Here is a 230,686-nt window from a genome sequence, read left to right as displayed (position 1 = left end):
TCATTGCCCATAACGTAAAAGATCTTGGAAATTCAGGATTGTTAGCGATAAAATGGCTGATGCTTTTATATTTCATCCAGACTTGTGGTGAGCTTTGTCTTTCTCCAATCGGGTTATCTTTGGTAGGTAAACTGGCCCCAAAAAGATTTGCTTCGTTGCTATACGGTGTTTTCTTTATTTCCAATGCTGCGGGGTATGCTTTGGCGGGTTCGTTAGGAGCACTAATTCCTGCTACAGGAGACAAATTCACTAAAGCTCAGGAAATTGGAGTAAATCTTCAGGATGTTTTGGATAAAAAAGTAACCTTAACAGCTGAGCAGGCTGCAGCGTTTGAAAAAGCTCAGTTGCCTTTACAGAATCCTACTTTTGCAGGATTTGAAATTCACAATTTATTCGAATTCTTTATGGTATTCGTGGTATTGTGTGGTATTGCAGCAGTAATCTTAGCTTTAATTTCACCAATCTTAAAGAAAATGATGCATGGTGTAAACTAATCTGCATCAAATAAAATAAATGAAACCTCTGCTAAGTCGGAGGTTTTTTTTATTTTCGTGTGTTCTTGCAATTGTTGACGCAATGCATCAACAATTAAGTTGAAACAAAATCCTTATTTAAAACTTAATCATATCATTATGAGTTTAACTTTAGACGAAATACAAAATTTCAAAGGAAAATATCCCAGACAAATCTGGAGCCTCTTCTTCTCCGAAATGTGGGAACGATTCTGCTTCTACGGAATGCGCGGAATGCTTGTTTTCTTTATGATTTCCCAACTTAATCTCCATGAAAAAGAAGCCAATCTTCAATATGCTGCAACGCAGGCATTTGTGTACGCTTTTACCTTTATCGGAGGATTATTTGCAGATAAAATTTTAGGCTTCCGAAAATCACTCTTCTGGGGCGGAATTTTAATGATCATAGGAAGTATCATCCTGGCAACGGATCCCCATAAATTTTTCTTTTTAGGTATTGCCTTTACCGTTGTAGGAACAGGTTTTTTCAAACCGAATATCTCATCAATGGTCGGGCAGCTTTACAAACCGAATGATTCAAGAGCCGATGCCGGATTTTCACTTTTTTATGCAGGAATTAATCTCGGAGCTTTGCTGGGAGGTTATTTTTGTATTACTATCGGAAAAGGGGAAATTCTGGCGAAAGTAATTCCGGAAGAAATGAGATGGAATGTTGCATTCGGGTTGGCGGCCATCGTAATGGTCGTCAGTTTAATTAATTTTGTTTTTACACAAAGAAGCTTAGGAACAATAGGCCTTCAGCCGGGACATCCGTTGAATGAAGTAAAATCCGCACCCATCCCGAAATGGCAGGAATATGGTGTCTATGTTTTATCACTGATTTTTGTTCCGATTATCATGATCATGGTCGCTAAAACCGAGTATACGGATTATTTCATGTGGACTGTCGGACCGCTGACTTTGATCTACCTGTTTTACGAAATGACCAAAGTAACACCTGCTGAGCGAAATAAACTCTTAGCTGCCCTAGTCTTTATTTTATTTTCCATTTTATTCTGGGGAATTTATGAGCAAAGCGGAGGTTCTCTAAGTATTTTTGCCGCTAAAAATTTGAATAACGACTTATTGGGACTTGATCCAAATGGCGTCAATAATTCCGGAGGCGCCTTTTTCATCATTTTCCTTGCCCCACTAATCGGACTGCTTTGGATCTGGATGAGCAAAAGAAAAATTGAGCCGAACACCATTATTAAGTTCGGGTTAGGCTTTATTTTCTTAGGCTTAGGTTATTACGTTTTATTTGCAACACGGTTTTTCGCCAACCTTCAGGGAATCACTTCACTGAATTTCTTTACCATAGCATTACTGGTTATTACTTTGGGTGAATTATGCCTCTCTCCTATCGGATTATCGATTATGACGAAACTTTCAACTAAAAATCTTCAGGGAATGATGATGGGAATGTGGTTTCTGGCTTCAGCATACGGACAATATGTCGCAGGAATTATTGGTGCCGGACTGGCAACGGCAAAAGAAGGTTCTACCAATTATGATGCTTTGATCACTTACACCGATGGATATAAACAATTGGGATTATATGCTGTAATTGCCGGAGTTATATTAATTTTGATTTCACCTTTCGTTAAGAAATTAATGCAGGAGGTACGATAAGGCATAATATTATGCTTATTTTTACATAAATATCAAATCATGAAGAGAATAATAAGCATCATTTGTTTTTTCGTTATTACTTTAAATTTCGCTCAGGTAAAATGGATGACCATTGAGGAAGCACTGAAAGCGCAAAAAGAAAATCCGAAAAAAATCCTGATTGACTTTTATGCAGACTGGTGCGGCCCCTGTAAAATCATGGATAAAAAAACGTATGGAAATCCCATTATTGCTGACATTATAAATGAAAACTATTACGCCGTAAAATTTAATGCCGAGGAAAAAAGCACGATCCAGATTTTCGGAAGAAAGTTTTCAAACCCAAATACGGAACATAAAAAAGGAAAAAACTCCCTCCACGAATTCACCCAGTACATGAACGTAGGAGCTGTTCCCAGTACAGTATTCCTGGATGAGAAAGGAGGTCCTATTACCATTCTTCAGGGAGAATTATCTGCAAAGGAACTGGAACCTTATCTGGAATTTATTTCCAAGGATTTATTTAAAAAAATACGTTCCAGGCAACAGTGGGAAGATTATCAGACAAAATTTAAATCCAAAATAAAAGAATAATAAAAAGGACTTTCAGATTTGAAAGTCTTTTTTAATTTCTAATTTTTCCCGAAATTCGTGCATTCTTAATGACATTAGAAACTTCTATAGAATACATAAAAGGCGTCGGTCCGGAAAAAGCCAAGCTCATCAGGAATGTGCTGGGAATTTCCATCGTGGAAGATTTCCTGAACTTTTTTCCGCTGCGTTATCTGGATAAAAGCAAAATCCATAAAATTGCACAGCTTCATGAGGTATCAACAGATGTTCAGCTGAAAGGAAAAATTACAAGTGTTCAGGAAATACAAACCGGAAAAACCAAAAGGCTTTCCGCAAAATTCAATGATGATACGGGGACAATGGATCTGGTGTGGTTCCAGTACTCCAAGTGGATGAAGGAACAGCTTCCCATTAATAAGGAAATCTATATTTTCGGGAAAATCAATGTATTCAACAACCAGTTTTCAATGCCACATCCGGAAATAGAGCCTGATGAAAAAAAAGAAGGCGACAATCGCCTGAAGCCTATTTATCCAAGCTCTGAAAAATTAACCAAAAGAGGACTGAATCAAAAATTTTTTCAAAATGTATTAAGGAATATCTGTATGGAAATTCCGAATCTTATCCAGGAAAATTTCCCGGATTACCTGATGAAAGCTTTCAAATTCATGTCCAGACAGCATACGTACCTCAACATCCATTTCCCTAAAGATGCTGAACATTTTAAGAAGGCAGATTACCGCCTGAGATTTGAAGAATCTTTCTTTTTTCAGCTGGGTTACGGCTTAAAAAAAATTCATCATAAAAGTCATACTGCAGGAAATCCTTTCCCGATCGTAGGTGATTATTTTAATAATTTTTACCAGCATCATCTTCCGTTTGATTTAACAGGTGCTCAAAAAAGAGTATTAAAAGAAATCCGGCAGGATATGAAACGTCCGATCCAGATGAACAGACTCCTTCAGGGTGATGTAGGCTCAGGAAAAACAATGGTTGCTTTGTTAACGATGTTGATTGCGAAAGATAATGGTTTCCAAAGCTGTATGATGGCTCCTACCGAGATTCTTGCCCAGCAGCATTATAACGGTATTAAAGAACTTCTTGAAAACACGGAAGTGAATGTTAAACTTTTAACGGGATCTACAAAAAAATCTGACCGTAAAATTATCCATGAAGAACTTGAAAACGGTGAACTTTCCATTCTTGTAGGAACGCACGCTGTACTGGAAGATAAAGTAAAGTTTAAAAATCTTGGACTAGCTATTATTGATGAACAGCATAGATTCGGGGTTGCTCAGAGAGCAAAATTATGGGCAAAAAATAAAATTCCGCCTCATATTCTTGTAATGACCGCTACTCCCATCCCGAGAACACTGGCCATGAGTTTTTATTCTGATCTGGATGTTTCTGTAATTGATGAAATGCCTGTAGGAAGAAAACCAATCATAACCGCTCACAGACGTGAAAAAGACCGGGCATATGTCTACAATTTCTGCCGCGAAGAAATTCAGAAAGGACGACAGGTATATTTTGTATATCCTCTGATTGAAGAATCGGAGACACTGGATTACAAAAACCTGATGACCGGACTGAAAAATGTAATGGATAATTTCCCGAAATATAACGTAACCATGCTTCACGGACAGATGCGACCAGAAGAAAAAGATGCTGCAATGAGCTATTTTGCTTCCGGAAAAGCTGAAATTATGGTGGCAACAACGGTTATTGAAGTAGGCGTAAATGTTCCCAATGCCTCGGTAATGGTTATTGAAAGCGCTGAGCGATTCGGCCTTTCGCAGCTCCATCAGCTTCGTGGACGCGTAGGACGCGGTGCTGAGCAAAGCTATTGTATCCTGATGACCTCAGACAAATTATCCAGTGACAGCAGAACACGTATTAAAACCATGGTAGAAACAAATGACGGATTTAAGATTTCCGAAGTGGATATGCAACTTCGGGGTCCGGGTGATATTCTTGGTACACAACAAAGCGGCGTGGTAGATTTTAAAAGACTTGACCTGATTAATGATTCGGCCATCATTAAAGTTACTAAAAATACGGTTGAAAAAATCCTGAAAACAGATCCTTTATTAACCAATCCTGATAATCAGATCCTGAAAAACTATTATCTAAGGCAGTATAAAGGTAAAAACAAATGGAGTAAAATATCATAAAAAAACCGCGAAAAGAAATAAATCCTTACGCGGCTCCCCTTATAAAACTGTTATTTGAAGAAATTACTTTATCATCATAATATTTTGTGATGTGGTGTGATATATGTGGTGTGATGTGATGTTCTATTGATAATAAAGTAAAAACAAAATGAATTATCTTCCCAACCTGCTTATTTATAAAAACTAACTTGGCTTGATAAAGAAAGTATTAACAACTATTCTTTACCTTTCGAGTTTTCATGATTGTACCGTTTTGTTTAAAGATCTCCTGCGCTTTATAGTCGGAAATTACTATAATTCATTTTGTTTAACTACATTGTGATTATATAATTTAGTTCATTATTAAAATGATCTTTCACTAAATGGCTGTTATTGCTTCCATAAATAAAACCAGAATTTCCCATCTGATATTATCACCTTTGTGTGAATCTTGAGATACAAATATAGAACTTTAATTTTAATTCCAAAATAATTCTTAAGTTTTTTTCACACCTTCATGATAAAATTATTTTTATTCAATCCTGAAGTATGATATTGCCATGTTATGGATATAATATCGGTTATATTTTTTTTCATATCTCTGTAATTATCAGGCTTTTTCATTACAACATTGGCACCGGTTACAAAAGCCTCTTCTTCTTGTTCAGAAGATAAGTTGTCATTAAATACGATGATGGTCATAGGATCAAATTTCTGATTGGATTTAATTTCACCAAGACATTCAAGAGAATTTTTCAGGGGTAAAGAATAATTCATAAAAACAACTTCGGGCACTACAGAGTTTTCATTAAGATAAATCATCAGGTCTTTCCCGTTGCAGAACGTTTTTACTTTAACCTGAATTTTAAATTCCTGCAATATATTTTTGAAAAGAATGAGATTTCCTTCATCATCATCTGCCAGTAGCACATTGAGATATTCTTTTTTCATATTGCTCTGGAATAATAGGTATCGTGGCGCTGAACTTTTCTTCTCATCGCAATAATTTTCTGGAAATGCGACGGGGTAATTCCCGTAAGATTCTTAAACTGAGTACTCAGATGAGCAACACTGGAATAATTCAGGAGTTGAGCGATTTCCGTCAGGTTATATCTTTTGCCGATGATGAGTTCTTTGGCATATTCAATTTTCTGAATGATAATAAAGTTCTCTATTGAAGTATTTGTTGCATCAGAAAATACATTTGACAGATATCCATAGCTATGATTCAGTTTTTCCGCAATAAAAATGGAAGCTTTTACCGGCACGGCCTCATCCGAGCCTACAAATTCCGCTATGGTGTCTTTTATTTTCTGAACCAGTGCCGTTTTTTGACTTTCAATAATTTCAATACCGTAATCTTCCAGATTTTCTCTGAAAACTCTGCTTTGTTCCTGTGTAAGGGTTTCGTACAATTCTACTTCTCCAAAGTTAAGAAGCCTGTATTTCAGTCCCTGATCTTTTAGTTTTTCTTCCAATACCTTCATACAGAGCGTATTGAAATCAAATTTTACATACATTTTCATCCTTATTATATGTATTTAATGGTATTTGTAAATATAATAATTTTATATCAATTATAAGTGATATAATTAACATACTGTTAAAAATGTCTTATAAAAAAAATTCCTGTATTGATAAACACAGGAATTTAAACACTAAGGATGAAAAAAAATATACTGATCAAGCAATAATGCTTGAGACCAGGCAAATGAATGTATTTGTTATAAGTGACTTGGTTCTTTTACAAAGATGACACAAAAAGATACATCACATTTTATAGAATTATATTCAATTTTTATATAATTTTAAGTCAATCATGGGTGACATAAAACTCCATTTCATAATCATCCATTACAAAGTCGTTCCCGATATCTATCACCACTTCATTAAACACGGTAAATCCCTGAGATTCGTAGAATTTCTTTGCTGGATTATTTTTATTAACATTCAGGATTATTTTCCTGTCGTTCACAGAGGCTGCTTTTTCCTTTAAAAAATCAATGGCAGTTTTGCCAATTCCTTTGCCTTTACTTTCAGGAACAAGATAAATCCTATGAAGTTTTGTGGTGTATTCCTGATAGCCATGCTCATATCCCATAAAGCCTTCAAATGAATTATTATTTTCATCAAAAATTATATAATAATGGTAATCAGCATTTTGCATTTGCCGGATGATTTCATTTCGGGAATACATTGTTCCGAGCATATAATCTATCTGTTCTTGCGAAAGTAGGTCTTTATACGCTGCTTCCCAGGATTTTTCTGCAAGGTTCTGAATCAGCGGAATATCTTTTTCGTTAGCTTCTATAAATTTCATTTTGTAATTTTTATAAAATTTGATGTAAAAGTTATTGAAATTAAAATTATTACTGTTTTAAATTCATTAAAAAGGGTGAAAAGCCATAACCTTTTCACCCATATTATTATTAGAAATTTTTGAAGAGACAGTATATCAAAAGTATGATTCACTTTTTCTTCTTACATTTCACTTGTTACAAACTTTTATACCTCTAAATATTTGCCATTTCAGCCTTAATTTTTGTGTAAAGTCCTTCTGAAGCGGCCACAAGGGGAAGTCTGAGATAATTTTTAATAATTCCTTTTTCGGCAAGAACAACTTTAATTCCGCAAGGATTTCCTTCAGCAAAGATCAGCCTGGTAATTTCTACGAGCTTATTGTGGATTTCATAAGCTTCATCCACTTTTCTGTCAAATGCCAGCTGCACCATTGTAGAAAATTCTTTAGGATAAGCCTGGCCGATTACAGAAATCACACCATTACCTCCTGCAAGTGTAACAGGCAGTGTAAATTCATCATCTCCGGAAACAAGATTAAAACCTTCAGGCTTTTTTCTTAAAATATCAAAATACTGGAGAATATTCGGGGCCGCTTCTTTTATCATCAATAAATTCGGGAATTCCTTTGCAAGACGTAAAGTAGTTTCCGCTTCAATATTTTGTCCTGTACGTGACGGAACATTATAAATAATAATATTTTTTCCGGTGGAAGCCAGCATTTTATAATGCTGATAAAGTCCTTCCTGATTTGGTTTATTATAGTAAGGAGATACGGAAAGTACGGCTTCAAATGCGGAAAGATCCGTTTCTTCAATCTGTTTCTTAACTTCAAGAGTATTGTTTCCACCAATTCCAAGAACAAGCGGAACACGTTGATTAGTAACCTTAATGATATGCTCAATCACCTGTTTCTTCTCTTCTGCAGAAAGTGTTGCAGCCTCTGCTGTAGTTCCCAAAACAACTAAATAATTGGTTCCGTTTTCGATGTTGAAATCTACCAATCTGGTAAGACTTTCGAAATCTACGGATAAATCTTCATTAAAGGGCGTTACCAGCGCAACACCTACTCCTTTTAAAATGCTCATCTGTTAGAATAATTTTTTTCAAATTTAATAATTTACCCCAAGAATTTGTCATAAATAATAATGTTTTATTATACATATAATTATATTTGCATATACTAAAAGATATTATGAAATCGCTGGCTTAAAATTGTTTAGAAAAAACACTATAATTGCTATGATGACATAAAGACCTTTTTAAATAAAATTAAATTGCTGCATATGAAAAATAAATTCTTGTTACTAGGAATTGCTCTGGCCGCACTCTCCTCCTGCAAAACGGCTTCTCCGTTACAGGTAACAGAAGTGCAGACCCGGAAAAATATTTCTATTAATAATGAGCTAAAAAATGATGAGGAGTTTGTAAAAGTTATTGAGCCCTATAAACAAAAGCTGGATAAGGAGATGAACCAAAAAATCTCTTATACCGCAGTAGATCTTAACAAACAGGGAGACAACAGCAATCTGGGAAATCTTTTAGCGGATTATACTTTTGACGGGGCAGAAGAATGGGCCAAAAAAAATCTTAGTAAAGATGTAGATGCCGCCCTGATCAATATTGGAGGTATCCGTACAAGCATCGGGAAAGGTGATATTCTGCTCAAAAGTGTATTTGAAGTGATGCCTTTTGAAAATGAAGTGATCATCGTAAAAATGAAAGGATCAGACTTGCAGGGTCTTTTCGATTACTATGCAAAAACTCAGGTCAACAATCCTGTTTCTCATCTGTACATTGAAACCAATGACGGGCAGCTTACAAAATCCCTCATCAATGGCAAAACAATAAATCCGGATCAGGAGTATTATATTGCCACTTCAGATTATCTGGCACTGGGAGGTGATAACATGAAGTTTTTTTCAAAGGGGGAAATGATTCCAACCGGAATCAAACTCAGAGATCTTTTTATTGATTATTTTAAGAAAACCCCTGAGGTAAATCCCAATTCAGATATTCGTTTAAATTTTATCGGTAAGAAGCAATGAACAGAAAAAGTTTTTTAAAAGCAATAGGCGGCGGGACTCTGGCAATGGCTTTAGCTCCCAATATGATGATGGCCGAAGAACTGAATTTTGTTGATATGAAATCAACAAATAAACTTACTATTCTTCATACCAACGATCAGCACAGCAGAATTGAACCTTTTGATTCAAGTTATATTAAAAACCCTAATCAGGGAGGTTTTGCAAGGAGAGCAAGCCTTATACAGCAAATCAGAAACCAGGAATCCAATGTATTATTACTGGATTCAGGAGATATATTCCAGGGAACTCCCTACTTCAATTTTTTCGGAGGCGAGCTGGAATTCAGATTAATGTCTATGATGAAATATGATGCTTCCACCATGGGAAATCATGATTTTGATAACGGTCTGGACGGATTTTTAAAGGTTTTGCCAAATGCAAAATTTCCTTTTATCTGCTCTAATTACGACTTCAAGAATACAGTTCTGGACGGAAAAACTTCATCTTATAAAATCTTTAATAAAAACGGGATCAAAGTGGGGATTTTCGGTGTCGGAATTAAGCTGGACGGGCTTGTTGGCAAAAAGCAATACGGTGAAACCATTTACTCCGACCCTGTAGATGTAGCACAACACTATTCTAACTTCCTTAAGAATGAAGAGAAGTGTGATCTGGTGATCTGCCTTTCGCACATCGGTTACGATTATAAAGAAGATCCGGATAAAATAAGTGATAAAATCCTGGCTGCTAAAACTGAAAATATCGACCTTATTTTGGGTGGCCATACACATACTTTCCTTCCGGAACCCGAAACTTTTGTCAACAGACACGGTAAAAACGTCCTTGTCAACCAGGTAGGCTGGGCAGGACTTCTGTTAGGAAGAATAGATTTCTTTTTTGATATAAATAAAAACATAAAACATATTGCCTGGAACAATCAGGTAATCGACAGCAGTATAATAGCATAAGCATGAAAAAACTCTCTTTAATTTCTCTTGGTATTTTAGCATCCCTGCACGTTGCAAATGCACAGACTATTTCTTCAAAAAAATGGGCAGACCTGTTTTCTTATAACAATGTTATTGCCATGAAAGAAGATAACGGAAAAATAGTTGCAGCAGCAGAAAACGGGATTTTTTATTATACCATTTCATCAGGTGAAATTACCAAGCTGTCTAAAGCAAACGGCTTGCATGAGGTTAAAATTTCAGCATTCGATTACAATCCGCAGAATAAAATTGCGCTTATAGGATATCAGAACGGTTCGCTGGATGTTATTTCTCCCGACGGAATTACCTATGTTGTGGATATTCCTATTGCTACAGGGTATAACGGCAGCAAGAGAATTAATCATATCTCAATAACAGGAGACCTTGCAGTTATTTCGGTAGGTTACGGAGTTTCTATTTTTGATCTCAGGAAGAAAGAGTTTAAAGATTCTGCTTTTTTCTTATCAGGAGGTGTATATGAAGCGAGTAATGAAGCGACTATTTTCGGTAATAAAGTATTTTCGGTAACCAATACAGGCCTGAAAAGCCACGAAATGAATACAACATTTCCTGTATTCACCACATGGACAACTGAAATGGCGGGATCGTTCAGACATATTGATTCTGAAGGCATTTTAAGTTTTTCATCAGCAACCACAGGATATCTTTATAACAACGGCGCTTCTGTTCCTCTTTCTCAAACATTTACCAATGTGAAGGATGTTGTGGTGAACAGCAATAATATTGTTGTAACAGATCTAAACAGAGTTTACACATTCAATAACAACGGAAATTTTAACAATACCGTAAGTTTCGGTGAAGAATGTAATACGGCAACTACCGTAGGAAGCAGTGTGTATGGCGGAACGGTTTTATCAGGAATAAAAAATGAAAGCAACAATTCTTTCAAGCCCGACGGTCCTTATTTTAATTATGCCTACAAAATGAGTCTGTATGGTGAAAATCAACTCCTTGTATCTACGGGAGGAAGAGAAAACAGATTTAATACTGCCCTTAACAACCCAAAAAATCCCGGCTTTTATTACTTCAATGGTATGGAATGGATCTATCCTTCCTACTTCGTAGGAAATACTACAGGATTTAATGTCCTGGACGTTGTTTCAGACCCTGCAAGTCCGGATGATGTTTTCTTCACGAATTATACTACGGCGGAAGGACGCGGTGTATACAAGATGAAATATAATGCTGCCAGCAAGGATTTCACTTTTACCAAAAATTATAATCTAGGAACAACCAATCTGTATGCAAGACGGGCTGTAGGATTGGCTTTCGATGATGCAAACAATCTTTTTGTAAGCATCGCTTTTTCCAGTGACGGACCAGATGTTGGGCAGCTTACTGCAATCGGGGCTTACGACAGAGCAACTGATGATTTTCTTATAAAAAATACCACCACATTGGGTGCCGCACAAAAACCATTATTCTATGAAGGACTACTATGGATCCCGATCCCGAGGTTGAGTGCACTTGTTGCTTATGATGCTAAAAAAACAGTAAACACTTCTGATGATACCGCTTATATTCTGAACCAGGCCAATGGTTTCGATCCAAATTCCGGAGGTAATATTTCTGTAGCTTTGGATAAATCCGGAGATGCATGGATCGGTGGAGACTTGGGATTAAGGGTTTTACAGAATGCTGTTTCAGAAGTAAAAACTCCTGCAAGCGCTACTGTAGAGCCAATTATTATTGAACAGAACGGCCTTGGCGAAGAGCTTTTCAGAGATTCTCAGATTTTGCAGATTGAAGTGGATGCCGGTGATCACAAATGGGTTTCCGTGGATGGCGGTGGTGTCTATTATTTATCTTCAGACGGACAGCAAACCATAAAGCATTTTACTAAAGAAAATTCACCTCTTCCTACCAACAGTATTACCGATATTAAGGTTGACAAAAAAACAGGAAAAGTATATTTTGTTTCTTATGACGGAATTGTAACGTATCAGGGAGATGTTGCCGATGTAACTTCCGGCTTCGGAAACGTACTTGTATATCCGAATCCTGTAGTTTATTCCAATTTTAAAGGAAAAGTTACCATAAAAGGTCTTGCTGAAGTTACCAATATCAGGATTGCAGATGCAGCAGGAAATGTGGTGCACTCTGCTGTGGCAAGAGGCGGATATTATGAATGGGATCTTAATAACCAAAGAGGTAAAAGAGTAGCTTCAGGAATATATTTTGTACTGATGACAAATGAAGACGGATCTGATAAAGCAACGGCAAAGATTGCGGTAGTTAATTAATGAATTCACAAAACGGCTTTTTATTATCTTATATAAAATATGGTGAAAATGATGCGGTACTGCATTGTTTCACGGAAGAGGAAGGGTTTCAGTCTTATTTTCTGAAAGGTATTTATACTAAAAAAAATAAGAAAAAAGCCCTGCTCCTGCCATTGAGTAAACTTAATTTTTCACTGCTCCCACTCAGAGGAAATGGAATACAGACTATTTCCCGGTTTGAAATGATAAAAAGCAACGATATTTATACAGATATCCGTTGCAATTCAGTTGTATTTTTTATTTCAGACTTTCTGAATCAGAATTTAAAACATGAAAATAAAAATCATCATCTATTTTTCTGTCTGGAAGAATTTATTGATGAACTTGAAAACCAGAACTATCAATCTCATTTGATCTTTCTGATCAAAATTCTGAAAATTCAGGGCGTTGCCCCGCTACTGAACAATGGAAAATTTCTTGATCCTGAAACCGGTACATTTTCTTCTGAATTGATGCATCAGATATTTAATGAGGAGATTTCTGCGATATGGCTGGCAATTCTTTCTTCGGGAGATCCATACCGGATTAAAATCCTTTCGTCTCATAGAAAAGATTTCCTTGACAGCATTTTGGTGTATTATCATTATCATATTACAGATTTCAGGATTCCGCCATCATTGGAAGTCATTCAGCAAATTTTTGAATAAACATCATTCTTCAGGTGCTCAACTTTTTTTGGTCGGCATCTCAGTTTCGGATTCCGCAATTTTTTTCTTTGAAAACCTAGCCATAAGGATTTTTGCAACCAGCCCCGTCCAGCCTGTCTGGTGTGAAGCGCCTACTCCACGCCCATTATCTCCGTGAAAATATTCATAAAACAAAATATAATCCTTAAAATCCGGGTCAGACTGAAATCTTGGATACTGCCCGTTGAAAGGACGGTTTCCATCTTTATCTTTCAAAAATATATTGGACAGCCTTTTGCTGAGTTCATCTGCAATCTGATCAAGATTTAAATAATTTCCGCTTCCTGTAGGGCATTCTACCAGAAAATCCGGACTATAATAAAAGAAAAAACGTTGCAGGCTTTCAATAATTAAGAAATTTATAGGAAACCATACCGGGCCACGCCAGTTGCTGTTTCCCCCGAAAAGCCGGCTGTCACTTTCTGCAGGTGTATATTTTACGGTGTAGTCTTTACCGTTCAGATGCAGGCTAAACGGATTCTTTTCATATTCTTTAGAAAGGGCACGGACTCCGAAATCGCTTAGAAATTCTTCAGAATTAAGCATTCTGTGGAGCAATCTTTTTAAACGATGCCCGCGGAGAAGGGAAAGCAGGTGTTTTGAATCCTCCCCTTTTACCTCCCAATGAGAAACTAAAGCAGCCAGTTCCGGTTTATTCTCCAGTACCCACTGCATTCTTTTTTTAAAATTCGGAAGATTTTCGATCATTTCATCATCAATAATTTCAACTGCAAACATCGGAATAAGGCCAACAATTGTTCTGATTCTTAAATACATATGATCTTTTTCCCCGAATGAAAGCGCGTCGTAGAAGAACTCATCTTCATCATCCCAAAGACTGAAGCATTCATCCCCCATATTGGCAAGAGAATTGGCAATCGCCAGAAAATGTTCAAAAAACTTTATGGCCATTTCTTCGTAAACCTTATTGTACAAGGCGAGTTCTAAAGCGATTCTCATCATATTAAGGGCAAACATGGCCATCCAACTCGTACCATCCGACTGCTCCAGGTGTTCACCATCGGGAAGCGGCGTATTACGATCAAAAACCCCGATATTATCTAATCCTAAAAAGCCGCCTTCGAAAATATTGTTTCCGTTATTATCCTTTTTATTGACCCACCAGGTAAAATTCATCAGCAGTTTTTGAAATGCACTTTCCAGGAACGGAAGGTCCGGTTTTCCTTTTAAATATTCATCAATTTTAAAAACTCTGAAAACGGCCCATGCGTGAACCGGCGGATTCACATCATTAAAATCCCATTCGTAAGCCGGAAGCTGCCCATTGGGATGCATATACCATTCAAAAAGGAATAATTTCAGCTGATGTTTGGCAAAATCAGGGTCAATCAATGAAAAGCTGATCGTATGAAAAGCCAGATCCCACGTTGCATACCATGGATATTCCCATTTATCCGGCATTGAAATAATATGTTCATTATTGAGATGTTTCCACTGGAAATTCCGGATCTTATCCCGGGATTTTGGAGGTTGCGGTTGGTCAGGATCGCCTTTCAGCCACTTTTCGACATTATAATGGTAAAACATTTTACTCCAAAGCATTCCCGCAAAAGCCTGCCGCTGTACCAGTTTTTCATCTTCCGTTTTAATTCCGTCCTGAATTTCTTCGTAAAATTCATCGGCTTCCTGTTTTCGCTGACTGAAAATTTCATCAAATCCGGAAAAAGGCTTCTTAAGATCCTTATCGGATAACCTGAATTTAAAAATTTTTTCTTCTTTTGGATTAAAACTCTCATTGATTAAAAAAGCCGCCTTCGTACCAATATTCTTAGGGTTTACGGATTGTGGATTTCCATTAATAATAAAATCATTGATTCCGTCTTTGGTGTAATCGCTTTGGTTGGGACACTGATACAGTTTTTCATTATTGGTTTCATTATCACAGAATAAAATTAGTTCTGCATTCTCTGCATAAAAGTTTTTGATTTCTAAATCCTTATGTTGAATTTTTACATTATTTCCCTCGCCCGAATTTAGCTGGGGCATATAATCATCATAACCCCACCGCCATGTATTTCTGAACCATAAAGCCGGCAGAATCACCAGAGGAGCTTTGTTTTCTGATTTATTGACAAGGGTAAGCCGAATCAGAATATCCTGATCATCGGCTTTTGCATATTCGATGAAAATATCAAAGTACTCATTTTTATCAAAAATTCCTGTATCAATCAACTCATATTCAGGGTCCTGTTTGCCCCTTTCTGCGTTTGTTTTAATGAGGTCTTCATAAGGAAATGTATTTTGAGGATATTTGTAAAGCATCTTCATGTAAGAATGCGTCGGTGTGGAATCCAGATAATAGTAATACTCCTTTACATCTTCTCCGTGATTTCCCTGTCCGTTGGTAAGCCCGAAGAACCGCTCTTTTACCATTTTATCTTTCTTATTCCAGAAGCCGAAAGAAAATACGAGCTTCTGAAGGTCATCGCAAATGCCACAGATGCCTTCTTCTCCCCAACGATATGCTTTTGCCTCTGCCGTATCGTGTGTAGTATAGTTCCAGGCGTCTCCGTTGGGACTATAGTCTTCACGAACCAATCCCCATTCCCGGTTGCTGACGTAAGGCCCCCATTTTTTCCAGGTGATGTCAGAGACTCTTTCTTTTTCTTTCATGCTTCTGCTTATGATTGATTTATGATGATTTATGATATCTGTTCTTTTTGAACATAAAGACAGATGCTTCCTTCGTCAGAATAACAGCTGTTTCGGTTATTTTTAAAACAACTTTGCTAACTATTATTTTTTTGACAAACGCAAAGGGTTCGTGCTTCACCTTAAAGTCTGCCTCTTCTACTTTGACGAAGATGCGCCCCGGATTGAACGGCCTGTCTGAGCTCTTTTTCTGTTTTTCGGCGGCAAAGCGCCGCCGAAAAACAGAAAAAAGCGAGTAGTGAAAGCCGGAAATGTGCGCCCCAATTTATCCTCCTGTAGAAAAGCTTTCAAAAGTGGTCATTCCCCCGTCTACAAATATACTCGCCCCTGAAATATAGTCTGCGTGATCACTGGCCAGAAATACGGCAAGATTTCCGATATCTTCCGGTTGACCGATTCTGTTGTAAGGGACAAGTTTCATGAGGGCATTCATGGATTCCGGAGTACTCCATGCGTTTTTATTAATCGGTGTCTGAATGGCACCCGGGCAAATGGAATTGACGCGAATTTTGTCTGCCCCGTATTCCTGAGCAAGCGTCTGCATCAACATGCGGATTGCTCCTTTGCTGGCTGCATAATTGGCGTGTCCGGCCCAGGGAATAACTTCATGAACCGAGCTGATATGAATAATTTTTCCGCACGCAATGGATCGTGAGGGATCGATACCGCGGCGAAGAAATTCTTTTATCGCTTCACGGGCACATAAGAACTGGCCTGTAAGGTTGATATTGATTACAGTATTCCATTGGTCGAGGGTCATTTCCGTGAATTTAGCATCTTTCTGGACCCCTGCATTGTTGATAAGAATATCAACAGTTCCGAATTGTGAAATGACCTGCTGAAACATTTTGACGACCTGCTCTTCACTGGAAACATCACATTGGTAAATCATTCCGTTTCCGCCGGCGTCCGTTATTTCCTTTAAAATTTTACCGGCTTCATCTGCTGAATGTTCTGATGAATGATTTACGATGACAGTAGCTCCGGCGGCAGCAAGTGATTTTGCAATCCCCGAACCTATTCCGCTGGAAGCCCCGGTGACAATGGCAACCTGGTTTTTGAGAGAAATTTCCATGTTTTATTATTTGATGTTACTCAAATTTAGCTGAAAGGATCACGCCAAACATAAAAATTTCACTTAAAAAATTCTTAAAGTTTTTTGTACATAATATATTGCGGTCCGCTTCTTCCGATTCTGGTTTTTCCCTCGTAGTGATATCCTGTATTGCGATATAGCTGATAAGCGGTAATGTTGTTCTGGTTTACGGCAAGTACGATTTCATCGCAGTTTTTAAAATTCTCACGGACAAATTCATCAACCTTAATCATCGCTGCCTTTCCGATGCCTTTCCCCTGCAGTTCAGGATTCACTGAAAACGAACGCAACAGCATGGCTTGTTTGTTATCGGTAAGTTCTAATTTGTCACTCCCAAAATCCAGCACCAGAAATCCGCAGGGATTTTCATCCTCGAAAATAGTTATCGGAAAGGCAAGAGTATCCTTTCGTTCTTCGATTTTTTTTAATGCCTGCTCTGCAGTAGCCGTATATTGCATCTGATCTTCGTCCAGAGCATAATTTACTCCCGGAAAATCTTTTTGTTCAAAAAAACTTAACTGTATCATAATATTAGTGATGATAAATGTCTTCGTACATTACTCCCGCTTTGATTTCAACGGGCAGCCTGTTTTCTTCAGGAACAATCGGGCAATTGTAATCATAGGCATTGTACGCACAATAAGGTTGGTATGATGTATTGAAATCTAAAGTAATAGTGTCACCTTCAGGAGTTTTTAGATCCATATATTTTCCGCCGCCATAGGTTTCTTTTCCGTTGGTCGCATCACGAAATGGCAGAAAAAGATAATCTTTGTATTTCTTTTGTTTGAGTAAATCTAAGCTTTGATAAAGCTTTAATGTGTAGGATTTTCCGTCAAGTTGAAAAGTTGCTTTCCCATATTCTCTATACGACTTTGATTTCCCGGAAGAAGTAGGAAGATCAAAAGGTTCTGCATTTTCCGTTCTGGTAAATTTTGCGGTCACTCTGTATTTTTCATCAATTGGGAAGAAAGGATGCTGTTTGAAATTTTTGAAATTTTCTCCGCGCAAAGGTGTTTCTTTAGGGTTGAGGTATTCGGCATTCAGCTCTTTTTGAAATTTTTTCACCACAGCTATTTCTTGTGAATCTTTTTGGGAAAAGATCAGCACAGGCAAAAATAAGAATAGAAGTATGTAGTTTTTCATAATAAATATTTTAACCACTAAGAACCAATTAAAAAGTTAATTATAATAGAAGCAATAAGTTTCTTGTATTAAAGAGATTTCCAGCACGACTTAAATTTTACATATGTTTAATTTCCTCTTAACGGTTTAACTATAGGTAAGATTCCGAAATTTTTACCCGGTAAATATCAGAGGAATTTCTTTTGATCGATTCTACAAAAAATCCTCCTTCCTCGGGAATAACTTCTTTCAGATCAAAACTTTTACAGCCTTTAGGAAGTCCTGAAAAAACCAGGGTAAACCAAAAGTCTTTCATAAACGGTACCGGTGTCCAGTTCGGATAAATGGTGATATTTTCCGCATGAATCAGTCTGCTTCTGTGATCCGACTGGTTATCAAAAAGATAGGTTGAATGCCAGATTCTGATCAAATTTCCCAAAAATGGGGAAGCCGGGAAACAACAATGTACAATCACCTGCTGTTCTTCCTGAACTTCAGTTTGCAGGGATTCCAGTAATTCTTTAACAATAACAGGTTTTGCTATAGTTTCTGACATATTTTTAATATAGTAAGCCGTGAAAAGTAAAATGTGAGAAGCTGATTGTATAAAAGTAAAAATTGAATTGCATCAACTAATAACATCTTACCTCTCACTTCTTCCTTCTTACATCCTACTTTTAATATTTAAGTTGTAATTTTTCTTTTGTATAATTTCTCACTTTTTCGGTGAGCTCCGGATTCGCAGCAAGTTTCTGTCCATAAGATGGGATCATTTCCATCAGCTTGTCTTTCCATTCTCCGTTAAGCTTTTCAGGGAAGCATCTTTCAAGGACATTCAGCATGGCGTATACTGCCGTTGACGCACCGGGTGAAGCCCCCAGTAATGATGCGATAGTCCCTCTTTTATTAACAACCACTTCAGTTCCGAACTCCAGTTTTCCACCGTCTTTTTCATCTTTTTTAATGATCTGTACTCTTTGTCCGGCTACTTTAAGTTCCCAGTCTTCTTCTTTGGCATCTTTGATAAATTCTCTCAAATGCTGAATTCTCTGCGCCTTCGTCATGGCAACCTGCTGAATAAGATATTTTGTTAAGGGAATGTTATGCCACCAGGCTCCGAAAAGCGACCTTATATTTTTTGTATTCACACTTTCCGGAAGATCCAAATAACTCCCCTCTTTCAGAAACTTTGTTGAAAATCCTGCGAAAGGACCGAATAATAAAGCTTTCTCACCATCTATAATTCTCAGATCCAGGTGTGGAACGGACATTGGCGGGGCATCAACGGTTGCCTGTGTATATACTTTTGCATTATGTTTCTCCACCAATTCCTGATTATGACTTACCAGCCATTCTCCTGAAACCGGAAAACCTCCATACCCTTCACTTTCTTTAATATCTGAACTGTCCAATAGCGGTAAAGCATATCCTCCAGCGCCGATGAATACAAAACTTGCTTCCACTTCCTGTTTATGATTGTGAATTCTATCTTTTACCTTCATGTCCCAGCTTCCGTCTTCTTTAGGATCAATATCCTTTACTTCATGGTATAAGAATACTTCAACATTGGAGTCTTCCAGCAAATGTCTTCCCATTTTTCTTGTTAAAGTACCAAAATTAACATCAGTTCCCATATTCATTTTGGTAGCAGCCATTATCTCAGAACCGTTTCTTTTACTCATAACAAGGGGAATCCACTCTTTCAGTTTTCCATGATCGGTGGTAAATTCCATTCCTTTAAACAAAATTGATTCCGACATTTTTTCATGACGTTTTTTGAGGTATTCGGCGTCTTTTTCTCCAAAAACCAAACTCATGTGCGGACAGGAATTGATAAAATCCTTCGGCTGCTGTATATATCCTTTGGTAATCAGATAAGACCAGAATTGCTTGGAAATTTCAAACTGTTCTGCTATACTTTCTGCTTTTGAGATATCGATGGTTCCATCTGGTTTTTCGGGGGTATAGTTGAGCTCACAAAACGCGGAATGTCCTGTTCCTGCATTATTCCAGGCAGCGGTGCTTTCTTTGGCGAATCTTCCCAGCCTCTCGAAAATAGCGATTTCAAGGTCAGGATCAAATTCATGTAATAATGTAGCTAAAGTGGCACTCATAATTCCGCCACCTATGAGAACAACGTCGTATTTAGGTTTCGGCGTTCTACCTGTAAGCGTTTGTGACATAATTTTAATTTTATTATCTCAAAGTTCGGGAAAAGTTATTAAAATCTTGACTCGTTTATGGAATTTAACATGATTTTAGGTTAGATGATCAGGTTAAATTTAAGCTGAGAAATTATATCACATTTTATAATAAAAAATTAGCATGATATCGTTGCTAATAATGTAATATTATCGGCAAAAATGTCATGCTTAACTTTTTATGTATTAGAATTAATTCAGTTTTGTAGTCAGTTTTTTAAACTGTTTTTCGGCATTTTTACCTTCGTATAAAATACCATAAATGGTATCGACAATAGGTAGCTTTAATCCTTTGTCTTTCGATGTTTTATAAATTGAGTCTGCCGCATAATATCCTTCTGCGATCATATTCATCGACTGGATTGCAGATTTTACCGTGTACCCCTTCCCGATAAGGTTTCCTAAGTTTCTGTTTCTTGAAAATAAAGAGTACGCTGTTACCAATAAATCTCCTAAATATGCACTTTCATTAACATCTCTTGGTGCTTCATAAATGGATTCCAGGAAAGTTTCCATTTCACGGATGGCATTTGATACGAAAACAGCGGTGAAGTTGTCTCCATACCCCAAGCCGCTTGCAATACCTGCTCCGATGGCGAAAATATTTTTAAGGATTGCGCTGTATTCATTTCCCAAAATATCTTTACTGGAATGTACCTTGATAAAATCTGAATTGAAAATATTTACAAGCTTTTCGGAAGTTTCATCTTCCACCGTGGCTATGGTGAGATAAGAAAGTCTTTCCATCGCGACTTCTTCTGCATGGCAAGGCCCTGCAATAACTGCCTGGTTTCGGAATCCTATTTTGAATTCATCTCTCAGATAATGGGCTACCACATCATTTACTTTAGGAATAATCCCTTTAATTGCAGAAACAAAAATTTTATTTTTATAGTCACAGGTCATTTTATCCAGTGTATCAGACAGATAGATAGAGGGTGTTGCCAATACAATCGTCTCACAGGAAGTGACAAGTTCGTTGATATCGGTAGTAAGCTTTAAGTTTTTCAGATTGAAATTAACTGCAGTAAGATAGGTGGGATTGTGCCCTCTTTGCTCAATGGCGCCTTTTACATATTCGTTTCTCACGCACCAATGTACTGTTTTACAGTTTTCAACCAGCATTTTTACGATAGCCGTTGCAAAACTTCCGCTTCCTACCACGCCTACGGCAACATCATTTTTGCTTTTTTTCGGATTCGATTCTGTATTCGTTTTCTTTTTAGCCATAATAGAAATGTGAACTGCAAATATATTAAAACAAAGAATGATGAGCCCTTTTCAGGGTATGATAAAACCCATTTTATTTCAAAATTAATATATCAGGACAATGAAATGTTTAATTCTCCGTTATTTATAGAAATATTTATTTTTTTATTAAACATAAGTTCAAAAATTTATTTTTAATTAAATTTGCAGGCTTAAAATCGTTTTGTAATTATACTAAGAGAAGAAAAATGAAAAAATTTCTGAGCAGCAAAAAGAAAGTAAATGTACTTTTAGGAGTTCTTTTACTTATCGTTTTTGCACAGGGGATCTTCATTGCAAAGTTGTACTCCGAAAAGGACGACAAAAACTATGAGGTGAATCTTGTAAAAATAAACACTGAAAAAGACAGTGTAGATTACTTAAAAATGAAGACGGATCTTACCTTGGTAGATCAGACTGTAGCACAGCTCAATTCTTTCCTGAAATCAAAGGATGTGCCGAATGTAAAGCTGGAGGTTCTTAAAAAAGACAGTATTTCCAATTCCGTTTATCTCGCGAAACAAGCCAACCGGTACAGCCAGTATCTGATGGACATTCAAAAAAAACTTCTTCAGGTTCCTTTAGGAATGCCTACGGAAGGGTATATTTCGTCTAATTTCGGAATCAGAAAAAATCCTATTCCTTTTAAAACCGTTTTTGCTTCCGTAAAAAACAATACCGCAAAATCAGCCGTTGCCGTTGCAGCTCCTGAAGTGAAAGCGGAACCTGTGGAAAAGATTATTGAAGTAACCGACAGTTACGGCGAAAAACGACAGGTAAAGGTAATGGTAACGCCAAAAGCCAGTTCTACAGCTGCTGCCACAAATACATCTTCAGCTATTGCAGCAAATACCAAACCGGCAGAAAAAAATAATCCTCCCGCTGAAGCAGATCAGATGCAGTTTCATAAAGGACTGGATATTGCAGTCGCTTTTGGTTCTGATGTTGTAGCAACTGCTGCAGGAACGGTTATTTTCTCAGGTCAGAAAGGTGGTTATGGCAACTGTGTTATTGTTTCTCATGGCAATGGTTTGGCAACACTTTACGGCCATTTATCACAACTGGTTGCGAAAGTAAATGATAAGGTAAAAGTAGGTCAGGTGATTGCCAAGTCCGGAAATTCCGGCCGTTCCACAGGGCCTCACCTTCATTATGAAGTACATAAAAACAACAGCCCGGTGAATCCGAAGCTGTTTATGAATTTATAATTTTATAATTATTTATATTGACAGGATTTCGGCGGCACCAAAGGTGCCGCCGAAATTTTTTTTCATGGAAAATCATTTAATAAGCCGCCGTAAAACGTTCTCTGATATGATTGTTCTGTTCAAGTTCATCAACAAGCACTACCGCTACATCTTCTACCGAAAGAACACTTCTTCCGTTTTCATCAAATACAGGATTTTCCAGGGCGGTTCTGTACTTTCCGGTTCTCACACCTGCTGTTCCCTGGTGCATTTCAATGGCAGGACTGAAGAAAGTCCAGTCCAATGTACTATTTTCTTTAATTTTATTTAAATAATCTCTTGCGGCAGTAGCGCCCGGTTTAATTTCGGCAGGGAAATCCGGTCCATCCACCAATTGTTTACCATCAATATATAAACTTCCTGCTCCACCTACGGTAATAAATCTTTTAACACCTGATTGTTCAACAGCTTTTTCGATGTTGATAGATCCGTTAAGAAAATCATTATACAGATTAGGATTTGTCCAGCCTGCATTAAAAGTATTGATTACTGCATCATTACCCTTCAATACTTCTGCCAGTTCGTCGATATTATTTACATCAACACTTTTTGCTTTTACCTTTTCATTTTGCTGAACTTTTGAAGCATCTCTTGCGATAGCCTCCACTTCATAACCTCTGTTTGACAATTCATTCACAACCTGTGTGCCTACAAATCCTGTAGCGCCAATTACTGCTACTTTTTTCATAATATTTATTTTTAAATTAATTGTAATATATTTTGTTACATTTATGCTCAAAATTTTTTATTTGAAATGGTCAAGAAACTCCTGAAGCGTTTTATTACCCAAAAACGTAAGAACCAGCTGATCTGTCTCAGAAAACAATGTCTGCAAATGTTCATTAATTTCTTTCCCTACGGAACATGCAGGATTAGGATTATTGTTTTTCTTTCCCAGAACTTCCGTATTTTTCACGGCCAGATAAATATCTGATATTTTTATGATATCGGCATTTTTTGCGATCCGGGTTCCCCCTTCCTTTCCCTGTCTGCTGATAATCAGTCCTGCTTCTTTCAGAACACTCAATTCTTTTCGAACAATAACAGGATTAATATTAATACTTCCCGCCATCCATTCGGAAGTGAGCCATTCCTGAGGACTTTCCGCCAATAAAGTCATAATATGTATTGCCGTGGCAAATCTTGTGTTGTTCATCGTAATTATATTACAAATATACAGAATTTTTTAAATGTAACAAATTTTATTACAGTTTAGTTTTTCTTAAAGAATAAGTTTATCCAAATCTAAAAGGAGATAGTTGATACTTTGATTAATCGTTCTTGTTGCAGACTGCATTTGATTGAGCATTGCCGCACGGTTATGAAGATCATTGGATCTGTAATAACCGCCGTCACTAAAAATGACCGACTGGTCTGCTTTAAGCTTATTATCGTCAAACTGATAATGCAGCCATCGTTCTTTCATACTGCTGATAATAGAATGTTTTTCTTTATTAGAAAATTTCTTTTCCGTATACATATACCAGACAAAAGGCGGAAAGTTCGGTGATTCTAATTTTTCATTCCATACATCCCGCAAAAGATTTCGCTGGTGGATAAATTCTACTTTTCTCCCTTTTGGATTTAAAGTCGCCAAACCAAAACCAGCTCCGAGTGCACCACCACCAATGTCTATTGCATTGCTCCAACCATTATCTTTAACGATACCTCCGGCAATGGAAGCTGCTGCTCCGGCAACTATAGAATAAAGAATCAGTTTATTATTCCGCGAGTCATTAAGGTTATCTACGTATGCGCCGATTTGTGCTACTCTTTCCCCTTCACAATCAAATTCTGCAGCCACCGCGTCAAGCTCTGTTAATGCAATGGTTATTTTACTGTTGATCTTTGTTTTGAGTTGTAAAACTTTTACCTGAGAAGCTAGTGAATTATCCTTTTTAAGTTTCATGATCTCATGAACTTCATCAAGATTGTCCAAAGCATTCAAAATTAAAATGCTCTGATCTGAAAAATTTTCTTTAAGATCTTTATTGGCTGCAAGAATAGAATCTGAATTATAGGAAGAAATTGTCTTGGAATAATTGTATTTAAAAGGTGCTTTACAATAACTATCCTTAAGGGTAAGGATATTTTGCCTGATTACCTGATTCTTCTTTGAAACACATGATGTCAAAACGCATGAAAAAAATAAAAAATAAAATAAATTCCTCATTCCATTACAATTACTGAGATAAGTAAAAAAATACAAATCAATACCAATACTAATATACGGAAATAAAAAAATTTACCCGGGATACAGGTAAATTTTAAGTTTATTTTAAATAATATTTATTTAATCTCAAGAAGTTCCACTTCAAAAATAAGAGTACTGTTTGGTCCGATTTCTTTGCTGATCTGCTGATCCCCATACGCTAAATGTGGTGGGATAATCAGTCTCCATTTACTTCCTACAGGCATCAGCTGAAGCGCTTCTGTCCATCCGGCAATTACCTTATTTAACGGAAAGGATGCAGGTGTTCCTCTTTTTACAGAACTGTCAAAGATTTTTCCTGTAATAGTTGTTCCGTGATAATGACATTTTACAGTAGACCTCGGACCCGGTTTTTCGCCCTCGCCATCTTTTATAATTTCATACTGCAAGCCGCTTGGTAGCTGAACAACTGTTTCTCTCTTACCATATTCTTCCATATATTCCTTACCATCTTTCAGGTTTTTCTCTGCCTGTTCTTTCTTTCTTTTAAATAACATATCTGCTACGCCCATAATTGATATTTTTTACAAAGATAAGACTTTAGAACCGGAAGCAGGAGATCAGATATGTGAAGTTTTTAAATCTGAAAAACAGAAGTCAATAATATTGAGGTAATGATGAATTGTTACTCTTCAGAAAATTCAAGTATGTTTAATACTATGTTAACAACTTTTCCGAAAGTTGGCGCTATAATTGGATTTAAAAACTGATGCCAGATCCATTGAAATATAATAGAGACTATGATAAGCTGACTGACGAAGAAAAAATACTTTTTGAAATCAATAAGAAAAGTATTTCTGATTTTGTGGAACAGTCCGCTTCATTAAGCGATGTAAATTACGCTACCAGAAATGCCCATGCCAAAACTTATGCCGTTGCAAATGGAAAATTCATAATTAGTGAAAATATTTCTCCAAAACTTCAGCATATTTTTGATAAGAAAGTGTACGATCTTACCATCCGACTTTCCAATGCACACCTGAAAATCATCAAAGGTAAAAAAGAGATTCCGGCTTACGGTTTTGCAGTAAAAATAAAAGATGAGCAAGGTAATCTTATTGCCAATTATCCATTGGTAAATTTCCCATTATTTCCCATCAATTCAGTTTGTACTTTTCTGAAATTATTTACTTCAATAAATCAGTTTTATATTAAAAAATGGAGCAGCTTTTCTTTACTTGCACAAATTGCTAAAGTGATCCCTTCTACATGTACACCTTCATTTATAAAGAATCTCTTTAAGCTTTTTCATAAAAGAAATGACTTTATTCTTTCATTCGACTTTCATTCGGTTGGTGCTTATCGTCTCGGAGACTATATGGTTAAGATTAAATTGGCTCCGCAATTTGTTGATAAAAAATTTAATAAAAACAAAAAGATGAAACAAGCAGTTGAAGAATATCTAAAATCAAGAGCGTTCACAGCTAATGTATATGTTCAATTTTGCTATGATATAAAAGATCAACCAATTAACCAGCTGAATGTTGAATGGAAAAATTCACCATTTATTAAAATCGGAGAATTAAAGATCGGGAAAGACAACCTTCTTAATCCTGCTTCTTGTGAAAACGAGCTTTTGTCATTTAACCCTTATGAAAGTAAAGCTTTATTTCAGCCTGTAGGAAAAATACAAAGACTAAGAGAAGAAGCGTATAAAGTTTCTCTAAAAACACGGGTTAAAATCAATAAATTGCTAAAATATGATACATAATAACAGTATGATTATTATATATATAAAACTTGATTAAAAACTCTCGCTATCCGCTCTTACTCCTCGCGCCTGAGCTTTCCGGGCGTAAGGCCCTTCTTTCCATCCCGCTGTGGGGTAGCCGCTGCTATCGAGGCTAGGGCAGTTGCCTGTCTTTATATGAGTAATGAGTAATGAGCAATTGGTAATGAGTAATGAGTAATGAGTAATGAGTAATGAGTAATAAGAGCATGGATAAAATTCATGATTGGTATTTTAAGTACGGCTTAAGCTTGATACCTGAATCTTAACTTAAACCTTAACAAATCCTAAACTTTAAACTTTAAATTCTAAACGCTGAACATTAAACCCTGAACACATCTTACATCTCACTTCTTACATCTTACTTCTTACTGTCCACTTCTCACTCATTCCTTATGATATAAAAACAAAAAAACCTCACACATTGCTGTATGAGGTTTGTAAAAAAACTGGCGACGACCTACTCTCCCGCTTTCGCAGTACCATCGGCGCTGGTGGGCTTAACTTCTGTGTTCGGAATGGGAACAGGTGAGCCCCACCGCTAAAACCACCCTAAAGGTTGTATATAGGTGTAAGGTTTTTTTTTGCTTAATGTTCAAAGTTTTTAACCTTGAATCTTAAACATTGAACCTTGAACCGTTTTTATCGGTAAATTTCATCACAAAGGCAAAACCAGTATTGCACTTATAAATACTTAAGCTAAGTTATGATAAGCATGATTGCTCATTACCTATTACTCATTACTTATGAATAGGCTATAAATCTACGGGTAATTAGTACTACTCGGCTATGCTGTTACCAACTTTACACCTGTAGCCTATCAACGTGGTCATCTCCCACGACCCTTAAAAGATGTCTCATCTTGAGGCGAGTTTCACACTTATATGCTTTCAGTGTTTATCTCTTCCAAACATAGCTACTCAGCGGTGCACCTGGCGGTACAACTGATACACCAGAGGTTTGTTCAATTCGGTCCTCTCGTACTAGAATCAAGCCCTCTCAAACATCTAACGCCCGCAATAGATAGAGACCGAACTGTCTCACGACGTTCTGAACCCAGCTCGCGTGCCACTTTAATGGGCGAACAGCCCAACCCTTGGGACCTTCTCCAGCCCCAGGATGTGACGAGCCGACATCGAGGTGCCGAACCTCCCCGTCGATGTGAGCTCTTGGGGGAGACTAGCCTGTTATCCCCGGAGTACCTTTTATCCTATGAGCGATGGCCCTTCCATACGGAACCACCGGATCACTATGTCCTGCTTTCGCACCTGATCGACTTGTTGGTCTCACAGTCAAGCACCCTTATGCCATTACACTCTACGCACGGTTACCAAGCGTGCTGAGGGTACCTTTGAAAGCCTCCGTTACTCTTTTGGAGGCGACCACCCCAGTCAAACTACCCACCACGCAATGTCCTTCTTTAAAGAAGTTAGGCTCCAAGTAAGTAAAGGGTGGTATTTCAACGTTGGCTCCACAAACACTAGCGTGCCTGCTTCAAAGCCTCCCACCTATCCTACACATTACTTACTCAAAGTCAATACGAAGTTATAGTAAAGGTTCACAGGGTCTTTTCGTCCCATTGCGGGTAATCGGCATCTTCACCGATACTACAATTTCACCGAGCTCGTGGCTGAGACAGTGCCCAGATCGTTACACCATTCGTGCAGGTCGGAACTTACCCGACAAGGAATTTCGCTACCTTAGGACCGTTATAGTTACGGTCGCCGTTTACTGGGGCTTCAGTCAAACGCTTCGCTTACGCTAACGCCCTTCCTTAACCTTCCAGCACCGGGCAGGTGTCAGACCCTATACAGCATCTTTCGATTTAGCAGAGTCCTGTGTTTTTGATAAACAGTCGCCTGGGCCTCTTCACTGCGGCCACCATTGCTGATGGCGTCTCTTCTTCCGAAGTTACGAGACTATTTTGCCTAGTTCCTTAGCCACGACTCACTCGAGCACCTTAGGATTCTCTCCTCGACCACCTGTGTCGGTTTTGGTACGGGTTGCTTCACTTCGGCTTTTCTTGGATCCGATTACACTACAGCAGCTTCGCCCGAAGGCTAGGCCTTGACACTTCCGTCCGTCTTTAGTAGCTACATCGAACCGTCCCCTTTTTAGTGTGAGCAAGTATGGGAATATTAACCCATTGTCCATCCACTACCCCTTTCGGGTTCGCGTTAGGTCCCGACTAACCCTCAGCTGATTAGCATGGCTGAGGAAACCTTAGTCTTTCGGTGAGGGGGTTTCTCGCCCCCTTTATCGTTACTTATGCCTACATTTTCTTTTCTGTCCGCTCCACAATACCTCACGATACTGCTTCGGCGCAAACAGAATGCTCTCCTACCAGATATAATAAATTATAAATCCATAGCTTCGGTAATATGTTTATGCCCGATTATTATCCATGCCGGACCGCTCGACTAGTGAGCTGTTACGCACTCTTTAAATGAATGGCTGCTTCCAAGCCAACATCCTAGCTGTCAATGCAGTCCAACCGCGTTGCTTCAACTTAACATATATTTGGGGACCTTAGCTGTTGGTCTGGGTTCTTTCCCTCTCGGACATGGACCTTAGCACCCATGCCCTCACTGCCGTAGAACATTTATTAGCATTCGGAGTTTGTCAGGAATTGGTAGGCGATGAAACCCCCGCATCCAATCAGTAGCTCTACCTCTAATAAACTTATATACGACGCTGCACCTAAATGCATTTCGGAGAGTACGAGCTATCTCCCAGTTTGATTGGCCTTTCACCCCTACCCACAGGTCATCCGAAGACTTTTCAACGTCAACCGGTTCGGTCCTCCACTTTGTGTTACCAAAGCTTCAACCTGCCCATGGGTAGATCACAAGGTTTCGCGTCTAATCCTACTAACTATGCGCCCTATTCAGACTCGCTTTCGCTCCGGCTCCGGACCTTAAGTCCTTAACCTCGCTAGTAAAATTAACTCGTAGGCTCATTATGCAAAAGGCACGCCGTCACAGAATTAATCTGCTCCGACCGCTTGTAGGCGTACGGTTTCAGGTTCTATTTCACCCTTCTATTCGAAGTGCTTTTCACCTTTCCTTCACAGTACTTGTTCACTATCGGTCTTTCAGGAGTATTTAGCCTTGGAGGATGGTCCCCCCATATTCAGACAGGATTTCACGTGTCCCGCCCTACTCATTTATCATCTTAATATACCTTTCGAATACCGGGCTATCACCGTCTATGGCCGCACTTTCCAGTACGTTCTTCTAAATATATAAAGACTTTTGGGCTAATCCGCTTTCGCTCGCCACTACTTACGGAATCTCTTCGATTTCTTTTCCTCCGGGTACTTAGATGTTTCAGTTCTCCGGGTTTGCTCTCTAAATAAATTTAGAGTAATACATCTTCAATGTATTGGGTTGCCCCATTCGGACATCTCGGGATCTATTCGTGTGTGCCAATCCCCCGAGCTTTTCGCATGACTTACCACGTCCTTCTTCGCCTCTGAAAGCCTAGGCATCCGCCATACGCCCTTAACGATTTCTTTCCTATTTTTAGGTTACTCAAGCACTTATAAGTGCTCGGTTTTCTCTTTGTGATGTCTTTACCGTTAATGTCAATGATCTTAATGTCTTCTTTTCCGACTGATGAACAGATGTTGTTTTTGGCTCCATCCGTAACTTTTAAATCAATCTTCCAAAACTGTGGAGAATAAGGGAGTCGAACCCTTGACCTCCTGCGTGCAAGGCAGGCGCTCTAGCCAGCTGAGCTAATTCCCCTCTAGGTGTTCCGGGTTTTATGTTTTTTGTTCCGGGTTTTAAACCCTGAACTTTAAACTCTAAACCTTAAACTTTAATTAGTAGTCTCGGGCAGGCTCGAACTGCCGACCTCTACATTATCAGTGTAGCGCTCTAACCAGCTGAGCTACGAGACTCTGTTATGAGTAATAAGTGATCAGTAATAAGTAATATTTTCATACTGCATTACCTTCATTCATTTCTCAATCTCTTTCCCGTTACTAATTTCTAGTGGGTTTGTATTTTTAATATATTTATAAGTAATAAGTAATCGGTAATGAGTAATTTTTATATTCCCTGATTTTACACTTGGATCTTTTTACTTTTAACTTTTTACCTTCCTTATAAATCAACCAATAAAAAAACTAAAGCTTTACTTTGAAGTAAGTACATGTACCTTACGGTACTAATTTTGTTTATCGTCTTTAAGACGCTCTAAAATGAGATGTTCCAGCCGCACCTTCCGGTACGGCTACCTTGTTACGACTTAGCCCTAGTTACCTGTTTTACCCTAGGCAGCTCCTTTTACGGTCACCGACTTCAGGTACCCCAGACTTCCATGGCTTGACGGGCGGTGTGTACAAGGCCCGGGAACGTATTCACCGCGCCATGGCTGATGCGCGATTACTAGCGATTCCAGCTTCATAGAGTCGAGTTGCAGACTCCAATCCGAACTGAGACCGGCTTTCGAGATTTGCATCACATCGCTGTGTAGCTGCCCTCTGTACCGGCCATTGTATTACGTGTGTGGCCCAAGGCGTAAGGGCCGTGATGATTTGACGTCATCCCCACCTTCCTCTCTACTTGCGTAGGCAGTCTTACTAGAGTCCTCAACTTAATGGTAGCAACTAGTAACAGGGGTTGCGCTCGTTGCAGGACTTAACCTAACACCTCACGGCACGAGCTGACGACAACCATGCAGCACCTTGAAAATTGCCCGAAGGAAGGTCTATTTCTAAACCGATCAATTCCCATTTAAGCCTTGGTAAGGTTCCTCGCGTATCATCGAATTAAACCACATAATCCACCGCTTGTGCGGGCCCCCGTCAATTCCTTTGAGTTTCAAACTTGCGTTCGTACTCCCCAGGTGGCTAACTTATCACTTTCGCTTAGTCTCTGAATCCGAAAACCCAAAAACGAGTTAGCATCGTTTACAGCGTGGACTACCAGGGTATCTAATCCTGTTCGCTCCCCACGCTTTCGTCCATCAGCGTCAGTTAAGACATAGTGACCTGCCTTCGCAATTGGTGTTCTAAGTAATATCTATGCATTTCACCGCTACACTACTTATTCCAGCCACTTCTACCTTACTCAAGACCTGCAGTATCAATGGCAGTTTCACAGTTAAGCTGTGAGATTTCACCACTGACTTACAGATCCGCCTACGGACCCTTTAAACCCAATAAATCCGGATAACGCTTGCACCCTCCGTATTACCGCGGTACTGCTGGCACGGAGTTAGCCGGTGCTTATTCGTACAGTACCTTCAGCTATTTACACGTAAATAGGTTTATCCCTGTACAAAAGAAGTTTACAACCCATAGGGCCGTCGTCCTTCACGCGGGATGGCTGGATCAGGCGCTAACCCATTGTCCAATATTCCTCACTGCTGCCTCCCGTAGGAGTCTGGTCCGTGTCTCAGTACCAGTGTGGGGGATCACCCTCTCAGGCCCCCTAAAGATCATCGACTTGGTGAGCCGTTACCTCACCAACTATCTAATCTTGCGCGTGCCCATCTTTATCCACCTCAGTTTTCAATATAAAGTGATGCCACTCTATATATTATGGGGTATTAATCTTCCTTTCGAAAGGCTATCCCCCTGATAAAGGCAGGTTGCACACGTGTTCCGCACCCGTACGCCGCTCTCAAGTCTCCGAAGAAACTCTACCGCTCAGCTTGCATGTGTTAGGCCTCCCGCTAGCGTTCATCCTGAGCCAGGATCAAACTCTCCATTGTATGTTTGTCTTGACTCACTCAAAGTTTTTTAACGCTTTAGTTTTTCCTTACTTGGTTGTTATATTGTATGTCAATGATCTTCATTTCTTTCGCTTCCTACAAACTACTTCTTCTGTCAGTTTTCGTTTCGTATTTGCGAGTGCAAAAGTAAAAAATATTTCTGAATTGACCAAATGTTTTTGAAGAAAATTTTAAAGTTTTTTTAGTAACCTTAAGCCTCCTTAAACAATCCCTCAACTCAACTCCTGCTCCCCGTTTTACCGGATTGCAAAGATACAAATCTTTTTTATTCCTACAAGATTTTTTTAATTAAATTTTGTAAAAGTTTTTTTTGTATCCCCTTTTCAGAGCTTCTATTTTTTAAACCCCCGAAAGGCATCTCCTGCGCTACCTACTTCCTTCCGTTTTCAGTGGGGCAAAGATAACAACACTTTATCCTATATTCCAAATCTATTTAACATAAAATTTAAGTTTACGCAATTTTTGCCCTTAACTCTTTGGTTGTATGCATGAATAATTTTAAGCCTATAAGGGGAGAAAGTAAGAAGTAAGAAGTAAGAAGTAAGAAGGGAGAAGTGAGACGGGGAGGCTGCGAAGGACAGAGAGTGGGTGGGTCTATATATATGTATATGGGTGTTGGGTACCCGTAAAAGGAGCAGGGGTTGGTCAAAGAGAAGATAAGCTAACTTATAAGCTGGAAAAAGTAAAAAGTGAAAAGTGAGAGGTTAGAAGTGAGAAGTAAGAGGTGGGGAGTGATGGATGAAGTATAGGCAGGCTATAAGGGGATGTTCTCTAAGTTACCTACCGCAGTTTTGAATTATGAAGGTTGGAAATTTGAAAGGATGAACGTAAATCATAAATCCTAAACCAAAACTTAAAGTTGAATATTCCATTTCTAAACTTTCACCTCTAACTTCTCACTTCTCACTTCTTACTTCTTACTTCTTTCTTCTCACTTCTCACTTCTCACTTCTTACATCTTACTTCCATCCCACCCTAGCCCGGATCGAGCGGCCTGTCTGAGCTCTTTCCTGTTGTATTGGTAGCGGCGGCAAAGCCGCCGCTACCAATACAACAGGAAAAGCGAGTAGCGAGAGCCGGATTAAGCTCCTGAAATAAAGGGAGGTTGGAGCGTGTGAAAGTGTGAAATTGTTTGTGGAAATTTTTATTGAGGCATCGTTCAAATAAAAAGGCTCTACATAATAATAATGTAAAGCCTTTCTATATTATTAGAATAACAGATTATTCTTCTATCTTTTCCTTCTCTTCTTTTTTATCCGGGAAAATGAGAGATAAAATAACGGAGATTATCAATACGCCTCCTACAATCCCTAAAGAAACCGGAGACGGAATATGAATCCATGGTGCAATCAGCATCTTGACTCCAATGAAAGACAGAATAACTGCCAGTCCATAAGGTAATTTGCTGAACATGTGAATAAAATTTGCCAACAGGAAATACAACGATCTTAATCCTAAAATCGCAAAAATATTTGATGTATAAAGGATAAACGGATCATTGGAGATAGCAAATATTGCAGGAATGGAATCCACAGCGAAAAGCACATCCGTAAATTCGATTACCGCCACCACTACCAAAAGCGGAGTCGCCATTTTCATTCCGTTCTGAACGGTAAAAAATTTATCACCCACATAATTGTCAGAAACTTTCCAGAATCTTTTGATTAGCCTTGCTCCAGCCGTATTGCTGTAATCTTCCTCATCGTCGTCATCTCCATCACCCCAAGACTTAATTCCCGCATATACGAGGAACAGCCCGAATAAAGTCATTACAACATTAATTTTCACAGGGTGCCCGAAAATATTCATTTCAGGAAGATAGGTAAGATTGATCAATCCTACTCCGGCAAAAATGAAAATCGCTCTGAAGACAAGCGCACCAATAATTCCCCAGAAAAGCACTTTGTGATGAAGATATTTCGGAACTTTGAAGAATCCGAAAACGAGGATGAATACAAATAAATTATCCACCGACAGGGCTTTCTCAATCCAGTAAGCAGCCTGATACTGTGTGAATTTTTCTACAGCAAGCGCATGGCTTCCGGGACCCAGATCTGAATTGTACACCCAGTACACCACTCCCGAAAACACCATTGACAGCGAGATCCAGACAATTGACCAGATGGTGGCTTCTTTGGAAGAAACTTCATGACTTTTTTTGTTGAAAACTCCTAAATCCAGGAGCAACATGATAACTACGGTTACCGCAAATCCCCAAACCAGACCGGGATGAAGATCTAAAATGCTAGTATTTTGTCCCACTTTTAATGTGTTGTTGTTAAAATGATAAAAGCAATAGCTGTACGAATACAAATATTGCTGTTAGTTTATTATATTTTCAGATTAAATTCAATAGGCCTTGGTTAAAGGCGGATCGAAATCCTGTTTTATTAAGCAGGCTAAAGTCCGCTCCTATTGAAACTTAATCTTTATAAATAATTTTGTTTTACGGTTTCAATGGTTTCCTGCAATTTTCTGTCTTTTGTAGGATCTCCTATGGCGTTGAATTTCCATTCGTTGTTTCTTCGGTAGAAAACGCCCATTACCATCGAAACGTGACCTTTGAAAGAAGCATCATTGGCAATATCGTATTTTGCAAAAACTTCTCTTACATTCGTAGGCGTTCCTTCATAAATTCTGATTGAAGCAAAAGGAATTGTTCCGAAGTCCTGCCCTTTGTAACTGTTCAGAACCAGGGCAACATGCTCTACATTTGCATCAAGACTGCTGAAATCTATGGTAATTACTTCATTATCCAGCCCGTCGTCACCGTTCACATCACCTGTAAGATCGTCCCCGCTGTGTTTAACCGCACCATTTTTAGATTTAAGATTCCCGAAATAAATAACTTCCGTTGCATTTTTATTAGAATCGTACAAAATACAGCTTCCGTCCAGGTCCACTGCCTCGCGAGTTATCCCTCCGAAGAAACCTTTTTTCTCAATTGCACCCCAGTTTATTCCTACACACGCCTGTGTCAGAGTAGTTCCGTTTTCCTTGGTAAGGTTTATCCGTTGACCTTTTTGTAAGTTAATAGCCATCTTTTTATGTTTAGTTTGTTTATATTTTACGAGTTGTAAAAGTCGTTAATTATTATTTAAATTTAAATTCAGCATTGCGCGCAGAATATTTGTTTCTTCATTAATATCGAACATTTTGCTCATCACATCCGTATTTTCGAGGTTTTTAATATAATCTTTCAGGACTGCTGTCACCTGATCGGGTAATGTTCTTTTTCTTTCAGTCATTGCTTCTTCAAGATCCTCATTCTTTTTTTTGAGCTGATTGATGATGATCCCGCGATTTGATTCGTTGGGAGCCGTATTCAGCTTTTCCATTTTTTTAGGATCCGCCAGATACATCTTATGCCCTTCAATATCAAAGATGAAAAAATCTTCTGACTGGAAAATCTTAAACAGTTCATATTCATTTCCCGAAACCGCAAAACCACACACAAAACGAACCTTAAAGCTCTGAATATTAAGTCTCCCCAAAAGCTTTCTTTCAATTTGATAGTCCTGATACCGGTAAGCCGGAAAATTACCAGGTTTCAGCAGTTCTTCATCAACTTCTGATCTGTAAAACTCAGCAGCATATTTTTTATAGAAATATAAAACCTCTTCCCAGTTGACCGTGAATTTGTTTTCCGTGAGGTCATGATATAAATCCTTCATGTGACGCGAGAAATTTCCGCTGTAAATTTTCCGGTCGGTCTCAAAACCGTCTGCCTGCTTTTCCTCGAATCCGGAAATATATTTCCTGTTGATTTCTATTTCATTGATCACGGCCAGCATATCATTTTCCTTCTGTTTTTTTATTTTCGTAAGAAGTTCAATAAGACTGTCGGTGTACTGCAGGTGAAACAATTCCAGTTTACTGTAATCAAGTCCCTTATTTTCCCGAAAAAGATTATGGATGATATCCGTCTTAATGTAGATGGAAATGATATCCACATTTTCAAAAAAATTGGCAAGAAGTTTAAGTTTTGTTAATCTTCTTTTACTTTGAGACAGTATGTTTACGGCTTCATCATTCACCTTTGTATAATGCTATTATCCTCTAACGTTTGCTTTAAGTTCGTGTTCCAGAGTCATCAGATCCTGATCCAGCTTTCTTCTTCCTTCCGCACCCTGCTTCTGGATCTGTTTTACCTCGTTCAATGTATTGATAAGTTTTGACGTTGTTTCTCTCAGCGTTTCAATTGATACAACGGTTTGCTCGTTGGCTCTTGCAACATTGATTGAATTCTGACCGAGACGTTCTGCATTTTTTCTTAAAATCTCTTCGGTTGTCGAAGAAACTTTCTGCTGAATTTCAATATTCTGCTGCTGTCTGTACATGGCCACTGCCAAAGAAAGCTGATTTTTCCAAAGCGGAAGCGTTGTCGTAAGAATAGTCTGCGCTTTTTCAGCAATAGATACGTTATTGTTCTGAACAAGTCTGATCTGCGGAAGCGACTGCATCATGATCAGACGAACGACTTTAAGATCGGCTAATCTTCTGTCTAATCTCGCAATAAAATCTCTTTTGTCAGCAATCTGGTAATCCTGATAGTTTTGTGGCACAGCTTCCATTGCAGCAAGTTCAGTTCCCGCCTTTTCCATTCTTAGGTTTCCGGCGATCACCAGCTCTTCGATTTGCTTGATTGCAGTGATATTACTTTCAAATATGGTCTGTAAAACAGCATTATCTTTTGTAGAAGTAATAATTCCTGCATTTACTTTATATGAGATCTGATCGATATTGTTGATGATCTTATCATATTTTGCAAATAGATTTTCAATCTGGGTCATTACGCTCTTCATGAAAGGCAATTTGCTTAAGAAGCTCTTGAATTTATTCTGATTAAGCTCTTCTACATCAACGTAATTCAGCTCGACCAATAAATTATTGATCAGTTCTCCGACTTCTCCCGAGTTGGACCGTCTTACATTCCCAAGGAAACTGTCACTCTGATTAGATAAAGTTCTCTGAAGATCTGCCCCGAAATTCACAATGGATCCCGGATTGGTTTCATCAATAGAGTCTGCAAGAACTTCGTATTTCTGGCGTTCTTCAGATGGTAACTGGGTAAGGTTTACATTTCCTTCCCTGTCTACCACTGGGGCCGGAGGTGTATTTGGCACCTGTCCCGGTGGAGGATCTATCGGAGTCGGTTCAAATGTTTTTAAGGGTTCAATTGATCCAAACGGATCTATGGGTTGATTGGGTTGGTTATCCATGATAAGATTATTGATAGATTTCTACAAATTTTTCGAGACCTTCTCTCTGACCGCTTCCTACGGCTTCAAATTTCCATTCGCCGTTTCTGTTATAGATTCTTCCGAATTCTACTGCTGTTTCAATGGAGAAATCTTCGTCAAGTTCGTATTTTAAAATTTCTTCGTTGGTATCTGTATTAAAAATTCTGATGAAAGAATTTCTTACCTGTCCGAAGTTTTGTCTTCTGGAATCTGCTTCGTGAATCGTTACCACAACGGTGATTTCTTTCACAGCCGGATCAATTTTTGTAAGGTCGATTTTAATCTGTTCATCATCGCCTGCGCCTTCTCCTGTTAAATTATCTCCCGTATGAATCACTGCTTTATCAGGAGATTCCAGGTTATTGTAAAAAATAAAGTGATTATCGGAAACCAATTTTTTATTTTCTCCCAATAAAAATAAAGAGGCATCGAGGTCAAAAGCTGTTCCCGTAGAAGTATTATTGATATCCCATCCTAAACCTACGGTAAATTTTGGGGCGTTTATGTTTTCTCTTTGTCCTTTCTGTAAGTTAATAGCCATAATATAGTTCAGTTTGTGTTAATGTATTAATATTGTTTTCGTATTCTTTTATTAAATGATAATTGTTGCTGATCGCCAGTTCCAACAGCTGATCCATCTGTTCTTTCTTTACTTTAGACGAAAGATAATCAAAATTACCTGAATCGAGGCCTAAAATATATTTTACAATCCTGGTATTGAACTGAAAACCTGATTTCAGCATTACTTCTGCAACATGCTCTACATTTTTTACCGCATAATAATTAAAATAATTTTCAATTTTCGGATCAAGGTCAAAATTCATCAGTTCCGCGTAATACATAAACAAAAAATCTGCCTCTACCTCATATTCATCAAGAATTTTATTCACGGTAAACTCATGACTTCCTGTTATTTTGATATCGTCTATAAAAATACAAAGTTTTCCTCTAAGAAAATCTTTATCAAGATAATAAGTGTCGTTGGCAATCAGATTTTTGCGATCTTCGAAGCTCAAATTTCCATAATCCGTCGTGTACGTATGATTTCTGTTGATTTTTGAGAGGATGCTTGATTTCTTTCCTTTCTGAAACAGATAAAAATCCAGATGCTTTTTAAAGTAAAAGCATAAAAAATTGGAGGCAGTAGGAATTGCCATGTACGGACTTGGCAAAACAACAATATCTTTATCTGTATCGAGGATGTTCTCATGTGCCGAAATAAATCCTTCGAATAATTCTTTGGCAAATTTTGCAGCATACGATTTGTCTCCATACTTGAAATAGCTGTATTCTGCGGGTGAGAAAGTAAATTCATCTGCAGAATGGATGTGATGTAAGCTGTATCGTTTGTTCATAATTTATATTTTGGGTCTAAGTAAGTGTGCATTGAAACCAAAATCTTTTGCCCCTTTGTAGTCTGCAATAGGATTGTCTCCGATGTGTAATATCTGTGCGGAATCTAGATCCTGATTTTTAAGCTGATTTTTTACTTCCTTAAATATTTTCGGATCCGGTTTGGAGCAGTTGGCTTCGTCAGAATAAATGTGAAAATCGATGTACTGATCAAGATCTTCATTAATCAGAAATTTCCTCATTGTTTTTCCTTTAATAAAACCTGTATTGCTTAGTATATTAATTGTTTTTCCCTGATTTTTAATTTCATCAAAAAAATCATGCAGGTTTTCGAAAATCACCACGGGTTTATATTCCAGAAATAATTCTTCACTTTTTTGATAGAATTCGTTTAATTCACCTTTATTAATCTGTTTTATATCAACTTGTAAAGCACTCAGAATAAGAAGATAAATTTCAAAAGTATCTACATTTCCTCCGATAACCTCATTAATGGAATTGCAAAGATCATCGTAATATTTTACAATTTTTGCCACTTCATTTATCGGCTTTTTCACTTCAAAAAATGAAGAAAAGAGCTCAACTCTTTTTGTTTTAAATTCGGGGTGAGATTTTATTAAGGTAAGCCATAAATCAAAGGAAAAATGTGAATGATTATGGATGTCAATATCTGTTTTCAAAACGGTTTAGTTAAAAGTTTATTTAGCTTAATTCCTGAAAAAAGATGTCAATAAGTTACATTTATTCTTATCATCGATTTTTCTTCTGATGTCAATTTAATCCAAAGATAAAATTTTTAAATTAATGGGTAAATGTTGTGCGGTGTTTTAAGAAATTTTTATGATTTTCCGCAATTGAATTTAATATTTAGTGAAAGAGAATTTTATTTAATGCGATGATCGCAAAGATTTTTGAAATGATTGTAAATATTTTCTTCGTTCGCAAGGGCGTTTCACTCAGCTATAACATTTTGCCATTATTAGTTTTCATGTATCCCGCATTTTTTAAATTGCTTCATCGCTTCTGAATTACATTCGCAGACCTTCACTCTGTTCACAATAACACACAAACATTCTCAAACTCTAAACCCCTCAAACACAACTACTCTACTTCTCCGGCATTACCTTGTACGTAGGATCATCCTGAATATTGACTTCAATTACCGCTTCAGCGTTTTTCAGCATTTTGCGACAATCCTCGCTGAGATGTTTTAAATGTAAAGTTTTTTGTTGTTCCGCGTATTTTTTAGATAATTTGTCTAAAGCATCAATGGCACTCATGTCCACAATTCTGCTTTCTCTAAAATCAATTACCACCTGATCGGGATCGTTTACAGGATCAAATTTGTCAATAAAAGTAGTAACAGATCCGAAAAACAGGGGTCCGAAAATCTGATAATATTTAATTCCGTTTTCATCCGTATATTTTCTTGCACGGATTCTTCTGGCATTGTCCCATGCAAAAACCAATGCTGAAATAACAACACCTACCAATACGGCAAGTGCAAGATTATGTAATATGATTGTAATTAAAGCGACTGTAATCCCAACAAAAATATCAGATTTCGGCATTTTATTGACAATTCGGATAGAAACCCACTGAAAAGTACTGATGGCCACCATCATCATAACACCAACGAGTGCTGCCATCGGAATCTTTTCTATGAAAGGAGCCCCAACTAAGATGATAATTAAGATTGTGACGGATGCAATAATCCCGGAAAGCCTTGCCCGGGAACCAGCATTAAGATTTACCAGGGTTTGTGCAACCATGGCACAGCCTCCCATTCCACCGAAAAATCCGTTGGTCATATTGGCCAGTCCCTGTGCGACCGATTCTTTATTCGCATTTCCTTTTGTATTGGTAATTTCATCCACCATTGATAAGGTAAGAAGTGATTCTATCAGTCCGACTCCTGCCATAACGAGTGCATAAGGGAAAATAATTTGCAATGTTTCGAGTGAAAAAGGAAGATCCGGAATATGAAAATGTGGCAAAGTCCCACTAATGCTTGCAATATCGGCAACAGTCTTCGTGTGAATTCCAAAACCAATAACAATTCCAAACACAATGAGAATAGCCACAAGAGAAGCCGGCACCACCTTCGTGATTTTCGGAAAAAAATAAACGATGGCAACAGTAAGCAAAGTGAGGCCCAGCATTACGTACAGTGCTGTTCCCTGAAGCCAGCCGGTGATTCCGTTTTCATTTACAGTTTTAAACTGCTCAACCTGTGCCATAAAAATAATAACAGCCAAACCGTTCAGAAAACCATACATTACAGGCTGCGGAATCAGCCGTACAAATTTACCCCATTTAAAAATACCTACCATCAACTGAAATATCCCGGCCAGAACTACGGTGGCAAAGAGATACTCTACACCGTGCGATTTTATTAAGGCAATAAGAACAACAATGGTAGCGCCCGCTCCGCCGGAAACCATTCCGGGACGGCCGCCGAAAACTGCGGTCACCAATCCCATCATAAATGCTGCATAGAGACCTGTAAGTGGTGAAAGCCCGGCCAGAATCGCAAAAGAAAGTGACTCAGGAATCATGGTCATAGCAACCGTGAAGCCGGCTAGCAGCTCATTTTTAAAATTTATTTTCTGTGAGAAATCGAATAAAGCGGTGGTATTTTTCATTTTGCAGCAAAGGTAGTGACTATACAACCCTCATCCAATAGTATGCTATTATTGGCTTTAGTAAAAATTAAATTTATCTATCAGCTGTTTTAGATTAAGAAATGAAATATTGTAAAGTTCCGGGACTCTGTTTCATAGCTTTGCTTCATCAAAATTAAAATCATGATCAAAGGATTATATGAAACCCAAATCCAGGTGAGTAACCTTGAAAATGCCATCAATTTTTATACAGAGGTTTTAGGATTGAAATTAGCTCATCAGGATGAAAACCGCCGGATTGCTTTTTTATGGGTGGGAAAAGATCGAGATTTCATGCTGGGTCTCTGGGAACAGAAAGAAAACCTGCAAACGCGGCATTTTGCTTTCAGAGTTGATAAGGAAGATCTTTTGAATACATCTGTTGAGTTTCTCAAAAATAAAGATTTAATCCCCTACAACTTCCTGAAAAACGGATCTGAAAAACCTATGGTTTTTGCCTGGATGCCGGCATTGGCGATTTACTTTAATGATTCCGACGGAAATCAGCTGGAATTCATCTCTATCCTTGAAGGTAAGGAAAAACCGGAACTGGGAATTCTTTCTTACGAAGAATGGCTGGAGAAGACTTCGTGACAAAACGATTCCGGCTTTGCATTCGCAAAGCCGGAATCTATAAAGACAGGTATTAGTTTATCTTGCAAAAATCTCTTTCAGCTGAGAAACAATATTATTATTTCCGGATACGGTAATATCTCCGATTTTATCGGCAATCTTCTCCATATATTCCATTTCTTTCAGCTTCCAGAGCACTTCATTTTCTTCCATAAGTTTGGCGGTGTTCAGCAGGCTTCTTGTAGAAGCTGTTTCCTCACGTCTCATAATGGTGTTGGCCTGGGCTTTCTTTTCAGCAATTAAAACCTGGTTCATGATCTCTTTCATTTCTCCCGTTAAAATCACATCCCGAATTCCGGCATCAGCAGCTTTCAGACCGAGATCTTCGGCTTTATTTCCAAGGTTCTGAAGAATTTCTTTTCCCACGGAATCTTTCTTCAGAAGCAGCTCATCAAGAGTTAAAGCTCCGACAAATTCCCGTAAAGCCAACTGCATAAGGATATACAATTGCTTATCATATTTTTTATTTTCCATTAAGGCTTTTACAATATTTTCCACCTGGAAACGGACATAAAAGTTAATTCTGAGCATCGCTTTGTCTTTCGTCAGAAGCTCCTGGCCTGCAATTTCCATTTGCTGCATTCTGGTATCGATGGCTTTTGCCTCTACAGAAATTTCATTGTTCCAGAAATAGTATGTTCCGGCTTCTAAAACACGGTCCAGCTTTCCGTCGATCAGCAAAAGACCTTTATACTGGTTGGTGATGACAAATTTTCTAACAAAACCCTTGAGCTTTGTATTTTCCAGAATTGTTTTAGAAATATTTTCGGTAATTTCCACTTTCGTTAAATCGATTCTTTGAAATGTTCTGTTGAAAATACCTTTCCAGAAAGCGTACTGTCCTACGTTCAGCACTTCTTTGAAAATTCCGCTTTCGTAAACAAGCACAATTTCACCGTCTTTTACCTCAACAATATCAAGCATGTCTTTCAGCCCTTCGTTTTTCAGCAAAAGAGTTAGATCAGTATTGCTTTTAAAAGAATATTTCATATCGTAGATCTCTACCGTTTTATTCCCAAAAATCCAGAAGCTCCCTTCTTTCAGGATGTCGATCAGGTTTCCGTTTCTGAAAACAAGACCTCTCTCGTATGCTTTAATGTGTACATTTTTTATCATGATTTTTATTTTTAACAGTTATTATTTAATAAAAGGAAATCCGTGATCTCTTCTTCCAAAAAATGCGGAAGCAAAGCGTTTAACAAAAATCCACTGACTTCAAACTCAATTTTCAGATTTATACTGAAATCAGATCTTGGGCGTGTCCCTCGCCACAGCATTTCCTGCAGCCCGGGTCGCTACGTTCACTTCTATCTTTTTTGCTTACAAAAAAGGATATCCGTTACCATCGCTCACGCTAAAGACCGTACTTTCAGCATTTGTCTGAAATGATAAGCTCTTCCATACCGTTTCAATTTTAGAAAACCTCTTTTTTTACAGGCTTTTTCAGAACGCTGATTTAACAACCAAAAACATCCCGGATTTTCCAGTGCGGATATTTTTGATGAGAATACCCGAAACTCGCGAAAAAATAGATTTTGAGTCTATTTAAAAATTGATCTACAAACTAAATGTAGGCGTATACCATTTCCGCCATACCAATCATCATTGGCAGTGGGACTCGAACCCACAAATCATAATGCTATTACTCTAACCGGACTGAGTTATATTCCCTTTTAGGAAATAGGAGGATTCGAACCTCCGACCCATAGCGTATGGTAGAAGTTTTTGGCGACTTCCAAACCTTCAGGTCAAGCTGAACAGAACGAAATCATGTTCCTCAACAAATCATTCTGCAATGGTGATATACCGAAACACTCAACAAGACCTGCCTGATATTTTTGACTAAAATCTGTCTTTCAAAATTTTAGTATTGTTCTTTTTGATGATGCAAAATAAAATCCCTATTGCGCAGTGTTTTTGCGTAGTAAAATTATTTTTTAACCTTAAGGGAGAGAAGTTTTAACATACGCATTTACTTCCTGCTTCCATCATCCTTTCCCCATCGCTTTAATTTCTCGGTGCAAAAGGCGGAGTCCATTTTTTCTTATTCATGATTTCCTTTACTTCTTCGTAGGAAACAGGATAAAAATTATGACAGTCTACCCCTACGTCGAAACTTAATGCCATTTCATCATCCGGTAATGTTCCGTGCGAATGGCCGTATAGTTGCCAGACACCACGGTGTGAGCCGTTCCATGTTCTGAGGGAGTAATGAAAAAGAATAATTTTTTGTTTGCCGTTGCTATTGTCGGCTTCATCAATTCTTAATTCGTGGTAATCCCTGATGGACGCAAATCGTTTTGGATACGTTAATGCTGCTCCTTCATGATTTCCTTTTATCAAATGAATATTTCCATTCAAACGATCCAGAATTTCTTTGGTAAAATCCGGTTTGCCTAAGCTAAAATCTCCTAAATGGTAGACGGTATCATCTTTACCTATTTTCTCATTCCATCGTTTAATAAGTTCTTCATTCATATGCTCCAACGACTCAAAAGGTCTTTCGGAGAATTTTATAATATTGGCATGACCGAAATGATGGTCTGCTGTAAAAAATATATTTTGTTTCATTGTTTTAAATTTTAATTATTTTTATTTAAACCTCACAGGTTTTGAAAACCTGTGAGGTTCATTACTAAACGCAAGTTTAAATTTGTAATTATTTGCGCTGCTTTTAGCTATTATACCATCATATCCGCACAGTTAGAACTCGCGAATGCGTAAGGTTTTGCTTTAAATACGTAACCCATTCCGAGAATGTATCCCATGGCATCTTTTAACGCTACATTGGACTTGAAATCCGGATCGGTGTTAATGTCTGCGTGCACCTCCATTTCTACTCCGTAAGCATCCAGTACTGCGCAGATTGCATAAGCAATTTCTACGGATTTGTTCACCTCATTCAACATACGTTCTTTGATACTGATGCGCTGGAATTCTTTTTCTTTTCTGATAAAGGTAAACGCTCCTTTTCCCTCGCGAATAAAAACTACTGCCGTAGCATAATTAATAACGTCTCCGTAAACATGGGAATCTGATCCCACACATACTTTCAATCGGCATCCACTGCCTTGTTCGCGGATGATGGCTTCTTCTACCAGCTGTGTGATAGAGTTTTGGAAAATTTTTCCGTTCATATTTTGCCATACTTGTTGTTGCGTTTCCATTTTTTTACATGTTTTTGTTTTGTTTAAATTTTAATAATTATGTCAATCGTAAATCCATTGTACTCTCAATTTAAAATTTATTTGCGGAGCAAATTCACCATTGACCATTAACATTTTTGCACTCCGAACCGGACTTGAACCAATACCATCAGTTTTGGAGACTGAGATGCTGCCATTACATCATCGGAGTAGTTTTTTGCTGATTCATGAGGATTGTTCATTTCCTTTCTTATTCATTTTATGTATTCACGAATGCTTTGCATTTCGAACCTGAACAACAAGAGTCAAAGTCTTGTGTGCTGCCAATTACACCATGAATCAATTTTATAAGCAATGAGCAATAGGTAATAAGTAATTAAATCATATTTACTAAGTACTTTAATATATTGCTTGTTCTTATTCTGCGGAACAGACAGGAATTGAACCTATACCTTTAGTTTTTCAGACTAACGTACAGACCATCTACACAACTGTTCCAATTATTTTTGAAGAAACAAAGCCTGTCTTAATTTTTGTTTGATATAAGAACTTCTGCGCTTTGACAGACTTTTCTTTTCTTCGGAACTAATCTCATTTTAGTTATTTGAGATGGTTGTGGGGTTGTTCATAACCTTATTTATTTTTTATTTAAATTCACGAATGTTTCACATTTCAAACCCACTCAGCTTACGCAACGGTTTTGCAGACCGCCCCGACTCTTCCACTTCGGCGAACCATCGTTTTGATGAGTACTTTTTAAACCTTACTGATCATTTTCTTAATTTCATTAAAATAAAGCCTGTCCTATTGTGTTTGATATAAGAACTTCTGCGCTCTGACAGACTTTATTTATCTAAAATTTATATTATGTTAAACCATTCATTTTTATTAAAGCATCAATCTGAGTTAAGAAAAGCCTGTCTACATTCCTGTGTTTTTTTGGCTAAAGATCGTCTGCGCTGACAGACTTTTCCTCTTCTCTTTTTGAAACAATTACATCCATCATTCTTGCGGTCTATGCGAGAATCGAACTCGCAGTGCCCGAGAGACAGTCGGGAAGGTTACCATTACCTCAATAGACCTTTGATTTGTGAATAGTCAATGTAAATCCGCTTTGCTTGTCAATTTTTAAATTCACTTATGAAATAAATTCACCATTGACCATTCACTTTTTGTAATCCCAGAAGGATTCGAACCTTCAACCCCCGGTTTAAAAGACCGGTGCTCTTACCTATTGAGCTATGAGATTGTTAATGTTGTGAATAGTAAATTATCAATTCACTTGCTTGTCAATTTTTTAAATTCACTTGTGAAACAAATTCATTATTCACATTTTTGGGTATCTCCGGGGATCGAACCCTATTCTCCGGTGCCACAAACCGACGCTTTACCAATAAGCTAGAGAAACCATAAAGCATAAAAAAACGCCTCTTTAGGGGAGGCGCTTTATATTTTCAGACGTGTCAGTGTACTAACTGACCCATTTATATAAGCACCTTTTATTTAATAATCCATTATCAAGAACACATGCACACACCAAATCCATTGGTTTTTGTCCGTGTAATTCTGAATGTTGATGAAATATGTTTCTAAATTGTTTCATTTTATTATTTTAAAAAGTTTTTGAAATGCTGAAAACCTGTTGCTTTCAATTTTCGGTTGCAAAGTAAATATGATTTTTTTTAATTCACAAATTTATTTTTCATTCAATCACCTGAAAATCAACACATTAAACGTTATTTTTAATATAGAAAATACCTGTCCGCAACGGATTGCAGATACTCTTACTACCTAAATGACTGTCTCTCATCGGTTTATTGATCACTTCTTATTTTCTTATTAATTGTTCATTGTTGATTAAAAAATATTCAATTTTATGGTTATTTTTTTTCATTCTAAATAATTTCTCTCCTAAAACACAAAAAAAACGCCTCGAAAATCGAGGCGTTCCTGTACTATTTGATAAAATTTTTACGGGTTTACAGTAAACAATTTTCAAAGAAAGCACATTTTGCCTCATTCAACAACATCCATTCATATCCAAACGATCCCTTTACTACAGGACGATCGCATAGATTTAAACTGATATGTGCTCTTTGTATTGTCATAATTTTGTTGCCGCAAAGATAAACGTTTTTTTGAAAAGTTTAATTTCTGAACATTTTATTCCTGCCTGTTTTATACCTTGAAATGTCTTTTAAAATGACCTCATCATCGGGATTGAAATGTTTTAATTCATTCACGATTTCCGAACGCGTCGTTACTTTTTCAGCGATGATTTCGTACGCAATGTTTCTTGTAGGAACCCGAAGCTCCGGAGCTTTTTTAAATTCCTGCTTCATGGCTTCCAGGTAAATGATCTTTTTATCAGAAGGCGTCTGTCCGAAGATTTGCAGAATTTCGTGCTCAAGCTTTTTAACATCACCAATATTATCGAAATACTGTTGCAGGCAATTGAGCGGATCGTGATTTTCTTCCCAACCTCTGAGAAGTACTTTCTGTGCTTCCTGATGCATATCCATTTTATTCCGATATATCAGGGAAGCTTTTACCATCTGATAACTCATTAGATAATCGTCTACAACCATCTGATAAAAGAGAAAAGCATTTTCCAAATCATCAATCATTTTATACAGGTCGCCCACTTTTTCTTTCTGCTGAAGTTCTTTATAGAGAATAATTGCTTTGTCGTACTGTTTAGCGTTCACATAGCAGTTTGCAGCATCCGCTTTATTATTAAGCTTTTTGAGATAGACAGCTGCTGCTTCGTTATAAAATTCGCCGTTCTCCAGTGTTTTAGCAGCTCGGTAATAATCTTTAAGCAAATTCATATAAACGACCGCTGCTTTTTTGTATTCATTATTCTGAATATGCTTTTCGGCAATATCTTCATACATGCTTTTTAATCGATCGAATATCGATGAATCTAAAGGAACTCCGTTACCACCATATTTTTTCTGCACGGGTGGCAGAGGATCTTTCTCTTTACTTTGAAGCAAAACAATCAATACCACAACGATGCAGACAAAAAATATAAACTTAAATACACCTGCTAATGCATCCTGTATCGCTTGCTGTGACCACTGTGCAATAATTGCAATTATTTTAAAAAGCACCAGTACAAAAAAAGCAACCAGGAATTTATCTAAAAATTTTCTATTTCTCATTCTTTCCTGATTTTAAAATGTCCATATCCTTACTGAATAATCTGTACAGAAGCACAATAACGCCGATAATCAGCAGCCATACCAGCCAATTATAGCCGAATGTTTTGATGAGCGGATAGAAAATATACAATAAGGAGGCAGCAAGTATAATAATGAGAATCATTTTGATTCCTTCAGAAACATATTCACCGCCCAAATATAATGGCTTTTTCCTTACAAAATAGGAATACCCGGCCACCAAACCCATCATTGCCAGGATCATCCAGGTAATTTCTGAAACGGAAGTTTTCCCTTTTTCGACATCTCCAGATGTATTAAAAATCTTCTTTCCTGTTTCTTTATGGAAGACCACCGTTGGATCTGTAGTATGCAAAGTCCCATAGATTCTTGACAACGAATCAGATACTACTCTTTTTCTCATTTCCAACAGATCATCAGCAAGAAGTTTCTGAGAAATTTTTGTCATCGTATTGGAAGTATCTTTTCTGATGGAATCAAGGATTTTTGTGTGATAGCCTTCTGTTTTAAGTTTTACCAGATCTTCTGTCTTTTTAAGATAAACATTCTTTAGAGAATCTCTGGATTTTTTCTCTTTTAATCTGTACTCTTCGATTTTCCACAAAATCACGTCTCCGGTTCCATTCACCTGTTCATATTCCTGTATCAGCTGCCTTCTTTCTTTTCCGTACAGAGAATCGATAACCATATCAATTTTGGTAACTCCGGATTCAAAAGCAAGCTTGTTTTCTGGTACCGTCTCAACAGTGTGATCATTGTAAAGATCTGTTGAAACATTAGAAACCTGGATTTCTTCCGGATTGTTCTTCTTTGAGTCTAAGACAAAAATGATAATAACAACAAGCACTATAAATCCGATTAATACTTTCCACGAATCTTTCGATTTTTCAGATGAATTTTGAGACTGCTTATCCGCACCAATAGGGTCGCCGCCCATCCCGAACATTCCGAAATCAAAATTAAAATCTCCCCAACCCCCTCTTGAATTCCCGTGAATATCCAACGGAACGCCAAAATAAACTGCCCGTTCCGGATACTTAGTAATGTAAGCGATATATTTTTCTATTTCTTCCAGATTTCCTTCCATTACCTTTTTCAGATCAAAAGGAAGATTTTTCATCCATTCTTCGTCCGTTTGAGGATTCATAAGCTGTTCCAACAAGTCGTCGTCATTCATATGTACCTGAAAGCTCCGGATCTTTTGTGGAATATTTATTCCATTCAGCGGTTTTCTAATGACTAATTCTGTTTTTGAGGAGTCCTGCAAAACGGTTATCCAGTCAATCTCTTCTTTCAGTCGGACAAGCCCAAAGTCCGGGTGCATAATGATATATCGGGCATCCTGATATTTCCAGTCTTCAGCAATAAGCTTAGGATAGAAATCGGTATTTTCAGGAATAAATAATCGATTGTCGAAACATTGAAAATAACTGTGCTGCCCGATATCAGCGGGAGCATTATGAGTAAAGACAAAAAAACATCCGTACAAAACATTCGGTTCCTGCGAAGGGATCGCAAATGACTGAACTGCATTAAGATCAATACCCAGCAATTCCATTTCCTGTAGCCATACCTGTGGTGAGGAGCTTCTGATCAGCACTCCAGTTTTTGGGTAATTATTTTTCGGAAAAGGCTTAATCTTCAGTTCCATATTCCAGTATTTGGTCGATAAATCTTTTCAGGTAAGCTTCATACATTTCCTGCATTTCTTTTACTTTAAGCAACGTATGCTGTGGCAGGTAATATTCTGCACCGGTAAATTCGGTATCCGAAGCCAACGCAGCAGCACGATATTCCAAAGCAGGCATATAAAATACCGGAATATTGGCATTAATACTTCTGAATGTAATGATCCCTCGTGAATCTGTAATAATCTCACTTCCTTCAGAAAAAGTAAATTTATTTTTAATCTGATTTGCCTTAATGATAATCGGCAATTTATTTTTCATGAGATAAAGCGTACTTCCATAGTTTTTCAGCTCACTTTTAGAGAAAACGAGATTATGCTCACTGTTGATTCCGACTAGAGTAAAATTGCTTAATATTTTAAATTTATTAAACTTCAGCTTGTCCAGTTCAATATATACTTTCCCAATGTTTTTAGCAATTTCAGCATCATTCCGAACCATTTGCATGGAAACTTCTCCTTCTACAGTAATACTAAAAATCTCATCCAGCTTTTCTTCATGCAGATAAAAATGTTTATCGAAGTAGACCAGCTGCACATTGGCAGGAATATCAAATCCGGAGACATTCAACTCAGAATACTCTTTCGTTTCGATGTTGAGTTTTGAGATCAAATTCTTAGCCGGCTGATACTGGCACAGAATAAATTGTTGCTGCTTATTTTTTGCCAGGGCAAATTGTCCCTGATCTTTAACGGAAATATTTTCATACAGGACCTCGCAACCCCGATGTGTCCAGTAGCTTCCATAATATCCTTTATTATAATAATTATCGGTGAGATGCGTCCTCAGCAATTGCTTTTTACTGCTCAAAATAAAGAATTCGCCCTCATAAAGAAAGGTTGCAATCTGTTGCTTGGGAGCAGGAAAGAGTAACGGATAATTCTTAGGTACATCCGTTTTAGCTCCCTGTTCTGTAACATTATTGGATCTTCTTCTCTTTTTTGAAGGGGGATTTGCCCATAATTCCTTCAAGGGAAGCACGATTTTCTGAATATGTTTCCTGATTCCTTTCTGATGCTTAAAAAAATTCAGTTCACCATTAGCCGAAGTTGTCACGAGAAACTTGAGCCGGTCGCGATTCTCATTAATAACTTTCTGAAGGTTTTGATTTTTTATATTATCTTCATGTGTAATGAAAAAGACTTCCAGATCCTTACCCATATGTTCTTCATTAAAAAACTTTTCCAGTGCTTTTGAAACTTCCAGAACAGGGCTCACGAAATTCAGATTGTTAATGACATCTTCCACTTTTTTGAGTGATAAGGGAACAGTGTGCTCTCCAAGTGCATAAACTTTACATTCAGAATGCGCTTTCGGGTGTTTGATGACGGCGATGGCAGAAGCAAAGGCCATTACTTTCGGAGTTCCCCAGTTTTTCAGGGAAGTATCGATCAGAATGATCCTTTCAAAGATATTTTCTTCCGGCGGAATTTCCCTCTGGATATACAATGCTTCATTGTTGGCGACACGATTCATAAAGATTTCATCATCATGGGCAAATTCCGACAACAGCATTCTGTGAAGTTCGCCTTTATTGGTCATATCAGAAATCCCACCGATGGGCTGATCTCCCGGCGAAAGGTGACGCAACGGGATTTTCAGTCCGCTCCAGATTCTTTTGATAAGGCTTCCGACCTGGAAGGTTTTCGGTTCTTCAATCAGTTCTTCAATGAATTCTGCTCCACTTTCGATGGTCGTTTCCTCTTCAAGGACTTCTTCTTTTAAATCAGGAAGACCAATCTCATCATTCATGGCATTGATGATCGATTCTGTCGTTGGAAACTCGTTATAAAGATAAGCGAGTGTTTCGATATCGTTCCTGAAGACCGTTACATTCAGCTCTTCTTTTCTGGCAAATTCAGCAATAGCATGAGGTTTCCTTTCAAATTTCCGGATAACTCCTTCGGAATATTCCGGGGACATGCGGATGAGGGCATAACTGAAAATAGTCCTTAACAGAATAATTTTGTTGGAAGATCTTTTTAACGAATTCCCGAGATGCATCAGATTTTTTAAAAAGCTTTGCGCATCATAGACGTCATTCTCCATATCTGTTCCCGGAAATGCGTTTTTGTATTTTCTGATATAGAAAAATATCCCATCCATGTTTAGATGCCCGTCCTGAATCGCGTAGAGCACGAGCAATAATGAACCGAACGGCGGCAGTCCCTGTCCTTTTAATTCTTTGAGAATACCCATGACATAGGCTCTGTAGGCAAGAGGTCCTACATTCGGAATAGAAATAAGGTTGTTTTCATGGTAGCCTGTATCATCGGGAACATCTTCATCGGTCGTCCACTCCCAGAAATAATTCTCGTAAGACCGGAAATATTCTCTTACATCCATTCTTTTGCTTTTTCGGTGAGACGGAACGAACTTACAGATAACTTCCGGAAATCACTTTTAAGGATAGGAAGAAAACTGCCATTTTCACTCCATAAAATCCAATGGTCGCGGTTCGCATTATATTTTCTTTGCAGTAAAGAACTCAGATTTTTAAATTCAAAATCAAAGCCTGCAGGAATAAGATGATCATCCTTTGTCCAGTATGTTTTTCCCGGAAAGCTTAGTAATGGCATTCCCAGAAAAAGCGCTTTATCATCAATGATAATCCAATCCAGTTTTTCGAGTTTAAATTTGGGTAAAGCAACCATACTGTCTTTTATTTCATTAATTGAACTTAATAAAGCAACAGCAGGTTTCTCATCCTCGCTAGGTTTTAGTTTTACCTCAACTTTTTCATCAATTCCGAAAAAATTATTATTGGAAACCGGGAATGTAAGCCGTAAGGCTTTATCGATAGGCGTCCAAAGCAATGCTGACCTTATTTTCTTACTGGGAACCAAAGCATTTTTGCGAAACAGCAATCCGTCCCGCAATTCGTACAATATAAAGCTGGGCAACTGCTGGATATCTGGTGAAACGGCCTGCTCAGCCGTAAAGCCTTTCAGCCAGATCATTTCACCGTCCAATGCGACCTGGATATTTCTCCAATCGCGGATCGAACCTAAATATTCTTCATGCGGGCGGGGAATTTCAGCCCAGAATTCTTTTATATGCTCTGAAGGATCTTTTGCCATAGACTTTCAATTTCCTGTTGAATATATTGTTTCTGTTCAGGGTTTCTGATCCAGTCACAACGGGTCTGAAGATACCTCAGTTTATCTTTGATCACATTCTGTTCTTCAAAGCTCAGTGCTGCGCTATTCCACTTCTCTACAAGAATTTGTACATCTTTCATGACCTCTTCGGGATCGGGGGTTTTATTCTGGAGTGCCTGTGGATGAGCTTTCGGATGTTCATCTTTCTCGATGGTCCTGTTGATGATGCCTTCCAGGATTTCGATCTGTTCTTCCGTATCCCAGATGTGTTTCAGCACCCAAAGGTCTGAAACAACAGCCTCATTTCTTCCACAGATCAGGGCGCTTGCGGCAATAAGATTCTGCATTTTTACGGCTCTTCGGTCAGATATGGCAATTCCTGTATTGCGGAGGCTGATGATCGTGTTGAGGTACACTTCATAAATCGGCTTCAGATCTACCGTTTTACAAAGATTTTGCAGTTCTCTGATCTCTTGCGAAAGGATTTCCGGCAGTTCCGTTTCGGTATTGTTTTCGAGTTTTCTTCCGGCCAGAAGCACCTGATGAAGAAGCTCCGGGTTTACATAATCGACATTGATTCTGATGAGAAAACGGTCGAACAAGGCGTTCAATGCTTCGTCTTCGGGAAGGACATTGCTGGCACCAACGAACATAAGCGCCGGAAGATGCCTTGTTTCTTTTCCTCTTTTAAAGATCTTTTCATTTAAAGCCATTAATAAAGAATTCAGAATGGCAGAATTTGTGTTGAAAATTTCGTCAAGAAAAACCAGGGAAGCTTCGGGCATCATACCTTCGGTATTGGTCAGCAACTCTCCTTCTTTTAGTTTTCTGATATCGAAAGGCCCGAAAATCTCATTTGGTTCGGTAAAGCGGGTCAAAAGATATTCGAAGTTTTTTCCATCTTTTACGGTTTTTGCTAATGTCCTTACCATCGCCGATTTAGCAGTTCCGGGAGGGCCATACAAAAATGCGTTTTCCCTTGCCAGCAGGCAGATTCCCAATAAATCGATGACGTTATCTTTTCCGACAAAAGTATCTTTGACGTATGTGAGAACCCGGTTTAATTTTTCTATATTTTGAGTCATTTGTTTTTGTGTTATAATTTTTGGCTTCTTTTTTAAACGCAAAGATTAGAAAGTTTCTTTGAACTACTACTGTTTTTAAGTTCGCAAAGGCGTTCTACTTAGCAAAGAAAACAAAGCTTTTTTTCTTATGATAACAAAACATTTGTATTGATATTCTATATTTTTAATGTTTTTTAATAGAAAGTTACTTCGGCAGGCTCAGCATAAACCTTTTCCTTTAACAGAGAAATACAGAAGTTAATTTTCTGTTATTTTTAATTCTTTCCAATAAATATCTTTATATAAGCCAAATTCAGCAATCAGCAAGTTGTTGATATAAGGAATTTCAGCAAGCTGATAGGATCTTTTTTCTACAATTCTTTCAAGATATAATTTTCGGTAGGTGCTGTCTTTCAATTCTTCTTCCCAATTGATATTTCCCGACTCTATATCATAACCAATTCCTGAATAATGAAATTGCTGAAGGATATTTTCCAGCATCTTAATCACTGGATCTTCGGGATCTGCATTTTGTAATACCGAAATGACCTGTGGTAAAAACCGCAAGGATAAATCTGCGGATAATATGGAAGAAATATCTCTTTTTCCTTTATATGCAGGAATGAGCTTATCGATATCTTTGGCAGTATCTTGCCTGATAAGATATAATTGTGCACTGTGATACAGCACTTTTGCGGCCCATACCGCGGCTTCTTTATCAAAGTTTATTTCCAGGGATAAAAATTCGAGTCTTTCTTTTTCAAATTCTGCTTCTAAATAATCTGCCGTATCCTGAATTTCTTTTCCTGATATTTCATAAAAATCTGTGAAAATCGTGATGCATTCTTCTTTCCGAAGAAGAAACAAAGTATCTAAAAAAGAAAATCCGGATGGCATCATATCAATAACAATTTGAAGAAATAAACAGCAGGAGAATTATTTTCTTTTAGAAGATTTTCTGATGTACAACTGAGGAGCCAGGACAACCTTCTTTTCCGTGGAAATACCGGATCCGCTTTCTTTTACGCTTTCCAGAAAAACCTGACCCGCCATTTTACCCATGATCAGCGGTGTCTGGTCCACAGAACTTATCGGCAGCTCCATAAACTGGGTAAAAGGTTCATTGGAAAACCCGATAACCGCCACTTCATGCGGGATTTTTATTTTCTTCTTTTTAAGTTCCTGACAGGCACCTAATGCTGCAAAATCACTGGCGGAAAAAATCGCATCCGGAACAGACTTCCTGTCCCAAAGTGTTTTAATTGCTTCAATGCCAGCTTCTATAGAGCTGCCTGTTGTGATGATATTTTCTTCTTTTACCTGAAAATGATGATCCGTTAAAGCCTGCTTATATCCGTTTAAACGGTTCTGGTAAATTTCAAGATTCAGATCTCCTGAAAAATGGCAGATATTTTTATACCCTTCTTTGATGAGGTGTTCGGTGGCCATATACCCTCCGCGGTAATCATCGATGGTTACGGTGCTGATTCCCGAAATATCTTTTTTACGGTCGAAAAAAATGATCGGTGTATTGCTGGTGTCCAGTATATTCTGAATATGGGAAGTATCAATTGTTGTTCTTGAAACCGACATAAAAATCCCGTCTACCTGTGCATTCAGCAAGGTATTGAGATGTCTTTTTTCAATATTCACATCCTCATGGCTCTGACAGATGATGACGTGGTACCCGAAAGGAGAAAGTTCTTCTTCAATTCCACGGATCACGGATGAAAAGAAATTGGTATTGACAAACGGAACGATGATCCCTACATTTTTGGTTTCCCCGCTCTTTAAAGCTTTGGCAAGATTGTTCTGTTTGTAGTTCATCTCCTTCGCCGTTTTGGTCACCAGATCTTTTGTGGCCTGGCTTATTCTGGGATGATTGTTCAGCGCTCTCGAAACAGTTGCCACACTTACGTTAAGCTTCTTCGAAATATCATAGATGGTGGCACTTTTTTTATTCATACAGGTTTTTAGTTATGTCTCTAAACGAATGTATATTATTGAGGTAAATTTAATCAAATTCTCACTACCGGAAAGGAAATGTAAGCATTTATCTCAGATTTTAAGCATTGATAATATAAACTGTTGTAAAAATTTAGATCTAGTACTCCTCCGAACTTACTCTCAGTGATTTAAGTAGGATCCTTTAACCAATAAAAAAAGAGCTTTACCGACTTGAATAAAGCTCTTTTTGATGAAATATTTTTCAGGATAATTATCTTTTGTTAGCATCAAAGGCTTTTCAACGCAGATTCCAGGGCAAGCTCCATCATCGGTTTCAAAGCGCGCTCTCTTTCATCCGCAGAGATCTTTTCGTGGGTCGGGATAATATCTGTTACCGTAAGGATGGTTGCAGCGTTTTTCCCTAGATGCTTTGCATTGGCAAATAATCCGAAAGCTTCCATTTCCACGGCCGGACAATTATATTTTGTGGCAATCGCAGGTACCGCAGGATCTTTCCTGTAGAAAATATCACTGCTGTGAACGTTGATGGATTTTGTTTTCAGGGAAAGTGCTTCTGCAGTCTGGTTAATGGTATTGTAAATGCTACCCTGATGCGGAAGGATCTCGTCCTCTATTTCCCAGGCATATTTCGCATAGGTACTTTCACTGGCCGCATTATCTACATTTAAAATATCGAAAAGCTGAAGATCGGTGCTGTACGCCCCGCAGGTTCCGATCCGGATGATGGTATCCACTTCATATTCCGTGAATAGCTCGAAGGAATAGATCCCGATGCTCGGAAAGCCCATTCCGCTGGCTCCTACTGTGATTTCCTTTCCTTTATATAAACCCGTATAATAAAATATGCCCCGTGTTTTGCTTACCAATTCTGCATTTTCAAGATATTTTTCGGCGATAAACTGCGCACGAAGCGGATCTCCCGGCTGTAACACGACTTTGGCTATTTGTCCTTTTTCTGCACTGATGTGAATACTCATACTTTTATTTTCAATGAGGCAAAGATAGCAAGAAAATATTTTGGGGATGATTTATACAATAAGTGATTTTGAATGATTGATGACAGCGAATGTAGATTTAGGCTAAAGCCTGTAACTATTGATATAGCAGATGTCGCGGATTTTCAATCCGTGACTTTACTTGTAGCGCGGATTGCAAATACGCGCTATTGATTTATTTTAACTACTTTTAATGACAATCTAATCTAGATTGATAAATACTGTATTTTATGCTAAATACTACGATAACTTCCTTCAATGAACTTAACAAGTGGTTGTCTGACAACTTTTATTTTGAAGATGGTCACATATTATCAATAAAGGAAAATCCTTTAGAAATTGTAGTTGGTTATAACACAAAAGCAAATTATAAGGCAAATTCTGAAAGACATATTTTATCTTTTAAAATAACTTCTTCTAATATTATAGAATGGGATTTTGATAAAAAATCTGCATTATTAGGAGAAGACAACTACATTGAATCCATAGAATCTATTGAAGTTGAACATGGAATCTGTCTGGAGTTTTTTACACCTGCAATTATCCGACTTACCGCAGAAAATCTTGTTATTGAAGAGCAGGAATTAATAAAAACAACTTTTAAACCCTGGGTTAGTGACAAAGAAATATTTTTGACAAGTGATCTTTATGAAATCCCTAAACCTGAATTTTGGAAGCAGAAATTAAATAAATATGGGCACCACATATCGTTTCGCTATTATGCAGGTGATGAAAGACTACCGAACCAAGTCCCTTACCCTGATTATCAAGGATACTTTATACAACTTACAGACAAAATTAAGCACACACAAGAAGGTATTTTTCTAAAGCATCTACAAATAGTTAATGGAAAATTAAATTTGAGTTTTGAAAATAAGGATGACGAATTGAAAAAAGTTTGGAATAATTTAACATTGATTCTAGCGAATTTTCCAAATGCCAAAATACATTGCGGAAATTGTGAATTTACGGGAACACAGTGGAAGCAATATTTGTCTGACAAAGTTTTACCAACAATTGAATAACAAGAAACATCCAGATGTCGCGGATTTTCAATCCGTGACTTCTTATATATACCCATTTACTTTCAGCACGGATTACAAATCCGCGTCATCGACTTTTTCTTTACAGTGGCCCCGCTTTTAATAGGCACATGCTAGTTTTCTCTTTTTAAATTTTTTTGTTACCTTCGTTTCTATAAAAAAACACACGATTTTAATACTCTTAATATATTAACCTTTAAAATCAAAATGATGGGATTAACAAATTTAAACTCCACCCATTTGAGCAGTGCCAAGATCACTGCGGCCCAGGATGCCATCGCGGCATTGGAATCAGCGCTTGCTGAAATCACAATCAACCTTTCACCCGATGACCGTAAACGCTACGGAAGCATCAACGAGCAGAACAAGCTTTTTGTAAACAAAGTCCACGATTACAACCAGAGCCAGCCAGGTCTGAGTTCTCCGGAAGTCGACTGGAACGAGTTCAACAAAGACCACAGTTCCCGCAACAGTATGGAAACCATGATCAGCAGGCTCGAAAGCATTATCACGAGACTCAACAATGCGAAAACGCTGCATGATTTCGACAATTACCAGTCGGCATTAATGGATTATTCATACACCACGTATAAAGCGGGAACTTCAACGGCGGGATTTGAGAACAAGTATAAAGACCTGAAACAGTTCTTTGTAAAAAGTACAGGTCCTGCGGATCCACCTGAAAAAAAATAAAACAGCAACCAAAAATCACCCCTTCTAGTCACGGAGGGGTATTTTTATGATTTCACCTAAATTCTTACTTCACTAGAGAGGCTGTGCCATCATCCGGAGACGTTGTTTACTGTTCCCGATACGTTGATCACAGGTTCGGTGGTGTCTTTTACCCATCCGGAGACGTTGTTTAATGGTCGGGCGAGGTGGTGGAAGCAGTCGCAATAGGTTCCGGACGGGTTCGGAGTGGTCTTTCAACCTGTCCGGATAGGTCTTTTACGTCTCCGGACAGGTTGTATAACCTATCCGGAGGCATTCACGACGTCATCAGAGGCATGAACAACCGCGCCGGACTTCTAATGGACGTGTCGGGATAGGTGGTGGGACGTGTTGGATGGATTGTGGGATGTGTCGGGAAAGGTTTTTGATGTGGAATTTATGAATGGTAGCGTGCAGATCTTCTTTTTGTTGGCGCGAGCGTCTCGCTCGTGTCCAATATTAGCACGAGCGAGACGCTGGCAAAAGCTTGATTTTTCAGCTAATATTTCTGTAAGTTATCATTTGATTTATTGCGGCTTTTAGCACTTGTAAACTAATTTTAGCAGTATGTATATCTGGGTTAAATCCACTATAAAGTTGCTGATAGGGATGGATATAATTTCTGAAATCTCTTAGAGAATGACTAAATTTTTTAACATCTTCATGTAAAATTTTATTTTCATAAGCGACATTAATAAAGCTACTAAGATTCCAATCTTGAAATTGTTTTGGTTTACCGTCATCATGTTTGGGTGTCGATTTAGCAGTATTAAATTCTTTTGGATATTTGATTGCCAATCCCAGCAATATACCCTCCAATGTACTACCACATAAAAAAATAAGTGATAGTGGTGCTGAAGACTTTAAACATTTTTCAATTTCTTTTATTCTTGATTTTAAAACTTCTGTAATATGATATTCTAATTCTAGCTTTTCTAAATCTATTTTTACAAATTCCTTATTTAAAAATTCCTCTTCGTTGATATCTACGTTATCAGTTTTATTTGAAATTTTATTGAAATACTCATCTGTTATTTTTCTAAAAGATATTTCCTTACCATTACGGATAATAATCCAATTATCGAAAGACAAATAATCATTAAATTCAGATATGTATTTATCTAAGACATCTATTTTACCAATAAAGTTAAGTGGTGAAAATACTTTTTTAATACACTTATCTAAAGAAGGTGTACCATTGATTTTCTTCAAATTATTTTCAGTATAAATCCATCTTGAAGGAAAGCCTTGTCCATATACATCATTAAATCCTAAGTCATTAAAAAAAGCTACCAGTTTAGGTCCTGTTCTATATTCTGTCTCTTCATTTATAAGTTCTCTTAGTTTTTCTATAGTTTTTGCCTGGATTATCATTTTTTGTTTTTATTGAAAGTTACAAGATATAGAATAAATATTTTCTTAATTTAGCTATTAGTGAATAAAATTTCTCTTGCTATAAAAACACACGAAATCTTAAATATTCTTACTGGTCTTACTATACAAACTAAATTCACAAATCATTAATAAATTTCTTGAGATTATCCAAACCTAACAAAATACTTTTTTTCCGTTCCTCTAAATTACCATCTTCTGATTCTTCAAATTTCTTCGCCAAGTAAATCTGTCTCTCAATTACACCAGATAGCGCAGACACCACATTCATAAATTGTGTTCTAGAAGTAGCATCTTCAGATATGTTGTAATTAAAATTATTGCAAGCATTCTTTACTGATTCTTGGTCAAAAGAAATCATTTCTACTGAATGAGCAAACTCATTTCTTATTTTTCTAATAGTTTGAACATCTTGTTGAGCTAATGGAGGAAGTAATCCTAGTGAATATGACATTATAATTTTTGAAGAAAATGTTCCTAATGGACCATTAAAATCAAAAATCTGTTTCTTCTGTTTTTTAGATCCAATTAATTTACTATATAACAATTTTTCTAACATAAAGTCTAAGTGAGAACTTGCTAATAAAACACAACCTCTATCTGACTCTTTGGTTAGTTCGTTTCTTATTGTAAGAAACTCCATTTGAGATTTACGAAATTCTTCTGGAAATTTATTTGATGGATATAAGACTTCCATAATTTCATTTTGTAAATCTATTTTTCTCTGATCTTTCATGTTTAAAAGTATTATTATCTCAAATATACAAATCCGTGACTTTCTACAAACAATTCTAAGCACAAATTATAAATCTGCGATATTTAATCAAAACTAATTTTATAATCATTTAACTTTAAAAAGTAAGTGAAACCTAATGTTGCAGATTTATAACCGTGAATTTCCAAAAACACAATATCATTATGGTTCTATTAACCACCCCGTCTTAATTTTCCGTAAAATTAAGACGGGGTGGTTTCTTTTCATAGCTTTATGAAATTTATAACCTAACTGCTATATTTGCCGCACGAGCAGGATGCCGCGCCAACGTATATTTATGTAAACTGACAATGGATACCAATTATTTACCAAATACCATCCGTGAACTTGAATATTGGATGAAAGAACACTGTTTTAATTTCAACAGTTATTCGATCAACGGAAACCCTATTTATGAAGGTATGGGAATCGAACAATCCGGTAATCATTTTACCTGGTATTATACGGAACGTGGACAAAAGCAGGTTCTGGAAACCTTCAACACAGAAGCAGAAATCACAGCATATGCTTTTAACCAAATTAAATCCGACAAATGGGCGAAGACGCATTGTATCGGTTTTTCAGCGGACATTGGTAAAATTACCGACCTGAAAAATAAATTAGCCTCCATGAACATCGAATACTTTGAAGATAAAATTCCGTATTACGGACTCGAAAGGCCGGTGTACAGAGTATTTGTTTTAGGCTGTGACATCCTGAAAACGGAACATTTAAAAAAGAAATATTGGACAGAGAAATAAAGTGCTCTTTTAAACTTTAGCATCTTTTTGTTATTCCACAGGAATCTCAACCCAATATTTCGGCATGTCGAGATTCTTACAGAATGACAAAGTTCACATGCTATTATCAAAAAACAAAAGAAAATGCTCCCCACCGAAGCAGGAAGCATTTTCAACCCTAATATTTAATATAACTAACCCATTACAAAGAGACCCCTCGTCTCCATGGAATGAAATCATTCTGATTTAAAAGATCGGCTTTGGTTTTGACCTCGCCGCTTGCTACTGTGATGATGTATTCTAACAGCTCGTCCGCCGCCTCCGGGATTGTTTTGTCCCCGCTGATGATAGTTCCGGCATTAAAATCGATAATATCCGGCATTTTTTCTGCCAACGCCGTATTGGAAGAAATCTTTATCACCGGGGCAATAGGATTTCCCATGGGTGTTCCGAGACCTGTTGTGAAAAGAACCACTGTTGCTCCCGATCCTACTAACGCAGTTGTACATTCGGCATCATTTCCGGGAGTACAAAGGAGATTAAGACCTGGCTTTGTGGCGTATTCTGTAAAATCCAACACTTCTACGATGGGTGCGGCACCGCCTTTTTTGGCTGCACCTGCCGATTTCATGGCATCGGTAATCAATCCGTCTTTGATATTTCCGGGGGACGGGTTCATATCAAAACCTGATCCTGCAGCGACAACGGATTTTTCAAAATCTTTCATCAGCTGAAGGAACTTCACACCGTCTTCATCGTTGATACAACGGTTCACTAGCTCCTGCTCTACTCCACACAGTTCAGGGAATTCTGCAAGCATGGTGGTTCCGCCAACAGCTGCCATAATATCGGAAACTTCTCCCAAAACAGGGTTTGCGGAAATTCCTGAGAAACCATCTGATCCGCCACATTCCAAACCGATGTTCAGTTTAGTGATAGGAGCAGGCCTTCTTTCAATATTATTGGCTTTCTTTATTCCTTCATAAGAATCTTTAATCACACCGGTCAGCATTTCGTCAATGGTTCCCGATTTCTGCTGTTCGTAAACCACGATCGGCTTTTTGTTATCCGGAGCCAACGCATGAAGGGCATCCATAAAGATCTGCACCTGAAGATTCTGGCATCCTAAACTGAGAACGGTAGCGCCCGCAACATTAGGATTGTTGACGTATCCTGCAAACAGTCTCCCCAATGCTTCGGCATCCTGACGGATCCCGCCACAGCCGCCCTGGTGCGTGATGAACCGTACGTCTATATTTTTAAATACTCTCGTATCTTCTTCGTCCTCTACCGCAATATCAGAAGTTTCGCCGCCATTTAACAAAGACCTTAATAACAGCTGATGTTTGCTTGCTTTTTCATGCAGCAGTTCTTTTTCAAAAATATCTTTTAGTGTTTCGATATTCTTATTCTCGCAAAAAACCAAAGGAAAGAACAGCCATACATTTTCCGTTCCCACCTGTCCGTCTTCGCGGTGATAGCCCATGAAGGTGCGGTTTTTCCATTTATCTACATTCGGCGGAATCCAGCCTAAAGTTTCGGTTTTACCTTCTACTTTTGCACTTTGGTGTTTTACGTTTTCCGTCGTAATAACTTCTCCTTTTTTGATGGATTGATTTGCCTTTCCAACGATAACTCCGTACATGATGATGTGATCTCCGTCTTCAAAATCGGTGGCCGCAAATTTATGTTTAGCCTTAATATCTTTTACTACGGTATAATCTGCTCCGTCAAGATGTACCGATTCTCCGGCAGGCAAATCCAGCAGCGCCACAATAACGTTGTCTTTGGGATTTACTTTCAGTACTTTCTTTTGCATGATTTTAAGAATTAAATTCTACAAAATTGTTATACGCCGTTTCCATATCATGGTGATCGATTTCGTATAATGCTTTGGCAACCGCTGTGTTCAATCCTTCAACCTGAGTAAGGTCTGTGTCCCAGAACAACGTTTCGGAAAGTGCCCGTTCAGCTACTTTTTCGTAATCTTCATTCGTCCAGATTTCTTTGAATTTAGCGATAATTCCGGCTTCATCATTCAGGGGAAGGGCTTTTTCACCAAAACTTCCCTGGTAGAACCGTATTAAGCTAGCTAAAGAAAAGGTAAGATTGACCGGTAATTTTCCTTCGGTTTCAACGTAAGTTAATAAGCTGGGCAATACTCTTACTTTAAATTTGGAAACAAAATACAGCGCAATACTCGCCAGATAATGTTTGATAAACGGATTTCTGAAACGGTCAAAAACTTCTTCCGCGAAATTTTTCAATTCTGCTTCATCCAAACCTAAAGTCGGGTTAACTTCATTAAAAATGGCATTGCTTAAAAACTTCCCGATAAACGGGTTGTCGATGGATTCTTTTACCGTTTCCTGGCCCGATAAAATCGCAGGAGCCAGCATCAAAGTATGTCCACCATTCAGGATTCTTACTTTTCTTAAACGGTACGGCTGAATATCATCAACCACCAAAATCTGCTCGTTGATTTTGTTGAATGGAATTCTTTCATTTAAATTTCCGGCTTCCTGAATTACAAAAAGCAGGAAACATTCAGAAACCACCATCATCTGGTCTTCATAATCCAGCTGATCTTCATAAGATCCTGCATCATCCTTAGGATAGCCAGGAACAATCCTGTCAACCAACGTATTATGAAAATAATTATATTGGTTAATCCATTGCACAAAACGATCTTCCAAATTCCAAAGCTGTGCATATTTCAGGATGATCTCTCTTAAAGCAAATGCATTGTCTTCAATTAATTCGCAAGGGATAATTCTCAATCCTTTATCTGCCGCTCCGTTGAAATGCTTAAATCTTTCGTGCAGTAAAACCGTCACTTTTGCAGGAAAATTTCTGTGCGGACCTTCGTAAGAGGTTTCCGTTTCGTCGTAAGCGATTCCTGTTTCTGTTGTGTTTGAAAATACAAATTCCAGCTCCTCTTCTTTTGCCAGCGCTAAGAATTCATCATAGTCTGAATAAGGATTAACCGATTTTTGAATGGCAGAAATCACTTGCTTTTCATCATGAATTTCTCCTTTTTTAATTCCTCTTGTGAAAAGCGTATATACATTATCCTGCTCTTCCATTTTCTGAATGGAGCCGTTGGGCGTTGCCTGCAAATTGACAATTCCACCTTTCCATTCGGTTTCCTTATTTAATTTATCAATGATATAATCCGTGAATCCTCTCATGAAATTCCCACCACCGAACTGAACGATTTTAATGGGAAGTTTTTCCTGAGCATTGCTTAATTCACGATTTAATTTTTGTTTTATCTGATTTTCCATTTTTCTAATTTGAATTAAATTGTGTTTTTAATTCTGCTAAATCTTGATGCAGGATGTTTTTTAACGCAAAGACCGCAAAGATTTTTTTTAATGCTTGATGTATATTTTTAAGTTCACAAAACAAAGTTTCGCCGATTCTACTGAATCAATTATAAATTGAGGCAAAGGCGTTACTTAGCAAAGAACTCAAAGTTTTTATTTTGACTTAAGAATTTGTTTAAATACTACTTTTTGTCAAACCTATAAGGTTTTAAAATCTTATAGGTTTAGTTTTTATTACTAATCACTTTATATTTCGGGACTAGTGTTTTCATTACTGCCCAGGCGATTAAGTAAGCAACCGCACAGACTGAGAAAATGATCATGTAGCCTTTATCAATTCCGTCGACTACAACTGCTCCTGATTTTTCCAGTTGTTCGAAGAAGCCGTCCGGCAGCCTTTCGTTGATATACTGCGGATATTTATCCAATAAAGGAACTCCGTCAACGGTTGTCCATGCTTTATGCGCGTGATCAAACAAAACTCCTGAAGATTTATTGATTAAAAATGAACCGATTCCGCCTGCCATTCCGCCAATGCCAGTGATGGTTGCGATGGCTTTTTTCGGGAACATATCGCCAACAGTAGAAAATATATTAGCCGACCACGCCTGATGTGCTGCGCCTGCTACGCCGATAATTAAAACCGGAATCCAATACGTTATAGAACCTAATGGCTGAGCCAGTAAAGCCAGCAACGGGAAAAATGCAAAGATCAGCATGGCTTTCATTCTTCCATTATAGGCATTCATCCCTTTTTTTTCTACAAAATACTTGGGAAGCCATCCTCCTATAATAGAGAATAACGTAATCATGTACAGTATAAATAAAGGGAATGCACTTTGCGTGGAATCCATTTGGTATACCGAACTTAAATAGGCCGGAGTCCAGAATAAAAAGAACCACCAAACTCCATCTGTCATGAATTTTCCGAAAGCAAATGCCCAGGTCTGTCTGTAGCTGAAGCATTCTTTGAAGGTGAATTTTCTTTCTTCAGCAAGCTGATTTTCTTCAACAGTTATTTCCTGATGATCCTGATTGATATAGGTAAGCTCATGTTCGTTTACTTTATGATGCTCGTGAGGTTTTTTATAATGAAAAACCCAAAGCCCCATCCATACAAATCCTAAGGCACCAATAATGATGAATGCCCATTCCCATCCCATTGATTTTGCAATAAACGGAATAGTAATTGGCGCAGCCAAGGCACCCACCGTTGCACCTGCATTCCAGATACTTGTGGATAAAGCTCTGTCTTTTTTGGGAAAATATTCTGCCGTAGTTTTAATAGCTGCCGGGAAATTACCAGCTTCACCGATAGCCAAGACAAAACGGGCAAAGATAAACAGCGAAACGCTGGTACTGATAATCGCAGATGTATTGGAAACCGTTGCGATCAGTTCTTTTGATCCATGAAAACCTGCCGTCCAGTTTCCTGTGAGGATTCCTGATGTGGCAACACCACAGAATGCATGTAATACGGCTCCTACAGACCAAATACCAATTGCCCAGAGGAATCCTTTTTTCGTATCCATCCAATCAACAAATTTACCTGCGAATAACATTCCCACTGCGTAAAAAATGGAAAATAAGGCGGTTATATTTCCATAATCATTATTATTCCAGTGGAATTCCGGAGCAATAAAATCTTTCCACGTTAAAGATAAAACCTGACGATCCAGATAGTTGATTGTCGTGGCAATAAACAGCAGGACACAAATTGTCCACCTGAAATTCGTTGGTTTAAGTAATTTAACTGAACTCATATTAGTTTTTTGAATTAGTTATTTTTTGTTTTTTTTTAATGATGGTATTTGTTTTAACGCAAAGTCGGCGAAGTTTTTTTGACTACTAACTATTTTTAAGTTCGCAAAGGCGCTCTGCTCAGCTAAGATCGCAAAGTGTTTAGCTTATTTATCATTATTTTAAAGCCTGAATAATATCCAGAACTTTCTTTGTTTCATTTTCAATGGTTGCGTAATCTTTAGCAGCCATAAGTTCTTTGCTTACCAGCTTGCTTCCCATTCCCACTGCAGAAACACCGGCTTTGAACCAGCTTTCAATGTTTTCCTTCGTAGTATCAACTCCACCGGTCGGCATAAATTTCAGATTTGGAAAAACATCTCTAATGGCACTCATAAACCCTGCTCCTAAAGCGTTTCCTGGAAATAATTTAATGAAAGTTACCCCGGAATTTTCAGCTTCAATAATCTCAGTTGGCGTCATACAGCCTGGACTATACAAGATATCTTTTGGAATTAGAAATTCTGCAACTTCCGCTACAAATCCTGGACTAATGAAAAAATCTGCACCTGCCTTATAGTATTCTTCGGCTTGTTGCAAATTTTTTATGGTTCCGATTCCTAAAAGCATCTCCGGCATTTCTGCATTACGGATTTCGATCATTTTGGTAAAATTGCTTAACGCTGCTTCACCACGGCTTGTATATTCTACTGCGCGGATTCCCGCTTTATAAAGTGATCTCAGTATATCTAAAGTTACCGTTTCATCAGCATTATAATACAGCGGTAAAATTCCCTGATTAATGATGGCGTTGGTAACGGTTTGTATTTTTGTCATTCTATTTTTTATTTTTAATGCAAAAGTGCAAAGTTGGGAGCCGTGTTAGAGCTTAAAGCTCTAACACGGCTGAGGTTCTTACCTTTTTATTCTTCCTCCTGAATTTCCGCCCATTACTTCAAGGATATCTTCTGCACTGCTGTAATTGATATCTCCTAAAATGGTGTGTTTGATAGCACACGCGGCGTTGGCAAAATTCAGTGCTTTTTCGTCATCGAAATTTTGTAAGCCATAAATTAAGCCTGCTGCAAAAGCGTCACCTGTTCCAATTCTGTCGACTACAGGATTTACTTCCAGTAATTCTGTTTCAAAATAATTTCCGTTAACCAGAGCTCTTCCCTGCGTTTGCTGAGAACTCGCTGTAACACCAATTCTTATTTTATCGAAAATTTTATGAATGGAAGGACACTGTTTTTTTAATTCTTCACATGCTTCCAGAAATCCGTTTTGATCTGATGAAAACTGAGTTCCCAGAATTTCGTTGATTTCATTGGTTCCTCCGATGAAAATTGTTGACAGGGAAACCAGTTCTTTCAACACTTCATTTCCTTTTTTACCATATTTCCAAAGATTTGAACGATAAGCAGGATCCGTTGTAATCTCGATTCCCATTACACGGGCAGTTTCAAGACCTTCCTTCAGTGCCTCATACGCTGCTTCTGAAATTCCGGGGCTGATTCCTGTCCAGTGAAAATAATCACAACCTTCCAAAGCTTTCTTCCAGTTGATATTCCCGGCTTCAATATTCGCAAAAGAACCGTTTAACCTGTTGTATGCAATTCTGCTTGCTCGAACCGCCGATCCTACTTCTAAAAAATATAAACCTAAAGGATGTTCGTTTTTAGAAATAAAATTGGTATCAATTCCAACGCTTTTTACAAAAGAAAGTGCTGACTCCCCTACAAAATCATCGGAAACACTGCTGACATGTTTAACCTCACAACCCATTATTGCCAGTGATGCCGCTACATTAAGCTCCGTTCCGCCAAAAAAGAATTCCATTTCGTGACTTTGCTTCATGGTTCTGTTTCCGGGTGGCGAAAGCCGCATGATGATTTCACCGAAAGTAAGTATTTTACCCATAAGTTTTACTAACCTTGATTTTTGAATATCTGTTTTTGGTTTAAATGCAAAGTGCTCAAAGATTTTCTTTTAAAACTTAATGCATATTTTTAAGTTCACAAAACAAAGTTTCGCCGATTATTATAAATTGAGGCAAAGACGTTTGACTACGTCGAATCTTCGATTTCACTTAACTAAGATCTCAAAGTTTTACTATTTTTTTGTTTCTCGCGGATTGAGTACATTACGCAGATTTTTCTAATACAATCATCTGTTAGATTTGCTTAATCTGCGAGAATTCTTATTTAAATTTAAAAATCGAAATAATTTTTGGCATTATGGTAACAAATATCGGAAATTATTTTACCGACATGTTCTATATCGTCCGGCAATTCTCCATTTTTCATTTCTTCCCCGAAAAGATTACATAATACTCTTCTAAAATATTCGTGTCTCGGGTAAGAAAGGAAACTCCTGGAATCCGTAAGCATTCCCACAAAGCAGCTGATTAATCCCATGTTGGAAAGCGCATTCATTTGTTTGATCATTCCGTCCTTCTGATCCAGAAACCACCATCCTGATCCGAACTGTACTTTTCCTTTAATGCTACCGTCATTAAAGTTTCCAATCATGGTTGCGAAAATCTCGTTGTCGGCAGGATTTAAATTATATAAAATGGTTTTCGTTAATTTATCTTTTCCGTCTAACGCATTTAAAAATTTAGATAGATTTTCCGCCTGCACGAAATCTCCGATAGAATCCCATCCTGTATCCGGACCAAGGATTCTGTGCATTCTTTCATTATTGTTTCTTAATGCTCCCAAGTGAAACTGCTGAACCCAGCCGAATTGATGATAGGTTTCACCTAAGAATAATAAAATCGCTGTCTTGAATTGGTTCACCTGTTTTTCAGCGATAACTTTTCCATTCAGTTTATCATTAAAGATTGCGTTCACTTCCGCTTCTGTAGCTTCCTCGTAAGAGATATTATTTAACCCGTGGTCGCAAAGCCGGCATCCGTTTTCGTGGAAGTATTCAATTCTTTTTAATAAAGCGTCACATAATGTCTGGTATGAATTGATTTCAATTCCGGCAGCTTCGCCCAATTTTGAAATGTAATCTGCAAAGTTGTGATTTTCTATTAAAATGGCTTTATCCGGGCGGAAGGCAGTACTGACTTTGATGGAGAAATCACTTTTCGCCAGATCCTGATGATAATTGAGAGTATCGGTAGGATCTTCTGTTGTACACAGAGATTCCACATTCATCATTTTTAATAATCCTCTGGTGGATTTTTCAGGAGTCTGAAGCTGTGCGGTGATGTTATCGTAAATTTCCGAAGCATTGTTCTCATTCAGCAATTCATCAATTCCGAAATATCTTTTTAATTCCAGATGCGTCCAGTGATATAAAGGATTTCTCAGGGTGTAAGGAACCGTATTTGCCCATGCCTGAAATTTTTCTTTGTCTGAAGAATCCCCTGTAATAAATTTTTCGTTTACGCCTAAAGTACGCATGGCTCTCCACTTGTAATGATCGCCGGCAATCCATACTTTAGAAATATTTTCGAAAACAGTATCTTCTGCAATATCTTTAGGAATCAGGTGATTGTGATAATCAATGATCGGTTGTTTTTCTGCAAATCTGAAATATAATTCTTCAGCGTATTTACTTTGTAATAAAAATTGATCTGTTATAAAAGGTTTCATTCTCGTGTAATTCTTTTGTTATTCATTAGCAGGTTTCCCGATAGTGGCGAGAATTCCTCCATCAACATAAATGATCTGTCCGTTGATGAATCTGCTTGCTTCGGATGCCAGGAAAATAGCTGTCCCTACAAGATCTTCAGGATTTCCCCATCTTCCTTCCGGAGTTCTGCTGATGATAAAATCGTTGAACGGATTTCCATCCACCCTGATAGGTTCAGTTTGTGAAGTGGCAAAATATCCGGGACCAATACCGTTCACCTGAATATTATGTTTTGCCCATTCTGTTGCTAAATTTTTGGTCAGCATTTTCAGGCCTCCTTTTGCAGAAGCGTATGCCACTACATTGTCCCGGCCCAGCTCACTCATCATTGAGCAGATATTGATGATCTTTCCGGATCTTCTTTTGATCATATATCTCCCAACCAGTTTGGACATGATAAAAGGACCTGTAAGATCTACGTCGATTACTTTTCTAAAGTCTTCTACTTCCATATCAATTGCCGGAATACGTTTGATGATTCCTGCATTATTGACAAGGATGTCTATTTTTCCATGGGTGGCTTCCATCAGAGCTACTTTCTGTGCAGCTTCCAGTTCGTCCGTTACATCAAAAATATAACCGGTTGCTTTGTATCCTTTTGAATGATAATAGTCTAAAGCTTCTTCTAATTTGGACGGAGTTGTACTTGTAATTGCCAGTTCGGCACCTGCAGCTGCAAGACCTTCTGCCATTGCCATTCCTAATCCGTGAGTTCCGCCGGTAACAACTGCTACTTTTCCGGATAAATCAAATAAATTCATTTGAAAAATTACTTTAGTTCGTTTGTTTTGATACCATCCATATCACCGTAATCCATATTTTCGCCAGCCATTCCCCATATAAAAGTATAATTGGAGGTTCCAACTCCTGAATGGATAGACCATTCCGGGGACAAAACAGCCTGTCTGTTGGTCATAAAGATATGACGGGTTTCGTGGGGCTGTCCCATGAAGTGGCTTACCGTCTGCCCTTCTTCAAGATCAAAATAGAAATAAGCTTCCATTCTTCTAGCATGAGTATGTGCAGGCATTGTGTTCCAAACGCTTCCCGGATGAAGTTCCGTCATTCCCATTTGCAGTTGACAGGTTTCCAACACAGAATTTACAATGAGTTTATTTATGGTGCGCTTGTTAGCATACTTTTCTTCACCTAGTTCTACGATTTCAGCTTCATTTTTCGTGATCTTTTTATTCGGGTAACTATGATGTGCCGGAGCGGAATTGATGTAAAAGTAGGATTGTGCATCACCCGCTTTTTCAAAAATCACTTCTTTCGCGCCTTTTCCTATGTATAAAGCTTCTTTGTTGTTAAGTTCATATACTTCACCATCTACTGTTATTCTTCCGGCTCCGCCAACGTTGATAATCCCCAATTCTCTTCTGTCAAGAAAATGCTGCGCTTTCAGATCGTCGGTAGGCTCCAGTTTTAAAGCTTTTGTTGAGGGCATCACGCCTCCTACAATCAGTCTGTCATACATAGAATAGACTAATTTTATCTCGTCTTCATTAAATAGATCATCGATCAGAAACTCCCTCCTGAGATCTTCTGTTGTATATTTTCTTACATCGTCAGGGTGATGGGCGTAGCGAAATTCTGATTTTTGCATACTTCTTATTTTTTGCGGTTTTATCAAAACCAGTTAAACATTGCGTAATCGATTGCATAAATTACACTAAAAATCTTTAGAAATACTTATGGGGATAAATATATAACTATTCTTTAAATCCTTAACAAAAATTTAATTTAAATTTATAAAAAACTGATTATGAGTTAATAAAGTATAATTAAAGTAAGCAATTCTAGAATAAAAACAATTTTTTAGAATTGAGATAATCACCCAAAATATTAAACAGTAACATTTATAATTTAAAAAAACTGAACATATGTAATGAGTTTTTATGAATTAATATTAAAAAAACAAAATTCATACAATTCAATATTTAAGTTTGATTAAATTGTAAATAATCTTATTGAATTACAGCACATGAAAAGATGATAAAAATCAGTAAAAAATCTGAAATCCCATTTCTTACATTCAATTTTGGTAAATATTTTACTTCAAAAACTCAGCGATTTTAATTAAATTTTAAGCTAAAAATTAATCAGCAATAATTTTTTTTATTATTTTTTTATCAACGTCATTTTTTAACACAAATTATATAAAACACTATATTACAGCATTTTAAATAACTTATTTTAATTACTGTTACTTTAAAATGAATAAGCTTCAAACCTGAATTAATGAAAAAATAATATTTTTTTCTTTGCATATTGGAAAATAATATTAGTTTAGAAGCCAAGATATTTGTCATGAAAAATTACGCAATCGATTGCACAATGATAAGCGTTAATTTTTTGAAAATATTTTCCACTAAAAAATAGAATACTTAAAAATCCACCACAAAACAAAAATTGAAAAAAACTTTCAACCAAAATTAAAACTATAAGGATACAAAATGGATAAAAAAGTACAATCAGTAAAGTGGTTATACCTAACTGCCTTTCTACTTCCTGTCCTTGCTATGGCTCAAGAAAAAGAAACCAAAAAGGATAAAGAAACCAATATTGATGAAGTAGTCCTGGTAGGATACACCAAGGTTTCTAAAAAGGATGTTACCAATGCCGTTTCTTCAGTAAAAGCGGAAGCTATAAAGGATATGCCATCCAACAATGCTGCAGAAGCCATCCAGGGAAGACTTGCCGGTGTGCAGGTTTCCCTGAGCGAAGGATCTCCGGGAGCAGACGTTGATATCGTGATCAGAGGAGGAAACTCCATTACCGGCAGCAATGCTCCCCTGTATATTGTTGACGGAGTTCAGATGGACAATGCTTTGACAATATTATCTCCGAAAGAAATTGAGTCTATTGAAGTTCTAAAAGATGCTTCTTCTACCAGTATTTATGGAGCCAGAGGAGCAAATGGGGTTGTCCTGATCACCACAAAAGGCGGTCGTAAAAGGGCAAAAACATCTATCAATTATAACGGATTTTTAGGAGTACGATCGATCCAGAATACAATTAATGTGCTGGATCCGTATCAGTATGTATTGTATCAGTATGAAATCTACAATAAAGGGGGTGTACAAACGGACATTGATGCCTTTAATACGAGATACGGAAGTTTTCAGGACATCGGAAAAAACTATGGAAATATTAAGAAGATAGACTGGCAGGATGAGGTTTTTGGAAGAGAAGCTTTCAACTTCACGCATAATATTGCTGTTACGGGAGGGTCTGAAAATTCTTCTTTTTCATTGTCATTAAATAATGTTCAGGAAGACGGAATCATGATTGGATCGGGATTTAAGAGAAATATGGCCAATTTCAAATATGATTATGATCTCTCCAAAAAGCTGAGCATGACGCTCAATGCAAGATACAGCAGACAGACCATCTACGGTGCCGGAACTTCCGCAACAGGATCACAAAGTACCAACCGATTGAGAAATGCAGTAAGATATCAACCTTTTGAGGGAGGACCCGCTCAAAACATTGATGAGTTTGATCCTTTATTTGCGAATGAAACCAACCTTGTAAACCCTCTCATCCTTGCTGATAATGAAGTGAAAGAAAACGGCAGAAATGATCTTTTATTGAATGGTGTCATTGAATACAGGATCAATAAAAATTTTACCTTCCGTAGTGTTATAGGATACGTGCAGCGAGACGAATCCGTAAATCAGTTTTCGGGTGTGGTTACCAGTCTCGCAAGACAGAATAATGATCAACCTGTCGTATTTTTAAGCAAAGCTCAATCAAGAAGAATTACCAATACCAATACTTTAAATTTCAGGAAAACATACGGCAGTCATAAAGTAGATTTTCTTTTAGGACAGGAAACTGTAAAAACCGATGCCGAATCGTTATCAATGAATATCAAATGGCTTCCGAAATCAATCAGTCCTCAGGAAGCATTTGCCAACATCCAGTCGGCCAGTCCGCCTTCAGGGTTGGTTCAGGATAATCCAAGAACAGAATTGCTGCCGGACAGAATCGTATCGTTTTTCGGAAGAGCCAATTATATCTTCAAAAACAAATATATTGTAACAGCTTCCATGAGGGCAGACGGATCAAGTGTATTCGGTCCCGGAAACAGATGGGGATATTTTCCCGCAGCTTCCGTTGCATGGAAGATCAATGAAGAAAATTTCCTGAAAGAAAGCCGTGTTATCAGCGAACTGAAGCTGAGAGCGGGATATGGTCTTTCCGGAAACAACAGAATTAAAGCTTTCCTTTATGATACTTTTTTTACCACGTCATCTGACTACGGTTATGCTTTCGGAACAAATGTAACCCCTGGAGCAACCACAGGTAATATCATGGCTAATAAAAATGTTAAATGGGAATCCGCGACTTCAAAAAATGCAGGATTGGATTTTGGCTTGTTTAAAGGAAAAGTTTATGGTTCCGTTGATGTTTACCAAACCGATACGAAAGATCTTCTTTTACTGGCGAAAATTCCGCAGACAACAGGTTACGAATACCAATACCAGAATTCCGGCAGCACAACCAACAAAGGAATTGAAGTTTCAGTAGGAAGTACCATCATCAACAATGATAACTTTACCTGGAAAATTGATGCTAACATTTCATCCAACAGAAATACCATCAAAAGCTTAGGAAACAGTGCCTCTGCAAGTTCCAACTACTACCTGTTTCCTTCCGGATGGCAGAATAACCTCAATGATTTCTTAGTACAGGTAGGCAAGCCCGTTGGTACTTACTGGGGATATGTAACCGCCGGAAGGTATGAAATAAATGATTTTGATTATAACCCAACAACCCAGGCTTATACCCTGAAAGCAGGAATCGCAAGTTCTGCAGCCGCCGCCAACGGAGCAAGACCTGTACAGCCAGGAGACCTGAAACTGGAAGACCTCAACGGAGATGGTGTAATTGATAACAATGACATGACCGACCTCGGAAGTGCACAGCCAAAATTCTATGGCGGATTTAACCAGACGTTCCGTTACAAAAACTGGGATATGAGTGTAATGTTCAATTTCTCAGTTGGAAACAAAGTTTACAATGCCAACAAAATCGAATATTCTACCCAATACCTTTACAGGGACAACAATATGCTTGCTGAAGTTGCTGACCGCTGGAGATGGTTTGATGATAACGGGGTAAAAGTAAATGATCCTAATGCTTTAGCTGCACTGAACGCCAATACGACTATGTGGACTCCGCCGGCAGGTGCTTATTTCCTTCATTCGTACGCTATTGAGGACGGCTCTTTCCTTCGTCTGAATAACCTGACCATAGGGTATTCTCTTGGAAAAGACTTTACCAAACAACTAGGACTCTCCAATTTCAGATTATATTTCACCATGAATAATGTATTTACCATTACAGGATATTCAGGATATGATCCGGAAGCCAATACAAGAAGAAATCCTTTAACACCTGGTGTAGATTATGCCGCTTATCCGCGAAGCAGATTCATTTTATCGGGAGTTGATATCACTTTTTAATCTTACTATTATGAAAAAAAATACATTTTTAATAATCGTTTTTTCCATTGCAGGACTTTTATCTTTTAATTCCTGCGAAGAGTATCTGGACGTAGAAAGCTTATCCAATACTGCTGAAAAACAACAGTTTGATTCAGTTTCTGACACCTTCTCTGCATTGGTAGGAGTGTATAACAGCACAATGGGTGACAATACATACGGACAGAGAATGAATCTTATCCTTTCGCAATCGGGAGATGATATGAGAACTTCAGGAGATTACAATGCCAATGACAGGAGAGGCGTTAGCTGCTTCGGTGCCATTCCTACCAATACTGAACTTCTTAGACCTTTTCTGGATACCTATGCCGGTATTGAAAGAGCGAATCTCGTCATCAAAAATATTCCGCTTTCTCCGGTTTTCCAGACAGGTTCTGAAGCGGATAAAAAAATGATGAACAGGTATCTGGGGGAAGCCCTTACTTTAAGAGCACACTTTTATCATGATCTTATTAAAAACTGGGGTGACGTTCCTTTTCAGGATGTTCCTTCTGCAGATCTTCCCGATCTTTACCTGGCCAAAACAGACAGAGATATCATTTATGATAAAATTCTGGATGACTTATTAAAAGCGGAAAGCCTCGTGCCATGGAGATCAGAAGGAGGTACTACTCCACAAAGAATTTCGAAGGCTGCCGTAAAAGGTTTAAGAGCGAGAATCGCATTAGCAAGAGCGGGATATTCGTTGAGAAGAAATCCACAGATGATGATGCAGGGATCTAATCCTCAAAAATATTATCAGATTGCTTATGACGAATGTAAAGACATCATCAATTCCGGGCAGCACCAGCTTAATCCAAGCTATGAAGGATTATTCAGATCATTGCATACCAACAGTCCGGATACCACCAATGAAATCATTTATGCGATCGGAGCATTCGGAGGGAACTCAAGAACAGACAGTAAAATCGGATATTATAATGGTTTAAGACATGATGACACAGACTGGAAATCTTCAGGAGGGATCAATGCCATTCCGGTTTATTTTTATGAGTTTACCAAATATGATGTAAGAAGAGATGTTAATATTGCTATTTTCAGGGTAAGTACTTTAAAACAGGAAGAACTCCAGACATCAATCAACTGGAACGACGGTAAATTCAGAAAATCGTGGACTTCCATCACGGGAACTTCCCAAAACCTGGGAATCGACTGGCCTCTGTTACGATATTCCGATATTCTTCTCATGTTTGCGGAAGCCGATAATGAGCTGCATAACGGTCCGTCCCAGGAAGCTATCAATGCTGTGATGGCCGTAAGACAAAGAGCTTATGCAGGAAATTTAGGCCAGGTTGGAACCATTCCTACAGACAAGCCCGGATTTTTTAATTATATCGTAAAAGAAAGAATGCTGGAATTCGGAGGTGAAGGATTAAGAAAATACGATCTCATCCGTTGGAATCTTCTGGAAACAAAAATCAATGAAACCAGACAGAAACTTACCCAGTTTATGAACGGAACGGGAGCTTATACCAACGTACCGGAATATATTTTCTATAAAAAACCTGCTAGCGGCGTTGCCAATTATGCACCTGCAAAAACAGCACAGCAGAATGTTCTGGATATTGATTTCTATCTCAACGGAATTGCAAAAGCCGATGTATTCTACAGTCCTAATCAAAGTGTTGCAACACCATCAGGATATACAAAAGTAAACTGGAGGCTGGCCATGACACAGTCCTACATCAGCGGAGATCCCGTGAAAAGTTATGCTTATTATTTCCAGGCGAACAGGAAGGAACTTCTGCCCATTGCAGCAGATGTAATCAACTCCAATTATAATCTTACACAGGATTACGGATATTAGAAAAAGTTTCACATTCATATCAGAATACAGGCTTCTGCCAAAAGCGGAAGTCTGTATTTTAACTAAAAATGATTTAATGAAAAGCTCCCCATTCTTTAAAAATCTGAAAGTATTTTTAATGATTCTCACAGCAATATTTAATTTTCTTTCTTTTAAAACTGCCGACCGACTGATCGTGGTTTCAAAAGACGGAAAAGGTAATTTTACTACCATTCAAAAAGCTGTGGATGCCATTGAAAACAATTCTTCCCGGAGAACAAAAATCATTATTAAAAAAGGAATTTATGAAGAAAAAATCATCATTCCTGAAACGAAAGGAGAAATTATTTTAGAAGGAGAAAATCCTGAAAATACTTTAATAACCTTTAATGATTTTGCCTCTAAAAAAAATCAGGAAGGAAAAGATATCGGAACCACAGGTTCTGCTACCCTTTTTATATATGCCGACGATTTCACAGCCAAAAATATCTCGTTTAAAAACAGTTCCGGAAAAGTGGGACAAGCTGTAGCAGTTTTAACGGTAGGTGACAGAATTGCTTTTGAAAACTGCAGGTTCCTCGGAAATCAGGACACCTTATATTTAAAAGGAGCACAGGATCTTGAAGATAAAACCCAACCTTCAAGAAATTATTTTAAAAATTGCTATATCGAAGGAACAACTGACTATATCTTCGGAGCAGGGACCGCTGTTTTTGAAACCTGCATGATCTATTCCAAAGAAACCGCAAGCTATATAACCGCAGCGTCTACCCCAAAGGAAAACAGCTTCGGGTTCGTATTTATTAATTGTAACATTGCAGGCAATGCAAAAGAACATTCCGTATACCTCGGAAGACCATGGAGACCTTTCGCCAAAACGGTTTATATCAACTGTATGCTCAATTCAACGATAAAACCTGAAGGATGGCACAACTGGAATAAACCGGATGCCGAAAAAACGGCTTTTTACGCAGAATATCATTCAAAAGGTCCAGGAGCTAATCATGTCTCAAGAGTCAGCTGGTCACATCAGCTCACCCAGACCGAAGCAAAAGAATATACCCCAGGCAATATTCTAAAAGGAAAAGATAACTGGAATTTCAAAAAAAATTTAAAATAATCCAGCCGTTCATCAACAAATATGCTCAGTTATGACAAAAAACTTCTGCATACTTTTACTAACAGCTATTTTTTGTGGCATTTCAAATGTTGCTGAAGCCCAGAATGTCATTAGCTTTTCGGGTGCTGAAGGTTTCGGAAGATATACCACCGGAGGACGCGGCGGTAAAGTTTATTTCGTAACAAAATTAACCGACGACGGCTCCGAAGGAACTTTAAGATATGCCCTGGATCAAAAAGGCCCGAGATATATTATTTTCAGAACCGGAGGAACCATTTACCTGGAATCTCCGTTAAAAATACGGGAAGGAAATGTAACCATTGCCGGACAAACCGCTCCGGGAGACGGCATCACAGTAGCCAACTACGAAACTTTTGTAGCAGCAGACAACGTCATTATCCGGTATATGCGTTTCAGAATGGGCGATCTGAAAAACTATGAAGGTGATGCTTTAGGAGCAAGGTTTATTAAAAACTTAATCGTTGACCACTGTTCCATGAGCTGGTCTACCGACGAAACAGTTTCGATCTATGCCAATGAAAACACAACGCTTCAGTGGTGCATTATTGCAGAAAGCCTTCGAAATTCGGTTCATCAGAAAGGTGCTCACGGATATGGTGGCATAGCAGGTGGAAGGTTTGCGTCTTTTCATCATAATGTTTATGCCCATCATGACAGCAGAAATCCCAGACTGGGAGAATATGCAGGAAGCAAATTTGCTTTAACAGACCTTACCGATTTCAGAAATAATGTCATTTACAACTGGGGACACAACAGCCTGTATGGCGGCGAAGGAATGAATGTGAATATCGTCAATAATTATTATAAGCCAGGTCCGGCCACGATGACGAGAAAAAGAATTGCCGCTATTGATAAAAATGAAAAGCCGGAAGCCGAAGTATATAATATCTGGGGAAAATACTATATAAATGGAAATGTGATGGAAGGCAGTTCGGAAGTCACCGAAGACAACTGGACAGAAGGCGTATTCAGCCAGATGAACCGTTACAACTTAACAGACGAAGACAAAAATACAATCAGAATAATCCGTCCACATAATATATCGAATAATGTAAAAACCCACTCTTCAAAAGAAGCTTATGACAGGATCTTGAAAATTGGAGGATCGAGTCTTGTAAGAGATATTATTGATCTTCAGATTTTAAAAGATATTAAAAACGGAAGTTTTACACATCAGGGTTCAAAAGGAAGTACAAACGGAATTATAGATTCCCAGAAAGATGCAGGCGGATTTCCGGATCTGAAAACCGGAGAGCCGATTATTGATTCAGATATGGACGGAATGCCCGATGAATGGGAAATCAGAAACAAACTGGATCCCAAAACATACAATGCCAACGGAAGAGATTTAGATAAAAACTACGATAACATTGAAATGTATTTTAATGATATTGTACAAAGGATAACCGAAGCACAAAATTAATGTCCATAAAAACTAAAGTGTAATCAATTTAAAATATTAAAAAGAATGAATTTTATTCAGAATCATATTAAAATTTACGCCATTACCGCTTTATGTTCAGGAATTTTCTTCTCATGCGCTCAAAAAGCCTTACACAATTCCGGTGAAGCAAAAACAGTAACCACAACAGAAAAAATCCCGGTTGATCTTCCGTGGTCACAGCGAATGCTTCTTTCCGAAATGAAAAGATTTCCCGAAGCCTGGATGCTTGATTATAACAAAACTCCGAAATGGAGCTATCCTACCGCTATCGTCCTGGAAGGTGCCGAAAGAATATTTGAAAAAACCGGCAATCAAGAATATTATCAATACATTTCTACGTTTGGAGAAACCATGATAAAAGAAGACGGAAGTATTCTTTCATACGATCTTTCAAAATACAATATCGACATGCTGAACTGCGGCAACGTTCTTTTGTATTTATACCAGAAAGAAAAGAAAGAGAAATATCTGACAGCATTACAGACCCTCCGTTCTCAGATTGACGGACAGCCGAGAACTTCAGAAGGAGGCTTCTGGCACAAAAAAATTTACCCTAATCAGATGTGGCTGGATGGATTGTACATGGGTGAGCCATTCTATGCTCATTATACCAACATATTCAGCAAAGGTGCGGATGCAGAAAAAGCGTATAACGACATCGTGAATCAGTTTGATCTTATCCAGAAACATCTGCTCGACAAAAAAACAGGGCTACTCTATCATGCATGGGATGAAAGCAGAGAACAACAGTGGGCCGATAAGAAAACCGGACTTTCCCCGAACTTCTGGTCCAGAGCAATGGGTTGGTACGGTATGGCAATCGTTGATGTATTAGATTACCTTCCACAGAATCATCCCGGAAGAGTAAGATTGCTTTCTTATCTGAAATCATATTGTGACGCTGTCATTAAAGTTCAGGATCGCGAAACAGGATTGTGGTATCAGGTTTTGGATAAAGGCGGCGAAAAAGGAAATTATCTGGAAGCTACCGGTTCATCCATGTTTGTTTACACCATGATGAAATCCGTTAACAAAAATTATCTTCCGAAATCCTATAAAAAATTTGCTAAAAAAGGGTACGAAGGCATTCTTAAAAATTTAATTACTGTCGATGAAAACGGAATGGTAAATCTAAACAGATGCTGCGCCGTTGCAGGTCTTGGAGGAAATCCATACCGAAGCGGTTCCTACGAATATTATATTAACGAAGAAATCCGGTCCAACGATCCGAAAGGAACCGGACCATTCATTCTGGCAAGTCTGGAATTTGAAAAGTAATTTGTTAAACAGTTTGCGCTCCCTGCGTTAAATAAAGACAGATTAAATCTGATTATGAAGACAAAAAAAATTTTAAATATACTTTCAGTCACTGTTTTTTCGATAGCATCGAATTATCTGAATGCACAGGAAAAAAAATATGTTTCCGAAGTGTGGACGGCTGATCTGGGAAAAAACTATAAAAACCCGATTCTCCACGCAGATTACTCAGATCCGGATGTAATTCGTGTCGGTAATGATTACTATATGACCGCTTCAAGCTTTAACGAAGCCCCAGGATTACCCATTCTTCATTCCAAGGATATGGTCAACTGGAATTTGGTCAATTATGCCGTTGAAGATGTTTTGCCCGCCAAACATTTCTCCGTTCCGAAAAGAGGCGACGGAATCTGGGCACCAAGCATACGTTTTCATAAAGGTGAATTTTATATTTACTGGGGCGATCCGGATTTCGGGATTTATATGGTTAAAACCAAAGATCCGCTGAAAAAATGGGAAAAACCTGTTTTGGTTATGGAAGGAAAAGGCCTGATTGACGCCTGTCCGTTCTGGGACGAAGACGGCAATGCTTATCTGATTCACGGATGGGCGGGAAGCCGTGCCGGAGTGAAAAGCATATTAACCTTAAATACTATGAATCCGGAAGGTACAAAAGTATTGGACAAAGGGATTCATATCTTTGACGGCCACGACAAGCACCCAACCGTAGAAGGTCCGAAAATGTACAAAAGAAACGGTTATTACTACGTTTTTGCTCCGGCCGGCGGGGTGGCTACAGGTTGGCAGCTGGTACTACGGTCGAAAAATATTTATGGCCCTTACGAAGAAAAAATTGTTCTTGAACAGGGTTCTACAAAAATCAACGGGCCTCATCAGGGAGCCTGGGTAGATACGCCTTCCGGAGAAGATTGGTTTTATCATTTTCAGGATGTGGACACCTATGGAAGAATTATTCATCTCCAGCCGATGAAATGGGAAAAAGACTGGCCTGTAATGGGAATAGATACCAATAAAAATGGAATTGGCGAGCCTGTTTTAATGTATAAAAAACCAAACGTTGGGCAATCCTACCCCATCATAACTCCCCCGGAAACAGATGAATTTGATGGTGAAAAATTAGGTCTGCAATGGCAATGGAGCGCCAATGAAAACATTGTGTGGTCTTCAAAACTGCCGGGACAGAAATTTTTAAGATTATTTTCCATAAAAGTTCCCGAAGGCGAAAAAAATCTCTGGAATGTCCCGAATTTATTAACCCAGAAATTCCCGGCTCCAAATTTTACAGCATCAACGAAAGTAAAACTAATTCCTGAAGAAGCTAAAGAAGGAAAAACTGCAGGATTATTGATTATGGGAACGGATCATGCTTCCCTTGTTATCACCAATAAACCGGACGGATTTTACATCCAACTGAGAAAAGCTGAAAAAGCAGAGAAAGGCGGCGAGGAAAAAATTTTAGCTGAAACAAAGTTAAACGGAAACGAAGCCTATTTAAAAGTACATGTGAGCGAACCGAATGGTTTATGCCAGTTCAGCTATAGTGAAAACGGAAAAAGCTTTATGAAAATAGGAGAAGTTTTTCAGGCAAAACCCGGAAAATGGATCGGTGCAAAAGTCGGTTTGTATAGCTTAAGTAGCGCTAAGGCACCACGTGGCGGCTATGCCGATTTCGACTGGTTCAGAATAACTAAAAATTAAAATTGTTAAATCGCCCTGGAAATTTGTCGAAAAATCTTTGATTTTGCGCCCTTGGATTTACAATATAAATATTTTATAATCAATGAATAACAAATTTTTTTATATAGTTTCATTTTTATTAGTCGTTTTGCTGTTGTCAGGATGCAGTTCACAGAGCAGCGTTCAGAAAACAACGGCAAAACGCGATAAAAAAGTTACCCATATTTACCTCATCGGCGATTCTACCATGGCAGATTATACGGGAGATTATGAACCGGGAAAAGATTATATGAAAGCACGCTATCCGATTACCGGTTGGGGACAGCTTTTTCATCCCTTCTTTAAAAAAGACAGCCTGCCGGATTTGAAGCCCGGTATTACAGCAGATTCTGTGGCAGTTATCGACAGAGCGCATGGCGGAAGAAGCACAAGAACTTTTTTTCAGGAAGGAAGATGGAGATACGTTTATGAACACCTGAAGCCCGGAGATTATGTCTTAATGCAGTTTGGTCACAACGACAGTTCTGAAAAGCATACGGAGCGATATGTAAATATTGAAGGGTATAAAGAATTTTTAAGATTATTTGTTACCCAGACAAAACAAAAAGGGGCCAATCCCATTATTTTGACACCGGTGGCCAGAAATTATCCGTGGAAAGACGGAAAACTCCAAAATGTTCATGGTGAATACTGGCAGGCTCCGATTGATGTAGCGATGGAAATGAACGTTCCGTACATCGATTTAAATAAATTGTCCATGGAATACTTTACCCGTAAGGGAGAGGATTTCACCACGAATCATTACTTTATGAATTTACCTGAAAATACATACGAAGCTTATCCGAAAGGGCAGAAAGACAATACCCATTTTCAGCCGGAAGGTGCAAAAGCGGTTGCTTCGCTGGTTTATCAGGAATTTAAAAAAATAATTACAACTCAAAAAAAATAAAATGAAGAAGTCTTTAAAAATGATCGGTTTGGCGGCAGCCTTACTATTTTCAGGCCAGATATCTGCCCAAAACCTGGATATTTATAAAAATATTGAGTTTAAAATGCCTCATGTAACGGAAACCTCATTTCCTGCCAATACGGTTTCTATTACCCAGTTCGGAGGAATTTCCGGAGGCAATGTAAAAAATACGGAGGCTTTCAGAAAAGCTATTGATGAATTAAGCAAAAAAGGTGGCGGTAAATTAGTTGTACCGAGAGGAATGTGGCTTACAGGACCGATTGTGATTAAAAGCAATATCAATGTTCATGTGGAAGAAGGCGCGTTCATTATTTTCAGTAAAGATAAAAACGATTATCCTTTGGTGGACGTAAGTTTTGAAGGGCTAAACACCATTCGCTGCCAGTCTCCTATTTCAGCAAAAAATGCGACGAACATCGCCATTACAGGAAAAGGCGTGATCGACGGAAGCGGTGACGCATGGAGAGCCATCAAAAAAAGTAAAGTTTCCGAATCTCAATGGAAAGACATCGTAAAATCCGGCGGCGTTCTGTCTGCGGACGGTAAAAACTGGTATCCTTCGGAAAGCTATAAAAAAGGACTGGAAAGCAGCTCTAATTTTAATGTTCCTGATAAAATTTCCAAAGATGAATTAATTACCGTAAAAGATTTTCTCAGACCGGTAATGGTAAGCTTAGTTGGCTGTGACAAAGTCCTGCTGGACGGGCCGACTTTCCAGAATTCTCCGGCATGGAATCTCCATCCTCTGATGTGCTCCAATGTTATTCTAAGAAATCTTACGGTCAGGAATCCGTGGTTTTCCCAGAACGGAGACGGTGTAGATTTAGAATCATGTAAAAATGTTTTAATTTATGATAATACGTTTGATGTTGGTGATGATGCGATCTGCATCAAATCCGGAAAAGATGAAGACGGAAGAAAAAGAGGAATGCCTACTGAAAATGTCATTATTAAAAATAATGTGGTGTATCATGGTCACGGAGGGTTTGTGATAGGAAGCGAGATGTCCGGCGGCGCAAGAAATATTCATGTTTCCGATTGTACTTTTATCGGTACCGATATCGGCCTGCGTTTCAAAACAACCCGCGGAAGAGGCGGAATTGTGGAGAATATTTACATTAAAAATATCGATATGATCAACATCCCGACACAGACGATCGGTTTTAATATGTTCTACGAAGGCGCATCTCCTGTGCTGGAAGACGGGCAGACAAAGGAAGAAAACAAAACCCCTGAAAAAGTTTTTCCGGTAACGGAAAAAACACCGGTATTCAGAAATATTTTCTTTAAAAATATCAATGCCGTGAATTCTGATGAAGCCATAACTTTATTCGGGCTTGCGGAAATGAACCTTAAAAATATTGTAATTGAAGATTCGCAGTTTGATACCCGAAAAGCATTAACCATTGCAGACGCAGACGGAATTCAACTTAAAAATGTAAAGCTGAAATATACAGAAGGAACGGGTGCAACAATTTACAACAGTAAAAACATCAACCTTTCAACGGTGAAATTTGAATCAGCAAACAAACCTTACGTAAAACTCTTAGGAAATAAAACCGGAGCAGTCCTGCTGCCGAAAGAAATTGGGTCTGACAGGAGTTTACTTTCTGTGGGTGCAGATGTAGCGAAAAATGCAGTTAAATAACTAATTAATTAAATAGTATAAAAACTCCACAAGCGGATGATTTTTAGCATAAAACATACTTATATTTCTATTTTTTTAATGGGGACCATGGCATTCGGACAGGTAAAACGGCCGAATGCCACTCCTTATACCAACGAAATTACATTTGAAAAACTTAAAAAGAAATATTCTTTTTTAACCCCGATTGAAAGACCGGTTCCTCAAAATGTCATTATTGATAAAGACGTAGAATACAAGAATATCAACGGAATTTCTTTAAAAGCAGATATTTATTATCCCAAAGATCAATCTAAAAAATATCCCGGAATTGCAATGGTTCACGGCGGCGGATGGATTTCAGGAAGCAAGGAAAATGAAAAATATATGGCCATGGAGCTCGCTTCAAAAGGATATGTTGTGATTGCTGTCGGCTATCGCTTGGCAGATGTCGCAAAATTTCCTGCCGGTGTGGAAGATATCGAAACCGGAATTCAATGGCTGAAAAAAAATCATAAAAAATATGCTTTAGATAAAAGGAAAATAGCAGCGTACGGAGAGTCTGCGGGAGCACAAATGGCCACCTTGGTCGGTGTAAAATCAAAGAATAAAATCCAGGCCATCGTGAATGTGGACGGAATTGTTTCATTTATTCATCCTGAAGCTGAAGAAAGTACCTACGCAGCGTACTGGCTGGATGGCGACCGAGATGTTAATTTGAAAAACTGGACAACCGCTTCACCTCTAAAGTATGTTGATAAAAATACACCTCCTACCCTTTTTATTAATAGTTCGCAACCCCGGTTTCATGCTGGCAGAGACGATATGATGAATAAATTAAGAAATTATAATATTCAGACAGAATTCCATGAGATTAAGGATTCGCTGCACTCTTTCTGGTCAGCAGAACCCTGGTTTACGGAAACCCTGAATCTTACCGCTGCTTTTTTAGATAAAGTTTTGAAATAATAATTTTAACACAAAGGAATTAATTTAATTAAAAAAATATTTTAGTGAGCAAAAACGAATCAAGAAGTTGATTTTATGAAGCTATCGTCATCGCTTCGCGAAGCAAATTTATTTGTCCTTGCTATCTAAAAATCAGGTAATATAAAACAGATCTTGCGTCAGAAAATAATAAATCAGTTTATGAAAAAATTATTTTTAATTCTCCTTGTCTCAATGGCAAATTTTCTTTTTGCCGGAAATGGTCCTTATATCAAAATTACCGTTGCCAAAGACGGAAGCGGCGATTTTACATCCATTCAGAAAGCCATCAATTCCGTAAGAGATCTTGGTCCGGCAGAAGCACTGATTTATATAAAATCAGGAACATATAATGAAAAAGTGGTCATTTCATCTTCAAAACATAAAATCACGTTAGAAGGTGAAAATAAAGACAATACAATGATCACCAACAATGATTTCTCAGGAAAACAGGATTCGTTCAATGAAAAAATGACGACATTCAATTCTTATACGTTGCTGGTGATGGGTGATGATATACAAATAAGCAATCTAACGATTCAGAATTCTTCATGCAATGAAGGACAGGCAGTTGCACTCCATGTGGAAGGCGATCGTTTTATCATCAAAAATTCAAATATTCTGGGGTGTCAGGATACGGTATATTGTGCAACAAATCACAGCAGGCAGTATTTTGAAAACTGTTTTATAGAAGGTACTACCGATTTTATTTTCGGGCAGGCAACAGCAGTTTTTAAAAACTGTACCATTAAAAGTTTAACCGACTCTTATATCACAGCTGCTGCAACGGAAAAAGACAGGAAATATGGTTTTATTTTCTTTGATTGCAGGCTGATTGCAAAAGAAGGTGTTACAAAAGTTTTTCTTGGAAGACCCTGGAGACCTTACGCCAAAACGGTTTTCATCAATACCGAAATGGGAGGTCATATTGTTTCTGAAGGCTGGAACCCGTGGAAAGGAGACCAGATGTTTCCCGATAAAGAAAAGACGGCTTATTACGCAGAGTTCGGAAGCAAAGGCGCAGGCGGTAATACCTCAAAACGGGTAAACTGGTCGCATCAGCTGACTAAAAAAGATATGAAAAATTATACCCTGGAAAAGATTTTTAGTGGTTGGAACCCCATTATGGTAATGAGTAATGAGTAATGAGTAATGAGTAATAAAATATAATTCTTAATTGCCTTAACCAATTAAATTTATCTTAAAATGAAAAAAATATTTTTACTGTTTAGCATAGTAATTTCAACATTCATTCTGGCTCAGAAAAAGCCGACTTTATTCCTTATCGGTGATTCTACCATGGCCAATAAAGAAAATCCGGATAAAAATCCCGAACATGGATGGGGACAGGTTTTAAACCAATTTTTTACAACAGGTATCGAAATCCAGAACCATGCGATGAACGGAAGAAGTTCTAAAAGTTTCAGGACGGAAGGACGATGGGCTGCCATTGAAAAACAGCTAAAAAAGGGAGATTTTGTCATTATCCAGTTCGGGCATAATGATCAGAAGATGAAAGACTCTACAAAATTTACCAATCCGTACACGCAATACAGGGCCAACCTGGAGAGATACGTAAAGGAAACAAGAGCAAAAGGAGCCATTCCTATTTTAATGACTTCTATTGTACGAAGAAATTTTAACGAAAACGGTGTATTGATAGATACCCACAAAGAATATCCTCTGGTTGTAAGAATGGTTGCCAATGATCTGAATGTTCCTTTCGTAGATATGCAGCTGCTTACAGAACAGCTTGAAATTGCCTATGGTCCCGAAAATTCTAAAAAGCTGCACCTCCATTTTAAGGAAGGTGAGGAGCCGTATTATCCCAAAGGAAAAGACGACGATACCCACTTGTCCAAACTGGGAGCAGATCTGGAAGCGAAACTTGCCGCTGAATCTTTGAAAAACATGAAAACCGGACTGGAAAAATTTATCAAATAATATCAATAAAAATATCTGAAATGAATTTTAAAAAAGAGCCTTTTTTCGATGGCAATTCCGAATGGGAAAACTTGGGAGCCGGCGTTTCAAGACAATTTGTGGGCTACAATTCACAGATCATGATGGTGATTGTGAAATTTGAAAAAGATGCAGTAGGGGCTTTACATCAGCATTTTCATTCACAGATCACCTATGTTGCTTCGGGAACATTTGAAGTTACCGTTGACGGTGAAACAAAAATACTGAAGGCCGGTGACGGCTTTTTTGCCCAACCCAATATTTTTCATAGGGTAAGATGTCTTGAAGAAGGACAATTGATTGATGCTTTCGCGCCTTTCAGAGAAGATTTTATTAAATAAAAATTACCGGGCACTGCTATCGTTTACAGAGTAGTTCATCTGTTAATTCAACTATTTTTATATCGTTTCAAGCCGCAAAAAAATATTATTTTTAAATACATAATATGCAACCGATTGAACAATATAAATAATCAACATTATAATTATATAAATATTGATAGTTTAAAATATAAAACAATTAAATATTAAATTAATAATTTTGATTTGAATCAACAACAAATAATTACTACTATGAAAACAAAAACAAAAGCTGCCATTCTCACGGCAGCCCTGAGCTCAATTTTTGCTTTAACAGGCTGCGGACAGGAAGATCTAAAATCCGACCTGGCGAATAATCCGAATGAAATAAAAAATGAAATGTCCGTAAATACCATTGTCCCATTGGCAAACTGTGTTGCTCCGGGATGGGCTTCCCAAAACGGCGGAACAACCGGTGGTGGAACCGCTGCGGAAACAACGGTGTCAACTTATGCTCAGTTAAAATCGGCAATTGAAAATACGGCGGTAAAAGTCATTAAAGTTACCGGAACCATAACGATTACTGCCAGATTATCTTTTCAGGATCAGAGCGGCAAAACCATCTATGGAGCCAGCGGCGCAAAACTGGTTTCCACCAACCAGACCAAAGACGGATCAGGGATCATCAACATTAAAAGATGCAACAATATCATCATCCGAAACCTTATTTTTGAAGGTCCGGGAGCATATGATACCGACGGTTGGGACAATGCGATTCTCGATGACTGCCGAAATGTATGGATCGACCACTGTGAATTCCGGGACGGCGTAGACGGAAACTTCGATATTAAAAACAAATCGGATTTCGTCACTGTATCCTACACCAAATTTCATTATCTGAAAGCCCCTAAACCCGGAGGATCCGGAGGGACAGACGATCACCGTTTTTCCAATCTGATCGGCTCAAGTGACGGTGCTACTGCAGATGCAGGCAAACTGAACGTAACCTTTGTAAGATGCTGGTGGGGACCCGGATGCAGAGAACGTATGCCGAGGGTAAGATACGGAAAGATCCATATCCTTAACAGCTACTTCAACAGTTCGGTAAGCAATAAATGTATTGCTGCGGGTGTTCAGGCGAATATCCTGGTGGAAAGAAACGTATTTGAAAACGTAAAAGAACCGATCAATCTCATGACGGGTTATACCGCCGTAACACAAACAGGAAACAGTTTTGTGAACGTAACCGGAAATACATCCGGAAGCGGGACTGCATTTACCCCACCCTATTCCGTCAATAAACTTAATGCTTCTGATGTAAAATCTGATGTAACGGCAAAAGCAGGAGCCACATTAAGCGGAAATATCTGCGATACTTTTTAGGAATTTAAACGCTGATTATAAAACCGCGCGGGCTGATTCTCAGCCCGCGCGGTTGTTTTTAAGTAAATTTCTTATTGAGAAAGTTTATTGCTGTTCAGCCATTTAGGATATTCTTTATCGATCAGCTTTTTTGCAAAATCGCCAAACCAGCTGTAGCCGTTTCTTCTCTCCTCGGAAACTTCGTTGTAATTGTATTTTACACTTCCGTCGCGGTCGCCAAACAGAGGACGGTTATCATGAATATCATAAAATCTTGCCCAGACAACGGAATTTTTATCCTCTGCAAGAACTCTTACTGTCTTTCCGTTTTGTTTTACGACATTATAGCTGTATCCTTCAATATCATTTTCTGTAAACCATTTTACGGCAGATTTCACGGATCTTTCAATATCAGGCGTTACGGGCTGCCACATGAGAAACCGTACAATTCCTACGGATTCTGCGGTTGCCAGGGAAACAGGTTCAAAAGCCCTAGCCTTATCCGGCTGCAGGGTAATTTCATTGTACTGATCTGCCCAAATCGTTGGCTTTCCGTTCTGAAGAACCTGTGCTTTTAAGATGCATTCAATTCCCTTTTTTACAGCCTTTTTAGATTGTTCTTTCAGTTTTTGATCTACCGCGATAAAATCGTTTTTCCCTTCTGCGGTATTGTAGAGAACCGTTAACGCATTAATCATGGCATTGTCATTAAAAGTAATCTGCTTTCGGTATAATCCTTTGTTAGGATAATATTGAGGAAAACCACCATTTTCGTACTGCATGGTAAGCAGATAACGGATTCCTTTTTCCGCTGCCTTCAGATAATCCGGATTTTTCGTTTCGGAATATGCTTTCATTAAGGCATTAATTTCCCTTGAGGTAGCGTTGTTATCAATGGTCGCGTGATCATCACCCGTGGATTTTATTTTTCTTAAAAGATTTTTGTCAACCGGAAGACTATAATCAACTACTGATTTATCTTCCAGCTGCTTTCCCCAGCCTCCCACAGGAAGCTGATACAGCATCATTTTTTCTGCCAGCGTATCTTTTTTTACCTGAGCGGATATATTTAAGCTAACTAATCCCAGAGCAAGAGTACAGATGTTGAATTTCATGATTTATTTAATTGTAATGATTAAAGGATTTCTGATGATTTCAGATTGTTTTTGAAGCCTATTTTCCCAGTCCCGCCGAGTCTGGATATCACCGCTTTTCTGCCATGCAAATCCTGCATAATAAACCAGTTTATCCTGAGGTTTTGTAACGACATACAGATTACTTTCATCCGGAGCATCAGATCGGAAAACAATTGATTTTTCAACAATACTCGGATCCACAACAATACCTTCACCTACAAAAGCGTCATCAATTTTTTCCCAGTGAAGATAGTATCCTTTTTGGTCATTTAGTTTTGCTTCACCTTCGTTTTTATGTAAAGTTATTCCAATGGTATAGTTGGGAGCCGGTTTTTCTGCTCTAAAATACGATTCAAATTTTGAAAAATTTGATCCAAGATCCAATGAAACTCTTTTAATTTCTTTAACTGCAAATTCACTCCACGGATCATAGGTCAATTCAAAAACCGTACGCAAAGGACCTTCTGCAATGGTTCTGGAGGCAACAAAATTTTGCGAAACCTGAAGCTTGTCATTTATCCATATTCCGATTCCACCTGTTCCGCGGCTGTTTCCGACATGGTAAGGATCATAACCCTCCCCCCTTGTATCTTTATGATAATACATGGGATCCGTAAGATAGCCTTTGTACCATTTATTAATGACCGGAAACTCCGTTCTTTTCAGCCAGATGTCCACACCGCTTGAGAGCGTACTGCTTTTTACCCCCTGCAATGCTTCCTGCTGACCTTTCGGGCCATACATTCTGAATGCTATTTTGTCATTTTCCCATGCATAATCATCTACCCGTTCCGGAACCAGCCGGGAGTACGTTGAAATTTCAGTTTTGAGGATTGGTATTGCCGGTTCAGCTGAGATCGTATACACTGCTTTTTGATGTCCTTCAACTGTTGCCTGAAAAAGCAATTCATCATTATTTCCGTCTCCGTTATTATCAATCCATTGGATCAGAACAAGTTGGCCTTTTGCATCTCTAATCCTTAGATCAGTTGCTTTACTTTTATCCAAAAATGATTTTAATTGAGAAACAGGGACAGCGACAACTTCTTTTCTGGGGAAATCAAGTGTATTATTTAACTCAATAATTTTTTGAGCATGTATGCTACTTGAATTTATGCAACCGATTGCACACATCAATCCGACAAAAGAATTTTTAACTGTAGTCATAATTATATCAGTTGAGTCAGTTTTCAAAAGTAATAAAAATAAAACAATTAAAACTGCTTAAATTTTCATTCAATTTACCATCTTTTTTTATAATTATAATTCAGATATTGATTTAAAACAAAAGTACCTGCATTACTGCAGGCACTCAAACTCAAACTTCTTCACTACACATTGATCATTATATTAACATTATCATATTAAATTTATTGTGTTTATTTTATTTTTAACATGGATATTACATAAAAACCGCTTTATCACAGATCATCAGTTCTAAAATTCAAACTCTCCAATAAGAATACCATCTTCTTTGTTTCCATTTTCTTTCTGATTCTGGAATACCACGATCTTTCTTTCCTGCTTGCCGGTAGCATAATTGATATAAATTTCCGCCATAATAGCTGTAGGACCTGCAACTCCTGTCTGCTGCTCTCCAAAAAAATTGGTCTGAATCTTATACTTTCCTTTCATCGCTTTTTTGAGTAAGAACTGTTCAGGGCCAAAGCCTCCTGTAAAATCGTCGCTCAGTCTTCCTCCTATTTCTGTTTCCTTATGCGAATAATAACATCGTTCATTATTAGGATCGGTCACCCAGAGATCAATATCCGTATCATCCTTATTCCAGCTAATGACTACGCGGATATTTACCGGAAGATCTGCTATGATTTTAGGATTGATATTGCTAAGGTTTAATTGGGATCCGTGATTTGCAATCAGCTGATTGATCTCCATAATAACCGTTTCTTCAATACCAACATCCCGGTCAGCAAGTTCCTTTGTGTAAGACTGTGTGAGAATTTTGTAAAAATTGTCCAGGGCAGCCTGATACTGGCCGTTATCTTCCAGTGCAAGAGCGAGATCTCTATAACTTTGCGGATCAAAAGGCCGCCATTCCAACACTTTTTCTGCAGCAAAAAGCTCTTTATCATACGCTTCAGCCTGCTTCAATTTATAAGCCAGTAATTTGTACAACTCTTCATTTTCAAACTCAAGATCGGCAATTGCGCTCAACACTTTTAAGCCACGCTTTTTATCATTATTTTTTAACAAAAGCTGTGCAACGTCAAAGTAATACTGTGGTATTTCCTCATATTCTTTACGGTTCTGAAGGTAAGTTTCATATATATTTTCCGGGTTATTCATGTCTCTGAAAAGCTTCATGTATTTTGCTTTAGAAACAATATCAACGGTAAGAATTCTTCCGGAATTAATGATATCTGACGGCCTTTCTGCAGGAGTTACATTTCTCACCTCAACCCCACGGACAGATCCTGACAGCGCATTAGGCACTGTATTCGATGCAATGGATGACATTCCCCTGACACTCATCTGAAGTTGTTCCCGTTTTGGTTCTGAAACTTCTGATTCATCATCAGTTCTGCTGTTATTATATCCAATTAATACAACTTCTTCAATTTCAGCTTGTCTTGATGTACTATCACTTGCAGCACGCCGGGATTCAGGTTTAGGATATTGTCTTAATTTTTTCTTTTGATCGTACTCTTTTTCCCACCATGTCTTAAGATTTTGAGTCATCTTTTCAGCATTTTCCATGAGATCTTTTACTCGTTCATCTTTTTTTGCCTTGTCATTTTTAACAATCTCATCAAACTGCTTTTTTAATTCTGCAGGTGGAGCGATATCATAACGGACATAATCCTCCACATTTTCCAGCACCATTAAACTCATATTATTGCTTACCAAGCCAAATTGCCTGCTGACATTTTTAATTTCGTTTTTATTCTTCTTTTCAAAAATTTCCAATTCGTTAAGTTTTTTCTGAGCCCAGAACTTTGAAATTTCCCAATCCTTTACGGCCTGTTCATTGATATTGACATCAATGGTTTTGGTTTCTGTCACTTCATTACCGTACCCAAATTTAAGAGTAGCTGTTGTATGATCACCTTTAACAATTCCTGTTAATACAAAATCTTCTGCTATAGTCTGAGGCAATGAAGGATAGACTTCTGAAAGCTGAATATTATTTTCAATACCTAAAAATCTCAAAGGTTGAAAAACTAATTTCCGTACTTCTTTTTCAGGATTATTTTCATTTAGATTTAAAAATTCTCCTCCTGTGGTACTGCTTATGAATTTCAGCTGGTTAAAATCTATATTATTGGATGCAGCAATAGTGTAGACAGGCTGTTTCCAAGGCATGTTCAGTTCTCCGAAAGATGACAAACCGTCCGTAAAAAACAATACTTCGTCTTCGCTCAGCGGCTTTAGCTTTCCGAAATCTGTTCCGCCGTCATAAGTTGTTTTTAAAAGATAAGTCTTTAACTCACTCCAGTTTCCATTGCTAATTTTGAAACTTTGTCCTTGTTCGAAGATATTGTTAATGAAATAAATGTTTACCGTAAGATTTTTATTCGATTTAAAATATTCCTCCAGCAAGGCCATTTCCTTTACATGATCCCGATTCTTTCCGCTCAACGAATTATCCCAGACCACGGCCAGGTTATTCGGAAGTTTTTTCATTCTTTCATTTGAATATACGGAGATATCAGCCAGAAAATAGGAAAAGTTATCCGCTGCATTTTGAACGACAATCCGCTGGCTCTTATCCTGTACAGGAAAATTGATTTTTAGATTATTGTCTGGTCTGTAATTTTTCTTGTGCATTTCGGCAGTCCATACGTTTCCGGTACTAACAAAATTATAGCTACCATCAGGCTTTTCTTCAAGCATAGGAGCATCCAAATTCTGAAAAACGGTTGTTTTTATGTCAAATTCGGGAATCTCAGCGGTTTGATTCAGAGGTAAAAAATATTGGAGAAAATCCCCCGACTTTTTTAATTCATACTGATAGGTAATGCGAACAGTCCTTTCCCCTCCGTTTGGGGCGATAGGATATACTGTTGTCCGGAAATTATTCCCACTCACTTTTTCCAGGAGCCCGGGATCTATATTTCTTTTCCTGATGGTTTGATATACTTCTTTTGCTTTTTCTTTTTCAACGGGAACAGCGTTTCGAAGCTTTCCATTGATGTCTAAAGCATAGCCGCTCGCATTAACACCTTCAGGAAGAGGAAAGGTAATTCTGCCTTCTCTCAAACGTCCCGAATTATTCCTAAGAACCATTGTAATGGTATTGGTAGAAATTTTCCCGGCAATTTTTGTTTCAATCTCCAGTTTCTGAAGAATTACCTGATTGTCTTTTTTATATTTCCCTTTCCCGTCCGGACTTTCAACAACCGGTATCTGAGCCAGAAATAAAAGCGGAAAAAATAATAGTAATTGTGTATATAACCTTTTCATAATTTATTGATTACAACTGTTTCTATTTATACAGATGCATAAAATCGAGAAAAGGTTGGAAAGAATAATTTAGCTTAACTTTTAGCAACTGAAAGAGAAGAACTAATTGATACTTTAAACATGATACATTATTTGTAGGGCTGTAATTTAATTAACTGAACAGAACCATATTATCAAAAAAGGCCGGATAATCTCTTATCCAGCCAAATATAATAAATCAACAATGCACTATCGAGGTCCCCAAAAACTCCACGCATCTCCAGTGAAAACCGCTACTAAACGAGACGTCGTATCATAGACTATCATTCCCGGCGCAGGGTTTACAACATTAAGATGAGGGCTTGCTACTTTAGGGAGCACCATCGCTTTGTTAGTATCCGAAAGCACAAGGATACCATCAACATCAGGATCTACATTTGTTCCTATTCTTACCATGGCATTTGTGTTTTCAGTCTTGGTATCCTGCAGGGATGTATCTATTGTTACAGGAGTAACTAAATTAGGATCGGCATTTAGACCTATCCAGGCTCCTGCTGCCAGATACTTTACTTTAGTATCGCTTGTATCAAATATCACTGTTCCATCTACCGGATTAATGATATCGTTTTCCGAAGTTACCCATGGTAATATCAAACCCCTGTTTTCTGAATTCCCAAACTCCAATGATACATTAGAATTGGTTACTGAAGATTTACCTACAGCAACTTGCGAGAAACATGCTGTGGAAACCGTTATACATAAAATTAATAATATTTTCATTATTATTTTTTTTGAATTAAAAGCCAGCCCTTTCCATAATGCAAATTATGAAGAAGAGCTGACAAATCATTTATTAATCAGGACAGGATTGTTCACCGAATGCATACCATCCGTATGTTGCTCCGCCATCTTTACTTGTATAAATCTTAAAGATCCTGTTCGTAACATCCATTACCATCATTCCTTCTATCGGAGAGGTAAGGATAAGGGTCGTTCCATCGTCTGCAACAGGTTGATTGGAAGCATTAAACCTTACCCTGTTGATTACCATTCCTTTCGTCTTGGCTTCCAGTGCCAGCCAGCCGCCATTCCTTACCATCGGCCAGTTATCACCAGCAGAACCTGCTCTCGCAAGTGAGGTGATCCCTGCTTTGGTGTTAAGTGCTGTACCTGCTGTAACTGCCGGTTTATAACATACCGCTGTAGCGGTAGTGAAAGACATGTAGCTTAAACCTGCTAAACTAGCAGCAGACACCGGGAAGGCATAGTAATCCGTTCCGTTTACGGTAGCTGTACCTATAGCCGGAATTACTGTTGCAGTACCATCACTCAGCTTAGCTGCTGTTGTAGCGTAAATCAGTCCTGCTGCACTAGCCGATGGGAATGCAGAAGCAGGGAAATATACGGTGACATCCTGAGCAAAACTGCCTTTGTTCTGCATTCTCCATACTCTGGTCATACGCTTGGTATAGGTATTTCCATTAGATGCTAATACATTACCCGTTGTTGTGGTTGTACTTAACGAACCATTGTCATCACCCCATATCAGATACTGCATATCTGTATTAAACGTATTAACATTAGCACTATTAGTTGCTGCAGCCTCTCCTAAGGAAACTGCAACCTGGCTTCCCGTATTTACACTTTGGCTCTGTTTCTGATTCAGTGCTGTGATATCATCTCTTCCGATACCCGCGATGTTGAACTTATACACAGCATCTTTCGCCCAGCTTATTGTACCATCAGATGCCAGGTAATCCTGGATGGTGGACTGATCCATCGTGATACCATACTTTAATGAAAGATAACTGTTTACGCGCTGTCTCTCAATAGCAGTAAGGCTTTTTGAGTATTCTACCACTTCAGGTATTTTACCATTGGTGAATGCTGTCTGGTTGTAAGCCGCTCCTAATGAAAGAGGGCCATTAACCCAGTTGGTAGCACTAGCCACTGAAGTTCCTGCATTGCCGTTTACTCCTGCAAAGAGGGTTCCTGTAGCACGCCATCCTGAGTACAATACTGAAGCTCCGGTTCCTGCTAATGTATTGGTTACAGAAGTTCCGTTGCTTAGTGTTAATGTAGAGTTACCCTGAGTTGTAGAACGGAACTGAAGAAGGTTATTGCCCGTTGCTTTCGGTTCCAAGAAGTAGCGAGCCCCTGCGGATGCATCCGCCACGGCAAAAGTTGCTACCGACTGCTGTCCACCGATTGCCAAATCTCCTGTGATATCGAAGTTCTGAGATGATGCGCTGCTGAAGTTCATCACTGGGTTGAAGTTCATATTCACAGAAATATCATTACGGTAAACAGGTTGCTTGCTGCCTGTAGCCTGCGTTCCATGGCTGCCATTACCACTCTGGTCATTCCATTGTGATACCGGTGTGTTGTCTGTTGTTGCCGAAACACCATCATCCGCACGAAGCCATAGATTTTCACCTTCCACCCCTCCAGGAGCTTTTGTATAATACGCTATGGTAAAGTAGAATACCGGTGTATTGACCTGTGAAGCAGGAAGTGTAAAGCTGTAATAGTTTACAGAATTCACATTTACCGTACCTGTGCTTGCATAAGTAAGATTACCTGATGCAAACGTAGCACTCGTACTGTACAGAAGCGATGGAACATCAAGATTTCCGATCAAAGATGCCGGGATCAGTACCTGTACATCTTTGCCGAAGCTTCCCGTATTCTGTGCTTTCCATACACGGCTCAGCCTATTCCTGTTCGGATAAACCGCTGTAAATGGTATAGTACCTGCGGTATTATTATCTCCCCATGCCAGGAACTGAAGATCATTATCAAAGCTTCCGGTATTGGTATCATTGCTTCCTGTGATCGTATCAAGACCAAGAATTACCTGATTACCACTGTTCACGCTCTGACTCTGCTTCTGTTGCAGATCACTGAAATCATCCCTTCCGATCGCTGCTATATTGTTCTGGTATGTAGCATCTCCTGTCCAGAATGGTGTACTGTCTGATGCCAAATAAGTAAACAGGTTGGAAGAAGTTCCTAAACTTACTCCATATTTCAGTCCCATGTAGGAATCAACCCTTTGTTTCTCATTGGTAGTAGGAATTTTATTGTAATACACTACTTCACTAATAATACCGTTCCAGTATTCTCCGAGAGACTGTCTGGTTCCTATTCTTCCGACATTCAATGAAGTACTCACTGAACCGCCGATGCTAGTAAGCGGTCGCGCATTAAATGTACCAAATAAAGTACCTCCAGAAGCGGCACCATAAGAAAGAACAGGTGTATTGGATGCATATGGATTAGAGGTTGAAGCTAAAAGATCACTTCCAAACGTAGTTACCAATACATTGTTTCCGGATCTCATCAATCCAAAGTTCTGACCACTACCACTTGTTCCATAGCTACTGATCCATTCGAAAGTACCACCTGTTACAGAAGTCCTTCCTACACCAAAAACAGATCTTGATGTACTACCGGACGCCATTCCTGTATCACTAAATGAAAGGTAATTCGCATTAGCAGAATTAAATGTGAATGAGGAATTAAAATTCAGCAGTGCTGAACCTGTAGTATTGTATGTCGGCTGATTGCCGGCAACACTCTGTACAGCATCTGAATTTTGCATCTGGTCTGCCCATCTCAATGTGCTTCCCGTAGTTACATCGCGGTCTGCACGGTACCATCTCACCAGATTATCCGTAACTCCGCCAGGACCCGTTGCAGGAGCTGCAAAAGTAAAGTAATTTCCAGTAGGAATCTGCAATGCAGATGTTGTTCCTGATGTAAGCGGCACATAAGTAATACCCGATGAGAAAGAAGGATCCGTACTGTAGATAAGGTACGTAGCCCTGCTATTATTCACGTTAATATAAATGTTCTGTGCCGTTCCCGTCTGCTGAACTCTCCATACACGGCCCATCACAACACGTAAATTATTGGCAAGCCCTGTCTTTTGAGTGAAAACAGCTGCCTGTCCGTTGTTTCCGGTCATAAAGAAATATCTGTCATTGACAATATCCGTATGACCACCTGCACCACTCTGATTAGGATTGGTAAAGTTATTATCCGTGCTTAAGGTAATAATATCTTTTACCGGCATCTGTGAGGTACTGATACGCTGATGCAAGGTAGCCGTTCTGTCTTTAGCCAGACCTATGATATTATTGTTGTATCCCGAAGCAGCTGTCCAGACAACTGTAACTCCATCTGAAGCAAGATAGTTCTGAGGTGTTGTCTGATCCAGTGTTAAACCATATTTGATCGCCAGATAAGAATCTACCTGAGAACGTTGCGTACCATTTAATGCTTTAGGATAAACAATAAGTTCAGGCATACGTCCTTTAAAGAAGCTATAATTATAACCTCCGTCCCAAACGTTAACCCCTACTCCTGCTAGTCCTGAAGCTGTATTAAGACCAAGGTTTGAGCTGGAAATAGCGCGGCCTAATTCATACATACTGTTAGCGCTGCCATTATAGATGCTGCTGTTAATCGTAGGATTAGCATTAGTGCTTCCCCCACTTCCTGCTCTGTTGCCACCACCGTAATCTAGACGAAGCGGCCTGATCTCAACATTATAAAAAAGGTTAGTTGATGCATTACCCCAGGAAATTACTGAAGCACTTCCCGGTGATGCATAAGTTGCAATAACACTTCGGGAAGAGTTTCCAGATGGAAGTAACGCTCTGTTTAATCTGAAATAATTTGCAGAGCCATTATTAAAATTCACAACCGGATTATAATTCATCAGCGTTGAAGCCGAATTGTTATAAACAGGACGGTTACCTGCATTCGACTGTGTTGCATTATTACCCACACCACTCTGGTCATCCCATTGAGAAAGACCCGTTCCATTTGTGGTACTGGAAGTTCCTGCATCAGCTTTCAACCATAACGATTCATCAAAAACTCCTCCTGGAGCTTCGAGGAATGCTGCGAATGTAAAATAATTTCCATTCGGGATCTGAATTCCCGGTGTAGCACCTGCCGTAAGCGGCACATACGTAACTCCTGAAGAAAACGTAGCATCTGCGCTATACACTAAATAAGAAGCTTTGGCATTTGAAGATTTTATGTATACATCAAATGAAGTCCCGGTATTTTGTGTTTTCCACACCCGTTTCATGAGAGCATTCATTCCATTGATTAATCCTGATTTCAATGTGTATGATGTTGCCGCATTATTATTGCCCGTGATAAAGAAAGATTTGTCATTAGCAATATCCGTGTGACCACTTCCGCCGCTTTGGTTATTATTCGTAAAGTTGGCGTCCGTACTCAGCGTGATAATATCCGGCGAAGCCGACTGGCTCGTGGTAATACGCTGATGGAAAGCGGAGATATCATCTCTTCCAAGACCTACTATGTTATTCTGGTACACCGCATCAGAATTCCAGGTTCGGGTGATCCCGTCACTTGCAAGGTAATCCCCTTCAAGGACCGCACCTGATACAACTTCTCCTGAAGTAGCATTACCATTATTATTTCGGCCTAACGTAATACCGTATTTTAATGAAAGGTAACTGTTCAGCTGAATACGCTCTATTGCCGTGATATTACTTCTGTACACCACGAATTCTCCAATTAGCCCCCGGAATACGTCCTGAGCTCCCCACACATCGCCTAAGGTAATCTGCGGACAACCTACGTATCTTGTTTGCCCGGTAAAATTTAATACATTGTTCCCATTGATTAGTAAATTTGATCCATTGGAAGCCGTATTTTTGAAAGAGGCTACATTGATTGTTGCATAACCGGAATTACCTCCTCCATAAGCAATGGCTGTATTATCATTTGCTATCTGAGTGGTTGTCAATGCACGTTCGTCTAACGCCCCACCCCAGTCTGTACTCCACACATCCTGTACAGAAGGTAAATTAGCTTTATATACTATAGCAACGTCTGCATTCGGTGTAGTTGTACGGGAAATATCTGTCTGGGTGAAACCCCAAGTATAACCAACATCTCCAAAACTTGCCACACTGTTGAAATTGAGTGTTTTTCCAAGAACCATTTGTCCGCTTGAGGTATGGCCCTGGCAATTGGTAATATCCCAACGCAGGTTTCTGTTGTTTCCACTCTGATCCAGCCAGCTGGTAACACCGGCAAGGCCTGCATCACCACGAAGCCATAATGCTTCGCTTCTTACTCCACCCGGAGACTGCTCATAGAAAGCAAATGTCATATAGAATGAAGGCTGATTTACCATTACAGCAGGCAAAGTGAAAGCCCTGTAGCTTACGGAATTAACCGTAACCGTACCCGTAGGATTATACACCTGGTAGCTTCCTGCAAAAGTAGCATCCGTACCCGCAAGAAGGCTGCTTGTAGCCGGTACCAAAGCAAGAGGTACCAATACCTGCACATTTTGGTTAAGATTATTGGTATTCTGAACTTTCCATACTCTGTTCAAACGGCTGTTATAACCAGGGATACCCGTAAATGCAGAACTGCCGCTCTGATCATCATCTCCCCAAACTAGGAACTGCTTATCTGCTGCGAAGCTTCCCGTATTTGCCGTATTGGTAGCTGCAACAGAAGCAAGGCCCATAATAAGCTGATTTCCTGTATTTGCTGATTGGGACTGCTTTTGTACCAATGCGGAAGCATCATCCCGACCAATACCTGCGATGTTTTTGTTATAGGATGCATTAGCTGCCGCATTCCAAACTATACTACCCTGGGAGTTCACATAATTGGTTCCTGTAGTAGACGCATTAGGTGAAAGTTGTAAGTTATCTACTCCAATATCCACATTGGTTGTTGCCAAAGATATATCGGTAAATTTAATAGTAAAACTATTCCCATTACCAGTGAAAGACTGGCTAAAGGCCGTTGGTATTGTAGATGCCGGGGTGAGATTTTGAGTAGCAATTACAGAGTTAGTGACATTATCTATAATATCCAGTCTAAGTCTTACTGTGCCGCTGCCTCCACCGCCTCGGAAAACATCACCTGTAAAGTTATAAGACTGTCCATTTACAGTATTGATTTGCTGACTAATAACCCCGTTTGGAGTTGTATCAGAACCGTTAAAGGAAGGAGCTCCTGAAAATATACCTACATTTCCAGTACTACTCCAAAAGTTGAAATTATTGCTAAAATCTCCGTTATTAAAGTTTAATTTGGTACTTTGGTCTAATGTTACACCATATTTGATTGCTAAATAGGAATCTATTTTCAACCTCTCCAAAGCTGAAATAGTATTATTATAAACAATATATTCTCCAATGTTACCATTATAATAGCTACCTATACTACCAAATCCTAACATAGCACTATTTATTGTCGTTACTACTCCTGTTTGTATGCCCGTGCCATTTTGAAGATTATTTCTGTATGTAAATATTTGTCCTGAAGGCGATGCATAAGTGAGCGTATTTAAATAACTTACATTAGGAACAATTGTACTACCCCCAAAATTAGGCTGACCAGTTCCACAAGGAGCTCTATCAATATATATAGTCCCGTCACTTTGCCAAATTAAATCTCCATTTGCACCACAAGAACTATCAATATCTGAAATTCCTGTAGCAGTGGCTGAATTACTATTTAAAGCGGCAATCTGCGTATAATTGCTATCAATACTGCCATTCATCAATCCGGTCACAGAGGTTAAACTCATACTGTCATTCGTTCCATCAAACCTGATTGCTGTGTTAAAATTCATTATCCCTGTAGCTGCAGGCTGATTTGCTGCTGTGTTCTGTTGATAAATAAAACCAGAACCTGACTGATCCAACCATTGGCTTGATGAAAACCCTGCATTAGCTTTTAACCAAAGATTTAATCCTGATATTACACCCCCTGGAGCTGTTACAAATGCAGCAAAGGTGAAATACTGTCCTGATGCAAAATCTATAGTCGCTGTATAATACTGCACACCGCCAATGGTTTCCAAATTCATTGGAAGGCTTGTATCCGTACCATCAAATACAGCATCCGTACTTCTCAATAATACTGGCTGAGCAATCGACACAGATAGCTCAGATACCGGAAGGGCTACCTTAACCGTACCTACCGTTCCTGTTTCCTGTACTTTCCATACGCGCGTCATTCTAAAATTGGAGCTGCCAAACGCAAAAGATGTCGCAAAAGAAGTGCTTCCCGCATCTGAACCCCATACCATAAAACTGTTATCTGCAGTGAAACTGTTTGGATTATTAGCATTGGTATCGGAAATATTACCATTCCCGATTACCGGCTGAATGCCGCTGTTTACAGATTGGGATTGCTTTTGTGACAATGCAGAAGCATCATCTCTACCGATACCGGCTATATTGTTATTATAGACATTGTTCGCTGTTGCATCCCAAATCACACTGCCACTTGAATTTAAATAGTTCTGCCCTATCGTAGACGCATTGGGTGAAAGTTGTAAGTTATCTATTCCAATATCTACATTGACTGTTGCCAAAGATACATCGGTAAATTTAATGGTAAAACTATTTCCATTCCCCGTGAAAGACTGGGTAAAAGCCGTTGGTAACGTAGATGCCGGAGTAAGATTTTGTGTAGCAATTACAGAATTGGTAACATTATCTACAATATCTAACCTAAGTCGCACTGTACCACTGCCGCCGCCGCCTCGGAAAACATTACCTGTAAAATTATAAGACTGCCCATTTACGGTATTAATTTGCTGGCTAATAACTCCATTTGGAGTTGCATCAGAACCGTTAAAGTAAGGAGCTCCTGAAAATACACCCACATTCCCAGAGGTTGTCCAAAAGTTAAAGTTATCGCTAAAGTCGCCGTTATTAAAGTTGAATGTAGTACCCTGGTCTAATGTTATTCCATATTTAATTGCCAGATAAGAATTGACTCTTAAACGCTCCAGATTGGTTAATACTCTTGAATATAGCACTTGTTCTGAAATTGGACCACTCCAATAAAAACTAGGATCAGAATTACATCCTACACAAAGACTGTTAGTTGTATTTGAAACATATTTCCCGTTAGTTACCACCGACAAAAGTCTATTTGATACATAAATATTCTTGTTACTATTAGTGGAATTCAAAGTGGCATCGAATGTTAATAGTTCAGGAGTATTTACAGTATAAGTTGTGCTAAATAAAGTGTTCCAAACTGTGGGTGAAGAATCTCCGGTCCAGAACTCTCTTACTCCTGCGTTATAATACCAGTTCCAGCCTCTTGTTGCAGAAGTCGTACTTCTAGATCCAATGGGTGATCTGTAACTACTAATATTGTTAAGGTTATGCATTGAGAATACCGTAATGTCCCCATTATAACTTGGCGAATATGGTACTGTTAAATAGTCATTTGTCCCATCAAAGACAACAGTAGGATTAAAATTTAAAACGCTTGCTCCACTATCCCTATAAACTGGTTGGCTAGCAGTTGTACTTTGCACTGCATTATTTGCATTAGCCTGGTCATTCCATTGAGATATAGCCGTATTATCAACAGTACTTGAAGTTCCTGAGTCTGCTTTTAACCAAAGAGCAGTGCCCAGAACACCGCCCGGCGCTGCAACAAAACCTGCAAAGCTGAAAAACTGGCCTGAAGTGAAATCTACTGTTGTCGTATAATACTGTATGCCGCCAATTGTTTCCAAAACCATGGTCTGCCTGATATCAGTACCGTCAAAGACAGCATCCGTACTTAACAATAAGGTTGGATTGGTGACACTTCCCGGTACATCACTTACCGCCAAAGCGACTTTCACCGTTCCCACCGTTCCGGTTTCCTGTACTTTCCAGATTCTTGCCATACGGTTATTAAGTCCGCCAAAAGCAAAAGCCGTTGCAAAATTGGTGCTGCCTGTATCAGAACCCCAAACCAAGAAGCTTTTATCTGCGCTGAAGCTGTTGGTATTATTGGCATTGGTATTAAAGATATTTCCGTTACCAATTACTGGCTGAATGCCGCTGTTTACAGATTGAGATTGTTTTTGACTTAATGCGGAAGCGTCATCTCTACCGATACCGGCAATATTGTTATTGTATGTGGAATTTATAGTGGCATTCCACAATACTGTAGCATCACTCGCCAAATAATTTTGAACAGTCGACTGATCTAACGTAATCCCATATTTTATGGCGAGATAACTTTCTATACGATTGACCTCTGCAATTGATAAAGCAGATTGGTAAATTAAAGCTTCAGGTATTTTTGAAAGATTAGGAATATTAGCAGTTTCTGTGAATGCTCCTACCTGTAATTTTCCAGTAGTATAAGATGTAGAACTAGTAAAAGCTGTTCCCGTTTTACCATTTGCTTTTACATATGAACCATTTGTTGTTCCATTACTCCAAACCCCTGTTCCTATTGTAGGTATATTTGCAGATACAGCAACAGAATTCCCTATATTTCCATTATGATAAATACTTAGTGTCCCAGCAGTAATGTAAAAAGCAGAATTACCACCAGTAGCAGAAGAAAGGATATTAGCAGCTGCGGTTGTACTTGTACTCATAAATACAGCAAACTTACTATAGTTAGTATTATTTGATACTGGAATAGAAGAATTGCTTTCAAAATAATTGCTCCCTGAAAACTGCATAACGGGGTTAAAATTCATTCCAACCTGAGAATATTGAGGATTAGATACGCCAGAAAAATTATTTAAACCATCAAACTGATTTTTCCAAACATTTACGTTATTACCTGTCAATATATTATCTCCCGAATCAGCCTTTAGCCAGGCAGATCCTCCTAATACCCCACCCGGAGCCGTAACAAATCCTGCAAAGCTGAAAAACTGCCCGGAAGTAAGATCTACCGTCGTGGTATAATACTGTACGCCGCCAATCGTTTCCAGAATCATGGTTTGTCTGGTATCTGTGCCATCAAATACGGCATCTGAACTTACCAGTAAGGTCGGATTGGTAACACTGCTTGGTAGATCACTTACTTTCAGGGCGACTTTTACTGTTCCCACCGTACCGGTTTCCTGTACTCTCCATATCCTTGCCATGCGGTTATTCAATCCGCCAAAAGCAAAAGCCGTTGTAAAATTAGTACTCCCCGTATCAGAACCCCAAACCATAGAACTCATGTCCGTGTTTAAGCTGTTGGAGTTTGACTGATTGGTCGCTGCAATAGTAACGTTCCCAATCACCGGCTGCAAGCCACTGTTTACCGATTGCGACTGTTTCTGAGAAAGCCCGGAATCATCATCCCTACCAATACCGGCGATATTATTGTTATACCCCGCATTGGTTACTGTATTCCAAACTGTTGTAGAGCCATCTGACAAAATATAGTTTGACCCTAAGCTCGCACCATACTTCAATGCCAGATAAGACTCTATCTGATTTACCTGTGTCGGCGTCAGTGTACCGCGATAAGCCAATATTTCAGCAATATCAGAAGAACTACTTGAATAATATCCTCCTCCTATTTTCATATTGATGGCTGTCCCGTTATTATCTGTTGTAGCCAGCTGCTGTACACCATTGTAGGATAGTGTAGATGTATTTGAAGTATTTGTTACATATGTTGCCCTATATACTCCATAGCCGTTCTTTGCGGTATAGCTGGGAACATTTCCACAGGCAAAAGCATTCGATGTTAATCCTCTATGATTATTTGCAGAACTTGAAGAAAACATCATTCTCCCATTCTCTCCCCTGCCATTAGCTACAGCAAATACTGAAACATTGGCGTAAGTACCTCTGGCAATATTAAGACCTGTGTCATAATAGCTGGTAATGCCGGAAAAGACAAGACCCGGGTTAAAGTTAACCTGATTATTGGTTGATACAACAGTACCTGTTCTGGTGACTGTAGTATTTAGCGGCGAGCGATCTGTCCATGATGCACCACCGGAGTCTGCGCTTAACCAAAGTGCGAGGTTAGAGCTAACTCCACCGGGATTTTGCGCATATATAAAGCTTACCGTGAGCAGCAGCACTAAAGCTACCGCCCTGGACAGGAACGCTTTTAGCAGAACCGCACCTTTTTGAGGCGGCTCATAATTAATAAATATTTTCATACGAAATTTTTTAATAGTTAAAAAAACCTTGCGAAATTTTACGGGAAATCCATAGCTCATATGAATTATAAATCTGCGGATATTAAGATCCCCAAAATGTCACAAGAATTTGTGTTCATTTTTAATAACTATAAAAGGCGGAGGACGGCTACAAAATAATATGGAAATTTTGTTTAAAGAGAAACTACTGTAAAAAAAAGAAAACAATACCTTCGCAACAAACAGAAGAGCAGCACAAAAACAAATAACACACAATGCCAGTATAAACCTGAACCATTGGCTGTCATTTAAGGTACCCATCCAGAAATAATTTCCCAAAGTACCTTCAGCATATTTGCTTTTTGACCCGGACATACGCGGATACGCATACAAATTGCTCTTTTTATCCCTAAGGTCTTGATTGAGTCTTTTTTTTCTTTTTCCAAAAGAGACTTTCAATTTCAACTTCCCCTTTTTGCTATTTTTAAAAGAGTTTTCTAGCCTGTTAAGCGGCTGATTTGATGAATCATTATTACTTATCTCTAGCTGTGCATTGTATTCTGAAGCTGTTTCGACTTTAGCTTCCAAATAAAATACTGAAGCTCCACCTGAAATGTGTACAGCATTGCTTTCAGAAAAAGATTGTGATTTAAAAAAACAAACGACAAAAATATAACATGCCAAAAGCAGCTTTCCGTAATGTCGGAAAGCTACTGCTTTGGGAACAAATAGTTTTATTTTCATCATATTGCTTTATGAATTGCTTCGGCTATGGTTTATCCATAACTTATAAAATTCAGCGTTTGTGTTTTATCTTTTATGCTTTTCCATCGGAAAAACATTTTTATCACATTTGTTAGACTTATTTATAATATCTCTAATATTGGCATATTTTGCACAGTTATAACATTTTTCAAACCGGCAAATCCCTTTTTTAAAAAAATTTATAATCTTTATGTCCTTCTTTATTAATTACAAAACAACTTAGATCAATTTTCTCTAATTTTATTTTTTAGACTTATGAATTCGGATAGCAATCCAAGAATTTCATTTGTAGAAAATAACTCTAATAATCACGTTTGTTTTACTTCTACAAATTTACGTTCAACATATTGATTAACAATTCATTTTAGCGTAATAAAATAATGATATATTTGTAATATTTAAATTACAAAACATACATCACCATTAGCCCTTTAAATATGGTATTAAAAAATAGCATCGGAAATGATATTGTTATGAGTACTGCTTTAAATAGAGATCTATTATGATTAAATAAATAATATTTTTTATATTTAAACCAAAACAATTAATGCACAGGATGGTATAGATATATTAACTTCCTAAACAGAACACAAATAAAAAAGCTTATAAAAAACACATCAGCCTTATAAATACAAATGATATGAATAAAAAAATACTTATTGCCGATGATTATTTCGTCGTGATGACAGGCATTAAAATGATCCTTAAAAAATATTTAAAAAATATCGACCTTGAATATGCTCTAAATTATGATGAGGTTTTCGAAAAGTTAGCTGATAAAAATGATTATGCGCTTCTCATTCTGGATCCTGGTTTACAAGGAAACCAAAAAAAGATAATTGCCGAAATTAAATGCAAGTTTCCAAATATAAAAATTCTTATTTTTTCAACACACAATACTGCTGAGGTGGTCCCCTTTATTCTGGAAGGTGCAGATGGCTATCTGAACAAACTTTCTCACGAAGACGAAATTGCACGGGCAGTTTTAGAAGTTTTAAATACAGGTAAATATTATTCAAAAGAAATTATGGATGCACTGATTCATCACTCAGTTTCCAGCAAAAGCAATCCACTGGAAAATCTTTCTGAGAGAGAGAAAACGGTGTATAATTTATTAATTAAAGGATATGGTAATCTGGAAATTGCCAATGAGCTGAAGATTCATGTTGCCACAATAAGTACCTATAAAAGAAGGATTTTTCAAAAACTGGGAACCAACAATCTTATTGATATTTTAGAAATAAACAGAAAATACTCATTGTAATGAAATGCTGAAAATGATTACAACCTAATTTTAAATGGTCTTAAGTAATTGTTTTACTGAAAAATCATCTAAAATCAGGTTATAATTTAATTATTTCCATTTGATATTGCAGCCCATGCTTGGTCTCTGAATCTCTTCCTGAGGCTCTCCCGCCAAAAGATTTTCAAAGGCAATAATCAGATCTTCACCCGTTACATCTTTATTATTACCCGGTCTGGAATCATCCATCTGCCCTCTGTAAATAAGATCCAGCTTTTCATCGAAGAAAAAGAAATCCGGAGTACATGCGGCATCATAGGCCTTTGCAATCGCCTGGCTTTTGTCATACAGATAAGGAAAATCAAATTTTCTTTCAATCTGGAATTCAATCATTTTTTCAGGAGAATCTGCAGGATATTTTTCGACATCATTGGAGTTGATGGCTATAAATTCAATTCCTCTTTCATTATAATCTTCGTACAGTTCATTTAATTTGTCAATAACATGAAGTACAAACGGACAATGATTGCACATAAAGATCACTAAAGTGCCTTTTTCTCCTTTCAGATCATCTAATGACTGCATTTCATTGCTTTTTGAAGGATTAGGAAGTTCAAAAAAAGGTGCTTTTGTACCTAAATCAATCATATTTGAGGGAGTATTCATAACTTTTTTATTTGCTCACAAAGATAAAAGATTTTCTTGATTATTCTAGTAAGGAAGATGGATGTGGAAAGTTGGAAATTTTAAAATTACAGTCGATTGAATTGGGCTATAAAGTATATTAATTTTTACAATAATTAAAAGATTAACAATCTGATATCACTTATAGCCTCCCATTCTTCCAGCATCCAGTCAAATTTTAAAGTCCTTCAAAAACCTTCTTTCAAAAGTTAAACCTAAAAATTTGTTTGGAAGTTATGTTAAAAAGTTTGTAGTTTTGCTAACACTGTTAGTAATATAAAAATCATGGGCTTACATGAACGCCGCCAAAGAGAAAAAGAAAATATACGTGCCAGTATTCTGGATGCGGCTTTTTCTTTGGCTAAAACCGAAGGCTGGGCTTCACTTTCCATGAGAAAAATTGCCGATGCTATTGAGTACAGTGCGCCGGTAGTTTATGATCACTTTGAAAATAAAGAAGCTATTTTATATGAAATTTCATTGAATGGTTTTCATTGTTTACACATTGAACTGTTGAAAGCTCAGAGAGAACACGACAATCCTGAAGATCAGTTGAAAGCTATTGTAGATGCTTACTGGAAGTTTGCATTCAAAAACAAAGAATACTACCAGCTGATGTTTGGATTGGGAATGCAGTGTAGCGGAAAGGGGATGATGAAAGAAGAATTTTCGTCGTTTCAGGATATGCTTTACGAATGTACTTATGCAATCATCAAGAAAAACGGATCCAATACTGATAATGCCTGCCATATGTCTCACGCATTATTCTCAGCAGTTCATGGATTGATTTCCATCATGATGATGCGCAATGATGATATTCCTTCAACGATGAATAAAACGACTTTGGATGAAACTGTTTCTGCTTTCATTAAGTCATTATAAATTTTTTTGAATTTATAATTAACACCGTTAGGAATATTAACACCGAATTAATATAAACTTTTTCATTAAGAAACATTTAAAATAAACTATCATGTAAAATTAGAATTATCTGTAGATTTTTTTACACTTAAATTAACACCGTTAGCAAAAGTAACACGTTAAATCTAAATCAATCTTTTTAAAAACATTATGAAAACAACTGCTTAAAGCCAATATTAAATTTCTGTATATTTTTTTTAATACTTCATTAACACCGTTAGGAAATATAACAGATATTAAATTAAAAACTTTATTATTTTATTTAACACTTCATTAAAAATTTAAACTCAAAATGAAAATATTTGGAAAAACGAGGATTATTGTACTCATTGCAAGCATTATCCTTTTACAAAGTTGTACCAAAGCAGCAGAAGGATCAAACGCAGCTCCGCCACCTCCACAGCTTCCGGTTTATACCGTTATCACTTCACCAGCAACTGTTTACCAGGAATTCCCTACCGCATTGGAAGGAAAAAACAATGTGGAAATAAGATCTCAGGTTGACGGATATTTAGATAGAATCTATGTGGAAGAAGGTGCTTATGTAAGAGCCGGACAGCCTCTGTTCAAAATAGATTCAAGAAGCTACGGCGAACAGATGAATATGGCAACAGCCAACTTACAGGTTGCCAATGCCAACATTCAGAAAGCGAAAGTAGAAGTCGACCGCCTTGAACCTCTTGTTGCCGCGAAAGTGGTTTCCGAGGTACAGCTGAGAACCGCAAAAGCAAATTATGCCGCCGCAGTGGCAGCCGCTTCACAGGCAAGAGCTTCTGTTGGAAGCGCAAAAATCAATGTAGGATTTACAACCATTACCGCACCGGTAAGCGGATATATCGGGAGAATTCCTTATAAAAAAGGAAGCCTGATCTCAAGAACAGATCCCAATCCATTGACGTTACTGTCTGATATCAGCGAAATCTATGCATACTTTTCTTTAAGCGAACTGGATTTCATTGCTTTTCAGAATAAATATCCGGGAGCAACTCTAAATGAAAAACTGAAAAACATGCCACTGGTAGATTTGGTAATCGCCGATAACAGCATCTATACTGAAAAAGGCAGAATGAGCATTGTTGACGGACAATTCGATAAAACTACCGGAGCCATTAGCGTTCGTGCCGTATTCCCGAATCCAAACGGAGTTTTGAGAACCGGAAATACAGGCAGAGTTCGTATGCCACAGCTATTCGATAAAACATTGGTGATTCCACAGGAATCCACTTACGAAATTCAGGATAAAACGTACGTCTATGTAGTTGGGAAGGATAAAAAGGTTACGGGAAAACCGGTAACCATATCCGGAAAAACAGACAGCTACTATTTTATTTCTGAAGGATTATCGAAAGGAGATAAAATCGTATTTACAGGAATCGGTGTATTGAAAGATGGAGTTGCCATTCAGCCAAAAACTATTTCTTCTGATAGTTTGCTTAAAGCAAGACCTTTATAACTGTTTAAATTTATTAACCACAAAAGTCACAAAAGCTTCTTCTCTGTTTTAAAGTTACAATTACTAACACTTAAAGTTCACAAAAACGAAAATCGAAGATTTTTAAAACTAATGTGTTCTTTTTTAAAGCAATAACTAAACTTAATGTGACTAATGTGTTTAAAAGCTTTGTGTCCCTTGTGGTAAAAAAAGTTTAAACAACATTAAAAAATAAACTTCTTATGTTAAAACAATTTATAGAAAGACCGGTACTTTCAACGGTTATTTCCATCATACTATTATTATTGGGTGCTTTGTCGCTCTTTAATTTACCCATCGCCCTCTTTCCGGATATTGCACCGCCGAGTGTTCAGGTGACCGCGTTTTATCCGGGTGCGAATGCGGAAGTTGTAGCCCGTTCGGTAGCAACTCCTATCGAAGAAGCGGTAAACGGTGTGGAAAACATGACCTACATGACTTCCAACTCCAGTAACGACGGTACCATGACGCTGAGCGTATTTTTCAAACAAGGATCTGATCCCGATAATGCAGCGGTAAACGTTCAAAACCGTGTATCGAAAGCCATGAGTCAACTTCCGCAAGAGGTTGTACAGGCGGGAATTTCCACACAGAAAGTTCAGAACAGTATGATCATGTTTATGGGACTAACCAGTAATGATCCTAAACAATACGACGAACTTTTCTTACAAAACTATTTGAAAATCAATATTATTCCACAAATCCAGCGTATTCCGGGTGTTGCCCAGGCGCAGGTTTTCGGAACAAGGGATTATTCCATGAGACTCTGGCTGAAGCCGGACAGATTAGCAGCCAACAATCTTTCTCCACAGGAAGTTTTGAACGCTGTGAAGGATCATAACCTTGAAGCAGCTCCCGGACGTCTTGGACAGGGAAGTAAGGAAACGTACGAATATATTTTAAAGTATAAAGGTAAATTAAACAAAAATGAAGACTACGAAAACATCGCCATCAAAGCCAACAGCGACGGATCTTTCCTGAGACTGAAAGACGTGGCAAGAGTAGAATTTGGTTCCTATACGTATACAGCAGCCAACAGAGTTGACGGAAAACCGGTTTCAGGTTTTGCGATTATGCAGACGGCTGGATCTAATGCCAACGAAATCTTAACTGAAATTGAAAAGCAGGTAGATCAGTTTAAAACCACCCTTCCGAAAGGTGTTGAGCCGATCATCATGTACAACTCAAAAGACTTTTTGGATGCGTCTATTCATCAGGTTGTTGAGACGTTGGTCATTGCATTTATCTTGGTATTTATCGTCGTGTATATTTTCCTTCAGGATTTCAGATCTACTTTAATTCCTGCGATTGCCGTTCCGGTAGCGATTATTGGTACTTTCTTCTTTCTTCAGTTATTTGGATTCAGTATCAATATGTTGACCCTGTTCGCATTGGTACTCGCCATCGGTATTGTGGTGGATGATGCTATCGTTGTGGTAGAGGCTGTTCACTCTAAAATGGAACATACAGGAATGCCAGTTGAGCACGCAACAATGAGCTCAATGAGTGAAATTTCCGGAGCTATTATTTCCATTACATTGGTAATGTGTGCGGTATTTATTCCGGTTGGTTTCATGCAGGGCCCTGCGGGAGTTTTCTACAGACAGTTTGCCTTTACATTAGCTATTGCCATTATGATTTCTGCGGTGAATGCATTGACATTAAGTCCTGCTTTATGTGCGATGTTCCTAAATGATCCTCAGGGTGAGCACGGAGAGCACGGTAAAAAAACAGGCTTTGGTGCAAGATTCTTTAATGCATTTAATGTTAGCTTTAATAATTTAACTAAAAAATACATTTACAGCCTTAAATTTTTAATTAAAAATAAATGGGTTGCCGTAGGAGGATTGGTATTAATTACTGCCGCAAGTATTTTCTTAATTAAAAAAGCACCGTCAGGATTTATTCCTACAGAAGACCAGGGATTTATTTTATATGCGGTGAATACACCTCCGGGAAGTTCATTGGACAGAACCCACAGAGCAACCGAACAAATCGATCAAATCATCAACGGTGAAAAAGCTAAAAATCACCTTTGGGTGGCAGACGGTCTGAATTTCATCAGTAATGCCAATGCTTCTCCGTATTCTGCAGGTTTCATTAAATTAAAAGATCACGACCAGCGTGGCGAAATAACTGATCCTGATCAAATTGCAGCAGCATTGACAGGGAAAGTTTCGCAGGTAAAAGATGCCAATGCATTCTTCTTCAATTTCCCTACCGTTCAGGGATTTGGTAACGTTTCCGGTTTTGAATTTATGCTTCAGGATAAAACCAACGGTTCTTTGGAAAATTTAGGGACAACAACACAAGCTTTCATCGGAGAGTTGATGAAACGTCCGGAAATTGCTTTTGCTTTCACAACCTATGCAGCCGGAAATCCACAATTCACGATCGAGGTTGATAGTGATAAAGCCAATCAGCTTGGAGTTTCCATCACAGAATTAATGCAAACGATGCAGATTTATTACGGAAGTAGCTTCGTTTCAGATTTCAACAGATTTGGAAAATACTACAGAGTAATGGCTCAGGCGGATATTCCATACAGAACGGATGCCAATTCTTTGGAAGGAATTTATGTTAAAAATAAATCAGGCGAAATGGTTCCCGTGAAAACATTGGTGACTTTAAAAAGAGCGTTCGGGCCTGAAACGGTGACAAGAAACAACTTATTCAACGCAGTGACCATCAACGGAACGCCAAAACCAGGTTACAGTACCGGAGACGCCATCAAAGCAGTGGAAGAAGTGGCAGAAAAATCTCTTCCGAGAGGATTTGGATACGAATGGACAGGGATTACCCGTGAGGAAATTAAAACAAGCGGACAGACAGCGTTTATCTTTATGTTAAGTATTTTATTTGTATACTTCCTGTTGGCTGCTCAGTATGAAAGTTATATTCTTCCTTTCGCAGTTATTTTAACGATTCCAACAGGGATTTTTGGGGTATTTGCTTTCACAGGATTGGCTGGAATTGATAATAACATTTACGTTCAGGTTGGTTTGATCATGCTCGTCGGATTATTAGCGAAAAATGCAATCCTGATTGTAGAGTTCGCTGTACAACGAAGAAATGCAGGAAGATCCTTACTGGAATCCGCATTACAAGCGTCAAGATTGCGTTTAAGACCGATCTTAATGACCTCATTTGCATTCATTGTCGGAATGTTGCCGCTTGTATTTACGCAGGGAGCTTCTGCAAAAGGGAATCATTCAATCGGCTTCAGTACCGTTGGCGGAATGTTGACAGGCGTTGTATTCGGGATTTTCATTATTCCGGTGATGTTTGTGATCTTCCAGTATTTGCATGAAAAAATGCCAAGCAGAAAAAAGAAAAGACTTCAAAGACAAAAACTGGAAGCTGAACTTTTAGCTACAACTCATTAATAATATGCTTAACAAAGCTTTGAGAAAAATTTAGACTAAGATTTTAAACGCAAAGATTTAATTATTAACACCAAATATTTTAAAGAGTAAAGGGAGCGACAGTCGCTGATGAAGCTAAAGATTAAAGTACGCTTATCCAAATCAAATATAAATTGATTAAACTTTGCTCACTCAAATATTTTCCACATTAAATATTTCTTTGCGTTGAAAAAATTTATAACAAAACAATTTCTGAAACAATTTCTCAAAGTTTTGCATTCAATTAAAAGTTTAAAAAACTATGAAAAGAATAAAAAATATCATCATCACTTTTGGACTGGCTTTAGCTTCGGTCTCCTGTGTGTCCAAACTGGCATACAAGGAGCCTGAGCTCGAGCTGCCCGAAACATTCAAATATACCGCAACAGCAGATACCGCAAGCGTTGCCAACCTGGAATGGAGACAGTTTTTCAGCGATCCGATGTTACAAACATTGATTGAAAAAGGAATTAAAAACAACTACGATTTACAAATCGCTCTGAAGCAGGTTGCTTCTTCACAGGAAAAATTAAAGCAGGCGAAATATCTTCAATATCCTGACGTTGGTTTCGGCGTTTCTGCACAGATTTCAAAGCCTTCAAAAAACAGCATGAATGGGCAAAGCTTAAACTTATTTTTAGGGAAAAGCTATGTTGAAGATTACAATGCAGCGTTCAATTTATCCTGGGAAGCGGATATTTGGGGGAAAATTAAAAATCAGCAGGAAGTTTCAAGAATGCAGTACCTGCAGACATATGAAGCAACAAAAGCCATTCAGACACAAGTTGTTGCAGCGATAGCTCAGGGATATTATAATTTATTAATGCTTGATAAACAAATGCAGATTGCAAAATCGAACTTAGAATTAAGCAATAATACCCTTGCTCTCACAGAAAAGTTATGGCAAAGCGGTGACACGACTTCTTTGGGAGTTCAGCAGGCCACTGCACAAAAGCAATCGACGGAACTATTGATCACGCAATTGGAGCAAAATATTGCTATTCAGGAAAATGCATTAAGTATTCTGGTGGGCGAAAATCCCGGAACAATCAGCAGAACGATTGAGATGTCCGAAACCTCTTTACCACAGGAAATTTCCGCAGGACTTCCGGCAGCAATGGTGAGCCGTCGTCCGGATGTCCGTCAGCAGGAATTGGTGTTGTTAGAATCCAACTCAATAGTCGGAATTGCGCAGGCCAATATGTATCCTTCATTGAAAATCACCGCCAACGGAGGCGTAAATTCATTTAAAATTGACAACTGGTTCCAGATTCCGGCTTCATTGTTCGGATCTGTTTTAGGAGGATTGACTCAGCCTATTTTCCAGAAAAGACAATTGAAAACGGATTTAAATGTTGCTAAAATTCAGCGAGAGAAAAATGTATTGGCTTTCCGTCAATCTGTTTTGAATGCGGTAGGTGAAGTTTCAGATGCTTTGGTTTCTAATGAAAGCCTGAAGGTTCAGGAACAAAAGGCAGCCGAACAGGCGGCAACGTTAAAAAACGGAATTAAAAGTGCCGAAATGCTCTACAAAGGCGGCATGGCAAACTATTTAGAAGTGATAACCGCTCAGGGAAATTCTCTGCAGGCAGAACTTAATTTAGCGTCCGTAAAAAGACAGAGATTAAGCAGCATTGTAGATTTGTACCGTGCGTTAGGTGGCGGTTGGAAGTAGTAAATTTAAATTATATTGTTAATGGAATGCGGTCTTTCGGGGCTGCATTTTTTGTTTTTAAATTAAAAAAACACTCACGCTGTCATTCTGAACGGAACAACGTGAAGTGAAGAATCTATAAAATATTTATGGAGATTCTTCCTTCGTCAGAATGACAATCAGCAACTCTTTACATTAAAACATTTCCAAAAATCTTTGCAGATCTGCGAAATCTGTGGGAAGTAAAAAATTACTTCAAAGTCTGTTGACTAATATATCCAATCAACCCATCAAAATCTTCCTGAAAATATCCCAACGGCAAATAATGAATATCATCCGCTTTCCGATACCAGGTTAACTGGCGTTTTGCGTATCTTCGACTGTTTTTCTTGATTTCAGAAATGGCAAAATCCAGATCCCATTCGCCATCAAAATATTTGAATAATTCAGCGTAACCAACCGTATTTAAAGCCGTCAGATATTTAAATTTTTCTAAACTTTTTGCTTCTTCCAATAACCCTTTCTCCATCATAATATCCACTCTCCTGTTGATTCTATCGTACAATTCTTCTCTTGGCGCTTCAATTCCGATTCGAATCGTATTAAAATCTCTGGAATCCTGTGAAACAGCAATTTGTTCAGAATATTTTTTTCCGGTCTGCCAAATCACGTCAATAGCGCGCAAAAGCCTTCTGTGATTGTGAATATCTACCACGGAAAAATATTCAGGATCGAGTTCTTTCAACATTTCCTGAAGTTTTTCAATTCCCTCATTTTCCAGGATTTCCTGTAATTTTTTCTGATTGTTGTCATCAGCTTCCGGCAAATCATTTAGACCTTCAATTACGGCTTTTTCGTACATCATACTTCCGCCCACCAAAATGACCGTATCGTATTTTTCAAAAAGTTCATTGAGTTTTTTTAAAGCATCTTCCTCATATTGCCCGATCGAATAATATTCTTCCACCGAAAGATTACCGATAAAATGATGAGGTGCTTCCGCCAGTTCTTCTTCTGACGGTGAAGCAGTGCCAATCTTCATTTCCTTAAAAAACTGTCGGGAATCACAGGAAATAATTTCCGTGTTGAAATGTTTTGCCAGATCAATTGCGAGTCTCGTTTTCCCAATTCCGGTGGGGCCTACAACAGAAATTAAAGTTTTATTTTTCACGAAGCTAATTTACGAAAATGAGTTTACTTAATTGGCTGGAAGATGGAGGCCTGAAGATGGAAGTTAAAATTGGAGGTCATTTATATCCAAGACAATCTTCCCGCTTCCTGCATCCAACTTCCATCCTTACTACTTTAGCTAAACTATACACTTAAATGTTTATCTTTGTACAACAATAAAAAACTATGATTTTATCAATGACCGGCTTCGGTAGAGCCGAAGGTGTTTTTGAAGGCAAAAAGATTACCATAGATATTAAGTCACTGAACAGCAAAAGCTTTGATTTGAATATTAAAATCCCTTTACGCTATAAAGAGAAAGAATTTGAGATCAGAAAAATTCTCAACGACAGGATTATCCGTGGAAAAGTGGATTGCTACATTAACCTTGAGAATCTTGAAGAATCTACGGATGTGAAAATTAATAAAAATTTAATTGATTCTTACATCAGCGAACTTCGCAACATCGCTTCAGACGGCCCCGATTTCGAATATCTGAAAATGGCAGTACGATTACCGGATGCCATCACTTCAAGGCCCGATGAACTTTCGGAAGGAGAATGGGAAGCATTGGCTAAAATTGTACATGCTGCGGTTGACCGGTTTGGAGAATTCAGAAAAACGGAAGGTAAAATCCTGCATGAAGAGCTGGAAAGAAACATACAGAATATTGAAAAGAGCCTTTCCGAAGTTATTCCTTTTGAAGAAGAGCGAATCTCTGCTGTGAAAGAGCGTTATCAGAAATCTTTAAAAGAATTCGAAAATATAGATGAAACCAGATTCTACCAGGAAATGGCTTATTTCACGGAAAAACTTGATATTTCCGAAGAGAAAGTACGGCTTTCCCAACATCTTAAATACTATAAAGAAGTAATGGACAATGAAGATTTTAACGGTAAAAAACTGGGATTCATTTCTCAGGAAATCGGCCGTGAGATCAATACATTAGGTTCAAAAGCCAATCATTCTGAAATTCAGAAACTGGTAGTGATGATGAAGGATGATCTGGAAAAAATCAAAGAACAAACGTTAAATGTACTTTAAATTCAGGGTTTAATGTTTAAAATTCAAGGTTGTAAGCTTTGATATAAAACATATGCTTTGAATTATGAACGAAACTTTAAACTTTAAACTAAAAACTTTGAACAATAAAGTTATCATATTTTCAGCGCCCTCGGGAAGCGGAAAAACGACACTGGTAAAACATTCACTGGAAATATTTAAAGAACTGCAGTTTTCCATTTCCTGCACAACAAGGCAGCCGAGAGGAAGCGAAGTTCATGCGGTGGATTATCATTTTTTAACGCCTGATGAATTCAGGCAAAAAATTGCGGAAGATGCATTTGTAGAATTTGAAGAAGTGTATACCGACAAATACTACGGAACCTTAAAATCCGAAGTTGAAAAAATATGGAATCATGGGAAAGTGGTGATTTTTGACGTTGATGTAAAAGGCGGGATTTCCCTTAAAAAATATTTTGGAGAGCAGGCATTGTCGATTTTTATCGAACCGCCTTCCATTGATGAACTGGAACGAAGGTTGATTTCAAGAAACACGGACGATGCGGACACCATCAGAACCCGCGTGGCAAAAGCTGAAGAAGAAATGTCTTATGCAAAAGAGTTTGATAAAATCGTGATCAATAATGATCTTGACGAAGCAAAAAGAGAAATAGAAAGTTTAATAAAAAATTTTATTGGAAGTTAAAGGATGGAAGCCTGAAGTTGGATGACGGAAGTTTGATGGCTCATACACTTCAAACATTTTCAAATTCTGATTTCTAATTTCTTACTTCTAATTTCTAATTCTAAAACATTGAGGTAAATATGAGTACCGAAACATTAGAAAAAGCTAAATCTGCAATTCCCGTAAGAGGATTTTTGGATATAAAAGATATTGCCATTCCTCAGGGAGAAGAGCTTGTAAAAGCCATTCTTGCGTTAAAAGAAGAGAAAAATGCAGTGATTTTAGCACATTATTACCAGCCCGGAGAAATTCAGGATATTGCTGATTTTCTTGGCGATTCACTTCAATTGGCAAGACAGGCAAAAGACACCAATGCAGATATGATTGTTTTCTGCGGAGTACATTTTATGGCCGAAGCTGCAAAAATTCTTAATCCTACAAAAAAAGTTGTTCTTCCGGACACGATGGCGGGATGTTCTTTAGCAGACGGATGTTCCGGAGAAGGACTGCGAAAAATGCGTGAGCAGCATCCAAATGCGTTGGTAGCAACTTATATCAACTGTAATGCGGAAACAAAGGCTGAAAGTGATATTATCGTGACAAGCTCAAACGCGGAAACGGTAATTGAAGCGCTACCGAAAGACCGTCCGATTATTTTCGCTCCGGATAAAAATCTGGGAAGATACTTATCTCAGAAAACCGGCCGTGATATGATTCTATGGGATGGAAGCTGTATCGTTCACGAAGCTTTCTCCATGGAAAGAATTGCGAAACAGCTGGCGGAAAATCCCGATGCCAAGCTTATTGCCCACCCGGAAAGTGAAGAAGCGGTTTTAAAACTGGCTCATTTTATCGGTTCCACTTCCGCCCTGCTTAATTATGTAGAACAGGACGACTGCCAGAAATTTATTATTGCTACGGAAGAAGGCATCCTTCATGAAATGAAAAAACGTGCACCTCACAAAGAACTTATTCCGGCACTGGTTTTCGATGAAACCTGCAATTGTTCGGAATGTTTTTACATGAAAAGAAATACCATGGAAAAACTCTATCTGTGCATGAAATATGAGCTTCCGGAAATCATTATTGACGAAGAATTAAGATTGAAAGCATTAAAGCCTATTGAAGCGATGCTTGATCTTTCTAAAAGTATAAAATAAAACAAAGAGCCCCAACAAGTAAGACTTATTGGGGCATTTTTATTCTCATCGAATTTCACTATTTAAAGATCATTCGGACCAGGAACATAACATTCAGAATTGATAAGAACACAGTTTCTGCAAAACTCCGAAAGTGCCCAGTATTCATCACAAGTAAAATTGGAATCTTGAGGGCATTCATTACAGCTTTTAGGACCCGCTCCTCCATTAATCTGTTCTAAATTTCGTCTGCTTAATTTTTTAAAATTTTTCATAATAAATTGATTTAGTTTATTTTATAAATTTAATATTATTTTTGAGAAATGATAACATATTTGAAAATAATTAACACAAACATTTGTTATTAAATCCGAATAGTAATAAACCGAAAGTGATGCTGCACTGGAATTTGTGTTTTAAAATAATTAAATAAGACAAAAAAAATATGGAAATACACTGGAATTCTGAAGAATTAAAACGATTTTTGCTTAAAAAAAGATGAGCAAAATATATCTTGAAGATGTAAAAATTTATGCCTACCACGGTGTTTTACCGGAAGAAAACATCATCGGAACTTATTATATTCTGAATACAGAAATCCACACAGATCTGTGGAAAGCGGCAGAATCAGACAATCTAGAAGATACGATCAGTTATGCAGATGTTAATGAAATTATTCATAACGAAATGAAAATCAAATCTAAATTGCTGGAGCATGTAGCCGGAAGAATTATTTCAAAGATTCATGGAAAATTCCCGGAAATTTCCTATATCCGACTGAAAATCACCAAAACCGCACCGCCGATGAAAGGTGAAATGAAGGGGGCAAGCATCGAACTGGAAAAAAGTTTTAAACCCGATAATTAAAAAATTATTATTTTCGTTTAAAATTATACAAAGAATTGAAATTCATAAAAATATTATTTCTTTTAGCTTTTATTACCGTTTGCGGTCAGACTGGTTCAGATAATCAGGTGCCTGTTTACAATTTCCCGAAGCTAAAATCCAGCATTACCATGCCGGTAACCATTCCCCTATCTCAGATCAGCAACATTATCAATGCTTCTGTAAAAGATCTCATTTACCAGGATGATTCTTATACTGACAACAATAACGACCAGTTTAAAGTGAAAGTATGGAAAACACGCCCGATACGTCTTGTTGGGGGTACCAACCAAAACATTCTGATTGAGGTCCCCTTAAAAATATGGGCAGAAAAAGGAATTGGAACCCTCGGATTGTACACTTACCAAAGCACAACTTTTGAAACGGTGATGTCTTTCAATACTTCCATCAGTTTAAAAAATAACTGGACAATTCTTACACAAACCCGCCCTAACGGATTCAGATGGGTGACAAAACCGGTACTGGATTTTGGAAAAATCAAAATTCCTATCACGTCACTGGTAGAAAAAAGCCTTATGGAACAACAAAAGAAATTCTGCACAACGATTGACCAGCAAATGGCCGGACAGCTGAACTTTCAGAATTATGCCGTTATGGCCTTCAATGTTTTTGCAAATCCCTTTCAGGTTTCGGAAGAATACAATACCTGGCTGAAAATTACACCGATTAATGTTCATATTACACCATTGCAGTTTTACGCCAATCAAATCAATACAAGCCTGGGAATAGATATATATTCGGAAACTTATACCGGCCGTAAACCCGAATCTTCAGAGCTTGTAAAATCAGCTCCGGATTTTGGCTTTGTTGCTTCGCTGGAAGACCAGTTTCTGCTTCAGACCACAGCAAATGTTCCTTTTACGGAAGCAACGGCCATTGCACGGAATATGTTCCTGAATAAAGAATATGATGTAAGAGGTTCTTCGGTAAAGATTAAGGATATAAAAGTATATGGTGAAGACAACCGCGTGATGGTAGAGGCGGAAACAGAAGGATACGTTAACGGAACAGCCTATATTTCGGGAGTTCCGGTATATGATGAGAGCAAAAAGAAGATTGTGCTTTCTGAAACCAAATTCAGGCTCAAAACATCCAATATATTACAGAAAACGGCCACTCTGCTCTTCCGGGGAAGAATCGTAAAAATGATTGAGGAAGAATATGGTATTCCGACTCAGGATCTTGAAAACACTTCTAGGAAAAGTATTGAAGAAGCCTTTAACAAAGAATATTATAAAGGACTCAAAATGTCCGGAAAGGTGTTTACTTTAAAACCCGGAAACATTCTGATGAATCCTTTTGGAATTACCGCCGTAATTGATACGAAAGCAACTTTAAAACTTATAGTAAACGGAATTTAAACTAATAACTAACATGAGAAAATATTTACGCGTAGTAGACAATAACAGAGCTACAAAATGGCAAAGATTTGCAGAGTATATACTGGACAGGATCTTTATACAGGTCATTTTTTATGGGGCAATTTTTATCTTTGGAATATTAAATGCCACTCTTTTTAATGAGAATATAGATGAAAGTTTTGAAGAAGAAAATACAAGTATGGACGTTGTCTTTATACTCATTTATCTTACTTACATATTTGCTTATTATTGTCTGATGGAATATTACCTGGGAAGAACGCCTGCAAAATATATTACCGGAACAAAAGTTATTAGCATCGATGGAGAAAAACCGACATTTATGCAAATATTGGGTCGCACATTTTCAAGAATAGTCCCTTTTGATGCCTTATCTTTTCTGGGCGAAAACGGCTGGCACGACAGCTGGAGCGATACCCGTGTGATTGATATAAAAAAATATACGGCTGAAACCCAGATGAAAAGAGAAATTGAAAACATCGGAGTGAAAGAAATCGCCTGAAAAATTTTTGTTGAATCAGATATTTTGTTATATTTGCACACCTAAAAATGGTAAAGACATGGTACTTTGGCCGAGCGGCTAGGCAGTGGTCTGCAACACCATCTACAGCGGTTCGAATCCGCTAGGTACCTCAAACCTCTCTAATTACAGAGAGGTTTTTTGCTTCTTATACTTTTCGCTATTTCAAAACCAATTGATAAAAAATTTCATAAAAAACCCCGGAATGATCCGGGGACTAAAAACTAATAACCATGAAAAACTCAAATTGATGAGCTATATTTTAATCTGAATATTTTTTAAGCTGTTCGTTTATTTACAAACTTATATACGATAAATTAATGAAGTCGGTTTTTGGCTTAATAAAAATTATAATAAACAGAAATAGCTCCTTTTCAGGAGCTATTTTTTAATGATCACTTAATCGTTAGCGTATGATTTTTTCTACATGGGCTTTGGCACTGTTAAAAGCTTCTTCTGCTTCTTCGTACAATATATTGACCGATATTTCAAAGCCGCTTGCCATAAAAAAGGTAACATTTCCATCCATATTAAAACTAAGAAACCCAATATGATTCACATTAATCACCAACGGTTTTCCCAGAATTTTTGCTCCTTCAATAGAATTGGGCTTTTTTACATTAATAATGCTGGATGCCTTAATGTATATTAAGCCTTCTGATGTTGTTTTGATTATATAAGACAATTAAATAATTTTATGCAAAGATATGCATTAAAAAGTAAAAAAAATCCCCAGCCACGGCAGAGGATTAAAATGAAAAAATTAATATTTAAGTGATGGTGTTTCTTTAAAAATATTCTCAGATTTCTCCGAGAATATTGTAAGTTCCTTTAAGGATTTTTTAATAGTTGCGGTTAAGTATTCAACTACTATGCCAGCAATACAAACAAAGTGTTAAAGTTTTAATGAAAATAAATTTTTATGGTTAAAATGATTTTATCTATAAAAATAAAAAAGCCCCTGAATAAACAGGGGCTAAAAAACTAATAACCATGAAAACTCAATTAAACATGAGAATCAATGCAAATGTATACATTATTTTCATTAAAAATGATGATTATAATCTATTGTTTTTATAATCCGTCGGTTTTGTTTTATTACATTTGTAGCAAAACCTATATGATGACATTTACTAAAGCTTTAAAACACAAAAAACTGATTCTTAAAAATTCAAGTGCTTTTACCAAAACTCTTTATGATTATCTTATTATACCTGCAATTGCAGAAGAGAGTAAAAAATTTCTTGATGACTTCAGAAAATCCCCATCATCGTTTACTGATGAAAGCTGTAAACACTACAGCAGCAATTCCAGGTTTAAAATATTCTTATATTGTAAAAGCCGAACATGATTTTCCGCACAGGATGACATAGAAACAATCTGGATATAAAAAATCCCCGTATTGCTACGAGGATAAAAACTAATAACCATGAAAACTCAAATTAAACATGAGTGACTGCAAATTTAAGAAATGTATTTTTTTTAAAAAGTCTTTTAGACAATTTATTTTTATCAATTAACAAATTTTATCAGTCATTTAAAATACCTTTAAAATTCAAAATCTCCGTTAGTCCCCTATTTAAAAGGGCTACGATGTAATTTTAGAAGCAATATAATATTTTCAAAAATTAAACAACCATTTAAAAAATGTTAAAATATAATAAAAAAGCTCTCATTTCTGAGAGCTTTACTATATCATTTAAGGATGTTTTTATTCCTTAATAAATTTCTTTTGGGCAGTACCCTTTACGTCATCAATATCAATTACATAAACTCCATTAATCAAAGTATGTACATCAATCTTATTGTTCAGGATAATTCCTGTTGATACGATTTGACCTGTAGCATTATAAATTTTATAATTGGCTTTAGCGCTGATATTTTTTACGTTCAATACCGTTTTTACCGGGTTTGGATAAATCAGGATGTCTTCCTGGTTTACAGGATTCGGTACAATCGGCTTAGTAATTCTTACGGTATAATCTTCCACTTCACCATTCGGGACAGTTGTACAATTCACCGGAATTCCGTCTTTTTGAAGAGCGACACGCATTACAACATATTTAAAATCCGTAAGGCTGATGAATGCATCAATAGGCACAGAGAATGTTCCGGTGATCGTCTGCTCGTTATTAGGTCCTGAAACGAAAACTCTTTCATCAATATCAAAGTATCCGTTTCTGTTGAAGTCAATCCACACAGCAACTCCTGCATTAGTATTTCCTGAGATCTTTTTCTCAATGGTAATTTTATTATCAGAAGATCCTTGAATCAATTCAATGAATTTTGCAGTTACACCTGTATAATCACTGTAGTTGGAAGCTACAGACTGGTTTACCATTTCCGGTTTTCCGTTTGGTGTTACTGTCACTTTTGAAATATATTCAGAAGATGAAGTTGTAGCTGTCATCTGACAATATACTATTGTAGGCGTTGTGAAGAGATACAGCAGTGTATAATTTCCTGCAGTTCCGCTACAAACATTTGCTACCTGCATTTCATACTGGGTAAGCTCCAAAAGACCTGTTAATGTAACTGTATTGGTATTGGAAGTTACGGTTGTCCAGCTAGGAATACCTACTTTTCTATATCTGAGTACATACGTTGCACCAGGGAAAGCTTGCCAGGTAACCTGCGCCGTAGTTGTGGTAAGATTCGTAATCGTCAATCCCGGAGGAGCAATTTCACATGTTCTTTCCGTAGTAAATACTTTAGGATTAGACCATGGATTCAGTGTATTTTCATTATCACACATATTGGCAATCTGTACTTCATAAGAAGTATACACATTCAATCCTGTAAGAGGGAATGTATTGGCAGGTGCCGCAGGCAAAGGAATATTTGCACTCCAACCACCGTTTCCGCTTCCTACGATTCTGTATCGTATAAAATAATGTGAGCTTACTGCCAAAGGCGACCATGTAACTAAAGCCGAATTGGTTGTAATATTACTGATGGTAACATTCGGAGGTGTAGGATCGCATCTCGTAGTAAATGTACTGTTGGAAGGTGTACCCTGATTACCGTTACATACTGCAATTACCTGTACTTCATATAATGTTGCAGATAAAAGGTTGTTTAATGTCGTTGTATTAGTAGGCTGCGGATAAGGAGCTGCCGCAACACTTGTGGTTTGCCAAGGCGCACCTGTTCCCTGCGGTCTGTAATTAATGATATAACTTGCTCCACCGGTATCCTGAGGCCATGTTAATACTATCGAATTATGAGTAGGGGTTCCAAGCGTTACAACCGGAGTTGCTGTGCTGCAAACACGTACATTAATATTGTCGATTGCAACAGGAGGCTGCGTACCGCCTGATGAGTCATTTCTCCATTCAAAAACAAGACGCATTGTAGTCCCTGCAAAACTTGAAATATTTAAAGCAGGGTTAAGAACAGTCTGCCAAGTCGACTGCTGATTGTAATTCGCTCCAATCTGTATTCTTCCTGTTCCGGCAGTGATCTGCGTTCCTGACGTAGGCATGAACGTAGCAGGTACAAGCCAAACTCTCAGATAATCCCAGCTTGATTCTCCTTCAGCTTTCCAGTCAAATGAGAATGTAGCAGTCGTAGTATTTGCCGGAATTGCAATATCTCTGTATGCATGTACCACACTTGATGATCCCGTGTTGTAAGCATTAGTTGTTCCGTTGGTATTGGAAATATATAATGAGTTCGCCGGATTTCCCGTTGCAGAACCGTAAACCCACTTGTTAACCTGGGTTCCGTTGGTATATCCCAAATCACTTCCTGAAGTAAACTGCTGTATATAAGGAAGTGTAGCAGGAATCTGCGTTGTGGTAAAGCTTGGTCCCGCAACCCAGAAGCTTCTGTCTGACCCTGCACACACTGAACGAACCCAGAAATAATAAGTTGTATTTGGCGTTAGAGGAGTCAGCGTTGCTGAAGTCGTTGCTGAAGTTGAAGTTGGCGCAGTAGACGCTATCGGAGGTACATTCGTTGTTGTAAGATAAATCTGATATCCTCCTACAGGTGCAGGTGACGGAGCAGTCCAGCTTATAGATGCCGTATTAGACCCTACACTTGTTACCTGAACATTTATCGGAACTTTACATGTAGGAATACTCAAATTAATATTATCAATAGCAATAGGAGGCTGTGTTCCGCCTGAAGAGTCATTTCTCCATTCAAACACAAGACGCATAACGCCTCCTGCAAAAGAACTTAGGTTAAGTCCCGTATTGAAATAATTTTGCCATGTTGTCTGCTGGTTCATATTCCCTCCTACCTGGATTCTTCCACCACCAGTGGTAATTTGGGTTCCGACAGTAGGCACAAAACTTACCGGTACCATCCAAACTCTCAGATAATCCCAGCTTGATTCTCCATCTCCTTTCCAGTCAAACATTAACGTAGCATCCGTTGTTCCCGCAGGAACAATAATATCTCTGTATGCATGAACAACACTTGATGATCCTGTATTGTAAGCATTGGTAGTTCCATTGGTATTGGAAATATATAATGAGTTGGCAGGATTTCCTGTTGCGGAACCATATACCCATTTATTAACCTGAGTTCCGTTAGAAAGCTGCAGGTCATTTGCTGTAGAGAAATTCTGTGTGTAAGGAATCGTAGCCGGCACCTGAGTAGTAGAGAATGAAGGACCTGCTACCCAAACACTTTTATCGTTGGCACCACAAATTGAACGTACCCACCAGTAATAGGTAGTGGAAGTAGTCAATCCTGCTGGACTCACTGACGTTCCTGCATTGGCAACTCCCGGTGTAGCGGCAGTAGGTGGTGTGTTGGTAGTGCTCAGGTAATATTCATATCCTGATCCGGGCACAGGTGAAGGAGCATTCCATGTTAAAGTAGCAGTGGTAGTTCCAATGGTGGGAACAGCCATACCGGAAGGCATAATACAAGTCGGAATGCTGATATTAATATTATCAACCGCAATTGGCGGCTGAGTTCCGAAAATACCGTCATTTCTCCATTCAAACACAAGCCTCATGGTTGATCCGGCGTAAGTTGTGATATTCAGACTGGGATTACTGTATGTTTGCCACGTAGATTGCTGATTAAACTCTCCTACCTGAACTCTTCCTGTTCCGGTGGTAATCTGGGTACCTACAGTAGGTGTAAATGTAGCCGGAACCAGCCATACCCTCAGGTAATCCCAACCGGATTCTCCTTCTCCTTTCCAATCAAATGAAAAATTGGCGATTGAGGATCCCGCAGGTATCGTAATATCCCTGTAAGCATGCACAACACTCGATGAGCTGGTATTGTAGTTATTGGCGGTCCCATTATTATCAGAGATATAAATAGAACTGCCTGTATTTCCGGTCACAGCACCGTAAAACCACTTGTTGGTCGCAGTCCCGTTAAGGAGCGTGAAATCATTAGCAGTGTTAAAATCCTGTGAATACGGTAATGTTGCAGGTGCCTGTCCATAGGCATCCGGTATGGCGCCTAAATTTAACAAACACAGAAGAAGTACTATAAAAGTAGAAATTTTCTTCATAAGTTATCATTTAATATTAATCCTTGCAAATCTAATTCGTTTTTTGATAATATAAAGCATATAACAGCATGTTTTTTATAAAAAATACCGAACATGACCATCTAAAATTTATCAAAAATAATATTATATTACTTTACACTTAACGATCTATTCATACTTTTATTATTAATAAAGCAGAATTATATCATTACGAAAAGTATAAATATGTTCAAAAAATAGGATCCCCATACAGGAGACCCTAAAAACACAAATGATGAAAAAAAATTTTTATAGAATCAATTAATTTAATTCTGAAGTCAAAGTTAAATATGAAAAAAAATAATGTTTATGATTCGAATCACAGTGCATTAAATTCTATTTATTTAAATGAAGTCTGAAATTAATTACAAAAGCAAAACTCCTCAAGGGTCGTGAGGAGTTTAAAAAGGGTATATGGGGTCTAAAAAAGTGTCTTTTATCTCGCGGAATCAGTGCGGGTACCTGAAGAACTCTGAGTTCCTCTGTTAGATCCGTTGTTCTGATTAGGGCTTGTAGTCTGGTTTCCTGTTCCGCTTCCCTGGTTCATTGCACTGTCTCTAACGCTTGCCGTGGTATCCATTGCCGTTCCGGTTGTTGTATTATCAGGAGTCATTGTTCCTGTTCCGGCAGAATCACTCATAGAGTTGTTTTCATTCTGCGTTTCCTGCTTTTTGCAGCTTACAGCAAAAAGACTTATTCCTAGCATTAATAGCATTACTTTTTTCATAAAAATTTTTTGGTGTCTGATTTTGGTCAAAATTATACACAAAACCTAAATAATAATATGAGTGAGATCATAATATTGTGAATTTATACGAATTTTATAAAAATTTCTCAGTAACACTATAGATGACAAAAAAATTATTCTTCCCAGATAATAGGAATATATATCGTAACATAGCCATCAGCATCTACCTGATCAGATGACACAATCCCAGTAACAGAGCCATATCCTACCCAGCCACCCTGCCCCTGCATGGCTGTAAAGGTATAAGTGCCCGCAGGAATTCCTTCATAATATTTAGGTAATGCCTGAAAACCTCCACCTGAATATGTTTCGAAAGACTCACCGGTAGCAGTATTGGTAGCTACAAAACTTCCCACGTCATAACTTCCGGAAAGAGTTTTGGTCCCATTTTGTGACATCAATCCATAACGGATGGTGTAATTCTGAGTTTTAGAAATTTCTTTTTTACTTACAGGAACCTTTTTATCCTGAACCATAAAATCATCATTGGATGAACATCCGTTAAGCATTGCCAGTAATATTGGCAACAGCATCAATTTAAAAGTTGTATTTTTCATATTAATATAGTTTGGAATTATAAAATTACCCTTTTTATATTAATTCAACACCAAGAGAAAATTAAATAAAAGTTATGTCTATTAATCCCCTATTAATGCATATTTAGCATATATATTAGAATATATTTAATATTTTTTTTAAAATTTTAACATCACTTAACTAAATATTGGCGTCATAATTGGAAATACTATTCTGTCAAAGCTGGTCTTTGAGACCTATTAAAATTTGAATTATGAAAACTATAGTGTTAACAGGATTATTATCAGTATTTGCACTGACAGCCTGTAAAAAAGATGATCAGATAGCCGAAAAATCTTTGGAACAGCAAAAAATGGAGTTCCAGATGAGACAATTGGAAATAGAAAAACAAAAATTAGCTATTGAAAAAGAAAAGATAGCTTACGAAACGCAAAAAAAAGCAGACAGCGTGGCTGAAGTTGAAAAAGCAAAAACAGCCGCTGCAAACGCGAAGCCTCAGGTAATCAGAGAAACGCATACGGTTTACAGAGATAGGCCTAGCTCAAGTTCAAGCAGTGGATCTTATGCCAATAGCGGAACAAGTGCATCCCAGGGTACAACTCAGAAAAAAGGGATGAGTGAAGCTGCTAAAGGTACCATTATTGGTGCTGTCGGCGGGGCCGCGTTGGGAGCGATTGTTAACAAGAAAAGTCCGGGTGCCGGTGCCGCTATTGGTGGTGTAATTGGTGGTGCCACAGGATATACTTTAGGTAGAGCACAGGACAGAAAAAGCGGAAGAGTACAGCCTCGTTAATTATTTTCACAATAAATAGAAAGATTGCTTATTTTTAAGCAATCTTTTTTATGCTGTTAATGTTCCTTTCTATAGTCATTCTAATTCCCACCCTCATGGGCTGGGGAAAGATAATACACTCTGTATTAGGACCTTGCACAGGAGGAGTTGCGGGTCATGCTTTCTCAGGAATCTTAGGATTGAGTATTATTTTCACAATACTTTCATACTTCACACCATTAAATTTTTATGTGGAAATTTCTGCAATATGTATGGGCCTTTTATTTTTTTTCAGGGACCATTTATATAAAAAGTTCCACGCATTTTCTAAAAAAGATTGTATAATAATTGTTACCGCTTCAATAATCATTGTCTTTTGCTCATCTTTCTATCCCTTTGTTCTGGACCATTACGGTTACTATGTTCCCAGCATCAGATGGCTTACTGAATATGGAATGGTAAAAGGTATTTCAAATCTTGATATTACTTTAGGGCAAATGTCGGTCTGGCATATATTTCAGGCAGGATTCTCTCATTTTTCAGATCCTTTTTTAAGAATCAATTCTATAGTACTTATTATTTATATCTTATATATCATTGAAGAAAAGAGCTGGATCCAATTATGTTTTATACCGGTTCTGCTGCTTTTTTCCCAATCACCAAGTCCTGATTTACCGGTAATCGTATTTTCTTTAATTATTTTAAATGAAATTATGAAGGGAAATACTTCAGCAAGTTCTTTATTTGTTTTTTCATCCTTTGTTTTCATTATAAAACCAACCATGGTATGGCTTCCTATTCTGGGATTTTTATATTCATTTTGCATTATTAAATCAAGGTTCATCAGTGTACTACCCGGATTTGCTGTCATTCTGCTCTTTTTCATTAAAAATATATACACCTTTGGATATCCCATTTTCCCTGTTGCTTTCCCGAATTTGGAAGTACATTGGCAGCCAAATCCTGAAATTCTCAAAATATCTTCCCGGTTTGCCATTCAGAAAACCTATGATATGCAATATTCTTATGAAGAAATCAGGAATTTTTCTTTCACAGACTATATTAAAAACTGGTTTCTTTTAGATGGAATCAAGTCAAAAATCAATATACTCTTTATAGTGAGTATTCTTATATTTATTGTCTTTACCATTATTAAAAAAAACAGGACTATTACCTTAATTTGTATATCTCTTATCATTAAAAGCATCGCAGTGCTTCTTTTTTCAGCACAGTACAGGTTCTTTGTCGATGTTTTTTTTGTCACTTTCTTTGTGCTTTTGGCAAGTTTTTTTAACAGACAAAAATCTCTTATTGTATTTTTTGCTTTAAGCACTATTATCATTAGTTTTTTAATGATACCCGATATTCTCAAAACCTATCTTCCGAGTTTCAGACCCGGAAGTTTTATGAGCAAATATGAATTGAAACAACTGTACAAACCTTCCACCTATCATTACCATAATTTTAATTCATATAAAATCGGTAATTTAAAGTTTAATGTTTCAAAAAATTATCCCTATAATTTTGATACGCCACTTCCTGCTATTTCCGAAAGTTATATCTATAGTAATATTAAAGCCGGAATCTTCCCCCAATTGGCAGATGAAAAAAATGTACATCAAGGGTTTATCTGGAAAAAATTGACAACAGAACAAAAAGCAGAAGCTGAAAAAGTAATTTATTCTATAAAAAAAACCTATCAGCAGAACAGATAACCTTCATTTTAAATATGGATAAAAAGCCGTAAATTTGTAGTATGTTAAATACTTTAGGTAATCTTCTCAGCCTTACAACATTCGGAGAAAGTCATGGTCCCGCTTATGGCGGAATTATCAATAATTTTCCCGCAGGCCTTCAGGTTGATTTTGATAAAATACAATATGAATTGGGCCGCAGAAAACCGGGACAGTCTTCTATCGTAACTCAAAGAAAAGAAAGCGATACCGTACAGTTTCTTTCCGGGATTTTTGACGGAAAAACAACAGGAACTCCCATTGGTTTTATTATTGAAAATGAAAATCAGAAATCAAAAGATTATGATCATATTGCACAATCTTACCGGCCGAGCCATGCCGATTTTACGTATGATCAAAAGTATGGACTGAGAGATTATCGCGGAGGCGGAAAATCTTCTGCAAGAGAAACCATGAACTGGGTAGTTGCAGGAGCTTTAGCAAAACAATTGCTATCCGACATAGAAATCAATGCTTACGTTTCTTCCGTAGGTGAAATTTTCTGTGAAAAACCTTATCAGGCACTCGATTTTTCAAAAACAGAAAGCAATGAGGTACGGTGTCCCGATCCGGAAACGGCAGAAAAAATGATCGAAAAAATTAAAGAGATCAAAAAAGAAGGAAATACGATTGGCGGCACCATTACCTGTGTCATCAAAAATGTTCCGGTAGGAATTGGCGAACCTGTTTTTTCAAAACTCCAGGCTGAACTGGCCAAAGCGATGATGAACATTAATGCTGCCAAGGGATTTGAATACGGAAGCGGTTTCTGCGGTGCTAAAATGACAGGAAAGGATCATAATGATCTTTTTAATGAAAATTTTACTACCAGATCAAATCTTTCAGGAGGAATTCAGGGAGGAATTTCAAACGGAATGGACATCTATTTCCGTGTAGCCTTTAAGCCGGTCGCAACGATTCTGAGACCTCAGGAAAGTATAGATAAAAACGGAAATCCGGTAATCGTGGAAGGAAAAGGACGCCATGATCCATGTGTGGTCCCAAGAGCAGTTCCGGTGGTAGAAAGCCTTGCTGCTTTTGTTCTGGCAGATCTGTTCCTGATTAATAAAACAAGAAATATCAACCATTTTTAATACATACATTAGTAATGAAAAATTACTGGGAACAAGGCATCTCTTTTGAAGAGTATGTAAAAACAGGAAGACAGAGATTAGAAAACCCTGCCAGTCAGCAGGAAGCAGATTATAAACAATATTACGAACTGGGACTTCAGAGAATCGACAGAACCTTAAAGAAGTATGTTCCGGATGAAAATCAGCTTAAAGAGCTTGAAGCCAAAAATTTTGAAGGTAAAATAGTTATCATCTCCGAAGTATGGTGTGGTGATGCCAGTGCCACGGTTCCGGCTTTGGTTAAATTTTTCGAAGGCCGGAATGAAGTACGTATTTTCCTGAGAGACCATGATAAAAGTTTAATCAATCAATTTTTAACGAATGGTACGGAATCCATTCCGAAGGTAATTATTCTGGATAAAGATTTTCAGGTTAAAAATTCATGGGGTCCTCGTCCGAAGTTCGGAACAGAATTATTGATGAAATACAAAGCTAATCCTGTAGCTTATCCTAAAGATCTTTTTTACAATGACCTTCAGATTTATTATGCCAAAAACAGAGGTAAAGATGCTGTTCAGGAAATTTTGGAATTGTTGTAGAATGTTCAAATACACCTGTTTTCTCATCGCATTTTTTATTTTCCCCAATGCTTTCAGGGCACAAAACACAAAACTGGAAAATAAAGAGCAATATTTTTTAACTCAGTATAAAAAGTATTCCGAAAATGAAGATTACGATAGCAAAGCAGATGAGTCTTTGAAATTTTCCGGTGAATTTAAAAAATTCATTGCTGAAAATCCTGAAACCCTCACCTATGACTTTAAACTCCTGAAGAAAAAATTGTTCATCGCTACGTCAGCAGATAAAAAGTTAAGATTCTATGGTTGGGACACAGAATTGGGAGGAACGATGAAAAGTTTTGATCAGATTATTCAGTATTCTTCCAATGGAAAAACAAAAACCATTTTTAATAAAGACCAGGCAGATACTGCATATTTTACTTCTGAAATTATAAAAGTCACCCTCAATAAGCAGATTTACTATCTTGTTATTTCCAATGGTATTTTTTCTTCAAAAGATAATTCTCAAAGAGTTCAGGCATTTACTATCAGCAATAACAGGTTAATTGATTCCAACAAAATTTTCAGGACCAAAACCACAGCCCTTAATAAAATTCAGATTGATTTTGATTTTTTTAGTGTGGTTAACAGACCGGAGCGTCCATTAAAATTGATTAAATTTGAACAAAATAAATTGTATATTCCTCTAGTTGATAAGGAAGGAAAAGTTTCTGATAAGTTTTTGATATATCAATTGAATAATAATTACTTTCAATATATTGGAATACAATAAATACCAGGAGAATTATTTATGAAAAAAAATCTAATCTACATCGTATTAATCGCTGTCATTGCGGTGATCGCTTTCGTTCCCGGCGTGAAGGAAAAACTGCAGGATGCTTTTTTTCCTATTGCCACAATTGAAAATGCAGTACATGTAACGGAAGAAGATTATGATATCGACCTGCAGGGAATCAATGTTCCGAGTACCAATCTCAAAACTTTTAAAAACAAAGCTGTATTTCTGAATTTCTGGGGAACCTGGTGTCCACCGTGCAGAAAAGAATGGCCTTCGATACAAAAGCTCTACGACACCCGAAAAGAACATGTGGATTTCGTGCTTATTGCAATGAATGATCAGGAAGATGCCGTAAGAAAATTTCTGAAGGAAAATAATTATACCGTTCCCGTTTACATTGCACAAAGTCCCATTTCAGAAAAAATACTTCCGAAAGTGTTCCCAACCACTTACCTTCTTGATAAAGACGGAAGAATCATTATTAAAGAAGATGCATCAAGAGACTGGAATACAGAATCTGTACATCAGTTTATAGATAATATTATCAAATAATTTTTAACGTTCCATAAGACTTCATTGGTACAGAATTTGTGAATTAAGTACCGTTGTAGAATTATTAAAATTAAACACAAAATGAAATATTCAAAATTAAGTCTGGCAAAAGAAGCCATCAATCACAAAGGTTTTGTGAAAAAAATCCCCGACATTTTCAGAATGGTGAGAATGTGGAGAAAAGGAGAATACCCGATGAGATCCATTGATATTATTCTTCCGCTTTTAGGGGTATTGTACATTATCTCACCGATTGATCTGCTTCCGGAAGTTGCCGTTCCCGTAATCGGAGTGCTGGATGATCTGGCCGTTTTATCGCTTACCATTCCGAAACTGATTAAAGAAGTAGATAAATTCCTTCTTTGGGAAGCCGAACGACAATACAGCAAAGACAGTACGAAAGTAATCAATGCCGAAATCGTAAAATAAAAAACATCCTTTTGGGTGTTTTTTTGTGAATAAAAATCCAGTCGCTTTATCATAATGGAACGATAAAACCTCACAATTCAACTGCGAAGTAAAATTCACAATTGACTTTCAACATCATTTCCTTAAATTTGCAACATCTAATAAAAAATAATGGAAAGTAAAAAAGAATTCTTTTTAGAGTGCTATAAACTTGGCATCATCAAATTCGGAAGATTTACATTAAAAAGCGGTATTGAAAGTCCTTTTTATGTAGACTTAAGACCACTGGCTTCAGATCCGAAAATCCTAAAAAACTTAGCCAATTATTTACTGGACATGCTTCCTCTGGATAATTTTGATCTGATCTGCGGAGTTCCTTATGCTGCCCTTCCGATGGCTACAGCAATGTCTCTGGAAAGTTATATTCCATTAATTATAAAAAGAAAAGAAGCCAAAAACTATGGCACCAAAAAACTGATTGAAGGAATTTACCAGAAAGGACAAAACTGCCTTTTGGTAGAAGATGTGATTACTTCAGGAAAATCTTTGATTGAAACCATTGCAGAAGTTGAGCAGGAAGACATCAAAGTTGCTGATATCGTAGTTGTTCTCGACAGGGAACAGGGTGGAAAAGAACTTCTTGAAAGCAGAGGATACAGAGTTCACACACTTTTCAATATTTCGGAAGTATGTTCTATTCTTTGGGAAAACGGAGAATTATCCGATGATGAAGTGAAAAGAATTCAGGATTTCCTGCAGGGAAATCACATTCAGTTTGAAGAAATAACAAGAGCTTCTTACGAACAGAAACTCAGCACCGCACAGCATTCTGTTTCTAAAAAACTATTGGAAACTGCACTTGCCAAACAATCCAATCTTATCGCTTCTGCTGATGTTACCACAACTCAGGGATTATTGGATCTTGCAGAAAAAGTAGGTCCTCATGTGATTGCTTTAAAAACACATATCGACATTATATCTGATTTCGAATATGAAAAAACGATTACTCCGCTTAAAGCATTGGCTGCAAAACATAATTTCCTTCTTATGGAAGACAGAAAATTTGCAGACATCGGAAATACTCAGGAATTGCAATTTACAAGCGGTGTATTTAAAATTACGGACTGGGCAGACTTTGTAACATCTCAGGTTATCGGAGGGTTTGAATCTTTAGACTGTTTTAAAAATGTAGGTGTTGTTGCCATCATCGGAATGTCTTCAAAAGGTGCTTTAACCACCAGTGCATATCGTGAAGAAGCACTAAAGATTGCGGCATCCCATCCTAATGTAATCGGCGGAGTTTCCCAAAACCCGCTTCCGGAAGAAATGCTGCTCTTCACGCCGGGTGTAAATCTTGCAGATTCCGGAGACGGGAAAGGACAGCAGTACAATACCCCTGAACATGTATTCAAAACACTTCATACCGATTTCATCATTGTAGGAAGAGGAATTTACAAAGCTGAAAATCCTGCCGAAGCTGCCATGCTGTATAAAAATGAAGGATGGAAAGCCTATCTGAATTCCCTTGAAAAAAAACTAACTCAAAGTTAATTTAAATATTAGAGGACTTTCTGTAAAATAAGTTATATTTGAACCATATCACAGTTAATTGAGAAATATTTGCATTGGCCTTTTTTTGTTTTTGGGTGTTGTAGAGGTATCTGCACAAAAAGACAGTATTTATATTGAAGCAAAACTGTCTTCAGACAAAAAACTGCTGCATGTAAATCAGGAGCTGGTTTATTATAACAATTCTAAAGCAGCTCTGAATACAGTGAAACTTTTGAACTGGGTATCTGCGTACAATAAAAGGGGAACCTCACTCGTTTACCGTAAGCTGGAAGACCGCAATACTGATCTTCACTTTGCTGAAAAAAAAGAGCTCGGAAAATTACTCAATTTGAAAATTCAGGATTCCGACCAGGAAATTCCAATCACTGCTATTTCGGAGGAAAATATTTTTTTACCCCTGAAAAAAGTGCTGCAGCCCGGAGAACAGGTAAAATTAAACCTGCAATATGAAATTCAGCTTCCCGACAAAAAATTTACGGGATACGGAACTTCAGATAAAAATGTAGCATTAAAATACTTCTTTATTGTCCCGGATCGTTTTGATCCGGGCAATATTTCTAAAAGGGATTATCATGATATCGAAGAATCCGTAAGTTTCAATACGTACTGGAAGATTAATTTTGATCTGCCTGTTAATTATTTTATCGAAAGTAATCTTCAGCAGTTTCAGATGAATTCTTTCATGGGGTATCTTGACTCCGATCCAGAATTTCTCATTTCACAGAATGAATATCCATCAATCATCATCAACAATGATGATATCAGAACTGAAATAAAATTCGGATATAATTTAACACCGGAAGAAAAACAAAATCTGGAGTTTTATCTGCCGCTTCACCTGAAATTTATCAAAGACAGAACGGGAACTGTTCCTCAAAGAATTTTTATCTCAGATAAATTCAGGGCTAAAGAAGATTTTTTCGGAAATAATGATATTACATTCTGGAAGTTCAGATTTCAGCTTTTTAATGATGCTCAGAAGACCGATCTAGATTATTTCGGGATTGTGGCTAAAAAAGTATTGGAGGAAAGCATTATTACCGATAAACAGGATGATCACTGGTTTAAAAACGGATTGAAATCTTACCTTGAAATTCAATACCTCAAGAAATTCTATGGTGACACCAAACTCCTCGGCAGCTTACCGGAAACCAAAATTTTCGGGATCAAACCATTAAAGCTGTTTTATGCTTCGGATGTAAAGCTTATTGAACGGTACGGACTAACCTACCAATACATCATGTCCCAGAATCTTGATCAGAAAATTGATGAGAAATACACGGTCCTGAGCAACTTTAATGATATGGCCATCAGCAGTTTTGAAACCGGGACCTTATTCAATTATTCGGCGGATAAAATGGGCTATGAGAATTTTGACAGTCTGGTTCAGAAATTTATTTCAAAGAATACGGACAAACAGGTTAATCCAGATGATTTTATAAAAGAATTAGCGGAGCAGGATAAGAGAACAGCTTATCTGGCCGATTTTTTACAACACAAAAACAGGGTAAATTTTAAGCTTAAAAGGTTTCGGAAAGAGGGAGATTCTCTTCATATAAAAATTAATAAAAATACCCCCGCCAATATTCCGGTAAAACTGCAGACAGAATCTAAAAACGGCGATACAAAAGAATATTGGGTAGAAACGGAAGAAAATGAAAAAACAAAAACATTTTCTATTCCTGCCGAAAACGTCAACAAAATTACCCTGAATGATGATTACATTTTCCCGGAAGCCAATTACAGGGATAATTTTCTGTATGCGAAAGGATTTTTTTCCAACATGAGAAAAATCAAACTGAAATTTATCAAAGATATCCCGAATCCTGAATTCAATGAAATCTATATCAGCCCGAGGGTTCGTTTCAGCAATACGTATGATAAATTCCTGATCGGGTTCAACTTTAAGAATCAGTCTTTTTTTGATCAGAAATTTTTATATTCTTTTACTCCGACCTACAGTACGGGAACAGGTCAACTTACCGGATCCGGAGCTGTTAACTATTCTTTTCTGCCGGCAGAAAGTATTTTCAGAAGCATTACTTTCGGAGTTTCAGGATCTTATTTCCATTATGATTACGATCTGGCTTACAGCAAAGGTTCCGTTTATTCAAATTTTAACTTCAGAAAAAATCCAAGAAGTACCGTAAGCAGAAGCGTGGGAATTTCTTACAACTATTTTGAGAGAGATCTCAGCCCTCTGATGATTGCCAATAATGATTATGATAAATACAATCTTTGGAGCGTGGGTTACGGATACAATGACAGCCAGAGCATTCATGAGAAAAGCCTCGGAATCAACACCCAATGGATGGAAGATTTCCACAAAGTAACCGCAGAAGGCTTTTACCGCTGGGAATTTGCTCCAAGGCAAAAACTAAGTGTCCGACTTTTTGCAGGATATTTTATTAAAAACAATACAAGAAATAATACTTTCAACTACGGAATTTCCAGAGTTTCCGATTACTCTTTCTCCTATAATCTGTTGGGGCAAAGCGCAACCGGAGGTATCCTTTCACAACAATATATTCTGGCTGATGGAGGTTTCAAGTCTTTTATTCTGGGAACCGTCAACAAATGGATTACCTCTGTAAATGTAGATACCAGTGTCTGGAAAATTTTCCACATTTATGCGGATGCAGGTGTATATGACAATAAAAACCAATCTGCCAAGTTCATTTGGGACAGCGGTGTAAAGGTGCGTGTCATTCCGGATTTTCTTGAAATCTATTTTCCGATACAGTCGTCATTAGGCTTTGAACCGGGATTCAAGGATTATGGGAAGCGCATACGATATACTTTAATTCTTAATCTGAGTTCTATTATCAATGCAGCCAGACGAGGTTGGTATTAATAAACTCCTGTAATAAAAAATTGCCTCAGAAGTTAATCTGAGGCATTAGAATTTTAGATTCTATAAATTAATCTTTCAGGATTTTTTGCGAAACCGGTTCATTGTTAACAATACCTGTTACAATATAACTTCCTTTTTGCAGCTCATCAACATTTAATGATCCATTTTCTTTAACAGAAGCTGTTTTTACGACTTGTCCCATCATATTGTATACTTTTACATCTTTCACATCCGTACCAAAAATAATTTCATTGTTTTTTACAAAAGTATTTTTGATGAAATTAGGACGTACAGCGTTAGCAGAAATATCATTAACCGCTAAAGTTCCCCCCTGTGGAGTAGGCAATCCTATGGTGAAATCCACATTATTGTTGTTGGTATCACCTGAAACTCTGGTAATGGAATTCAGAATGGTTGGTGATGGCGCTGCTCCTGCTCCTTCATACTGATTAGCTGTTCCATATCCTACAAAATCTAAAACATTGGAAGCTGTAGGGCCTGTTACCTGTGTGGCGTTACTTGCCAGCGCTACTTTTCCGGAAGTGAGCCCTATCCCTAGCCCTGCACCTACAATCGGACCAGATCCGTCGAAGTTCAATACAACATTAACCACAAGATTCGGGTTGATAAGATTAATCAATCCTCCGCCGTCACCGCCTTCCTGGATGAGATAGGTTTGTCCCGGTGGTAAGGTGATGGTAGGTAATGTGTGATATTGTGTAAATGCTCCTGTAGCGGAACCATACTGAATGGTTGCACCCGTTAAGGTTGCTGTTGAATTCCCGATGTTTTTCAACTCTATGAAGTCATTTGTTAAAGTTGCCCCTAAAAGGCCTCCTCCAGTATAAACTTCATTAATTACAATCTGTGCATTAGAAAATGCCGTCATCGAGACAAGCCCGATAAAAGTAAATGCTTTTTTCATAATTAAGTGATTTATGTTACATTTAAAGTTCAACAAAATAAATGCCAAATAATCAAGCATATACCACATTTATTACAAAAAATTCATTTTATTTTAATTATATAAATAAAAAAACCACTTTTTACAAAGTGGTTTTTATCTGGTATACGAAGTTAATTTTAGTCTTTCAGAATCTTTTGAGAAACCGGCTGATTATTTACCGTACCTGTTACAATATAATTTCCTTTTTGTAATTCAGCAACGCTTAAAGACTCGTTTGCTTTTACAGATGCTGTTTTTACAACCTGTCCATACATATTATAAACTTTTACATCATTTGCCTGAGCACCAAATGTAATTTCTTCATTTTTCACAAAAGTATTTTTAATGAAGTTTCCTTTGGTTTTAGATAAATCAGCAACAGCTAAACTACCTGAGTTTGAATTTTGAGGAGTAGGCGTACCCGCAGTAAAATCAGCACCATTATTATTGGTATCCCCTGAAGTTCTTGCAATAGAAGTTGTATTAGACGGTGCTGGCGCAGCAGCAGATCCTTCATAATAACTAGCGGTAGAACCGTAACCTAAAAAATCAATTACATTAGAGCTTGTTGCAGATGTAGGTGCTGTGCTATCAGTCGTTAAAGCAAGTTTACCTGCTGTTCCTGATAAATTAATAGTTCCTACTGCATCCGGTGTCGGCAAATCAGTTCCCGCCGTCCCTGCACTTCCTTCCTGAAGAAGATACGTTTGGCCCGGAGCTAATGTTATAGTAGGCAATGCATGATTACTATTCCCACCGTTGAAAGTACCGGCCGCAGAAGCATACTGCAAATACGCACCCGTTAAAGTTACAGAGGTAGATCCGATATTTTTTAATTCTACAAAATCATACTTGTACAAAATAGCAGAATTGCTTCCACCACCTGCTCCATAAATTTCATTAATTACAATTTGTGCATTTGCAAAAGCAGATACAGAAACTATACTCAAAATTGTAAAGATTTTTTTCATGACGTTAAGATTTAATTATTAATAATTTACACGCCAAAATTACGCCAATTTTTCTTCATAAGACAATAATTGGGTTAATTTTTTGTTAATAATACTAAAAGCATTTCCATAAACTATTTTTAAGTATTTTTACCGATTATTTCTAAAGGCTTGCGGAATTATATTCTGATATTCGTGTTGTTTTTTATGGGCATATTCTCTGGAAATGCACAGATATTCACATGGAAAAACCCTAATCTTCCACAGGATAGCCTCAAACAGGACAGCATTACACAAGACAGTATTCTGGCTGCAAGATTTGAGCAGGATATTTTTGCCAAAGACACCATGGATTTTGTGAAAACCAGCAACAGAATTATTGTGGATGAAGCTGTTCTTGCAAGAAATGACAAAAAAAGATTTTTAGGCGAACTGAATTCAAAAGGTTCTATTATAAGGGGGATTACTTTCGGGAACAACCAGGGACAGTCTGTACAAAGTTCAATGGACCTGCAGATTTCCGGGAGACTTTCTAAAGATGTAACCATTCTTGCGAGCATTTCCGATCATAATTTGCCAATTCAGGCAGACGGATATACCCAGACTCTTGAAGAATTCGATAAGATCTACATGCAGCTTAATATTAAGGATAAATCCATCCTCAGAGCAGGACATCTTGATCTTGTTGAGGCCAAAAACTATTTTGCAAAATATCAGCGGCGGAGTATGGGAATTGAGTTCCAGACGGAATTCGGGAAAGATAATAAAACATTTGTTGATGTTTCCATGGGAGTGGCGCGAAGTGAATTCCACAGAATACGTTTTCAGGGTGTTGAAGGAAACCAGGGACCTTACCGATTGACGGGAAAAAACGGTGAACAGTTTATCACCCTGATCTCCGGATCGGAACAGGTTTTTATTGATGGTATTCTTATGAAGCGTGGTGAAAACCAGGATTACATTATCAATTATAATACAGGCGAAGTTACTTTTACCAGTTTCCGTCCTATTTTCCAGCAGAATTTTATTACGATTTCCTACAATTATACCAACAGGAATTATTCAAGATATTTATTCACCGGGAAAGTTGAGCATAAAAGAGAAAAATTAAAGCTCGGGCTTAACTGGTTCATGGAAAATGATAATAAAAACGCTCCACTGGCGCTGAATCTTTCTCAGGAAGATCAGCAGATTCTTGCCAATGCAGGAAACGATCCAAATCTGATGTACGCTCCTTCCGGCGTAGTTACCGAATATGATGTCAACAAAATCCTTTACCGCCTGGTTCAGAATTCTTCCGGAAATTATTATCAGTTTTCAACAGATGCCACACAGACTCTTTATACGGTTTCATTTACTTATTTCGGGGCAAATCTGGGTGATTATAAAATAACACAAACCACCAATAACGGAAGGGTTTTTGAGTATGTAGGCCCTAACATGGGTGATTACCGTGCCGTAAGAAAACTGCCTTCTCCCGAAAAATCACAGGTCTATTCCTTTAATTCCGAATATGCATTAAAGGACGGAAAAATTGGAGCAGATATTTCATTAAGCAACTATGACATCAATCTTTTTTCTTCTAAAGACTCTGACCAGAATATTGGCTATGCATGGCGGATTTTCGGAAATAAAACTTTTACCAAAAACAACTGGAAAGGAACTCCGAATTTTGAATATCAATATATTGATAAACAGTTTCATATTTTAGACAGGATTAATGATGTAGAATTCTCAAGAGATTTCAACCTTGCACAGGAATTCAGCGGGAGAACACAAAACAGGTTCATCTTTAGCTTTTTAAATAAATGGAATAATAAATCTACGCTCAATTATAGAATTAATTACCTTGATGAGCAGGATTCTTATAAAGGGATAAAAAATGATCTCGATTTTGGCTGGATCAGCGGAAAGTTCTTCACCAAAGGAAATTTATCTTATCTAAACACCAATGCCGTACTTCAGGATACAAAATTCATAAGAGGTGGTGCATCAACAGAATATACCGGCAAAAAAGGAAGCTGGGCTGTTGGAGGAAGTATGGAACATAATGAAAAGAAATACAATGACACTCAGCTTATGGATGTCACAAGTTTCAGCTGGAGGGAAATTTTCGTACAGAAAAAAGTCGGTGACAGTGCCCGCACAAAACTGCTCACTAAAGTGTACATGAGAGACAATGACTCGGTGCGCGACAACAGGCTTCAGAACATGAATAATATTTTAGGATTCATGGCTGAAAGCCAAATCATTAAAACGGAGAAAACAACATTGAACGCGCTTCTTCACTACCGTAAGTTTTTCTATCAGAATCAGGACGCGGATGCTTCCAGAAACAATGATTTTGTGGTAGGAAATATTCTTTACAACCAACAGCTCTTCAGAAACGGGATGAGACTGCAGGCTTTCTATGAGCTTGGAAACGGGCAGGAAGCACAAAGAGAATTCCAATATATAAAAGTAACCGACGGACAGGGTATTTATAAATGGACAGATTATAACGGTGACGGCATTCAGCAGCTTGATGAATTTGAAATTGCAGAATATTCTGACCTTGCGCAATACATCAGGATTTACACGAATTCTGTACGATATATTCCTTCCAATAAAAATAAAATTCAGCTGGCCCTATTTGTGAATCCTTCTGTTGTTTTTAATTCTGAAAACAAATTCCTGAAGCGATGGAATTTTAATATTTCACTGAATTCCCAAAATTCATTTTACAAACGTGATAAAGTTCTGGTACTTAATCCTTTCGAAAAAAATGAAGACCAGATACTGAAAAATCAGAACATACTTGCTTCTGCACAGTTTAGTCCGACAGAAAAATCCGGCTGGAACGGAAACTATCGTTTTATCTCAAATGACAACCTTATCAATGCCAATTTCAGCAATGAAGAACGTGAGCAAGTTTCACATTTCTTAAATATTGGATACTGGTTTAATAAAGAATTCAGGATCGACTGGGAAAATTCCGTACATGATATTCGAAATTCTTCACAATTATTTGCCACAAGAGATTACCGTCTGAATAATTTTGAAACCAAACCGAAAGCGACTTATAAATTTACAGATGCTATTCAGGCTGAGCTTTCCTCCGCTTTCCGACAGAAAGACAGAGTGGATGGAGAGGAGCTTCTGAAAGCATTTGACATCACCGGAACCATACAGTGGGAACGTCGAAAAACGTCCATTCGGGGAAACTTTTCATTTATTAACAATGATTTTACGGGAAATAATTTCAGCATTGTAGGAAATCAGATGCTTGACGGTTTAAAACCCGGAAAAAACCAGGTCTGGAGCGTATTTATTCAGCAGGCCATCAATTCTTTTCTTCAGCTTAATTTAAATTATGAAGGAAGAAATTCAGGGGACAGAACCATTCATATCGGAAGCATGCAGGTTAAGGCGAGTTTCTGAGTTCAAACCGTTTGAGGGGTTAAGAGGGATATTAGTTATAATTATCATCATTTACGCTTATAGATAATATCCTATTTTCAAGTGCCCGGAATTTTGTAAATTTGCAGCATGATTAAAATTGGCAACATAGAACTGCCGGAATTTCCGCTTTTACTGGCACCAATGGAGGATGTGAGCGACCCGCCTTTCAGGAGGTTATGCAAAATGCATGGTGCAGATTTGATGTACTCTGAATTCATTTCTTCAGAAGGGTTAATTCGCGATGCAATTAAAAGTCGAAAAAAACTGGATATTTTCGACTATGAGCGACCTGTGGGAATCCAGATTTTTGGCGGTGATGAAGAAGCAATGGCCATGTCAGCAAGAATTGTAGAAACGGTAAATCCTGATCTTGTTGACATTAATTTCGGATGTCCTGTAAAAAAAGTTGTCTGCAAGGGTGCGGGCGCTGGAGTTTTAAAAGATATTGATTTAATGGTTCGTCTTACAAAAGCTGTGGTAAGTTCCACCAGTTTACCGGTAACCGTTAAAACCCGTTTAGGCTGGGACAGCACTTCCATCAACATCGATGAAGTAGCGGAACGTCTTCAGGAAACAGGCATTAAAGCATTAACAATCCACGCAAGAACACGTGCACAGATGTATAAAGGGGAAGCCGACTGGGAACACATTTCCAGAATCAAACAAAATCCTAATATTGAGATTCCGATCTTTGGAAACGGTGATATCGACTCACCTGAAAAAGCCTTGGAATACAAACAAAAATATGCATGCGACGGTATTATGATCGGAAGAGCTGCTATCGGTTATCCTTGGATTTTTAACGAAATTAAACATTTCTTTAAGACAGGAGAACATCTTCCGGCCCCAACTATTGAAGACCGTTTACTGGCAGTTCGCCAGCATGCGGAATGGAGTGCAGAATGGAAGGGCGAAAGACTTGGGCTGGTGGAAATGAGACAGCATTACAGTAATTATTTCCGCGGCGTTCCTCATTTTAAAGATTTCAGGAAGAAATTTTTAGAAGTATTCACTTTGAAGGAAATGGATGCGTTAATCAAGGAAACCCAGGAATTTTATACTGAATATTTAGCCCAACAGGCATAAAATAAAAAAACCATCACTCTAAGCTGATGGTTTTTATTTTAAGTCATATTTTTAAATTAATATCCTTCCGAAGCAGAATGGTTTTTAATTAAAGCCAATGCAGAGGAAGTTCCGATTCTTTTTACTCCCATGCTGATCATTTTTTCGGCATCTTGCGGAGTTCTTACGCCACCGGCCGCTTTTACAGGTAATTTTCCGGCATTTTCCAGCATTATTTTTATCCCTTCAAATGTTGCACCATTCGGTTTTCCTTCTTGGGTTTCATAAAAACCTGTTGAAGACTTTACGAAAATTTTAGACCAATCATTTTCAGGAAAACGCTCTTCTGCCCAAATGGAAATATTTCTGGTAAGATCTGCGATCTGTTCATCGGTTAAAGCTGCAATTTCGATTATCCATTTTGCTGCTTTATGGTGTTCCAGACAAAGCTGCGTGCATTTTACGAACTCATCTTTTACAAGATCCAAATCTCCTTTTAAATAAGCATTGTAATTGATCACAAAATCCAGCTCATCTGCTCCATCGGCAATCGCTTTTTCAGCTTCTGCAAGTTTTTCGTCTACAGAATATGTTCCTTCATGAAAACCGATAACTGTTCCCACCACAACATCTGAATTCCTTTCAAGAATATACTTTTTGATTTCCGAAACATAATCCGGACGGATCATTACGGCGAAAATTCCGTTATCAATAGCCTCCTGTGCCAGATCTTTATCTTTCTGTAATGTTTCTTCTTCCGAAAGCCCTGACTGCGCAGGAGTTTTCAGGTAGGTTGAATCCAAATATTGTGCAATGTTCATGATGTTTATACTTTCAGTTGTCTGTAAATACCCTGCTCCAAAGATATGAAAGTTTCCGTTCTTGTAACCCCTTTCAGTTTCTGAAGTTTACTTAAAATCTGCATCAGGTGGTCATTATCTTTACAGAGGACTTTCAGGAATATGGTGTAATTCCCTGTGGTATAGTGAGCTTCCACTACTTCATTGATTTCCTTTAAAGCCTTAACCATGTCAGGATAATGGCTGGGTTTATCGAGGAATACACCTATGTACGAAATAACTTTATATCCTATTTTTTTAGGATTAAGAAAAGAAATTGAATTTTCAATTACTCCTGCCTGCTCGAGTTTTTTAATTCTCTGGTGAACCGCAGTTGTGGAAATCCCCACTCCTTTGGAAATATGAGCAAGTGATGTTTTGGAATTATCCATCAGCATGTAAATAATTTCCTTGTCAATTGAATCCAATTGATAGCTTGTGTTGTCTGAATTTTTCATTCTCTACTTAAATTTATGTTTTTCACATTTGTTTATACTTTACCTAGCGTTACATAGACCGGAAAATGGTCGCTGTAACCGCCGAGATACCTTGTTCCGGCATAAGTGCGGAACGGCCTTCCCTCAAAATTTTTGTCCCGGCAGCTGATTTTTACGGGTTTAAAAATTCCGGCATTTTGAAAAGAAAGCATACGATCTTCTTTAAAAAAAGATTCAGACAATATGATCTGATCAAATAACAGCCCGGATTTGTAATGAAAAGTAGAGTAATTTCCTGTAGAAAACAACTGCTGAAAAGGATTTTCCAAAACCTTTTCGTAGGAATTGTCATAGAGAATTTTTACTAAATTTTCATCATCTGGGTTTTCGTTGAAATCTCCGCACAGAATTACATTTTCATCAGCATTTATGAGATCCAGAATCCTTCTTTGGATTTCATTAAGTATAAAAATCCTTTTGGGCCTGTTAATATCTTTTTCGCGTTTAGAGGGAAGATGGGCGATAAAGACATTGATAATCTCTTCTTTATACTTCAATACTGAATAGAGCACGTCTCTTGTTGTATCGTAGTTTTCTATGTTTTGGGTTTCGTTTTCAAAGAAGAAGGTAATAGCTTCAGAGTCTATTATTTCAACTTTATTTTTATCATACAGCATGGCTACATCAACTTTTCTTTCATCCCTGGAATTGTAATGTACAATACCATATTCTGAATTGAACGGCTGCATCTGTATGAGATCTTCCAGTACCTGCTTTCCGGAAACTTCTGAAAGACCTATAATAAAGGGAAGCGTACCATTTTCATCCTTTATCAGCTGAAAAACGTGTGCGATTTTATAGAGTTTGTTTTTATATTTTCTTTCGTTCCAGTTCCGTAATCCTGAAATTGTAGGATCAAGCTTATGCCTTGGTTCCGGATCTGGCAGGAATAAATTTTCAACATTATAAAAACTAAAAAGTTCCATCAACACGCTTTTCTAATAATTAAAATTTTCATTTTAACTTTCAGGATGTAAATTTATTATTTTATTTAATAAATCATTAATTATTTCGCAATTTTTTTACATGAATTTTATATTTAAATAATTAAAATTCAATAAAAAATCTTAAGACATAAAACCATCAAAAGTTAAAAATTTAAATATTGTCATTTATTTTAGAATATTATTTTTAATAATTTAATAACCAAAATTAAATTAAATTAGAATAAAATAAACTAAAAATTAAAATATGATTATTTTTTTAAACTACAACAAAAATAACAACAAAAAATATTCCGATATTGCATTTTATTGTTAATATAAAATCGTTAAACAGTAATAAATTCTATAATTTATCTTTTTTAAAGTAAATCGGGGCGTTTTTCCTGAGTAATTCTTACCGCTTCATCATGACGCCATTCTTCGATTTTTGCAAAATTGCCGCTCAGGAGAATTTTTGGTACTTCCAAACCTTTATAAACTTCAGGTCTTGTATAAATAGGAGGAGAAAGCAGATCATCCTGAAAACTGTCTGTTAAAGCACTTTGCTCATCATTTAAAACGCCGGGAAGCAGACGGATTACAGAATCTGCAAGAACACAGGCTGCCAGCTCGCCACCGGTGAGTACATAATCTCCGATGGAAATTTCTTTTGTAATATGAAGATCTCTTACACGCTGATCAATCCCTTTATAATGACCACATAAGAAGATAAGATTCTGTTTAATAGAAAGTGTATTGGCTATTTTCTGGTTTAAGGTGATCCCATCCGGTGTAAGATAAATAACTTCATCATATTCCCTCTGTTCTTTTAATGCGGAAATACATTTATCCAGCGGTTCTACCATCATTACCATTCCCGCTCCACCCCCGTAAGGCTCATCATCAATCTGTCGGTGTTTATTAATCGCCCAGTCTCTCAGGTGATGAAAATGCACTTCCACCAGTCCTTTATCCATGGCTCTTTTTAAAATAGATGTTTTAAAAGGGCTTTCCATCAGCTCCGGAAGCACACTTATGATATCAATTCTCATTGTAAAGTTTCGTTTTTCTTATTCGGCGAAATTATTAATCGTAAGGAAGAATCTTTGTTAAAATAACTCCACATCCAGTTGAAGAATACAGCAAGCTTATTTCTGACGCTCAAAATTAACATTAAATGTAAGAACATCCAGAAAAACCACGCCAGAAATCCCTGAAATTTGACAAAGGGCAAATCTACAACTGCTCTGTGTTTCCCGATGGTAGCCAGAGAACCCTTATCTTCATATTCGTATTCTTTCCAGTCGGCAGTATTTTTTCTGAGAAGATTTTTACCTAAATTTTTCGCCTGGGTAATTGCCACATTTGCCACCTGAGGATGCCCCTGAGGATATTTCGGAGTTTCCATATACGCAATATCTCCGATGGCAAATATGTTGTCGTAGCCTTTTATTTTATTGTATCGGTCTGTAATATATCGGTTTCTGATGAGCTTTTCCTGAGGAAAGCCATCAACAACATTCCCTGTAACGCCGGCTGCCCAGATCACATTATTGGAAGGGATTGTTTTTCCACTTTTCATATACACTTTATCACCATCATAATCGGTAACATATTCCTGACTTAGAAATGTTACGCCGAGATCTTTTAAATATTCTTCAGACTTATTCTGTGCTTCAGCACTCATCACTGCAAGTGGTTTTTCCGTAGAACTTACGAGAATAATCTCAAGATGGGCAAAGTTCATATACGGATAGTCTCTAGGAAGAATTTCTTTTTTCATTTCGGCAAAAGCACCTGCCAGTTCCACACCGGTGGGACCACTTCCTACAATGACAATATTCCAGTTTCCATCATCACTGCGGCTTTTTTCCAGGATCAGTTTTTCAAATGTCATCAAAACATGATTTCTGATACTGATGGCCTCCTGTGTATTTTTCATTCCGAAAGCTTTACTTTCCAAATCTTTATTCCCGAAAAAATTGGTTTTACAACCTGTGGCAATTATGAGTTTATCATAGCTGAATTCCGCTTCCTCTGTGATTACTTTATTGTTGGCAGTATCAATTGCTTTAACCTCCGTAAGCCGGAACTGTGTATTCCTGGAACGCTGAAAAATTTTCCTGAACGGAAAAGAAATATTGGATGGCTCAATTCTTCCGCACGCTACCTGATAGAAAAGAGGCTGAAACATATGATGGTTTACCCGGTCTACAACAAGTACTTTTTTGTTTTTGTTATTTAATGTTTTCGCAAGTTGCAGCCCCGCAAAACCTCCTCCTATAATGATGATCTTTTCGCGTGTTTCCATAGTACACAAATTTACTGATTTTATTTTAGCATTTCGCAGCGAAAAAAGTTAGTTTTGCAAAACTTTATGCCACAGAAAAAGTACAGCAAAAAAACCGCCAAAAAGGTTCATGCAACCCGTAGGAAGAACTATTTTTTCCGACGCAAAGTACTATTGGCAATTCTTCTGATTGCACTTGTAGGAACAGGATTTTATTTAAAAAAGACCGTAAGCTATTATTATGCTATGTACTTTAATAAATTCGTGCACCGGAAGCTTCATAATACAGAATCTGAAACAGTAAGAATACAGAAAATCATTTCAGATAACCTTGATAAAACGTACGGTTTTGACATATCCCACTACCAAAATAAAGAAGATATTAACTGGGACAGTCTGAGCATCGGGAACAGAACCATTCCACTGGAATTTGTCGTGATGCGCGCCACCATGGGAAACCGCAATGCGGATAAACATTTTGATGATTTCTGGGAAATGGCAAAAAAGCGGGATATAATCCGCGGTGCATATCATTTTTACAGAGCAGATGAAGATCCTGTAAGACAAGCCAACAATTTTCTTGAAAATGTAAAACTGGAAAGCGGCGACCTGCCTCCCATTCTTGATATAGAAAAGATTCCGAAGCGTAAAACCAATGAAAAACTGATTGAAGATCTTAAAGTATGGTGCAGGATTGTAGAGGAAGCCTACGGAAAAAAGCCTATTATTTACACCTATTATCATTATTACAAAGATTTTTTGAAAGGCGAATTTGACGATTATCCGTTGTGGCTTGCCAATTACAATGACGTTCCTGCCCCATCACCTGATTCTGAATGGGATTTCTGGCAGTTTACAGAAAACGGGATCGTTCACGGAATCAACACCAAAGTAGATCTTGATATATACAACGGAAGTTCGTGGTCTTTGAAAAGACTTACCCTGGATTAATTTTATTCAAATTTTCTAAGATAATCTCACTTATACAGCCTGAAATTTTTTCACTTATAAAAACATTACGGGTATCTTAAAATAGCAGTGCTTTGTTTAAATTATTTAAACGGTCTCCTTTGAACCCATTCCGTTTTTGGAGAAATAGCAGGAAAAAGAATTTTCATGAAAGGATTAATCATGAAATTATTATGTTTAATCAGACCAAAAATTTCAGTGGGTTCAGCTCCGATGGTTGATTTTATTTCTAAAGCTGTTCTGCCAAAAATAATTCTTTCAAACTGATGAGTAATTCCGAATTCCACCATATCCAAAAGCATATTGAGGTAGACCTGCTTTTCTTTCTGAAGTTCTTTGTGATAGCCTAAAAAGTAAGTATCAACATCATTATTATTGATCAGCAAAGTATAAAACCCAACAAGTTCGCTTTCTGAAAAATAGCCGAAGATTCTAAATTTTCCGTCAAGATTTTCCTTCATTTTCCCGAAATGGTTTTCAGCCAGGAAGAATGTATTGAATGCAGCATTATCAACTACATTATGATACATCTTGTTCATTTCGTGCCGGTATTTATTTATTGAATCCAAATCCAGCTCACGCTTTTCTATACCCTGCAGTTTCTTTTTTGCTGCTCTTACTCGTGACCTGTATTTTTTTGAAAAGTCATTGAGATAATCATCAAATGTTTCCCAGTGTTCCTTTATTTTCAGTTTCATATTAGGCTGTACGGAAAACCGAAAATACGGATCATACTCTTTTCCTTTAAACCGTTCTGCAAGAGAGTTCTGATAATCTTTAAAAATAATTAAAGACGTTTTCCTGATCTCAGACTGCATGACATCAATCGCTTTATGTAAAACTATCAAAATATCTCTTACCGGGATTTTTGAAAAATCAAAATAAAATCCGTTCTGGCCGGTCAGCATATTATTTCCGAGGATCATTACATCTTTAATAAATAAGCCTGTGAACAGACTTTTAATATTCCATCCGGAATCATTCTTTAAAGACTTTCTAAATCCAATAAAATCGATGTATTGAAACAAAGCACCTCCCACCAGTTCGTTTTGATTAAAAAAACCCACCATAAAGCACTCCATATTAGAAGGCAAAGAAGCATGAAGCGCACAAAAATATTCCTGCGAAAGCATGACATTATGATTTCCGATCGTTGAAGACCAACATTCCGGAAAATCCTTATCTGAATGGTATATTTTTAAATGATATGACATAAAAAGGCTACACAAAAGTAGCCTTATAATTTAATCTTTTGTAATTATTTTTGTGTTACCCAATGAAAGCCATCAACAGCATACCATCCGCAGATAATACCGCCCATAATGGTAATCGTAAGCGTCCAGTATCCCGTATTGATCATCGTATATTTCCATGATTTCCTTTCAAACATCGCATTAATGGCAATAACAGGGAAAACGAAGAGAAAACCTGTCATAAAAGAGTGCAACGCTCCGTGACCAAAAGACCTGTATGCCATCCCGTAATCTTTCATAAATGCGTGATACGATTCGTTGGCATTCATCTCATCACCACCAATCATTCCTAAAGCACCAAACTGATGAATGGTTATAAAATGAAGAAAATAGGCTATAAATAATGATAAAATAATCGTAAAGACAAATACACCTACCATTTGTCCTTTCATTTTTTCCTGAGATAAACCGGCTTCTTTCATCCAAACAGTTCCGAAGACTTTAGGATGATACCATATAAAACCTGTAAGAAGAGGAATAATTGAGGCTGCTAATACTGCCCAAAAGTTGATTTGCACCATTGTTTATATTTTTATAGTTAGAATTATGAATTTACAATAAAAATCAATTCAAAATACATTTAGAATAAAAAAAACTTCAATAATATAAATATATTATAAATAAAATCTTATTTAATGGAAAATAACATAAAAACATAAATTCATTTATTAATTTAAATTTCATAAGGCTTTACCGTTGGTAAAAAATTATATCAGGAACAAGCAAAAGTTTTATGCCTTTAATTTTTGTACTTTTGCAGCTCAATTTTTAGCATTATTAAACCATCATGAATTACGTTTCTGCAGAAAACCTCACAAAATCTTACGGTATCAAAGTTTTGTTTGAAAATATTTCCTTTCACATCAATGAAGGCGATAAAATTGCCATTGTTGCCAAAAACGGAAGCGGAAAATCTACCCTGTTGAAAATTTTAATGGGAAAAGAGATTGCAGACAGCGGAACAGTGATGATCAATAAAGATATTCAGGTGGTATTATTTGATCAGGAAATTGATTTTAATCCGGATCTTACAATAGATGAATTCATGATGACACTGGATTCCGAGCCTATTTTAGCATTAAAAAATTATCATAAATCGCTTCATTCCACTGATCATGATTTCATTGAAAAAGCACTGGCCGGGATGGAAACTCATAAAGCATGGGATCTGGAAAACGAGATGAAGCAGATTCTTTCGCAGCTTAAAATCACCGATCTTGAAGCAAAAATGGGAACACTTTCCGGAGGACAGATCAAACGTGTCGCTCTCGCAAAACTTCTAACGGAAACAAGAGCAGAACATCGCCATACTTTACTAATTATGGATGAACCTACCAACCACCTTGATGTGGAAATGGTAGAATGGCTGGAAAACTACCTTAATAAAGCTAAAATCACCCTACTCCTTGTAACCCACGACAGGTATTTTCTGGATAGCGTCTGCGATATCATCTGGGAAATGGAAGATAAAAACCTGTATTTCCACAACGGTTCTTATGCTACTTATCTGGAAAATAAAATGATCCGGGAAGACAACCTGAATGCAACCATCGACAAAGCCAATAATCTTTACCGAAAGGAACTGGAGTGGATGCGCCGCCAGCCGAAAGCCAGGACCACAAAATCCAAATCCAGAATTGACTCCTTTTACGAAACAGAAAAAGTAGCCAAAACAGATACCAGAAAACAAGGTCTCGAACTTGATTTTGAAATGAAAAGGCTTGGTAATAAAATTCTCGAACTTAAACATATTGACAAAAGCTTCGGAAGTAAAGTTTTGTTAAAAGATTTCAGCTATCAGTTTCAGAGAGGCGAAAAAGTAGGCATTGTAGGAAAGAACGGAGCCGGAAAATCTACTCTTTTAAATATTATCCAGGGATTTGAAAAAGCAGATCATGGCGAAATTGAGACCGGAGAAACGATTCATTTCGGATATTTTTCACAGAAAGGACTCGTTTATAAAGAAGATGAAAGAGTGATTAATTTCATCAAAGAAGTTGCTGAATATTATCCTCTTGCTAATGGAAAAAGCCTTTCGGCATCGCAGTTTTTAAGATTGTTTTTATTTGATGATCAAACGCAGTATTCTCCGATATCAAAGCTTTCAGGCGGTGAAAAAAGAAGACTTCACCTGATGTATATTTTATATCAAAACCCTAATTTCCTGATTTTTGATGAACCTACAAACGATCTTGACCTCCCAACCTTAACAGTTCTGGAAAACTTCCTGCAGCAGTTTCAGGGTTCACTCATTATTGTTTCTCACGACAGGTATTTTATGGACCGGATTGTAGACCATATTCTGGCATTTGAAGGAGAAGGAAAAATTAAAGATTTTGTAGGGAACTTTTCTGAATACAGAGAGGCAATGAGCAAGGATGAATCTACGGAAAAAACGGCAGCACAAAAACAGCCGGAATCTTCCAAAGCAAACACACCAACAGATTCTTTAAATACAACCAAAAAGAAAAAGCTTTCCTTCAAAGAGCAGCGCGAACTTGAGACTATTGAAAAAGAAATGCCCGAACTGGAAGATCAACGGAAAAAAATTCTCGATCAGCTTAATAATGAATCTGATTATGAGAAAATATCAAAGCTTTCCGCAGATCTCGAGAATATCTCTGAAAAACTGGAAAACCATGAAATGAGGTGGCTTGAACTTCAGGAGATTCTGGGAGAAGGATAATAAGTTTGAGAGTGAGAGCGTTTTAGAGTAAAAGTTTTTGCAGATAACACTATCACTCTAAAACACTACAATCTGTAATTACATGTAAACTACTTTTTGAGCATCTGAGCTCTCCAGTGCAGCATCGATAATTTTCATATTTTTAATGATTTCTTCTGCCGGAGAAGGCAATGCATATCCGAAAACGATGAACTCATAAATCTGCTGGTAATAATTCATATAATTTCCCGGCTCGCTGGAAGTAAGCATTCTTTCAGTGTCCTTATTTTCATTTAAAAAATTCAGAATTCCGTCTGCTTCTTTGAGAGGTTTTGTCCACTCTTTACCGTATTCAGGAATAGCTCCGGCTGCCAGCTCATTTTCCTGATTATCAGTTCTTTCCTGAAGAAAGCTTCCTTTTTCTCCGTGAATGGCATATGCATAATGCGCCTCTTTTGTAAATACCGAAGATTTCAGTCTTACTCTCAGATTATTCTGATAATACAGAACAATTTCAAAATAATCATTGGCAAAATCTTTTCCTTTCATTGAAAATACATCAGCGAACAATTTTTCAGGGAGACCAAAATACTGAGTTGCCTGATCTATCAAATGTGACCCGAGGTCATGCAGCGATCCGGAACCTGTAGCCTTAGGGTTTTCTTTATGCGCTTTTCCGCTGGGCTCTGTGCGAAACCTGTCGAAACGTATTTCCGCTTCTTTAATATCTCCTAATTTCTCTTCATTCATGATTTTCTGAACCTGGAGATAATCCCGGTCAAATCTTCTGTTCTGATAAACGCTCAGGAACAGACTTTTCTCTTCGGCAAGTTTTACCAGCTCCTCGGCTTCGGCAACATTCACCGTAAAAGGCTTTTCAACAATTACATTTTTACCGGCTTCCAAAGCCATTTTTACATATTCAAAATGAGTCTGAACCGGTGTGTTTACCACAACCAATTCAATATCCGCATGCTGCAGCATTTCCTCTACGGAACGATAAATGGTTGCTTCAGGGTATTTTTCATTAGATTCTTCTTTGCTCCTTTCTACAATAGCCGACAAGAAAAATCCCGGATGTTCTTTTAAAAAAGGTGCATGAAATATTTTTCCGCTCATTCCGAAGGCGCAGAGTCCCGTTTTTACCAATTGCATAATTATTTTTTACCAAAGTTATTCATAAACATTCAATTTATTTAATAAATAATCAAACACATTTCTTAAAAAAATGATAAAAATCACCTCTTAATTTTTATTAATTCTAAATAATAATATACTTTTGCAATTATTTAAATTCAATCTAAATAGCATAAACTATAATGAAAAAGCAGCTAGTAACTTTAGGGATATTATTCACAGCCGTATCCTTAAATGCACAAATGAAAAACACTGAAGCTGATACTGTTAGGATCCAGAATATTGAGGATGTCAATCTTCATAAAACAGGAAATCCCAACAAGGCAAGACCATTATCCACGAAATCTAATCTGACGATAATGGAAACCCCGCAACCCATTGCCATTGTAACCCATGAAATTATTGAGCAACAGCAGGCAAAACAGCTCAGCGATGTACTTCAAAACGTTAATGGTATTTACATTACATCATCAAGAGGAAATTCCCAGGATAGTTTCGGTGGACGTGGTTTTATATTAGGAAATGATAATATTTTCAAAAACGGTTCCAGAATAAACAGCGGTGTTTTTCCTGAAGTGAGCGGCCTGGAAAGAGTTGAAGTTCTTAAAGGAGCCAACGCTATGCTATACGGAAATACAGCTGCAGGCGGCGTGATTAACATGATTACAAAAAAACCCAAATTCAATTTCGGAGGAAGTGTGGGGATGAATGCAGGAAGCTGGAACTCTTACAAACCTTTAGTTGATATTTATGGACCACTTTCTAAAAATATAGCCTTCAGGGTAAACGGGACTTATGAATATGCAGAAAGTTTCAGAGACGTTGTTCAGTCCGAAAAATATTATTTCAATCCGTCATTTTTATTCAATTTAAGTGACAGATCACAATTAATAGTTGAAGCCGACTACCTTAAAAATGATTTTACCCCGGACTTCGGAATCGGGTCTATTACCAATAAAGACCAAAGCTACAGATTAAACGACGCTGTTTCCAGAAATGTCTTTTTCGGAACAGACTGGCAATATCAAAATGTGGAACAGGTATCAACTAACGTCACTTTCAACCATCAATTCAATGAAAGATGGTCTTTGAATGCTACTGCAGCTTATCAGAATTATACAAAAGATTATTTTTCATCAGAAAGAGTACAGTGGATATACGATAAAACGGTAGATCCTGACAGACTATCATGGAAAAGGCCTTTCGGTAAAACATACAATGAGCAGAATTATACTTCTGCACAGGTGAATATCAACGGAGAATTCAATACCGGAAAAATCAACCATAAAGTATTAATCGGTTCAGATGCAGATTACAGCCAGGCTGACGCTTATACTTATAATGTAACCGCTCCTGTAAATATTTTATTTTTAGACGATCCGTCTACATGGGGAAGTATTGACATGCCTGCCTCAGCTCTTAATACAAAAAACAGAATCAATACAAGAAGAATTGGTTTATATGCACAGGATTTCATCAGCCTGACCAAACAATTTAAAGTTATTGCTGGATTAAGATGGTCTTATGTTGAAAATATGCCAACGATTACAACACGCTTTACAACTGATGAAAAATTTGAAGTGGCAAATTCATCAACATCAGACAATGCATTTTCTCCAAAAGTAGGTTTGGTTTATGCACCTAATGAAAATCTTTCCGTTTTTGCGACGTATACTAATTCATTTGTTTCAAATTCAGGATATACTTCAGATCAGTTTGGTACCGTTAATACCAATCAGTCTGTTACACAAATTCAGAACCAACTGAACAGTTTATCAAGACAAAGCATAAAACCCACCACTGTTGATCAGTACGAAGTAGGGGTAAAAAAGAATTTCTGGAATAATGCTTTAGGGGTTAATCTGACTGCTTATCAAATTATGTACAATAATTATTACCAGACCTACTGGTTTGCCGGATCAAACGGAGCACCTGTAAACGCTACAGACACTAACCTGAAAGAGTTCGCCGGAAAAATGAGAAGCCGCGGTGTGGAATTGGACATCACCGGAAATCCTACAGAAAATATATCAATAATCGGAGGATTCTCTTATAATAATTCTGTTTATATTGATACTCCGGAAAAAGGATATGTTGAAAATCAGAGATTGGTAAGAACACCTGCTACAACAGCGAATGCTTCTGTCTTTTATAAATTCACCAAGTATGCAAAAGGATTGAAAGTCGGAGCCGGCGTTTATTATATTGGTGACAGAATCGCAGGATGGAATGATACAAAATCTACAAATACAAGCAGGAATAATGTAAGCAGAATGTTTGATCTAAAAGACTATACAACGGTTTCATTATCCGTAGGCTACGAATGGAAGAAGTTCATGATCCAGGGAAGAGTCGGCAACCTGTTTGATGTAGTGAATTATAATGTTCATGAAAATTACTCGGTCAATCCGATTACACCAAGAAATTACTACTTTACATTAACCTATAAGCTTTAAAAGACTAATATTAATTTTTTCATAGAAAGTGGGAATTGCCTTTAATTGCAGTTTCCACTTTGAAATTTAAAACAAAACTATAATATGGATAAGATTAAGGACACAAGAAGTTTCATGAGAATTACCCACCGTTACCTGGGCTATTTCCTTGCCGGTATCATGGCAGTATATGCGGTAAGTGGTGTTTTGCTGGTGTACAGAGATACCGATCTTCTTAAAAAAGAAAAAAAGTACGATAAGGTAATTGAAAAAAATCTTGATGAAAAAGCGCTCGGCAAAGAGCTGAAAATAAAAAATTTCGAAGTTGAGAAAAAGGAAGGAACTGTTCTGACATTTAAACAGGGTACTTATGATGCGGCAACGGGGCAGGCAAAATACTCAAAAAAGGAACTTCCATTTGTTCTTGATAAAATGACAAAACTTCACAAAGCTCAGTCGAAAGATACGCTGTCTCCATTAAATACTTTCTTTGGAATTTCGTTATTCTTTTTTGTGATTTCAAGTTTCTGGATGTTTAATCCAAAAACAAAAGCTTTCAAACGCGGAATGATTTTTACGGCAGCAGGACTTGTGGTATCAATTTTATTATTGCTATTATAATTTAGTAAAAATTACATACCATACTTTTATTTTTTTTAAAATTTTAATCAAAGCCTTCAAATTCACCAAACATTGATTAGTTGGCACATTTATTGTTTTTCAGAAAGCACAAATGATAAATATAAATATTAAAATAATAAATTATGAAAAAGCTAATTTTATCAGGGATACTAGCGGTAGCAGGTCTGGCTACAACCATGAATGCACAAATTCAAAAAGGAAACTGGATGGTTGGAAGTAGTTTAATATCAAGTAACTTCGGATTAAACACTGGTGGAGGTTATAACATTGCTATTCAGCCAAAAGGAGCATATTTCATTGAAGATAACGTAGCATTAGGAGGTTATGTAGATCTTGGATTCAATAAGGTTACCAATGGAAGCCCAACAGAATTCACTTATGGAGTTGGTGCTTTAGGACGCTATTTCCTTTCACCAGGAGAAAAAGGTGTTGATAATCTTCTAAATCACGGACGTTGGTTTTTTGAAGGAAATGTAGGGATCGGAGGAAGATCTGTTGAAAACGGAGATTCTACTACAGGATTAGATTTCGCAGTAGGGCCAGGTTATTCTTACTTTATCACTCCGAATATCGGTCTGGAAGGATTAGTAAAATACAGAGGAAGAGCAGGTTTTGGAAATGAAGGATTGAATTCCAACATTACCTTTAATGTAGGTTTCAGTATCTATATCCCGACATCAAAGGCCAGACAGGTAGCTAATGATGTTGCACAATAAGAATCACTTCACACACATTATATACACGTAAAATTGAAATCGCCGCGGAAAGAATTTTCCGCGGCGATTTTCGTACAAATTAAAACTAAACTATAAAAAATCAAATAAATCATATATTTGGCTGAGGCGTATATCTCAGATATGGCTTAATTTCTTTTACGCCTTTCGGAAATATCTTTTTCGCCTCTTCTGTTGAAACGCTAGGCGGAACAATGACATCGTCGCCATCCTGCCAGTTCACCGGGGTTGCCACTTTGTGGGAATCTACAAGCTGAAGAGAGTCAAGCACTCTCAGAATCTCATTAAAATTCCTTCCAGTTGACGCCGGATAAGTAATAATGAGCCTTACTTTTTTTTCAGGGTCAATAATCAGAAGTGATCGTACCGTAGCGGTAGCTGAAGCATTAGGGTGGATAAAATCGTACAGTTCGGAAATTTTACGGTCTTTGTCGGCTATAATCGGGAACTGTACATCAGTTTGCTGGGTTTCATTAATATCTTTAATCCAGTTCTGATGATCTTCCACTCCATCTACGCTTAAAGCGATTACCTTAGTTCCCCGTTTATCAAATTCCGATTTAAGTTTTGAAGTATATCCCAATTCGGTTGTGCAAACCGGTGTATAATCCGCCGGATGAGAAAACAAGATCCCCCAGGAATCTCCTAAATATTCATAAAAACTAAGATTTCCCAATGACGTTTCCGCCTGAAAATCCGGTGCTGTATCTCCTAATTTAATTGACATAATATTTTGCTCTTATTAGTCTACAAATTTAGTAGAGTTTTTGAAACTGGCAAAATTTTTGTTTAAAAAATTGTAATTATTTTAAAAAGATATTATGCAGAAAAGTGGCTTAAGCTATGTAGATGTTGTATACAATGTACTTGAAAACTGGTATCTGAAGTTTGCAGAGATTACTCCAAAACTTATTGTCGGGATTATTATATTTTCATTGTTTCTTTTGACCAGTAAATATTTAAGTTTAGTTTCGGTTAAAATATTTCACAAGCTTTTTCCTAAAAGTAAAAAAGAAAGCTCTTTAATAACTCTTATAGGCGTATTCCGGTTTCTCATTGTGTTGATGGGAACATTCATTGCCTTGGAAATCATGGGTTTCAGCGGCTTTTTATGGAAGTTTATCGGAAGTCTCGGAGTTGCCGGGGTTATTGCCGGGGTTGCCTTGAAAGATCTGGTTTCCAGTATATTCTCCGGGATGCTGATCGGTATTGATAAAGCTTTTAAAGTAGGCGATTATGTCACAATAGGAAATAACTCAGGAACGGTTACCGAAATTGGCTTTCTCACAACAAAAGTTATTGCTGATGACGGGAAGAAAGTTTATATTCCAAATCAGGTTATTTTTAATTCTCCATTTTATAATTTCACCGCCTCTCCGCAAAGAAAAATATACCTGAATTTTGAAATTCCGGCTGATCAGAATGTTGCAATAGCACAGCAATCTGTTCTTGAAGTGGTAAAAAGCCTCGAAAATGTAGACCGTCCGGAAACCGCAACAGCAATTCTTACCGACCTGAAGCAAGGTATTTTTAATCTTCAGGTAAAATTTCCAATGGTTGTAGGAGCAGACATGATGCTGCTGAAAAGCATTGCTTATTTCGAAATAAAGAAAAGACTGGATTCGGAAGGCATTCAGCTCGTAACTCCAACGAGCATTAGTATTACCGAAAGTACTACCAGTGAGAAGAAAGACTAAAAAAAGCAACCCTTGTTGGGTTGCTTTGTTATTACACTGATAATGATAAACTATTTTTTGATAATTAATTTTTCTGAAATTTTTTCGCCATTCTCAAGAATTAGCGAGATCACATAATTTCCATTCATTAGACTGTTTACATTTACCTGAGTTGTTCCTTTGAAACTTCCTGTCTGCAGCAGCCTTCCGGAAGCATCAAATAACTTAAAGTCTGCTTTTTCAGAAGCATTTTTCAGCCTGATATTTACCACATCATGGGAAGGATTCGGATAGATTGAGAAACTTTTCACCTGTGCTTCTACAGTTGAAAGAACCTGTACAATAGCAAAAGAAGAAGCATTAAGCGCATAATAAATATTATTTACCGCTTTCACCATAATTCTTGCGAAAGCAACATTTTCGTTTGGTAGAGTTACATTAGCAGAACCGGTGTTCGGGACACTTGCTGCAAGAACTGTATTAAATGTCAATCCGCCATCTTTGGATAAAAGAATGCTCACATTTTGCGTATTAATAGTTCCTGTATTCGTTCCTGCTACATTCCAGGTTACAGGAATGCTTGTGTTTCCCGTAAAGCTTCCGCCACTTGTCTGCGAAGTTACGGTGAAAGGGCCATCATTGGTAACGGTAACCGTCATTACATCTCTTGCAGCCTGATTTCCGGTTGCTTTATTATCATTCACTACAAGTGAAAAATTCAACGTTCTGGCGACACTTGGAGTAACTTCCCATTTCGGAACCAGATTATTAGCCAACACAGAACTTAATGCAGGTAAATATCTCGAAGGAGAAGCTGTCGGGGTTAAAGACCGGTAAACAGGACCCGCTGTTGCAGTAGATACAGGAGGCTGCGTATTATTGGTATTATCGTATTGCTCCCACAAATAGGTTAAAGGATCTCCATTAGGATCTGTTCCCGTACCTGTTAAAACGAAAGCAGTCCCTTTCGGAATGATATAATCTGCCCCTGCATCTGCAGTAGGCACACCATTACCATTGGATACCTTATTTGCACAGTCACTGGCTCTTTGCAGAACAGCATACATTTCCAAAATACTTGCTGCATGGAAATACGCATCACTGTTATTCTGAACATTATTGCTGGCTCCGCAGATTCCTGCATACGCCATAATGGTGCTGCCACTTCCCGGCTCATACGCTGTGGCATTGTTAAAATTCCCGTTGCACGAACCACTTGCTGCCCTGAAAGTATGATTGGCCCCAAACTGATGTCCCATTTCATGCGCCACATAATCAATATCAAACGGATCTCCGATTGGTGCTCCGGAACCGGTGACACCCCTTGCCTTATTCCCTGAAACGCAAACAACTCCCAAACCTGCCAGACCTCCGCTGTTAGTTCCGAAAACATGACCTATATCATAGTTGCCAGAACCAATAATATTGTTTGTATTAGTCTGGTTTTCATTGATCATTGTTCCGGGATCTCCATTGGTGAAAGGATCAGTAGCAGCATTTGTATAGATCAGCTGATTGTTATTGGCTACCATGACCATTGTGGTAGAAATCGTTTTTTCATACACACCGTTTACCCGCGTCATTGTTGTTGCCATTGCGGCCATTGCCAGCGCAACGGTCCCTCCGTGAAAGGTTGTATATTCTCCCGTTGCGGAAAGCGCAAGTCTGTAGGTCCTGAACTGCCCGTCTGAAACTAACGGCGCTTTGTTTGCAGAGCCGTTATTTTTTAGTTCATCCAGTTTATCTTCAACATGACATTCGAACAGTCGGTTATTGGGAGGTAAATCTTTTCTTTTATATAAGATAAAGGCAGAATTGTCTTTCGTATAACTATCTAAATAGCTGATGTCCCAATGATCAAAGTACATTACACTGATTCCTGCTGAAGGAGTTACACTGAAACGGATCGTATTTTCAGGATGATTTTTCTGCCATCCTGTATATGATCTTATCTCGGGAAATTTTGCCTGCAGTTCAGGTTCCATTACGGAAGCTTCCTGAATGATGTAGTCCCGGATGTTACCGTCTGAATCCGGAAATTTAATAACTACACTTTCATTTCCGGAAAAACGCTGCGGGGCTTTTTTAAGATCTGCTTTAATTTTTTCCAAATCAGCCTGGTACAAAGTAAAAGTGTTTGGATTTGTCCATCTCGGATTGAGATTTTCCCTGCTGATCTTGGGATCTTTAAGCTTCGACCAGTAGTTTTGCTGGCCAAAAGCCTGTGCTACAATCAATAAGCACGAGAAGATAAATGTTTTACTTTTCATATTAGTTGTATATTAGTATTGAATAATGACTTCTTTTATGTCTAATTTTTCATTTAACTTTAATAAAATATCAGGTGAAATTCTGCTTGTTTTGCTCAAATCCGGATTTTCAAATTCCTTCACTTTTACGTACAATACATTTTTATAAAATGATACTGAATCAATTGAAACATCGTTGGAATTTTTTAACGCAGGTTTAAGAATAATATACGTTTCATTTTCAACCACAGCAGGAATTGGTGAAAATCTGTTACCGCTGTTTTTCTGATGAATGATCCTGAAAACCTCATCCATTTTCTGCTGAGTGTTGATGATAAAATAGTTTCCGGAAGTTATGGTAAATGAGTAATGATTTTTATCTTCGAAAGAAATTGGTTTTTGCTGCATCGCATTATCTACGCCAATCTGAGACCGACAGCTAAGAAATAAAAAGAGAAAAAAGTATAGAAACGGTCTCATTTTAACATCCTTTATTGTAAATATAACAATTTTAAGATGAATATTTTATAGTTTTAATTGAAATTATTCTAAATCATCTGCACAAAAAAACCGTTTCGGAATTGAAACGGTTTTTATATTGATAAGAAATTCAGACTATGCTAAAACTTCTTTTACTTTATTTGCTGCTTCTTCAAGAGTGATTGCAGAGTGAACCGGAAGTCCGGAATCATCAATTAATTGTTTAGCTTCAACAGCATTTGTTCCCTGTAATCTTACGATCAACGGAACAGGAAGGCTTCCCATCGCTTTGTAAGCATCTACAACTCCCTGGGCAACTCTGTCACATCTTACGATACCTCCGAAGATATTGATCAGGATTGCTTTTACATTCGGATCTCTCAAGATAATTCCGAAAGCGGTCTGTACTCTCTGTGCATCGGCAGTACCACCAACATCCAGGAAGTTTGCAGGATTACCACCAGATAATTTGATGATATCCATTGTTGCCATTGCAAGACCTGCTCCGTTTACCATACAAGCAACGTTACCATCCAGTTTTACGAAGTTAAGACCTGCTTCACCCGCTTCAACATCCATTGGATCTTCTTCTCTCGTATCTCTAAGTTCAGCTAGGTCTTTATGACGGAATAATGAATTGTCATCAAGCGTTACCTTAGCGTCTACTGCAATGATTTTATTGTCAGAAGTCTTTAACACAGGGTTGATTTCAAAAAGAGAAGCATCAATTCCTGTATAAGCATTGTATAAAGCTGTGATGAATTTTACAAATTCTTTGAAAGCATTCCCTTCAAGACCAAGGTTGAAAGCAATTTTTCTTGCCTGGAATCCCTGCAGCCCTAAAGCCGGATCAATGATTTCTTTATGAATAAGGTGAGGGGTAACTTCAGCCACATGCTCGATATCCATCCCTCCTTCTGTAGAATATACAACGGTATTTTTACCTTCAGCTCTATCTAAAAGGATAGAAACATAAAATTCTTTTGTTTCAGTTTCTCCCGGATAATATACATCTTCTGCAACCAATACAGAGTTTACTTTTTTACCTTCAGCAGAAGTTTGTGGAGTGATCAGCTGCATCCCGATGATGTTCTGAGCGTTTTCTTTAAGCTTATCCATATTCGGTGAAAACTTTACACCGCCTCCTTTACCACGACCACCAGCGTGAATCTGTGCTTTCACCACCCATCCCTGAGCTCCGGTTTCTGCAGTTAGCTTTTCAGCAGCAGCTACAGCTTCATCTACGTTGTTTGCAACGAAACCACGTTGGATAGCTACTCCATACTTTGATAAAATCTCTTTTGATTGATACTCGTGAAGATTCATATTATTTTTATTATTTTATTTTAAAATTTAAAGGTTGACAAATTTAATAAAAATGAACAAGGCAGGAAAGTATTTTATCGATGTTTAAAGTCACTTTATTGTAAAATCTGTTATTTTTTCTTCAGAAGAAACTCAAGAGGAAGATGAAGCCTTTTATTCCAGGCCTCTTCACTGTGATTTTCTCCCGGAAAATACATCGTTTTCCAGCTGGCATCCGAGAAGCCTGCTTTTGCCATTATCCGGTCGGCTTTTTTCTGAATATCCGGATAAAGCGCATCCAAAGTTTTATCTCCACAATCAAAATAGATTTTATGACTCTTAGGATCCGGAAGATTTTTACTCAAGTATTTTAAAACCGAATCGGGAAAAGGGTTATTACCTAGAGTGAAAGTACCCGGCCAGTGTGTTGAAAGACAGGCAGCTCCGCCGAAAACATCAGGATATTCACAGATGGCATACATGGAAATAAGCCCTCCCATGCTGCTTCCGGCTATGAAGGTGTGTGCCTTGTCTTTATACGTTGAATATTTTTTATCGATAAATGGTTTAAGTTCTTTTACCAGAAATTTGAGGTAATTATCTGAATTGGGGGAGAAAATCTCATCAGACCTTCCCGATTTTGTCAATTGGGCCCGAACCGTATCTTTTTGTGTTGCTGTAAGACTTTCAAAAGGTTTTTGCGGAAAATAATCCAAATGCCTTAATTTCGAATCATTCCAGATTCCCACCACAATTGTATTCTGAATTTTCTTGTTTCTAATAAGATCTGAAACGATATCATCCACATTCCACGACTGCTTATTCCATGTTGTCTCCGGATCATACAGCATTTGGCCGTCCTGCATATACAACACCGCATATTTTCGGGACGCAGAATAGCCTTCCGGAAGCCAGACATCTACATTTCTCGGCGTTACATATTGAGATTTAAAATCTGCTGTTCTTTCGATTCTGCCACTAACAACATTCGGAATCTGCGCATTGTATTTTAGAAAAAGAAAAGACAAGCAAAGAGATAATAAAATTTTTTGCATTATTCTATAATTTTTGCAAATATATGTCAACCTAATATATTTAATATTTGTGAGATTAGTTGATAATTTTAGACAGATTAAATATCGCAATAGTATTACTATCATAAATAATATTTAAATAACTTTTGGTATAAGTTTTGCTAAAGCAATAAATAAAACTACTTTATATAAAAAAAATGGAATTCCAGGTAAAATTTAAAGTCAACGAAACATTATACTTAAAAAACCCCGAAAACAGTGAGATCGGAAAGGCCATCGTGAAGAATTCTATTGAACTGATATACGAAACAGGCTTTGAAAGCTTTACATTTAAAAAATTAGCACAGAAAATCAGCTCTACGGAAGCCACGGTTTACAGATATTTTCCGTCTAAACATAAATTACTCACTTATATCTTAAACTGGTATTGGTCTTATATTGAATTTATTTCTAAGCTAAGGCTGCAGGAAATTAAGGAACCTCAGCAAAAAATGGAGAAAATTCTGGAAATTATCACCCATAATGATACCACCCAAGACAGCATTGAAGACTATGATCTCAGCAAACTTCACAGTATTGTTATTGCAGAAAGCAGCAAATCTTATCTGGTAAAAGAAGTAGACGAAATCAATCAGGAAATGGTTTTTAGTCCACTTAAAAGTCTGTGCAATTTTTTTGGAGAAGTAATCACCCAGGCAAAACCGGATTTTCCCTATCCTAAGTCATTTGCCAGTACTTTGCTGGAAACAGCACACGATCAGCAGTTTTTCAGTGAACATTTGCCTAAGCTTACCGATAATCATATTAAAAGAACAGAACATAAAAAGTACGTACTGGATTATCTGCGTTTTATTACCTATAATCTTATAAAATAACAGCAAATCAATGGAAAACTCTCCTAAACAATACGGTTATAATCTTTTTAAATATATTACAAAAGAAAAGAAAGACGTTACCAATATTTATTTTTACGCAATTTTAAACGGTCTGGTTCAGCTTAGTGTTCCTCTGGGAATACAGTCTATTATCAGCTTTGTTATGGGAGCAACCATGGCAACATCCATTTATATCCTGATTATTTTTGTTGTGATCGGAACCTGGCTCGTAGGGTATTTCAGGCTTAAGGTGATGCAGATTATTGAAAAAATCCAGCAGAAAATATTTGTGGAATTTTCCGTTGCCTTTACCGAAAAGATTCCTAAAGTAAATCTTTCAAGTACCAGGAAATACTATCTTCCGGAACTTGTGAACCGTTTTTTCGACACCCAGAATCTGCAGAAGGGAATTTCAAAAATTTTACTGGAAATTCCTACCGCACTGATACAGATCATTTTCGGCCTTCTTCTATTATCTTTTTATCATCCCTGGTTTCTGATTTTCGGAGCACTTGTGGTACTGAGTGTCGTGCTTATTTTTAATTTTACCATGGAAAGCGGGATAAAATCCAGTATTGAGGAAAGCGACAAAAAGTATGAAACGGCAGCATGGATAGAAGACCTGGCCGCATCGGTAAAATCTTTTAAAATAAACTCAGAAACAGAGATTCATCTTAAAGGAATTGATGAACGCGTAACAGGATATCTTGAACACAGAACTTCCCATTTTAAAGTTCTTGAAATCCAGTATAAGACAATTATTGCTTTTAAAGTTATTATCACACTGGCAATGCTGGTTATAGGAACTTATCTTCTCGTCAACCAAAAGCTTAATATCGGGGCGTTTATCGCTACGGAAATTGTTGTATTAAGTATTATGGCAGCAGTAGAAAAACTTATTATAAGCTTAGAAAGCTATTATGATGTAATTGCTTCCCTCGCCAAACTTAACAAAGTGACAGAACTTGCTGAAGAGAAAAACGGAGAAATTATTTTCGCCAACCAAAATGAAGGTATTGAAATTGAATTTAAAAACGTCGACTTTTACTTCAACAGCAATGTCCATATACTTCAGGATATCAATTGTATTATCAGGGAGAATGCCATAACGGTAATTTCCGGTGAGCTGGGATCAGGAAAATCACTCCTGCTGAATATGATGGCCGGATTTTACGAACCGCCTGCGGGAAGTGTCTTACTTAATAAAATTCCATTAAAAAATATTGATAAAGAAAAACTCCGGACGGAGATGGGCGTGTATCTCGAAGATATGAGAATGATCCAGGGAACCGTTCAGGATAATATTTTAATGGGGAATGAAAATATTAATATGGAAGATGTAATGGAATTATCGGAAAGAATTGGTACGGAAAATATTTCAAGTCAGTTCACAAGCGGTTTCTTTACCGAAATAAGTGAAACAGATCCCGAAATCTCATTCAGTTCCAAGAAAAAAATCCTGCTCCTCCGCGCATTAATCGGAGAGAAAAAGCTGCTGTTGCTTGAAGATCCGGTTGACGGAATGAACGAAATTTTCAAGAGCAAAATGCTGCAGTATCTTAAGGAGATCAGCTATAAAACGACCATCGTGATTGTTTCTCAAAATTCCGAAATTATTGATTACGCAGATCATCATCTGCACCTTAAAAACGGAACTTTAAAAACTTTATCTTAAAAATACAGGTATGAAAATTCAGTCTTTTGATAATATATATAATATCCACAAAAAATCATACGTAAAAAGATGGTTTTTGTCATTCTTCATTTTGGCGATTATTGTACTGTTTCTTCCATGGACCCAAAATATCAAGGTAGTGGGGAATGTAACGACCCTTTATCAGGAACAACGCCCGCAACAGCTAAACTCCCCCATTCCCGGAAAAATAATCAAATGGTATGTAAAAAACGGGGACTATATTAAAAAAGGAGACACTATTCTACAGCTTTCTGAAGTAAAGGATGATTATTTTGATCCGTTGCTTGTAAAAAGAACTGAGCAGCAGGTAGAAGCAAAAAGAGGAGTAAGGGATTATTACGAAGCTAAAGTAGGAACCACCAATAATCAGCTTCAGGCGCTTGCCACAGCCAAAGATCTTAAATTGAATCAAATTGATATAAAAATCAGCCAGCTTAAAAACAAGCTCGCAGGTGAAGAAGCAGAACTTGCCGCTGCAACCAATGAGCTTAAGCTTTCTGAAGACCAATATACCAGACAGAAAAAAATGTATGATGAAGGGCTGGTTTCTTTAACTCAGTTCCAGCAACGAAGCATATCTTATCAGAATGCTATCGCTAAAAAAACGGCTTCCGAAAATAAGGTAGCTCAAACCCGTCAGGAAATCTCGAATATGGCGATCGAGCAGAACGCAGTAATTCAGGATTATACCGAAAAGCTAAGTAAAACCGAAGGAGAGAGATTTCAGAGCATGGGACAGATTGAAGGCAGCGAAGGAGATATTGCCAAGCTGGAAAACCAGGTAGCCAATTATAAATTCCGCCAGGGACTTTACTTTATTGTTGCTTCCCAGGATGGCCAGGTTGTTCAGCTTAATAAAGCAGGAATCGGGGAAATTCTTAAAGAAACGGAAAGCATCGGGGTTATTGTGCCGAAAACGGTAGACTATGCTGTTGAAATTTACATTAAACCGGTTGATCTTCCGCTTATTAAAGAAGGACAGCGCGTAATGTGTATTTTTGACGGGTTCCCGGCTATCGTATTCTCGGGATGGCCGGATTCAAGCTACGGAACATTTGCCGGAAAAGTAATTGCCATTGAAAATAACATTAGTGCGAACGGTCTTTTCAAAGCCTTGATCGTGGAAGATAAAACCCAGAAAAGATGGCCTCCCAAAATCAGAATGGGCACCGGAGTTCAGGGAATTGCCATTCTGAATGATGTTCCGGTCTGGTACGAACTGTGGCGGAATATCAATGGTTTCCCGCCAGATTATTATGAAGTTAAAACTGCAAAAAACGGTCAGAATGAAAAACAGAAATAAAATCATATTTCTCTTTGCCATACTGCTTTGTGGAATACTTTCAGCACAGGATTCACTGAAAATATCCGCAAAGGAATTTATTTCCATTGTAAAAAATTACCATCCCTTAGCCCTAAAATATCAGCTTCAGAATAAAATTGCAACAGCAGAAATTACCAGCGCAAGAGGAAATTTCGATCCGGTTCTTGGCGGAAAGCTTGGAGAAAAAAACATTGACGGAATACAATACTATCGACAAAGGAATCTGGAGCTTGGCATCCCCACATGGTACGGGATTGATCTTACGGCTAGCTACAACTACATAGATGGGGAAAAACTCAATAACAGCGATACTAAAGGCGGACTCTATCAGTTTGGGGTTACTGTTCCATTGGCTAAAAACCTTTTGTATGATAAAAGAAGAGCCATGCTGGAACAGGCTAAATACGCCCTGAAAATGACCGAAGCAGAACAGGCAGTTCTTACCAACGATCTCCTTCTGGAAGCCGAAAACACCTATTGGGAATGGGTCAAGAACTTTGAAATTTACCAGCTTCAGCGCAGAGCTGTTTTAATTAATGAAGAACGTCTTGAGCTTACAAAAAAGACATTTAATTTTGGTGAAAGACCTGCCATTGATACCGTAGAAGCAGTCTCACAGCTACAGAGCTTCCGGCTTCAGGAGCGGGATGCTTTCCTGAATTTCGTGAAAAGCACACAGGATTTACAGCTTTTTTTATGGAAAGATAACAGAGAGCTTTATGACCTGGCTGTTATGATTTATCCTTCAGATACAATGAACAGCAGTGAAGCTTTCAATAATTTTGAAATGCTGATACAGCAGGTGGAAAATCAAAATCTGAGCGATCATTTTTCGTTGCAATATTATTTTCAAAAACAAAATATTCTTGAAAGCGAAAGAAGATTAAAATGGCAAAGCTTTCTTCCTAAGCTTGATTTTACCTATAATTTTTTTAACAAAGAAAATTACAGAGCAGATTACCTCCCGCTTTTTGACAATAATTTCCAATACGGACTGAAGCTGGAAATCCCTGTTTTCCAAAGAGAGGCGAGAGCCAATTACCAGATTGCAAAACTTAAAATTGAACAAAACACATTGGATACCCAGGTGAAAAGAAGAGAACTTGAAACAAAAATCCTTATTTATAAAAATGAAGTGACTAACTATCATTCGCAGATTGATATTGCTCGGGATAATCTTACAAATTACCAGCGGCTTCTTCAGGCTGAAGAGATCCGCTATAACAATGGGGAAAGCTCACTGTTCCTTATCAACTCAAGGGAAAATAAGATGATCGACGCTCAGGAAAAATTTATTCTTCTCAACAATAAATTTCTTAAAAGCTACAACAAACTAAAATGGATGAAAGAAAATTTTCAGTTTAATTAAAATTATTTAGAGGAAATCTTATTCCTCGGATAATTTCTCCGACTGGGAGCCAATAAACGGAATTTTCGGAGCCAGGAAATACCCGGTGAGACTTGCAAAAAGTATTGGAACGAAATAGGTAAAACCGGTTAATGTTCCCAAAATAATCGTTGTACTCATCGGCGTTCTGGTAACACAAGCATTAATGGCAGCCATGCAGCTCACAATGGCAAGCGTAGTATCAACAGATGGAAACAGCTGGTGGATGATTAACCCTAATGTAGTCCCCACAAAAAAAAGCGGAATAATAAAGCCACCTCTCCATCCGGAAGTTACCGTAATAGCAATAGCTAAAATTTTAAAAACCAAAACAACAATTAAAAAATTTAGCGCAAAATCACCATTGATCAGCTGATTAATTTCATTATGCCCGAAATATCTTGTAATGGGAAGATAAAAAGCGATGATTCCGAGAATAGCGCCGCCAACCAGGGTTTTAATGTAGATCGGGAATTTCCTGTATTCAAAAATGCGTTTGAAAAATTTCACCACAAAAATAAAAATCCATCCGAAAACAGTTCCGATAATCCCGAAAGCCGTTGCATAGGCAAAATCATAAACTCCTGTATAATGATAGGCTTTCAGGTTCCAGGTGGCTCCTATTCCCAAGTGGATAATCAGTGCAAACATAAGATAACTGAAACAGCTTGCTACCAAAGCCGGAATAATTGCTTTGTAATATTCGACAGCGTGCTTATGATGAAGGATTTCAAGGGAGAAAAGACTTCCGCCAAGCGGAGCCCCGAAAAGTGCCGTAAAACCGGAGGCCATTCCTGCAATACTGAGAGAACGCAGCTCTTCCCCTTTCAGTCTGAAAATTTTTCCGAGCCATGTTCCTGTAGAACCGGTAACCTGTACCAAAGGAGCTTCAGGTCCTAAACTCCCTCCCGATGCCACACAAAACAGGGAAGATAAAATCATGGAAGGATTGTTTTTAGGATCAAGTTTTCCTTTATTGAAACGGATATTATTAACAATAAGATGAATCTCACCCGGATCACCGATGAAATGAATAACCAGACCAGCCAACAGACCACTTATTGCCATCGTAGGAATTACCATCCATCCTTGAAATTCAGCTAAGAATTCTGTGAAATGTTCAAGGACAATCCAATACAACCCGGCAATTACACCACCGACCAATCCTGTAATTGCCCACATGAAAAAAGTACGGCTGAACACAAACGGGTTAAACCGGATCGGCTGATCCAAAAGGTTGAATGTTCTTATAATACGCCGTCTTCTGTTGATTTTCATTTTAATTTATTTTTAAAATTACGATCATCATTTGTTGTTATAAGAATGACTATTTGAAAACTTTCATTGAATGAATCTTCAAAAACAAAAAGCATCGTTTCTTAAGATCGTATTGAGATGCTTCGACAGGCTCAGCATGACACTGCTAATACTACACGTTTCGACGCTCGCTTCGCTCGCGCCATAATTCAAATTATCCGCATATGAGCCTGTCGAAAACCTTAATAATTTATAATTATATTCTGTTTTTAGCAAAATAAAAAATAAGAAGCGCCCAGCTCAGGATCATCAAAAGACCTCCAAGCGGGGTGATGGGTCCAAGAAATTTAAGATTCATCCCGAAATAATCCTGCATGCTCAAACCGTAAATACTAAATGAGAAAAGCATAGTACCGAAAATCATCAGCCATGAAATCCAGTTTTCGGTTTTCGTTTCAAATTTTAAAATGTAACCGGCAATTAACAGGAAAAAGGCAGCGTACATTTGATAACGTACCCCTGTTTCAAAACTTTCCAGTCTTTCCACAGAAAGGATTTTCTTTAGAGCGTGTGCTCCAAAGGCTCCTAAAATTACGGACAGCATACCGTATACCGCTCCAAAAATTAATGTTATTGTTTTCATTTATAATTTAAAATTTTGAATATTAATGACACGAGTCCGATTCCTATAAAAATCCAGGCAAACTTTTTATTTTGGGCAAAACCTGGATTTTTGGTTACTTTCAGAAATATTCCGAAAGCCAGCATCAATGCAGAGACAATAATTCCAAACATTATTGTGCTCTCAACCTGTTAAATTCAGAGATCACCTCGTGATGGCTTACCGTTTTATCTTTGAAATAGGTAACAAAATACTGCTTTTCTTGTTCTGTAGCTCCCATTTGATTAAGAATATTCAGCAAGTGCATTTTCATATGTCCTTTCTGAATTCCCGTGGTGATCAGAGAACGTAATGCTCCGAAGTTCTGAGCCAGTCCGGATACCGCCAAAATACTCATTAATTCCTGCGCAGAAGGTTTTCCTAACAAAGCCAAAGAAAATTTTACCAAAGGATGAAGATTCGTAAGGCCGCCTACAACTCCCACTGAAATAGGAAGATCAATCCAGAACCGGAAGATTCCGTTATCTGTTGTACAATGCGTTAAAGATGAGTATTTCCCGTTTCTCGCAGCATAAGCGTGTGCACAAGCTTCCGTTGCTCTGAAGTCGTTTCCGGTCGCAATAACTACTGCATCTACCCCGTTCATGATTCCTTTATTGTGGGTGGTAGCGCGGAAAGGTTCAATTTCAGCAATCGTAACCGCCTGTTTGAACTTCCATGCAAATTCTTCGTTGGAAATTCCGCTGTCATCTTTCAGTTCATCAATCCTGCATGACACCTCAGCTCTTACGATACAGTCGGGTGTAAAATTGGAAAGAATATTCATCACAATCTGTAATGAATCTTTTTCTTCCCGGGTAAAATCTTCATTTTCTGCAACCTCCTGCTTCAAGGTCTTCCCGAATTGCTCCAGGCAGGAATTGATAAAATTCGCGCCCATGGAGTCTACCGTATCAAAGCTGGCCTTTAATTGGTAATAATTTGGCATTTCGGAGGTTTTATCAATTAATTTGATATCTAAAATTCCGCCGCCGCGTTTCCGCATATTCGCGGTAATATCTTCCGTAGTTTCAAAAAGTTTTTTCTTTAGCCTAAAGTTGAAAAAATGTAATAATTTATGGGATTCTACGTTAAATATAAAGTGCGTATGGCCAAGTTTTTCGGTGTTGATAATGGTTGTTTTAAACCCACCTTTATCAATCCAGAATTTTGCTGCTTTAGATGCTGCCGCTACCACAGAACTTTCTTCAACAGCCATAGGCAAAGCCAGCAATTTTCCGTCAATCAGAAAATTCGGGGCTATTCCGTATGGCATATAAAAGTTGGAAATGGTATTTTCAGAAAATTCTTCATGGAGTTTCTGAATTTCGGCATTATTGTTCCAGTATTGCTGTAAAATCTGTTCGTAACTGCGATCGTCACTAAGGTATTCTGAGATAAGCCAATCGATTTTTCGCTGTTTGGAAAGTTTGGAAAAACCTTCAACCGGTTGATGATTCATAGTATATCTTTAAAGAAATGTAAATATAGTGATTTTGTAACTTTCCGTTGTTGATAACTTCAATCGAAAAAGATTGATATTTATCAATTTTGGAGCTAAATTTGAACCATTCATCTTATTCAACATTAAGATAATCAATTAACAATATGAATTTTGACCGCCTGAAAGAAAAGCTTGAAATCCTTGCTGACGCAGCGAAATACGATGTATCCTGCTCCTCAAGCGGAGGTACGAGAAAAAATAAAAAGGGTGCTTTAGGAGACAGTTCCGTAAGTGGGATCTGCCATACTTATACCGAAGACGGTCGTTGTGTTTCACTTTTAAAAATTCTGCTTACCAATCATTGTATTTATGATTGTGCCTATTGTGTTTCCAGAAGTTCCAATAATATCAAAAGAGCAGCTTTTACGGTAGAAGAAGTAGTAGATCTTACCATTAATTTTTACAGAAGAAATTATATCGAAGGGTTGTTTCTTAGCTCAGGGATTTTCAAAAATGCAGACACCACGATGGAACGTCTGGTGAGAGTAGCTAAAAAGCTTCGTCTTGAAGAAAACTTCAACGGTTATATTCATTTAAAATCTATTCCCGGGGCAAGTGATGAGCTGATGCAGGAAGCCGCATTGTATGCAGACCGATTATCCATTAATCTTGAAATCCCCACGGAAAGCGGACTAAAACTTCTCGCTCCTGAAAAAAACCGTCAGGATATGCTGAATCCGATGAAATATATCCAAAACGGAATTGCCCAGTATAAAGATGAAAAGAAGATTTTCAGAAAAGTTCCGAAATTTGCTCCTGCGGGACAGTCTACCCAAATGATTGTGGGAGCAACCAATGAAAATGATCTTCAGATTATTAAAGTAGCGGATCATTTCTATAAAAATTTTAATCTGAAAAGAGTGTATTATTCGGGATATGTTCCGGTTTTGGAAGATAAGCGGCTCCCTTCTTTAACGACAGAAGTTCCTATGCTCCGTGAAAACAGGCTTTATCAATCGGATTGGCTGATGCGGTTCTATGGCTTCAAAGCAGAAGAGATCCTTGATCCGAATATGCCTTTCCTCGATCTTGAAATGGATCCGAAAATGAGCTGGGCGCTTAGACATCTTGATCAGTTTCCGGTAAATCTCCAGACTGCTGATTACCAGATGATTTTAAGAATTCCGGGGATTGGTGTAAAAACAGCAAAAAAAATTGTCAGTGCAAGACGTTTCCAGGTTCTTACGATGGATCATCTCAGCAAACTGGGTGCAGCGGTTAACCGCGCCCGGTATTTTATTGATTTCAATGCAGGAAATGCTTATCTGAAATATTTAACAGATAAAAATTTTAGAAAATTATTAATTGGCGGAAGTTCTTCTAAGTTTCATAATCAGTTTTCGCAGCAATTGACTTTGTTTTAAAGCTTTCAATAACTCAACTTTCAATTTATTAACAATTAGACGATATCAACATAGTCCATATTTGCTAAATATAGATATAATCTGTAATTTTATTGAAAAGAAATAATAATGAATGTCAGTTTTACAAAAAAACAGGAAGACTATATTGCAGAGCAGATAAAATCAGGAGATTTTCAAAATGCAAGTGAAGTAGTGCGGGATGCATTACGGCTTCATGAGGTCTATCGTCATCGAATCATTGAAGAGCTGAAAGCCGAAATTGAAAAGGGCTGGCATAACAACAGTTCCCGATCTGTAAAGGATATTATTGAATCTAAGAAGAAAAAATAATGCCTGAAAATTACATCTTATCCGAAGCAGCGGATAAAGATTTGGAAGATATTTTTGATTATACATTAAATCATTTTGGTTTTGATCAGGCTGAAAAATATCTTTTGGAGATCGAAGAAGTTTTTCAAATTTTAGTCTTACATCCAGAATCAGGCAAAGCACGAAATGAAATAAAAGAAGGTTTATATAGTTTCCCGAAAGATAATCATATTATTTTCTATAGAGTTTTGGATAAATATATACGTATTGTAAGAATATTGCATGGAAGCAGGGATGTTCCTAATTATTTTTAAACCTTGTTTTCAGATTACATATACATTTCCAAATTGTTACATTATTAAATTACCAGATTGTTACATTAAAAATGACTACCCTACTCTACGATGGCAGTTTCGACGGACTTTTTACCGCAGTATTTGAGGTTTTTGAGTACCGCTATAAGGATGTGGAAATTATCAGCAGGGAAAGGTTTCATCAGGAAAATATTTTTGCTGAAATTCACGAAGTAATTACACAAAATGATAAATCTGAAAGAGTTTTAAATAAACTTGAAAAAAATATTGGCAAACAGGGTATTCACGAATTACTTAAAGTATATCTTTCCGAAGATCCGGAAGCAGAACAGCTTATTTTATCGGCCGTAAAACAGTCTATCAAACATCCGGATGAAAATATTCTTCAGAATTATGCTGATGAAGCCATCTTAAAAATATCTAAAATTTGTAAATCCGTAAGTCGGGAACGACACAGAATGACTGCTTTTGTACGATTTGAAAAAATGCAGGATGATGTGTTTTTTGCTAAAATAGACCCCGATTTCAATGTACTTCCGCTGATCAGGAAACATTTTAAAGACCGTTACCAGGATCAGAAATGGATGATCTACGATTTACGCAGAAACTACGGACTCCTCTATGATCTGGAAACCTGCGACTTTTTTTATCCCGATGAAAAAATTGACCTCAATAAATATGAACAGAAATTTCATGATCAGGAAAAAAATTACCAGACGTTGTGGCAGCGGTATTTTATAAAAACCAATATTGTTGAAAGAAAAAATTTAAAACTGCATCTTCAGCATGTTCCTAAACGGTACTGGAAATATTTAACGGAAAAATGGTAAATCACATTTTCTGCAGAAATGCTTCATCTTAACACTTTTGCAGGTATTTTCAAACATTCACGTTTTAGACGATTTAAATAATTTATATTCAAAACTCTTCTCAAGTTACTGTTATTATCTGAACTTGTTTTTGTAAATTTGTGTTCGAAACTTTTTACTAGATGAAAGAGAGTGCTGTAAAAAAAATTGCAGTTCTTACCTCAGGGGGTGATGCTCCGGGTATGAATGCAGCATTGAGGGCGGTAGTGCGAACCGCAAATTATTATGATATCGAATGCTACGGAGTAAGAGAAGGCTACAACGGCCTTATAAACGGAGATTTTCTCAAGATGGGTCCCCGTTCCGTAAAAAATATAATCAACCAGGGCGGAACCATTCTGAAATCTGCCAGATCCATGGAGTTTAAAACCAAAGAAGGCCGCCAGAAAGCGTATGACCACTGTGTGAGACTTGGCATTGACGGATTGGTATGTATCGGCGGAGACGGAACTTTTACAGGGGCCAAAATCTTTAATGAAGAATTCGGGATCAGGGTAATTGGTATTCCGGGCACTATTGACAATGATATTTTCGGAACCGATAATACGATTGGCTATGATACCGCCTTAAATACAGCTATGGATGCTATTGACAAAATCCGTGATACGGCGACATCCCACAACAGAGTTTTCTTTGTGGAAGTAATGGGCCGTGATGCCGGATTTATTGCGCTGAACAGCGGACTGGCAACAGGAGCTCTGGATATTTTAATCCCTGAAAGAAAAGACAGTATTGATGAACTGTTCACCAATTTCAGAAATGCTGAAAAAACGGGAAAAGCTTCTAGTATTGTGGTAGTAGCAGAAGGTGAAAAACTGGCAAATGTTTACGAACTGGCAGAAAAAACAAAGAAGGATTTTCCGGATTACGATATTCGCGTGGCTATTCTGGGACACATGCAGAGAGGAGGTTCTCCAAGCTGTGCAGACAGGGTTTTGGCAAGCAGACTGGGCTACGGCGCGGTAACGGGATTAATGGAAGGAAAAACCAACGTCATGGCCGGAATGCGTTCTAATGATCTGGTATACACACCGATTGAAGAAGCCATTAAAAAACACAATGAAATCAATAAAGATCTTCTTTTGATTTCGAAAATTTTAGCAATCTAATATTTTAATATAATTTAAAACAAACTATTATGTCAACAATTAAAGTAGGTATCAACGGGTTTGGTAGAATCGGACGTCTTGTTTTCAGAGCAATGACAGAAAGAGATAACATTGAAGTGGTAGGAATCAACGACCTGATCAACGCAGAATACATGGCTTACATGTTAAAATACGATTCTGTACACGGTATTTTCCCGGGTGAAGTTTCCGTTGAGGGAAATGACCTTGTGGTAAACGGAAAAAGAATCAGAGTAACTGCCGAGAGAGACCCGAACAACTTAAAATGGAACGAAATCGGTGCCGATTATATCGTTGAATCTACAGGTTTATTCTTAGATAAAGAAAATGCTGCAAAGCACATCAACGCAGGAGCTAAAAAAGTAATCCTTTCTGCTCCTTCTAAAGATGATACGCCAATGTTCGTAATGGGTGTAAACCACACTGAGCTTACTGACGATATCAAAATTTTATCAAACGCTTCTTGTACAACAAACTGTTTAGCACCTTTGGCTAAAGTAATACACGATAACTTTGGAATCGTAGAAGGTTTGATGACTACCGTACACGCTACAACGGCAACTCAAAAAACAGTTGACGGTCCTTCCATGAAAGACTGGAGAGGTGGTAGAGCTGCTTTAAATAACATTATTCCTTCTTCTACTGGTGCTGCAAAAGCGGTAGGAAAAGTAATTCCATCATTAAACGGAAAATTAACAGGGATGTCTTTCAGAGTACCAACTGTTGATGTTTCTGTTGTGGATTTAACGGTAAGATTAGAAAAAGCGACTTCTTACGATGAGATCTGTGCTGCAATCAAAGCTGCTTCTGAAGGTGAATTGAAAGGTATTTTAGGATACACTGAAGATGCTGTTGTTTCTCAGGATTTCGTAGGAGATAAGAGAACTTCAATCTTCGATAAAGATGCCGGTATCATGCTTTCTCCAAACTTTGTAAAACTTGTTTCTTGGTATGACAACGAAATGGGTTACTCAAACAAATTGGTAGATATGCTGGTACATGCTGCTTCTTTGTAATAAGTAATGAGCAATCAGCAATGAGTAATAAAAACCTTCCCGGCGGGAAGGTTTTTTTGTTAATTTTTAAATGGGTTTTTATCTAATCTGAAAGAAATTCCAATAAATGGATTAATGCGGTATTGTGATTCATTTAAATTATCGTTGGTTACAGAACTATCAATGGTTTGTCCTATAAAATAATTCGAACTGGGCCGCATCTGTTTATGGACGGCTACACCCCCCGTCAAAATAATATTTTGTCCGATGCCTAATGAAGGTCCTAAAAAAACTGAAATTTCTTCAAAGTTAACTCCTAAACCTCCGGTAAAACCCGGAGATATATTTTCGTGATTATTGATAAAAGTAAACATAATAGCAGGCATCAATTCAATATGTTTTTGATCATTTACCTTATTCACTTTGTTATTGCCATCATCTGCCTTTTGCGATATAAATTTACTGCGATTGGTATAAAAGATCGTATTCGCACCAAATGTTATACTCCAGCTCCAGTCTGACCGGCTTCTTAAAATATATTTTCTAACTTTCGGAATACTATCATGGGTTGTCAAAATTGTATATTCTGTATTACTTCCAAATTTCAACTTGATTCCATTTAGACTGTTTATTAAATGATTTGATTCTTTATCACTCTTTAAATCAGTTGAGAGTTCGGGATATAAAACTGCCTCCTTATTAATGATAATACTTTTATAACTTCCTTCAGTTTGTAGGGAATATTTTCCTTTTTTTATTAACACTTCAACTGAATCAACTCTTTGATTCATATCAATGGTTATTGTGTTATCAGTAACCGCAATTTGCCCAAATGTTTCTGCCCCCAAAACAAGAAGCAACAGCAATAAAATTTTTGTTTTCATGACTAATAATTTTTATACAAATTTTCAAAATCCATCAACATCAAGAAATTACCCTTTTGTAGTATTTTTAATCCAGTGCAGCTGACAAATTTCAGCTTCTTTTTTCGGCGCAAAACTTGTACTTTTATTCATAATGAAAAACACTATTTTACAGCCCAGGTTCAAAGATCATCCACATTTTAAAGACTTCTGGACAAAAGGCAACGGAAAGCAGCTGATTGACTTTTCCGGTGCAGAAGTAAGTTTTAAAGATTTCGAAGAATTCTCATCTTATTTTTATCACGTGGACGAAACAGGAGACAGGGTTGTAAAAGATATTTATTTCACTAAAAACTTTCGCGAAGCCTCAAAGGAAATAGAGCAGTATATTCGAAACGGCATTTCGGAAGACGAAAACACTCCAGAAAGCATCAAACAAATGTTTTTGCAAACGCAAACTATTCCGGAATGGCTGGATTATGGTTTATTAAAAAACGGTGCCGAACTCTGCATGAGGGCTAACCTGGATTCCCTGATTTCCCTTCGGGATTATTGCCTGATGGGAGGATATGATTTTGCTTATCTTAACAAACCGCTTATCATAACCGAAGCTTTAAAGAAAGGTGCCGTTAAAAGACTTTCCGAAACATTGGATTTCTGGGTAAATGTTACCCGGTACGATGCACTGGAACTCCATCATAAAGGCTATGAGTTTGCGATTAAAACAAGAATGATTCACTCTTACGCAAGACTTTCCATCAGAAAACATTATAAAGATTGGGACACGGAAAATTGCGGAGAACCCATCAATTCCTGGGATATGATGGCCACGTATATTGGATTCAGCCTGGTTTTTCTTCATAGTCTTCATAAGCTGGGCAATGCTTATTCTGCACAGGAAGAACAAGGCCTTTTTCATCTTTGGAAATATGTAGGATACCTTCTGGGAATCCCTGAAAAACTATTACCGGACAATAAAAAACAGGCTACTGAATTTTTCTATATGTGGACATCTATTCAGCCTCCTGCGGATAAAGATTCAGTTCTGCTTGCTCATTCTTTATTAAATGAATCGCTTGAAAATCCTATCTTAAAGTACGAATTTCAAAGAAAGAATCTACGTTATTTACATATTTGCTGCACCTGGTTTTTATTGGACGACGAGGTTTGCAAAAGACTCCAGATTCCGGAAGTAAACGGCAGAAAAGCATTTCCGTTTGCCAAAAAAATGATCAACAAAATTTACAATAGAATAGTGAGCCGGGAACTACGAATCCGAAAAGGAAATAAAGACCAGATGAAAGTATTGAAAGATTATCTCAGGATTACCGACAATTCAGTTTTCCATTAGTAAACATCTGATATTCTTGATGATTCATACATGAAAAGATTAAAAAAAACAACTTTATCCGGAAATTGAAAAATGAATTACGGTGTTAAAATTTTATCATTTTTTTAACTATAAAAACTGGTTTTAATGGTATGCAATATTAGTTTTTGACTGTAATTTTTTGTATTTTTGATAAATTATTTAAACAACAGATGAGTAATATAGACGACAAGAAAAAAGCACTGGCACTGGTGCTTGACAAGCTAGATAAAACATACGGAAAAGGAACGGTAATGACATTGGGCGACAGCTCTGTGGACAGTACCATTGAAGTAATTCCTTCCGGATCTTTGGGATTAGACATTGCTTTAGGAGTGGGTGGCTACCCGAGAGGAAGAATCATTGAGATCTATGGTCCTGAATCTTCCGGTAAAACAACATTAACTCTTCATGCGATTGCAGAAGCTCAGAAAGCAGGAGGAATTGCCGCATTTATTGATGCAGAGCATGCTTTTGACAGAGGATATGCCGGAAAACTGGGTATCGATCTTGAAAACCTGATCATTTCACAGCCGGACAACGGTGAGCAGGCTTTGGAAATTGCTGATAATCTGATCCGTTCTGGAGCAATTGACATTGTGGTTATCGACTCTGTAGCAGCTCTTACCCCAAAGGCTGAAATTGAAGGAGAAATGGGAGATTCTAAAATGGGTCTTCACGCAAGATTAATGTCTCAGGCTTTGAGAAAATTAACAGCGACGATTTCCAGAACAAAATGTACGGTAATTTTCATCAACCAGCTGAGAGAAAAAATCGGGGTGATGTTTGGGAATCCTGAAACGACAACCGGAGGTAACGCTTTGAAATTTTATGCTTCTGTAAGAGTGGATATCAGAAAAGCGAGTGCGCCAATCAAACAAGGTGACGAAGCTATCGGAAGCCGTGTAAAAGTAAAAATTGTGAAAAACAAAGTAGCACCACCTTTCAAACAGGCAGAATTCGACATTATGTATGGTGAAGGAGTTTCTAAAACAGGGGAAATTCTTGATCAGGCTGTAGAACAGGGAATTGTTAAGAAAAGCGGATCATGGTTCAGCTATGAAGATACAAAGCTCGGACAAGGCCGTGATGCGGTAAAAGATGTGTTGAAAGACAATCCTGAACTTGCGGAAGAACTTGAAAATAAAATCAAGGAAGAATTGAAAAACAAATAAGTTTTTTAGTTTTTAAAATATCGAAGACAGTCTGAAAAGGCTGTCTTTTTTATTGTTATCAAAAAAATTATAATCGCAAAATCAAATTATGCTTTTAACTTCTTACTTCTAACATCTCACTTCACTTTACTTTAATGCCAAAATGTCACTTTGTGTCGAACGGTATTTTTTTTGAGAAAGAATACAAAAAATTAAAACTAAATATTATGACTAAAGGAAATATTAATGTATCGGTGGAAAATATTTTTCCCTTAATTAAAAAATTTCTTTACAGTGACCACGAAATCTTCTTAAGAGAGTTAATTTCCAATGCAACAGATGCCACCTTAAAACTAAAACACCTGACAAGCATCGGAGAAGCAAAAGTTGAATACGGAAATCCGAAAATTGAAGTAAAGATCGATAAAGAAAACAAAACTCTTCACATTATCGATCAGGGAATCGGGATGACAGCCGAAGAAGTTGAAAAATACATCAACCAGGTAGCCTTTTCCGGAGCTGAGGAATTTTTAGAAAAATACAAGGACACTGCAAAAGATGCCGGAATTATCGGGCATTTCGGGCTTGGATTCTATTCTGCGTTTATGGTTGCCGAAAAAGTTGAAATTATAACGAAATCCTACAAAGATGAACCTGCAGTTCGATGGATCTGCGACGGCAGTCCGGAATTCACTTTAGAAGAAACAGCTGACAAAACTGAAAGAGGTACAGAAATCATTCTTCATATTGCTGAAGACTCAACAGAGTTTTTAGAAGAAGGTAAGATTCGTGAATTATTATTAAAATATAACAAATTCATGCCTGTTCCTATTAAATTCGGAACAAAAACACACACATTGCCTTTACCGGAAAATGCTCCTGAAGATGCTGTTGCAGAGACAGAAGAAGTTGACAATATCATCAACAATCCGACTCCGGCATGGACAATCGCTCCAAGTGAACTGACTAATGAGGATTACATGAAATTCTATCATGAATTGTATCCGATGCAGTTTGAAGAACCATTGTTTAATATCCACTTAAATGTCGATTATCCGTTCAACCTGACCGGAATTTTATTCTTCCCTAAATTAAATAACAATTTAAATATTGAAAAAGATAAAATCCAGCTGTACCAGAACCAGGTTTTTGTAACGGATGAGGTAAAAGGAATTGTTCCGGATTTCTTAATGCTTCTTCGTGGAGTAATTGATTCTCCGGATATTCCGTTGAATGTTTCTCGTTCATACCTGCAGGCAGACGGTGCGGTAAAGAAAATTTCTTCATACATCACCAAGAAAGTAGCCGACAAAATGTCTTCTCTCATCAATGAAAACCGTGAAGATTACGAAAAGAAATGGAATGACATCAAAGTTGTTATCGAGTATGGAATTGTAACAGAAGAAAAATTTGCAGAAAAGTCTGATAAATTCACGCTCTACCCTACAACGGACGGAAAATATTTCCTTTGGAGTGAATTAGAAGAAAAAATCAAGCCTAATCAAACCGATAAAGACGGTAATCTCATCGTTCTTTACGCTTCTAATGCAGATGAACAGCACAGCTATATTCAGGCAGCAAAAGATAAAGGATATGAAGTCCTTCTTTTAGACTCTCCGATCATTCCGCATGTGATCCAGAAGCTTGAAACGTCAAAAGAGAAGATTTCATTTGCGAGGGTTGACGCAGATCATATTAATAATTTAATCAAAAAAGATGAGCCTGTTATTTCTAAATTGAATGAAACTGAAAAAGAATCATTAAAGAAATATGTTGAAGAATCGATCAATGATAAAAAATTCACTGTTCAGCTTGAAGATTTGGACAGCACAGATGCGCCATTTACGATAACACAGCCGGAATTCATGAGAAGGATGAAGGATATGCAGGCAACGGGCGGCGGCGGTATGTTCGGCATGGGCGGCTTCCCGGAAATGTACAATCTGGTAGTGAACTCCAATAGTGAATTCGCTGGTCAAATTCTGAAAGCAGAAAATACAGAAGAAAAAAGCGGACTGATTCAGCATGCTTTGGATCTGGCCAAACTTTCTCAGAATTTATTAAAAGGAAAAGAACTGACAGATTTTATTCAAAGAAGCTATAAGCAGCTGGAAAAATAATACAATGATTTATACTGGTTCCGGGGCGACAAAGTCGCCCCGGAAATACAAAAGTTTCGGCGGAGCCAAAGGCTCCGCCGAAACTTTTTAACGAAATTTCTATCTTACAATTCCTTCATCGGGTCCCAGAACAATTTTTTAAAATCTTTAATCCTGAAATTTTCGACAACAATTCCTTCCGCTTCGAGTCTTTGCTGAAATTCAGGGACCGACAAAGTTCCTGAACTTGAAATCACACGATGGGCAGGAACATCCGGTGGACATCCTCCCATGGCTTTGCCCACATGCCGTGAATGATTGGGAAAACCTACAGCTTTCGCTATAGCTCCGTAACTTGTTACTCTTCCTTTGGGAACTAGTTTTGAAATTTCCCAGACCTGTTGTTTAAAAACTTCATTCATAATAAAGGATCATCAATCAAAAATAAGAAAATTGTACAACTTCAGGTAATTACTTACCATAGATCAAGATTCAATTTGTTTGTAATTTGTAAATTTAATACATAATCAAAGTGAATTAAAAAAATATACGGAAACCCGTACATAGTGTGATGAAGTGTTAAGATTGCCTGCAGGAATGCCGGCAATTTTTATTTGCTTTATCTATATCAGCATTGCATAATTTTTGAATGTTACTATCAAAATATCGGTTATGAAAAAAGCATTTTTCCGTTGGCTGAATAAAGTCAATAAAGCGGTACTTCCGAAATTGAGCAACAAAGATCCCAATAAGCTGACAAAGATCCAAAAAGGAATCTTAGCCTACCGGTATTTTGTACTGGTGAATTCCCTGGACTGATTTGCGTGAGGGATATGAAGGGTGCGAGCGAGGCGAGCAGTCTCCTGAGACCGGAACGAAGTGGAGCCCGGAGAAGCCCGACCTGAGCCTTTGGATTGGTCTGGAGAAGGGCACGCCATTATTTGAATGACTCTCACTGATTTGCAGATTAAGATTTTTAAATAAAAAAACGTCCCAAAAATTGGAACGTTTGTATAAGTTTAAGCTTGAACTTCGAGTTCCAGCTTATGAATTTTCTAAAATGTAAGAGAACATTAAAGGTGCACAGATGGTAGCATCACTTTCAACGATAAATTTCGGTGTGGTAATATCAAGCTTACCCCAAGTAATTTTCTCATTCGGAACCGCTCCGGAATAAGAACCGTAAGAAGTGGTAGAATCTGAGATCTGACAGAAATATGACCAGAACGGAATATCATGCATTTCCATATCCTGATACAGCATCGGTACAACACAAATCGGGAAATCACCCGCAATACCTCCACCAATCTGGAAGAAGCCTACTCCTTTTCCTGAAGAGTTCTTTGTATACCAGTCTGCAAGATATGCCATATACTCAATCCCTGATTTCATGGTAGAAAATTTAAGTTCTCCTTTAATACAGTAGGATGCAAAAATATTTCCCATGGTAGAATCTTCCCATCCCGGAACAACAATCGGCAGGTTTTTCTCTGCTGCAGCGATCATCCATGAGTTTTCTCTAGGAATTTCGTAATACTGCTCCAGAACTCCTGAAAGGATCATTTTGTACATATATTCGTGAGGAAAATATCTTTCTCCTTTGTTGTCGGCATCTTTCCAGATTTCATAAATGTGTTTCTGCAGTCTTCTGAAAGCTTCCTCTTCAGGAATACAGGTATCTGTTACCCTGTTCAGCCCTCTTTCCAACAGACCCCATTCTTCCTGCGGCGTAAGATCTCTGTAATGAGGAACTCTTTCGTAGTGAGAGTGCGCTACAAGATTCATCAGATCTTCTTCAAGATTTGCTCCTGTACAAGAGATAAAATCTACCTTGTCCTGACGGATCATTTCTGCAAGAATTTTTCCTAATTCTGCCGTAGACATTGCTCCTGCCAGTGTAATCATCATTTTCCCGCCATCCTTAAGATGCGCCACATATCCTTTTGAAGCATCCACCAATGCCGCTGCATTAAAGTGCAGATAATACTTTTCTATGAATTCAGTAATCGGTTTGCTCATTTAATTATTTTTTGCAAAGATAAAACTTAAAAACGGAATGTAGCAGCTGCACTCAAAGAAACTCTGTGTAAACCTTCTTTTTGGTCTTCGCCAAAATCATAGGTAACACCGTTAATTTTCATTTTATTAAGCGTTCCTGCTGTAAGTCCGAGTTTTGGCCCAATCAGAATATTTTTTGTGATCTGGTACTGGTAAGCAAAATTAAGTTCGGCTCCTAAATTAGATCCTGTTCCTTTCACATTTGCCGTTTTAGTGCTGTACGAAATTACACCCAAACCTACATCAACGAACATTTTATGCCTGGTCTGCTCAGTAAAATTGGAAATCATAACAGCAGGACCGAAAAAATTGATCTGATCTTTTGTCGTTACGGGAAGCGAGACAGGCATATTATTCACATACCCTAAAATATATCCGTCACTGGAAGCGCTGAAGTTGGAATATTTTAACCCGACAGATACAATAGGATTTATCTGATAGTATGCAGAAATATCGAAATTCATTCCGCTTTTTAATCCTTTTACGTATTCTTCTTCCTCTCTGGAAAGTCCCGAAACCGTTTTAGCTGTTCTCCAGGCATATCCTACCGATGGAATAATTGAAAATTTCTGTGCAGATGAAAGCACCGATATAGAAATGAATGCGGCTGCAAAAAGTTTTCTGATCATTAGTTTACTATTTTGGGCGCAAAAATATAGTATTAAGGTGAATTATCCCATAGAAAAGAAAAATTTAACACCCTTCGCAGTCAAACTACAACAGCAGTTGAGTTAATACCTGAATTTCCGGTTCTCTTTTTTATCAGACAGTTTCTTTTTGGTGTCCAGCCGTTTTTGTTTTTGTGATTTTGAAGGTTTTGTAGCGAGCCGCTTTTTTGGAATAATCAGCGCTTGGTTTACAAGCTCGAGAATTTTTTCGATGGCTCTGGTTTTATTCATCAGCTGGGTTCTGGTTTCAGATACCGTTAAAAACAGAAAACCTTCGGCATTGATTCTGTTGTTCAGTTTATGATGAATGCGATCTTTCTGTTCGTCATTAAAAAATCCCGAATCGGAAACTTTCCAGAGAACCGTTACAGAGGTTTCCACTTTATTAACGTTTTGCCCTCCTGCCCCGCTGCTGCGGGAAGTTTTAAAAACAAGTTCTTTTGAAAAATCTTTCATAATTTATCGTATGCGTTAATCGGCTACAGTATGCTTTTTAATTCTATCCTGTTAACCTTCCCATTTGGCGTTCTCGGAATTTTTACTGTAAAAATAATTTCTTTTGGCCTGTGATAACTTTTTTCAAAAGGTATTTTTGAAATTTTATCAATAATTTCCTTAGATTTTTGTCCTTCGATAATGAGTATCAATTTTTGTCCTAAACTCTCATCTTTCCTTCCTATAAAAACTGCTTCATTCGGGATTTCTTTCTTTACTAAAGCTTCCAGCTGTTCCAGAAAAATTTTAGCGCCTCCTGAATTAATTACATTGTCAATTCTTCCTAAAAACCTGAACTGGTTATTATTTTTAATTTCGACTAAATCGTTAGTCTGCAATACTTCTGTCGTAAGATGTGGTGCAAAAATTCTTAAACATCCTCTTTCATCCGTGGAAATATCAACATTTTCAAAAGCAGTGAAAAAAGATTCTGAAACCGGATAAATCTGTTTCAGAGCGATATGGGAAAGTGTTTCTGACATTCCGTAAGTTTCAAAAACCCGTTGAGTACTTTTTGATCCGAGTGTTTTGAAAATTTTATCTTTTAAACCTTCCGACACAGCCGCTCCACCAATAATTACATTCTTTATCCAATACAGATGCTCCAATGAATTTTCAACCTGCAGCGGTGTCATGGCACAGAAATCTATTTTTTCATTGATATTCTGCAAAGGTTGTACAGAAGGTGCTGTAACCTTAAGTATTAAATTTTTGACAACAGACCGAACAATCATCATTTTCCCGGAGATGTATTCAACCGGTAGACATAGTAAAGCTTTATCTCCAACCTTTAATCCTAAAAAATTACAGGTCATTTCTGCGGAGGCCATCATTTTTCTTTTCTCAATTTCAAAAATCTTAGGAGTTCCCGTAGATCCGGAAGTCTGTACCGACACCGTTTTTTTATCAGAAAACCATTCTTCTAAAAAAGCATTAACTTTCTTTTCAAATTCGGTTTCGGAAGGTAAATGGCTCAGATTGAGATTTTTGAAGTCTATCATCATAATGATCATAAATAAAGGAAGTGTAAATTTAAAAAAAACTTGAAAAAGTTCTTGCAAATAATGAAAAAAGCTGTAAATTTGCACCACTCAAACAGAGAAAGACTCATGGTGTAGCGGTAACACTACTGATTTTGGTTCAGTCATCTGGGGTTCGAATCCCTGTGAGTCTACATAACAGGAGAAATGTTTATCATTTTTCCTGTTTTTGTTTTATCGTTATAATGGTTCAATTAAAGAACTAAAGTGATTTATATATTTACAAAAATCAAATATTATTTTTTCTGAACCGACCGGTAATAATTTCCAATATTAACAGCAACAGAGATTACCAATCCTCTTACAAACGACCAAAATAGAATTTCGTTTACATTATCTTTGGTAAAATCATAATCATTATAAAAATTGATATCAATAAAAAATATTACAATTGATATTGCCAAAGCACCTAACAGAACAACTCCCGCTCTTCTTAAATTCATTTTAAAATTAATTAGTTATAGTTTATCAAAGATCTTCGGGAATAGATATTCCCTTTTTCTTCATGTATTCCAAAAGTCCGTTATATTTTTCTTCGTAATCATTGGTTCCGCACTTATCGGAAATACTGCAAATCTCGGAAGGTTTTATGCCTAAAATGTCGGATATTTTCGTAAGAATTTCCAGATTGATTTTTACTTTTGAATTTTCAATATCAGAATACGCTTTCTGCGATATTCCCATCTCAAAAGCCATATATTCTTGTGTTAAATCCTTACTCCTTCGGATTTTCCTTATGTTTTGACCACATATTTTCATGCCATGCCGTTTTAGTAGTTTTCGGTATATTTTAGAAGGATATCTATTAGCCTTAGACAAAGTTAGTGAATACCTTTGGCAAAACATTATTACGCTACATGATATTTTTATTTATTAAGACTTAGGTTAAAAATTTACAGTAAAACTTTTGTTTTAAAATAAAGATTATCACTTCAGGACAACACCTTAGGAATTATGGAGACGCAAAAATTTAATTATGACAATAATATTGTCAGAGCATTTCTCTATGCTACAATTGCATTCGGTCTGGTAGGTTTTTTACTTGGTCTTACCGCTGCACTTATGCTTTTTTACCCCGAACTTCCGGAGTTTTTATTTGGAACAGATGACAGCACCATTAAAAGTCTGGCTTCAGGAAATATTCAGGGGTTAATAAATACACAGGGAGCTTTGGGCTTCGGAAGAATCAGAATGCTGCATACAAGCGCTGTTATTTTTGCTTTTGTATGTAATTCTTTTTTCTGTGGAGCATATTACAGCATGCAGCGTTTGCTGAAAACAAGAATGTACAGTGACACCCTGTCCTGGCTGCATTTCTGGACATGGCAGATCATGATTGTTTCAGTAGTTATTACTTTCCTGATGGGGATCAATACTTCTAAAGAATATGCAGAACACGAATGGCCTATTGATATTTTAATTACCATCTCATGGGTGATTTTCGGAATTAATATGTTCGGAACCATCGCCAAAAGAAGGGTAAGACACCTTTACGTAGCCATCTGGTTTTATCTGGGGACCTGGATTGCCGTAGCGATGCTGCACATTTTCAATAATCTTGAAGTACCATTGTCATTTACTTCATGGAAATCATATTCTATTTATGCAGGAGCTAAAGATGCCTTGGTACAGTGGTGGTATGGTCACAATGCGGTTGCATTTGTACTGACAACTCCTGTTTTAGGTTTAATGTATTATTTCTTACCTAAAGCGGCGGACAGACCGGTATTCTCCTATAAATTATCAATTATTCACTTCTGGTCATTGATCTTCGTTTATCTTTGGGCAGGCCCTCACCACCTTCAATATACCGCTTTACCGGCTTGGGCACAAGCGGTGGGAACAGGTTTCTCTATTATGCTTATTGCACCATCCTGGGGAGGTATGCTGAACGGATTACTAACTTTGAGAGGAGCTTGGGATAAAGTAAGAGAAAATCCTATTCTTAAATTCTTCGTTGTTGCAGTAACCTGCTACGGTATGGCAACGTTTGAGGGACCATTATTAGCTACAAAATCTTTAAATAAAATAGGACACTACACCGACTGGGTAATCGGTCACGTACATATCGGGGCTTTGGGATGGAACGGTTTCATGGCATTCGGAATTGTCTATTACCTGATTCCGGTGATGTGGAGAACTCCGCTTTGGTCTAAAAAACTGGCCAACTTGCACTTCTGGCTGGGAACTTTAGGAATTATTTTCTATGCAGTACCAATGTATATCTCCGGATTTACTCAAGGATTAATGTGGAAGCAGTTCAACCCGGACGGAACCTTGGTATGGAAAAACTGGCTGGATACCGTAACGGCAATTATTCCTTATTATAAAATGAGGTTTTTAGGAGGTTTGTTTTATATCTCAGGGGCCATCTTAATGGTTGTCAACGTAATCAAAACGATCAAAGCCGGTTCATTCCAGAAAGATGTTCCTGCAGAAGCACCAGCTTTAGCAAATATAGGAAGCGCAAGAAAAGAAGGCGAAGGACTACACCTTTGGATAGAAAGAACTCCGAGAATTATGGCCATACTGGCATTTATTACCGTTGCAATCGGTGGCCTGGTGGAAATCATTCCTACATTAACATTAAAACAAAGTGTACCAACCATTACTGCCGTAAAACCTTATTCTCCACTGGAACTGGAAGGAAGAGATTTATATATTCGAGAAGGGTGTAACGCCTGCCACTCCCAGATGATCAGACCGTTCCGTGATGAAATCGTACGATTTGAAGGTAAAAACGGACAGTATTCCAAAGCGGGAGAGTTTGTATACGACAGACCATTCCTTTGGGGATCAAAACGAACCGGACCGGATCTTCACAGAGAAGGCGGAAGAAACCCTGATTCATGGCACTTTAAACATATGTACAACCCAAGAATTACTTCAGCAGGTTCTATTATGCCGCGTTTCCCATGGCTGATTACCAACAAATTGGATAAAAAACAGATGGTAGATAAAATGAAGCTGATGAAAAATTATTTCGATGTTCCTTATACAAAAGCTGAAATAGATTCCGCCAATCAGTGGGCAGATAACCAGGCAAAAGGTATCGTTAAAAGAATTTATTCCGAGGCAGCTGATGTGAAGCAGCAGGTAGAAAAAGACAGAATGGCAAAAGGATCTTCTTTCGTTCCGCTTGAAGAAAGGGAAATCGTAGCCATGATTGCCTATCTGCAGAGACTCGGAACAGATATTAAAACCACTCAGATCCAAACCGCAAGTGCAGATAATTAAAATTGATTAGCAATGAAAACAAGAACTCCAATTTCAGTATACATTATTGTAACCATAGGTTTGACAATCATGGCATTCGAAATGTTCGCTCATGATTCAGGATATTTTTCTTCTCCTTTTTTCTGGGGGCTGATGCTGATTGCCATTATCCTGCTGCTGATTATGAATTCTATCGGCGACCTCATCGAAAATCAGAATTTCAGCAGACTTTCGGATGAAGAAAAGGCTTTATATATCAAAGAAAAAAGCACACCCTATTTTCAGAAACTATGGAATTCGGCTTTCAAAAAACAGTCTGCTACAGAGGAGAAAGATATTCTTATCGATCATGGATTTGATGGGATTACAGAACTTGACAACGCGCTCCCAAAATGGTGGATCGGGCTTTTCTGGTTCGGATGTATTTTCTGTGCCGTGTATCTTACAGCGTTTTCGTTCACCGAATATGCGCACCCCGAAGCAGAATTAAATCATGAAACCAAAACCATGCTTGCGTCCATTGCTGAATATGAAAAAACAGCTCCGCAAATTAACCTTGAGTCCGCAAAATACAGTGCAGATAATGTAACCGAAGGCCAGGAACTCTTTAAAACCAACTGTGCAACCTGCCACGGAGAAGGGGCAAAAGGAGGTATCGGTCCGAACCTTACTGATAAATACTGGATCAACGTGAAAGAAAAAAGCCTGTTTAAAAATGTGTTCTGGATGCTTGAAAATGGATCACCGAATAATCCCACGATGCGGCCTTTAATCAAAGAAGGAACCATCACCGGAAGAGATGCCGAAAAAATAGCAGCGTACATTTATCACATCAACCAGGAGACCGCTTCCATCACACCAGCGCAGGGAGGTGCAGCTCCTCAGGGCCAGGAAGTACAATGGGAAAACGGAAATGATTAAAAACTTTTAATCTCAACATATTATCTTAAACCATGCCAAGCCCCTTTTTGAATAACTAAACTAACATTTATAAATTCATTTTTGCTAAACCTTTTCAGTAAAGAAAATGAAAAAAGGGGCTTTTTATAAACACAAAATCCAGGCTTTGACTGTCAGCATCAACTATTCACTTGACACTCAACTAAACTAAATTCCATTAGATTGGCAGTCAAGGCAGGATTTTTGCATACGCAAAGGGTACCACAACAGATGAGCAGTACGATAAGTATTGCTATATTTGTTTTAAACCCAATCACTCTTGAAACTGAAAATCAACAAAAGAAAACTCTTTCGGCGTTTTGTTATTACCATTATATCCATTTTGGTATTCATTGTGTTACTAATCCTTAGCTTAAGACTTCCCGCCGTTCAGAACTTTGTTAAAGACAAACTGGTTGTTTACCTAGAAAAGAAAATCAAAACCAAAGTAAGCCTGGAAAGAGTATACATAGGATTTCCTAACAGTCTTGTGATGGAAAACCTTTATTTAAAAGGTCAGAATATCGATACTCTTCTGGCAGTAAAAAAGCTTGACGTAGGGCTGAATATGATCAAACTGATCAGTTCTACTGCAGACATTACATCCGTTGACCTCGAAGGAGCCCGCGCGAATGTCGTGAGAAAACCGGACGGAACATTCAATTTCGATTATATCCTCGATGCCTTTGCTACAACAGACAAAGAAGAAAGTCCTTCAAAACCTTTTATTATTTCATTAGATAAAATCAAACTTAAAGATATTGGTGTTACGTTTAATGATCAGCAGTCGCGTAATGATATCAAAGTTTATTTCAAATCTTTTGATACAAGGGTGAAAACTTTTGATCTTCAGAACAATTCTTATGCCGTTAATGATATTAATCTGGACGGGCTGAAACTTAAACTCAAGCAAGATCTCGTAGAAGAAGTTTCCAAAAAAGTTGAAAAAAAAGTAGATTCTCTCAACAATAAAAAGCCGATGCAGCTTGGATTGAAAGGTATAAAACTCACCAATTTCGATATTGATTACGGGGACGACAATACCAGAACTTTCGCTAAAGTTTTATTTAAAGAGCTCAGCACAAGAGTAAACAGACTTGATCTTGAAAATAACGCTTATGATGTTGACAATGTATTTCTTTCCGGAGCCAACATCAATGCCAATCTTTATCTTCCGGCTAATAATGCTAATCCCAAAAATGATGAATCTAAAGATCCTAAAACGTCCGAACAGCAGAAAGCACTTAGTCTTTTGTTGGGAAAGCTTGTTCTTAATGACGTAAAAGTTGCTTATAACAATACTGCAATCGCTCCTACAAGACAGGGCATGGATTTTAACCACCTGAATTTTTCAAAGCTTAATGTGGAGGTGAGAAAATTCAAAATGCAGAACAATACGTTTGCCGGATCGGTAAATTCTGCTGAAATTCAGGAAGCAAGAGGATTAGATATCCGGGAATTCAATACCGATTTTGTCTACAATGAAAAAGAAGCTTATTTAAAAGATCTTTACCTGGAAACGTCAAGAACAATTTTGCGTGATGAGGTGGTTTTAAATTATAATTCTATCGAACAGCTCTCTTCAAATCTTGGAGCTGTTAAAATTTCAGCAAATATCAAAGATTCAAAAGTAGGTTTTGCAGATATCCTGAACCTTGCGCCGAACCTCAGAAATACCGCACCATTTAACAGATACCCAAATGCTGTGTTAAATGTTAATGCCAACGTAAAAGGAAATGTAAATGACCTTCTGATCAACAATCTTAAAGTATCAGGTATTGATCAGCTGAGAGTAGCAGCATCAGGAAGAATTAAAAACGCTACCAATCCCGACAATTTATATTACGATCTGAGAATTGCGGAATTGTCTTCTTCAGCGAGAACGATTTACAATCTGGTTCCAAAAAACACGATACCTTCCAATATTGCCCTGCCTTCCAATATGAGTATTAAAGGAACGGCAAAAGGCACAACTAGAATTGTAGATGCCAACCTTAACCTCTACTCTACTTCAGGAAATGCATCCATTGTAGCTAAAGTGGATATGCGCAGGAAAAACCGCGAACTGTATGATGTAAAAGCCAATCTTCAGGGATTACAGATCGGAAGAATTATTAAAAACAAGGACATCGGTTCTGTCTCTGCACAGATTTATGCGAAAGGAGAAAGCTTCGATTTCAAAAATGCCAATGCAGACCTGAGAGGACATGTTGCATCCGCAGTGTACAAAGGTTACCGCTATCAGAATATGAATCTTACCGGAAAAATACGACGTGGCGTTTACAATATTGTTTTAAATTCCAAAGATCCTAATGCCAACATGCAGCTTACGGCATCCGGAGTGTATAACGAAAAAAATCCTACGGTAAAAGTAAACGGAAATATATTGAAACTCGATCTTAATAAACTCGGATTCTATAAAGACCAGATGATTCTCGCAGGGAAAATAGACGGAGATTTCACCAATTTAGATCCGGACCACCTAAATGGATATCTGAATTTAAAAGATTTTGCTTTCTCGGACACCAAAGAAATTTATCCTGTTCAGGAAATCAACTTAAAAGCATCATCAACTGCTGATTCTACCAACATCATTTTCAATTCGCAGATTGCGGATGTAGAACTGAGAGGGAAATACAGGCTTACCCAAATATTCGGAGCTCTAAGCCAGACAATCAACCAATATTACCAGTTTCAGAAACCGGCGAAAAATGAAAAGATCGAAGCGGGACAGTTTTTTACTTTTAATGCTAAAATTAAAAATGATGATCTCATCAGAAAATTTGTACCGGAGCTGAAAAGTTTTGAAACCATCAATATTACAGGAAATTACGATGCTGATTCCCAGAAAATAGAAATTGACGGGCAGATTCCGCAGGTTTTATACGGTGAAAATTCTATTGAAAATGCGAGCCTTCAGGTAACTAATGAAAATCAGGCTTTACAATATAATCTGAATGTTGCCGCATTAAAGAGCTCAAGCTTTGCTTTAAATAAAGTAAATATTGGAGGAGATATTGCGCAAAATATCATCAATTATAATATTACCACAAAAGATGCGAAAGATGAAACGCAATTCCTGATTGCTGGGAATGCAAAATCGATGAATGATATCACAGAAATTTCGCTTAACCCGAATGGATTAAAACTCAATTATACCGATTGGACTGTAGCGGAAGGAAATAAAATACAGATCAGCAGCGGAGGTATTCTGGCTGATAATTTCAGGCTGTCGAACGGAGGCAGTGAAATTTTATTACAATCTGAAAGCCAGTCTCCCAACGCGCCCCTGAATGTTTCGCTAAAAGATTTTAAGATAGAGACTCTTACCGAACTTATTAAAAAAGACACCTTACTGGCAAGAGGAAATATCAACGGAACTGCCCAATTACGGAATCTTACCAAAAACATGACGTTCACTTCAGATTTAAATATCTCAGATCTTATTGTTTACGAAAACCCTGTAGGAAATCTTGCTGTGAAAGTTAATAATACTTCGCCTAAAATATTAAATGCGGATATTGCCCTTTCCGGAAATAATAATGACGTAAAAATTGTCGGAGATTATAACACTTCTTCAAGCACGTTTGACCTTAATATGGCCATCAACCAGCTTCAGATGAAATCTGTACAGGGCTTTTCGATGAACGCCATCACCAATACGGAAGGTTATATTTCAGGAAATCTGAAAATCACCGGAACAACTGCTCAACCGAATATTTTAGGTAAAGTAAAATTCAACGATGCAGGACTCGAAATTGCGAAAACAGGAAGTGACTTCAGGAATCTTGATGATGAAATTGATTTTACGAGCCGAGGAATTGAATTCAACAATTTCAAAATTAAGGACAGAGACGGAAATTCTATGAATATTGACGGACAGGTTCTTACCCAGACGTACAGAGATTTTGCCTTCAATCTTGATCTGAATGCCAAAGATTTCAAGGTGGTGAATTCAGAAAAATCCAATGAAGCGATAATGTACGGCGTTCTTTCCATAGACGCTGCATTGCAGGTTCGCGGAAATCTGGATCTGCCGAAAGTTGACGGAAGATTAGCCGTTGCAGACAATACTGATTTCACTTTTGTCCTTCCGCAGTCATCTCCCACTTTACAGGAAAGAGAAGGCATTGTTGAATTCATTGATCAGGATCAGGTTGCTCTAAATAAAACCATCAAGGCAGATTCTTTAGATTCCCAAAGCAGAATTAAAGGAATGGATGTAAACGTCAATATTGAGCTGAGCAAAGAAGCGAAACTTTCATTGCTGATTGATAAAGCAAACGGAGATTTCGTAAAACTTCAGGGGGAAGCAGAGCTTACGGGCGGAATTGATCCTTCAGGGAAAACAACTTTAGTAGGCGTTTATGAAGTGGAATCCGGAAGTTATGAAATGTCTGTAAGTGTCTTAAAGAGAAAATTCGATATCCAGAAAGGAAGTACCATTACCTGGACCGGGGAACCGACCACTGCCACTCTTGATATTACAGCCGTCTATAAAACGGAAGCTGCCCCTATTGATCTTGTAGAACAGCAAATCAGCGGCGAAGAAGCATCAACACTGAATCAGTTTAAGCAAAGAATCCCTTTCAATACCTTATTGAAAATGCAGGGTGAATTGCTGAAACCTGTTATTACATTCGATATTACTACCGATGAGAAAAACAACGCTGTTTCTTCCAATGTCACCGATATCGTAGACCAGAAGCTGGCACAGCTGAGAACCCAGGAATCTGAAATGAATAAGCAGGTTTTTGCTTTATTGTTATTGAACAGGTTTATTGGTGAAAATCCTTTTGAATCCGGAGCCGGACTTTCCGGAGAAATGATGGCAAGACAAAGTGTGAGTAAAATTCTTTCCCAGCAACTGAATAATCTTGCTTCTGATCTTATCAAAGGAGTTGATCTTAATTTCGACCTGGAATCCTCAGAAGATTATTCCACAGGAACCCAGAACACCAGAACCGACCTGAACGTAGACATCAGTAAAAAACTCCTGAATGACCGCCTGAAGGTTTCCGTAGGCAGTAATTTCGGGCTGGAAGGGGAAGCGCGCCAGAATGAAAACATGACCAACATCGCAGGAGATGTTACGGTAGATTACAGTTTATCCAAAGACGGAAGATATATGCTTCGGGCATATCGTAAGAACGAATATCAGGTAGCACTTCAGGGACAGATTGTGGAAACAGGATTAGGGTTTATCATTACGCTGGATTATGACAAATTCCGGGATATTTTCAAAAGATCGGGAAAGGATAAAAAGCAGAAGGTAACGAGAAAAAATAACCAAAACCAAGTTGTAGAATTTAAATAAATGAAAAAAAATTATCAGACCTATTTCAAATATATCATCACATTCGGAATGGCTTCTGTTGCGGTTTCCTGCAATACGAGATACCTGAAGGATGGCGAAATGCTTTATACGGGAGCAGAAATCAACATTGAAAATGATACGGTTTCCAAAAAAGAGAAAAAAGATCTTAAATCTGCCCTGGAAGCCAATCTTACTCCCAAACCCAATTCCAGTTTTTTAGGATTAAGGCCAAAACTTTTCTTTTATAATATTGCCAAAGAGCCTAAAAAAGAAAAAGGATTCAATTACTGGCTGAAATATAAAGTGGGTGAAAAACCTGTACTGCTTGGTGATGTAGACCGTGAATTCAATAAAGACATCATCGAAAATTATTCTGAAAACCAAGGATATTTTAATGCTAAAGCTACTTATGATACGGTGTCCCATAACAGGAAAGCAAAAGTAATTTACACTTTACGGCCGGGAGCAAGATATCTTATCAGCGATGTGAAATTTCAGCAGGATTCAACACTGGTTAATCAGGAAATTCAGAATCTTACCGGTAAAACGTTACTGAAAAAAGGACAGCCTTTTGATCTTGACGTTATCAAATCCGAAAGGGAACGCATTGACAACGGCCTGAAGGAACGCGGTTTTTATTACTTTCATCCCGACAATATTATTGTTCAGGCAGACAGTACGGTAAGTAAAAACCACAAGGTGGAACTGAATGTAAAGCTGAAAGACAACACTCCGGATCTTTCCACCCAACAGTTCAGTATAGACAAAGTAGTTGTTTTCCCGAATTATAATATCCGGGACGTGAAAGAAGGGAAATACAGCGTCCCTATGAATCCGGATTCCCTTCAGAAGTACGCTCATGAAGACATCTATGTGATCGATCCTGAACATAAATTCAAACCCAAAATTTTTGACAGGGCTCTGTATTTTAAAAGAGGAGACCTTTACAACCGTACCAATCATAATCTTACGTTGAACAGACTGATCAGTTTAGGGGTATTTAAATTTGTAAAAAATGAATTTGTTGTTTCAGATTCTTTGCAGCATAAATTTGATGCCTATTATTTATTAACTCCGCGCGAATTGCAGTCGCTCCGCCTGGAAGCATTAGGAAGAACCAATTCCGCCAACTATGCGGGAAGTGAGCTCAATCTGAACTGGACCCACAGGAACTTTTTCAGAGGTGCGGAACAGTTCAAGGCATCTGTGTATGGTGCATTTGATGTGCAGATTGGCGGACCGGAAAATGCCAAAAATATTTTCAGGGCAGGATCGAATGTGCAGCTTTCCATCCCGAGAATTGTGGCGCCATTCAGATTTAATTCTTCCAGTGCATTTGTCCCGAGAACGAATATCACGCTGGGTTATGAATTCCAGAACCGTACGGAATATTACACGCTCAATACCTTCAGCGGTTCCTTCGGCTACGTATGGAAAGAAAATGCAAGAAAAGAACATGACCTGAAAATCCTGGACATTACCTATGTTTCTCCGGCCAATGTTACGCCTTTATATAGAGAGCGCTCGGCAGGTAATGATGCAATGCAAAGAGTTGTTGAAAAACAGCTGATTTTCGGGCCTACTTATTCCTACACTTATACCAACACCATGTTGCCGAAGGCCAATACGGTTTATTATAAAGGAACCCTTGATCTTGCAGGAAATATTACAGGCCTTCTGACAGGGGCGAATGTTAAAAAAGATAAAGAGAAAAGTATTTTTGGAGTCCCATTCAGTCAGTACGCCAAAATTGAGAACGACTTCAGGTTTTACCATAAATTCAATGAAAAAACATCTCTTGCGACCCGTGCTATTGCAGGAGTTGCCTATCCTTACGGAAATTCAGAATACATTCCTTTTTCAAGGCAGTTCTTTTCCGGAGGAAGCAACAGTGTAAGAGCATTCCGGGCGAGAACATTGGGTCCGGGAAGTTTTGATCCCAGAACCATTCCTGAGGGATTCTACTTTGATCAGTCCGGTGATGTGAAACTGGAATTAAATGCTGAATACCGTGCGAATCTATACAAATTTCTGAATGTTGCCGTTTTTGCTGATGCGGGAAATATATGGTTAATCAATGATGATCCCCAAAGACCGGGTGCCAAGTTTTCCAAGGAATTTTTAAGTGAAATTGCCGTAGGAGCCGGAGTTGGTCTGAGACTTGATTTCTCTATTTTAATTCTGAGACTCGACCTCGCAATGCCATTGAGAGTACCTTATTATGAAAGGGGCGACCGCTGGACTTTTGATAAGATTAATTTCGGCGATTCCAACTGGAGAAGAGATAATCTTATCCTGAACATTGCAATCGGGTATCCTTTCTAAATTTTTATACATGATAAAAAGAATAAAATTTTTCTGGGAAGCACTGCGCGAAACATTTAAAAAATGGAACGAATCTTCAGCATCCAATGACTCTGCGAGCCTGGCATATTATGCTATTTTCTCTATTCCGGGTCTGCTCATCATCATTATCTGGATCGCCGGTAATTTCTTTGGTGAAGAAGCGATACGCGGGCAGATCACAAGCCAGATCAGCGGTATTATGGGACAGGACGCTGCTAAAAGTGTCCAGGATATGATTGCTGGAGCTCTGGTGGATAAGGAAAATATTTTTATGAAAATTATAGGAATCGGCTCTCTGGTATTCGGTTCCACTACCTTATTTTTCCAGCTTCAGCGCTCGCTGAACAGCCTTTGGGATGTGCAGCCCGCTCCTAAAAAAGCGTTCGTGAAATTTCTTCTGGACAGGGCCAATTCATTGGGAATGATCCTTATTTTAGGCTTTTTGCTGATGATCACAATGGTTCTTTCTTCTTTGATCAGCCTTCTTAATAACTGGATTACCAATTATTTCGGTGTAGAAACATATGTACTCGTAGAACTTATCAATTACATTATCGGGTTTGTTGTCACAATGATCCTTTTTGCTTTAATGTTTAAGGTTCTTCCGGATGTAGAAATCAGCTGGAAACCTGTATGGAGAGGCGCTTTTCTTACCACTGTTTTATTTACATTAGGAAAATTCCTGCTGAGCCTTTATTTCGGAACGGCAAAACCAACCTCGGCATTCGGTGCGGCGGGGACGGTAATCCTGATTATGATGTGGATCAATTATTCCTGCATGTTGATTTTCTTCGGGGCAGAATTTACCAAAATATACGCCCTCAAAAGAGGCTTCAGGATCATTCCTTCCAAACATGCAAAATGGAGTGATGCTAAATTGTATGAAGAAAGTAAGATTAAGAAAAATCATCCCGAGATATAACCCCGTGAAGAACACTTTTCGGAAACTTCCGGAAGAGATTATGGAAGATAACTCCATCTGAATAAAAAGACGCGCAGGTTTTATCTAAAACCTGCGCATCTTTTTATATTTATTGCATGAACAAAATAATTATATTTTAATCACGATGTTCTTACATTCTGTTTACCGTTTCTATTCCCAGCAAGCGTAAGGATTTTCTTATTGTTTTCGCAGTAAGATCAGACAGATTTAATCTGATCTGCTTTATGTTTTCATCTTCCTGAATCATAATAGGATTGCTCTGATAAAAAGAGTTGTAGGTCTTCACCAGATCATACACATAATTGGCGATCAGCGCAGGGCTTAATACCTCTGCTGCTTTTTGAACGACAACTTTATAATTGGCCAGCTGCATGACCAATGCCTTTTCATATTCGTTCAATGAAACATTCCGAACTTCTTTATACTCAAAATCTGCTTTAGCCAGCAATGACTGAATACGGGCGTACGTATACTGAATGAAAGGTCCGGTATTTCCATTAAAGTCAATACTTTCTTCCGGATTGAAGAGCATTTTTTTCTTCGGATCCACTTTGAGCATGAAATATTTTAAGGCACCCATTCCTACATTTTCGTAGTTTTCAGCTTTTTCCTCTGCCGTTAAGTTTTCCAGCTTCCCAAGTTCTTCCGCTGCTGATTTTGCGATATTATGCATTTCCTGCATCAGATCATCTGCATCTACAACGGTTCCTTCACGGGATTTCATTTTTCCGTTCGGAAGCTCAACCATTCCGTAAGACAAATGGTACAGCTGGTCTGCCCATGAATATCCCAGTTTTCCTAAGATTTTAAACAATACCTGGAAATGATAATCCTGTTCGTTTCCAACGGTGTAAATTAATTTCTGAATATCATTTTGCTTAAAACGCTCTACTGCAGTACCCAAATCCTGGGTCATATACACGGAAGTACCGTCTGAACGTAATAATAATTTCTGATCAAGACCTTCATCCGTAAGGTCACACCAAACGGAACCATCCTCTTTCTGATAGAGCACTCCTTTATCCAATCCTTCCTGAATAAGATCTTTTCCTAAAATATAGGTATTGCTTTCGTACTGAACCTGATCAAAATCTACTCCCAGTCTTTTATAGGTATCGGCAAATCCTTTATATACCCATGAATTCATTTCATTCCAAAGGTTTCTTACATGCTCATTGCCGTTCTCCCAATCGAGAAGCATCTGTTGAGCTTCTTTCATCAAAGGAGCCTCTTTTTTAGCCTGATCTTCAGACATTCCCTGAGCCAGAAGCTCTGCAATTTGCAATTTATATTCCTGATCAAATTTAACGTAATAATTTCCTACGAATTTATCACCCTTTATGCCGGTAGAATCCGGCGTTTCACCGTTTCCGAATTTTTCCCATGCCAGCATTGATTTGCAGATATGAATTCCTCTGTCATTGATGATCTGTGTTTTGATCACTTCATATCCTGCCTCTTCAAGGATCTGAGAAACAGAAAAGCCTAATAAATTATTTCTGATATGCCCCAGGTGAAGCGGTTTATTGGTATTTGGTGATGAATATTCCACCATTACTGTTGAATCCTTTTTTTCTACAGTGTCAAAGTTTTCCGCTAAAGCGCTGAAATTATCAATAAAAAATTGATTTTTAACTTTAACATTCAGAAATCCTTTCACAACATTAAAACTTTCCAGAAGTTCGGTTTGTTCCGTTAAAGCCTGTCCCAGTTCAGTACCGATGGTTTCCGGATTTTTTTTCAGTTGTTTTACCAAAGGAAAAGTGACGATGGTAAAATCGCCCTCAAACTCTGTTTTATTTTCCTGAACTTCCAGCATAATTCCTTTCAGTTGATAGACATTGAGGATTATTTCCAGAAGTTTTTCTTCTATTATATTTTTAATATTCATTATCTGTTATTTAAAAACCTGTCGTTCTTATTCTCAAATGCAAATATACGGAAATAAAAAAACCGCCCGGAGGCGGATTAAATATGAATGTTAACTAATGTGCTTAAAATTAAAACTTGTCCCAGAAAACTTTAGTGGTTAATAAATCTCCACCGATAGCTGAAGCTGCCGCGCTTACATTGCCACCGTTTGTCTGATATTCACTAGCCGGATAGGTCATACGTAAAGGGACACTGCTGATTGTTGCTGCTGCAGCCGGCTGAAGAGCAGGAAAATCAAGTCTTCTCCATGTATTCCAGGAAACTAAAGGCTGATTATACATGGCTACCCAAGCCTGTTCTCCGATAGATTTCTTCCAGTTTGAAGAATTATACGGGTGCGCTGCAAGGTAAGCTGCTGCACTTGATGTTACCCCCCAATCCGTAAAGGATGAAGTAATCGCATTGGCATAATTGGTTGCGGCACTTCCTCCGATACCCCAGCGTGCACTGGCCTCTGCCAAGTAAAATGCTACTTCCGTATAGCTCATAAGGATTCCCGGCGTTGTAGGAGTATAAGCAAAATCTCCAGGAGCAGAGAAGTTCGCAAATGATGCTGGAAGACCAATTGCCTGTCCGATATAATTACCTGTAGACCCTACAGGTTTAAAATATTTTGTTATTCTCGCATCGGTATTGGAATTCATATAATCAACCAATGTTTTACCGCCAACGAAGTCATTTCTGTTATTTGCCTTTACATTTTCGTAAATCGGGCTATAATTTGGTGATCCGCTTAAATACTGCAGTAAACAATTGTCTGCAGATGAGGTCATAACTCCGTTGTTAATAGCCGTAGTAGCTGTTTGCTGAGCAAGTGTAGGATTTGCGTCTGCAATGCCAATTCCTAATTTAAGCAGAAGTGAATTACCGAACTTTTCCCAGGCCGCAAGATTTCCTGAATAATAAATATCTGCTGAAGAAAAACTATCCGATTCCGAATCTAATCCTCCCGTAACATCAAGATTTGCTATATCCTGCTGAAGTCTTGATATTAAATTAGCATAAACTCCTGCTCCGTCGTCATACACCGGAGCTACATTTGAACCCAGCTGATTTGCCTGTGAATAAGGAATATTACCAAATGTATCTGCTAATAACTGGTAACTATATACCTGTAAAATATCTATAATCGCCAGCTGGTTTTTTTTGGTCGTAGGCCAGGTAAGGGCTTCAGCAGGTACCGGTTGATAGTCATTTATTAATTTTTTTGCCTGTACTAAACTATTCTGTACATTCACATAATTATCAATGTAAATCTGATTCGAAACATTTCTGTTGGTAAAGTTATAATTGCTTTCTTCCACATAGGTTGTTTCCTGCCAGTACTGCATGGTAAGCCTAAAATTATTTTCATTAACACTTGGCGTGTTCACGTAGTCACTCAATTCTTTTTGGGCATTTGTTACTAAACTCGAGGGAATAGTAGTATATGCCGAGTGAGGATCTAAATTTATATCATCAGACTCGCAACTGATGAATAGTGTACCTAATAATAAAGATATTATGATTTTTTTCATTTTTACATTTTTAGAAATTGATTTTTACATTGAATGAGAAGTTTCTTGTTGTAGGCATAACTCCGGACTGATATCCCTGAAGGTTACCTGAAGACAATCCCGCTTCCGGATCAGCATACGGTAAGTTTTTATGGATAATCCAAAGATTACTTCCTATAATACTAAATGACATTCCCTGTATAAATTTAGAGCCTAACGCTTCTTTTGATAAATTATAAGTGATGGATGCTTCTCTCAGCTTCACATAACTTGCATCATATACAAATGCTGCAGCCGGAGGATCTGTATTCAAAACCTGGCTTGATAAAGACTTATCTAATCTTACATTATTCGCGATGTACTGTCCGGGATTATTAGGATCCGGAATAACTCCTGCCAGGATTACACCTCCACCATTGGCCAATGTATTTCTTACAGGATTTCCCAAATCATTCAGCCCTACTGAATCAGGATACAAACCTGTTCCATATCCGTAAGACTGGTCAAGTGAAAATACGTTTCCACCTTCTTTTACATCAATCAGGAAGCTTAAAGAAAGATTTTTGTAATTAAGTGTATTTCTCAATCCTCCGAACCATTTTGCCTGATAGCTTCCCAGATCATTATTGGTAGTAGTTGTTTTCAGGTAGGCACCGGTATCAGGATCAATTATTTTCTGGCCATCCGGAGCATAGATAAAATCCGAGCCGTAAATCGTTCCATATAGTCCTCCCAGAGGTGCGTTCAAGGTAACTCCCCCTTGTGAAGTATTGGTCTGCAATGCCAGATTATCCACACCATTTTTCAATTCTGTAACGGTAGTTTTCGGATTAGACCAGTTTGCAACCAAATTCCATGAGAAATCCTGAGATTTGATTGGTGTCACACGCAATGAAAGCTCGAAAGCTTCAGTTCTTAAATTACCGATATTCTGTTTCTGCAATGTAGTTCCGGATGCATAAGAAACAAGCACATTGGAAATCAGATTTTCAGAGTCATTTTTATACCAGGTGGCATCAAATCCGATCCTGTTTTTCAGGAAGGAAGTTTCAAGACCGAACTCCATACTCTTTAACTTTTCCGCTACCAAATCCGGATTTTTCAAGACGCCGTTAAACTGATAAATAGGCTGACTTCCGAAAGGTGATCCTGCCAGGTAAGTATCAATTAACTGATTGGCATCTGTATCATTTCCAACGATGGCATAGTTGGCACGAGCTTTCGCAAAGCTAAGCCATGGCGCTTTAATTAAATTTGAAAGCACCACACTTCCCGAAACAGATGGATACCAGTATACATTATTGCCTTTTGACAAAGCTGTTGTCTGATCTCTTCTTACGGTTCCTTCAATATAATATGTATTTTTAAAGCCTAAACTCGCTTGTGCAAATATTCCTACCACCTGCTTACTTGTATCACTGGTTTGATTGAGCGGTCTTTCTTTTGAATTCGATATATCAAAGTAATTCGGCACACTCAGTCCTCCAACGGTGGTATGTACGTCAGAGTACGCCGCATTATAGCGGATGTTTGTACCTACAACTCCATTTAGATTTAAATCATCCGTAAGATCTTTTTTATATGTTCCGATGAAATCGTAGTTTCTTTCTGAAAATCTGTAGTTTCCTAAGTTATATCCGGAAGGCTGTGCCGTATTAATGTTAAGTCCGAAAATATTAGGTACGGAACCATTAGATTTTCTTTCTTCCGTAGTCATACTATAGCTATCATTGCTTAATCTTACTAAGAAGTTCAGCTCATCTGAGACGTCATAGCTTAAAGAAACATTTCCGCTGAATCTATCCCTGTTATCAGTCTGATAATTTTTGTAACGCTGGAAGTAAAGGTTATCCCAGTATTGAGGTGCAAGATTGGTAGGACTCGTAATATTCCAGGTATAGTTCTGCTCTGCAATATTGTATAAATCCTGCTGCTGTTTAATATCAACATTAGTAGGCCACCATTGTCTGAAACCGCTCATTACGTTCCCATTGTACCCGGTATCATTTCTACCTTTTGTTCTCTGTGTAATATAGTTGGCGTATAATGAAGCCGTTAATTTATCTGAAATTTTGTAAGAAGCATTACCTCCGAAACTATTTTTTATTAATGAACTGTTTGGCAGTATGTCCGTAGCATCAAGATTGGTGTAGTTGATTCTGTACGTTGATACATCGTTTGCCCCGCTTAAGGAAACACTGTTTGTAAAGTTCGTACCGTTTTTAAAGAAAGACAAAGGACCATTTTTGGCCATCGTCCAAGGTGTGGCTTTTCCATAATTAGGAGAACCCGGGATGAATGAATCATACTGATATACTAACAGATTGGGATCATATTTTGGTCCGTAAGATGCATCACTACCAAACCCTGCAAGCAGGCCACCATTATAACTTCCCCATTCGTCTTCTCCAAAATATCCTTGTCCATATTCAGTCTGATATTCCGGGAAAGTTTTTTTATCAATAGAAGAAATGGTAATAGAGCTTGAATATTCTACACCAATTCCTTTTTGATTTTTCTTACCCTTTTTAGTGGTGATGATAATCGCTCCGTTTGCTGCCCGTGAGCCATACAGAGCTGCTGCTGCTGCTCCTTTCAGCACGTTAATGGTTTCAATATCATTCGGGTTAATATCTGACGCTGCATTTCCGTAATCGACACCATATCGGCCGGTAGTCTGGCTTGATGTATTGATATTGTTATTGATGATCGGAACACCGTCAACAACAAAAAGCGGCTGGTTGGTTCCTGAAAAAGATTTAAAACCTCTTAAAACTACGTTAATGGAACCTCCAAAGTTGGTACTTTGTTTGATATCCATACCAGCAACCTGGCCAGATAAGTTATTTAAAAAATTGGGGGTTGGATTTTTGTTGACATCGTCACCTTTGACTTCCTGGGTAGCGTAACCCAAAGATTTTTTTTCTCTTTTGATTCCCAGTGCGGTTACCACCACACCTTCGATGTCTTGCGTTTTAACTGTATCACTCTTTGGCTGTACCTGTGCTATAGCGAAAGACGATGACAGTACGGATGCAAGTACACCCATTGTTAGTTTCTTCATATCTAATTAAATTTTGCTAAACAAAGTTTAAAAACTTTCTTAAAATGGCAAAAGAAAATTGATGAAAATTAACATTTTTTTATAAATAATCAATTATACAGTATAAATAATTATAAATATTTGTTAATTAATTCATTTTTAACAAAAACTAATTAAATCATCGTATTAAAATTTACATAAATACCAATTTTTTGTAATTGTTATTTTCTATATCGATTTATTGTAAAAAAAATATCCATAACAAGTGATAAACAACAGGTTACAAGTAAATATATCACCATTAAGAGAATGGAAGAATAATTAAATGCAATGTATCGCATATAAATTATTTTATAAATTTTCCGAATTTTAACATTTTGAGCCAAAAAAAAGCCGCTGTGAACAGCGGCTTTTAAGGTTAACAAATAAACGGATTTAGTTTTGATTCCAGAAAGGAGTAAACTGATTTTTCACAAAAACCTGTGCACTTGAAATATTTGGAACATTCGCTGAATTTGCAGCATATTCAGAGTTTGGATAAACCAATCTGTAAGGTTTATTAGGAAATTGTGCTGTTGTAGCCATTGGCGTAAACGGATAACCTGTACGATTGTATTCAATAAACATTTCTGTTGGGTTAATATTCGTTAATGCAATCCACTTCTGTGTCATGATAGCTTCAATCTTTTGTGTGTCTGAGCCTGTCCATCCCAGTCCTGGCCGTGCATTAGCAGCAGTAACATAGCTGGAAATCTGTGTAGCATTAGCTCCCAACCAGGCACCATTTGCAGTTATAGCTGTAGCAAATTTGGCAGATGCATTAATTGCACTAAAAATTGTGGGCCATCTCAATGCCGCCTCTGCCTGTAGTAAATTACTTTCAGCTCTGGAAAAAAGAACGCCACCTCTTGAATTGTTAGCTGCAATTACATCACCCCAAGTCGAAATGGCAGTTGCACCAGAAAAATTACCTGTGCCTAATTTCGAAGTATTCACATTGTTAACAGGTACTCCAGGCTGACCAGGAACGTTTCCTTGTCTTACACCTTTTAATCCTGTGAATGGATTACCACCTGCATCAACAGAAGTCACATTGGTAAACAATCTTGATCTTCTGGGATCCTTAAGTCCTGTAAACTTACTATAATTGCTGTCGTTTAATATTACATTTCCTTCTAATGAATTAGCCATATGCTCAGAAACAACTACCACGGCATAATTTGATACTTGCTGACCTGAAGCGTTTCTAGCCCAGTTTAAGATAAAAGGATTCATTTTGTCATCACTTGCTGAAGAATATCCCGGATTAACCGTTACTTCCTCATCTATGAATGTAGCATTGGATAAACTCTGCAGTTTTGTATTTCTATACGTTGCCAGATCACCGGTAACTTTAGACATTCTAATCAACAGTCTCAGCTTAATTGTATTTGAAAGTGCTTTCCACTTATCCATATCACCACTAAAGACAACATCAGAAGATGGTTCTAAAGGATGAAAATCCGTTGAGCTTTGAGCGTTATCAATTAAAGTATTGGCTTCTTCCAGTTTAGATATTAAGCTTTTATAGATATCTGTGTCATTATCATATTTAGGAGTAGTATTCTGCTGGCCCAAGAAAGCTTCACTGTAAGGAGCATCTCCATACAGGTCAACAATATACTGCATATAATATGCTTTCATAATTTTAGCAATGGCAATATAATAATCCTGCTCATGATTTGAATTCTTAAACCTTTCCATCTGATCGAAGTTGGCAATTCTGGGATATAACCCTTCCCAAATTCCTCTGTAAAAAGTATTGTCTACACTGGATAAACTGAATTCTCTCGAATAAGGGCCTGCAATTGTATATGAATTACCAGCCCAGCTGTTCATCATAAGATTACCAAACTGCATCATAGTCCCGGCCTGTGTTCTGTAAGCAGTAGTAATTGCCCCCGGAAGCATCAGCTCCGGAGTGATTTCTTCTGCCTGTATTGCATTTGGATTGTCATTCACATCCAAATACTCATTACTACAAGATACAGCACTTAAGCTTAAAGTTGCAGCTAAAATTGTTATTAAGAATTTATTGTTTTTCATTTTTGTCAATTAAAAAGTTACATTAAAGTTAAAACCAAAAGTTCTCATGCTAGGATACTGGCCAGTAACAGCAATCCCTGCAGCATTACCTGTAGTATTAGCCGTTTCCGGATCGTTAAAGTTTCTGTTATCCTTAGCATAGATGAAGAATGGGTTTCTCGCATACACCCCTATCGTTAACGAATTAACAAAAGTGTTTCGTAAAATAGATTTCGGCAAATCATAGCTTAAAGCGATTTCTCTTACTTTTAAAGCAGTACCATCTACTACAAATTCTTCACCGACAGATGTATAAGCAGCAGTTGTAAAATAATTCATTACTCCGAAGTAGCTTGGATCATTTCCTACCGGCGTAGTATTGGCAACATATTGCCCGTTTACCAACTGTACGGAATTTGGAATTACATACCCCTGAGACCTGTCAAAATCAGCAGTTTTTTCCAATGAACCCGTAGTACCTAAACTTGTTTTTGCCAGTGATACAAAACTGTTTCCTGTTCTGTAATCCGCAGTTGCGCTCAAAGTAATTCCTTTGAATTTAAATGATGTATTAAATCCTAAGATATAATCCGGATTTACTTTACCCAAAACTTCAAAATTTGTTGTAGACAAAGGATTTCCGTTTGCATTTACGATGATATTTCCATTAGGATCTCTCTGATATCTGGTTCCCTTAATTACAGGAAAGTTTTCACCTTTAACAGCAAATATCCCAACATTGGTAGTCGTAGAATTATACAAAGCTACTTCATCCGCACCATCTGCTAATGATAAGATTTCCGTATCATATGTTGAGTAAGAACCTCTTACTTTCCATTCAAAATCTTTGGTTTTAAACGGAGTAAAGCCAAGATCTATTTCATATCCCTGGTTTCTGCTATTCCCGATATTATCCTGGAAATTGGTAATACCAGAAGCTGAAGAAGTAGTAATAGTTGTAATAAAGTTCTTGTTATCATTTCTGAACACAGAAGCATCAACGGTAATTCTGTCTCTGAAGAATCCTAACTGTAAAGATGCCTCTTTTGAATAATAGAATTCCGGTTCAATATCCTGTGCAAAAATTGTAGTTGTTGGCAAATAAGATGAAAGCGAGCCAAACGGATATCCTACAGGAAATGCTCCCACTCTGTCTAACCCGTATAAACTAATTGTAGAACTGTTACCTACTCTACTGTAGTTTAAACTTACTTTCGCATAATTAAGCACATCGCCTTTAATACTTGCAAATGCTTTGGTAGGAACAAATGAAGCACCGAAAGAATAATACGGATACCCTTTATTACTGAATGGCAGCTGAACCCCCTCAACAGTTACAGGGTTTACACTCGTCAAAGAACTTTTTTCATATCTGAATGTAGAGTTGAAAAATAAGAAATCTTTATAATCCAAATCTAAATTGGCAAACCACGCAAATGATCTTTGTCTGGTCTCGTTATTATTAAGATTATAAAACTGATCCGGCTGCAATACGTTATTGATATGATACCATCCCGGAATTTTTAAGTTCTCACCACCAACCTGAGCAGTTGAACTTGAAGCATCCTGAATATTGTGTCCTACATTGAATTTCAAACCTAGATCATCCGTTAAACGATAATCAAAATTCGCCATTAAGTCACCGTAATATCTAAAGCTTGAAGCAACGGTTTTATAATAATTGGATACAATTGGATCTAGCCCGTAATCTACAGGTGAGGTTCCGTCAATAGGAGTGTTTGTACCATCATATACTCTGTCGAAAGCAAAAGCATTCAAATGACTCTCCTCAACACTTGATCCTGAAACAGCCGTTCCGGAATATGTAAATGAGATATGATCATTCAGCTTATACTCCAGATTGATCAATCCGGTAAACGTTCTGTCTTTAATATCGCTTCTATCATTATCGATAGTCCAATAAGGATTAACAGTATAAATACTGTAACTGGCATCCGGAAGAGAATATCTGAATTGTCTTATATCAACATTTGTAGGAGTCTGTAGTAATTGTCCGTATAAGCTGGAATTAGTATTAGAAATTCTTCTGTCCAAATAATTAACGTTTCCGTCAATTCTAAATTTACCTAATTGCTTTCCTGCTTTAAAGATAAAGTTATTTCTTTTCAGATTATCTCTATCTACAACGAAATCATTTTCAGCTCTGTTTACAGACAAGAAAACATAAGAGTCTGATCCGCCTGCTGTTACAGACAATCCGTTTTGTATTAAAACTCCCGTTTTAAAAAAATTGGATATTCCGTCTTTTTTATAATCAAATGTTTCTCTAAACCATGAATTGTCAGCCTGAGGCATACCTACAAGCAATGACTGCCCGCCTAAAACAGTTGAATAAGACGGTCCCCAGTTTGTATTTTCATAAGGCGTCCAGTTGGCGCCGCCATAATCCGTGGTATCAAAAGTGTCGCCAGGATATCCCTGTCCATAAATTTTTTGTCTGATCGGCAGTTTAAAAACACTTGAAAAGTCTATGGAACTGGTAAGATTAAATTGTAATTTTTCAGATTTGGTTCCTCTTTTCGTTGTCACTACAATAACACCATTACTTCCTCTTTCACCATATAACGCAGCTCCCTGCATTCCTTTGATAATGTTCATGTTATCAATAATTTCAGGCGGTATATTTTGTAGAATGTCTAGCGTAGATATTACTCCGTCAATAACAACCAATGCCTGATTGTTTCCGGAAATGGATCTTGGACCTCTCAAGACTACTCTCGTAGAGGAATTTACTGAATTATTCGTGGTGTTAATTTGTAACCCGGAAACCTTACCTGCTAAAGACTGAACAGCGTTAGGGTTATTAGCCTGCGTAATTTCAGCATTATTTACCACCTGATTGGTAGAAGTAATTGCATCTTGTCTTTTTTTCAGACCTAAAGCTCCTGTAACAACAACCTCACGAATATCCTGAGTTTTTAGAGAATCCTGAGCACTCAGCATCGCAAACGACGATGTAAGAACTACAGCTAAAACACTCGTAGTTAATTTCTTCATATTTAATTTGATTATTCTTTTTTGTTCGTGCAAATATGAAAAACTTTCTAAAGGCAGCCAAGTGTTTTGTTAAAAAATATTTAAATTTGCTTAGTTCTATGATTTTAGTTCTATAAATAATATGGATTTACTTAAAAAATGGTCGGTTTTTTACGTTGAAGCAGGATGCGATGAGGTAGGCCGGGGCTGTTTAAGTGGTCCGGTGGTAGCAGCAGCAGTTATTTTGGATGAAAATTTTAATCAAAACATGGTGAATGATTCCAAGAAACTGAATTTTAAGACAAGAATGGATCTCGATCAGTATATAAAAGACAATGTGAAAGATTATGCGATTGCTGAACTTCCTGCCGGATTTATAGATGAACATAACATTCTTAATGCAAGCATCCATGCAATGCATCAGGCTTTGGATAAGCTTAGTATACGCCCCGAACTTATTCTGGTAGACGGAAACCGCTTTCACCCATACAATTTTATTCCCCATCAATGTATTGTAAAAGGCGATTCGAAGGTTTTATCTATTGCCGCGGCTTCTATTTTAGCGAAAAATTACAGAGATAAATTAATGATTGAACTTCATGATGAGCATCCTGAATATGGATGGAATACAAATTTCGGCTATGCAACGAAAAAACATCAGCAGGCATTAGTAGAATTTGGACCAACAAAGTATCACAGAAGATCATTTCGTTTGGATTACAGCATTCAAGATGAGTGTCTTGATTAAGTTATTAATAAAAAAAGAGAAGCAAATGCTTCTCTTTTTAGTTTTATTGAATTATTTCTTTTTATTTTTTTGCTGCTCCTGATATTTTTGCTGTTCCTGAGCCTTTTCCATCATTTCTCTCATTCGTTTCTGAAACTTTCCTTCAGTTTTTGGCTTTTCTTTATTAGCCTGAATCTGCGCATGAATTTTTTTCTCATCCAGGATGACATATTTAATCACAAGGATAATTAAGATATTAATGGCATTTGATACAAAATAATACCATGAAAGACCGGATGCAGAAGTGTTCAGGAAGAATAAGAATGTAACCGGGAAAATATACATTAATACTTTCATATTCGGCATTCCTTCCTGTTGAGGCTGCTGCATATTTCCTGAAGTCATAATGGTATAAATTAAAATCACAATGGTACATGCAATCGCAAAAATACTCAGGTGATCTCCCAGGAAAGGAACTTTAAACGGCAATTTAATCAAATCATCATACGCCGTTAAGTCTTTTGCGAACCAGAACCCCTGCCCTCTCAAATCAATAAAATTCGGGAAGAAACGGAATAACGCGTAGAAAATAGGAATCTGCACCAAGGCCGGCAAACATCCCGCCATCTGGTTAACTCCGGCTTTACGGTAAACTTCCATTGTGGCCTGCTGTTTTTTCATTGGGTCGGCATCTTTCAGTTTTGCATTCACCTCATCGATTTCAGGACGAATTACTCTCATCATGGCACTCAGCTTGTGCTGTTTGTACATGATTGGAGACAAGATCAGTTTAACAATAATCGTCATCAGGAAGATTACCCAACCTGCTGTAATTCCCCAGTCGGCAATGATATTGTACATCGGAATGAAGAAATAACGGTTCATTGCACCAATGAAAGACCAGCCTAGAGGAAGAATTTCGTCAAAATTTTTATCGTAAGATTTCAATAAAGGTAAATCCAGCGGCATAAAATACCATGTGAAATCCTGGTTCAGCTCATTTCCCGTCATCTGTACAAAACCTTCATAATTCAGTTTTTTCAGATATTCTCCTTCTTCAATCGTTTCCTGGTTTCCCTTACTTTGGGTAAATCCTGTTTTAGATTCAATTACAGAAGCAAAGAACTGCTGTTTTACCCCGATCCAATTCAGGGTTTCCTTATCTTCTTCCATCGTCGTCCTTCCGTCATAATCATAATTTTTATAATTATTAAAGGCGTAGGAGAATTCCGAGTGAGACTGTTCCTGAGCTCTACCCTTTTCAAGGTTTCTTACATTGTAATCCCAGATAAAATCAGCTTTGTTATCCGAAGTAATTTTTGCAAGCCCCTGTGTTCTTACTTTAAAATCAAGCGTATATTTCGGAAGTAAAGTATAAATAAACTGAATAACAGCACCATTATAATTTGCCGTCATCGTTACCGCATTTCCATTAACTGTAGGAGAAAATACAAGATCTTTTGTATTGATTACTTTTCCTGTTTTATCTTTAAACTGAAAACCGTAATTCGAATTATTTTTTGTGATTAAATAAAGCGGAAGATCTGCCTTATCTGTTTTATGATCGTATGCTTTATACTCTGCAAGCTCCACTTTCGAAACCTGTCCTCCAAGACTGTTGAATTCTACCTTCAGTTCTTTGTTGGAAAGATTGGCTGTCTGAATAGCATTCGGAGTTACATTAGGATTGATATTTTTTGCCTGAGATGGTTTTACGGCATTTTTTACCTGCTCGGTTTTTTGTTGTTCAGCCTTTATCTGTTCTTCCTTGGATTGTTTATTCTGAAAATAAAACATAAATCCGAAAAGCACCAAACATAAAACCGCAAAACTGATAATCTGACTTTTATCGAGTCCGTTGTTCTGTTGCATTTTATTTTAATTAAATTTTTACATGTTTAAATTTAATGTATATCAAACTGATTTACATTTTTTCGAGTCGACAAAAATACTGTTTTTTTATCAAACCTCTATACAATACTGTGTTACTATATAATAAACTCAGGCTGAGAATAATCAGTCTGAGTTTATTATAAAGACGTTTTCAGTAATAAATTACTTTATAAAACTATAAACCTTCAAGGTTTTCAAAATCTTGAAGGTTTCTCATATCTTAATTATTTCGATGTACAAGCTTTAATGAAAGCCCTGAATAATGGGTGCGGTGTTGCAACCGTACTCTTATATTCCGGGTGATACTGTACGCCTACATAGAAAGGATGGCCCGGCATTTCAAGCGCCTCAACCAATCCCGTTTCAGGATTTGTACCTGTAGCCAGGAAGCCGTTCTTTTCAAATTCACCGATATAGTCACTGTTGAACTCGTATCTGTGACGATGTCTTTCTGTGATGTTTTTAGCTCCGTAGATGTCATTTAACTTAGAACCGTTTTTCAAAGAACATTTCCATGCCCCTAGACGCATAGTTCCACCTTTATCTACTACATTTTTCTGTTCCTCCATTAATGAAATCACAGGATGTTCGGTAGAAGTATCGAACTCCATGGAGTTGGCTTTTGTATAACCTAAAACATTTCTGGCAAATTCAACGGTCATAATCTGCATTCCCAGACATATCCCCAGCATCGGAACTTTATTTTCTCGTGCATACTGAGCGGTAAGAACCTTTCCTTCGATCCCCCTGTCACCGAAGCCCGGCGCAATAAGAATCCCGGAAACACCGGCTAAAGTTTCTTTAATGTTTTCGGCCGTTAAATCTCCGCTGTATACCCATCTTATTTTAACTTCCGTTTCAAGATCTGCCCCTGCGTGTTTAAAAGCTTCCGCAATGGAAATATAAGAATCCTGAAGAGATACATATTTTCCAACCAAAGCAATTTCCACTGATTTTTTAGGATTCTGGAATTTTTTCAGGAACGATTTCCAATCTTTCAGGTCCGCTTCTTTATCACTTTTAAGATCCAGTTCTTTGAGAACTACATCGTCAAAATTCTGTTTCTGAAGATACATCGGAACTTCATAGATTGTTTCCAGATCTTTACACTCAATTACATTATCCAAAGGGACATTACAGAACTGAGCCAGTTTTGCTCTCTGGTCTTTCGGGATTTTATGTTCGGTACGGCAAACCAGAACATCTGCCATAATTCCGCTTTCCATTAACTGACGAACAGAATGCTGCGAAGGTTTTGTTTTTAATTCTCCGCTGGAAGCAAGATATGGTAACAATGTTAAATGAATTACCATTGAATTATTCTCACCAAGCTCCCATTTTAGCTGACGAACCGTTTCAATATAAGGTAAAGATTCTATATCTCCCACAGTTCCTCCGATTTCTGTAATGATGATATCGTAGTTCTGTTTGGATAAAATTTTAATTCTTCGCTTAATTTCGTTGGTGATATGAGGGATTACCTGAACTGTTTTTCCAAGAAAATCTCCTTTTCTTTCCTTTTCAATGACTGTCTGATAAATTTTGCCGGTAGTAACATTGTTGTTTTGAGAAGTAGGAGCATCAAGATAACGCTCGTAATGACCTAAATCCAGATCCGTCTCCGCACCATCTTCGGTTACATAACATTCTCCATGTTCATAAGGATTCAATGTTCCCGGGTCGATATTGATATAAGGATCAAGCTTTTGAATGGTTACGTTGAAGCCACGTGATTTTAGCAGAAGTCCCAGAGAAGCAGAAACGATTCCCTTTCCCAAAGATGAAGTTACACCTCCTGTCACAAAGATGTACTTTGTATTCTTTTTACTCATTAGATTAGGTTTGTGCAAAGTTATGGGAAAAAGAAATACAAAGCAATTTTGTATTAAAATTTGATTGTGTATTTTAGAGAAGATAAAATTTACAATGGAAATTATCAATCAATTAGTTTATCTGAAATATATTGAACTGGTAAATGAAAATGGGTTGTTACTAAAATTCGACAATTTGCCATTTTGGAAAAATAATCGGTTTAATATTTATTTTACAGAGCGTCATCATGATTATTACGAATGTATATATATTCATTTTAAAGAAAATGTCCTAAACTATCATATGATTTTTAAAAGCCTGATTGGGGAACAACTGTACATCGAAATTTCAAATCAGCTTCTTAATGTTTGGTATGCTGAATATTTTGACCATATTGAAGATAGAAATACGGTAGACCATCTCGAAGAAATTGAAGTTTCAAATGTTAAGTTTGAAAAAATGGAGAAAACTGCTCAGGACTGGAAAAATGAATACATCGATTTAGAGAGCACTTATCTTGATCTGCTCGCAGGAAATAAATAAAAAAGGTTTCCAGAAACTGAAAACCTTTTTCTAAATCAAATTTATATATGAAAATTATTGCTTCACCATTTCAAAATATAAGTTCACGTCAACGTCTTTTGCAACACCGGCTCCCGTAGGATCATATTTGATGTTGTAATCCAAACGGTTTACTTTAAATGAAGCCTGGAAACCCATCACTTCTTTACCCTGCTGGTTTTTGGTAACCCCACCGAATGTAACAGGAACGCTTATTTCTTTGGTAACATCTTTTATCGTTAATTTTCCTTTAACCACATAAGAATTGTTTTTTTCTTTAACAACTGAACTTGTTACAAAAGTCATGGCAGGAAATTTTTCTGCATCAAAGAAATCGGCACTTTTCAGGTGGTTATCTCTCATCTCCACGCCGGTGTTGATTGAGCTTACATTTACATTGAAGCTCAGTTCCGCATTATCAAGGGTATTTCCTTTAGTAACTGCCTTACCGTCAAACTTATCAAACCTCCCCTGCACAAAGCTGATTCCCATATGCTTAATATTAAAATTAACAGAAGAATGCATCGGATCTACCTGCCACCCTGTCTGCGCAAAGCCTACCATGCTTAAAAGCGCAAATACAAAAGTTAAAAATACCTTTTTCATTGGATTTATTTTTTAGATTAAAATTATGATACAAAAGTAAGTCCGTTCTTGTAATTTAGCATTGATCTATGTTAGTTTTTTGATTTGGATAAAATTATTTTAGAATAAATTAGATGAACCAAATACATAATAAATAGAACGATAAATGAAATTACATACATGAAAATTTTCAGGAGATTTTCACTAGTGGAGTCTGAAAAATAAATAAAAGGATTATTTCCTGAAATTACTAAAAACAACAAATAAATAATTTCAAACAACATTGCAATCCGAAGAATTGAATAATAATGTTTTCGGAAAATAATCACCGTTAGCAAACCAATTGCAGTAATAACAGAACAAAAAATAAGAATAAATATTGAGTACATACCATAATCTCCTCCGGGAAGACTGAGGTATTTCACAATACAATCTGTTAACTGCGCATGCAAAAGTGACATCACCACAAAAACCATCAAACTCAAAAAAATATTTTTCATGCCCGAAAATTAACTAAAATTCGAAAGAAAAATTCAAAAAAAATTTTGAACTTCGCAGTATGGCAAAACTTAAAACAGCATATTTCTGTCAGAACTGCGGAACACAATTTTCCCAATGGATGGGGCAATGCAAAAACTGTGGGCAATGGAATACCCTGGTGGAAGAAGTAGTAGAAAAAACCTCATCAAAAACACCTCCGTTTTCAAAATCAAAACAGCACGTGATCAATATCATTGAGGTTGAAACCAGCGAAGAACCAAGAATAAAAACCCCTTCCGAAGAACTCAACCGCGTTTTGGGTGGCGGAATTGTTCTAGGATCCGTAACCCTTATTGGCGGAGAGCCCGGAATCGGCAAATCTACCCTGCTTCTTCAGCTGGCTTTAAAGATGAAGAAAAAAATCTTCTATGTTTCCGGGGAAGAAAGTGCTTCGCAGATCAAGATGAGAGCCGACAGATTAACGGATATTCAGAATCCCAACTGTTTTTTGTTCACAGAAACCAGTCTTGAAAAAATTCTTCATGAAGCCAAAAAACTGGACCCTGATTTCGTTATTATCGATTCCATTCAGACGCTGCAGTCTCAATTAATTGAAAGCTCACCCGGAACGGTTTCTCAAATCCGGGAATGTTCAAACGAAATTATTAAATATGCTAAAGAAAATAATGTTCCCGTATTTTTAGTGGGTCATATTACCAAAGACGGGCAGATTGCCGGACCAAAGGTGCTGGAACACATGGTTGATGTCGTTTTAAATTTTGACGGCGACAGAAATCATCTCTTCCGATTATTAAGAGCCAACAAAAACCGTTTTGGATCCACTTCGGAAATTGGGATTTATGAAATGGTTTCCCAGGGATTAAAAGAAATTAAAAATCCTTCTGAAATCCTGATTACCAAAAAATTTGAAGAACTTTCCGGAAATTCAGTAGCCGTGACATTGGAAGGAAACCGTCCGATGCTGCTGGAAATTCAGGCATTGGTAAGTACGGCCGTTTATGGAACCCCACAAAGAAGTTCCACGGGTTTTGATGCCAAAAGACTGAATATGCTTCTTGCTGTTCTGGAAAAAAGAGCAGGTTTCCAGCTGGGTGCAAAAGATGTTTTCTTAAATATCACAGGAGGAATAAAAACAGATGATCCGGCACTGGATCTAGCCGTTGTCGCCTCTATTCTTTCCTCTAATGAAGATATTGCGATTTCCGAACATTATTGTTTTGCAGGAGAAATTGGCTTAAGCGGGGAAATTCGTCCGATTGCACAGGCGGAACAGCGGATTACAGAAGCTGAAAAATTAGGCTATGAGAAAATTTTTATTTCCAATCTCAATAAACTTCCAAAAAGAAAATTCGGAATCAAGATCGAAGAAGTGAGTAAAATTGAAGATTTCCATGAACGCCTTTTCTAAGACTGTTAGAGCTTAGAGCTCTAACAGTCTTGCCCTTTGCCAAACTAAAAAACACACGCATGAAAAAAAATATTTACCCTTTAGAGGCAGAATGCTTCTATCATATTTTCAACAGAGGAATTAATAGTCAAAAGATATTTTTTAATGATAGAAATTATCATTATTTTATCAAACTAATGGAATCCAAACTATCTTCAGTTGTCAATATCTATGCATATTGCTTGCTACAAAATCATTTTCACATTCTTGTTAAGATTAAATCAGAAAAGGAAATCCGATTAATATTCCCTCACAAAAATACAATTGAAGTTTCCAAGATCATAAGTCAGCAATTTTCCAATATGTTTAACAGCTATACCCAGGCTATCAATAAGCATTACGGAAGAACAGGAAAATTATTTGAACTGCCATTCAGGAGAAAGCTCATTGGCTCTCATGAGCAGTTGACCAATACCATCCTTTACATCCATAACAATCCGGTAAAACACGGAATAAACATGAATGCAGAAAATTATCGCTATTCGTCGTTATTTAGTATTAAAAATGGAATTAATGATCCATTGGTATCTTTAGACGCAATTAAAGCTTTGCTGGAAAGTTCAAAAGGCTGTTAGAGCTTAAAGCTCTAACAGCCTTCCCTGCACCCAGCTTTTTCAGCGGAAAATTTCTTATCTTCACGCTATGAATTACCTGGCCCATTCTTTCCTTACTTTCACCGACGGACAGATTGTCGGGCAGTTTCTGGAAGATTTTATCCGCAATAAAGACCGTTTTTCTTTTCCGAAAGATATTCAGGATGGTATTACTTTGCACCGCGCAACTGATACTTTTACAGATGCACATCCCGCCATTCATGAGGCAAAAAAAGTTTTTGCACCTTTGGTAAGATTATACGCCGGAGCCTTTGTAGATGTGGCAATGGATTATTTTGTAGCGAATGATTTAAACCTTAATTCTTTGGAAGGCTGGAAAAATCATTCCCAAAAGGTTTATCGCGTATTAAATGAAAATTATGACTTCCTTCCGGAAAATTTCAAAAGCATGCTTGTAAAAATGGAAGAAGGCGACTGGCTGTATAATTACCGTTTTGAAAAAAATATCGGTTACAGCATGAAAAATGTTCTGAACAAAGCAAAATATTTAGACACAGATATTGCTGTTCATGATGCTTTTTTAAGGAATAAAAATTTCCTTCAGGAATGTTACGATGATTTTTTTCCCGATCTTATGGAACATGCAAAAGGTATTAACGCTCTTTTACAGCTGGAAAATTAATTTAAAACTGTTGAAATAAGTAGCGATTCGGATAGGTCACTTTCTCGCTTTTCCTGTTTCCGTTGACGATAATGTGTACAATATTGATCTGATCATCAAATAAATTATATAAAAAACTCACTGCTGCTTCTACCTTCCTAGGATTTTCTATTTTCTCAGATTCGAGGTAAATATTTACGGATTCTTGGTCTTCTTCGTAACCAATAAACTTTACGTTCAGTAATTTATTATTTGCTTTTAGCTTAAAATATTCTGCAGAATAATTTTTCAATGCTTCATTAAGCTGTGGTTTAAATTTCGGATCATTGAAATGCAGTGATTTTCCATATTTGTTATTTAATCCATTCTCCAGATCATCCAGAAAAAAACGGCCGGTCATTTCAAATGTTTTTGATTTCTGATTGTAATTAATTTCTACAGAACCAACATGATAAGGATGTTTCAACTCCGTGAAAGAGAAAAATAGAATGAGAACGGAAAAGAAAAAAAAGAGATTTTTCATTGTAATAAACCAAGTATTTTTTGAGGATCTTGCCGCATATCGAAAAACAGAAGAACTTTGATTTGAGAATCATTTTCTTTACGGAAAAACATTCTTACATGCTTTTTGCCGATTAATACACTTCTTGTTTTTTGAAAGGAACTCTGGAACTGAGAATATTTTCCATTTTCAAGATCATCTGTTATTTTTTTTACATCCTCTAAGAAAATTACAATTTCACGATTAGTCCATACTTTCTTGAGAAATTCTATATTTTCGGCTAAAGTCTTTTTAGCTATTTCTGAGAATTCAACCTGCATATTTCTTCATCAATAAATTTAAAGAAATCTTTTTTTGAAATCATATCATCATTCTTCAGCGATTCTCCATACTTTTCGATCTCTTCAAAGACATGAGAGGGCAGACCTTCAAGCGTTTCATAATCATTCTTAACAATTCTTACCCCTTTCAATCTTTCTAAAAGTTGTTTGACGAAAAAATAATCTTCTTTGTTATCTATTTCTATTGTAAGGTTCATCAATTCAATTTTACACAAAGTTAAAATAAATTTTGTATCATCGCATTTCAAAAATAATATTAGAAATGCAGGATTTTTTATTCTATCTGAATCTCGGTTGGGAACACATTATTTCTTTGGATGCTCTCGATCATCAGCTTTTTGTATTGGCATTGATCGCTGTATATTCGTTTAATGATCTGAAGAAAATTTTAATTCTTGTTACGGCATTCACTATCGGTCACTCAATAACGTTAGCATTAAGTACTTTTGATATTATAAGAATCAATTCTGCTTGGGTAGAATTTCTCATTCCGCTTACCATTGTTTTAACTTCTCTGAATAATATTTTCATCCGAAATAAAAAGAAATCTCAAAATAACGCAAATTATTATTTAGCATTAATTTTCGGACTGATTCATGGGATGGGATTTGCCAATACGGCGCGGGTCATGATTGCCAAAAGCCAGAGTATTGCTGTTCCGCTGTTGGGTTTTAATATCGGGCTGGAGCTGGGGCAAATTGCAATTGTCTTCGGAATTTTAATGATTCTGTTCATTTTGTTAAAAGTTTTTAAAGTCAATCAGAAAGATTGGGTTCTTTTCGTGTCTTCAGGAGTCTTTGCCTTATCCTTAAAAATGACTTTAGAAAGAATTCCATTTTAAGCCTGAAACATTTTCAATTTTTCAGCTACTTATTATTATATTTGAAAATCTTTAAAACAATTTCGGTTATGAAACTAAAAGTTGTCATACTTTCCCTTTCTGTATTTGCATATACGGGTTTCACCGCACAAAATATTCAGAATAATCCCGGAAGCAATCACGGAAATAAATTCGAACAGCTTGGGACTATTCTTCCCACTCCTAATATTTACAGAACCGCTTCCGGAGCGCCCGGTCACGGATACTGGCAAAACAAAGCCGATTATAACATTACCGCCTATCTTGATGAAGATAAAAGAAATCTGAAAGGTTCCGAGACCATCACCTACTATAATAATTCTCCGGATGACCTTGATTATATATGGCTTCAGTTAGATGAAAATCAACAGTCAAACGTGAAAAAAGCAGACTTCCCGTATTCATCTACCATTCCGAAGGCTTCAAACGATCAGCAATTACGTCCTACCGAACTTCCTGTTTCGGATAACGGATACGGCGTGAACCTTGAAAAAGTAACAGACGCTTCCGGAAATACTTTAAAGTACACGGTAAACAAAACCATGATGCGTATTGATTTACCTAAAGTATTAAAAAAAGGAGAAAAGCTTGTTTTCAAAATAGATTGGAATTACAACATCCCGAACAGAATAAAAATGGGTGGCCGTGGTGGTTACGAAAATTTCCCGGAAGATGGAAACGATCTTTATACCATGACCCAATGGTATCCCAGAATGTGCGTATACAGCGATTTTCACGGTTGGCAGAATCACCAGTTTACGGGAAGAGGAGAATTCGCCCTCGTTTTCGGGAATTTTAAAGTTTCCATGAATGTTCCTGCAGATCATATCGTAGGCGGAACGGGAGAATGTAAAAACTATGATCAGGTCTTAACTTCAGAACAGTTAGCAAGATATAACAAGTCCAAAACTTCAGCAGAACCTGTTGAAATCGTAACCCTAGATGAAGCGAAAAAAGCAGAGAAAAACCATTCAAAACAGAGAAAAACGTGGACGTTTGAAGCCAATGACGTAAGAGATTTTGCATGGACTTCTTCAAGAAAATTCGTTTGGGATGGAATGGGCGTCCTTATTCCCGAGAATAACAACAAGGTAATGGCAATGAGCTTTTATCCCAAAGAGGCATATAATTTATACAGAAAATACTCAACCAAAGCGGTAGCGCATACCATCAAAACATATTCGGAGTTTACCATTCCTTATCCGTATCCTGTAGCGCAATCTGTGGAAGCAGCCAACGGGATGGAATATCCTATGATCTGCTTCAACTATGGAAGAACAGAAAAAGACGGAACGTATTCGGAGGGAATTAAAAACGGAATGCTGGGCGTAGTGATTCACGAAGTAGGACACAACTTCTTCCCGATGATCATTAACTCGGATGAAAGACAGTGGAGCTGGATGGATGAAGGACTGAATACTTTTGTGGAATATCTTACCGAAGAAAGATGGGACAATAAATTCCCGTCAAAAAGAGGACCGGCATGGACTATTGTGGATTACATGAAACTTCCTAAAGATCAGCTGGAACCCATCATGTCAAATTCTGAAAACATCATTCAGTTTGGTCCGAATGCCTATTCGAAACCGGCAACAGGATTGAACATCCTTCGTGAAACCATCATGGGAAGAGAGCTTTTTGATAAAGCTTTTAAAACCTATGCTAAAAGATGGGCTTTCAGACATCCTGAACCTGCAGATTTCTTCAGAACAATGGAAGATGCAAGCGGTGAAGACCTGGATTGGTTCTGGAGAGGATGGTTCTACGGAACAGATCCTGTAGATATTGCCATCGATAAGGTAACCATTGCAACTCCGGATCTTGAAACGCCTGCCAGACAAGCCAAAGAGACAAAATATAAAGTTGATAAGCCTGCTGTAAATGATTTTGAAGATATTTCAAAAATCAGAAACAGAGAAGATAAAAATATTACTTTCTATGTGGAGAAAGACAAGGAAGCTCAGGATTTCTATTACCGTTACGACAGAGGCCAGGAAAAAGTTGACAACAATAAAGAATATACCTTCAAAATAGAAGGGACCGAACCTTTAACGCAGAAGGAAAAAGATAAGTTTAAAAATCTTACCGCATACCAGATTGATTTTGTAAATAAAGGAGGCCTCGTAATGCCGATTATTCTTGAATTTACTTTCGAAGACGGAACAAAACTTACCGATAAATCTTCAGCACAGATCTGGAGACTGAATGAACAGAAAGTTTCCAGGACGTATTATTTCGACAAAAAATTAAAATCAATTCAGCTTGACCCGATGAGAGAAACAGCCGATATTGATACATCCAATAATTTCTGGAGCAGCGATGGCGGAAATGACCAGGTTTCCAAATTTGAATTATTCAAACAAAAAGAAGGCGGAAATACCAGAGGAGCTTCCAACGGAAAAGTAAATCCGATGCAGGCTTCAGGAAAAAAGCAGTGATAAGCTTCAGTTAATACAAAATAAAAAATATATTCTGATAAAATAATCCCTCACAAATTTTGTGAGGGATTGTTTGTTATTAATTACTTGGTTTAAAAGCAGTCCAGTTTACACCATCACTGACAAACATAACCGTTTTTGTTTTAGCGGCATTATTATCCAGTCCGACC

The 230,686-nt window shown here is 37.6% G+C and carries 180 protein-coding genes, 10 tRNA genes and 3 rRNA genes (2 of these 193 only partly in view); 85 read left to right on the top strand and 108 right to left on the bottom strand.

Translation table 11 applies throughout. The features are described 5' to 3' along the window. From ODE14_RS18015 to recG, 4 genes are all read left to right on the top strand, one after another. Nucleotides 1-494, top strand: the 3' end of a protein-coding gene (locus ODE14_RS18015; RefSeq protein ID WP_248394672.1) for a peptide MFS transporter. The gene continues 1,261 nt to the left of window position 1, outside the view; only the last 494 of its 1,755 coding nucleotides appear in the window; its start codon lies beyond the left edge, outside the window; it ends in the stop codon at nt 492-494. 138 nt (nt 495-632) lie between these two features. Beyond that, on the top strand, nt 633-2,144 hold the full coding sequence (locus ODE14_RS18010) for a peptide MFS transporter (RefSeq protein ID WP_263602396.1): 1,512 nt from the start codon (nt 633-635) through the stop codon (nt 2,142-2,144). A 39-nt stretch (nt 2,145-2,183) separates the two neighbouring features. Beyond that, nucleotides 2,184-2,717 carry a thioredoxin family protein gene (locus ODE14_RS18005; RefSeq protein ID WP_248394676.1) on the top strand — a complete coding sequence of 178 codons (534 nt, stop codon included), beginning with the start codon at nt 2,184-2,186 and terminating at the stop codon, nt 2,715-2,717. 68 nt (nt 2,718-2,785) lie between these two features. Beyond that, nucleotides 2,786-4,870 carry an ATP-dependent DNA helicase RecG gene (recG, locus tag ODE14_RS18000; protein WP_263602395.1) on the top strand — a complete coding sequence of 695 codons (2,085 nt, stop codon included), beginning with the start codon at nt 2,786-2,788 and terminating at the stop codon, nt 4,868-4,870. 486 nt (nt 4,871-5,356) lie between these two features. Here the strand turns inward: recG and ODE14_RS17995 are convergent, their stop codons facing one another. From ODE14_RS17995 to dapA, 4 genes are all read right to left on the bottom strand, one after another. Next, nucleotides 5,357-5,800: a response regulator gene (locus tag ODE14_RS17995; RefSeq protein ID WP_263602394.1), complete on the bottom strand. Its 444-nt coding sequence runs from the start codon at nt 5,798-5,800 to the stop codon at nt 5,357-5,359. Further along, nucleotides 5,797-6,375: a helix-turn-helix domain-containing protein gene (locus ODE14_RS17990; RefSeq protein WP_248394681.1), complete on the bottom strand. Its 579-nt coding sequence runs from the start codon at nt 6,373-6,375 to the stop codon at nt 5,797-5,799. The genes ODE14_RS17995 and ODE14_RS17990 overlap by 4 nt, the downstream gene beginning before the upstream one ends. 287 nt (nt 6,376-6,662) lie before the next feature. Further along, nucleotides 6,663-7,169, bottom strand: coding sequence for a GNAT family N-acetyltransferase (locus ODE14_RS17985; RefSeq protein WP_263602393.1), 507 nt, complete (start codon nt 7,167-7,169; stop codon nt 6,663-6,665). A gap of 193 nt (nt 7,170-7,362) precedes the next feature. Further along, entirely contained in the window at nt 7,363-8,235 is an 873-nt protein-coding gene (dapA, locus tag ODE14_RS17980) for a 4-hydroxy-tetrahydrodipicolinate synthase (RefSeq protein WP_248394683.1), read from the bottom strand. 198 nt (nt 8,236-8,433) lie between these two features. Here dapA and ODE14_RS17975 point away from each other — a divergent pair, with 198 nt between their 5' ends. The 4 genes from ODE14_RS17975 to recO are packed head-to-tail and all read left to right on the top strand — an operon-like array spanning nt 8,434 to nt 13,113. Next, nucleotides 8,434-9,195 carry a 5'-nucleotidase C-terminal domain-containing protein gene (locus tag ODE14_RS17975; protein ID WP_263602392.1) on the top strand — a complete coding sequence of 254 codons (762 nt, stop codon included), beginning with the start codon at nt 8,434-8,436 and terminating at the stop codon, nt 9,193-9,195. Next, on the top strand, nt 9,192-10,142 hold the full coding sequence (locus ODE14_RS17970; protein ID WP_248394686.1) for a bifunctional metallophosphatase/5'-nucleotidase: 951 nt from the start codon (nt 9,192-9,194) through the stop codon (nt 10,140-10,142). The genes ODE14_RS17975 and ODE14_RS17970 overlap by 4 nt, the downstream gene beginning before the upstream one ends. Before the next feature lie 2 nt (nt 10,143-10,144). Continuing rightward, a complete protein-coding gene (locus ODE14_RS17965; protein WP_263602391.1) occupies nt 10,145-12,427 on the top strand; it encodes a T9SS type A sorting domain-containing protein in 2,283 nt (760 codons plus the stop codon). Beyond that, nucleotides 12,427-13,113: a DNA repair protein RecO gene (gene recO / locus ODE14_RS17960; RefSeq protein WP_263602390.1), complete on the top strand. Its 687-nt coding sequence runs from the start codon at nt 12,427-12,429 to the stop codon at nt 13,111-13,113. Before ODE14_RS17965 ends, recO begins: the two co-directional genes overlap by 1 nt. 18 nt (nt 13,114-13,131) lie before the next feature. Here the strand turns inward: recO and ODE14_RS17955 are convergent, their stop codons facing one another. From ODE14_RS17955 to ODE14_RS17925, 7 genes are all read right to left on the bottom strand, one after another. Continuing rightward, entirely contained in the window at nt 13,132-15,786 is a 2,655-nt protein-coding gene (locus ODE14_RS17955) for an MGH1-like glycoside hydrolase domain-containing protein (RefSeq protein WP_263602389.1), read from the bottom strand. 304 nt (nt 15,787-16,090) lie between these two features. Continuing rightward, on the bottom strand, nt 16,091-16,900 hold the full coding sequence (locus ODE14_RS17950) for a glucose 1-dehydrogenase (RefSeq protein ID WP_263602388.1): 810 nt from the start codon (nt 16,898-16,900) through the stop codon (nt 16,091-16,093). A 74-nt stretch (nt 16,901-16,974) separates the two neighbouring features. Continuing rightward, nucleotides 16,975-17,448, bottom strand: coding sequence for a GNAT family N-acetyltransferase (locus tag ODE14_RS17945; protein ID WP_263602387.1), 474 nt, complete (start codon nt 17,446-17,448; stop codon nt 16,975-16,977). Nucleotides 17,449-17,452: 4 nt separating this feature from the next. Next, the gene (locus ODE14_RS17940; RefSeq protein WP_263602386.1) at nt 17,453-18,067 is read right to left on the bottom strand and encodes a DUF1684 domain-containing protein; all 615 of its coding nucleotides are present in this window, start codon (nt 18,065-18,067) and stop codon (nt 17,453-17,455) included. Between the two features lie 130 nt (nt 18,068-18,197). Beyond that, nucleotides 18,198-18,602 carry a hypothetical protein gene (locus tag ODE14_RS17935; RefSeq protein WP_263602385.1) on the bottom strand — a complete coding sequence of 135 codons (405 nt, stop codon included), beginning with the start codon at nt 18,600-18,602 and terminating at the stop codon, nt 18,198-18,200. A gap of 121 nt (nt 18,603-18,723) precedes the next feature. Next, nucleotides 18,724-20,229, bottom strand: coding sequence for a malate dehydrogenase (quinone) (mqo, locus tag ODE14_RS17930; protein ID WP_263602384.1), 1,506 nt, complete (start codon nt 20,227-20,229; stop codon nt 18,724-18,726). A gap of 210 nt (nt 20,230-20,439) precedes the next feature. After that, nucleotides 20,440-21,477: an NAD(P)H-dependent glycerol-3-phosphate dehydrogenase gene (locus ODE14_RS17925; protein WP_248394698.1), complete on the bottom strand. Its 1,038-nt coding sequence runs from the start codon at nt 21,475-21,477 to the stop codon at nt 20,440-20,442. A gap of 227 nt (nt 21,478-21,704) precedes the next feature. On the opposite strand from ODE14_RS17925, the gene ODE14_RS17920 reads away from it, so the two are divergent. Beyond that, complete coding sequence (locus ODE14_RS17920) at nt 21,705-22,703, top strand: M23 family metallopeptidase (protein ID WP_263602383.1); 999 nt, start codon at nt 21,705-21,707, stop codon at nt 22,701-22,703. 76 nt (nt 22,704-22,779) lie between these two features. Here ODE14_RS17920 and ODE14_RS17915 read toward each other — a convergent pair whose 3' ends face one another. The 4 genes from ODE14_RS17915 to ODE14_RS17900 all read right to left on the bottom strand — a co-directional run bounded on the left by ODE14_RS17915 (nt 22,780) and on the right by ODE14_RS17900 (nt 25,466). After that, nucleotides 22,780-23,430 carry an NAD(P)-dependent oxidoreductase gene (locus ODE14_RS17915; RefSeq protein ID WP_248394702.1) on the bottom strand — a complete coding sequence of 217 codons (651 nt, stop codon included), beginning with the start codon at nt 23,428-23,430 and terminating at the stop codon, nt 22,780-22,782. Between the two features lie 57 nt (nt 23,431-23,487). Then, entirely contained in the window at nt 23,488-23,898 is a 411-nt protein-coding gene (locus ODE14_RS17910; RefSeq protein ID WP_263602382.1) for an Rrf2 family transcriptional regulator, read from the bottom strand. Nucleotides 23,899-23,964: 66 nt separating this feature from the next. Further along, on the bottom strand, nt 23,965-24,915 hold the full coding sequence (locus ODE14_RS17905; RefSeq protein ID WP_248394706.1) for a hypothetical protein: 951 nt from the start codon (nt 24,913-24,915) through the stop codon (nt 23,965-23,967). 116 nt (nt 24,916-25,031) lie between these two features. Next, nucleotides 25,032-25,466, bottom strand: coding sequence for an FKBP-type peptidyl-prolyl cis-trans isomerase (locus ODE14_RS17900; RefSeq protein WP_248394708.1), 435 nt, complete (start codon nt 25,464-25,466; stop codon nt 25,032-25,034). Nucleotides 25,467-25,663: 197 nt separating this feature from the next. Here ODE14_RS17900 and ODE14_RS17895 point away from each other — a divergent pair, with 197 nt between their 5' ends. Then, the gene (locus tag ODE14_RS17895; RefSeq protein WP_248394710.1) at nt 25,664-26,665 is read left to right on the top strand and encodes a catalase; all 1,002 of its coding nucleotides are present in this window, start codon (nt 25,664-25,666) and stop codon (nt 26,663-26,665) included. Between the two features lie 465 nt (nt 26,666-27,130). Here ODE14_RS17895 and rrf read toward each other — a convergent pair. From rrf to ODE14_RS17830, 13 genes are all read right to left on the bottom strand, one after another. Then, nucleotides 27,131-27,238 (bottom strand): 5S ribosomal RNA (rrf, locus tag ODE14_RS17890). Between the two features lie 198 nt (nt 27,239-27,436). Beyond that, nucleotides 27,437-30,200, bottom strand: a 23S ribosomal RNA gene (locus ODE14_RS17885). Nucleotides 30,201-30,358: 158 nt separating this feature from the next. After that, a tRNA-Ala gene (locus ODE14_RS17880) sits at nt 30,359-30,432 on the bottom strand. 81 nt (nt 30,433-30,513) lie between these two features. Further along, a tRNA-Ile gene (locus ODE14_RS17875) sits at nt 30,514-30,587 on the bottom strand. 301 nt (nt 30,588-30,888) lie between these two features. Beyond that, nucleotides 30,889-32,407, bottom strand: a 16S ribosomal RNA gene (locus tag ODE14_RS17870). The 16S, 23S and 5S rRNA genes sit together here with 2 tRNA genes alongside, the layout of an rRNA operon. A 1,242-nt stretch (nt 32,408-33,649) precedes the next feature. Next, complete coding sequence (locus ODE14_RS17865; protein ID WP_263602381.1) at nt 33,650-34,690, bottom strand: TerC/Alx family metal homeostasis membrane protein; 1,041 nt, start codon at nt 34,688-34,690, stop codon at nt 33,650-33,652. Between the two features lie 167 nt (nt 34,691-34,857). Then, nucleotides 34,858-35,469 carry a TerD family protein gene (locus ODE14_RS17860; protein ID WP_248394712.1) on the bottom strand — a complete coding sequence of 204 codons (612 nt, stop codon included), beginning with the start codon at nt 35,467-35,469 and terminating at the stop codon, nt 34,858-34,860. A gap of 45 nt (nt 35,470-35,514) precedes the next feature. After that, complete coding sequence (locus ODE14_RS17855; protein WP_263602380.1) at nt 35,515-36,465, bottom strand: hypothetical protein; 951 nt, start codon at nt 36,463-36,465, stop codon at nt 35,515-35,517. Between the two features lie 15 nt (nt 36,466-36,480). After that, complete coding sequence (locus ODE14_RS17850; RefSeq protein ID WP_263602379.1) at nt 36,481-37,650, bottom strand: toxic anion resistance protein; 1,170 nt, start codon at nt 37,648-37,650, stop codon at nt 36,481-36,483. Nucleotides 37,651-37,657: 7 nt separating this feature from the next. Beyond that, nucleotides 37,658-38,212 carry a TerD family protein gene (locus tag ODE14_RS17845; RefSeq protein ID WP_248394717.1) on the bottom strand — a complete coding sequence of 185 codons (555 nt, stop codon included), beginning with the start codon at nt 38,210-38,212 and terminating at the stop codon, nt 37,658-37,660. Further along, nucleotides 38,202-39,026, bottom strand: coding sequence for a phosphoribosyltransferase family protein (locus ODE14_RS17840; protein WP_263602378.1), 825 nt, complete (start codon nt 39,024-39,026; stop codon nt 38,202-38,204). Before ODE14_RS17840 ends, ODE14_RS17845 begins: the two co-directional genes overlap by 11 nt. Nucleotides 39,027-39,029: 3 nt before the next feature. After that, nucleotides 39,030-39,704: an HAD family hydrolase gene (locus ODE14_RS17835; RefSeq protein ID WP_263602377.1), complete on the bottom strand. Its 675-nt coding sequence runs from the start codon at nt 39,702-39,704 to the stop codon at nt 39,030-39,032. Between the two features lie 426 nt (nt 39,705-40,130). Beyond that, nucleotides 40,131-41,669 carry a SulP family inorganic anion transporter gene (locus ODE14_RS17830; protein WP_263602376.1) on the bottom strand — a complete coding sequence of 513 codons (1,539 nt, stop codon included), beginning with the start codon at nt 41,667-41,669 and terminating at the stop codon, nt 40,131-40,133. A gap of 162 nt (nt 41,670-41,831) precedes the next feature. On the opposite strand from ODE14_RS17830, the gene ODE14_RS17825 reads away from it, so the two are divergent. After that, nucleotides 41,832-42,281, top strand: coding sequence for a VOC family protein (locus ODE14_RS17825; RefSeq protein WP_263602375.1), 450 nt, complete (start codon nt 41,832-41,834; stop codon nt 42,279-42,281). A 57-nt stretch (nt 42,282-42,338) separates the two neighbouring features. Here ODE14_RS17825 and ODE14_RS17820 read toward each other — a convergent pair whose 3' ends face one another. The 17 genes from ODE14_RS17820 to deoD form a co-directional block, all read right to left on the bottom strand. After that, on the bottom strand, nt 42,339-43,436 hold the full coding sequence (locus tag ODE14_RS17820; protein WP_263602374.1) for a slipin family protein: 1,098 nt from the start codon (nt 43,434-43,436) through the stop codon (nt 42,339-42,341). A gap of 490 nt (nt 43,437-43,926) precedes the next feature. Beyond that, nucleotides 43,927-43,991 (bottom strand) — tRNA-OTHER (locus ODE14_RS17815). A gap of 336 nt (nt 43,992-44,327) precedes the next feature. Then, nucleotides 44,328-44,891 carry a metallophosphoesterase family protein gene (locus tag ODE14_RS17810; protein ID WP_248394726.1) on the bottom strand — a complete coding sequence of 188 codons (564 nt, stop codon included), beginning with the start codon at nt 44,889-44,891 and terminating at the stop codon, nt 44,328-44,330. A 110-nt stretch (nt 44,892-45,001) separates the two neighbouring features. Continuing rightward, nucleotides 45,002-45,487, bottom strand: a complete 486-nt coding sequence (locus tag ODE14_RS17805) for a ribonuclease H-like YkuK family protein (protein WP_263602373.1) — start codon at nt 45,485-45,487, stop codon at nt 45,002-45,004. Between the two features lie 119 nt (nt 45,488-45,606). Continuing rightward, a tRNA-Trp gene (locus ODE14_RS17800) sits at nt 45,607-45,677 on the bottom strand. A 214-nt stretch (nt 45,678-45,891) separates the two neighbouring features. After that, nucleotides 45,892-45,964 (bottom strand) — tRNA-Phe (locus ODE14_RS17795). A 513-nt stretch (nt 45,965-46,477) separates the two neighbouring features. Next, nucleotides 46,478-46,548 (bottom strand) — tRNA-Asp (locus ODE14_RS17790). Nucleotides 46,549-46,641: 93 nt separating this feature from the next. Then, nucleotides 46,642-46,715, bottom strand: a tRNA-Lys gene (locus tag ODE14_RS17785). 88 nt (nt 46,716-46,803) lie between these two features. Beyond that, nucleotides 46,804-46,875, bottom strand: a tRNA-His gene (locus tag ODE14_RS17780). Nucleotides 46,876-47,613: 738 nt separating this feature from the next. Further along, nucleotides 47,614-48,633 carry a soluble NSF attachment family protein gene (locus ODE14_RS17775; RefSeq protein ID WP_263602372.1) on the bottom strand — a complete coding sequence of 340 codons (1,020 nt, stop codon included), beginning with the start codon at nt 48,631-48,633 and terminating at the stop codon, nt 47,614-47,616. Next, a complete protein-coding gene (locus ODE14_RS17770) occupies nt 48,623-50,302 on the bottom strand; it encodes an APC family permease (RefSeq protein ID WP_263602371.1) in 1,680 nt (559 codons plus the stop codon). Before ODE14_RS17770 ends, ODE14_RS17775 begins: the two co-directional genes overlap by 11 nt. Next, complete coding sequence (locus ODE14_RS17765; RefSeq protein ID WP_263602370.1) at nt 50,286-52,685, bottom strand: hypothetical protein; 2,400 nt, start codon at nt 52,683-52,685, stop codon at nt 50,286-50,288. Before ODE14_RS17765 ends, ODE14_RS17770 begins: the two co-directional genes overlap by 17 nt. Further along, a complete protein-coding gene (locus ODE14_RS17760) occupies nt 52,676-53,419 on the bottom strand; it encodes a hypothetical protein (protein WP_248394734.1) in 744 nt (247 codons plus the stop codon). The genes ODE14_RS17765 and ODE14_RS17760 overlap by 10 nt, the downstream gene beginning before the upstream one ends. Then, nucleotides 53,392-54,525 carry an AAA family ATPase gene (locus ODE14_RS17755; RefSeq protein ID WP_263602369.1) on the bottom strand — a complete coding sequence of 378 codons (1,134 nt, stop codon included), beginning with the start codon at nt 54,523-54,525 and terminating at the stop codon, nt 53,392-53,394. Before ODE14_RS17755 ends, ODE14_RS17760 begins: the two co-directional genes overlap by 28 nt. Before the next feature lie 237 nt (nt 54,526-54,762). Next, nucleotides 54,763-55,404, bottom strand: a complete 642-nt coding sequence (locus tag ODE14_RS17750) for a hypothetical protein (RefSeq protein WP_263602368.1) — start codon at nt 55,402-55,404, stop codon at nt 54,763-54,765. Nucleotides 55,405-55,440: 36 nt separating this feature from the next. Next, nucleotides 55,441-56,469: a LacI family DNA-binding transcriptional regulator gene (locus ODE14_RS17745; protein ID WP_263602367.1), complete on the bottom strand. Its 1,029-nt coding sequence runs from the start codon at nt 56,467-56,469 to the stop codon at nt 55,441-55,443. Nucleotides 56,470-56,738: 269 nt separating this feature from the next. Next, nucleotides 56,739-57,449 (bottom strand): purine-nucleoside phosphorylase, encoded by a 711-nt coding sequence (deoD, locus tag ODE14_RS17740; protein WP_248394739.1) that lies wholly within the window; start codon nt 57,447-57,449, stop codon nt 56,739-56,741. 248 nt (nt 57,450-57,697) lie between these two features. On the opposite strand from deoD, the gene ODE14_RS17735 reads away from it, so the two are divergent. Both ODE14_RS17735 and ODE14_RS17730 read left to right on the top strand, forming a co-directional pair. After that, on the top strand, nt 57,698-58,492 hold the full coding sequence (locus ODE14_RS17735) for a metallophosphoesterase (RefSeq protein WP_263602366.1): 795 nt from the start codon (nt 57,698-57,700) through the stop codon (nt 58,490-58,492). Between the two features lie 228 nt (nt 58,493-58,720). Further along, on the top strand, nt 58,721-59,203 hold the full coding sequence (locus tag ODE14_RS17730; RefSeq protein WP_263603855.1) for a hypothetical protein: 483 nt from the start codon (nt 58,721-58,723) through the stop codon (nt 59,201-59,203). A gap of 169 nt (nt 59,204-59,372) precedes the next feature. On the opposite strand, the gene ODE14_RS17725 is transcribed toward ODE14_RS17730, so the two are convergent. The 3 genes from ODE14_RS17725 to ODE14_RS17715 all read right to left on the bottom strand — a co-directional run bounded on the left by ODE14_RS17725 (nt 59,373) and on the right by ODE14_RS17715 (nt 61,349). Next, nucleotides 59,373-59,498, bottom strand: coding sequence for a hypothetical protein (locus ODE14_RS17725; RefSeq protein WP_263602365.1), 126 nt, complete (start codon nt 59,496-59,498; stop codon nt 59,373-59,375). Between the two features lie 218 nt (nt 59,499-59,716). After that, complete coding sequence (locus ODE14_RS17720; protein ID WP_263602364.1) at nt 59,717-60,595, bottom strand: hypothetical protein; 879 nt, start codon at nt 60,593-60,595, stop codon at nt 59,717-59,719. A gap of 136 nt (nt 60,596-60,731) precedes the next feature. Continuing rightward, the gene (locus tag ODE14_RS17715; protein WP_263602363.1) at nt 60,732-61,349 is read right to left on the bottom strand and encodes a hypothetical protein; all 618 of its coding nucleotides are present in this window, start codon (nt 61,347-61,349) and stop codon (nt 60,732-60,734) included. 329 nt (nt 61,350-61,678) lie between these two features. Here ODE14_RS17715 and ODE14_RS17710 point away from each other — a divergent pair, with 329 nt between their 5' ends. Continuing rightward, a complete protein-coding gene (locus ODE14_RS17710) occupies nt 61,679-62,128 on the top strand; it encodes a hypothetical protein (RefSeq protein WP_263602362.1) in 450 nt (149 codons plus the stop codon). A gap of 181 nt (nt 62,129-62,309) precedes the next feature. Here ODE14_RS17710 and ODE14_RS17705 read toward each other — a convergent pair whose 3' ends face one another. From ODE14_RS17705 to kduI, 8 genes are all read right to left on the bottom strand, one after another. Continuing rightward, nucleotides 62,310-63,926: a UxaA family hydrolase gene (locus tag ODE14_RS17705; protein ID WP_263602361.1), complete on the bottom strand. Its 1,617-nt coding sequence runs from the start codon at nt 63,924-63,926 to the stop codon at nt 62,310-62,312. A 4-nt stretch (nt 63,927-63,930) separates the two neighbouring features. Beyond that, nucleotides 63,931-65,394: a tagaturonate reductase gene (locus tag ODE14_RS17700; protein ID WP_263602360.1), complete on the bottom strand. Its 1,464-nt coding sequence runs from the start codon at nt 65,392-65,394 to the stop codon at nt 63,931-63,933. 266 nt (nt 65,395-65,660) lie between these two features. Next, a complete protein-coding gene (locus ODE14_RS17695) occupies nt 65,661-67,199 on the bottom strand; it encodes an MFS transporter (protein WP_263602359.1) in 1,539 nt (512 codons plus the stop codon). Nucleotides 67,200-67,353: 154 nt separating this feature from the next. Then, complete coding sequence (gene eda, locus ODE14_RS17690; RefSeq protein ID WP_263602358.1) at nt 67,354-68,013, bottom strand: bifunctional 4-hydroxy-2-oxoglutarate aldolase/2-dehydro-3-deoxy-phosphogluconate aldolase; 660 nt, start codon at nt 68,011-68,013, stop codon at nt 67,354-67,356. A 78-nt stretch (nt 68,014-68,091) separates the two neighbouring features. Then, complete coding sequence (locus ODE14_RS17685; protein ID WP_263602357.1) at nt 68,092-69,096, bottom strand: sugar kinase; 1,005 nt, start codon at nt 69,094-69,096, stop codon at nt 68,092-68,094. Between the two features lie 290 nt (nt 69,097-69,386). Next, complete coding sequence (gene uxaC / locus ODE14_RS17680) at nt 69,387-70,784, bottom strand: glucuronate isomerase (protein ID WP_248394753.1); 1,398 nt, start codon at nt 70,782-70,784, stop codon at nt 69,387-69,389. An 18-nt stretch (nt 70,785-70,802) separates the two neighbouring features. Further along, entirely contained in the window at nt 70,803-71,585 is a 783-nt protein-coding gene (locus ODE14_RS17675; protein ID WP_263602356.1) for a gluconate 5-dehydrogenase, read from the bottom strand. Nucleotides 71,586-71,593: 8 nt separating this feature from the next. Then, nucleotides 71,594-72,430 (bottom strand): 5-dehydro-4-deoxy-D-glucuronate isomerase, encoded by an 837-nt coding sequence (gene kduI, locus ODE14_RS17670; protein ID WP_263602355.1) that lies wholly within the window; start codon nt 72,428-72,430, stop codon nt 71,594-71,596. An 850-nt stretch (nt 72,431-73,280) separates the two neighbouring features. Between kduI and ODE14_RS17665 the strand changes: the two genes are divergently transcribed. The 13 genes from ODE14_RS17665 (at nt 73,281) to ODE14_RS17605 (ending at nt 90,888) form a co-directional block, all read left to right on the top strand. Continuing rightward, the gene (locus ODE14_RS17665) at nt 73,281-76,298 is read left to right on the top strand and encodes a SusC/RagA family TonB-linked outer membrane protein (protein ID WP_263602354.1); all 3,018 of its coding nucleotides are present in this window, start codon (nt 73,281-73,283) and stop codon (nt 76,296-76,298) included. A gap of 10 nt (nt 76,299-76,308) precedes the next feature. After that, entirely contained in the window at nt 76,309-78,144 is a 1,836-nt protein-coding gene (locus ODE14_RS17660) for a RagB/SusD family nutrient uptake outer membrane protein (protein ID WP_263602353.1), read from the top strand. Between the two features lie 76 nt (nt 78,145-78,220). Further along, nucleotides 78,221-79,243 (top strand): pectinesterase family protein, encoded by a 1,023-nt coding sequence (locus ODE14_RS17655; protein WP_263602352.1) that lies wholly within the window; start codon nt 78,221-78,223, stop codon nt 79,241-79,243. Nucleotides 79,244-79,274: 31 nt separating this feature from the next. Continuing rightward, nucleotides 79,275-80,687 (top strand): polysaccharide lyase family 1 protein, encoded by a 1,413-nt coding sequence (locus ODE14_RS17650; RefSeq protein ID WP_263602351.1) that lies wholly within the window; start codon nt 79,275-79,277, stop codon nt 80,685-80,687. 45 nt (nt 80,688-80,732) lie between these two features. Further along, on the top strand, nt 80,733-81,986 hold the full coding sequence (locus ODE14_RS17645) for a glycoside hydrolase family 105 protein (protein ID WP_248394765.1): 1,254 nt from the start codon (nt 80,733-80,735) through the stop codon (nt 81,984-81,986). Nucleotides 81,987-82,040: 54 nt separating this feature from the next. Beyond that, complete coding sequence (locus ODE14_RS17640; RefSeq protein ID WP_263602350.1) at nt 82,041-83,684, top strand: glycoside hydrolase 43 family protein; 1,644 nt, start codon at nt 82,041-82,043, stop codon at nt 83,682-83,684. Nucleotides 83,685-83,766: 82 nt separating this feature from the next. Then, nucleotides 83,767-84,612, top strand: a complete 846-nt coding sequence (locus ODE14_RS17635) for a rhamnogalacturonan acetylesterase (RefSeq protein WP_263602349.1) — start codon at nt 83,767-83,769, stop codon at nt 84,610-84,612. A gap of 1 nt (nt 84,613) precedes the next feature. Then, a complete protein-coding gene (locus ODE14_RS17630) occupies nt 84,614-86,281 on the top strand; it encodes a glycoside hydrolase family 28 protein (RefSeq protein ID WP_263602348.1) in 1,668 nt (555 codons plus the stop codon). A gap of 36 nt (nt 86,282-86,317) precedes the next feature. Continuing rightward, nucleotides 86,318-87,226 carry an alpha/beta hydrolase gene (locus tag ODE14_RS17625; protein ID WP_263602347.1) on the top strand — a complete coding sequence of 303 codons (909 nt, stop codon included), beginning with the start codon at nt 86,318-86,320 and terminating at the stop codon, nt 87,224-87,226. A 180-nt stretch (nt 87,227-87,406) separates the two neighbouring features. After that, nucleotides 87,407-88,390, top strand: coding sequence for a pectinesterase family protein (locus ODE14_RS17620; RefSeq protein ID WP_263602346.1), 984 nt, complete (start codon nt 87,407-87,409; stop codon nt 88,388-88,390). Nucleotides 88,391-88,450: 60 nt separating this feature from the next. Beyond that, nucleotides 88,451-89,188, top strand: a complete 738-nt coding sequence (locus tag ODE14_RS17615) for a rhamnogalacturonan acetylesterase (protein ID WP_263602345.1) — start codon at nt 88,451-88,453, stop codon at nt 89,186-89,188. A gap of 20 nt (nt 89,189-89,208) precedes the next feature. Next, nucleotides 89,209-89,547: a cupin domain-containing protein gene (locus ODE14_RS17610; protein ID WP_263602344.1), complete on the top strand. Its 339-nt coding sequence runs from the start codon at nt 89,209-89,211 to the stop codon at nt 89,545-89,547. A gap of 231 nt (nt 89,548-89,778) precedes the next feature. Beyond that, a complete protein-coding gene (locus ODE14_RS17605) occupies nt 89,779-90,888 on the top strand; it encodes a polysaccharide lyase family 1 protein (protein ID WP_263602343.1) in 1,110 nt (369 codons plus the stop codon). A 71-nt stretch (nt 90,889-90,959) separates the two neighbouring features. Here the strand turns inward: ODE14_RS17605 and pelA are convergent, their stop codons facing one another. The 6 genes from pelA to ODE14_RS17575 form a co-directional block, all read right to left on the bottom strand. Next, nucleotides 90,960-91,982: a pectate lyase gene (pelA, locus tag ODE14_RS17600; RefSeq protein WP_263602342.1), complete on the bottom strand. Its 1,023-nt coding sequence runs from the start codon at nt 91,980-91,982 to the stop codon at nt 90,960-90,962. A 3-nt stretch (nt 91,983-91,985) separates the two neighbouring features. Next, nucleotides 91,986-93,170 carry a DUF4861 domain-containing protein gene (locus ODE14_RS17595; RefSeq protein WP_263602341.1) on the bottom strand — a complete coding sequence of 395 codons (1,185 nt, stop codon included), beginning with the start codon at nt 93,168-93,170 and terminating at the stop codon, nt 91,986-91,988. Between the two features lie 270 nt (nt 93,171-93,440). Further along, nucleotides 93,441-96,428, bottom strand: coding sequence for a VIT domain-containing protein (locus ODE14_RS17590; protein WP_263602340.1), 2,988 nt, complete (start codon nt 96,426-96,428; stop codon nt 93,441-93,443). Between the two features lie 228 nt (nt 96,429-96,656). Next, complete coding sequence (locus ODE14_RS17585) at nt 96,657-97,187, bottom strand: hypothetical protein (protein ID WP_248394783.1); 531 nt, start codon at nt 97,185-97,187, stop codon at nt 96,657-96,659. Nucleotides 97,188-97,260: 73 nt separating this feature from the next. After that, the gene (locus ODE14_RS17580) at nt 97,261-108,348 is read right to left on the bottom strand and encodes a hypothetical protein (protein WP_263602339.1); all 11,088 of its coding nucleotides are present in this window, start codon (nt 108,346-108,348) and stop codon (nt 97,261-97,263) included. 99 nt (nt 108,349-108,447) lie between these two features. Then, nucleotides 108,448-109,074: a hypothetical protein gene (locus ODE14_RS17575; protein ID WP_263602338.1), complete on the bottom strand. Its 627-nt coding sequence runs from the start codon at nt 109,072-109,074 to the stop codon at nt 108,448-108,450. A gap of 658 nt (nt 109,075-109,732) precedes the next feature. On the opposite strand from ODE14_RS17575, the gene ODE14_RS17570 reads away from it, so the two are divergent. Continuing rightward, nucleotides 109,733-110,356, top strand: coding sequence for a response regulator transcription factor (locus ODE14_RS17570; RefSeq protein ID WP_263602337.1), 624 nt, complete (start codon nt 109,733-109,735; stop codon nt 110,354-110,356). Between the two features lie 90 nt (nt 110,357-110,446). On the opposite strand, the gene ODE14_RS17565 is transcribed toward ODE14_RS17570, so the two are convergent. Then, the gene (locus tag ODE14_RS17565; RefSeq protein ID WP_263602336.1) at nt 110,447-111,001 is read right to left on the bottom strand and encodes a thioredoxin family protein; all 555 of its coding nucleotides are present in this window, start codon (nt 110,999-111,001) and stop codon (nt 110,447-110,449) included. A gap of 303 nt (nt 111,002-111,304) precedes the next feature. Between ODE14_RS17565 and ODE14_RS17560 the strand changes: the two genes are divergently transcribed. From ODE14_RS17560 to ODE14_RS17545, 4 genes are all read left to right on the top strand, one after another. After that, a complete protein-coding gene (locus tag ODE14_RS17560) occupies nt 111,305-111,901 on the top strand; it encodes a TetR/AcrR family transcriptional regulator (protein WP_248394793.1) in 597 nt (198 codons plus the stop codon). A 331-nt stretch (nt 111,902-112,232) separates the two neighbouring features. Next, on the top strand, nt 112,233-113,393 hold the full coding sequence (locus ODE14_RS17555; protein WP_263602335.1) for an efflux RND transporter periplasmic adaptor subunit: 1,161 nt from the start codon (nt 112,233-112,235) through the stop codon (nt 113,391-113,393). Nucleotides 113,394-113,614: 221 nt separating this feature from the next. Next, on the top strand, nt 113,615-116,797 hold the full coding sequence (locus ODE14_RS17550; protein WP_263602334.1) for an efflux RND transporter permease subunit: 3,183 nt from the start codon (nt 113,615-113,617) through the stop codon (nt 116,795-116,797). 280 nt (nt 116,798-117,077) lie between these two features. After that, the gene (locus ODE14_RS17545) at nt 117,078-118,490 is read left to right on the top strand and encodes an efflux transporter outer membrane subunit (RefSeq protein ID WP_263602333.1); all 1,413 of its coding nucleotides are present in this window, start codon (nt 117,078-117,080) and stop codon (nt 118,488-118,490) included. A gap of 229 nt (nt 118,491-118,719) precedes the next feature. On the opposite strand, the gene miaA is transcribed toward ODE14_RS17545, so the two are convergent. Further along, a complete protein-coding gene (miaA, locus tag ODE14_RS17540) occupies nt 118,720-119,640 on the bottom strand; it encodes a tRNA (adenosine(37)-N6)-dimethylallyltransferase MiaA (RefSeq protein ID WP_263602332.1) in 921 nt (306 codons plus the stop codon). Nucleotides 119,641-119,657: 17 nt separating this feature from the next. Between miaA and ODE14_RS17535 the strand changes: the two genes are divergently transcribed. The 4 genes from ODE14_RS17535 to nadA all read left to right on the top strand — a co-directional run bounded on the left by ODE14_RS17535 (nt 119,658) and on the right by nadA (nt 122,486). Beyond that, nucleotides 119,658-119,795 (top strand): hypothetical protein, encoded by a 138-nt coding sequence (locus ODE14_RS17535; protein ID WP_263602331.1) that lies wholly within the window; start codon nt 119,658-119,660, stop codon nt 119,793-119,795. Nucleotides 119,796-119,825: 30 nt separating this feature from the next. Next, nucleotides 119,826-120,683, top strand: coding sequence for a YicC/YloC family endoribonuclease (locus ODE14_RS17530; protein WP_248394801.1), 858 nt, complete (start codon nt 119,826-119,828; stop codon nt 120,681-120,683). A 64-nt stretch (nt 120,684-120,747) separates the two neighbouring features. Further along, on the top strand, nt 120,748-121,347 hold the full coding sequence (gene gmk, locus ODE14_RS17525) for a guanylate kinase (RefSeq protein WP_263602330.1): 600 nt from the start codon (nt 120,748-120,750) through the stop codon (nt 121,345-121,347). A gap of 119 nt (nt 121,348-121,466) precedes the next feature. Then, nucleotides 121,467-122,486: a quinolinate synthase NadA gene (nadA, locus tag ODE14_RS17520; protein ID WP_248394803.1), complete on the top strand. Its 1,020-nt coding sequence runs from the start codon at nt 121,467-121,469 to the stop codon at nt 122,484-122,486. A 62-nt stretch (nt 122,487-122,548) separates the two neighbouring features. On the opposite strand, the gene ODE14_RS17515 is transcribed toward nadA, so the two are convergent. After that, entirely contained in the window at nt 122,549-122,740 is a 192-nt protein-coding gene (locus ODE14_RS17515) for a bacteriocin-like protein (protein WP_263602329.1), read from the bottom strand. Between the two features lie 223 nt (nt 122,741-122,963). Here ODE14_RS17515 and folB point away from each other — a divergent pair, with 223 nt between their 5' ends. The 4 genes from folB (at nt 122,964) to ODE14_RS17495 (ending at nt 125,383) form a co-directional block, all read left to right on the top strand. Next, entirely contained in the window at nt 122,964-123,332 is a 369-nt protein-coding gene (folB, locus tag ODE14_RS17510; RefSeq protein ID WP_248394806.1) for a dihydroneopterin aldolase, read from the top strand. A gap of 35 nt (nt 123,333-123,367) precedes the next feature. Continuing rightward, the gene (locus ODE14_RS17505) at nt 123,368-124,732 is read left to right on the top strand and encodes a DUF4403 family protein (RefSeq protein WP_263602328.1); all 1,365 of its coding nucleotides are present in this window, start codon (nt 123,368-123,370) and stop codon (nt 124,730-124,732) included. 13 nt (nt 124,733-124,745) lie between these two features. Beyond that, complete coding sequence (locus ODE14_RS17500; RefSeq protein ID WP_263602327.1) at nt 124,746-125,252, top strand: RDD family protein; 507 nt, start codon at nt 124,746-124,748, stop codon at nt 125,250-125,252. A gap of 60 nt (nt 125,253-125,312) precedes the next feature. After that, nucleotides 125,313-125,383: transfer RNA gene (locus ODE14_RS17495), tRNA-Cys, on the top strand. Between the two features lie 293 nt (nt 125,384-125,676). On the opposite strand, the gene ODE14_RS17490 is transcribed toward ODE14_RS17495, so the two are convergent. Further along, the gene (locus ODE14_RS17490) at nt 125,677-125,955 is read right to left on the bottom strand and encodes a hypothetical protein (RefSeq protein ID WP_263602326.1); all 279 of its coding nucleotides are present in this window, start codon (nt 125,953-125,955) and stop codon (nt 125,677-125,679) included. Between the two features lie 511 nt (nt 125,956-126,466). Here ODE14_RS17490 and ODE14_RS17485 point away from each other — a divergent pair. Continuing rightward, entirely contained in the window at nt 126,467-126,643 is a 177-nt protein-coding gene (locus ODE14_RS17485) for a hypothetical protein (protein WP_263602325.1), read from the top strand. A gap of 338 nt (nt 126,644-126,981) precedes the next feature. Here ODE14_RS17485 and ODE14_RS17480 read toward each other — a convergent pair whose 3' ends face one another. The 3 genes from ODE14_RS17480 to ODE14_RS17470 all read right to left on the bottom strand — a co-directional run bounded on the left by ODE14_RS17480 (nt 126,982) and on the right by ODE14_RS17470 (nt 132,081). Beyond that, nucleotides 126,982-130,758, bottom strand: coding sequence for a fibronectin type III domain-containing protein (locus ODE14_RS17480; RefSeq protein ID WP_263602324.1), 3,777 nt, complete (start codon nt 130,756-130,758; stop codon nt 126,982-126,984). A 454-nt stretch (nt 130,759-131,212) separates the two neighbouring features. Continuing rightward, nucleotides 131,213-131,503 carry a hypothetical protein gene (locus ODE14_RS17475; RefSeq protein WP_248394823.1) on the bottom strand — a complete coding sequence of 97 codons (291 nt, stop codon included), beginning with the start codon at nt 131,501-131,503 and terminating at the stop codon, nt 131,213-131,215. Between the two features lie 134 nt (nt 131,504-131,637). Next, the gene (locus ODE14_RS17470; RefSeq protein WP_263602323.1) at nt 131,638-132,081 is read right to left on the bottom strand and encodes a hypothetical protein; all 444 of its coding nucleotides are present in this window, start codon (nt 132,079-132,081) and stop codon (nt 131,638-131,640) included. A gap of 233 nt (nt 132,082-132,314) precedes the next feature. Between ODE14_RS17470 and ODE14_RS17465 the strand changes: the two genes are divergently transcribed. The 9 genes from ODE14_RS17465 (at nt 132,315) to ODE14_RS17420 (ending at nt 142,384) form a co-directional block, all read left to right on the top strand. Next, nucleotides 132,315-132,854 (top strand): YMGG-like glycine zipper-containing protein, encoded by a 540-nt coding sequence (locus tag ODE14_RS17465; RefSeq protein WP_248394826.1) that lies wholly within the window; start codon nt 132,315-132,317, stop codon nt 132,852-132,854. Nucleotides 132,855-132,904: 50 nt separating this feature from the next. Continuing rightward, nucleotides 132,905-134,548 (top strand): LIC_10190 family membrane protein, encoded by a 1,644-nt coding sequence (locus ODE14_RS18760; RefSeq protein ID WP_412059342.1) that lies wholly within the window; start codon nt 132,905-132,907, stop codon nt 134,546-134,548. 41 nt (nt 134,549-134,589) lie between these two features. Next, nucleotides 134,590-135,660, top strand: a complete 1,071-nt coding sequence (gene aroC, locus ODE14_RS17450) for a chorismate synthase (protein ID WP_263602320.1) — start codon at nt 134,590-134,592, stop codon at nt 135,658-135,660. A gap of 14 nt (nt 135,661-135,674) precedes the next feature. Beyond that, nucleotides 135,675-136,238: a thioredoxin family protein gene (locus ODE14_RS17445; protein ID WP_263602319.1), complete on the top strand. Its 564-nt coding sequence runs from the start codon at nt 135,675-135,677 to the stop codon at nt 136,236-136,238. A gap of 1 nt (nt 136,239) precedes the next feature. Beyond that, nucleotides 136,240-136,992 (top strand): hypothetical protein, encoded by a 753-nt coding sequence (locus ODE14_RS17440; RefSeq protein ID WP_263602318.1) that lies wholly within the window; start codon nt 136,240-136,242, stop codon nt 136,990-136,992. Between the two features lie 18 nt (nt 136,993-137,010). After that, the gene (locus ODE14_RS17435; protein ID WP_248394832.1) at nt 137,011-137,550 is read left to right on the top strand and encodes a TlpA family protein disulfide reductase; all 540 of its coding nucleotides are present in this window, start codon (nt 137,011-137,013) and stop codon (nt 137,548-137,550) included. 81 nt (nt 137,551-137,631) lie between these two features. Then, on the top strand, nt 137,632-137,979 hold the full coding sequence (locus tag ODE14_RS17430; RefSeq protein WP_248394834.1) for a YkvA family protein: 348 nt from the start codon (nt 137,632-137,634) through the stop codon (nt 137,977-137,979). Between the two features lie 150 nt (nt 137,980-138,129). Further along, nucleotides 138,130-139,509 (top strand): orotidine-5'-phosphate decarboxylase, encoded by a 1,380-nt coding sequence (gene pyrF, locus ODE14_RS17425; RefSeq protein ID WP_248394835.1) that lies wholly within the window; start codon nt 138,130-138,132, stop codon nt 139,507-139,509. A 58-nt stretch (nt 139,510-139,567) separates the two neighbouring features. Continuing rightward, nucleotides 139,568-142,384, top strand: coding sequence for an aminopeptidase (locus ODE14_RS17420; protein WP_263602317.1), 2,817 nt, complete (start codon nt 139,568-139,570; stop codon nt 142,382-142,384). Between the two features lie 67 nt (nt 142,385-142,451). On the opposite strand, the gene ODE14_RS17415 is transcribed toward ODE14_RS17420, so the two are convergent. Together ODE14_RS17415 and ODE14_RS17410 are read right to left on the bottom strand one after the other, a co-directional pair. Further along, nucleotides 142,452-143,309 carry a lamin tail domain-containing protein gene (locus tag ODE14_RS17415; protein WP_248394837.1) on the bottom strand — a complete coding sequence of 286 codons (858 nt, stop codon included), beginning with the start codon at nt 143,307-143,309 and terminating at the stop codon, nt 142,452-142,454. A gap of 158 nt (nt 143,310-143,467) precedes the next feature. Further along, complete coding sequence (locus ODE14_RS17410; RefSeq protein ID WP_248394839.1) at nt 143,468-144,301, bottom strand: lamin tail domain-containing protein; 834 nt, start codon at nt 144,299-144,301, stop codon at nt 143,468-143,470. A gap of 186 nt (nt 144,302-144,487) precedes the next feature. Here ODE14_RS17410 and ODE14_RS17405 point away from each other — a divergent pair, with 186 nt between their 5' ends. Both ODE14_RS17405 and dusB read left to right on the top strand, forming a co-directional pair. After that, nucleotides 144,488-147,700, top strand: a complete 3,213-nt coding sequence (locus tag ODE14_RS17405) for a hypothetical protein (protein WP_248394852.1) — start codon at nt 144,488-144,490, stop codon at nt 147,698-147,700. Between the two features lie 108 nt (nt 147,701-147,808). Then, entirely contained in the window at nt 147,809-148,807 is a 999-nt protein-coding gene (gene dusB / locus ODE14_RS17400) for a tRNA dihydrouridine synthase DusB (protein WP_263602316.1), read from the top strand. Nucleotides 148,808-148,863: 56 nt separating this feature from the next. On the opposite strand, the gene deoC is transcribed toward dusB, so the two are convergent. From deoC to ODE14_RS17375, 5 genes are all read right to left on the bottom strand, one after another. Beyond that, on the bottom strand, nt 148,864-149,610 hold the full coding sequence (gene deoC / locus ODE14_RS17395; protein ID WP_263603854.1) for a deoxyribose-phosphate aldolase: 747 nt from the start codon (nt 149,608-149,610) through the stop codon (nt 148,864-148,866). A gap of 2 nt (nt 149,611-149,612) precedes the next feature. Then, nucleotides 149,613-150,083 (bottom strand): Lrp/AsnC ligand binding domain-containing protein, encoded by a 471-nt coding sequence (locus tag ODE14_RS17390; protein ID WP_029295841.1) that lies wholly within the window; start codon nt 150,081-150,083, stop codon nt 149,613-149,615. A gap of 32 nt (nt 150,084-150,115) precedes the next feature. Then, nucleotides 150,116-151,048 carry an endonuclease/exonuclease/phosphatase family protein gene (locus tag ODE14_RS17385; RefSeq protein WP_248394856.1) on the bottom strand — a complete coding sequence of 311 codons (933 nt, stop codon included), beginning with the start codon at nt 151,046-151,048 and terminating at the stop codon, nt 150,116-150,118. A 377-nt stretch (nt 151,049-151,425) separates the two neighbouring features. Then, the gene (gene trmD, locus ODE14_RS17380; protein WP_263602315.1) at nt 151,426-152,097 is read right to left on the bottom strand and encodes a tRNA (guanosine(37)-N1)-methyltransferase TrmD; all 672 of its coding nucleotides are present in this window, start codon (nt 152,095-152,097) and stop codon (nt 151,426-151,428) included. Further along, a complete protein-coding gene (locus ODE14_RS17375) occupies nt 152,094-153,356 on the bottom strand; it encodes an NAD(P)/FAD-dependent oxidoreductase (protein WP_263602314.1) in 1,263 nt (420 codons plus the stop codon). The genes trmD and ODE14_RS17375 overlap by 4 nt, the downstream gene beginning before the upstream one ends. A 66-nt stretch (nt 153,357-153,422) precedes the next feature. Here ODE14_RS17375 and ODE14_RS17370 point away from each other — a divergent pair, with 66 nt between their 5' ends. Beyond that, the gene (locus ODE14_RS17370; protein WP_263602313.1) at nt 153,423-154,286 is read left to right on the top strand and encodes a glycoside hydrolase family 25 protein; all 864 of its coding nucleotides are present in this window, start codon (nt 153,423-153,425) and stop codon (nt 154,284-154,286) included. A 101-nt stretch (nt 154,287-154,387) separates the two neighbouring features. Here ODE14_RS17370 and ODE14_RS17365 read toward each other — a convergent pair whose 3' ends face one another. Further along, a complete protein-coding gene (locus ODE14_RS17365; RefSeq protein WP_263602312.1) occupies nt 154,388-155,518 on the bottom strand; it encodes a peptidogalycan biosysnthesis protein in 1,131 nt (376 codons plus the stop codon). A gap of 44 nt (nt 155,519-155,562) precedes the next feature. Continuing rightward, nucleotides 155,563-156,078: a DUF1761 domain-containing protein gene (locus ODE14_RS17360; protein ID WP_318173662.1), complete on the bottom strand. Its 516-nt coding sequence runs from the start codon at nt 156,076-156,078 to the stop codon at nt 155,563-155,565. Nucleotides 156,079-156,344: 266 nt separating this feature from the next. Between ODE14_RS17360 and ODE14_RS17355 the strand changes: the two genes are divergently transcribed. Then, nucleotides 156,345-158,243, top strand: coding sequence for an ABC-F family ATP-binding cassette domain-containing protein (locus tag ODE14_RS17355; RefSeq protein ID WP_263602311.1), 1,899 nt, complete (start codon nt 156,345-156,347; stop codon nt 158,241-158,243). 78 nt (nt 158,244-158,321) lie between these two features. Here ODE14_RS17355 and ODE14_RS17350 read toward each other — a convergent pair whose 3' ends face one another. Next, entirely contained in the window at nt 158,322-159,377 is a 1,056-nt protein-coding gene (locus tag ODE14_RS17350) for a Gfo/Idh/MocA family oxidoreductase (protein ID WP_263602310.1), read from the bottom strand. Nucleotides 159,378-159,541: 164 nt separating this feature from the next. Between ODE14_RS17350 and ODE14_RS17345 the strand changes: the two genes are divergently transcribed. The 3 genes from ODE14_RS17345 to ODE14_RS17335 all read left to right on the top strand — a co-directional run bounded on the left by ODE14_RS17345 (nt 159,542) and on the right by ODE14_RS17335 (nt 163,152). Continuing rightward, the gene (locus ODE14_RS17345) at nt 159,542-161,815 is read left to right on the top strand and encodes a TonB-dependent siderophore receptor (RefSeq protein WP_263602309.1); all 2,274 of its coding nucleotides are present in this window, start codon (nt 159,542-159,544) and stop codon (nt 161,813-161,815) included. Between the two features lie 84 nt (nt 161,816-161,899). Then, a complete protein-coding gene (locus ODE14_RS17340; protein WP_248394869.1) occupies nt 161,900-162,415 on the top strand; it encodes a hypothetical protein in 516 nt (171 codons plus the stop codon). Nucleotides 162,416-162,558: 143 nt separating this feature from the next. Then, nucleotides 162,559-163,152 carry a hypothetical protein gene (locus ODE14_RS17335; RefSeq protein ID WP_248394870.1) on the top strand — a complete coding sequence of 198 codons (594 nt, stop codon included), beginning with the start codon at nt 162,559-162,561 and terminating at the stop codon, nt 163,150-163,152. A 109-nt stretch (nt 163,153-163,261) separates the two neighbouring features. Here ODE14_RS17335 and ODE14_RS17330 read toward each other — a convergent pair whose 3' ends face one another. Beyond that, the gene (locus ODE14_RS17330) at nt 163,262-163,897 is read right to left on the bottom strand and encodes a peroxiredoxin (RefSeq protein WP_248394871.1); all 636 of its coding nucleotides are present in this window, start codon (nt 163,895-163,897) and stop codon (nt 163,262-163,264) included. Nucleotides 163,898-163,991: 94 nt separating this feature from the next. Here ODE14_RS17330 and ODE14_RS17325 point away from each other — a divergent pair, with 94 nt between their 5' ends. Next, nucleotides 163,992-164,867: a mechanosensitive ion channel family protein gene (locus tag ODE14_RS17325; RefSeq protein ID WP_263602308.1), complete on the top strand. Its 876-nt coding sequence runs from the start codon at nt 163,992-163,994 to the stop codon at nt 164,865-164,867. 50 nt (nt 164,868-164,917) lie between these two features. Here ODE14_RS17325 and ODE14_RS17320 read toward each other — a convergent pair whose 3' ends face one another. From ODE14_RS17320 to ODE14_RS17305, 4 genes are all read right to left on the bottom strand, one after another. Beyond that, complete coding sequence (locus ODE14_RS17320) at nt 164,918-167,116, bottom strand: reprolysin-like metallopeptidase (RefSeq protein ID WP_263602307.1); 2,199 nt, start codon at nt 167,114-167,116, stop codon at nt 164,918-164,920. 12 nt (nt 167,117-167,128) lie between these two features. Continuing rightward, the gene (locus tag ODE14_RS17315; protein ID WP_263602306.1) at nt 167,129-167,503 is read right to left on the bottom strand and encodes a hypothetical protein; all 375 of its coding nucleotides are present in this window, start codon (nt 167,501-167,503) and stop codon (nt 167,129-167,131) included. 207 nt (nt 167,504-167,710) lie between these two features. Continuing rightward, the gene (gene sucC / locus ODE14_RS17310) at nt 167,711-168,901 is read right to left on the bottom strand and encodes an ADP-forming succinate--CoA ligase subunit beta (RefSeq protein ID WP_248394875.1); all 1,191 of its coding nucleotides are present in this window, start codon (nt 168,899-168,901) and stop codon (nt 167,711-167,713) included. Between the two features lie 110 nt (nt 168,902-169,011). Next, nucleotides 169,012-169,935 (bottom strand): alpha/beta hydrolase, encoded by a 924-nt coding sequence (locus ODE14_RS17305; RefSeq protein ID WP_263602305.1) that lies wholly within the window; start codon nt 169,933-169,935, stop codon nt 169,012-169,014. A gap of 176 nt (nt 169,936-170,111) precedes the next feature. Here ODE14_RS17305 and ODE14_RS17300 point away from each other — a divergent pair, with 176 nt between their 5' ends. Genes ODE14_RS17300 through ODE14_RS17285 form a run of 4 tightly spaced genes read left to right on the top strand, consistent with a single transcriptional unit; the run spans nt 170,112 to nt 175,178 of the window. After that, the gene (locus tag ODE14_RS17300; protein WP_248394878.1) at nt 170,112-170,789 is read left to right on the top strand and encodes a TetR/AcrR family transcriptional regulator; all 678 of its coding nucleotides are present in this window, start codon (nt 170,112-170,114) and stop codon (nt 170,787-170,789) included. A 10-nt stretch (nt 170,790-170,799) separates the two neighbouring features. Beyond that, a complete protein-coding gene (locus tag ODE14_RS17295; RefSeq protein WP_263602304.1) occupies nt 170,800-172,464 on the top strand; it encodes a peptidase domain-containing ABC transporter in 1,665 nt (554 codons plus the stop codon). Between the two features lie 10 nt (nt 172,465-172,474). After that, complete coding sequence (locus ODE14_RS17290; RefSeq protein ID WP_263602303.1) at nt 172,475-173,788, top strand: HlyD family secretion protein; 1,314 nt, start codon at nt 172,475-172,477, stop codon at nt 173,786-173,788. Beyond that, the gene (locus tag ODE14_RS17285) at nt 173,772-175,178 is read left to right on the top strand and encodes a TolC family protein (RefSeq protein ID WP_263602302.1); all 1,407 of its coding nucleotides are present in this window, start codon (nt 173,772-173,774) and stop codon (nt 175,176-175,178) included. The genes ODE14_RS17290 and ODE14_RS17285 overlap by 17 nt, the downstream gene beginning before the upstream one ends. Before the next feature lie 18 nt (nt 175,179-175,196). On the opposite strand, the gene ODE14_RS17280 is transcribed toward ODE14_RS17285, so the two are convergent. From ODE14_RS17280 to ODE14_RS17265, 4 genes are all read right to left on the bottom strand, one after another. Further along, entirely contained in the window at nt 175,197-176,474 is a 1,278-nt protein-coding gene (locus ODE14_RS17280) for a chloride channel protein (RefSeq protein WP_263602301.1), read from the bottom strand. Between the two features lie 235 nt (nt 176,475-176,709). Further along, nucleotides 176,710-177,096 (bottom strand): DUF423 domain-containing protein, encoded by a 387-nt coding sequence (locus ODE14_RS17275; RefSeq protein ID WP_263602300.1) that lies wholly within the window; start codon nt 177,094-177,096, stop codon nt 176,710-176,712. Beyond that, nucleotides 177,093-177,248 (bottom strand): hypothetical protein, encoded by a 156-nt coding sequence (locus ODE14_RS17270; RefSeq protein ID WP_263602299.1) that lies wholly within the window; start codon nt 177,246-177,248, stop codon nt 177,093-177,095. The genes ODE14_RS17275 and ODE14_RS17270 overlap by 4 nt, the downstream gene beginning before the upstream one ends. Then, the gene (locus tag ODE14_RS17265; RefSeq protein WP_248394886.1) at nt 177,248-178,576 is read right to left on the bottom strand and encodes a hydroxymethylglutaryl-CoA reductase, degradative; all 1,329 of its coding nucleotides are present in this window, start codon (nt 178,574-178,576) and stop codon (nt 177,248-177,250) included. The genes ODE14_RS17270 and ODE14_RS17265 overlap by 1 nt, the downstream gene beginning before the upstream one ends. A gap of 146 nt (nt 178,577-178,722) precedes the next feature. Here ODE14_RS17265 and ODE14_RS17260 point away from each other — a divergent pair, with 146 nt between their 5' ends. The 6 genes from ODE14_RS17260 (at nt 178,723) to gap (ending at nt 183,617) form a co-directional block, all read left to right on the top strand. After that, entirely contained in the window at nt 178,723-179,982 is a 1,260-nt protein-coding gene (locus tag ODE14_RS17260; protein WP_263602298.1) for a putative DNA modification/repair radical SAM protein, read from the top strand. A gap of 108 nt (nt 179,983-180,090) precedes the next feature. Continuing rightward, the gene (locus ODE14_RS17255; RefSeq protein ID WP_263602297.1) at nt 180,091-180,312 is read left to right on the top strand and encodes a type II toxin-antitoxin system ParD family antitoxin; all 222 of its coding nucleotides are present in this window, start codon (nt 180,091-180,093) and stop codon (nt 180,310-180,312) included. After that, nucleotides 180,312-180,605, top strand: a complete 294-nt coding sequence (locus ODE14_RS17250) for a type II toxin-antitoxin system RelE/ParE family toxin (RefSeq protein ID WP_263602296.1) — start codon at nt 180,312-180,314, stop codon at nt 180,603-180,605. Before ODE14_RS17255 ends, ODE14_RS17250 begins: the two co-directional genes overlap by 1 nt. A gap of 71 nt (nt 180,606-180,676) precedes the next feature. After that, complete coding sequence (locus ODE14_RS17245) at nt 180,677-181,435, top strand: TIGR03915 family putative DNA repair protein (protein ID WP_263602295.1); 759 nt, start codon at nt 180,677-180,679, stop codon at nt 181,433-181,435. A 161-nt stretch (nt 181,436-181,596) separates the two neighbouring features. Next, entirely contained in the window at nt 181,597-182,583 is a 987-nt protein-coding gene (gene pfkA / locus ODE14_RS17240; RefSeq protein ID WP_248394889.1) for a 6-phosphofructokinase, read from the top strand. A gap of 29 nt (nt 182,584-182,612) precedes the next feature. Then, nucleotides 182,613-183,617, top strand: coding sequence for a type I glyceraldehyde-3-phosphate dehydrogenase (gap, locus tag ODE14_RS17235; protein ID WP_248394890.1), 1,005 nt, complete (start codon nt 182,613-182,615; stop codon nt 183,615-183,617). Between the two features lie 59 nt (nt 183,618-183,676). Here the strand turns inward: gap and ODE14_RS17230 are convergent, their stop codons facing one another. Then, complete coding sequence (locus ODE14_RS17230) at nt 183,677-184,480, bottom strand: hypothetical protein (RefSeq protein WP_263602294.1); 804 nt, start codon at nt 184,478-184,480, stop codon at nt 183,677-183,679. Nucleotides 184,481-184,613: 133 nt separating this feature from the next. Between ODE14_RS17230 and ODE14_RS17225 the strand changes: the two genes are divergently transcribed. The 3 genes from ODE14_RS17225 (at nt 184,614) to htpG (ending at nt 189,102) form a co-directional block, all read left to right on the top strand. Then, nucleotides 184,614-185,810 carry an oxygenase MpaB family protein gene (locus tag ODE14_RS17225; RefSeq protein WP_263602293.1) on the top strand — a complete coding sequence of 399 codons (1,197 nt, stop codon included), beginning with the start codon at nt 184,614-184,616 and terminating at the stop codon, nt 185,808-185,810. 191 nt (nt 185,811-186,001) lie between these two features. Beyond that, nucleotides 186,002-187,003 carry a recombinase RecA gene (gene recA, locus ODE14_RS17220; RefSeq protein ID WP_248394893.1) on the top strand — a complete coding sequence of 334 codons (1,002 nt, stop codon included), beginning with the start codon at nt 186,002-186,004 and terminating at the stop codon, nt 187,001-187,003. A gap of 206 nt (nt 187,004-187,209) precedes the next feature. Continuing rightward, nucleotides 187,210-189,102, top strand: a complete 1,893-nt coding sequence (htpG, locus tag ODE14_RS17215) for a molecular chaperone HtpG (RefSeq protein ID WP_263602292.1) — start codon at nt 187,210-187,212, stop codon at nt 189,100-189,102. Between the two features lie 104 nt (nt 189,103-189,206). Here htpG and ODE14_RS17210 read toward each other — a convergent pair whose 3' ends face one another. Further along, the gene (locus ODE14_RS17210) at nt 189,207-189,503 is read right to left on the bottom strand and encodes an MGMT family protein (RefSeq protein ID WP_248394895.1); all 297 of its coding nucleotides are present in this window, start codon (nt 189,501-189,503) and stop codon (nt 189,207-189,209) included. A 250-nt stretch (nt 189,504-189,753) separates the two neighbouring features. Between ODE14_RS17210 and ODE14_RS17205 the strand changes: the two genes are divergently transcribed. Beyond that, on the top strand, nt 189,754-189,900 hold the full coding sequence (locus tag ODE14_RS17205) for a hypothetical protein (RefSeq protein ID WP_263602291.1): 147 nt from the start codon (nt 189,754-189,756) through the stop codon (nt 189,898-189,900). 225 nt (nt 189,901-190,125) lie between these two features. Here ODE14_RS17205 and ODE14_RS17200 read toward each other — a convergent pair whose 3' ends face one another. From ODE14_RS17200 to ODE14_RS17185, 4 genes are all read right to left on the bottom strand, one after another. Further along, a complete protein-coding gene (locus ODE14_RS17200) occupies nt 190,126-191,100 on the bottom strand; it encodes a deoxyhypusine synthase family protein (RefSeq protein ID WP_169232222.1) in 975 nt (324 codons plus the stop codon). A 26-nt stretch (nt 191,101-191,126) separates the two neighbouring features. Next, entirely contained in the window at nt 191,127-191,768 is a 642-nt protein-coding gene (locus tag ODE14_RS17195; RefSeq protein WP_263602290.1) for a hypothetical protein, read from the bottom strand. Between the two features lie 102 nt (nt 191,769-191,870). After that, nucleotides 191,871-192,263 (bottom strand): alternative ribosome rescue aminoacyl-tRNA hydrolase ArfB, encoded by a 393-nt coding sequence (gene arfB, locus ODE14_RS17190; protein WP_263602289.1) that lies wholly within the window; start codon nt 192,261-192,263, stop codon nt 191,871-191,873. Nucleotides 192,264-192,286: 23 nt separating this feature from the next. Next, nucleotides 192,287-193,306 (bottom strand): AMP-binding protein, encoded by a 1,020-nt coding sequence (locus ODE14_RS17185; protein ID WP_263602288.1) that lies wholly within the window; start codon nt 193,304-193,306, stop codon nt 192,287-192,289. Between the two features lie 99 nt (nt 193,307-193,405). On the opposite strand from ODE14_RS17185, the gene ODE14_RS17180 reads away from it, so the two are divergent. Beyond that, nucleotides 193,406-193,476, top strand: a tRNA-Gln gene (locus tag ODE14_RS17180). Nucleotides 193,477-193,578: 102 nt separating this feature from the next. Here the strand turns inward: ODE14_RS17180 and ODE14_RS17175 are convergent. After that, nucleotides 193,579-193,785, bottom strand: coding sequence for a hypothetical protein (locus ODE14_RS17175; protein WP_248394900.1), 207 nt, complete (start codon nt 193,783-193,785; stop codon nt 193,579-193,581). A gap of 25 nt (nt 193,786-193,810) precedes the next feature. Continuing rightward, entirely contained in the window at nt 193,811-194,101 is a 291-nt protein-coding gene (locus tag ODE14_RS17170; RefSeq protein ID WP_248394901.1) for a helix-turn-helix domain-containing protein, read from the bottom strand. A 195-nt stretch (nt 194,102-194,296) separates the two neighbouring features. Between ODE14_RS17170 and ccoN the strand changes: the two genes are divergently transcribed. From ccoN to ODE14_RS17145, 5 genes are all read left to right on the top strand, one after another. Next, nucleotides 194,297-196,579, top strand: coding sequence for a cytochrome-c oxidase, cbb3-type subunit I (gene ccoN, locus ODE14_RS17165; RefSeq protein ID WP_263602287.1), 2,283 nt, complete (start codon nt 194,297-194,299; stop codon nt 196,577-196,579). 12 nt (nt 196,580-196,591) lie between these two features. Then, nucleotides 196,592-197,479: a cbb3-type cytochrome c oxidase N-terminal domain-containing protein gene (locus ODE14_RS17160; protein WP_248394903.1), complete on the top strand. Its 888-nt coding sequence runs from the start codon at nt 196,592-196,594 to the stop codon at nt 197,477-197,479. Between the two features lie 298 nt (nt 197,480-197,777). After that, complete coding sequence (locus tag ODE14_RS17155; protein WP_263602286.1) at nt 197,778-202,814, top strand: translocation/assembly module TamB; 5,037 nt, start codon at nt 197,778-197,780, stop codon at nt 202,812-202,814. Further along, on the top strand, nt 202,815-205,139 hold the full coding sequence (locus tag ODE14_RS17150) for a BamA/TamA family outer membrane protein (protein WP_263602285.1): 2,325 nt from the start codon (nt 202,815-202,817) through the stop codon (nt 205,137-205,139). Nucleotides 205,140-205,149: 10 nt separating this feature from the next. Further along, the gene (locus ODE14_RS17145; protein ID WP_263602284.1) at nt 205,150-206,082 is read left to right on the top strand and encodes a YihY/virulence factor BrkB family protein; all 933 of its coding nucleotides are present in this window, start codon (nt 205,150-205,152) and stop codon (nt 206,080-206,082) included. A 151-nt stretch (nt 206,083-206,233) separates the two neighbouring features. Here the strand turns inward: ODE14_RS17145 and argS are convergent, their stop codons facing one another. The 5 genes from argS to ODE14_RS17120 all read right to left on the bottom strand — a co-directional run bounded on the left by argS (nt 206,234) and on the right by ODE14_RS17120 (nt 217,656). Further along, nucleotides 206,234-207,994 (bottom strand): arginine--tRNA ligase, encoded by a 1,761-nt coding sequence (gene argS / locus ODE14_RS17140; RefSeq protein WP_263602283.1) that lies wholly within the window; start codon nt 207,992-207,994, stop codon nt 206,234-206,236. 109 nt (nt 207,995-208,103) lie between these two features. Further along, nucleotides 208,104-209,552, bottom strand: coding sequence for a SusD/RagB family nutrient-binding outer membrane lipoprotein (locus ODE14_RS17135; RefSeq protein WP_263602282.1), 1,449 nt, complete (start codon nt 209,550-209,552; stop codon nt 208,104-208,106). 10 nt (nt 209,553-209,562) lie between these two features. Further along, a complete protein-coding gene (locus tag ODE14_RS17130; protein ID WP_263602281.1) occupies nt 209,563-212,595 on the bottom strand; it encodes a SusC/RagA family TonB-linked outer membrane protein in 3,033 nt (1,010 codons plus the stop codon). A gap of 414 nt (nt 212,596-213,009) precedes the next feature. Continuing rightward, nucleotides 213,010-214,659 (bottom strand): SusD/RagB family nutrient-binding outer membrane lipoprotein, encoded by a 1,650-nt coding sequence (locus ODE14_RS17125; RefSeq protein ID WP_263602280.1) that lies wholly within the window; start codon nt 214,657-214,659, stop codon nt 213,010-213,012. Between the two features lie 9 nt (nt 214,660-214,668). Continuing rightward, nucleotides 214,669-217,656, bottom strand: coding sequence for a SusC/RagA family TonB-linked outer membrane protein (locus tag ODE14_RS17120; protein WP_263602279.1), 2,988 nt, complete (start codon nt 217,654-217,656; stop codon nt 214,669-214,671). A gap of 121 nt (nt 217,657-217,777) precedes the next feature. Between ODE14_RS17120 and ODE14_RS17115 the strand changes: the two genes are divergently transcribed. After that, nucleotides 217,778-218,383 carry a ribonuclease HII gene (locus ODE14_RS17115; protein WP_248394915.1) on the top strand — a complete coding sequence of 202 codons (606 nt, stop codon included), beginning with the start codon at nt 217,778-217,780 and terminating at the stop codon, nt 218,381-218,383. Between the two features lie 51 nt (nt 218,384-218,434). On the opposite strand, the gene yidC is transcribed toward ODE14_RS17115, so the two are convergent. Both yidC and ODE14_RS17105 read right to left on the bottom strand, forming a co-directional pair. Beyond that, nucleotides 218,435-220,234 carry a membrane protein insertase YidC gene (yidC, locus tag ODE14_RS17110; RefSeq protein WP_263602278.1) on the bottom strand — a complete coding sequence of 600 codons (1,800 nt, stop codon included), beginning with the start codon at nt 220,232-220,234 and terminating at the stop codon, nt 218,435-218,437. 245 nt (nt 220,235-220,479) lie between these two features. Further along, nucleotides 220,480-222,087, bottom strand: a complete 1,608-nt coding sequence (locus tag ODE14_RS17105) for a CTP synthase (protein ID WP_263602277.1) — start codon at nt 222,085-222,087, stop codon at nt 220,480-220,482. Nucleotides 222,088-222,181: 94 nt separating this feature from the next. Here ODE14_RS17105 and ODE14_RS17100 point away from each other — a divergent pair, with 94 nt between their 5' ends. Next, nucleotides 222,182-222,610 (top strand): hypothetical protein, encoded by a 429-nt coding sequence (locus ODE14_RS17100; RefSeq protein WP_248394918.1) that lies wholly within the window; start codon nt 222,182-222,184, stop codon nt 222,608-222,610. Between the two features lie 54 nt (nt 222,611-222,664). Here the strand turns inward: ODE14_RS17100 and ODE14_RS17095 are convergent, their stop codons facing one another. Beyond that, complete coding sequence (locus ODE14_RS17095) at nt 222,665-223,234, bottom strand: YceI family protein (RefSeq protein WP_263602276.1); 570 nt, start codon at nt 223,232-223,234, stop codon at nt 222,665-222,667. A gap of 538 nt (nt 223,235-223,772) precedes the next feature. On the opposite strand from ODE14_RS17095, the gene radA reads away from it, so the two are divergent. From radA to ODE14_RS17080, 3 genes are all read left to right on the top strand, one after another. Beyond that, nucleotides 223,773-225,122 (top strand): DNA repair protein RadA, encoded by a 1,350-nt coding sequence (radA, locus tag ODE14_RS17090; RefSeq protein ID WP_263602275.1) that lies wholly within the window; start codon nt 223,773-223,775, stop codon nt 225,120-225,122. A gap of 59 nt (nt 225,123-225,181) precedes the next feature. After that, entirely contained in the window at nt 225,182-225,736 is a 555-nt protein-coding gene (locus ODE14_RS17085; protein ID WP_248394920.1) for a transposase, read from the top strand. A gap of 67 nt (nt 225,737-225,803) precedes the next feature. Then, nucleotides 225,804-226,397 carry an ACP phosphodiesterase gene (locus ODE14_RS17080; RefSeq protein WP_263602274.1) on the top strand — a complete coding sequence of 198 codons (594 nt, stop codon included), beginning with the start codon at nt 225,804-225,806 and terminating at the stop codon, nt 226,395-226,397. Nucleotide 226,398: 1 nt separating this feature from the next. On the opposite strand, the gene ODE14_RS17075 is transcribed toward ODE14_RS17080, so the two are convergent. The 3 genes from ODE14_RS17075 to ODE14_RS17065 are packed head-to-tail and all read right to left on the bottom strand — an operon-like array spanning nt 226,399 to nt 227,416. After that, nucleotides 226,399-226,899 carry a DUF6702 family protein gene (locus ODE14_RS17075; protein WP_248394922.1) on the bottom strand — a complete coding sequence of 167 codons (501 nt, stop codon included), beginning with the start codon at nt 226,897-226,899 and terminating at the stop codon, nt 226,399-226,401. Beyond that, entirely contained in the window at nt 226,896-227,198 is a 303-nt protein-coding gene (locus ODE14_RS17070; protein ID WP_263602273.1) for a hypothetical protein, read from the bottom strand. Before ODE14_RS17070 ends, ODE14_RS17075 begins: the two co-directional genes overlap by 4 nt. Beyond that, nucleotides 227,174-227,416, bottom strand: coding sequence for a hypothetical protein (locus ODE14_RS17065; protein WP_248394924.1), 243 nt, complete (start codon nt 227,414-227,416; stop codon nt 227,174-227,176). The genes ODE14_RS17070 and ODE14_RS17065 overlap by 25 nt, the downstream gene beginning before the upstream one ends. A 65-nt stretch (nt 227,417-227,481) precedes the next feature. On the opposite strand from ODE14_RS17065, the gene ODE14_RS17060 reads away from it, so the two are divergent. Together ODE14_RS17060 and ODE14_RS17055 are read left to right on the top strand one after the other, a co-directional pair. Then, nucleotides 227,482-228,060 carry a HupE/UreJ family protein gene (locus ODE14_RS17060; protein ID WP_263602272.1) on the top strand — a complete coding sequence of 193 codons (579 nt, stop codon included), beginning with the start codon at nt 227,482-227,484 and terminating at the stop codon, nt 228,058-228,060. A gap of 68 nt (nt 228,061-228,128) precedes the next feature. After that, entirely contained in the window at nt 228,129-230,516 is a 2,388-nt protein-coding gene (locus ODE14_RS17055; protein ID WP_263602271.1) for a M1 family metallopeptidase, read from the top strand. Nucleotides 230,517-230,595: 79 nt separating this feature from the next. Here ODE14_RS17055 and ODE14_RS17050 read toward each other — a convergent pair whose 3' ends face one another. Continuing rightward, on the bottom strand, nt 230,596-230,686 hold the 3' end of the coding sequence (locus ODE14_RS17050) for a hypothetical protein (RefSeq protein WP_263602270.1). Its footprint extends 824 nt past the window's final position; the window shows 91 of its 915 coding nt (coding positions 825-915); its start codon lies off the right edge, out of view; its stop codon occupies nt 230,596-230,598.

Origin of the sequence: Chryseobacterium sp. PET-29, assembly GCF_025736815.1 — a bacterium.
GTDB classification, from domain to species: domain Bacteria; phylum Bacteroidota; class Bacteroidia; order Flavobacteriales; family Weeksellaceae; genus Chryseobacterium; species Chryseobacterium nepalense.
This window is presented reverse-complemented; position numbering and strand designations above follow the sequence as displayed.

Coding starts and splice junctions, on each gene's coding strand:
- ODE14_RS18010 (WP_263602396.1), top strand. CDS start 633: ATGAGTTTAACTTTAGACGAAATACAAAATTTCAAAGGAAAATATCCC.
- ODE14_RS18005 (WP_248394676.1), top strand. CDS start 2,184: ATGAAGAGAATAATAAGCATCATTTGTTTTTTCGTTATTACTTTAAAT.
- recG (WP_263602395.1), top strand. CDS start 2,786: ATGACATTAGAAACTTCTATAGAATACATAAAAGGCGTCGGTCCGGAA.
- ODE14_RS17995 (WP_263602394.1), bottom strand. CDS start 5,800: ATGAAAAAAGAATATCTCAATGTGCTACTGGCAGATGATGATGAAGGA.
- ODE14_RS17990 (WP_248394681.1), bottom strand. CDS start 6,375: ATGAAAATGTATGTAAAATTTGATTTCAATACGCTCTGTATGAAGGTA.
- ODE14_RS17985 (WP_263602393.1), bottom strand. CDS start 7,169: ATGAAATTTATAGAAGCTAACGAAAAAGATATTCCGCTGATTCAGAAC.
- dapA (WP_248394683.1), bottom strand. CDS start 8,235: ATGAGCATTTTAAAAGGAGTAGGTGTTGCGCTGGTAACGCCCTTTAAT.
- ODE14_RS17975 (WP_263602392.1), top strand. CDS start 8,434: ATGAAAAATAAATTCTTGTTACTAGGAATTGCTCTGGCCGCACTCTCC.
- ODE14_RS17970 (WP_248394686.1), top strand. CDS start 9,192: ATGAACAGAAAAAGTTTTTTAAAAGCAATAGGCGGCGGGACTCTGGCA.
- ODE14_RS17965 (WP_263602391.1), top strand. CDS start 10,145: ATGAAAAAACTCTCTTTAATTTCTCTTGGTATTTTAGCATCCCTGCAC.
- recO (WP_263602390.1), top strand. CDS start 12,427: ATGAATTCACAAAACGGCTTTTTATTATCTTATATAAAATATGGTGAA.
- ODE14_RS17955 (WP_263602389.1), bottom strand. CDS start 15,786: ATGAAAGAAAAAGAAAGAGTCTCTGACATCACCTGGAAAAAATGGGGG.
- ODE14_RS17950 (WP_263602388.1), bottom strand. CDS start 16,900: ATGGAAATTTCTCTCAAAAACCAGGTTGCCATTGTCACCGGGGCTTCC.
- ODE14_RS17945 (WP_263602387.1), bottom strand. CDS start 17,448: ATGATACAGTTAAGTTTTTTTGAACAAAAAGATTTTCCGGGAGTAAAT.
- ODE14_RS17940 (WP_263602386.1), bottom strand. CDS start 18,067: ATGAAAAACTACATACTTCTATTCTTATTTTTGCCTGTGCTGATCTTT.
- ODE14_RS17935 (WP_263602385.1), bottom strand. CDS start 18,602: ATGTCAGAAACTATAGCAAAACCTGTTATTGTTAAAGAATTACTGGAA.
- mqo (WP_263602384.1), bottom strand. CDS start 20,229: ATGTCACAAACGCTTACAGGTAGAACGCCGAAACCTAAATACGACGTT.
- ODE14_RS17925 (WP_248394698.1), bottom strand. CDS start 21,477: ATGGCTAAAAAGAAAACGAATACAGAATCGAATCCGAAAAAAAGCAAA.
- ODE14_RS17920 (WP_263602383.1), top strand. CDS start 21,705: ATGAAAAAATTTCTGAGCAGCAAAAAGAAAGTAAATGTACTTTTAGGA.
- ODE14_RS17915 (WP_248394702.1), bottom strand. CDS start 23,430: ATGAAAAAAGTAGCAGTAATTGGCGCTACAGGATTTGTAGGCACACAG.
- ODE14_RS17910 (WP_263602382.1), bottom strand. CDS start 23,898: ATGAACAACACAAGATTTGCCACGGCAATACATATTATGACTTTATTG.
- ODE14_RS17905 (WP_248394706.1), bottom strand. CDS start 24,915: ATGAGGAATTTATTTTATTTTTTATTTTTTTCATGCGTTTTGACATCA.
- ODE14_RS17900 (WP_248394708.1), bottom strand. CDS start 25,466: ATGGGCGTAGCAGATATGTTATTTAAAAGAAAGAAAGAACAGGCAGAG.
- ODE14_RS17895 (WP_248394710.1), top strand. CDS start 25,664: ATGCCAGATCCATTGAAATATAATAGAGACTATGATAAGCTGACTGAC.
- ODE14_RS17860 (WP_248394712.1), bottom strand. CDS start 35,469: ATGGCTATTAACTTACAAAAAGGTCAACGGATAAACCTTACCAAGGAA.
- ODE14_RS17850 (WP_263602379.1), bottom strand. CDS start 37,650: ATGGATAACCAACCCAATCAACCCATAGATCCGTTTGGATCAATTGAA.
- ODE14_RS17845 (WP_248394717.1), bottom strand. CDS start 38,212: ATGGCTATTAACTTACAGAAAGGACAAAGAGAAAACATAAACGCCCCA.
- ODE14_RS17840 (WP_263602378.1), bottom strand. CDS start 39,026: ATGAACAAACGATACAGCTTACATCACATCCATTCTGCAGATGAATTT.
- ODE14_RS17830 (WP_263602376.1), bottom strand. CDS start 41,669: ATGAAAAATACCACCGCTTTATTCGATTTCTCACAGAAAATAAATTTT.
- ODE14_RS17825 (WP_263602375.1), top strand. CDS start 41,832: ATGATCAAAGGATTATATGAAACCCAAATCCAGGTGAGTAACCTTGAA.
- ODE14_RS17820 (WP_263602374.1), bottom strand. CDS start 43,436: ATGATAAAAAATGTACACATTAAAGCATACGAGAGAGGTCTTGTTTTC.
- ODE14_RS17810 (WP_248394726.1), bottom strand. CDS start 44,891: ATGAAACAAAATATATTTTTTACAGCAGACCATCATTTCGGTCATGCC.
- ODE14_RS17805 (WP_263602373.1), bottom strand. CDS start 45,487: ATGGAAACGCAACAACAAGTATGGCAAAATATGAACGGAAAAATTTTC.
- ODE14_RS17775 (WP_263602372.1), bottom strand. CDS start 48,633: ATGAGAAATAGAAAATTTTTAGATAAATTCCTGGTTGCTTTTTTTGTA.
- ODE14_RS17770 (WP_263602371.1), bottom strand. CDS start 50,302: ATGGAACTGAAGATTAAGCCTTTTCCGAAAAATAATTACCCAAAAACT.
- ODE14_RS17765 (WP_263602370.1), bottom strand. CDS start 52,685: ATGGATGTAAGAGAATATTTCCGGTCTTACGAGAATTATTTCTGGGAG.
- ODE14_RS17760 (WP_248394734.1), bottom strand. CDS start 53,419: ATGGCAAAAGATCCTTCAGAGCATATAAAAGAATTCTGGGCTGAAATT.
- ODE14_RS17755 (WP_263602369.1), bottom strand. CDS start 54,525: ATGACTCAAAATATAGAAAAATTAAACCGGGTTCTCACATACGTCAAA.
- ODE14_RS17750 (WP_263602368.1), bottom strand. CDS start 55,404: ATGATGCCATCCGGATTTTCTTTTTTAGATACTTTGTTTCTTCTTCGG.
- ODE14_RS17745 (WP_263602367.1), bottom strand. CDS start 56,469: ATGAATAAAAAAAGTGCCACCATCTATGATATTTCGAAGAAGCTTAAC.
- deoD (WP_248394739.1), bottom strand. CDS start 57,449: ATGAGTATTCACATCAGTGCAGAAAAAGGACAAATAGCCAAAGTCGTG.
- ODE14_RS17735 (WP_263602366.1), top strand. CDS start 57,698: ATGCTAAATACTACGATAACTTCCTTCAATGAACTTAACAAGTGGTTG.
- ODE14_RS17730 (WP_263603855.1), top strand. CDS start 58,721: ATGGGATTAACAAATTTAAACTCCACCCATTTGAGCAGTGCCAAGATC.
- ODE14_RS17725 (WP_263602365.1), bottom strand. CDS start 59,498: ATGCCTCCGGATAGGTTATACAACCTGTCCGGAGACGTAAAAGACCTA.
- ODE14_RS17720 (WP_263602364.1), bottom strand. CDS start 60,595: ATGATAATCCAGGCAAAAACTATAGAAAAACTAAGAGAACTTATAAAT.
- ODE14_RS17715 (WP_263602363.1), bottom strand. CDS start 61,349: ATGAAAGATCAGAGAAAAATAGATTTACAAAATGAAATTATGGAAGTC.
- ODE14_RS17710 (WP_263602362.1), top strand. CDS start 61,679: ATGGATACCAATTATTTACCAAATACCATCCGTGAACTTGAATATTGG.
- ODE14_RS17705 (WP_263602361.1), bottom strand. CDS start 63,926: ATGCAAAAGAAAGTACTGAAAGTAAATCCCAAAGACAACGTTATTGTG.
- ODE14_RS17700 (WP_263602360.1), bottom strand. CDS start 65,394: ATGGAAAATCAGATAAAACAAAAATTAAATCGTGAATTAAGCAATGCT.
- ODE14_RS17695 (WP_263602359.1), bottom strand. CDS start 67,199: ATGAGTTCAGTTAAATTACTTAAACCAACGAATTTCAGGTGGACAATT.
- eda (WP_263602358.1), bottom strand. CDS start 68,013: ATGACAAAAATACAAACCGTTACCAACGCCATCATTAATCAGGGAATT.
- ODE14_RS17685 (WP_263602357.1), bottom strand. CDS start 69,096: ATGGGTAAAATACTTACTTTCGGTGAAATCATCATGCGGCTTTCGCCA.
- uxaC (WP_248394753.1), bottom strand. CDS start 70,784: ATGAAACCTTTTATAACAGATCAATTTTTATTACAAAGTAAATACGCT.
- ODE14_RS17675 (WP_263602356.1), bottom strand. CDS start 71,585: ATGAATTTATTTGATTTATCCGGAAAAGTAGCAGTTGTTACCGGCGGA.
- kduI (WP_263602355.1), bottom strand. CDS start 72,430: ATGCAAAAATCAGAATTTCGCTACGCCCATCACCCTGACGATGTAAGA.
- ODE14_RS17665 (WP_263602354.1), top strand. CDS start 73,281: ATGGATAAAAAAGTACAATCAGTAAAGTGGTTATACCTAACTGCCTTT.
- ODE14_RS17660 (WP_263602353.1), top strand. CDS start 76,309: ATGAAAAAAAATACATTTTTAATAATCGTTTTTTCCATTGCAGGACTT.
- ODE14_RS17655 (WP_263602352.1), top strand. CDS start 78,221: ATGAAAAGCTCCCCATTCTTTAAAAATCTGAAAGTATTTTTAATGATT.
- ODE14_RS17650 (WP_263602351.1), top strand. CDS start 79,275: ATGACAAAAAACTTCTGCATACTTTTACTAACAGCTATTTTTTGTGGC.
- ODE14_RS17645 (WP_248394765.1), top strand. CDS start 80,733: ATGAATTTTATTCAGAATCATATTAAAATTTACGCCATTACCGCTTTA.
- ODE14_RS17640 (WP_263602350.1), top strand. CDS start 82,041: ATGAAGACAAAAAAAATTTTAAATATACTTTCAGTCACTGTTTTTTCG.
- ODE14_RS17635 (WP_263602349.1), top strand. CDS start 83,767: ATGAATAACAAATTTTTTTATATAGTTTCATTTTTATTAGTCGTTTTG.
- ODE14_RS17630 (WP_263602348.1), top strand. CDS start 84,614: ATGAAGAAGTCTTTAAAAATGATCGGTTTGGCGGCAGCCTTACTATTT.
- ODE14_RS17625 (WP_263602347.1), top strand. CDS start 86,318: ATGATTTTTAGCATAAAACATACTTATATTTCTATTTTTTTAATGGGG.
- ODE14_RS17620 (WP_263602346.1), top strand. CDS start 87,407: ATGAAAAAATTATTTTTAATTCTCCTTGTCTCAATGGCAAATTTTCTT.
- ODE14_RS17615 (WP_263602345.1), top strand. CDS start 88,451: ATGAAAAAAATATTTTTACTGTTTAGCATAGTAATTTCAACATTCATT.
- ODE14_RS17610 (WP_263602344.1), top strand. CDS start 89,209: ATGAATTTTAAAAAAGAGCCTTTTTTCGATGGCAATTCCGAATGGGAA.
- ODE14_RS17605 (WP_263602343.1), top strand. CDS start 89,779: ATGAAAACAAAAACAAAAGCTGCCATTCTCACGGCAGCCCTGAGCTCA.
- pelA (WP_263602342.1), bottom strand. CDS start 91,982: ATGAAATTCAACATCTGTACTCTTGCTCTGGGATTAGTTAGCTTAAAT.
- ODE14_RS17595 (WP_263602341.1), bottom strand. CDS start 93,170: ATGACTACAGTTAAAAATTCTTTTGTCGGATTGATGTGTGCAATCGGT.
- ODE14_RS17590 (WP_263602340.1), bottom strand. CDS start 96,428: ATGAAAAGGTTATATACACAATTACTATTATTTTTTCCGCTTTTATTT.
- ODE14_RS17585 (WP_248394783.1), bottom strand. CDS start 97,187: ATGAAAATATTATTAATTTTATGTATAACGGTTTCCACAGCATGTTTC.
- ODE14_RS17580 (WP_263602339.1), bottom strand. CDS start 108,348: ATGAAAATATTTATTAATTATGAGCCGCCTCAAAAAGGTGCGGTTCTG.
- ODE14_RS17575 (WP_263602338.1), bottom strand. CDS start 109,074: ATGATGAAAATAAAACTATTTGTTCCCAAAGCAGTAGCTTTCCGACAT.
- ODE14_RS17570 (WP_263602337.1), top strand. CDS start 109,733: ATGAATAAAAAAATACTTATTGCCGATGATTATTTCGTCGTGATGACA.
- ODE14_RS17565 (WP_263602336.1), bottom strand. CDS start 111,001: ATGAATACTCCCTCAAATATGATTGATTTAGGTACAAAAGCACCTTTT.
- ODE14_RS17560 (WP_248394793.1), top strand. CDS start 111,305: ATGGGCTTACATGAACGCCGCCAAAGAGAAAAAGAAAATATACGTGCC.
- ODE14_RS17555 (WP_263602335.1), top strand. CDS start 112,233: ATGAAAATATTTGGAAAAACGAGGATTATTGTACTCATTGCAAGCATT.
- ODE14_RS17550 (WP_263602334.1), top strand. CDS start 113,615: ATGTTAAAACAATTTATAGAAAGACCGGTACTTTCAACGGTTATTTCC.
- ODE14_RS17545 (WP_263602333.1), top strand. CDS start 117,078: ATGAAAAGAATAAAAAATATCATCATCACTTTTGGACTGGCTTTAGCT.
- ODE14_RS17535 (WP_263602331.1), top strand. CDS start 119,658: ATGAGTTTACTTAATTGGCTGGAAGATGGAGGCCTGAAGATGGAAGTT.
- ODE14_RS17530 (WP_248394801.1), top strand. CDS start 119,826: ATGATTTTATCAATGACCGGCTTCGGTAGAGCCGAAGGTGTTTTTGAA.
- gmk (WP_263602330.1), top strand. CDS start 120,748: ATGAACGAAACTTTAAACTTTAAACTAAAAACTTTGAACAATAAAGTT.
- nadA (WP_248394803.1), top strand. CDS start 121,467: ATGAGTACCGAAACATTAGAAAAAGCTAAATCTGCAATTCCCGTAAGA.
- ODE14_RS17515 (WP_263602329.1), bottom strand. CDS start 122,740: ATGAAAAATTTTAAAAAATTAAGCAGACGAAATTTAGAACAGATTAAT.
- folB (WP_248394806.1), top strand. CDS start 122,964: ATGAGCAAAATATATCTTGAAGATGTAAAAATTTATGCCTACCACGGT.
- ODE14_RS17500 (WP_263602327.1), top strand. CDS start 124,746: ATGAGAAAATATTTACGCGTAGTAGACAATAACAGAGCTACAAAATGG.
- ODE14_RS17485 (WP_263602325.1), top strand. CDS start 126,467: ATGATTATCTTATTATACCTGCAATTGCAGAAGAGAGTAAAAAATTTC.
- ODE14_RS17480 (WP_263602324.1), bottom strand. CDS start 130,758: ATGAAGAAAATTTCTACTTTTATAGTACTTCTTCTGTGTTTGTTAAAT.
- ODE14_RS17475 (WP_248394823.1), bottom strand. CDS start 131,503: ATGAAAAAAGTAATGCTATTAATGCTAGGAATAAGTCTTTTTGCTGTA.
- ODE14_RS17470 (WP_263602323.1), bottom strand. CDS start 132,081: ATGAAAAATACAACTTTTAAATTGATGCTGTTGCCAATATTACTGGCA.
- ODE14_RS17465 (WP_248394826.1), top strand. CDS start 132,315: ATGAAAACTATAGTGTTAACAGGATTATTATCAGTATTTGCACTGACA.
- ODE14_RS18760 (WP_412059342.1), top strand. CDS start 132,905: ATGCTGTTAATGTTCCTTTCTATAGTCATTCTAATTCCCACCCTCATG.
- aroC (WP_263602320.1), top strand. CDS start 134,590: ATGTTAAATACTTTAGGTAATCTTCTCAGCCTTACAACATTCGGAGAA.
- ODE14_RS17445 (WP_263602319.1), top strand. CDS start 135,675: ATGAAAAATTACTGGGAACAAGGCATCTCTTTTGAAGAGTATGTAAAA.
- ODE14_RS17440 (WP_263602318.1), top strand. CDS start 136,240: ATGTTCAAATACACCTGTTTTCTCATCGCATTTTTTATTTTCCCCAAT.
- ODE14_RS17435 (WP_248394832.1), top strand. CDS start 137,011: ATGAAAAAAAATCTAATCTACATCGTATTAATCGCTGTCATTGCGGTG.
- ODE14_RS17430 (WP_248394834.1), top strand. CDS start 137,632: ATGAAATATTCAAAATTAAGTCTGGCAAAAGAAGCCATCAATCACAAA.
- pyrF (WP_248394835.1), top strand. CDS start 138,130: ATGGAAAGTAAAAAAGAATTCTTTTTAGAGTGCTATAAACTTGGCATC.
- ODE14_RS17415 (WP_248394837.1), bottom strand. CDS start 143,309: ATGAAAAAAGCATTTACTTTTATCGGGCTTGTCTCGATGACGGCATTT.
- ODE14_RS17410 (WP_248394839.1), bottom strand. CDS start 144,301: ATGAAAAAAATCTTTACAATTTTGAGTATAGTTTCTGTATCTGCTTTT.
- ODE14_RS17405 (WP_248394852.1), top strand. CDS start 144,488: ATGGGCATATTCTCTGGAAATGCACAGATATTCACATGGAAAAACCCT.
- dusB (WP_263602316.1), top strand. CDS start 147,809: ATGATTAAAATTGGCAACATAGAACTGCCGGAATTTCCGCTTTTACTG.
- ODE14_RS17390 (WP_029295841.1), bottom strand. CDS start 150,083: ATGAAAAATTCAGACAACACAAGCTATCAATTGGATTCAATTGACAAG.
- ODE14_RS17385 (WP_248394856.1), bottom strand. CDS start 151,048: ATGGAACTTTTTAGTTTTTATAATGTTGAAAATTTATTCCTGCCAGAT.
- trmD (WP_263602315.1), bottom strand. CDS start 152,097: ATGAGAATTGATATCATAAGTGTGCTTCCGGAGCTGATGGAAAGCCCT.
- ODE14_RS17375 (WP_263602314.1), bottom strand. CDS start 153,356: ATGGAAACACGCGAAAAGATCATCATTATAGGAGGAGGTTTTGCGGGG.
- ODE14_RS17370 (WP_263602313.1), top strand. CDS start 153,423: ATGCCACAGAAAAAGTACAGCAAAAAAACCGCCAAAAAGGTTCATGCA.
- ODE14_RS17365 (WP_263602312.1), bottom strand. CDS start 155,518: ATGTCATATCATTTAAAAATATACCATTCAGATAAGGATTTTCCGGAA.
- ODE14_RS17360 (WP_318173662.1), bottom strand. CDS start 156,078: ATGGTGCAAATCAACTTTTGGGCAGTATTAGCAGCCTCAATTATTCCT.
- ODE14_RS17355 (WP_263602311.1), top strand. CDS start 156,345: ATGAATTACGTTTCTGCAGAAAACCTCACAAAATCTTACGGTATCAAA.
- ODE14_RS17350 (WP_263602310.1), bottom strand. CDS start 159,377: ATGCAATTGGTAAAAACGGGACTCTGCGCCTTCGGAATGAGCGGAAAA.
- ODE14_RS17345 (WP_263602309.1), top strand. CDS start 159,542: ATGAAAAAGCAGCTAGTAACTTTAGGGATATTATTCACAGCCGTATCC.
- ODE14_RS17340 (WP_248394869.1), top strand. CDS start 161,900: ATGGATAAGATTAAGGACACAAGAAGTTTCATGAGAATTACCCACCGT.
- ODE14_RS17335 (WP_248394870.1), top strand. CDS start 162,559: ATGAAAAAGCTAATTTTATCAGGGATACTAGCGGTAGCAGGTCTGGCT.
- ODE14_RS17330 (WP_248394871.1), bottom strand. CDS start 163,897: ATGTCAATTAAATTAGGAGATACAGCACCGGATTTTCAGGCGGAAACG.
- ODE14_RS17325 (WP_263602308.1), top strand. CDS start 163,992: ATGCAGAAAAGTGGCTTAAGCTATGTAGATGTTGTATACAATGTACTT.
- ODE14_RS17320 (WP_263602307.1), bottom strand. CDS start 167,116: ATGAAAAGTAAAACATTTATCTTCTCGTGCTTATTGATTGTAGCACAG.
- ODE14_RS17315 (WP_263602306.1), bottom strand. CDS start 167,503: ATGCAGCAAAAACCAATTTCTTTCGAAGATAAAAATCATTACTCATTT.
- sucC (WP_248394875.1), bottom strand. CDS start 168,901: ATGAATCTTCACGAGTATCAATCAAAAGAGATTTTATCAAAGTATGGA.
- ODE14_RS17305 (WP_263602305.1), bottom strand. CDS start 169,935: ATGCAAAAAATTTTATTATCTCTTTGCTTGTCTTTTCTTTTTCTAAAA.
- ODE14_RS17300 (WP_248394878.1), top strand. CDS start 170,112: ATGGAATTCCAGGTAAAATTTAAAGTCAACGAAACATTATACTTAAAA.
- ODE14_RS17295 (WP_263602304.1), top strand. CDS start 170,800: ATGGAAAACTCTCCTAAACAATACGGTTATAATCTTTTTAAATATATT.
- ODE14_RS17290 (WP_263602303.1), top strand. CDS start 172,475: ATGAAAATTCAGTCTTTTGATAATATATATAATATCCACAAAAAATCA.
- ODE14_RS17285 (WP_263602302.1), top strand. CDS start 173,772: ATGAAAAACAGAAATAAAATCATATTTCTCTTTGCCATACTGCTTTGT.
- ODE14_RS17280 (WP_263602301.1), bottom strand. CDS start 176,474: ATGAAAATCAACAGAAGACGGCGTATTATAAGAACATTCAACCTTTTG.
- ODE14_RS17275 (WP_263602300.1), bottom strand. CDS start 177,096: ATGAAAACAATAACATTAATTTTTGGAGCGGTATACGGTATGCTGTCC.
- ODE14_RS17270 (WP_263602299.1), bottom strand. CDS start 177,248: ATGTTTGGAATTATTGTCTCTGCATTGATGCTGGCTTTCGGAATATTT.
- ODE14_RS17265 (WP_248394886.1), bottom strand. CDS start 178,576: ATGAATCATCAACCGGTTGAAGGTTTTTCCAAACTTTCCAAACAGCGA.
- ODE14_RS17260 (WP_263602298.1), top strand. CDS start 178,723: ATGAATTTTGACCGCCTGAAAGAAAAGCTTGAAATCCTTGCTGACGCA.
- ODE14_RS17255 (WP_263602297.1), top strand. CDS start 180,091: ATGAATGTCAGTTTTACAAAAAAACAGGAAGACTATATTGCAGAGCAG.
- ODE14_RS17250 (WP_263602296.1), top strand. CDS start 180,312: ATGCCTGAAAATTACATCTTATCCGAAGCAGCGGATAAAGATTTGGAA.
- ODE14_RS17245 (WP_263602295.1), top strand. CDS start 180,677: ATGACTACCCTACTCTACGATGGCAGTTTCGACGGACTTTTTACCGCA.
- pfkA (WP_248394889.1), top strand. CDS start 181,597: ATGAAAGAGAGTGCTGTAAAAAAAATTGCAGTTCTTACCTCAGGGGGT.
- gap (WP_248394890.1), top strand. CDS start 182,613: ATGTCAACAATTAAAGTAGGTATCAACGGGTTTGGTAGAATCGGACGT.
- ODE14_RS17230 (WP_263602294.1), bottom strand. CDS start 184,480: ATGAAAACAAAAATTTTATTGCTGTTGCTTCTTGTTTTGGGGGCAGAA.
- ODE14_RS17225 (WP_263602293.1), top strand. CDS start 184,614: ATGAAAAACACTATTTTACAGCCCAGGTTCAAAGATCATCCACATTTT.
- recA (WP_248394893.1), top strand. CDS start 186,002: ATGAGTAATATAGACGACAAGAAAAAAGCACTGGCACTGGTGCTTGAC.
- htpG (WP_263602292.1), top strand. CDS start 187,210: ATGACTAAAGGAAATATTAATGTATCGGTGGAAAATATTTTTCCCTTA.
- ODE14_RS17210 (WP_248394895.1), bottom strand. CDS start 189,503: ATGAATGAAGTTTTTAAACAACAGGTCTGGGAAATTTCAAAACTAGTT.
- ODE14_RS17205 (WP_263602291.1), top strand. CDS start 189,754: ATGAAAAAAGCATTTTTCCGTTGGCTGAATAAAGTCAATAAAGCGGTA.
- ODE14_RS17200 (WP_169232222.1), bottom strand. CDS start 191,100: ATGAGCAAACCGATTACTGAATTCATAGAAAAGTATTATCTGCACTTT.
- ODE14_RS17195 (WP_263602290.1), bottom strand. CDS start 191,768: ATGATCAGAAAACTTTTTGCAGCCGCATTCATTTCTATATCGGTGCTT.
- arfB (WP_263602289.1), bottom strand. CDS start 192,263: ATGAAAGATTTTTCAAAAGAACTTGTTTTTAAAACTTCCCGCAGCAGC.
- ODE14_RS17185 (WP_263602288.1), bottom strand. CDS start 193,306: ATGATGATAGACTTCAAAAATCTCAATCTGAGCCATTTACCTTCCGAA.
- ODE14_RS17175 (WP_248394900.1), bottom strand. CDS start 193,785: ATGAATTTAAGAAGAGCGGGAGTTGTTCTGTTAGGTGCTTTGGCAATA.
- ODE14_RS17170 (WP_248394901.1), bottom strand. CDS start 194,101: ATGAAAATATGTGGTCAAAACATAAGGAAAATCCGAAGGAGTAAGGAT.
- ccoN (WP_263602287.1), top strand. CDS start 194,297: ATGGAGACGCAAAAATTTAATTATGACAATAATATTGTCAGAGCATTT.
- ODE14_RS17160 (WP_248394903.1), top strand. CDS start 196,592: ATGAAAACAAGAACTCCAATTTCAGTATACATTATTGTAACCATAGGT.
- ODE14_RS17150 (WP_263602285.1), top strand. CDS start 202,815: ATGAAAAAAAATTATCAGACCTATTTCAAATATATCATCACATTCGGA.
- ODE14_RS17145 (WP_263602284.1), top strand. CDS start 205,150: ATGATAAAAAGAATAAAATTTTTCTGGGAAGCACTGCGCGAAACATTT.
- argS (WP_263602283.1), bottom strand. CDS start 207,994: ATGAATATTAAAAATATAATAGAAGAAAAACTTCTGGAAATAATCCTC.
- ODE14_RS17135 (WP_263602282.1), bottom strand. CDS start 209,552: ATGAAAAAAATCATAATATCTTTATTATTAGGTACACTATTCATCAGT.
- ODE14_RS17130 (WP_263602281.1), bottom strand. CDS start 212,595: ATGAAGAAACTAACAATGGGTGTACTTGCATCCGTACTGTCATCGTCT.
- ODE14_RS17125 (WP_263602280.1), bottom strand. CDS start 214,659: ATGAAAAACAATAAATTCTTAATAACAATTTTAGCTGCAACTTTAAGC.
- ODE14_RS17120 (WP_263602279.1), bottom strand. CDS start 217,656: ATGAAGAAATTAACTACGAGTGTTTTAGCTGTAGTTCTTACATCGTCG.
- ODE14_RS17115 (WP_248394915.1), top strand. CDS start 217,778: ATGGATTTACTTAAAAAATGGTCGGTTTTTTACGTTGAAGCAGGATGC.
- yidC (WP_263602278.1), bottom strand. CDS start 220,234: ATGCAACAGAACAACGGACTCGATAAAAGTCAGATTATCAGTTTTGCG.
- ODE14_RS17105 (WP_263602277.1), bottom strand. CDS start 222,087: ATGAGTAAAAAGAATACAAAGTACATCTTTGTGACAGGAGGTGTAACT.
- ODE14_RS17100 (WP_248394918.1), top strand. CDS start 222,182: ATGGAAATTATCAATCAATTAGTTTATCTGAAATATATTGAACTGGTA.
- ODE14_RS17095 (WP_263602276.1), bottom strand. CDS start 223,234: ATGAAAAAGGTATTTTTAACTTTTGTATTTGCGCTTTTAAGCATGGTA.
- radA (WP_263602275.1), top strand. CDS start 223,773: ATGGCAAAACTTAAAACAGCATATTTCTGTCAGAACTGCGGAACACAA.
- ODE14_RS17085 (WP_248394920.1), top strand. CDS start 225,182: ATGAAAAAAAATATTTACCCTTTAGAGGCAGAATGCTTCTATCATATT.
- ODE14_RS17080 (WP_263602274.1), top strand. CDS start 225,804: ATGAATTACCTGGCCCATTCTTTCCTTACTTTCACCGACGGACAGATT.
- ODE14_RS17075 (WP_248394922.1), bottom strand. CDS start 226,899: ATGAAAAATCTCTTTTTTTTCTTTTCCGTTCTCATTCTATTTTTCTCT.
- ODE14_RS17070 (WP_263602273.1), bottom strand. CDS start 227,198: ATGCAGGTTGAATTCTCAGAAATAGCTAAAAAGACTTTAGCCGAAAAT.
- ODE14_RS17065 (WP_248394924.1), bottom strand. CDS start 227,416: ATGAACCTTACAATAGAAATAGATAACAAAGAAGATTATTTTTTCGTC.
- ODE14_RS17060 (WP_263602272.1), top strand. CDS start 227,482: ATGCAGGATTTTTTATTCTATCTGAATCTCGGTTGGGAACACATTATT.
- ODE14_RS17055 (WP_263602271.1), top strand. CDS start 228,129: ATGAAACTAAAAGTTGTCATACTTTCCCTTTCTGTATTTGCATATACG.